Genomic DNA, 230686 nt, shown 5'->3' with positions numbered 1-230686 from the left:
GAGGAGATTGAGCGCCTTTTAGATCAAGAGGATGAACTACCTCGTCCAGTCGGGGGGCAACTTGGGCAAACGACTGATTACTTCGAAGGGGTTCAGAAATATTTACAGTTTCTAAAGCAAACGGTTCAAGAGGATTTTACGGGAATTCATGTAGCACTTGATTGTGCAAATGGAGCAGCCTCGTCATTAGCACCACATTTATTTGCTGACTTAGAGGCAGATATTTCAACAATGGGAGCAACTCCAAATGGAACTAATATAAACGAAGGCTGTGGATCAACCCATCCGGAAGCGCTAGCCCAATTTGTGTTAGAAAAAGAAGCACATATCGGACTAGCATTTGACGGAGATGCTGATCGTTTAATTGCCATTGATGAAAAAGGGCAAATCGTTGATGGCGATAAAATCATGTACATATGTGCTAAATATATGAAAGCACAAGGATGGCTAAACCATGGGACTGTCGTATCGACAGTTATGAGTAACCTCGGTTTTTATAAAGGATTAGAGGAAATTGGTATTGAAGCAAAACAAACAGCTGTCGGTGATCGCTACGTTATGGAAGAAATGCGTAAAGGCGGTTATAACCTTGGTGGTGAACAATCTGGTCATATTATTTTCTTAGATTATATTACGACAGGTGATGGTTTGCTAACGGCCGTTCAGCTTGTGAACATTATAAAGGCTACTGGTAGAAAATTATCTGATTTAGCAGAGGAAATGGAAACTTTCCCACAAGAGCTCGTCAATATTCGTGTATCAGATAAAAATGCCGTGATGGAAAACGTTGAAGTACGAAACGTGATTGAGCAAGTTGAAGAAGAAATGCGAGGAGAGGGACGAGTACTCGTTCGCCCATCGGGGACAGAGCCTCTCGTTCGAGTAATGGTTGAGGCTAAGACAGAAGAGCTTTGTTCAACCTATGTTAATCAAATCGCTGAAGTTGTAAAAGAAGAGCTAGGACTTGATGAATAAGATTTCAATATGCATAAGCTGCACCGAAAGGCGGGCTTATGCATATTTTGTTAGTAGGTAGCGAAAAGTTACCTCGTACAATTTATTATTGACGATTTTGGAACATTAAGGTATGATGTTCCGTGAGTCAATAACAGGAAGGGGGATTGTAAGGTTATTTACGAAAGCGCCAGGGCTACACGAGCGAATGTGTAGTTGACGAGGAGAGGGTTTATCGATTGTTCGGCGGATGCCTCCGGTTGTAGCATGACAGCCGCTAAGCTTCTGTAAAAACAGAGAGGCAACTCTTTGGACAAAATCAGAAGCAACATGCCTTCTAAATAATAAAAAAAGAGAGTGGGGGCAAGTATGCCTCCAAGCTGCTTGCCTTCACAATAGGAGGTAGCTACAACATGTGTGGAATTGTTGGTTATATCGGAAATGAAGAGGCAAAGGAAATTTTATTACGAGGGCTAGAGAAATTAGAGTATCGCGGTTATGATTCAGCTGGGATTGCTCTAAGCAATGATCAAGGTGTGCAAGTTTACAAGGAAAAAGGACGCATTGCAACATTACGCGATACAGTTGATCAATCTGCACACGGCACGGTAGGGATTGGTCATACTCGTTGGGCTACACATGGTGTACCGAGTAAATTGAATGCACACCCACACCAAAGTGATACGGCACGATTTACACTTGTTCATAACGGAGTCATTGAAAATTATGAACAGCTCAAACGTGAGCATATAGAAGTTGAATTGAAAAGTGACACGGATACAGAGGTTATCGTTCAGCTCGTTGAGAAATTTGTCAACCAAGGTCTACAAGTTGAAGAAGCGTTCCGTACGACACTTTCATTGTTAAAAGGCTCTTACGCGATTGCTTTATTAGATAAAGAGGACGCTGACGTTGTTTATGTTGGGAAAAACAAAAGCCCGCTTCTTATTGGTGTAAGTGAAAATGCGAATGTTATTGCTTCAGATGCAATGGCGATGCTACAAGTAACAGATCAGTTCGTTGAGATTATGGATGAAGAGATCGTGCTCGTACGTCGTGATGGCATTACGATTAAAACATTGGACGGAACAGCTGTCACGCGTGCTTCATATACAGCTGAATTAGATGCAAGTGATATTGAAAAAGGCACGTATCCGCATTTTATGCTTAAAGAAATTGATGAACAGCCGTTTGTCATTCGTAATATTATTCAAAAATATCAAAACGAAGACGGAACCGTTCGTCTTGATGATAACGTTCGCCAAGCGATGAGTAACGCCGACCGCATTTATATTATTGCTGCTGGAACGAGTTATCATGCTGGTTTAGTCGGTAAACAGTTAATTGAACGAATTGCCAAACGTCCAGTAGAAGTGCATATTGCAAGCGAATTTCTTTATAATATGCCGCTTCTTTCCGAGAACCCACTCTTTATTTTTATCTCACAAAGTGGAGAAACAGCAGACCTACGCGGTGTGTTAGTTGAGATAAAAGAAAAAGGCTATCAAGCTTTAACAATTACGAATGTACCAGGTTCGACGCTTTCGCGTGAAGCAGATTTCACCCTTCATACGTATGCAGGTCCTGAAATTGCAGTTGCTTCTACGAAGGCATATACCGCACAAATGGCGGTCTTTGCACTTCTTGCAGTTGATACAGCAAATGCTAGAGGAATTGAGCTTTCATTTGATCCATTACAGGAGCTGGCGATCGTCGCAAATGCGATGGAAACATTATGTGGCCAAAAAGACCAGTTAGAGCAAATTGCTCGCGATTATTTGCTGACAACACCTAACTGCTTCTTCATCGGTCGTGCTGCTGACTACTTTGTTTGCTTAGAAGGAGCCTTAAAACTTAAGGAAATCTCCTACATCCAAGCAGAAGGCTTCGCTGGTGGTGAGCTCAAGCACGGAACGATCGCCCTTATTGAAGATGGTACGCCAGTTGTCGCTGTGGCAACACAAGAACACGTAAACTTAAGCATCCGCGGTAACGTCAAAGAAGTGGCAGCACGTGGTGCGAACCCTTGTATCATTAGTATGGAAGGGTTGAATCAAGAAGGAGACGCGTTTGTTTTACCAAGCGTCCATCCATTACTAACAGCACTTGTTACAGTTATTCCGTTACAGCTTATCTCTTACTATGCTGCCTTGCATCGAGGTTGTGATGTTGATAAGCCGAGGAATTTGGCGAAGAGTGTGACGGTGGAGTAGGGTTAAGGAAATTTAGTTGTAGGGGTGTCTCTCTGCAATTAAGTTCTCCCCTATGTAATTCAAGTTCGTGCCTGCTGTAAATAAGTTGGTATCTGAACGGGGGAGAAGGCGGGAGCCGACAACTATATATGTAGACTCATAAGAATCGGGAAACGTACCGTTGGTACGACTTCTCGGTTCTTTTTTATTTCAATCTTGACCATTTCATCAAACGTTTGAATAAAAGCAGAAGGATGTCATAATTTTTTCTCCATTTTTTCGTGCTAAGTTAATCTTTAACAAAAATTTTCTCCAATTCTTCGTGCTATTTTTATTTTCTAATAAGGGAATGTGCAAGAAGTACCGTTGGTACGAAACCTGTAGAATCAAGAATTAAAGGGGGTTCGACAGGGGTACGACATCCAAGCTATTGTAGAAAGTTATTTTCCTTTGTAAGATAAATACATAAGCAGTAGATGATTCCCCTAAAGGATGTGCTAATCCTACTTCTTCAAGCACTCCCATCTGACGCTTAATCAAACTAAACCCCATATAAAGGAGACCTCGAAATGAACAAATTACAATTACAATCAGCAATTACCCAATCTAAGAATCTTGAAAGCAGTATCCGAATCTTTGTAAGTGAATCCTATCACTACAGTCTTAATGACACATTTAACAAGCCGTTAAGATTAGCTACAACTCTCTTATCAAACGTTATTCCGCTTAAATATTTGGCAAAAGAGTATTTTTATAATCCTGAATTATATAAGCAATTTGATGATATCTCTGATCAAATCTTCCATCATATAGATATGATTGAGGAAGCATTACAGGAGATATTAGAATTAGGCTTGCATAACGAAGAGGAATTTAAGCATGTGTACAGTCAGTTTAATTTCACCCGTAACTTGTATTGTGAGTTATTGGCTGAGGTATATGAAGAAGAAGCAATCTAAAAAAGAGAAAAGAATCGGGGAGCGTACCAACGGTACGCCATTCGGTTCTTTTTTTGTGATAAAAGGGAGTGGAAAAAAGCGGGAGATTTTAAAAAGCGTGATAGAAAGGTTTGAGAAAATAGGGGATAAGTTGTGAATAAGGTAAAGAAAAAGAGAAGGGAAGACGGCGATGTCAACACAATATACACAAAATTAGGGATAAGGTTAGAGGAAAAGCATGAAGAAGAGTTAGATATCAACAAGTTATAAACAAGATAGGAAAATAGTGTGAAGAAAAGCCTGTAAAAAACACCTGATCAAACATCTTTTTACCTTAATCCTTACTCCTACTATGGAAGAACTTAATTACATTTTCGTCTTCCTTTCTGTTCCGTTTTCGGTACATTTTTAACCCGATAGGGTGGTTTTTGAGGAAGAACTTGAATTACAGAATAGAGATAAGGTTTAAGGGTGAGAAAGAGTGTAAAGGTAAGTGGGAGAAGGGATTTAGGGGGATAGAAGGGAAGGAAAAGCGGGGAAGAACTTAATTTCAATGAGACAAGGGGTAAACGGTAAAATTCCCTATTGCCAGAGCATATCGACAAAATAGTTGAAACATATCAATATCGAAAAGAAGATGACAAAAAATACTCTCGACGTGTATCTATGGAAGAAATTGAAAAGAATAAATTCAACTTAAACATTTCACGATATGTTAGCACGGCTGCGGAAGAAGAAATTATTGACCTTGCAGGTGTAAAAAAGAGTTTGGATACAATAGAAGATACTATTAGCAAGGCTAAGGCTAAGCATAATCAGTTCTTAAAAGAGCTTGGATTGCCTGAGTTACCTTAAAGCGAAATGATAATGCAATATAATTTCTTTACAATCTAATGGTTTTATATATAAATAAATACTTCTTATAATATAAAATTAGAGTTCTAAAACCTTCTTGTTCAAGTAAAATTTCATCATGTTAATTAAGGATTAAGTAATAATCTTCTCAAATCAAGTGCGATTGTTGAGTAACACCATTAGGAAATGATCAAACTTTTTTATAAAATCAAAGCATAGATTCATTGATAAGGAATCCATTTTGATCAAACTTTTCTCAAAATGGATTCTTTTCATTTATCGTAAAGTGCCGTTCGTGAGATATTTTTGATCAAACTTTATTCCAAACCAACATATTTATATGGTGTCTTTAAAAATATGCCATCAAATCGTTTGGTGCAACTGATGGCATAGGTCTTACAAATAAAGATCTCTCATGATTTGGGGTTTTTCCCGATCAAGATAAAGATCGATTTGCTGATTTTAATATGCTATTTCGATGTCGTTTTGTGAAAAGAAGCGGCACTTCACAATAATTGTGAACCAAATCAAATAAATTCGGATAAGCGCCCGACTCCCTTTCCTTACACCGATACTCGGTTAATGATCAAACTTTATGTCAAAGCTACGACTTAATCACTTTTAACATTTGGTGAAGAGCTCCAAGATGATATGCTGAATGGGCCAAAGAAGCTACCACAGTGTCAGATTGTTCATTCCATTCAATAGCGTCAATCGATTCCAAAAGTGTTAAGTATTCATTTCGCAATCCTTCCTGAATTCGGTTCCATTGCTGTTCATCTACTGAATGAATATCCCAGCTCTTTCCCCAATCCATTTCAGGTTGTTTTCCTTTTTTTAAGATTCCATTGATTCCCCAAATGTGATAGCGGACGTGATCAGTATGCGCAGCCAATGTTGTTCCATGAATTGACATGGAGGCTTCGTCGTAAGACATTCTCTCTATTACACCGAAAATTCCTGAATTCGGTTCAACAGTTGTGAACCAAGTTCCTTTTACAGGAACCGGGGGGCCTTCAAAAGTTTCCTTTACCATTGCTTTAACTGAGTTTCTTAATGATTCACTCATCTTAATCCCTCCAATAAATTTTGTTATGCATACATACAGCAGCCAGTTGAATCAAAACGGGTTAGGTCAAATATAGTTGATCCTCACCACCCCCTTTCGTAAAATTTCGTATCCCTACAAAGTCATTTTGTTGCTCGCAAAATCAAGAAGGTAATGGTCAGAAGTTTTGCTCACCTTAATTCTCTCTTTTTCCATTAGTTCGAGATTCAAGTCCGACGATTATCTATAGTCCTTTTTCCTGAAAAAAGCTTTGTAAAAAAAGGTTTTATAAAAAGGGTGCTTATATTTATTTAATGACTCGTATTTCAACCCTCACGATTAATAAATTCAAGTTTTTGTTTTATTTCCTCCACTCGAAATCGATAATAATTCTCATTCATGAAAAACCCTCCTCGGTACGTAGTCGTTTTCCAGAGGAAAGGAATCGGTCTTCACAATTTCAAAAAGCACTACCCTTTCATAAGAATTAGGTTATTTCATACCTCATTATGGGTCTCTTTGGATGACGACGATGGACTTCAATGAAGTTGAGTTCTTGAAACAGCTTTATCTTACCCGTATACAAATCTGCATCAGAGGCTTTGCCTGTAGAATCTTTTGGAAATGCCTCCAATGTTTTAGCACCACGAGCACTTGCGAAATCAATTGCTGCTTTCAATAGCTTCTTGGCACCACCCCGCTTTCGATAGTCTTCGTGTACGAAAAAGCAAAGAATGGACCACACAGGTTTATCATCTACCGGTTTAAAAACATGGGATTGGTCGATTCTTTCACTGAATTCTTCACGCGCTGCAATTGAACACCAACCGACTGGCTGATCCTCTACATATGCTAATAACCCCGGCTTTCGTTCTTCTTCAACAATCTCCTTAAATTCAGCGCGATTTACTGCATTGCTTCTTTTTTAAAAATCTTTATTTCTTACTCGCCAATGCATGCACCAACACCCTTCACAGGCTCCATGTTTACCAAACAATCGTTCCACATCATGCCATCGCTCTGGCGTCAGCGGATGGATTTCAACTTTCATTTTCAGCTTCTCCTTTCAAAAAATCATAATTGAGTTGCCCTTAGTGGGCTATATCCTTTACGAACCGATTTCAAAGACTGTTTATGAACCTTTGCAAAACGACTTCGAATGAAATCAGCACCTTGCTACTCAATGGATATAACCCTCTATAATTATCTTGATGGTTATATTGTGAAGTAGTTGATTCTAACTGTCAATACACTCTATAATGGTTATAAGAGAGAATTTAAAGTTATATTTTCCGACTGTCAAAATACTTACGGTAAAACAAGGAGAAGTCACATGTCTGATCTAAATAAAGATGTACACAAGCATGATTTAGTCGGCGGACGTTTGTGTTTGGATTTTGCCAATACAGTAAGTTGGCACGATAGCAGTGAGAAATCACAGGAGTTGCTGACGAGTTACGAGAAGCTGGTAAACTGGAGTTTGCAAGCCAATATTCTTAAGAAGCGACAATCGATTTCACTATTGAAAAAAGCAGAAAGTCAACCTTCTAAGGCAAAAGAGGTTCTCCTACAAGCTATCGAGCTGCGAGAATCGATTTTCCAAATATTTAGTTCAGTATCAAACAATGAAACACCAGCGTCTAAGGAGCTTTCTATTTTGAATGAAGCCTTAGGCAATGCTTACGGGATGATAAGAATAGTGCCTGGTGAAAATAACTATTCATTGGAATTTTTGAATGGTGAAGAAACATTAGACGGGATGCTTCCACCCATAGTTCAATCTGCAATAGACATTCTTATTTCTGAAAAAGAACTAAGTAGAGTGAAAAAGTGTGAAGGACATCCGTGTGGTTCGCTGTTTTTGGATACAAGCCGCAATCGCAGCAGACGTTGGTGTTCGATGACCGACTGCGGGAATCGTGCAAAAGCAAAGCGGTTTTATCATAATAAAAAGTAGTAGCCTTTACTCAGCTAATACCCTTTTATATCATCAATTAACAATACGGGGTAATGTTATTGATATTCAACAAACAGAGGATTGTGGAACAAATATCAATTTAAACAACTTTATTGTTACATTTATGAAGTGTTATTCAGCAATTGCATTAAAAATTAAACATCTTTATTTTTACACCGCCTTCATTTGAGAACGATGTAATGCGTATTTTCGGCATCAGAATTAAATAACTTTATTGTCATTACACAGAAGTTAGAATACTTAACAAAAAAATAATTAATGAAAAACATAAACGAAGACCTGCTGATGAGAGATAGGCTTCCACAACTTCCTGACTGGCATAGTAGCCTTCCTCAGTCGTTCCTTGTTCTCCAAAGGCTGATCTTCATCCTTTAATAGGTAATCGAGCGAAACCTGGAATAGCCTGCTCATTTTTACCAGTTTTTCTGTTTCCGGAAAGCCTTGACCGTTCTCCATTTCCTTACCTGAAATTGTTTGAACTTTCACACCTCTCAGGTTTCCCTGTTGAGCAGACCTGGAATCTTAATGATTTATTTGCCACAGTGGAGGCTTGGGAAATTGAATTGACCGCCACTTCATTTTTACGGGCGAAAAATCACAATCCGGCAACGGCGGGCATGTGCTAATCCGGGCTACGGATATCGATTCGCTATACCAGCACATGCCTGAAAATTTGCGTCGCACCTATGGCAAAAATTCCGATTAAGTGTCATATTAAGCTCTATGCGGACAGGATTTTGTGCTTCAACTTTTAATCTTTGATAGGCTAGATGATGTAAGCTGTTAGAACTTCAGATTTCCTTGTGGAAAAATCATTCGCATATATTTGGACGTACGACGGGCGCATTGAGATGGATAATAATCCAGCCGAAAATGCCATTCGCCCTAACGTCATAGGGAGAAAAAACTGGCTCTTTTCCGTCAGCGAAGCTGGAGCAAAAGCGAACGCCATTTGTTTAAGTATCGCAGAAACAGCCAAAAGCAACGGAGTGATTTCTACGAGTACTTAAAAAAGCTTTTGACGGATCTACCGAATCTCGGAATCCAGCAAAATCCTGACATCTTGGATCAATACATGCCTTGGTCAAAATTAATTCAGGCAGAATGTCGAAAATAAGCCGCATATCAGATAAAAAATCAGGATATACGGCTATTTGTGATGCGTACCGCTTAGGGGCTCATTTTTTCTATAGTTCGGGCTTACCGACTACCAATAAATAAGACCAAATAAAAAAGGTCAACCAGAAAGATATCTGGCTAACCATAGATTTAAAATCCTTAGATATTATTCTAATGCCACCAGGAGGTAAGTCTCTCAAAACCATTATTTATAGATAGAACGGATCTGGGACCTGATTTCACGTCCATTTGTTGTTTGAAGAGCAAGGAACTTCGGTGGAGAGGGAATGGAGAAACCTGCATGAGAATGCGACATCTCCATTAGAAGTGTACCGATTTCTTCCTCCTGGCTATTTTTTATTGTAATCCAAAATACTCTCTTTTCGTTAGACGGTGTTCCCCATTTTTCTTTTTCAAGAGAATGGCGGAATAGTAGGAAATCAGCAATTACGTAATCATCCTCTTTTATTTCCGCTGTGGAACGGAAGCCTGCCTTCTCTACCTGCCGCCAGGCGGGTACGAGTAACTTTTCAGCATAAATACCGTAAGTACCTTCTTCATACTCCGGAAACAGGGCTTCAAACTCCTCACGGTTGTCTTCAAGGATTTTCTTCCAGTTTGATTCAACATAGGCATTCAGTGCTTTCTCAAGTTCTGTTATGTCCATGTTCTGTTCGATTAAAGTCATTAGTTGGTCCCCTTTCTTTTTTGATTCACCCTAATCGTACAACACTAATGCAAATTGGAAGGTTTGATATAATAAACCCAATATTGTTAATGATTTGTAGGGAAAACTCTGCATATTAAGTGAAGGAGGGGATAAAATGAGTAAGCTTAAGCCTGCCGAGATTGCAGCGAAATTGAATATAAGTACAAATACAATACGTAATTATGAAGCCCGTGGACTCGTTCCTACACCCAGACGGACAGAAAGTGGATACCGTGTTTATTCAGACATTCATCTTCTTTATTTTACATGCATTAAATCGCTATCCGACGGTTTTGGAATAGATGTAGCAGTGAAGGTTATGGAAACCGTCGAGAATAAGAAAATAGATGAAGCACTCTGGATTCTTAACGATGAACTGATTCGTAGAGGTGAGGAAAAGAAGTACGTGATGGAAGCAATCGAACTAATTGAGTACTCGAAAAAGAAATCATCTCTCTGGACCTTAGGAGAAGTCGCAGAAAGAATGAACGTTTCCCGATCAGCTATTAGATACTGGGATAAAGAAGGGTACATACAGGCGATCCGGGATCCGAGAAGCGGCTATCGTAACTTTGACGGGCTTCAATTGGCTAAAATAAGACTCATTAAAGTGGTTAACTACTATATGGATGAACATGCAAAGATGAAGGAGAGGTTCAGGAGCGCAGAGGGAACAGCAGCATGCCAAGAACTTGCTGAAGAGGTTCTAACCTTGCTCAGTATCGGTAATAGAAAACAGTTGAAAGCTATGGCTTCTTTAGAAAAACTCCTTGAAGTAATTAAATATGAATAAGTTGATCGCTTTGCTTCAGTGGACAGGAGTTTATTAGTCTGTTGGGACATGGAGTCTTTGTCCCAACCAATTGAATACATCATAAAAAAGCAGCAGTTGGCGAAAATCCATTTTCTACTTACCATTTTATTAAGTTACCAATATTAATGTATGTCTATACATTCAATACCCGGGTCAGCGTACGATTGGCGTGTTTTTAGCCGTCTCGGGCGTGAGTTTGCTTTTGCTGTTGACCATGACGGTGAAAGGGAAGGAACGGGGAGGGTTTATCATGAAAAAAGTGTTAGTTGCGGATGGTGTTAGAAAACAATAAGATCCTTTGTTTAGAAAATATTTTCATTTCATTTCCTTGTGGAAGTTCAGAGGTGTAAAATGATCAAACTTTATTCCAAACCAACAAGTTGTGTGACTTTTAAAAAAAGTTCTATACTAATATGTATTTTTGGATACAAAAAATTTAAGGATGTTTAGTATGTTGATTCAAAGATAAAGTTTGAACAAAATACTAAATAAATCTTTTGCTCCCCTCTATTCCTAAGAGTAGAGGGATTATTTATTTGGTTAAGATTATTTATTGTATCTATTTAAAAGACTATACCAATTAAAAAAGGAAGGAGAATTGACTCATGATTGGATATTTCCCTCATCCTTATAAAGATGAGGTTATCTATAGCATTATTGCCCGCTATCATCACCATATGAGGAATAAATCAAAGTATTATACATTTGAAGAATTATTCTCAAAAAAAGTCTCTTTAAATACAGAGTATATTAATAACGTCAATTACTAGACTTGTCATAGGATGTATTTCTCAGCTTGTAAAAATTTAAGAAACGGAATAATATTGCCAAGAGTTATTTAGTGAAGTATGACCTTGCAATAAGTTCAAAAAAATTTAGGAGAAAAATCATCGCCAAGCCTTGTTTTTGAGCAATGAAAAGAATCCGTTTTGAAAAAAGACTGTTCAAAATGGATTCTTTTTTGTGATTAGGATTTATTTTTTACAATAGAAATTTGATCATATTTTCTACTTTCTGGTTGTTGCACCAGTCAAGCTTTTCATTAAAACTTGAAGGATTGATCACTATACATATACATATAACCCTATGAACACTCACAATTGTCATTAATGTTTTTTTCGAATGAATCGGTGAAATATTCACGTAATGGTTCTGGTGTTTGATAGATAAATGGAGTTGTATTTTGGGTCTGCTCACTATTCGCATAGGCACGAAGTATAGTGTCCACAATTAATGCAGTTGGTGGGGCATTATACAATGAACCTTCCCACTCCCAAAATCGTTCGCCTAATCCAAAGATATCTCCTTGTGTCGGAAGAACTTCTAAGCCATCAATCCGTATGGAAGGCGATGCCTTAAACTGTAGTTCCTCCGCCTGATTGAGACTTTGGACGATGGTTTTCTTAACCTGGACCACTGTATTTACTTTCTCTAAAACAGGCCGAAGATCCGCGACCATTTGAAGAACTTGATCCTCCACACTCATACAGGTGTTGCAACTCGATACACCACTACGGGACATATCCAACTCAAAAAAGTGGACAATGATGGTACGATTACTATTCTCAGTCGTTGTTGATGAGGATGGAGTGCACCCACAGACACTGATTGTTTTTTCCTTCATAAGACCAACTCCTTATAATATTAGTTGATTGAATCAACTATTTACCAAAAAACTCCCTACTCACCTCCATCCCTATGCACTTGCTGTACCGAATTCTGCAATGCCTGTAAAGAAGCTAGAACAACCTGTCGCATAGTAGGGTCAAGTTGAGTAAGAATCTGTTTATGACGCTCGACAACTTCAGTTTCGATACGGTCAATCAATTCGGTTCCTTGCGGTGTGAGTACGATACAACAAACTCGCTTATCGCCAGGATGAGTTTGACGTATTACATATCCTTTATTACTTAACTTATCAATGACCCTTGTAGCCCCTCCACGGGTCAAATGCAACTTATCCGCAAGTTCGTTCATCGTTACAGTTACATTGCGTTCAGAATCATGTTTGAGATAACTAAGCGTTCGGCATTCAGAAGTTGTAACATCATAACAGCAGAGTTGCTCCTGTTCTTGCAGATGGAATAGGTCACTAAGAGAATATAGGAGTTTCTTTAATTCTTGTGCTTGGGAATGAAGGGTCATAATAATCACCACAAAATAATATAGTTGAATCAATCAACATTATATCACGCATTATATCTTTGTCAAGCTCGCCGACAAGCTGTTTACCACTGCAGTTATTCTCGTGATTTATTACCTATAGAAGAAACAATTATTATTGCAGATGAGCTCGGAGTTAATCATCCTGCTGATTCTAAATCAGGAGGCCCTATTTGTAATGACAACTGGTTTTTACTATATTGGATAGAGGAAAAGGTATGTTTGATATAGAGCGAGAGTATTGGAAACGCAAGGTTATTGATTGGTTCGTTGTTACGGAGGAAGAGATTCCAAAATTAATGGCAAGAAACATTAGCTACATTCATGATTATTATGCATTCAAAGTTATGATGTATCCAAGGAAATGAGTTCACAACATATTGGAGATTTATCTTTAATGTAGAGGGTTCTAAATAATAAACATAGTATATGTTCGTCCAAATCCACTAATAAAGGACATTATTAAGGACAGGATTACATAATGAAGACGCTTGACAATCATCTTGGTAAGGAATATAATTAACGAAAATGTTAGTTATCGATAACTAATAAAAGGGTGATTCATTTGAGCAAAAAAACAGAAAACACTGCCGATAAAATATTATTATCTACCGTTGATCTAATGTCTGATAAGGGATATAAGGCCGTAACGATTAAGGAAATTGCTGCCGCAGCATCCGTAAGTGAAATGACCGTATTTCGGACATTTGGCTCTAAGAAAGCCATATTAGACGCCATTATTGATAATTATTTGTTCTCTGCACCCATTGAACAGATAATCCAAAAGAACATCACGTATGAGTTAGAAACAGATTTATTAATGATCAGTAATTTGTACCATGATGTGCTGAAGAGAAATAAGAAAATTTATTTAATTTCCATAATGGAACGAAAAACAATGCCTGAAATACATTTAAGCGTACACAATAATGCTTTAAAGTTTCTGAAAATCGTCACTGAATATCTTTATGTCATGCAGCAAAAGGGAAAGGTAGTTAAGGGTAACCCTGAAGTCCAAGCATTAACGATCATGAGATATAATTATGGGAAGTTTGTTGCTGGCACGCTACTGGAAGGAATTTCCTCAGCGGTATTAGATGATGACATGGAAGAGGCGATATGCATTATAGCTAAGGGTTTAAAAACTTAATTTTTTTAAACTTTATGTTAGTTATTATTAACTATCAGCGGAGGAGGTTTTGTTGTATGGAACGGTTATGGACAAAATCGTTTATTGGACTGATCTTGACTTTGTTTTTCTTGTGCTTTGGATTTTATTTGCTCCTCCCAACATTACCAATTTACATCAAAGAATTAGGTATCGGCGAATCACAACTTGGATTAATCATCGGAAGTTTTACTTTATCCGCAGTTGTTGCTCGGCCTATTATTGGAGGACTCCTAGATCGTTTCGGCAGGCGCTTCTTTATCATTGCGGGACTTATTATCTTCGCAATAGCTATGTTTCTATATAATTGGGCAAGCGGAATTCTTTTATTGTTTCTTTTGCGAATACTGCATGGCGTCGGGTGGCTATTTCGACCACATCCATTGGAACTTCGATTACCGATGTGATCCCTGATCGTCGCCGAGGTGAAGGAATGGGGTGGTATGGCTTGTCAATGACTGTATCCATGGCCATAGGACCCATTATCGGTGTGTGGATGGTCCAAAGCTACTCTTTTCAATATTTGATTATTGTAGCATTTTGTTTATCTATTGCAGCCATTCTTATTGCCCTGATGACTAAGGTTCCAATCTTACCTTCGGACAACAAAGGAAAAATAGTTTATTTCGATAAATCCATCCTATCCATTTCGGTAGCTATATTCTTCTTGGCTCTTACCTATGGGGCATTACCACTTTCATGCCGCTGTTCGCCGAATCAATTCACGTTAACGCAGGTACTTTCTTTTTGATCTATGCCATTGCGTTGACCATCACCCGCCCTTTTGCAGGGAAGCTTGCGGATCGTTATAACGAAGGATCAATCATTATCCCATCTTTACTCATTACAATCATAGCTCTACTCATCTTGAGTTTATCCAATGAATTACTAGGAGTTATTGTTTCTGCAATTCTGTATGGAATTGGGTTTGGATCAGCACAGCCCACACTTCAAGCAGCCATTCTCAACTTAGTTTCTCCTACGAAAAAAGGAGTGGCTAATGCTTCCTTTTTCACGGCCATGGATTTAGGGATTGGGTTTGGATCAATCATACTCGGTTTGGTTTCTCAGTACTTGGGCTACCCATTTTTATTTACTGTATGTGCTGTTTCCGTCTTCATTTCTTTGTTAATCTTCATAGTTTTTGTTAGACGGACATTACTACGTAGAAAGGAGGAGGATAAAAACGAGAATTTTCATTTGACATCTTAAGTATCTTAAGTAGCCATTTTTTGAATGTAATGTTAGTTATAAATATCTAACATCATTAAATCTAAACCTTACAAGGAGGAAGCGACAATGACAATCACTCATCTACACATTGGAATTATTCTCGGCAGTTCACGCCAGGGAGGGTTAGCCCGCAAGTTGGGAAATGGATCAAGGCAATTGCCGATCAACGCGGGGATGCAACGTATGAAATTGTAGATCTTGTAGACTATAACCTACCGTTTTTTGGAGACCTTACAGGCGAGCAGCAAGTTTCGGCTTGGGCTAGGAAAATATCCAGTTTGGACGGATATGTCTTCGTTACAGCTGAATACAATCACAGCATCACAGGGATATTAAAAAATGCACTTGATTCAGCACGAACGGAATGGTACAACAAAGCGGCCGGTATTGTTAGCTATGGTTCCTCAGGAGGAACACGAGCAGCTGAACATTTACGTGGAATCCTTGCGGAATTACAAGTGGCGGATGTTCGCACACACCCCGCACTAAATTTATTTACAGATTTCGAAAACTATACGGTTTTTAAACCATCAGATTTACACATTGAACATGTGAATGACATGTTGAATCAAGTAATTAGTTGGTCTACCGCATTAAAGTCAGTTCGTAGCTAAAGGGGCACGCTTTGTTATATAAAAGGTAAGAAGCTCTTCCCTATCGATGAGGAAGAGCTTGTGATTTATCCCGTAATTGATATTTGAAATTCACTCAGACGTTGGATGCATATGAAGAAAGGATGACAGAGAGAGAAAGACAACCAGTAAATAATCCAGAGTCGAAAGGCCAGTAAAAGAGAAGCACGGTAGGCATAAAACATGAAAATGAGAGCTCTCTTTAGAAGGAAAGGTTCAAATAGTGTGCGGCAACAAGTCAATGTATCGGGGGACCTCCTGTCTCTTGCCAACGGATTAAAGTAGAAGCTTAATAGCCCTTGTTAAAAAAAGTGGTTAGATTTTATTGATTATTAACGATGAGATGTGTATAATTGTGAATGAATAACTAAAATATTCATTCAATAAATTGAGGAGGTGATTAACCTGAATCAGTCAGATAAACGTCAACTGCTCTTTGATGCAGCGCGTGCTCTTTTTTGGAGCAAGGGTTCAGGAAAACCAATGTCGCGGCGATCACAGAACGTGCGAATGTAGCCGTAGGTACTTTCTATAAGTATTTTACCTCCAAGGAACAAATTTTCTATGAGGTTTATCAGGCTGAAAATGAAAAGGCCAAACGGGAGATTGTAGTCCGAATCGACACTGATCAACCCCCGAAGGAAGTGGTGAAACAGTTTTTGCAAGAGATTATTCGCACGAGTGAACAGAACGTGATCTTGGCCGAATGGTACCGCAATACGGAGGCAAGCCAAGTGCTCAAGAACTACAATCAAGAATGTGACGTTAAAAAAAACAGCTTCGTATATCGATTTTTGCTAGACAATATTGAACGTTGGCGGTCTTTTGGACAATTTCGTCGGGATATCGATGTTGACACGACACTGGCACTGTTCAATGTTTTAGTCCTCTTAGATAACCATAAGGAAGAAGTCGGTCATGAGCATTATCCGCAGGTGCTGGAGTTATTAGCGGAGATGGTTGTTGACGGGCTGACTGCGTCATCGTAAAAAACGCCACCTGAAGCGTGGCGAATTCTTTTGATTTATAGTGAATGAATACTAATTATATTCATTCGGGAAAAGGGGGTACTGACATGCAAAAAAAAACGAACAAAAATATGCACAAAAAAGGAGGACGTTCAATGGGTCTGCAAATTTTGGGCTGGTCGATGGTGGTGATTGGAGCGGTCATTGCCATTTGGGGCTTTTATGAGTTTCCGGCAAGCGAATGGTTTGGGATAGGTTTCCTTAATTACGTCGTCAGTGGCATGGTACTAATTGCAGGTGGGTTGGCCCTTCTTAAGGTCTCTGCTCTGATGACCGTTGCCGCAATCATTATTGCATCACTGCTTTTAGCCGTTTATATATGGAATATGCAATTGGACTTCTTTTCCGCACTGCTCAGTTATGTCTTGACTGCAGCTCTTACGACCTGGTTGGTGAGTTTGCTGCTTAGGTAATTGGTAAAAAAAATCGGAGGTGTTGATTTTAATGAACGATTCAGGTGCTGGATTGGCCATAGAGGCAAAGGGCTTGGTAAAAGTATTTGGTAGTAACCGGGTGGTGGATGGTGTGGATCTGGCCATACCCAAAGGGTCCGTCTATGGATTCTTAGGTCATAATGGGGCCGGGAAAACGACAACGATCCGCATGCTTTCAACATTGCTGCCCATGGATGGTGGAACCGTAAAAGTGTTTGGCCATGATTTGGCCAAGGAGCCGCATGAGGTCAGGGGTCAAATCAGCTTGGCGGGTCAGTACGCATCTCTTGATGAAGATTTGACCGGATATGAAAACCTGGTTATGATCGCCAGGTTGGTGGGGTATTCTCGAAAAAGATCCAAAATGCGTGCACAGGAATTGCTTCGCGTATTCGGGCTGGAGGAAGCTGCTAAGCGCCAGGTGAAAACCTACTCCGGGGGCATGAGACGTCGGATTGATATAGCGGGAAGTATCGTGGTCACACCACGCATCCTTTTTCTCGATGAACCGACGACAGGTCTAGATCCGCAAAGCCGTAACCAGGTATGGGAGATTGTTCGTGCCCTGGCCAGTGTTGGAACAACAGTGTTGCTAACAACGCAATATTTGGAGGAGGCGGATCGCTTGGCAGACCGCATCGCCGTCATGAAACAGGGCAGGATCATTGCCGAAGGAACGAGCAACGAATTGAAATCGTCCGTCGGAAGCCGAATGTTGCACATTCGGCTCGTGCATGAGGAGGAATCAGAGCGAGCTAAAGCGATGCTTTCAGATAAGGTTGCACTCCCCGTTCGGAGTACCACGGACTTGTGAGCTGTTCGTGCAAGTCACGGATCCCATGTTGGTCGCTGAGGGGCTGAGGGTGCTTGGGAATGCAAATATCAGCATACGTGAACATTCTTATGGACAGCCCAGCCTTGACGAAGTTTTCCTGACATTAACACGACGATCATCCGTTGAACAGTTCGGTGTTGAGGAGGGAGTACAATGAAGACCATGACGAATAAGAAGGATGGCGGTAATGATCCATCACTTTATGATGTGCTACGTTCAGGTGAACAGACCGGACGTGCCAATGCACTGTCTTCGTCGTTGACGTTCGGCTGGAGATCCATGCTGCGTATCAAACATTTACCTGAACAGCTCTTTGATGTAACTGTTTTTCCTGTTGTGTTGTTAATAATGTTCACCTACTTGTTCGGAGGTGCCATCGCTGGCTCTTCGACGGACTATTTGCAATTTCTTTTGCCCGGGCTGCTGGCCATGACGGTGGCGATGCTTACGATGTATACCGGCGTGGAATTGAACAGGGACATAGAGAAGGGGGTGTTCGACCGTTTCCGCACGTTACCGATCTGGCTGCCTTCTCCTCTTGTAGGCGCTTTGCTGACTGATACGGTTCGTTCCACGATCGCAATCACGACAATGCTTGTACTCGGTCTCACCCTCGGCTTTCATCTGGCCGGTGGCCTGGTTGGCGCAATGACAGCCTTGGTGCTGCTATTGATCTTTTCATTTAGTCTGTCCTGGGTATGGACTACGCTTGCCTTGATCATGCGCTCGGAGAAATCACTAATTACGGTCAGCACGATGGTGATCGTGCCCTTGACATTCATCAGCAATGTCCTCGTTGAACCGGAAACGCTGCCCGTTTGGTTGCATGAATTTGTGGACGTCAACCCCATTTCTATCTTGGTAAGTGCCCTTCGCGGTGCACTGAACGGACTTTTGACCTGGGAGCAAGTCGGCTGGCTGCTGATTTCTTCGGTGATCATAATCGCTATTTTTGCACCGCTGACCATGTATTTGTATCGCAATAAAGAGTAGGAGATCATCACGTAGAGATCACCATCACCGATGGTGGTCTCGATATTTTTGCAAAGCTCGATATTTCGACAAGGTGCTTGAGAATACGATAAGTGCTCTAGAAGTATGAAAATTATATGACCTTTCACAAAGAATGGAACCGTTTGATCAATCTTTTTTCAAAACGGGTTCTTTTCATTTACCGTAAAATGCAGGATTATTTGATCTTTTTAATCAAACTTTATTTCATAGCTACAGTGTAACTATATAGATTTACTTTGGTAGTTACATGTGTTAAATTCTTAGCACAGAAGAAATAAGCGAGGATAATTATGGATTTATTATTTATGGATGTCATCAATAGTAATAGGGTGGATAGGCGTAACTCTAAAATTCAAAGAGACATGGGTAAGAAATTTTTTAGAAAAATAGGGATTGTCTGCAACTCTCCATATTAACACTTATTATCTAAAAGAACTAAAAAATTGCGTGAACATATGCGTAATATCTGTCTTGAATTAAATACCGAATTAGTGTTGCAACAAGACCAACTTAATGAATTCAACTTAATTTTGTCTAGTGTATCTTCACAATTTCAGCTTAAATATAACAATAATCGTTTTAATATTGAACACACTTATAATTGCGAGGATTGGGCTTTAATAATGTGACATAACACTTATTCATGTGCCCAATTATTATGTAAACCCGATATTGGTAGATTAAAAGTATGCAGCAACCAAAATAGTGAGCTGTTGGATTAATACCACTAATTGTTTATGTTATGGGAGCTCCATGAAACATCATTAGTCTTTTGGCACCAGATATAGGACGTATTACGGGTACAGGCACCCATAGCGAGTTACTCAATACCCATTCCTTGTACCGTAAGCTGGCCGAACAGCAGTTTTATAGCGTGCAGTAAGTGCTGGTGCCATCTTCACACTGTCTAATAAAAAAAAGTAAGCCACACATTATACTGGTGCTCTAAAGATTTGGATGAAGTGATCAATTATGAAGGTGTTGCAAAGATTCCATGCTCTCTGTACCACCTCTTAATCGAATGTTTTCGTTCGCAGCAGGATATGCTCAACGGAATATGTACATGGGCAGTATTTCCAGCAAGAGAAGAAATGCCAGATGCTTTATTAATGACATGGGAGCGAGTATATACCGAGTGTTTCCCTACATTTCCATCCAGAAGACGCGTAATTAGTAGAATCAACGCCAAGCTTAATAGGTGCTTTTTCTTATTACGATATGATACACCTAAATCGTTAAAAAAAGCCAAGTCTCACTTACTTAATAGGCGAATAACACCTACTTGGATAAGCCGTCACTTATCGAATTCGATAAGTGACGGGTAGAGATGAAGTGGGTACTGGAGTACTCACCTTTTCAAGTTCTAATATTAGCATTTAGGAAAGCTACTTCCTACAATGATTAACAAAATAAACAATACAACAATCAATACGAAACCGTTCTTCTGAGCAGGTGCAGCATGGACATAGCCGTATGAAGGGGAACCATAATATGGCATAGGTTCATCCATTGCACCAGCAACCATCGTCGGTGGGACATTAGGTGGGACATTAGGTGGAACATTAGCTCCTGCCATCATATTAGGGGGTATATTTGCATGATCATACATATTAAACACTTCCTTTTCGGTTAGTTATTTACACTACAGTATACTCACCTAGTCAGAAAGTGAACCTGTTAACGAAATAAATGGGTGAATGTCACAAGTTTTATAAATTCATTAGATTTGGTGGCCATATAGAAAATACTGATAATCGAGACAGGAGATGGAACAAAGGTTATGGTGAATAACTTTATTAGTACTTTGATAGAAGGTGCGAACCCTTTGTAGTGTGAAAGCATATGCATCGTTTGAGAAGAGATCCTTGTTATTAAATTGGCTAAATATGCAGATTGCATACTTCCTGGAGACCTTTGTGTATTTAAAAATTGGATCATCTCTTCGGCAGTCATAATACCAAAACCATGACCGAAGAACGTTCCATCACTCATCACAACAGCATTTTCACCTCGATACCATGGCGTTTGAGGATGAAAATCAGGGTTATTAAAATACACAACATCCCCAGGCAAGAAACGATTTGAAGAGTAGAAGGAGTTTAATTCTAGGTTAGGGTCTGTATGCCAGCTGTATAAATAAAGGTTGTGAAATATAGAATCAAACCTTCGGCTCTCAATGCTTTTTAAGATGGCCTGATAATAAATAATCATAATAGCAGTCGCACATTCAAATGCATAAAGGGAGCTATTCCGATAGATGTCTAGAATAGCCTCAGATGGTCGCACATCATTCCGTAATAAAAAGCCTCCGGCATATGACAAAGTCCAATATGCTGGATTACATTGAGCATGTTCAAAGGTCGTAAATGTGACCTGACTCACATTCATCTCTTTTGCACTGTCTAAAATGTGTATTCGCATGTTGATTTCAAAACGTAGCTCAATCATCGAAGGGTAGGAAAATAATTCAGGTGAATCAAGCATTAGTTGAAGGATTACATGCCCTACGCTTCCAAAGTCCATTGCATTCTCTTCAGAAAATGGTCTTCCTGCTACTTGAATCATATCATCCCCCATTTCATTTTAATTCATAAGAACGTTCCATAGACATATTTCTCCTCCACACTCTTGTCAGAAATCATCAAATGGAAGCCTTATCTAGATCTATATGTTGAGGAAGGGGAACACTTGCTAGTAGGTTTTATGATCGGTCATTATGTAGTTTAGATAGGTTATACTTAGTTGGACAAATCATTTAAGGTCATATACACTTCGTTCAAATAAAAGCCGAGGAGAATGAAACATGACCAAACGAGTAAGAAGAAATTTCAAGGAACAAATGTCCAGCTGCATGCATTAGGAAAACCTAGAGCTGAAATAATGAAATGATCAAAGAATACGAGCTGACGCCATCTGCCTTAGATAAGTGGGTTCGCCAACACCTAGACAGTGGATCATTTGAAGAGAAAGACAATCGTACGCCTGAACAGGAAAAAGTTTGATCGAAATCAAAGAAGCTTTTTGCTCTTCCTTATGAAAAACAGTGTATTTATTAAGAAAGTTTTAATTTTCCATAACTATTATTATATACTTTCCCTTCTTTGGGATGAGTAAATTTTAATCCAGACCAAATATCATTGATGCTTAGACATTTACTTTCAACAAGACCATAATCATAACCTAATTCGATAACAGTTTTCATATTTAGGTCTGTTCCTAATTTCCCACCTTTGGGCCAAGATACCCATAACATTCCACTAGGCTTTAAGTGAAGCTTTAGCTTGGGAAAGTTCTCGTTAAAATCCGCTTGATTTTTAGTGAATAGATGTATATAGTCAAATTTTCCATTCAATTCGGTAAATATATTAAGGGGTGGTAATTCAATATCTTCTATGGCTTCAATATCCGCATTTTTAAAAAATGCTTTTATATTTACTTTAACACCCATTTTCAAAGCTACTGTTTTTTTCATCTGTAAATATCCCTTTCTTGTATCTAAACTCTTTTCTAACACAAAATTGGAGAGCTTTTAATGCCCTTATCGCAACGTGCATAAAGCTATGAAAAAACGACTAGTCATTCATCTTTGTTTTGAATTCGGGAGTTCAATATCTCCAAATAGTGCGGATTGTACATGATACCTAGTACATTACCAAATGGATCAATGACGGAAGCCGTAATAAATCCTGCCTCACGATGTATAAGTGCCTCGTACTCCTTTGCTCCCATGGAGAGTAGCTTTTCGAGAGTTGCTGTCACATCGTCGACGTGCCAAAATGTGACGGTACCACCCGGGCCAGGAGACGCACCATCCGGTTCGTAGCGTCGATCGATCAGCCTAGCTCGTGCTGGTAGTCACCGAGACGAAACTCGACATAAGCAAGCTTTCCATCTTCACCCGAACGTTCAAAATATGGTTCAATGCCCAAAAAGTCAGCGTACCACTTTTTTGCGGCCATCACATCATCTGCCCAGTAACTAATAGTGGTGAACCCTCGTAGTGTCTGTATTCTGCTCATAATCCAATCCCTCCAATATTATCAGTAAATAATTATATTCGACCATCACTGACACCTGTATGTCCGTTATGCTATTTTTTGATACACAAAAGGGCGATGATATAGGATCTGTTTCAAAACGCTGATTTGGTAAGCCCCTTTATCATTGTTTGCATATAACAATAGTAAAGCATTTAAGGACTTGATTTTGGGACTCTGTGGGTATGATTCGACTTGAAATTCGGAAGTAGGTGTTTCAATAGGAAAACCAACCCTCCAAATTGTCCCTCCAGCTAAAATTAACAGGTCTTTATTTTCCAGAGCACATTCATCAAGAGAAGTATATGGTTATATACTCAGTCATCCCATCGTAGCAATAATTTCTTTATTAGTCTCCATTGTAACTACTATTAAAGGTCTAAATCCTTTTTGAAATATCTTTCTAAGTTTAATTCTGCAATTACATATCCAAATTTCCAGTCTGACATTGTATTAAATGCATAAAAATAAACATCTTTTTTTTGCCTCCAACCACACTCCAATCACAGTTGATATAACCAAGTATAATATAACTTCCCTGACAGCTAACGTCAGGGAAGTTATATTATACTTGATGAAATTTTATTAATTACGACAGAACTTCAATAATTCTTTTCTTAAGACTTTTCTTCTGCAAAAACAGCAGCGTGAAGTAGTGAGGTTTGCTCCTCAAAATCAAAAAAAGAGGAGCTTCAACGAAATTGTTCAATAAAGTGTATCCACCGTTATGTCCTGGTTCTGAAATGATGGGTACACCACTTGTTGAAAGTGTATCAATATAACGATATACAGTTCTTATGTTCATCTCTAACTTTTCCGAAATTTGTTTAGCAGTAATTTTTTCACCTGAACTAAGCATCCATAGAATTGCTAATACATTGTAAATTTTAGGCATATAATTCCACCTCTTTCTGTAATTGATTATATAAATTATATTCGTCTACTATTAAAGTTCGGGGGAATCATCAGAAAAAATAGGCCTAGCATTGTATTATAAAGACTATTAAACGAATTGAATTTTATCTATACAGCGAAGATCTTTCCTCCACTAAATGCAGTTAGCATACCAGTAGTGCCTTAAGTTTAAAATGCAAGATAAACAAAATCAACTAATTGAGAGAATTTCCTATCAATACCTCGTTGTCGGTGTAGATATTGCTCAACAAATGCATGTGGCTCGAGCTCAATTATAGTAGTATTGTGGTTGGAGATCTTCTATCTATCGAAAATAATGAGGATTGATTTTCTAGACTACTAGAATGGCTGATTCGTGTAACGTATAGATTGTTCTGCCTGTGGGAATTGCACGTCTGTCACTGTCCCAGATATGATTGTAATAAGAACTGTTTTTGTTCCGCTATCTAGGCCAGATAGTTAAATAGAGAAATTCAATTATTTTAGTTAAAAAGAACTTGAATTTAAATTTATCTTGTTCTATAATTAATAAAACGAACGGTCAGTTAATAAACTACCATTAACAAATAAAGGAGAAGAATTTATGGCTCGGCCAAAAGGACAAGGTAAAAAAACTAAGGAACTGATTGCTGAAAAGGCAAAAATAATATTTGAACAAAAAGGTTATGCTGGAACTTCAATGGAGGATATTCGTGAATTTAGTGAGATTAGCAAAGGGAGCATCTATTATCACTTTAAAAGCAAAGAAGAGTTGTTCCTATATACAGTAGAAAAAACCTCAGAGGTTTGGAGAATAAATTGGGAAGAGCATGCGAATAAGGTAGAAACGTCAACAGAAAAACTTTATCTGCTTGCTAAATACTATGCTTCGGACATGCAAAATCCTTTATCACATACAGTTCCTGAATACATGGCCACTGAGAATATAGACAAAATGATGGGAAATAAAATATTTGATTTGATAAAACCGGAATATGAAGTTTTTTATCAAATTATTGACGAGGGTTTGTCCCGTAAAGAATTTAAAAGTAACCAATCACCTGAAGATTTAGCTTATATTTTATACAGTACACTCACAGGTTTAAGTATTACACAATTCTTAGGTTATAGTGATAAACAATTTCTAATGCTTTATCAGAATGCAATAGATATCTTTCTAAAAGGTATATCTAATAGTACCCCTTAAAATAGAAGGGGTTTTAAAAGAAGTATTAATAAACCGAACAGTCAGTTAAATAATAAGGAGGATTTCAAATGAAAAGTTATGAAATTAGAGTAAGACCAATGAGAGGGTTTAAAGGAGATGTACGTCGTGAGGTTGCAGCCGTTTTTGTTGATGGATACAGGGAAGATTTAGCTTTTCTTTCAAATAATCAAGAAAAGTTAATTGAAGCGTTTCAGAAAATGATTTGTCCATATGTTTTTTACTTTGCCACTTTAGAAGGTGATATTGTTGGAATTCTGGCTTGTTCCAATAACCAGAATCGAGCATTGACAATTGATAAAACAATTTTGAGAAACTCATTTGGCTATGTGAAGGGGAATCTGGCTTATCATTTTATGAAAGATGAGTTTAATAAAAAATTGCCTTACCAAGATGATACAGGTTATATTGAATGTGTTGCTACCACAGTCAAAGCGAGAGGTAAAGGTGTTTCAACTGCTCTGATGAATTACGTATTAGAGAATGAGGATTATCGTCATTATATTCTAGAGGTTGTAGATACAAATAAGGTTGCTTATCGATTATATAAAAAATTGGGTTTTACAGAGTTCGAGCGAAAAAAGGAAAGTTTTTCAAGGATGAAAGGCTTTGAGTATAGAATTTATATGGATTTGTATGACGGCAATAAGTAAACAGGAAAGAAATAGCATAAAAATGCTGCCTCCTTATTCAGTCGATATGACAGGCGCACTTGACACTTCGAACCTCAAAAGTGGATAAGTTCGGAATGCCCACCCGTTAGATTCCTTTAGCGGGTCTTCTTTTGAGCAGTTAATTTATGATGAACTAGAATGAAAATTTTAAAAACCGCATTTTCACAAAGAGAAATGCGGTTTTTTTCCGCTCAGAATAATGTCAATTGTCAATAATCAAAAAAGGGTTTACAAATGCTAATTACGATGTATAATTAATGTTATATAACGAATGTTACATAACGAACGATGTATATCTAACTGTGTTCATGCGAAGATAATTGTATTCATAAAGGAGGGACTACCGTGCCACCCAAAAATAAATTTTCCAAGGAGCAAATCGTCGATGCCGCTTTTAACATTGCCAAAACAGAAGGGATCGATAGTATGACCATAAGAAAAGTGGCCGATCAATTGGGAAGTTCAATTGCCCCTATTTACGTTAATTTCAATGATGTTGAAGAATTGAAACGGGCAGTGATTAAAAAAGTCGTTGATTTAAATCAGCACCTGTTAAACGAACAACATTCCGGAAACCCATTCGGAGATATAGGTGTTGTCAGTCTTCGGTTCGCTATGGAGTATCCGAATCTGTTTAGAGATTTTGTGATGAAACAGAACGATTATTTTCAGGCTTTTGATCAGGAAATGGGTGATAAGCTTGTGGGACTTATGAAAAAGGATCCGGAGCTTGAAGGTTTTACTGATGAGGAACTTAAGTTAATTTTATTTAAGATGAGAGCTTTTCAAATGGGGATCTCTGTCATGGTTGCCAATAGGTTGCTCCACGAGGAATATGACATAGAAAAGATGAAGGAGATATTAGACTGTGCTGCTGAAGATGTTGTGACTGCTACTCGTCTACGAAAGAAAAATGATTAAAAACGAGTAAATATAGCTGTACGCAACAGTCGTAATCAATTAGAGGAGGGTTTATGATGGTCAAACAATTGGACGAATCTTTTCTCAATCATAATGTCAAGCAAATGATTAAAAAAAGAAACAACTTCGGGGCTGTGTTGTGTGTTGAACAAGGGGACAATGCATTTTCTTGGACTGGTGCAGCGGGTAACATTAAAGAAGATGATCAATACTTTATTGCCAGTGTCACGAAATTATACGTTACAGCTGTGATTTTGAAATTAAGAGTAGAAAATCGGTTGCAATTGGAAGATCACATCGCAAACTATCTGTCTGAAGATATCGTCCGTGGCATCCATGTTCTAGATGGGATTGATTATTCCAATGATATTACAATTAAACATTTGATCTCCAATACTTCGGGCTTACCGGATTATTTCGCGTATAAGCAACCTAATGGTAAAACAGCTGCTTCACAACTTTTCAATGGTGAAGACCAGACTTGGTCCTTAGAGAAAACATTATCGTTAATAAAAAAACTAAAACCAAAAATTTAAACCAGGACAAAAAGGAAAAGTCAATTACTCAGATACAAACTATCAACTACTAGGTAGAATTATTGAGAATCTTACCGGATTGAACATGTCAGAGGTCTTTCAAACGTTCATATTTGATGAGCTTGAGCTGTCAAAGACGTATGTATATGAAGATGTAAATGATACTAACCCTGTGCCGTTGTACTATAAATCCAATGCATTGCATCTCCCGATGTATATGTCTTCCATTGCTCCAGAAGGGGGTATCGTATCTACTGCTAAAGAAACGATGGAATTTTTAAAAGCCTTTTTTAATGGCCGTTTTTTTCCGAAAGAGGAACTGGAAGATCTTAAGCAATGGAATTTAATCTTCTTCCCTGGACAATTTTATTATGGGATCGGATTAGAGAAACTGTTGGTGCCTCGATTTGTTTCTCCATTCGCACCAATCAAAGAAATATTAGGATTTTGGGGTCAGTCGGGTGCCTTTGCCTTTTATAACCCTGAGCGAGAGGTATACTTTACAGGAACGATTAATCAATGCAGCGGTTTTGGACATAGTGCAGCTTTCAAGGCTATGATAAAAATAATTAAAGCGATCTCTTAAAGTGATTGAAATTGATCAGCGGGTCTTTTAAAACAAGTATCGAAATAGGGGAAGAAGTTCGAGGTGTTTTTTCAATTAGACTATTATCTTTCTAAAAAATTTGATGATTCAAATTTGTATTATCATGTTGTAACGCGGGCGTAGCCGTTGAAGGGATAAGTGCAAATAAGACACGTATTCGGGAAAAAGGAAATTGCTTTTTGGAGAAGTTCTACTAATCGTGCTTCTTTTAAAATATATATTGGAAAGTTCGTTCCAAAATAGTAATTCGATTGCTTCGAACAGTCCTGGCTAACGAACGGGTAGGTTAATAGCAAAATATGAAATAGATGTAACAGCATTATGGTAGTTTTAACTCAAATTTTTTTGAAAGCTAATAAAAGAGTGTACACTCTTATGGTAATATTTAATAAAAGAGGAGGGAATTTTCTTGATTGCGAAAAGTGAAAAAGAAAATCTACTATTGGATAGCCACAAACATCTTAAATCATTGCTTGCAATAATAGATTCAGTACCTTATAGAAAAAGGAGTATTTCTATTGAGACTCAAGAAAGAGACAAGAATTTTCGTGATGTATTAATGCATCTATATGAATGGCATGCCATGCTTGAGAGATGGTATAGAGAAGGTATGGATGGAGATATTCCTTTTATGCCTGCACCTAGTTACAAATGGAGAACTATTAAGCTACTTAATATGAAAATTTGGGAAAGCTATCAAGATGTAACATTAAATCAAGCTATAAAAAAGTTGAAGTTAAGTCATGAAAGAGTTATGGATCTAATTAAATCACATACCAATGAAGAAATCATGACAAAAAAATACTATAAATGGACAAAAACAAGTAACTTATACAGCTATTTTGCAGCAAACACTTCCAATCATTACATTTGGGCTATAAAAAAATGTGAAGCTATTGCAAAGTCTATAAAAGAAGATGAAAAGAACTAGCTTGCGAAATAATGTATGTAACTATTAATAACTGTATGTTCCAAGCGATTGATATAATTAGAAAAGGGTACGGTATGATGGGTACGTAAAGGGGGAGGTCATGCCGAACTTACAAGAGTTGGCTGGAGGAAGTAGTTGTAGCATCTTGGACTTACTCGACCTCGAAGGAAACGAATGAAGAAATTTACAATTGGACTCCAACTAAAAGGGTGTACCGTCAAATAAAAATAGACTGGGAGGACAGAGGATCAATGGATGATATGGATCGTCAATCGTTAATTAAAAAGTTTGATAAACAGGCAAAAAATACGATAAACGACGGAAAAATAGTCAAGATAATAAGTTTCGTCAAAGGATTTTTCAAGAAGCCAAAGGGAAGGTTTTGGAAGTTGCTATTGGTTCTGGTAATAATTTTTCTTTCTACCGTAGAGATATTGAATTGACAGGATTGGATTTTAGTCATGAAATGTTGAAAGCAGCACAGAAAGAGGCAAAAAAATATCCTTTTAAAGTGACACTAATACAAAATGATGTTGAAAAGGTTGAATTTAATAAAAACAGCTTTGATACTATCATATCTTCTTGCAGTTTATGTGCCTATCAAGATCCTGTTACGGTCCTTAATAACTTTCGAGAGTGGTGTAAGCCAGAAGGGGAAATACTAATGATGGAGCATGGCCTCAGTACTAACAAACTTTTGGCAGGGTTGCAAAAAACCTTGGATCCATTGGCACTAAAGGCTGTAGGGTGCCATCAAAACAGAAATATTTCTGATTATGTAAATCAGTCCCGTTTAAAGCTTGTTAAGGAAGAGCGTTACTTGGCAGGTTGTTTATATTTAATTTGGGCTAAACCATAAGGTTTTCTCTACATCTTAAAATACCTATTATGATGATGTTAAACGTCTTCTTTTTTGTCATCGTAAATGAACTCCACACTTGCTACATGTTATTCTACGATCTTCAATTATATTTCAACTAATTGTATCTTACCCATATCATACACCCTGCAAAATAAGGGTTAATTATACCTTTATTCAAGAAAAGGGTGCAAGAATGGAATCATGAATTTGGTCTAGAAATACTCGGAGAAGGAGAGTGGGTGGAGCATCATCGGGCTACAAGATGTTAAAGAGGAAGTGGTCATGATGCGAACACCAGATGGTGAGGCGAATATAGAGCTAGTCAAATTTCACAAGCCATTAGATGAAAACGGCATACAGCATCCTTTGGCCAATACTCTCGGCATCCGGCATATTGCCTTTGCTGTTGAAGATATTGAAGCCCTTGTTACCTAATTGAAACAGAAAGGCGCAGGGCTAATTGGTGAGATACAAAACTACGAAAATACTTATAAATTATGCTATGTCGTGGGCCAGAGGGAATTATTTTAGAATTGGCGGAGAAAATCGCCTATGGGTGAAATATTTGTTTCTCTTACAGGTCAAACTTTCCCTTTAATCCAGTGATCATAACTTCCATCCCAAACTGAAACTCTTGATTCATGTCTGGAATGGTCAAGTTTATTGAAGGTGGTGTTTCTAAATAGGAATTAGCGGGCTCTTTATTAGCGATTTCTAAAAAACGGTATTCCTCGAGAATGAATGAAATTGTGTATGTGTTGAAGAACCATAAAGCTGAGAAAGCCTCTTTATGACCCATACCTGCATTCTTAAAGATATCATGAATCTGTTCAATTAATTGTATGCGATAAGGAGTAGTCGGAGCCGTTTCAGCTATAACAATAGCGGAATCACGAATGGATAAAAGTTTGTCCCGCCATTCTTTTGCGAGCATCATTAATTGTTCATCCCAGTCTGCCTCTTTATCTGGAAACTGAATGTTTTTACAAATTTCATCAGCCACTAATTCGAGCAATTCGTTTTTATTTTTTATGTGCCAGTATAGGGAAGCGCTCTTAATTCCTAACCTTTCTGCAATCTTTCTTATCGTGATGCTTTTGTAACCTTCTTTTTGCAGGATCTCTAGTGCAATACGTACAATTTGGGATTTATCCAACATTTTATGATGTGCATCGTTACCCGTCGTCAACTTTAAGTACCCCTTTCAATCAAATGTTATCCATTATTTTAGCCTATTTTCAGAAAAAGTTGAATTGTTCCTTGACAGTATACCATTTTCGAGGTAACCTATCAACGATAGTCAATCTATCACCGATAGGTTAACCGTACATTTATATTATGATAAGGAGAGAAAAATGATGAAAAGTAATTTAACTTTTGTTGCATTAATTTGTTTGATCACGGTGATTGGCTTTGAACTAAGTGGAGCGATTTATGAAGGAGTAGTTGTTGCTTCCCAATGGAGTGCTTATCCACCAACATCCTTTTCCATTCTTCAAGGAGATTATGGTCTGCCTGTTGATCACTTTTGGATACCACTACACATAATGGCTCAAATCCTAATCGTCGTTGTGTTGTTCCTGTGCTGGAAGGCTAAAAGAGTGAGGAATACAATAATTATGATTGTGGGTCTTTACCTAATGCTCAGAATTCCTACTTTTTTGTACTTTATTCCAGAACTTAATGTGTTTTCAACGACCGATCCAACAGGTCCCTTTTCACAAGAGTTGAAAGACCGTGCGGATCTATGGGCGAACCTTAGTACAGGTAGAACGATTATTATTGCAAGTATATATGTGCTTTGTTGGATATCTCTTGGTCGCTTTAGACAACACAATCAAAAATCTTGATGGATGCACAGGTAAATGTAGTAAAGTGATAAATTAATGACAGCGGCATGGAGGTTGATAGTGTATGTTGAAATATCGAAAATTTATGATGTTCATAATAATTGCTAGTCTTATGATATTTCTTGGTGTAGGTGGGTTTATCGTTTGGGTGTTCGATCAAGCCAAGAAATCTAATATTGGCGATTTAATGTTTGAAAGTCGTCTTGCTATCCCAGAATTGTTGGAACCGACGCTTGATGACCAAGGACGTAAAGTGTTCGATCTTACCTTCACTACAGGTGAGGTTGAGTTTATAGAGGGAAAACTGACAGAGACATGGGGACTAAATGAACCTTATTTGTCGCCAACATTACGTTCATCTCGTGGTGATGAGGTGGTGATTAATGTAACCAACGGGATTGAAGAAGACACCAGTTTGCATTGGCATGGGATGCACCTTCCAGCTGCTATGGATGGAGGACCGCATCAGATGATTAAGTCTGGTGAAACATGGTCTCCTACTTGGAAAGTGGATCAACCAGCGGCAAGTCTATGGTTCCATCCCCATCCCCACGGTGCAACTGCTGAGCATGTTTACCGAGGTGCTGCTGGAATGTTCTTGATTGATGATCTTGAATTAGAGGAGCTGAACCTACCTGATACTTATGGTGTAGACGATATACCGCTAATTATTCAGGACAAAAACTTTAATAGAGATGGTTCTCTTAACTTTAGTAAGCCACTCTTTAGCAATGTCGGCATTCTCGGTGATGAGATTCTGGTTAATGGCACTTATGATCCTTACTTTGAGGCTACAACGAGTCTAGTACGGTTCCGTGTATTGAATGCTTCTAATGCTCGAATCTACAATCTTGGTTTCAGCGATGATCGTCTACACATTGATTGGGACTGACACGGGTCTTCTTGAAATGCCGGTTGAGCTTAACCGGCTGTTGCTTACACCTGGCGAACGTGTGGAGATCGTGGTTGAGATAGTGCCCGGAGAGGATGTCACATTACGGAGCTACGAGCCAGAGATAGAAGGGTTAAGTTTTTGGGAGCAGCGGTTTAATGGTGGGGAAGACACGTTTGATTTATTGAAAATTCGTGGTTCCCAACAGCTTGTCGATTCACAACCACTGCCATCGAAATTGGTGGACATAGATTGGCCAGAAGAAATGAGCGCCGTTGAAACTCGTGAGTTTGAACTGGCAGGAACTGGCTGGATCAATAATCAACCAATGGATATGAATCGGATTGACTTTGCAGTTACGATAGATACGACTGAAATCTGGGAAATTCGTCATACGGGGGGAGGGGTTTACCATAACTTCCACACACACCTTGCTCATTTTGCCATACTCGATATTAATGGGGAAGAACCACCAGAACATCTCAGAGGTTGGAAAGATACGGTTTTTATTCCACCTCGTAGCACCATTCGGATCATTGCACGCTTTGAAGATTATGTTGACCCCGAATTCCCATACATGTATCACTGCCACATTTTGATGCACGAAGATAGAGGTATGATGGGGCAATTCGTTGTGATCGAGCCAGGAGCAGAACCTCCTCGTAAAGTTTCAGAATCCGAAAATCATCAGCACAATCATTGAACATACATTCAATTTTTTACGCCCACCTGCAATGGCAGGTGGGTTTTTGCATGTCCTGTGCATTTTAGTGTGAATCATAATAATGAATGAGAAAATCGCGAAATGTTCGGGCAATATTACTCAAATATCGATCTTTCTTCCAAGCAATTTGAAAGGTTCGGTGGCAGGTTGGTTCTTCAATGGGGATAAGCTGGACGGCAGCATCCTGCTCTTTTGCCTCTCTAGTCAAAAAAGCGACTCCGATTCCTTTTTCTACGAAGCTATTAGCGGCTGAAAATCCATCTATCTCACATACTATTTTAGGTTGGAATCCTGCCTCAAAGCAAAAATGATCGGTTAGAGTGCGAAAATGATCCCCTGTTCTAAATCCAACAAATGGTTCATTAGAAGCTTCTTGAAGATGGATACTTGTTCTTTGAGCTAATGGATGCTCTTTCGACACAGCTAAGTAAATTTCTTCGGTGAGAAATGAAATGGCTTCAATCCCTTGCTCCTGGATTGGTAGTGAGGAAATGAAAAAATCTATATCTTCATTGATCAGCCATTCTAAATTTTGTTGATCCGTTGCGGAGCGCTTAATCCGCAAATTGGCTTGTGTAGAGGCTGTGAGAAACGAGCTGACCAGCTCGGCATCACATTTATGATCGGTTGAAGACAAGATAACACGACTATTTTGCAAGTCTGCTTGATCAGCAATTTGCCTTCTTCCTTCTTCTAATGCAGATAGAGCAATGTCAACCTGTTTTAGAAAGAGATGACCATATTCATTCAGCTTCATTTGGCGATTTTTTCTGTCAAAAAGAGGAACACCCAGATCTTTTTCCAATCGAGCTATCGTTTTACTTAATGAAGGTTGTGAAACGTGAAGCTCCTCTGAAGCTTTGGTGAGATGCTCTAGGCGAGCAACCCTTTGGAAATATTCCAACTGCAACAATTCCATCATTTCCTCCTTTACATTCCTTATAAGGAATGAATACATGAATTAATATGTATTTTAAATTATCATATCTCAAGTATACACTTAATCTATATTCAAAAGGAAGGTAGATGAGTTTAGATTGAGACGAGTAATCTTATTTTTATTAATGTTAGGCACATTTTTAATGGGGACAGCGGAAATGGTGGCAGCAGGTATCGTTAATATGGTTTCAGATGATTTTCAAGTTAGTATAGCGTCTGCAGGACAGTTAGTGACCGCATTTTCTCTAGCCTTTGCGATCGGTACACCGATCATCGTCACACTAGTTGCTAGAGTGGATCGAAAGAAAGTCACGATGATCTCTCTAGGAGTATTTATTATGGGCAATTTCCTTGCATTATGGAGTCCTTCGTTTGGTTTTCTCATGATTACAAGAATAGTTCTAGGTGTCAGTGCAGGGGTTTTTTCTGTTCTAGCACTCAGCATTGCGGCAAATCTGGTTCCACGTGAGAAAATCGGAAATGCAATAGGTACTGTGTCGATGGGCTTTGGAGCAGCACTTGTGCTGGGACTTCCTTTAGGAATGATGCTAGGGCAATTAATCGGTTGGAGGATGATTTTTTTATCATTAGCAATACTCGGTTTAGTTGTATTTTTTGCTCTTACCCGTTTGCTGCCTTCAATTGCCGGAAAAACGAGGCCGACTATTAGAAAACAGCTTTCGATTTTTAAAAATGTTAAAATTGTGTGCGGGCTCCTAGTCTTTTTATTTGCGATCACTGGATATAGTACCGTTTATACGTATATTGTTCCTTTTTTCCAAGAAGTTGTGGGGCTCAATCCATCAGTGATCAGTTTGGTAATGTTACTTGTCGGTATTTTCGCTACTGCGGGTACGAGGTTTGGCGGCTTTGCCGCAGATCGTTGGGGCATAGCTAGGACGGTTATCATAAGTCTTCTTCTTCATACGATGGCATTGATCATGCTTCCAATTGGTTCCGCTTGGATTATAAGCGTAATTATATTATGTTCGATATGGGTCATGGCATCCAATACGACTATTCCAGCGATGCAAAGCTTTTTTATACATGAGACATCAGATTCTTCCGAAATAGCGTTAAGTGCCAGTTCCTCTGTGGCTCATATTGGCCTTGCATGGGGGCTGGTTTTGGTGGGGTTCTTGCTAACTTCCGCGATTCTGTAGTATATCACCCGTGGCTTGGAGCGGGGCTTGTCTTGCTGGGTGGGTTGTTAGCTGTCGTTACGTTTAGGAGGAAAGAGAAACAGGAATTTTAGTAAGGTTCGAACGAGACTGTTTAAAGATTTACACGATGCTCTCCTTAATCTTGCAAACTAACCTCAATTTAAAATATATATCGTTGACGATTGAATAGTCTATATGATTCATTACTTGAAGCGACAATCATACAATTATTCCCTTCCTCGTAAAGAGGGAAAAAACTGATTGTCGCTAATTTCCCTTCAGTGTCGATGAATGCCTAAATTTTACCCTAATACTACATTCACGATAGATTTGTGAAAAAACGACCAGGTAGACCCATCCTTCTATACTCATCTCTTCTATGATCTCATAAAGCTGAACAATCATTATCTAAATGATCCTGCATTTAAATGGGTTCTACTTTATCTGCTAAAAGTGAAAGGAACACTTCTAAATTTCTTGATACCCATTTATCTTTATGAATAGCAGAATAAATTCCTAATGAATGATATTCTCCAATTAAATCCAATTCCTCAAGCTGATTATTTTCTAATTCATCTTTAATAATGAAGCGAGGGAGCATGGATATACCTAGTCCACAAAGAACATATTTTTTAATAGCCTCAACACTTGGCAGCTCCACTTTTAACATTGAATCATCTTCCTGATTACTTATATATTCTTCAATTGCTGGTCTCCAACTACATGAGTATTCCGTGGTGAGCATGGTTCGTTGTTTTTTCGTTTTTACAGACGTAACTAGAGACAGATTTTCACTTTTTTAATTTATTTACGACTAAATGGTTCTGCTGCCAATTAGATAATTCAATTAAAAGTGCAACATCAATTTCACCATTCTTTAGCTGATTAGAAAGGTTGTCATAATCAATAGATTTTAATATTAATTCGACTTTTGGGTATTTCTCCTTAAATTCCATAATGATATCTGGCAACCAGTAGATCATGATCGATTCACTTGCTCCTATTGTGAGTTGACCAGAGGGTATAGCGTCTGAGGAATGTAATACCTCTTTAGACTTGGAATAAAGCTGTATAATCTCTCTTGCAAATGGAAGAAAGTCTTTACCTGCTTGGGTTAATGTTACCTTTCTACCTAGCCGATCAAATAATGGCTTTCCTAACTCGTCCTCTAATTCTTTAATATGCCCTGTAATGGACGATTGAGCATATCCTAATTCATCTGCAGCTTTTTTAAAGCCATCCATTTTTACGATGGTATGAAAGGTTATGAGATGACGAAGTTCCATTTTACTTCCCTCCTTTAAGTTTGTTATCATTTATTCCGAACTAATATATCAAAAACATCAATTTAACTGATTGTAGTTACTACTTTATACTGAATACATAGTGATTTCAATAAATAATGAAAAGAAAGAGGGGACAGAAATGAAGATATTAACTGTTATCACCCATCCTAGAGAAGACTCTTTAACTTTTACGGTAGCTAAACGATTTGTAGAAGGTTTAAAGGATGCTGGTCATGAAACGGAAACGCTCGATTTATATCGTAGTCATTTTGACCCTGTGTTATGGGAGAAAGATGAGCCTAAATGGTTTTCACATGAGCAAAAATTCTCTCCAAAGGTGGAAATAGAGATGGAAAGATTGAATAAAGTCGACGCACTAGCATTTGTGTTTCCACTATGGTGGTGGAGTATGCCAGCAAAGATGAAGGGTTATATAGACCGAGTCTGGAACTACGGATTCGCCTACGGGCCAAATAAATTAAAGCATCAGCATGTGTTATGGCTAAGTCTGGCTGGTGCACCTATTGAAAGATTTACGAAAAGAAAATACGATCAAATGATGGAACATTACTTTAATGTAGGATTGGCTGATTATTGTGGCATAGCTAGTTCTAAATTCCACCTTTTATATGAGACAATAAATCCACAACAAGGGTACATGGAGAACTGGCTGAACGAGTCTTATCAATTGGGGTTGAATTTTGCTAAAGAAGGGGTTTGAAAGGGAATTTAATGATTAATGCTCCTATTGAAGTGGATGTGAAGATATAATAGGGGCTTTTATAATTCAACAATCTATAAGATTTTCAAAGTTACAATCAGTACGATAACTTCGAATTATAAAAATTGGGTGGTTTTAATTTTAATAAAAAATTGTTAAGTTTATGTATAAGGACATAGCCTTACACGGGAGGAATTATGAGATTTTTAATTATTTTAGTTGCTATTGTTTGTCTAGCAGCACTGATTATCACATTATCACTCACAAAAGCAGAAGACACGAACTACAGCAGTAATCGTAGCGTCAAAAATCAACTAATAATGTATTTAATCCTTATTCCATTTATTGCACTTATTCTAGTACTTGGTTGGATGTTTTTATATTAAGCATCGGAACGTTAGAAGAGTAGCAGTTTTTATTGCTTCCGTTCTAGCTATCTAGAACTCTAAAGGAGGGAGGTTCTTGCTGTTAAAAAGCTGAAATTTATTTTAGTTGTTGGTGTCGCCTTATTGTGTGTGTATTTTTTAAGTATAATATTTAAAGACGATGCTGCTGAAATTGATAAAGTTGTCAATTCATTCAATCACTCTACGGCAAACATTGTGCATATAGAATTCTTGGATAACAATAAAGCAATTGCCTTTTATGAATCGTTAGACGATATGTACTTTGGATCAGCGATTTTAAAAAAAGGATTATTTGGTTGGAAATCTCTTAGTTCAAGTGCTGGTCTTATCTATGATGAAGATAAATTAAATTGGAGTTTTTCAAACTTAGTCTATTTAAATTTTTCTAATTATACAGATTTAATTAGGGGAAAAATCTTAGACTCTGAAATTGCAGAGGTCAGGATTATGACTAAATAAAAATGAATATGAAGCAAAGGTTATTGAATATCACAACCGTGGCAAGTTTTGGTTTTTAATAACGGATGGAGAGGATCTTCTTGGCTCCATAACAGGTCTGTCCGCAGATGGAGAGATAATAGAGCAGATTAATAAGTAATTGTACAATTTTTTTTAATGCACTAATATGTATTTAAATGAAAGTAATATCTCCAAATGAGTTACTTCAGTAAGTTCCATCGTAAACAACTAACACCGTTCATACTTTGAACAGTGTTAGTTGGTATGCTTGTGAAAAAGGAATTGACTGTCATCACATTGCGACCGATCCCTGTCATCACCGGTTTTTCATTACCAAGACGATGAGGGAGACGAGCGATTAAGTGATGCCTCTTTTGATGGGCTGTGCGTATATGTAGATGTTTTAATGCTGACGCTGGTCAATATTTTGATGAAGAGATCAGTGAAGCGAAAAGATACACCCATACGTTATCTGCCGCTGATACTTTTGGCAACATCAGTGAGGAAACGCTCACGGTCGAACGTTGGAAGGTACAACGGAAGAAGAGGGACGAAAAGATAGTATCCCTAAAAAGAAACCCAAAAGAAAGAAGAGCAACTAAATATAGATGACGACAATGAGTTAAGGAAGAGCGTTACTTGGCAGGTTGTTTATATTTAATTTGGGCTAAACCATAAGATTTTCTCTACATCTTAAAATACCTATTATGATGATGTTAAACGTTCTTCTTTTTTGTCATCGTAAATGAACTCCACACTTGCTACATGTTATTTTACTAGCTCCAATTATTGTCCAACTAAATGTATCTTATCCAAATCATATTCAAGAAAAGGACACAAAAATGGAATAAACAATTACGCCATTTCTCGATCGGACTAGATCGTTGAAGATTGATAGCTTAAAATAATTCAAGTGTTTTACCCCCCTAGTCGGACATCGTATTCTAAAGTCTAAAGGAGAATACGAAGATGTTAAATAAACAGATTCTATTAATAATGACAGTATTATCTGATAAGCTCTGTTTTCAGGCTTATTTTGAGGTTAACGAAAAGTTTATTCTATATGTATTAATTTGCTTTTTAATAATATATAGTTAGATAATATCTATAAGTGGAATTGAGGAAATTAAAAATTGGAGTAAAGTATCTATACAGTGCCTTTGGCATAGAAATGCCTTAAGCTGGGAATTAACTTGAAATAGAAAGCAAAAATATTTTTTATCCTTCCAGTTGCTATAGGAAGTGTTTTACGTCTGCTTAAAGGTCGTGGCTTTAAAGCAGTGTTTGCTTATTTTATTTTACTAGTAATTATGATTGTTTTCATTTCCCTCTGTTTTTAAGAAATTTTTCGTATTATCTCTTCATACTTCAGCCTGTTTCTGCACAACAGGTTAATGATTCAAAAACAATTACAAAATATAACAATATAGTGTAAAATAACAGGGAGTGTACTGGTATGCAAAGTGAAACGGTCAAAAACTCTTTGCCAAGTGGTGTTGATTTACCAGCTACCGGATTTGGATATACCTTGTCCATAATCGGCGGTAAATATAAAATTCTCATTTTATATTGGCTATCTGAAAATAAAGTCATCAGGTTTAACGAGTTAAAACGAAATATAGGTACTATTTCTTTTAAAACACTCAGCGTAATGTTAAAAGAATTGGAAGCTGACGACATAATAATACGTAAGGAATACCCGCAAATACCGCCAAAAGTTGAATATTCTTTATCAGAGCGTGGTCGTTCACTCATTCCCGTACTAGATATGATGTGTTACTGGGGAGAAAAAATCGGTAATGTGTCCAATGATTTTTTAAAATTCAAATATTCTTAAGTGATCGCAGTAACTTCCTCTACAGTCTATACTGTTTTATTGGAAATAAGTTTTCCCGTCGAGCTATAAAATTGGAAACAAGAAAAAGGGCTGATCCGCATGTCATAATTACAGTGTTGCAGCAGCCCTTACTTTTTTGCATTACACTAAAATTTCTTAATTACAAAGCATCTATAAATTCTACATATTCTCTAGCACTTTTTGTTAATTCGTTTTCTTCCGCCTCGGTATCCTCTTCAATAGCCCCTTGCACTTCCTCTTTCCCATAATATGAATAGAATGATCGGTAATCGGCATCACAATAAAAAAAAGTTGTTTCAAATGGAATTAATAGTTGTTTCAACGTATACCGAAATCTTCCACCTTCACTATAATCAGATTGTTTTGCTCCAGCAGAAACGGCTAATGCCACTTTGCGGTTCATTAAATGATTCCCACCATTCGAACCAAAAGCCCAGCCATGAGTTAAAACATCATCCAGCCATCCTTTTAACAGAGGAGGACAATTAAACCAGTAGATAGGAAATTGTATAACTAGATTGCTATGTGATTCAATCAATTTTTGTTCTCTTTCAACATCTATCTTTCCTTCCTTATAAAACTTATACAGCTCATGAACTGTATACTTTTCTGGGTATTTCTCAAGCTCCTGTATCCACCTTTTGTTTACTCGAGACGTTTCCATATCGGAATGGGCTATAATTACAAGTGTTTTCATAAAGCGTACCTCCTTATTTATTGTAATGCTGTTCCACTTTTTAGTATAGCACCCCCTTTTTTTTGGATAAGTACGCACTATTTATTCAGGTACTACCTTAAAGGTAAGTAGTAGAGGAGAAAAATTAAGCAATCGAGAAGAATTCTAGAGGTGATATACATCGTAAAATTATGGGAATAGGAGGTGTGTGCGTGATGAGGATACATAGAATTGATCATGTAGGCATAATCGTCAATGATCTACCTGCCGCGAAAGATTTTTTTCTTGACTTTGGTTTAGAAATGCTCGGGGAAGGAGAAGTAGAAGGAGAGTGGGTGGAGCGGATAATAGGCTTACAAGACGTTAAAGAGGAAGTTGTCATGATGAGAACGCCAGATGGTGATGCGAATATAGAGCTAGTCAAATTTCACACACCATTAGATGAAAATGGTATACAGCATCCTTTGGCCAATACTCTCGGTATTCGGCACATTGCCTTTGCTGTTGAAGATATTGAAGCCCTTGTTATCAGGTTGAAAAAGAAAGGTGCAGAACTTATTGGTGAGATACAAAACTATGAAGACACTTATAAATTATGCTACATTCGTGGACCTGAGGAAATTATTCTAGAATTGGCGGAGAAAATCAATGAGATTAAGGGTAATTGATAGAATTAAAGAACGTCAAGGATATGGACAAGCTTAAAGGAATCAACGAAGCTTGGGATCTCTTGGATTCATTAAGGAAACCTATACCTGCAGTAAGGATTTGGAGTAGTCAGTTTAGTAATTACTTAAAAAAGGGAGTGTAGAAATCAATGATTAGTAGAGTTGGTCAAATTATGTTGTATGTTACTAACCAAGATGAAGCGATGAAATTTTGGACAGAAAAGGTAGGGTTTAGTGTAATTTCAAAAGAGGATAATGGTGAAATGAGATGGACTGAAATTGCTCCAACAAAGGGTGCAGAAACAAGCATCATCTGCACAATAAGGAACTCGTTGCTAAAATGGATCCGGAATTAAATCTCAGCACACCTTCGTTAATGTTTTTCTCAGAAAAGTTTGATGAATTATATACTGACTTATCTAATAAAAATATCAAGGTTGGTGAAATTGTAAATATGCCTGCTGGTAGGGTATTTAACTTTGCTGATAATGAAGAAAATTATTTTGCAGTCATGGAAAAAAAGTAAATCACAATAAAAAATAACAAAAGTATTTCATTCACCGTTCATTGTTGGACGGTGTTTTGGCTTTACGAGTGGATTTCCATTCCAAACGTCTATTGCATGTTTTGTAAGGACATTTCCACTCTCTAAAGTGAAAGGAATACTTCTAGCTGGTGCACCTTTTGAAAGATTTACGAAATCCCGATTATAATTGTTATTTATAAAAACTTGGGGAAATGAGTAATAATTTTAATAATAGACCGAATTTATGAAGGAATTCCTAAATTTCAATAGAATAGTTAATGTAAGCGTTAACAAAAAATGAGGAGGGATAAGAATGATTTCAAAACAGTCTCAGCTAGTTAGAAGGATATTGTTTACTTCATTATTATTTTCATTCATCATTGTTACCTTAGCTCACGATGATAGTAATGCACAAGAGGTAGTTGATGCTAGGGATTTTGGCATGACACCTGGCGTTGAGACATCTCAAACTGAAGCATTACATGCTGCTATGCGTTATTTTTATGATAGGGGTGTAGAAGGGACGGTTTATATTCCCGCTGGAACGTATGCAATAGACGAAGCGATAAGATTCCATGAAGGCGTGGATTTGATTGGTGATGGTATTGGGCAAACCGTTTTAAAGAAGGTTGGTACAAGAAATAATTATGTTGTCGGTAATCCGATTATGAGAAGTGGTAATAACCTTAATGTCACGGTTTCTCATTTAACAATTGATGGTGATCGCGAAAACCGTGCATCCCAAGGTTTGGGACAAATTGGTGGGATGAATATTGATGCGGATGTTAGTAACTTAACGTTAGAGAACATAGAAGTTCGAGACGTAACTATTGGCTTACTCTTAAGACGATTGAAAAATTCTACTATCAGAGATAGCATCATTGATCGTTCGAGTGGGCATGGAATAGCCTTTGGTAGTGAGAGCCACGCTGTTGGTGATGTTCATAGTAATCTCATTACTCGTAATAAAATTACTAATTCTACTGGTGGTAGTGGAATTAACTTATCACGAGCTACGTATACAACGGTCACTTATAATCAAGTGATAAATGATGTACAGCAAGGCGATAGTTATGGAGGGATAAGAATTCCAAACGGTGGAGCATATAATACAGTTGAGCATAATGTGATCGAAAATTACCCACGAGGTCTTTTTGTCTTAAGTGGTGCTCATAATAATACAATAGCAAGCAATACTGTAATTAATTCACGAATACATGGAGTATTAATTCAGGCAGATCATAATATCCTACGTGATAATGTGATACAGCAATTAGATCCAAGCTTAAATATTGAATCGGTTATTCGTTTAGCTCCCGGCAGTGATAACCAAATTTTAGATAATAAAATAGATACATTTTCAAGCTTTAGCAATCCGGGGATTCGATTAACAGGTTCATCGAATCAAAATACGATCAGGGGCAACCAAATAGATACGTCTGGGACAGCTGTTAGTATTGAAGGTGGCAGTGGTAATACGAACACGAATAATACGAGAGTAACAAACCCTGTTCAATTTGATGAACATGCCAGTTATGAGCTTGTTAACCGAAATAGTGGCAAACTATTAGAGGTTGTAAATGCGGGAACGGATCCAGGTGATAATGTTCAACAATGGGAGCGAAATTTCCACCCTTGTCAGCGATGGGCCATTATTCAAAATAGTGAGGGTTATTACGAAATTATAAACCGCAATAGCCATCAAGCATTGGAGGTATTTGACTGGTCAACATCAAATGGCGGGAATGTAGTTCAATGGACACATTTAGGTGGGGAAAATCAACAATGGACGATTGAACGAACAAGTGATGGCTACTATACTCTAGTAAATCGCTATAGTGGAAAGGCATTAGATGCCTATAATCGATCTTTACTCGACGGTGGTAATATAGTTCAATGGGATTTGAATAACGACTTTAATCAGCAATGGAATATTATTAAAGTGGATTAAACATAAAGAAGCAGGTCGATCCGACCTGCTTCTTTATCTATTTCTAAGTCAATGGGACTAGGTTATGTTGATGGATAGGATAATAACAATTTTTGAAAGAGAATATTTTTATCAAACTAGAATATCTATTTATTAATACCCTTTGGTGACTATGTAAGTTCATTACTCAACTTTCGCAAAGTAAAATTGAGCTAACTGGCGAGGCCCGCAATTTTTAGAATAACCTTGACAATGATAACGCTTTCATTTATGATGAGGAGCATAGAAATAATTTTTAAAAAAATTCAGATAATTTTAGGAAGCAGTCGATCTATTATGAAAAATAAAAAAGTAACCATTTATGATTTAGCAAAGGAGGTGGGTGTATCTACTGCCACGATTTCACGTGTTATTGCTGGCAATTATCCAGTTAGTCAAAAAACTCGTGAAAAGGTGCAAAAGGTTATTGATAAATACAATTACCGTCCAAATGCCATTGCAAGAACCTTAAGTAATAAAAAATCAAGATTACTAGGCTTTATCACTCCCGCTATTACCAACCCGTTTTTTTCACAAGTGTTTGTTGAGGTGGATAAATATGCGATTGAGAAAGGTTATTCGGTTCTACTAGGGAATACTATGGATAGCCGTGAACTAGAGTCACACTATATCCGAATATTACTTGAACAACAAGCTGAGGGTATTATTTTATTAGGTGGGCTGATTAACGATACAATACCAGATCCAACTAGTGTGCAGGAGCTTATTGAAGTACAGAAGTTAACCAAGCTGATCACGATTAATGGCAAGATTAAAGGGGTGAATAATTGCTCGGTTAGAACGGATGAAGCAAAAGGTATTGAATTAATCATTAAGCACCTAGTGAAACTAGGACATAAAAAAATTGGTTTAATAGGTGGAGTCAAGGGGATAACGACAACAGATATTAAGGTCAGTACATTTAAAAAGGAACTTAAGAAGTACAATTTAGACTATAAGGATTCCTGGCAAATTTATAGTGGGTATAACATTGAAAGTGGTGAAGAGGGTTTTGAGCAATTAATTCGTACAAATAGTGAGTTACCAACTGCTCTACTAGGTATTAATGATATGGTTGGAGTAGGCATGATCAAAGCCTCAAAGCGCCATGCTGATAAGAGTTTCGCTTTTGTTGGATTTGATGATACAAGCTTAGCACAAACATCCTCACCAGAACTAACGAGTATTCGTCATCCTTATGAAAAACTGGGCAAAATGGCAATCGAGATGATTGATGAAGGATGTCCTAGTAGAGATATAATTCTACCACCACGACTTGTGGTTAAGGAATCGACGTTGAGAAACATGGATGGCTAACTAGAATAAGCTTTAGAAGCAACTTTGTAGTTGTGTTTAGTAACCGGTTACTATTAAGAGTCTGTCTTACACAACGTATGTAACCACCTGCTATCTAATAAAAGTGATCTTCATGACAAAAGAGTACAAAAGGATCCTTAGTTAACGGTTTAGGAAGTATCTTGTGGTTAAGAAATTAATTTTGAGAAACATGGATGTTAAGAAAAATATCCTTGAGAAGCAGAGCTTAGCGATTGTTTCAGAAAAAAGTAAGCGGTTACTATACGCGGAAAGGTGACTTTATGACAAAAAAGTACAACATGAACCTCGATTGGAAGTTTTTATTAGGAGAAGAGAAAAAAGCTTGGTATAAAGGATTTGATGATCGGCATTGGCGAGATGTGCAGCTTCCACATGATTGGTCGGTTGAAGCTCCTTTTTCAAAAGAGCATTCAAGTGGTACTGGTTATTTACCAGGTGGCATTGGCTGGTATCGGAAGTCGTTTCACCTACAAGAGGACATAAAAGAAAAAAAGGTCAACTTAACGATTGAGGGTGCTTATCAAAATGCAAAAGTTTGGGTTAACAGCTATTATCTAGGATATAGACCGTATGGATACAGCACGTTTAGTTATGATATTTCTGATTTTGTTCATTCTGGTCATAATGTACTTTCGATTAGACTGGATCGCCCTTCAACGAGCGATTCTCGCTGGTTTACTGGTACTGGTATTTATCGAAATGTATACCTGACGGTTCAGAACCAAACACGTATTGTGCCGGGAAGCACGTTCTTTTACACCAAATCATCTGATGCAAACAGTGCGATAGTTGCTGTCGAGACAAATATAGAAAACGATACAGCGTACCGAAAAAAGCTTAAAAATTGAAAGTGTTCTATATGATGATAACGACTACATTCGGGGGAAGTCATCACAGCAGATTACTCTACAAGCTAATGATGTTGAGCAGCTAGCATTTGAGCTAAACATTGATTCCCCAAAATTATGGTCACCAGAAACTCCTCATCTATATCAATTGGTTACACGTGTTATGGAAGCAGATGAGCTAGTCGATGAACAGGTTACTACAGTTGGAATACGAAGCATTAGCTTTGACTCTGAAAAGGGATTTTTTCTAAATGGAAAACCTACCTTACTAAAGGGTGTATGTGTGCACCATGATGCTGGAACATTAGGTGCCGCTGTACCTAAAGCAGTTTGGCAACGGCGTTTAGAAAAATTTAAAGATTTAGGTGCTAATGCAATTAGAATGAGTCATAATCCACCTGCACCAAATTTGTTGGATCTATGTGATGAAATGGGTTTCTTCGTTATAGATGAAATTTTCGATGAATGGGAAGGTCCAAAAAACAAATGGTCGACAGGGCATAATGTTTATCCGCCTAAGCATGATGGTTATTTTGAACATTTCCCTGAATGGGGCGAACGAGATCTGAAGGATTGGGTGCAAAGAGATCGTAATCATCCTTCCATCATTGCCTGGAGCATTGGTAATGAAATTGATTATCCAAATGATCCATATTGTCACCCGTCGTTTAAAGAAATGACCGGTAATAATGATAAAGATAAGCCAGTTGAAGAACGGCAATACGATCCGAATAAGCCAAATGCAGAGCGACTTGTTTCGATTTCTAAAAAACTAGTTAACTATGTAAAAGAAATGGATATGACAAGACCAGTAACTGCTGCATTAGCCTATCCTGAGCTATCAAATTTAACAGGGCTGTCAGATACATTAGATATCGTTGGTTATAACTACAAAGAACATTTATATGAGCAGGATCATAACAAGAATACTAGCCAAGTGATTTATGGTAGTGAGAACAGTCATTCTGTTGAGAACTGGTTGGAGGTGGTCAATCGCCCTTATATTTCAGGTCAGTTCCTATGGACTGGAATTGATTTTCTAGGAGAAGCACAGGGTTGGCCGATAAGAGGGTCGAGGGCAGGCTTACTAGATTTAGCAGGTCGTGAAAAGCCGGGTTTTTATTTGCGAAAAAGCTTATGGTCAAAGGAGCTATTTGGTAAGTTGACTGTAGAACAAATGGGTAGCCACCAGGAATATTTCAAGTGGGATTATCATGACGATGACCTAGTCTTGATTAGAGGTTATACAAATGGTCAAAGAGCGGAATGCTTTGTCAACGGAAAATCGTTAGGTGTTAAAGAAGTAACGAAAATCGGTGAAGTGCCGGAGTGGCAAACAAACTTTCAAAAAGGCGAAATAAAGCTTGTCGTCTTAAATGACGATAATGAGTTTTTGAGGATGTGTTTTACACACCTAGTCACGATCACTATCTACTAAAGGCGGTAAGTGATAAAGATAAATTAGTAGCAAATGGCGAAGATATTGCTCATATAGAAGTGGTTTTGACTGATCAGGAAGGAAGAATGGTGATCAATGATCAAGAAAGAATCGAAGTGAGTACTGAGGGGGCCATTGAAATATTAGGGATTGAAAATGGTGATCTTTCTGATTTAACCCCATACTCTGAGTCCCATCGAAACTTTCATCAAGGTTATGTACTCATCTATGTACGTAGTAAAACTGAGGGAGGTGAGGCGGCGATTCATATTCGCAACAAAGGTGTAAAGGATACGAAAGTGACTTTTACGATTGTTTGAAGGATAAAGGGGAGGCGTTATTTATGTTAAGAAAAATGGGTGGACTCTTGCTTCTAATGATTACGCTTACATTAGCGGCGTGTGGAAATAATGGATCCGAAGATGTTAGTAGTAGTGATCAAACAGAGATTCGATTTGCATATTGGGGCGGAGATTTTGATCAAACACGCATGGAAAATATTAAAGCTGCCTTTGAGGAACAAAATGATCACATTCAAGTAGAATTAGTGAATGTACCGGGGGACGAATATGGTCAGCACCTGTTAACGCGCTTTGCTTCTGGTGATGTATATGATATTGTCCAGCTTGCTGAAAATTCCTATTATTTTGCTGCTCGTGGAGTATTGGAAGATTTAACACCATGGGCAGAGGAAGATGATGACTTTGATTTAGATGACTTTTATGAAGTAGGTATTGAGGCCTATAGCATAATGACCGCTTGTATGGACTGCCGCTTAGATTAGGAACAGTCATGATGTTTTACAACAAGAATTTGCTTGATCAGCATGGCTTAGATTATCCTGATGAAAATTCAACTTGGGAAGAAATTATTGAGATGGCTGAAACGATTACCAACCCTTCTGAAGGTGTGTTCGGTATGAATTCATTAGGTGGCTGGTGGGCAAGTACAAGTCAATTTACGCGCTCACATGGTGTGAGAATGCTAAGTGAAGATTTTACCGAATTTCAATTAGATTCACCTGAAGGAATAGAAATGATTGAGAAAATGCGCTATTTAGTGAATGATTTGAATATAGCACCAAATGATTCACAAATTCCAGAGGGTGTTGATCTATGGACAAGTGGACGACAAGGGTTTTTAATTGATGGGCCTTGGCATATTCTGTCTAGTCGAGCGAACATTGAAGATTTTGAATGGGATATGACCAGTGCACCGACTATGCCTGGTATTGATGATACGGCACCAACGTTTTCAAATGCGTTTCACATTGCTAATGCGTCATCTAACAAAGAAGCCGCATGGGAGGTTATTAAGTTTTGGACGGGAGCCGAAGCTCAAGAAATTCTAGCCAGCGAGCACGCTGAGACACCTTCGCGACGTTCGATAGCAGAATCAGATGCTTACTTAGAAATTGGTGATATTGGTCCGGAAAACTTTGCATCAACGCTTGATGCGGTGGAAGGTGCGTATCCTCCTGAAGCATCATTAATGTGGAGCGAAATTAATGAAGAGGTACAAAATAGACTATCAAGAATTATTAATTTAGAAGAACCAGTGGATGTAGAAATGAAAGCACTTAGAGAAGATATTGAACCGCTTCTTGAAGAGCAAGAACGATTATTAGAGAGCTTTGAATAAAGAGTAAAAAAGGTTAAATATAGAGGGTATCCCCCTCTATATTTAGTTAAATTGCATAAGAAAGGGATTTTACTATGAACAATGAGAAGAAAAAATTCTGGTTATATATTTCCCCTTTTATCATTGGCTTTAGCCTTTTTACAATTGGACCTATGCTCGCATCAATTTATCTAAGCTTTACCCGATATGATGTATTAACGCCTGCTGAATGGATTGGTATAACCAATTATATAAACTTGTTTCAAAATGAACGATTTTGGTCCTACTTAGGGAACACACTATATTATGTGTTTATAGGAGTTCCAATCACTGTAACGGCGTCGTTAATTGTGGCGCTCGTGCTATATCGGAACATCCCTGCGATTTCTTTTTTTAGAACAACCTTTTACTTGCCATCCATCTTTGGTGGCGTTGCAATTTTGATTTTGTGGAACTACATGCTGGCACCAGGATTTCAAGGAGAGAATGTTGGGGTCATCAATGCCGTTTTGGCAATGATTGGTATTGAAGGGCCTGGTTGGCTAAGTGATCAGTTTTGGGCAAAGCCTGCGATTATTTTAACACAGCTTTGGGGTGTAGGCGGGAGTATGCTGATTTTGCTACCTGCTCTTGCTAGTGTACCACAGGATCAGCTTGAAGCGGCCGACATTGATGGGGCATCACCGATTAGAAAGTTCTTCTCTGTGGTCGTTCCTCAAATAAGCCCCGCTCTATTCTTTTTGTTAACAATGGGGATGATTGGTACGTTTCAAATGTTTAATGAGCCGATGATTTTACCTGGAGCTGATCGACTATGGACCGATACCTTAATGGTTCATTTGTACAGTAATGCATTTGAAAGCTATCGTATGGGTTATGCTTCTGCCTTAGCGTGGGTTATGTTTGTGGTGATCATGTTCTTTACACTCATACAATTGGCCTTAGGAAAGAAGTGGGTGCATTATGAATAATAAACAAATAAAAAGATTCAGAGATGTTTGGGCATTGCCTCCAAAAGAAAAGTTCATACTAGCTATAAAATATACCTTTTTGATCGGGTTAACCATTGCGTTCTTAATTCCTATAGTATGGACATTATCCGGATCATTCAAGCCTTCAGGTAGAATTTTCACTGTGCCTATTGAGTGGATCCCATCGAATTTTCATTGGGAAAATTACACCAATCTATTAGATCGGTTTCCATTCTTTAAGTATGCTTTAAATAGTTTCACTTTGGTTGGCTTTAATATGGTGTTTACCGTCATCTCGTCATTAATTGTTGCATACGGATTTGCTCGATTTAGACATCCGTGGAATCAGAAGGTGTTTATTTTCGTATTAGCGACGATGATGATTCCGCCACAAGTAACTTTAATTCCACAATTTTTAATTTTTTCAAATTTAGGCTGGGTTAACACCTACTTGCCTTTAATTGTGCCTAATTTATTCGGAAGTGCATTTAACATCTTTCTCATGCGTCAGTTTATTATGGGGATCCCACGTAGTTTAGATGAGTCTGCTTATATGGATGGGGCTAGCTCGTTTAAAATCTTAACGAAAATAATCGTACCTATATGTATGCCTGTTATCATCACAATTGGCGTATTTACCTTTAATAGTAACTGGAATGACTTTATGGGGCCGTTAATTTATTTAAGTACACAAGACAAGTATCCTTTACAGCTTGCATTATATACATTAGACGCAGGTCGTCAAGGCCTTACCGACTTTGGTATGTTGTTTGCAGCTTCAATCGTTGCGCTAATTCCTCCGTTGCTATTATTTGTTTTTCTTCAAAATCATATAATGGCAGGTATTAAACTCGGTGGTTCAGTAAAAGGGTAAATTGTTAGGAGGATGGGTGCTATGTTTTTGGAAAATCAACCAATACTTCAAAAGCTATACTTGTTAGCTATTTGGATATCACGCTTAGCAACAGTAAACTTACTTTGGCTCGTCTTTACTTTACTAGGCTTAGGTATTTTTGGCATTGGACCTTCCACAGCAGCAATGAGTGCTGTCATAAGTCGCTGGATAGATAACAATAGTAGTTTCTCGGTCGTACGTCTTTTTATTAATGTTTATCGAAAGCAATTTATTAAGACTAATATAATCTTTCTGTTGTCAGCGATAGTAGGTGCTGTTTTGTTGTATAATTACTCCTTTATTCAAGCAAATAGTCTTCCTATGTTCTATAGTGTAATAACAGTAGCAATGGGAATGATTCACTTACTAATCTGTATCACCATTATACCGTTATATATCAACAACAATGTTAGTATTGTGGAGTTGTTTAAAACAAGTACCAAGTTTGTCATAGGCTACCCAGTGAATTCTTTGATTATTGTTGTTGCCACAAGTGGATTAGTCATTATCCAGCTATTCATGCCGGGATTATTATTCTTTTTTTCAGGAAGTGCGATTACCTTTGTGGTTGTATTAAGAATCAAAAAGGCAATAGATAAAACAAGGGCCATACAAGATGAGATTAGAGAAAGTGTGAATTTTTAGATACTCTAAACAGAAATAGCTAGAAAGCTGGAAACAATTCGAGCTTGTTTATAAACGTATTTCTGACCTGAGGTAGGTATACGAATATGATTTAGACATAAGAAAACGTCATCTATAAAAATCATGCGATACTTTTTTAAAGTTTTAAATGAAAGTATCGCATGAACTTATTGACTTGGGGTGTAAAGGTTATTCGCTTCAGAATTTTAAGGGGTTTTTTATCTTAAAGGAGCAAAATCCTCCACATTCTTTAAAATTCCCTCGATCTCCTTGATGACATCAGTCTGTAGTTCTACCTGAACAGCCTTGATATTTTCTTCAATCTGTTCCGGCCTACTTGCTCCAATTAATGCAGAGCTGACTCCTGGCTGACGTAGTACCCAAGCTAATGAAAGTTGTGCCAGTGAAATGCCAAGTCCCTGTGCGACACCATCAAGTTCCTGCACACATTCCAATACATTTTCTTGGAGATAGCTATTAATGACACCATTGACGTGCTCATTTGCTGCTCGGCTATTTTTTGGAATTTTGGCACCAGGTTTATATTTTCCTGTTAAAACCCCTTGTGCGAGTGGTGAGAAGACAATTTGCCCAATTCCTTCTTCTTCACTAACTTTTAATACTTCGTCTTCAATATATCGCTCAAACATATTATAAATCGGTTGATTCGCAATGAGCGGATGAAGATTTAATCTTCTGCTAATCCCGCTACCCTCTTTAATTTGTGCAGCACTCCACTCACTAACACCTGCGTATAGAATTTTTCCTTGTGTAACTAGATCATTGAGAGCTCGAAGTGTCTCTTCTGTCGGTGTTTCGTCATCGTAACGATGGCAAAAGTAGATATCAATATAGTCGACATTAAGACGTTTTAAGCTGGCTTCACATTGTTCAATAATGTGCTTTCTTGATAACCCTCGGTCATTTGCTCCCTCTCCCATCGGAAAGAAAACCTTTGTTGAGAGAACATAATCCGATCTACGATAAGGCTTGAGTGCAGAACCTAGTGCTTCTTCACCTGCACCCCTGTTATAGGCATTAGCTGTATCAAAGAAATTAATACCGCTTTCAAACGCTTTTTTAATACATGCATCAGCAGCTTCTTGTTCTGATGCGGTTCCATATGTAAGCCAACTACCGAGACCAAGCTCGCTTATTTTTAATCCACTATTTCCGACACGTCTATATTTCACTTTTCATCACAATCCTTTTATAAAATGATAAAAGCACTTACATTAAAAATAACACATTTTTCGCCAGCACGTTACTATTAAAGTACACTATAGAGTTAACTCTAGGTCAATATGAAAAAATGAAATTATGGCGGGAGTCATCTTGAACTATACGATTTCTCAAGTTTTACGTTGTAGTTATCTATAGATTCAGATACAATGGGAATTGGTTGGTCAACCAAACGATAATGGAGGTTACAAAAGCAATGGATAAGCGTCAACTTTTAATCGATGCTGCATATAAAGTTTTTAGTAGGAAGGGCTTTAATAACGCATCTATAAAAGATGTTGCTCGCGAAGCAGGGATAACTCCTGGCCTAGTTCATTATTATTTTAAGAATAAGGAGGAGTTGTTAATTTCTGTTCAGAGCAACATTCAAGAGCAATATCATCATAAATATGATAACCAAGAAGAATTGGAAATAAATCCATTGGATGTTCTGCTCGAAGTTAAATCGAGGGTGAATAAAGAGCCCGATTGGTACCGTTGGAGATATGAGCTCTTTTCATTAGGGTTAAAGGGTGATCCTTTAAAACAAGAAGTTAAAAACATATTACAAAGTGGAAGAGAAAGTCTGTCCCATCCATTACAAAAGCTAAATAGTGATCTTGGTCAAACAGAGGCTCTTGCGAGTATTCTATTGTCTGTGTTTGATGGACTTGCTCTTCAGAAACTAATTGATGACGAATTTGATCTTGATCAAGCATATAAATTGGTAATTGAACTATTGGAACTTTATTTAAATAAACATGATGATTAAATGATCAACATGGGGATTTCTAAAGGAGTGTCAAAAAATGAAAAAGGGAATTGTCATCTTCGTGTTTGTTCTATATATTTTAGTCCCATTCCCTGTTGCAGCTGAAGGGGAAGAAGATACAAAACAGAAGATAGAAGATTATATGATGGAATCTATAGATACATATAACATTCCTGGAGCATCTCTTACGGTTGTTAAAAACGAGGAAATTTTTTATCATGATGATTGGGGTGTTATGAGCGATGGATCAAAGGTAACGGCAGACAAGCCTTTTCTGATTGGTTCATTAAGTAAACCAATCACCTCTCTAGCTATTATGATGTTGGTCGAAGATGGCATAATAAAACTAGATGAACCGATAGAGAACTATATCCCATCGTTTGCCTATAAAACGGATAGTTCTAAACAAATTACAGTATTGCATTTATTAGAACATACAAGTGGTATTAGTGAGTTTGAAGGCCTTAAAGTCACAGACAAGGATTCAACAGAAGAAACGATTATAACTAAATCTGTAGATGAACTTAATGGTGTTGAGTTATCTCATGTGCCTGGAGAGGTATATGAATATAACTCCGCTAACTATTTACTGCTAGGTTTAATCGTTGAAGAAGTGACAAATGGAACCTATTCAGAGTTCTTAGACAAAAGAATCTTTACACCTCTTAATATGAGACATTCTGCTGCCGACTATGAAACAGCTCGTGTTTTGGGGTATAAACCTGGTTTTGTGTCTTGGTTCGGTAAGCCTATAAAAAGTGATGGGTTATATGATAATGCGGGTGCTCCCTACGGATATATCGCATCAACAACAAATGATTTGGCGAAATTTTTAACGTTCATGTTAGAGGGTGGAGAATTATTATCTGAACAAAACCTCGATTTATTAAAAACTCCCCCTGAAGAAGGTAGAACATACGGTTTAGGATGGCACTTTTCAAAAACGGAAAACTTCCCTTTTCATGGTGGAGCAACATCTGATCATAGAGCAGAAATGTTTTTTATACCAGAGCAGGATGTTGCTGCCGTCCTTTTAACAAATAAATATCACTTCACTGAGGATCGTCAAGTTTCTGAAATAATGGAAGGGATTCGTTCGATCATGAATGGGGTCGAACCTGTTGAAGTGCCACCACAGAGCTATACTCTCCAATGGATTACTTTAGGAATAACAATAATGCTCGTCATTTTGACCGTGGTTCATTTTATGATTCTTAGACGTAAACAAAGATTAAGAAGAAGCCTGAGGTTTTCTTTGGCTATTCTATTTTTGTTTTTGACAATAGGACTTATTCCTACGATAACCTATATGATGGGAACACCTTGGAAAGCCATTAAACTATATGCACCTGATATAGCGTTTTTAATTCAAGTTCTAGTAGCTATATTAGCTATCAATGGAATTATTCCCTTCATTATGAATGCATTTAAAAAGCGGACAAATCATAAAAATAACGTTCCAAATCTTGAGTCTTTCTCGTTAAAAAAGTAAAAAGATCTTAATCGGTATAAAACAAAATTAGATGGGAGTACATAAAGATGGAAACGAACAAGTTTAAAGTTGTACCTGAAGAATTAAAAGGTAAAACGGTGGATGATATAGTGATTACTAATAGTGCTGTAGTGATAAAATTTAATGATGGAACATTTCTAGATGTCTACCTCGATAAGTCTGCAAAAGAATTAAAAACATCAACAAACAAGCTAGAAGGGTAACAAGAGTTATTTTTCCGATGTTGTAGTAGAAAACGCTGTTAATGTATCAGCGTTTTTTTTGTAACCATTAAATATATGTGATCCAAGTTTGAAGGGGATAAGTTAGGGAGGCATTTGTGGGGCACATGTAAAGAAGCCAGTGTAGCAATAAAAAGAATTTTCTTCAACTTGATTAGAAAGTAGATGTTTTCACCCTTTTAATATCACAGCCGAAACTTTGCAAAAAAAAAAGTATATAGCGGTGAACCTTTCTCATTTCTTAATTGTATAGTTAATAAAGACAAATGAGAGGATGGTAAACGATGGATAACGGCTGGATTGCTTCATTAATTATAACTGGACTAATGATCGTGACTATTTTGAGTATTGCTATTCCATTGGATAGAAAATATATTGTACGAGAACGAGGGAAAATTAATTATAAGAAAACAAAACTATTTTTAAGATGGAATGTATTTGATACGCTTACGCTTCTAATTGCAATTTATACGATTATTTGTGTGCAAGCATTAAATATTTTGATTTCAAGCGGGGAGACAGTAGAAAATACTTATGTGCAATTTTTTACGAATCAAGCACAAGCTTGGACAATCGTCTCAATAATTTATTTAATTTCGAGGGTTTCTTTAACATTAAAGTCAATCAAAGAACGTTGGGGAAATGAAATTGAGTAGACGGGAAGATGAATTAATGGTTGATTTCCAATCTGGGAATGATCAAGCATTTGAAGGTATTTATTCAATACTAAAGCCTACACTTTATTCGTTTATTTTCCGTTATACAAGAGATGAACAACTGAGTATTGATATTGTTCAAGATTCTTTTGTTCGATTACAGCAACGTAGGTATGATTTTGACCGAAGAAAGGGGACGTTAAAGCCTTATCTTTTTCAAATTGCTTATAGGTTAATGGTAAATAAGTTGAACAGACGGAAAAAGCTTCAAGCTTTACTCCCATTTCTTACGCCGCTAACTAAAGGATTTATTGACATTACCGATAGATTAACTATACGGGAAGCAGTTGCAAAGCTACCTGAGATTCAACGAGCGGTAATCTTATTATATTATTATCATGACTTGACCCAAGAGGATATATCAAATATTCTCCAAATTCCTATAGGGACAGTTAAATCACGGTTGCATAATGCTATAGGCAGATTAAAAGATGAATTAGGAGGAGACTTTAATGAGTCATGACCCTTTTGAAAAGGAGAAATTTTTAGTATCAAAATTAAATGAATATCACGTCGATATACCAGATATCGCTCTGAAACCAAAAAGGAAAATAATAAATCGTTTTCTTGCATTTCTTGCTTCACCTACAAGGAATCCATTTGAGCAACTGATCGTTTCTTTTAATGGAGTCATTCTATTAAAAGTTGCTCCCTGTTTTTTGTTATAGCAATAACAGTCATATATGCTGTTGCCCTTATCTAAAATTGAGATGTCAGACAATGAACCAAGTATTCATAAAAGAGAAGATATGTTACAATGCTTTGAACAGTCATAGAAAGTGATGCAATCCCTAGTTTTGTTTAACTCTTGTTTAATCGAGTACAGTTTACATGATGATAAACTAACGAGGTGATCAGCACACTACATAAGTGCGACAAGAGGAGGGCAATTTTGAAAAGGAAAATAGCAATAGCCATAATTTCTTTAGTATTGGTCATTTTATATTCGGGTTGTGTAAACACAACTGAAGATAGTATGGAAAACGAGTCACTAAATACCGATTCTTATCAAGACACAAAAGACGATACTGTTGATGAAGATTCAACAGAAAGTGAAGTGAATTCCGACAATAGCCTTACAGATATCGTTGATACAGTGGATTCATCAAAGGATGAACCTTCAGTAGAAGGAGACTCGTCTACTAATACCACAACCAGTATGAAGGACGATTATCTCAAGAAACTTAATAAAATGGAAGAAGACGATAGAAATGAAGAAGCTAAATCAACGGTAGTAGAGCTTGAGGAACAAGAAACTGAGAGATATACGAAATGGGATAAGGAATTGAACGAAATATATAAGCTGTTGGAAGAACAGCTTAGTAAAGAACAGATGGACAGTCTTAGAGAAGAACAACGAGATTGGATCACTTCTCGAGATGAAACCGCGAAGGAAGCTTCATTAAAATATGAAGGCGGCTCAACGGAATCATTAGAATATGTTGCAACACAGGCAAGTCTCACGAGGGAAAGATGTTACGAGCTAGTTGCAAGCTATATGGAGTAATGTTTACTAATAACGACGATACGTACGGGGAGATAAGCGAAAGAAGATAAAAGGAAGTTTTGAAATATTTGAAAGTGCCGCCAAAATGGTGGCTTTTTTTATTTTTGGATTATTTATCTTTACATAAGAATATATCGTACTATAAGATATAATAAAAAGGAGGTTTACCGTTGTGACTTTAAAGAACACAATTAATAATATCAATCAAAATTGGACAGATATTTATCACGCACTCCACTACGTCCATCAAGAAAATCTCTCGCACCAGGCTATACGATTATTGCAGCACATAGAGAAGAAACAAGAAACAACGATAGGTGATTTAGCGAATTATCTAGGTGTGACTCATAATACAGCTTCTGAACATATTAAAAGGCTCATTAAAAAGGGCTTTGTATCTAAAGAAAGAAGCATTGAAGATGAACGGAAAGTAATTGTCATTTTAACGAAAGAAGGAAGGGAAGTATTATATAGAAATACCCGGTTAGATAATGAAAAACTTTATAAAGTATTAGGGAACCTCAGTGCATCTGAAGTAGAAATGATAGAAAAAGCATTCGACCTTCTCAGTCAGGAGGCAAAGAAGTGTATTTAATTATAAAAATATTGGTCACAGCAATCATTATTGGCTTAGTAACAGAAGTGGCAAGAGTTTTTCCAAAGTATGGTGGGCTAATTGCTGCTTTACCTTTAGTAAGCTTGCTCAGTTTGTTTTGGCTTTATATACAAGGTGAACAAACAACCAGTCTAAGTAAATTTGCCTTAGGTGTTCTATGGGGGTTCCCTGCGACTGCTGTACTATTAATAATCGTCGTCATTTCATTGAAAGCATCTTTATCTTTATTTATTTCGATAGGTTTTGGAATTGGTGGATGGATTGTTTTTTTAACAGTTCAAGAATTCCTTCTAAAGAAGGTTACTTCATTTTTCTAAATTTGTTCTGCTTATTCGGTAGGTAAATGGGGGATACACATTTTTTCCTACGGGGGTTTACATTGCAATGATTGATAAAAAGACATATAGGCTTTTATACAAATGGAATATTCCATGAATTAAGATCCCTTTACGATGAATAAGATCATACGATCTTATTCATCCGTAAAGCTTTCTCGTAAATAAAATAATTGACTTGACACTGTTTGGTGTCGTATAATAAAAAGCGACACCAAATGGTAACGCATTAAGGGGGAGAGCGTTTTGAAAAAAATAGATGAAAAACGTGATGTTTTTGTAGCCATTGCTGATCCGACAAGGCGTAAATTAATACGTATATTGGCTGATGCGGATGAGTTGCCTTTACATGAAATAACTCCTCACTTTCAAATGGGGCGTACGGCAGTATCGAAGCATTTGCTAATTCTTAGAGAAGCGAATTTAGTGAATAAACGCAAATCAGGCAGGGAAACAAAGTATCGACTGAACCCAGAGCCGTTGCAAGAAGTGAAGGACTGGTTGTCCTTTTATGAACAATTTTGGAATGAACGAGCAACGATACTTAGGAGAATTTTGGAGGAGGAGTAACAAATGGCAGATTTATCGTTAGATTTTCAATTTAAGAGTCCGATTAATAAAGTGTGGAACGCATTAACTCATTCAGACACACTTACACAATGGGTAATGGAGAACAATTTCAAACCAATAGTGGGACATAAGTGTCAGTTTTGGAATAAGGAAATGGAGTTAGTTGTGAATTGTGAAGTGTTAGTAGTAGAAGAACCACATACCTTATCTTATACATGGATAGGAGGCCCAATTGATACCATCGTAACCTGGACGTTAAAAGAAGAAGGAGAGATAACACATTTACACCTTGAACATACTGGATTTGAAGAACAAGGGGAAGCCTATAACGGTGCGAAATATGGTTGGGCTTATAAAGTGGAAGAGCTTCAAAGAGTGTTAGAAGGAAAATCAGCAGTTCAAAAAGGAGGACATAACCTCGCGAATTTCACCGAATTTTTACAAGGAATTGATCATGAAACACATAAGGAAAGAACAGAACAAATATTCAACTGGATTACGGAAAAATATCCAAAATTAGAAACAGGAATCAAATGGAAGCAACCGATGTTTACGGATCATGGTACGTTTATTATTGGGTTTAGTGTATCAAAAAAACATTTATCTGTTGCACCAGAACAGGTAGCTATTTCACATGTTGAAGAGGATATTCAAAAGGCTGGTTATGAATATACGAAAGAGATTATTCGTATCCCCTGGAATCGTGAAGTCGATTATGAACTATTGGAGAAAATGATTGATTTTAATATTTGGGATAAGGCAAATTGTACGACGTTTTGGAGAAAGTAATCTGACCTTTAAAGGAGTGATTAAGATGGCGTTTTTCGAGATATCGTTTCCATCTTTAGAAAAAGGGATTTGCCTTTTATCGAAAGCTTTCAAGAATCAGAAGGTGTCTATACATTTCTTTTTGAAAAAGCAAAAGATGTAACTTGGAAGGCTGGTCAGCATGGCTTATTTACGATCACACATAAGAAGGTCAAAGACCATACTCGTCCATTTACAATCGCATCGGCACCTGAGGAAGATGTCATTCAACTGACGATGAAAATGAGTAATAGTGAATTTAAAAAAGCGATGTTAGCCTTAAAAAAGGGAGATACGATTAAAATGGCTGGGCCTGTAGGATCATTTCACTTAACAGAGGATCGCCCTACGATACTAATAGCTGGAGGAATTGGCATTACACCATTTCGGTCAATGCTCAAACAAATCGAGGCAGAAGGGAAAAGTCAGTCTAAACAAATTCAATTTATATATTTGGATAGCAGTAAATCATATATTTTTCAAGATGAGTTGGACGAAATGGCCAAAAAGACTTCCGTTAATTTAACCTATCTTAATGACAGAAATCAGTTAAACAAAGAATTGGATAAGTGGCTAAGCACCTATTCAAATGATGGCCATTTCTTTGTTGCAGGACCGAAGTCAATGGTAGAAGCAACAACTACATATTTACAAAAGCAGAATGTGCCTAGGAGAAATATTAATAAGGATTCATTTTGGGGATATTAGGTATTCTAGTTAGAATTATTGTATTAGTAATATAAGTTGAGACATAGAGAGTGAGAATATTGTAGCGTGCTAACATTCAGCATGCTTTTTTTGTATTGTGAAGTTTATATCTTAATGAGTTTTGAATGGTATAAAAGGGGATATTTCCTTACACCATTTGTAAGTGTTTCTAGCTTTTAATTCTCATTATAATATGTATATCGCGATTCGATCGAACGATTATCATTCCGGAAAATGATAATAAAAGGAGAGTTATACATGATCAGACAAGAGAAATTACTAGAGGTTCAAGACTTGAAAAAAAACTATGGAAAGAATAACAACATAACGAAAGCGATACAAGGGATTAGTTTGATATTCTATCAGGAGAATTTTTAGGTATAATGGGACCAAGTGGTTCTGGTAAAACGACATTATTAAACTGTATCGCAACCATTATTAAACCAACATCTGGGCGTGTGCTTTTAAATGGGGAAAACATTAGTGCTTTTGACAGTAAGAATTTAGCAGAGTATCGAGGCAGTCGAATAGGCTATTTGTTTCAAGACTTTGCCCTGCTAGATAATTTAACTGGACAAGAGAATATCCTATTACCGCTGTCTATTCATGGAGTAGAATTTGCAAAAGCACGTGCTAAATTAGAGGAGCTAGCAGATTTTTTAGAAATTACTGATATTCTTCATAAATTCCCTTCACAGATGTCAGGGGGACAAAAGCAAAGGGTAGCTGCTGCTCGTTGCTTAATTTCTGAGCCAGATATCGTCCTTGCAGATGAACCAACAGGAGCACTGGACACACGATCTGCAAGAACGTTAATGAATAAGTTGGAAGGGATTAATAAAAGTAGTGATAGAACGATTTTAATGGTCAGCCACGATCCTAATGCAGCGAGTTTTTGCTCAAGAATCTTGTTTATTCAAGATGGGGTTATCTTCCATGAGCTGCGTCGCAAACAGGCTGAGTCACAGGATCAATTTTATGAGAGAATCTTGCAGGTGCTAGCACAGCTTGGAGGAGGAAGTGCAAATGTTCTCTAAGTTGATTTATCGTAATGCCAAACGAAGTCGCAAGGAGAATGCCATCTATTTTGCAACGCTTGTAACAGCAGTGGCATCATTTTATATTATTCTTTCGTTGGGGAAACAAGATATTATTTTATTTTTAAGGGAATTTGAAAGTGATGCGATCGATACACTTTTAGCTGAAATGCAAATTGTCTATGTATTTGCCTTATTTTTATTGTTTTTCTTAATTTTTATTTGCTAACCGGTACCAATTAAATCGAAGGGGTAAAGAGTTTGGACTCTATCTTATGTTAGGAATGCGCAAGGAGCGTCTTGTTCTGCAACTAATCGCAGAGGGGCTCATTACTTCTATTCTAGCACTCATAGCAGGCCTTTTCATTGGTGGATTTTTAGCAGAAATCATTAGCTTGACGGTTTCTAAAATGGTCGGACAAGGAATCATCGGCCATCAAATAAGTTTGTCGATCAGTGCGATTGTCTTTACGATTATTGGTTTTTTATTTATCCAATTTATTGCATTATTCATCCTTGGTAGACGATTTTTCCACCAAGAGGTACATCAACTACTTTATGAGCAAATCGATAAGAAAACAGATATGGGGCACGTGAAAGGAAACGTCATCTATATTTTAATAGGTTCTATCCTGCTAGGTGTTGCTTATTGGATTGTTCTTTATCATTTTATGGACTTTGCAGGGCTGTCTATATTTGCAGCATTGGCTCTCGGAAGTGTAGGAACGACCCTATTCATGAAAGGATTTGCAAAGCTATTAGGTTTATGGGCAAGCATGTCTGAACGCAAATTGACGAAAGGACTGCACACCTTTACAATCAGGCAGCTACAAGAGAACGTGGCGAATCGCTCGACTTCTGTTGCCGTAACCTCAATTCTCATCACACTGTCCATCATTTTGATCGCAAATGGTGCTTCAACGATGTTGAGCTCGGGAAGTCATTTATATAATAGAGACTCCTCGCTATATGACTTTACGGTTAACGGAGGTAGCGAAAAAGTCGAGCAATTTCTAACTTCAGGCAAAATGGTGCCGTATGTAGAGGACTTAAACCTCCTAGAAATGGGAAGGATGAACCATCAGGGTGAGCACCCAGAAGATGGCATGTCGTTGTCATTAGTGGATTGGTCTCCTTTAAGAGAGCAGCTTATTATGGCATTACCTAATGGCTATAAAGAGCAACTTTTATCTGGGGAGATGCAAGGATATAGTATTAGTTTGGAAAACCCTGAAGTACTTAATGTGATTGGAGTATTAGAAATTGATACAACAGCTCCTAACCTTATTCCAGAGTCTTCCTATAATGGACTGTTAGAAGCGATAGGAGAAAAGCCGCTGAACCTCGATTCAGACGAAATTGCTTTATACTTTAATCCTGATTTTATGCCGATGGAGCATTTAGATCGCATGCCAGAACTAGATGATATTCTCGAAAAGGCTGCAAAAGAAGGGCAAAGCTTAATGAGCATTAATGATGAAGCAATTAATATACGCCCATCGATTCCAATGAGAGGATTAGTGGCAGATCGTTCAGTAGAAATTTACTCAGCATTTATCGTCCCTGATCCTATGTTTGCGCAATTGGTTAATACGGAAACCTATGTATCTTATTGGAATTTCCGCATTCCACAACAGCTGCAAGAGCAGCAAGGATTAATGATCCCAATGATGGAGGCAAGAGACGTATTAAAATCTTCAGACTTTGAGTTTGAAAGTTATTTACAAAACTTTGGCCGTAAATTGTTCTATGTTGTCGCTGGAAGTTATACGACACTCTATATGGGCTTTTTATTCTTAATAATTGCTTGTACAGTATTGGCTTTACAATTTTTGACGCAAATGAAACAGACAGGTCAACGCTATTTAACGCTTTCCATGTTGGGAGCAAAACGTCAGCAAATGAAGAAATCAATGCGTAGACAAGTATTATGGACCTTTCTGTTACCGATGTCGCTTGCATGTGTTAGTGGTGCAGTTGGCATAAAGGCTATGATTTCTAATGTGGTTGTTCACATTGGAGACAATGGGCACCTGTATCCGATTGCCATAACAGTTGCGTGTCTGGTTATTTTCATTGTCGCCATTTATGGAGTAGCGGTTGCCCGTTCAGCAGATCATGAAATCGATAAATTACGTTGGAAACCGAATATGGATTAAGAATACGTTCATATTCAGATAAAGGAGGTGCTAAAGTGGCAAAGATTACAATTGTAGAAGATGATTTATGGATGAGAGAAGAATTAATTGATACATTGCAAAAGGCTGGATATGAAGCAGTAGCGATTACAAATTTCCGTGATATAACCCAACAATTAGCCACTTTGGCACCGGACTTAGTCTTGTTAGACATCAATTTACCTGAACAATCAGGATTTGAAATATGCAAAAGTTTAAAAGCAAAAGGGATAGGACCAATATTAATTCTTACATCTAGAGATAAGCTGCAGGATGAATTACATGGACTACATTTAGGGGCAGATGATTATCTTACTAAACCATGTAATCGAGATCGATTGCTAGCACGAATTCAGAACCTGCTAAGAAGATTTGCAGGCCAACGAGGCTTGATCGACGGTGGTAGCTTTTTACTAGATCCCAATACGTTTACTTTGTATAAAGGCTCTCATTCGTTATTATTATCGTCTAATGAAGGGAAAATTCTGTTGGCTTTAGTGGAGAATAGACCTGAGATTGTAACTAAGTCAACATTGAGTGAGCGACTTTGGGGAACGGCACAATATATAGATGAAAATGCACTACAAGTAAATCTCACTCGCTTACGAAAAACATTGCGGCAAATACAATTGGAGGATCAAATTGAAACAATAAGAGGTCAAGGGTATCGACTTAGGGGGGAAGGTAACCATGAAATGGATAAAGCCAATTTATGATCTTTCTCATGCTTATAAACAATGGTTTCTAATAGTAGTTGTTACAAACCTCCTATATATTTTTTTAGCTTGGTTAGCTTACCCTGAAACCTTTAACGTGTTAATAGGTCTCATGATTGTTTATACGCTAGCGATGATCGTGATGTCTGTATTGATTATTAATAGAAAGCAAAAAGTATTAGAAGCTGCCTTTGAAGATTTTATATTAGAACCAAATGAGACGAATGAAGAAATATTATGTAGAGTATCTCCTCGGACAAATTGGCCATTTATCCGAGAAGTAGGGAACGTCCTAAGATCCAATCAAGCGGAAATAAATGAACAAATGATGGAGTTGGCCGATTATGAAAACTATATAGAAGGATGGGTTCACGAAATGAAAAAGCCATTGTCATTGATGACATTGGTATTAGATAACCGCAGTGACGAAATGTCTCAACTCGTTAAGCACCGCATGCTTCACGTCAGAGATCAATTGCACGGGGACGTAGAGCGAATATTGTATTATGCAAGACTTGGAGCTGCCCATAAAGATTACATTTTTGATTCTATAAGTTTACTAGCATTATGTAAACAGACAGTGGATAACCATCAAACCCTTTTAGATGAATCTGGTTTTCAAATACAGTTTATCGGTGAAGAGATGGATGTTGTATCTGACCGCAAGGGGTTAGCTTTTATAGTAGAGCAATTCATCGCCAATAGTACGAAATACATTACAGGGAAAGAGAATCCTATTCTGAAATTTGAAACTGCTTATGACAAGGTCAGTAGTCAAACGATTTTAACGATTAGTGACAATGGGCCAGGTGTAGCCGAAGAGGATTTACCGTTTATTTTTGATAAGGGCTTTACTGGCGAAAGAGGTACGTATACTAAACAAGCTACAGGTATGGGACTTTTCTTAGTGAGCAAGATGGCTAATGATTTAGCTATTCAGTTGGATGCGAATTCAGAGCTTGGTTCGGGGTTAGCGATAGCGTTGAAATTTCCACATGTGAAACGATAAACGGTCATTAAGCAGGAGCATAGGTTGTCTTTCTCTTGTAGGTGTCATTTTAGCAGTTAGTAAGTGAGAGCCCAAAAGGAATGTAATCCTTTGGGCTTTCGTTGTCAGAATTAACTCTCGTTTATCTCTTTCCAAAATCGATCCTTTGTTTCTTGTATGCTCAAAACGCCAATGTTTCCTTCTTTGTGTTTTCGTAACGATAAGGATTGGTTCTCCTGCTCTTTATCGCCGATCACAATCATATATGGAATCTTTTGTTTTTCAGCTTCTCTAATTTTCAACCCCATTTTCTCAGCCCTGTGATCAATTTCTACACGTATCCCTGCTACCTCTAGTTGAGATTTCACATCATTTGCATAAGCTAAATGAGAATCTGAAATAGGAATGACTTTTGCTTGGATTGGAGCGAGCCAAAGAGGGAACTCTCCAGCGTAATGTTCGATTAGAATAGCCATAAAACGCTCCACGGAGCCAAATATAGCTCTATGAATCATAACTGGTTGGTGAAGGTTATTGTCTTCTCCTACATATCCACAGTTAAATTTTTGCGGCATCTGAAAATCTAATTGAACCGTTCCGCATTGCCAGCTTCTCCCAAGAGAATCTAAAATATGAAAATCAATCTTTGGACCGTAAAAGGCACCATCGCCTTGATTAATTTGATAGCTTACTTCTTTATCCTTTAATACAGTTTCCAAAGCTAATTCGGCTTGATCCCAAATTCCTTTAGAACCCAAATATTCTTCGGGTCTTGTTGATAGCTCTACCTTATAGTCAAAACCAAAGTGGGAGTAGAACTCATCAATGAGTACAAGTATTTTCTCTATTTCAGCTTCAATCTGGTCAACGCGAACAAATAAGTGTGCATCATCTTGAGTAAATGAACGAACTCGTAAAAGGCCATTTAATGAACCTGAAAGCTCATGCCTATGGACAACACCAAGCTCTGCAAAACGGATAGGCAATTCTCTGTAGCTTCTTCGTTTACTATTATAAATTAAAATGGCTCCAGGACAGTTCATTGGCTTGATTGCATAATTTTGTTCATCGACATCGGAGAAGTACATGTTCTCCTGATAGTGATCCCAATGACCAGACTGTTCCCAAAGCTCCTGTTTCATCATAATAGGTGTTTTAATTTCTTTATATCCAGCCTGTTGGTGTTTCTTTCGCCATAGATGTTCAAGTTCATTCCGAATCACCATTCCATTTGGCAAGAAAAAGGGCATTCCAGGTGCCTCTTCCATTGAAGTAAAGAGCTCTAATTCTTGACCAAGCTTTCTATGATTTCTTTTTTCTGCTTCCAATTGATTACTCATCATAATCCCCCTAATTTGCATTTTGATATAAAAAACCACACTCCTCCCAACAATAGGGACGAGTGTGGTCGTGGTTCCACCCTGATTCCATAAACCATTCAAAGGAATGAATTATGCTCAAAAAAGGTAACGGATTTCCCGATTATAGATACTATGTGTCATACATTTCCCTATAATAGCTCCAAGGTGGTAAACCATTCCCTTTTCTTCAGGCTTTCAGCCAATGACCCTGTTCTCTGATTAAGAAAATGAAGAATGATTCATGTCCTTTTCAACGCCAAATGAATTTTTATAATATAAAAAACCACACTCCTCCCAACAATAGGGACGAGTGCGGTCGTGGTTCCACCCTGATTCCATAAACCATTCAAAGAATGAATTATGCTCAAAAAAGATAACGGATTTCCCGATTATAGATACTATGTGTCATACATTTCCCTATAATAGCTCCAAGGTGGTAAATCACTCCTATTTCTTCAGGCTTTCAGCCAACGACCCTGTTCTCTAATAAGAAATGAAAGAACGATTCATGTCCTTTTCTTAGCTCAATTTCGTTTTACGATTAATTGTTCCCAATGATAATACACATATTAAGGAAGGTCAAGATAATTATTTTGAATAGATTCGCTCAGAATCATTGACGTTACATATGATCAAAGAGGCTGTTGATCTATTTTTATATGAATTGGACCGGGAGTTAATAAGAAACTATCGTTTTCATATAGATGATTTCATAAACCGTAGACGTTTTTTTGGAATATAGATTGGACTTATTGTTATCAATAAGCACTTTTGGATGTTTGTTAATTGTAAGAGGGGGAACCTTTTTGACTAGCGTTAATGTTAAGTTGCAACAAAACTAACAAAGAAAATCGATATAATTGCCAGTGATAATAAAATCGAGACTAGTATGATGTGTTTTGATGAAACACTTCTACTGGTCTCTTTTTTTTGGGTTTTTAGCTTATATCACTTAAATTAAAACTAATAAATAGTTGCATGATGTTTTAAGTGTGTATATAATGTGTATATAGTATATATACATTATATGAGGATTGATGAATTCTATGGATTGCTCATCGATCTAGGTGAATGATCAAAATGATGGAGAGTGAGAGGAGGAGAGTGCAATTGTCACGTACAGAAAAAGCACCTCAGGTTATTAAAGTAAGACAATGGGTAATCACTATAGGATTATTTGTAATCGTGCAATTGGTATTTTTTGTTGTTGATGGTACGTCATTAGAGCCAAATATAAACGATAGTAATAATTTATTTTTTAGAGTTGCAAGATGGCTCTTAGATTCAAAGCTTTTTACAGAATGGATTACCCCTTACTCGTATCCGTTTTTTAATATGTTCACGACCCTTCATGTTATTGCGATACTCATTTCAGCATTAACAGATTTCATTATGAAGGTGTTTCCAAAAAAATAAGAAGAGGTATTTGCATGCAAATTATTATTTCTAATCGTTCTAAGGAGCCCATTTATGAGCAGATTACAAACCAAATAAAATCAGCTATTTTAGCTGGTGAATTACCTGAAGGAACGGCATTACCTTCTATACGTCAGCTTGCTAAGGATTTGCAAATTAGTGTGATAACGACAAAGCGTGCTTATGAAGAGTTAGAAAAGGCCGGATTTATTTATTCGATAGTCGGCAAAGGCTCCTTTGTCGCTGAGCAAAATTTAGAGGTTATTAGGGAGAAGAAGCTAAAGGTGATTGAGGAGCAGTTAAGTGCCGTCATCACCAATAGCAGGGAAATTGGGCTTACGCTTGATGACCTGCAGCAATTATTGAAGCTTTTATATGAGGAGTGAACGGAATGGAATATGTAGTGGAGTTAAACAATGTCACGAAAGTCTTCAAAGGTTTTTCCGTTGAAAATATGAATTTAAAAGTGAAGCAAGGCTTTGTTAACGGATTTATTGGAGCAAATGGTGCGGGTAAATCAACCACGTTAAAAATGATGTTAAATCTATTAAAGCCAGACAGCGGGGAAGTGAAGCTTTTTGGCTTGGATTATAAGAACCATGAGAAGGAGATTAAAGAGAGAATTGGATTTGTTTACGATAGTAATGTATTTTATGAAGGACTGAACTTAAAAGATATTAAACGCATCGTTGCACCTGCTTATAAACGATGGATGATGCGATATTTAATCGATATATAGAGCAATTCGAATTACCACTGAATAAAGCAATAAAGACTTTTTCAAAAGGGATGCAAATGAAGGCTTCATTGGCGATGGCACTATCTCATCATGCTGAGTTGATCATTATGGACGAACCGACAGCTGGCCTCGATCCAATTTTTAGACGAGAGCTGCTTGAGTTGTTACATGAATTAATGCTCGATGGTAAACGGACGATTTTCTTCTCTACACATATTACGACAGATTTAGATCGTATCGCCGATTATATCGCTTTCATACAAGAAGGAAAATTAGTATTTCACCAGTCAGTTCATGATATTGCTGAAAACTATGCACTCGTGAAAGGTGGAGTTGATCTGCTTGATCGAGATACGGAAAAAGCCTTTGTTCATATTCAACGTGCACCTACAGGATTTGAGGCTTTAACAGATAACATTAAGGAAGTGAAAGAAACGTTCGGCGAGACAGTTGTGATTGAACGAGCATCTTTGGAAGAGATTATGTATCATATGAAAGGAAGTAAAAGCTATGTTTAATTTAATAAGGCGTGATGTCATACTTCAGAAATGGCAGATAATCATCTTTATCCCTGTTATCCTGTTTTTTATCATTTTTGGCTCACATGATCCAGCTTTTATTTTTGTGCTGGCAAGTGTTTTTATTCCTTTTAACACATTTTATTACGATGAAAAAACAGAGTCGAATATTTTATTGAATTCTTTGCCTTATACACGCTCAGAGATTATCGCTTCACGCTATCTAGGTGCGATTATCTATATGGCTTTATCGATTGGGGTGGCAAGTTTAGGAATGTATGTATTTAATAAACCGTTTACGACAGGTGATATTGCACTTGGTGCAGGCTTATTTTTAGTATTTGCTGCGTTGACGTTTCCTCTATTTCAAATTTTAAAACCAGGCTACATTACAACAGTTGTCTTAATTACCTTTATTGTGTTGTCGATACTAAGTGGCTATATTGTGTCGTTTATTAATGAACATTTAACAGCATTCATGGATTTTATTGCTAGCCTGGCTGTACCAATTTTATACATGGGTGCTGTGGTTGTGGTAATGACCATTTATGCAATCTCTTGGGGAGTTACGACGATTATTTATGAGCGTAAAGCGTTTTAGTAGGTATTGAAAATAGTTTAATTGGCTGTTCTAAAAGGTGAAAGGAGACCTATTGGGACAGTCTGTTTTTTTCGTTCTTCATACTCTAAAAAGCCATATTATAAGAAAAAAAGTGTCCTATTGTTTAAAAACGCTCATATAAGTGAATATTTTGAAAAATAATCTTCATTAATTTTTTTGAATAAATATGTTTGTATATTTGTGTAATAGCTTACAAGTATCTTATTTTTGCATAAACATGCAAGGTCAAGTGTTAAAAATGATTATTTGAATGTTCTGATTTTGATATTGTGTTATAGTTTTCTTTGTGATTTCTTTGTTTTTATCTGCTGTTCTTTAGTTGGTGTATTGTGAATGAATAAGAACGTTGCATAAACGGTGTATAGAACGTAAGGAGATCGTATTCAAAAGGAGGGTTCACATGGAGCATAGTTTGACGACAGCTACTTGGATATTACTATTCGTACCAATGCCGCTGTTAATCGTGTTATCGATTTTGACGTTAAAGAAAAAAGAGGAGTGAGTGAACTGTGGAACTTGCCACGTTAATAACGTTTATTATTTATCTTGTTGGTATGCTCGGAGTAGGTTTGATTGCCTACCGAATGACGAACAATTTATCAGATTACGTGCTTGGGGGTCGTCGTTTAGGTGGAAGTGTAGCCGCTCTTAGTGCTGGTGCGTCTGATATGAGTAGCTGGTTGTTGTTAGGGTTACCGGGTGCTTTATATGTTGGTGGTATGGGAGAAATTTGGCTTGCTGTTGGTTTGGCGATTGGTGCGTATTTAAATTGGCAGTTTTTAGCTGCTCGTCTACGAAACTATACGGAAATCGCAAAAGATTCGATTACACTACCAGACTTTTTAGAAAATCGGTTTCATGATCGGTCAAAAATTTTGCGTATCGTATCGGCCTCGTGATTTTAGTTTTTTTCACATTTTACACGTCTGCAGGACTAGTTGGAGGGGCATTGCTATTTGAAGCTTCCTTTGAAATTTCGTATATTAGGGCACTGTGGATTGGTGCCATTGTCATTATATCGTATACGTTTTTAGGTGGATTTTTAGCTGTAAGCTGGACCGATTTCTTTCAAGGGATTTTGATGTTTTTAGCACTCATTATTGTTCCGTTCGTAGCTATTAATAAAATGGGTGGCTTTGGTGAAACAATAAACGCGGTCGGTGCGATTGATATTGCTTATTTAGATGCGTTCCAAGGAGTGACTGTAATCGGAGTTGTCTCTTTGTTAGCGTGGGGCCTAGGATATTTTGGCCAACCACACATCGTAACTCGCTTTATGGCGGTAAAATCATTAAAGGAAATTCCAAAAGCTCGGTTTGTCGGAATGACTTGGATGGTTCTCGCTTTATTTGGAGCCATTTTCACAGGATTTGTTGGTATTGCCTATTTCTCTGCCAATGGCCCAGGTCCTGTCATCGCAAATGGGGATCACGAAACAGTCTTTATCCTGTTTACGCAAATTTTATTTGATCCATGGGTATCGGGCTTTCTATTAGCAGCTATTTTATCGGCGATTATGAGTACGATTGATTCACAACTGCTTGTATCATCGAGTGCGTTAGCGGAGGACTTCTATAAAGGCTTAATTCGGAAGGATGCTTCGCAACAGGAACTCGTCTGGATTGGTCGTATCGGAGTTGTTGTGATCGCTCTGATCGCAGTTGCCTTAGCCTATAATCCGAAAAGCACTGTGCTTGACCTTGTTAGTTATGCATGGGCAGGCTTCGGTGCAGCATTCGGCCCGGTCTTATTGCTATCGCTCTTCTGGAAGCGTATGACACGAAACGGTGCTCTTACAGGTATGGTTGTTGGCGGTGTCACAGTCATTATTTGGGCAGAGTTAACGAAATGGTTTAACCTCAGTGCCGAGCAATATCCGATTCTCGGACTTTATGAAATCATTCCTGGGTTTCTCCTAGCACTAATGGCGGTTATCGTAGTTAGTCTTCTAGGTCAAAAACCGACGCAAGACATCCAAGAAGAATTTGAAAAGGCAAAAACAAGAATGATTTAGGATGAGAGCCTGTCAGCGTAGTTGGCAGGTATTTTTCTATCATCATGGTATCAAACGTCTCATATTGGTAGTAATTAGTTATATACAATCAAATCATGGGAATTCCACAATATATCCCAATAGACAAATCTTGCAGGTGATATGCTATCAATTGATTTATTATCGTAGTTTAAGAGATATGTGTTACGAACAGTCAGTAGCAATGAATAAGTTTTAACTTTTATTGGTGCAAAAGTATGGATAGGTTAAACTTGTTTAGTAGTAAGAACTGTTTACCACATCCATTCAATGACAAATGTAACTACTAACAGAAATTAGGAATTGTCATACTGAAAGCATCAATTAGGAAAGGATGAACTATATGACAATTGCATCTTTGCAAGGTGTATTGAAACGTTATGGCTCATTTGTTGCACTAGATTATATTGATCTGGATATTCAAAAAGGTGAGATTATAGGTTTGCTCGGACCAAATGGTGCAGGCAAAACAACATTAATTCAAACATTAACCGGTATGATCCCTTTTGAAGGTGGGAAAGTGGAACTTTTCGGGCAATCGAAAAATCCCTTTTCAAATATGAATAAGGAAAAAATAGGCCTTGTTACGCAGGAGATTACCGTGTTTGATGAATTAACTGCCAAGGAGAACTTACATTTTTTTGCGGGTGTTTATGGGCTAAAAGGGGAAGAAAGGAAAAAAAGAGTCGATCAGGCACTTAAATTTGTCGGTTTAGAGGATAAAGGAGATAAGATACCAAGTAAATTTTCTGGAGGAATGAAGCGTCGATTAAATATCGCTTGTGCATTAACTCATCAGCCCAAGCTACTAATTTTGGATGAGCCTACTGTAGGGATTGATCCACAATCAAGGAACTATATTTTAGAAGCAGTGAAAAAGTTAAGAGATGATGGGACGACGATATTATATACAACTCATTATATGGAGGAAGTTCAAGCCATTGCCTCACGCGTCGTCATAATGGATCAAGGCCAAATTATAAAAGAGGGAACAGTAGAGGAGCTCATTCGAACCGTCCAGCATGAAGAAAAAGTACAGATCGATGTGACAGATGCTAGTAAAGTCCCATTGAAAAGCTTAGAAGCCGTTTCTGGTGTAAAAAAGGTTGTCGTTACAGGAAATCAATTAACTATCATTTCGGCAGTAGGTTCAGGTAATTTAGATCGGATCATTTCGCTTGTCAAGGAGCATGCAGGGGTAATCGGGATTCAAGCAGACAAACCAAACTTAGAAGCGGTCTTTTTAACGTTAACAGGGAAGCAGTTAAGGGATAAGGGGGAAGAATCATGAGAGTTCTTTCAACGATTCCATTCACGTTAATAAGAATGCTTAGAAACTACATTGTTTTATTGCTACTGCTCGTAGTGCCGATTATCTTGCTTACAGTGTTCTCTGTTATTCTTTCTGGCTATACAACAGAAACAGGGGAACCTTATATTAATCATCAGGCAGTGATTATGGTGCTTGTTTTCCAGATGTTTGGTGGTTCCATTGTGATGTCTTATATTTATGCTGATTTTTTTCAGTTTCATAAAATCATCAATATTTTACCTTTTAACAAAACAATGTACGCATTTTCAATCATGATGTGTGGAACGGCTTTTTCTGTATTGCTAGGGATTATTTTAATGGTGTTTACGCAATTTGTTCTGGGCGTTCATTGGGAGAATTGGCTTTGGGCGATCTATAACATTGCTTTGTTGGCGATTTTATCAAGTGTCGTTTGCTTGATCTTTACATTTTCTTTTAAAAACTACAAGGTGGCAGAACGGTTAAGCGAAGTGTATGGGGTTGGCTTTATTTTGTTAGCTGGATTATTTTTCCCTATGCCAAAGAACGCTGTTTTTGATTTTTTCGGAACTTATGGAAATCCACTTACGTTGGCGGTCGGAGCTATTCATGAGATGGCTCATTCGAATTCAGGAGGGGCTTGGTATCAAGCAAATATTCTTTTAGTGGCGATCATCGTTTTGTTTATTGTCATGCTAGTTGTTGGTAGGAGGAGAATAGCATGACGATTTTCCGCTTTGCTTTGAAAAGAAGTTTTAGTAATAAAACGAATTTCATTTTACTCATGCTATTTCCGATCGCCTGTATATTTTTGCCAAGCGGAGAAGAGTGGCCATTTCTCCCTTATGGTTATCAGTATTTTGGGATTTTGTTATTGTTTGTCGGTATACGTTTAGTCTCGATTATCCTTGAGGATCGGAATAAAGGTGTTGTGAAGCGTTTAGCCGTTGCTCCGATCAGTCATTTCCACTATTTAAGTCAAAACCTTTTAGCTTATGCTGTTATCTTAATTGTACAATGTGTGATCGTCGTTTACGGGGGCGTCCTTTATGGACAAGAGCTGTATCAACCGAACTGGCTTTTGCTTTTGTTTGTGTCATTTAGCTTTGCTTCCTTGTCTATCGCACTAGCATGGGTTTCTATCTATCGGAATAAAGAGATATCGTTTCTTGTCTATATGTCATTGATCTTTTTAGTCGTAGTTTTAGGTGGATTAATGATTTCAGTCGAGATATTTCCTGATTTTTTAAAAAGAATGGCCGTTATATTTCCGACCTACTGGTTAGCTCAAGGACTAGATTGGATAGTTTTTGGGGGAAATGCGATTCGATTTTCTACTCATTAATGGTGTACTATGGTTATATACAATTGTATTTCTTATAATTGGAAGTGCAAGGAGAATCAATTGATAAAGGTGGGGGATAGATGAATAAGCTAAAGGAACCGATGCACTTTGTAAATGGTTGGCGCTTTTTAACGTTAGCTGTGCTGACTCATTTATGGATTATCGGTCAATTCATGAATGGCTCGTTTATCTTGATCCTCCTCTTATTCATTATGACGAGTTTGCGGTGGCGTTTTGCGTTACCCGCTTGGTCGGCTTTATTTGATCTATTCTTCTGTTTCTTGTTCGCTCCTTATACAGATGTTGGATATTATGGTATTGTACTGCCGATGTTTGAACTTGCCCTAGTAGGTAAAAGTCTCTTTTCCCTTTTGCTTTTTACTCCTTTATTGTTTTTACCAACGTCGTCAGACTTACTGTTTTGGTTCTTTTTTCAAGCGTTCTTTTTTGGAGTTTTTGCCTATCAAACGTTGAAGAATCAACAAACGTACAAATTAGAAGCAGATGAACAACGCAAGGCACGGTATGAATTAGAACGAATAAAGCTAGATTTATTAGCAGCTAATCAATCCGTTTCCAAACAAGCTGGACTCATGGAAAGATTTCGGATTTCAAGGGAGCTTCATGATCACCTAGGGCATGATTTAACAGGAGCGTTACTGGCCTTACAAGCTTATGAATATGTCAAAAATCCTAAGGACGCCGAAATGCTGTTAGAGCAAGTGAAAGATCGTTTAGAACGAAGCACCAAAAGATTAAGAGAAACGGTTCATAATATCACACCGACGACACTTATCGGAGTAGAAAATTTAGAAGCGATTGTGCAACAAATTAAGCACATTAATGTGCAATGGAAAAAGACCGGAAATATGCTACAAGTCCCTGCTTATATATGGAGTCTGTTAGAAGTATGTTTGAAGGAGGCTTTTACAAATGTCGTTCGGCATAGTAATGCAACGAAGGTTGAAGTCGATTTAAATGTTACGGATACGATTGTAAGGCTAGGTATCCAAGATGATGGGACCCTTTCTAATAGAAGTCAAACAGGGAGTGGTTTAAGAAGCTTGCAAATGAGGGCTCGATCTTTAGGAGGTAGTGTATCAATTAATCGAGATAATGGGTTTTTGCTCGTCTGCGTTATCCCGTTAGAAAAGGAGGAATTGGTAGATGAAACTTTTAATAGTTGATGATGATCCCTTGTTTGCCAAAGCTTACAGCTCTTACTGGGGAAGGAAGAAGACTTTGACATTGTTCATCTAGCGACAAATGGTCAAGAAGCGATTGAGTTTTGCACAAAAGAACAACCAGACGTTATATTAATGGATATTCAAATGCCGATCATGGATGGAATTGAAAGCACGAAGAAAATAAAAGATCAGTGGCCGCGTGTCTCAATCATGATGCTCACTACATTTCAGGATGAAAGGAATATTCGACTAGCCTTAAAGGCAGGTGCAGAAGGATACTTGCTGAAGTCAGCATCTGTTGAAAATATGGCACAACAAATTAGAGCAATAAAAGCAGGCTCAACGGTGTTAGATGCGGACGTTTTAAAAACGATTGTGCAGCCAGATAGAAAAGCGCTCGAGGGCTTAACCGAGCGGGAGACGGACATTGTCGAATTAGTAGCACAAGGACTTTCCAATAAAGAAATAGCTGAACAGCTTTTCTTAAGTGACGGAACAGTTCGAAACACGTTATCGATCGTCCTAGATAAATTAGAGATTCGAGATAGAACACAACTTGCGATTTACTATTTGCAAAGACAAAATGGATGAAAGACTGTATCTTTATTCACTTAATGTGATAAATGAAACAGTCTTTTTATTTGTACATAACAATTGTCCCCGGAGAGGCTATTCACTAGCTACTAAAAATTAAAACGAGCTTTTTTTTTTGCATGGTATTATCAAAAGTCTATTGACGATCGAAATTATATCAAGTATATTTTAGGTACTAAAGTGAAGGGAGTGTTTTGGATGTACAGACCAGGCTTTACATTATGGTACAGTGTTAGCAATCTTGAACGCACATTATCATTTTACACGGAACAATTAGGTTTTGAAGTTGATTCTTATGACAAAGAAAATGGGATGGCAAGTGTGCATACGAATACAAAGGATTGTTTCATCGGATTTTCTGAAGCTGAACAAGTAGTTCCTTCAACAGCGGCAGCCGTTATTGAGGTAGAGGATATTGATGCTGCAGTTATAGAGCTTAAGAAAAAAGGGATTACGTTCAACGGTGATGTGACCACTATACCAGGTTATGCGAAATTGATTACATTCCAAGATCCGGATGGACATAATTTCGAGCTATCCCAAGTAGTGATGGATTCGTAATGAATCAAGTCGCTCAAATGGTTCACATCACGAAAGAGCTTTCCGGAAAATGGACGATTCCGATTTTATTGACACTTGAAAAATCAGGTGGCCGATTCACACCATTAAAGAATAACTTGCAAATTGCCCCTTCTAGATTAAGCAACAACTTGAAATCGATGGTAGAGTCAGGTCTTGTCCAACAAATATCTCCTTTTGAGCGGAATCACCCATTACTCCCCGAATATGAGCTTACCGAAAAAGGACGCATTATGAGAGAGGCTGCTCTTATTATTGCTCACTCTGAGCATCAGCTAGGCCAGGGGTTTCTCGCTGCAAAAGCATGGAATTGGCCGGTATTAATAGCCCTTTATCATCACTACCATGAGTTCAATTCCATCCGCCAATTATTACAAACCGCTACACCACGTATCCTCTCAACACGACTGAAAGAACTTCACGAAGGAGCATTAGTGAATAAAACATTGACAATAGATCCGACACCTAAATATACGTATGCTCTGAACGACCGTACTGAACCGACGCTTCAGGTGGTTAATCGAGAGTTGGCGGCAATACTATAGGCTGCTTTCGATTTTAAGAAAGTTGCAAGTAAACAACAGTCTTAAAATGATCGTAACGAAATTCATAATAAAAAGAAGCAGAGGACGATTCTGCTTCTTTTTGCGTGCTTTTCTTTCTGTTCTCGGTAAGCACCTGGTATGAGGCTATAGCTACAATCTGAATCGGTGACAAATACCGGTTGTTGATCATTAAATTTCTTGACACTGACACTAGTGTCATCCTTTAAGCTGGTAATCGAAGCAGGCTTTATTAAATATACCTGCTCGACAGATTTTATCCAAAACTGAAAGGGTGGGAACGATGAATGTATCACTTTTACCGAAAGAACCGGTTTTGTTAATCGGAGGATCGGGTGTCGTTGGTACAGTCGCTGCAAAAACATTGCGTAAGCTTCAGCCAGAATTGCCAATTACGATTGGTGCCCGTGATTTACGAAAAGCTGAGAGGGTGGCTGAGCAGATTGGAGGTACAGAAGTAGCACAGATCGATCTTGAGAGACCGGATTTAGGGTTGTCAGGTGAAAAAAAGTTTAGTGCAGTTTCAATGTTTATAAAAGATAAGTCGCTTCATTCGTTAAAATATGCACAAAAAGAAGGGATTCCTTATCAGAATATTTCGGGTGCTGCTATTGAGTTAAGTCCGGAAATCGCCCATTTTGTAAATCATCCTACAAGTGCCCCCATTTTAATGAATAGCTATTGGTTAGCTGGAACGGTTACTCTTGCGATCCTTTCTATTGCTCGGGAGTTTTCATCAGTCGATTCAATTAAAATAGCGGCATTGTTAGATGAACAGGATGTAGGTGGTCCAGCAGCTTATGATGACTTCAAGAGATTATCGAAAGCAGGTCCTTACGCATTGATGTTAAAGGATGGAAAATGGAATTGGTCAGTTGATGATGATAGAATGCGTCAGTTTGAAAGTGTAGACGGAATGGTGTTTCAAGGAGAGGCCTATTCGGCTCCTTTGGATGTCGCTGGTTTAGCTGTTGCGACAAATGCCAAGTCGATTCGTTTCGATTTTGCATTGGGAGAAACTGCTTCACGACGTAGGGGTGAGCCATTTTCAATTGAAACGATTATTGAAATAAATGGTGAGAAGCAAAACGGATTATTCGGCAATTTTCGGTACGAAATTGTCCATCCAAAAGGGCAAGTGCCAATGACCGCCTTGGGCGTAGCAGTTGGACTGGAGCGTTTACTTGGACTTGTTGGTGCTCCTCCCTCTGTTAAAGCAGGGTTATATTTCCCTGAAATGTTGATAGAACCTTCATATATGATACAACGTTTGAAAGAATTTGGTACGAATATTTCTCATAGGATAATAAAAAAAGATTAGAAACGTTTCTTCATGAGCAGTAAGATGGAAGCTAGTCCATTTATGTGAGGCAGTTAGTATAGGAAAAAGGAGAAAGGAGAGGACCATGGAAGCTAATAAAGCGATTGTCGCTCTTTCTGGCAGTATACGTGAGAATTCATCTACTCTAAGAACGCTGAACAGTCTTCAAAAGTACATTTCCAATGAATGTAATTATATCATTTATAATGAATTGCATAAGCTACCTCACTTTAATCCAGATTTAGACGGAGAAACACCTCCAGCCAATGTCCAATCATTTCGGTCTCTATTGGATCAAGCAGATGCTGTCGTGATTTGTACACCAGAATATATAAAGGGAGTACCAGGAGTTTTAAAAAATGCATTGGAATGGTTAGTATCATCAGCTACTTTATACGAAAAACCAGTAGCAGTCATTACGTCTTCTGGAGGAGGAGAGCATGCGCATCAGGCATTGCAATTGAATCTAAGTATGCTTCAAGCACATGTGTCTAATGAGTGGACGTTGCTCATTTCTGGTGTAAATAGTAAACAAAATAAGAATGGCGAGTATGTAAGAGAAGAAGTAGTTGAGTCGTTGCAGAAATTAATCGCTACCTTCGCAAAGCAAATGTAATCAAAATAGTTAATATGGTCATCGAGTAGGAGATTAACCTCCAACTCGATGACCAGTTTTCCACATAGATTTTAATTGGGGGTTACTGCTTTTTTAGTATCCTCTGCTTTCCCTGCAAGCTGAACACAAGCAAGTCCAATGATAATTAAGGTTATCCCAAGAATTTGGATGTTTGTCAGTGAATCTCCAAGCAATGTCGCTCCAATTAAAGCTATTGTTAAAACGCCAACTCCAGACCATATCGCATATCCAATGCCAATATTCATTCCATGTCTAAGACTAAGTGAAAAAAGATAATAAGAGGCTACAGCGAAGACTATTGTGATTGTTGTCGGTACTAAGGCGGTAAACCCTTCTGTGTAACGGGATGCAATAGCTGCAGCAATCTCTAAGAAAACGGCTGTAAACAAATAGAAATATTTCATACTAAAACACCTCCATTGCACCAATTTCTAGTAGAACAACTCCTACTATGATAAGGATTACACCAAGAACTTGTGCTTTAGTCAGAATTTCTTTAAAGAAAACCCAACCCCAAATGGCAATGAGTGTTACTCCAACGCCTGACCATATTGCATAGCCGATACCAATGTTTAACCCGAACTTAAGACTAATTGCAAAGAAAAAATACGCAGCAATAATAGTAACAATGGTTATACTGCTTGGGATAATCCTTTTAAATCCGTTTGAATACCGGCTAGAAATGGCTCCAATCAATTCTGCAAAAATCGTTAATGCTAAAAAAAGATAAACCAATTAAATCCCTCCTTTGATACATTTCTTTTAGTATAGATAGAAGCTGTATTATGTAAGCCAACTGGGACTCTACGAATAGGTGTCGTTGAAACGGTCACGTGCGGAAATTTCATGAATCTCATTTCTTCATATCAAACATTACATGAACAAGTATCTCTTCGTATAGAAACGGGAAACACGTATGAATTGATGGAGAAGGTGAAAAAGTATCAACTGGATGCTGCTTTTGTAACAGGTGATCTAACAGCAACAAATTTCGCTATTGATTTTGTGCAAACGGATGAAATCGTCCTCTTATCAAAAACGGAATTGGATGAGGCTTCATTATCAAAGCAAAAGTGGGCATTGTCCCCAAAGGGATGTCCATTCAGAAGGAAAATAGAACAGTGGTTTCAAGATGATGAAATCAATTTGAGTTATTATATTGAAATAAGTTCGCTTGAAACGATTTTAAGTAGTGTAAAAGAAGGGATCACAGCAACTGTTTTACCAAAATCTGTATTGACAGGTTCTTATGAGCATCTACACGTTACATCTATCCCCAGACCATACCAATTTATCGAAACAGGGTTGATTAGAAGAAAAGAAAAATATGTAAGCCAGGCCTATAAAGCTTTTGCAGGGTTAGTTAAAGAGCAAGGATTATAATAAAATAAAATCATTTGGACAAACTACCTTCTAGAGATTTATTTAGGAGGTAGGATAATGGCTAACATTACCCATAGTAGTCCAATGACATCTTCGGAATTGGCAAATCTTTGGTCACAATATCAAAATGACAGTGCCTCAAGTTATATGCTCCGTTATTTTATTAAAAATGTACAAGATAAAGATATTATGAAAGTCTTGCAATTTGCCCTGGAATTATCAGAAAATCATATAGAAAAAATAAAAGAGTTTTTAACAAAAGAAAGCTACCCCATTCCGCAAGGCTTTACAGAAGAGGATGTGATGCTTGAGGCACCGGCTCTATTTTCCGATACATATCTTTTAGTTTATATACATATTATGTCTATTCATGGGATGACGAGATATTCTTTTGCGACAGGTTGTGCGATTAGAGAGGATCAAAGAAAGTACTTTGAGCAGGTGTTATCTGGGTCAGTTGAATTGTATCAATTAGCAACTAAAGTTCTTTTGCAAAAAGGGATCATCAGCAAACCACCTACGTTTAATAATCATCAGAAAGTGGAGTTTGCAAAAAAACAGGATTTTCTAAAAGGTTGGTTTGGTAAGCATAGACCTATCAGTGCGGTAGAAGTAAGTGGAACGTATTTAAATTTACAAAAGCTAATGTCAAAAATCGTATTAGAATTAGGGTTTGGTCAAGTAGCTCGATCTAAAGATGTACGAAAATATATGAATAGAGCTAAAACGATTTGTCAAAGTCATTTTAAAATCTTGTCTTCAACATTAGAGGAGGACCATCTACACATCCCTAGAACGTTTGAGACCGAGGTGACAGATTCAACGATTCCTCCATTTTCTGATAAACTTATGATGTTTCTAATAACGAGCCTTCTCTCTTCGGCTATGGGGTATTATGGAGAAGCAATGGCAATGTGTTTCAGGAAGGATTTAGCAGCTACCTATGCAAGGTTAATTGCAGAAATCGGCTTGCTTGCTGAAGATGGCATCAATTTACTGATCAAAAATGAATGGATGGAACAGCCACCTCTTGCGACAAATCATGCAGACTTATCAAAAAAGCGATGAAATAACGGGCAGTAGAACAGATTGGATTATCGGCCTCTCTTTTATATGTTTAAGCTGTTATGCTCGTGAACATGGCATGTGGGGCTAAGTCTGTCATTCGCTATGATTCAATAAAAAGAGGAAAGAGGAAAGAGGAGAAACAATGAGGATTAGAGAATTAAATAATAATGAAGAACCTCCAATAGATTTATTGTTATTAGCGGACCCTTCTCGAAGATTAGTAGAGGAATATTTGAAACGAGGAGTATGTTATGTAGCGGAAGACAATAAGGCTATTGTAGGTGTTTATGTATTACTTCCAACAAGACCAGAGACAGTCGAATTAGTCAATATTGCCGTTTCTGAGGACGAACAAGGAAAGGGAATTGGAAAGCAGTTGCTTATGGATGCCATTCAAAAGTCAAAACAGATGGGCTATAAAACAATTGAAGTTGGGACGGGGAATTCAAGTATCGATCAAATAGCTTTATATCAAAAATGTGGCTTTAGAATAATTGGTGTTGATCGTGACTTTTTTATTCGACATTATGAGGAGAAGATTTTTGAAAATGGGATCTGGTGTAGAGATATGTTACGGTTGTCGCAAGATATAAATTAAGTAGAGGATTTGAAATAAGTTTTTTGCTCTAAAAGGTAGCCGATTAATACCACATATACCATCGTTGTAAAAGATAGGTCGATCACTTATAATGAATTATCCTCCTATTAAACTTTCAAGAGATAGCTAGAAACGCAAAGAAAGGTGTAAGAACATGAAAGAGCACTTTCAAATTATGGATGCAACCATTGATGATTTAAAAGATATTGTAAGGATTTATAATACGACGATTGAGAGTCGGATGGTAACAGCTGATTTAGAGCCGATAACAGTCGAAAGCCGGATTGTTTGGTTTCATGAGCATAAACCGAAAACGCGCCCGTTGTGGGTCGTCAAAGATGATAAACATACTTGTGCCTGGGTTAGTTTTCAATCATTTTATGGACGTTCTGCGTACGACTTTACAGCAGAAATTAGCATATATATAGACCCAGATTATCGAGGCAAAGGGCTTGGGAAGTACCTTGTTCAGTATGCTCTCGATCATTGCCCGAAATTGAAGATTAAGACGGTCCTTGCTTATATATTTGGCCATAATGAGCCAAGCCTTCAATTGTTCAAACAATTTGGATTTGAAAGATGGGCACATTTCCCACGTGTAGCGGAAATGGAAGGTGTCGAACGCGATTTAATTATTTTAGGTAAGCGAGTCGTAGAATAGAATATAACATCCTAGGTTTGATCTGATAGATTTGGTCGTTTAATGAATCTGTATCTGTGATCAAGCCTTTTTATCGTTAAGGGATAGTAAAGTTTCTGTAAATTTTTGTGATTTGCCATTCTTTTAAAGAATATATTAGTAAAATGGTGCTACAAATACTAGGAAGGTGAAATGATGAAAAAATATACGAAACAAGAAACTAGTTGGATGTTTTATGACTGGGCTAGTAATGCCTTTTCAGTTATTATTACGACTGCTGTTTTCCCGATATTTTATAAAGCACAGGCGGATTTAGCTGGTATTGAAGGAGCCGATTCAACCGCATATCTTGGTTATACAATTGCCATTTTTACGTTTATTTTAGCACTTATTGGCCCGATTTTAGACGATTGCCGACTATGATGGGTATAAGAAACGATTTTTCGTTAGTTTTTTAACACTAGGGATATTTTCTACCTTCGCTCTCGTATTCGTACCAGAAGGGGAATGGCTATTATTACTAGTTTTCTATACGCTAGCGTCTCTTGGTTCAACCGGTGCCAATCTATTTTATGATGCATTTATCGTAGATGTTACGGATAATAAGCGGATGAACAAAGTATCATCTAGAGGGTTCGGGTACGGGTATATTGGTGGAGCGATCCCGTTCGTTATAAGTATTGTTGTCATTTTATTAGCTCAACAAGGAATAATTCCGATTTCTAGTACAACAGCGAGTAAAATTGCCTTTTTGATTGCATGTATTTGGTGGGCGATCTTTTCTATCCCATTACTGAAAAATGTGAAACAGATTCATGGGATCAAACACGATTTAAAGCCAATTCGTACAAGCTTTAAACGTCTAAAAGAAACGGTGTCTTCTATTAGTCAGTATAAATACTTAACGATCTTTTTAATTGCTTACTTCTTTTATATTGATGGTGTAGGTACGATTATATCAATGGCAACAGCATATGGAACAGATGTTGGGGTTGATGCGACGGTATTATTAGTTGTTCTATTTGTAACACAAATTGTCGCAGCTCCATTTGCATTGCTGTACGGGAGGTTAGCTGATCGTTTCTCCGCAAAGCTTATGTTAAATGTTGGTATCTTTGTCTACATTATCGTATGTATATATGGATATTTCCTTGAGACAGCATTGGACTTTTGGATTCTAGCGATGCTCGTTGCTACATCACAAGGGGGAATGCAAGCATTGAGTCGGTCGTATTTTGCGAAGATGGTACCTAAACACAAGTCGAACGAGTTCTTTGGATTTTACAACATTTTTGGTAAATTTGCATCTGTATCTGGTCCTTTACTAGTAGGTGTTACGGCACAAGTTACCGGCAATACCAATGCGGGTGTTTTAAGCTTAGTTGTCTTATTTATAGTCGGTGCGATCGTTTTATTCTTTGTTCCGTCTGATAAGAAATTGGAGCAGCTTCAAAATGATGATGCCATTTTAAAAAAAGCTTAACCACATCAGCAATTGGAGGAGTGTTTACTATTGAAGAGAAATAATATGTTCATAGTGATGGGGGGCATATGGACGATTATTTTTGCTGGTATGAGCTTTTATTGGGCAATGGGTGGTTTAATAGGTGTTAGATCGCTTGGAGGGTCGATTTATGAGATGTCTCTTGACCCTTCTCCCTCTTTTGTTACCATTGTATGGCTATCTGGTTTTATTAAATTGTTTGGTATCGTTTTGTTTTGGCTACTTCATATTCAATGGAAGCAGCCTATTATAACGAACATGCTCTACTATGTGACGAAAATTGCCGGAATCTTTCTGTTTATATATGGATTTCTTAATTTTGTTACGATTACATTGAGTGCATTTGCTATTTTAGAATTTGAGTTAGATTCATATGCGACGTTTTGGCGGCTAGTTTTTTGGGAACCTTTTTGGATGATCGGTGGGATATTTTATTTCTTCGCAGTTAAAAGAGGTTGAATCTTGCATTAGATTCAGCTTCTTTCCCATTGGTTAATTATGTTAGTATTGGGTTAACTGTTGAAATAAATGTATGGCGGAGATGAGAGCTATTATGAAAGAAAATAGAGAAAGCCCAGAAAGGCGAAGAGAAAGAATGCGCTTAGAAGAATTAAAGAGGAATGCTAGAGGCAATATGAATGATGCTTTTAACCGTGACAAAGCAGTAGCACCGTAGATTTAGCAAATAGTCTAGGTTGGAAAGGGATGGCGGTTCTGATCCTTCTCCTTATAGTAGGGATATTCATTGTATATCTGGTCTTTTAAATGATGAAAATAACGAACAGAGGTGTTAGAAAAGTTGATTAAAGGATTAAATCATCTTTTATTTTCCGTTTCAGATTTAGAACATGCAATAGAGTTTTATCAAAATGTATTTGATGCGAAATTACTCGTAAAAGGAAGAAACACTGCCTATTTCGATTTAAATGGGATTTGGCTGGCATTAAATGTTGAGAAAGATATACCGAGAAACGAAATAAATCAATCATACACTCATATCGCGTTTACAATAGAAGAAACCGAATTCGAAACGATGTACGAAAAACTACAAGCTTTACATGTAAACATATTGTCTAGTCGGCCAAGAGATAAAAGGGATAAGAAATCGATTTATTTTACAGATCCAGACGGGCATAAGTTTGAGTTTCACACAGGAACTTTGCAGGATCGACTAGATTATTATAGACAAGAAAAAAGACATATGCAGTTTTTTGATTAAGTATAGGTAATGTGGAAGCCGTTAAAGGAGAGGAAACTCCTTTAGCGGCTTCACTGTCATTATAACGCCTGATCTTGCTTTGTTGGTAGACCCTTTAAAAATAAGGTAAATGCGATGAACGCTGTGACAACCCACACGATTAGAAAGACACTTCCGAGGATCGGTAGTAAAGATAATTCGAAAACATCGCGACCTAGTCCCGTTTGAATACCTATTAGTAAAATCATGATAGTCCATGCAATACTGCCAACATGAAGTAGCCTTCTTTTAAATTGATCATGTACGGGAGCAGTTTCGATAAGCAAGGCAGGTAAAATTAATGTTTGCAATGCGTGGAAACCGATACCATGAAGGACAATGATATTACCTGCATCACCAGTAAAACGGCTTTGAAGTATAATCATCCACAGCCCGGCAGCATTGGCCATAATGGCGGAGACAAAGGCATAACGAATCCCTAACATAAGCAATGGTCGTTCATGAGGAGGTCTTAACCGAAAGAACTGAATTGTTAAGATTATTATTAGTACAACTAAAGACAGTGATACAATCCCAAATACGATACCGGCAATCCCATCAACCAATGATCCAGCTTGTGAAAAACGAGGGTTAATTCCTCTAAAGTTTTGAATGGTTTCAATGGCATAAGAATAGATCGTACCTGAAATTAGTAGCCATCGTATCATCTTCCGAGTTCGATTGTTGAACTTAGCTAACGGCATAATTGCCGCGATTGATAAGATGAAAATTCCAATAGCTGCATTAAAAGAAAAAGCATTTTCCATATTGCCCTCTGGTAAAACAATTGCACCCTGAAAATAGATGTAAATGGCGATTATAATTGAAAGTATAAACCCAATACACCCGGTAGTGATTAGTGCTCTCTCACCTTCAAATAGCTTCAATGAATGTTGTTGTCCATCATGATTCGATTTCATGAATAGTCCCTTCTTTCATTTTAATTTTTATTTATTCGATATTTATTTATTAGTCAATAAATAAATATCGTTTTAAAAAGGAGAAAAGTAACTCCTTTTCTAAGTCTAATAATGATCACATTCTTTAAATAATTGAGGCAAGTCTAACACTTCAGCAACAGTAATTAATAATCCAGTGCCGATAAAGTGAGCAGCATTCGCTTTTGCATTTGGAATACCTGCCGACTCGAATTTGATCGTTATTGATTCAAATATCGTTTGATATAGTTTTCTTACATGATCACGGATTTCTGGCTCTGCAATTGAATAGGATTGCATAACCATCAATATTTCTTCTCGATGGGTTTGAATTATTTCGACAAAAGCATGCCCCATCGTTTCAATTAAAACGTTTGCTGGAGCTTGAACCTCTGCGAATGTGTCATATATTCGACTAAAAGCACGATCGATCACAGCTTTGAATAATTCAACCTTATTTTTGAAAAAATGAAACACATAGGCTGTGTTACGCCTGCCTCTTTTGCAACCATAGCTGTTGTTGCTTTGTAATAGCCATTCTCAGCAAATACAGCTACAGCTTTTTCAATAATCACTTCTTTTTTATCTTCTCTAGGTGTCATATCCATCATCCTCATCTATTTATTGACTGATAAATAAATCATATAAATAGAACTGACCATTGTCAATAGGAAAAACAAAAGAAGTAACATATTGAAATTTCAAAATATAAAAATGTAAATTCGCTTGACAGATGGATAATATAGGGATATTATTAGGTCAGTCAGTACTGACATTAGTAGGGGATTGATTAAAGATGACTTCAAGTCGAAAAAAGGCAACTTCTGAAAAAATAATGGATGCAGCAATTGAACTGTTCTCAAAGAATGGTTATGATGGCGTGACGACAGAGGAAATCGCTGTTGAAGCAGGTTATAGTGAAAAGACATTGTTTCGTCATTTCAAAAGTAAGCAAAACTTGTTGGAGCAAGCTATTGACCGCTATCATTACGCCGATGAAATGCATGCTATTTTTAACAATAAGCTTAGCGGAAATATAAAAGATGATTTGTGGTTAATCAGTGAGAATTACCATAGAATTATGTACCGTAACCGCAAGATGCTGCGAGTAATTATGAAGGTTGGAAAAAACCTTCCTGGTTTACACCAATATGCACACCGTCATCCGAAAGTATTGCAGGAACATTTAACTGACTATTTTTCGGAAATGAAAAAGCAGCATAAGTTATATGCTTTCGATGCAGAAAAGATTGCGATTACTTTTTTGTATATGAATTTTGGTTTGGCACACGGAAGAATGAATGAGGATTCGGCTTTTTCTGATGAGGAGTTTAGAGATTTATTGAAAGAGAGTGTGGCTCTTTTTACAAGGGGAATTACCTCCTAGCTATGGAGGAGTGATTGTTTTTAGAGGGGAGAGTGTTACTAAGTAATACGCTCCACTTTTTTTATCAAATAAAATGTCAGTCAGTGCAGACTTTCATTAAGGAGAGATGGCAATGGAAACTACATTGAAAAAAAGTAATGAAACGTTGTTAATTGTCGTGATGCTAACGTTAACCCTGTCTTCTATGAGTATTTTGCTTTTTAATTTAGTACTTCCGTTAATTCGGGAAGAGTTTCAGCTTACGAGTTCTCAAGTGAGTTGGGTTACTTCTTCGTATACGCTATTATATGGAATTGGCACAGCGATTTATGGGAAATTGGCCGACCGTTATAAATTAAAGTATTTGTTGACATTTGGATTAGTTCTATTCTGTTTAGCTTCTTTACTTGGCTTCTTTTCGACTTCTTACTGGTTGTTGCTTGTTGCAAGATGCATGCAGGCGATCGGGGCAGCGGCTATTCCCGCAGCAGCGACGCTTATCCCGATTCGCTATTATCCAGTGGAACAACGGGGGAAAGCAATGGGAACTGTATTCGCCGGTCTCGCATTAGGAAGTGCACTCGGTCCAATTACTTCCGCACTGGTTGTTAGTGTATTGGATTGGAGATGGTTGTTTACTATTCCAATGCTGCTTGTGCTTACCTTACCTTTCTATTTGAAATTACTAGGCGATGAACAAACGACTCAATCAAAAATTGATTGGTTCGGTGGTGCTTTGCTAGCACTTACTGTCGCACAACTTTTGTTAACTGTCACGATTCATGTAGGCTGGTTGATTGGTGCGGTAGTATCGCTTGTTTGCTTTATTTTAAGAATTCGTGCAGCGAAGCATCCATTCGTTCAACCAATGCTTTTTCAAAATCGAGAGTACAGCTTTTATCTCATGCTTGCGTTTATTGTGACAGGAATCGGTTACTCTTTATTTTTCACAACTCCCCTATTCTTAGCAGAGGTGCATGCTCTTGATGCAAGTATTATTGGCTTAGTGATGGTGCCAGCTGCAGCCGTTACGGCACTTTTAAATCGGCACGGTGGGAAGTTGGCAGATAAAAAAGGGCCAACCGTTTTATTTTTTGTTGCCTCAAGTTTATTATTTTCATGCTATTTCTTGTTGTCTACATTTATAGATTCAAATGTATGGTTCATTGCCTGTTTTCTTATTTTAGGGTATGTAGGCCAATCATTTATGGGGATTGTGATGTCTAGGACGGTTTCGCTAACATTGCCAGACAAGCAGGCGGGTGTAGGCATGGGATTACTAATGATGCAAAATTTTATAGCAGGCTCGATTGCTATTGCGGTTTATAGTAGGATCATCGATGTTGAAGCAAGTCGGTTATGGAACCCATTCTCATCCTCATTAGCAGGGTTCATATACAGTAATCTCTTTCTTGGGTTGGCGATTTTGTGTGCGGTTGTTTTTGTTATCTATCGTTATCATTTGCAAAAACGTTCAACAAGAAATATACAAGAATTTGAGGAAGGAATCTGATAGCTGCGGAGGTAATGGTGAGAGGGGGTGATTGAGTGAAACTTAGTCATTTAAATTTAACCGTTAATGATGTGGATGCTTCACGTAAGTTTCTGGAAACTTATTTTGATATGAAATGGGTTGGCGGCAATGGAAAAGGGTTTGCTGTATTGTTTGATGATGACGAGTTCGTACTGACATTAATGAAAGGGAGCAACGTTCAATATCCGAAAACCTTTCATATTGGCTTTCCTCAAGAAAGCAGGGAAAGAGTGGATCACATTTACAACCGTCTAAAAACTGCTGGTTATGAGGCATCCGCTCCGATTGAATCACATGGATACACCTTTTATGTTCAAGCACCAGGTGGGTTTACTGTTGAAGTGATCAAAAGGAAGTAAGACGAGTTGGAAATAAACGAGGATGACATCTGCTCCACTCGTAATACGTATGTCTGAAAGAAACTCACTTTCAGACATACGTGTAATAACGTCATTAATCAGCAATCGAGAAGAAATTCTACCTACAAATCTTTTTTAAAATAGATTGAAAGGATGAATGGTCATGGGCAAAGTCGTTTTAAATATTTCGATGTCACTTGATGGATTTGTTGCAGGAGCTAATCTTTTTTAAAATAGATTGAAAGGATGAATGGTCATGGGCAAAGTCGTTTTAAATATTTCGATGTCACTTGATGGATTTGTTGCAGGAGCTAATGATTGTCCGGAACACCCTCTTGGAGACAACGGTGAAATCCTACATGCTTGGATGTTTTCTGGTGAGTTAACTAGTCAAATCAATCGTTTCTTCAAACTTTCAAAAATGAATCGCAACGTGTTCGATACAGCAGCTGAAAAAACAGGTGCAATGATCGTCGGCAGACGGACGTATGACATTGTTAATGGATGGGGAGGGAGCCATCCGTTAAAAAATATCCCTGTGTTTGTCCTTACTCACAATATTCCTAATTCATATCCACAAGGCACGACACCCTTTACTTTTGTAACTAATGGAATTGAACAAGCCGTATTACAAGCTAAAAAAGCAGCTGGTGATAAAGATGTTAGTATCGGGACCGCAAGTGTAGCTCAGCAATGTATACAAGCTGGGTTACTAGAAGCCCTCGATTTACATATCGTTCCTACGTTGCTCGGTATGGGTGTACGTTTGTTTGATCAGATTGGTAAAAATAAAGTTGAATTAAAATCAACAGAAGTGCTAGAAGGAACGGGTGTCATACATGTCAAATACGATGTGATGAACTAAACATAAAGCTCTTGAGTAAGCAAACGATATGAAAACATTCAACCTCTTACAGTATGAAAGACATACAAAAGAGGTTATTTGTTGTTTAACTAAAGGAATATTAGTTGTTGAAAAACGGTAAATAGGGCATTGACCAAACTGGTCATTGTTGTTATTCTATATTTGACCACGCTGGTCATGAGCTTAAGAAAGGAGGGCTTTCCAATGTCAGAACGTTTCGAAGCTCTTGAGCCGGATAAAAGAAAACGTATTTTAGATGCAGCGTTTCATGAATTTGCAGAAAATGGTTACGGGAATGCGTCGACGAATCGTATCGTGAAAGCGGCAGGGATTGCTAAAGGGACCCTTTTTAATTACTTTGCTGATAAGAGAACGCTTTATCATTATTTAATTCATTATGCGATTGACCTTTATTGTGAAACGTATTTACAGCATATTGATGCAGATGAAACGGATTTTTTCGAACGTATGAAAAAAGCAGGAGCATTGAAATTGAAAGTGTATAAAGAACATGAGAAAATGTTTAATTTTCTTGCTACATTAGGGCTGCATATTAATGAAATCGAGCTTCCTATGCATGTAAGAGAAAAGTTTGACGAGCTACAAGCATATTCGTATAGAGTATTACTTAATGGAAACATTGATTATTCAAAATTCCGTGATGATATAGAAGTGAAGAAGGCGTTTAAATTAATTCTTTGGTCGATTGAAGGCTATCGATCGGAACTGATGCAAAAGTTTAAAGGGGAAAACCTAAATGAGGTTGATACAGAGCCTTTTTACGTTGAATATTACGATTATATGGATATATTAAAGACTTGCTTCTATAAGAAAGGGGAGATCTAGTGATGAGTGTACTCGTAACAAAATCGTTAACGAAGCAATTTGGAAGCTTTAAGGCATTGAATAGCGTATCTTTTGATGTGCAAGAAGGAGAGGTTTTCGGTTTTATTGGACCAAATGGTGCGGGTAAGTCAACAACGATTCGTATTTTACTTGGAGCATTAAAAGCGACTAGTGGAGCAGCTACGATTTTTCAAAAGGATGTGTGGAAGGATGCCGTTGACATTCATAAGCGACTAGCTTATGTACCTGGAGATGTTTATCTCTGGCCTAACTTAACAGGTGGAGAAGTCATCGATTTATTTGGGAAGATGAGAGGTACTTATAATAAAAAGAGAAAAGAGATGCTAATTGAACGGTTTCAGTTTGATCCATCCAAAAAATGTGGAACGTACTCAAAAGGAAATCGTCAAAAGGTTGCTCTCATCTCTGCTTTTTCTTCCGAAGCTGATTTTTATATCCTTGATGAGCCCACTTCTGGTCTAGACCCACTTATGGAAAGAGTATTTCAAGAGTGCGTAGCGGAGGAGAAGGAAAAAGGGAGAAGTGTCCTTCTGTCTAGTCACATTCTATCTGAAGTGGAACGACTTTGTGATCGCGTTGGTATTATCCGAGAAGGTGAACTGATTGAATCAGGAACATTGGAAGAGCTGCGTCATCTAACGAGAACGAATTTGGTAGTTAAGACGAAGGAACCTGTTTTTGGATTAAGTGATATGAAGGGTGTACATGATGTTCAAGAAGAAGACGGGACATTTCGTTTTCAAGTAGACGGAGAAGAGCTTGATGCCGTTATGAAGCACATTAGCGGGTATGGACTGGTGAAATTAGAAAGTTCCCCGCCAACATTAGAAGATTTATTTATGCGTCATTATGAAGGTGGAGGTGCGGGGAAATGACGGTTTTTCATCATTTATGGATGATGGTTGGATTTATTATCCGCCAAGACCGAATTCGCCTCTCCATTTGGATATTTAGTTTTGTTATCGTTACTATTGCAACAGCCTCTGCATTTACGAATTTATATTCATCGGCAGAAGAAAGGCAAGCGATGGTTCAAACGGTCGATAACCCCGCGATGACAGCTATGCTTGGTCCTGGATATGGGTTAGATAATTATACGGAAGCGGCTATGATGGCCCATCAAATGCTGCTTTTAACGGCGGTTTTAGTTGCACTTATGAATATTTTGCTAACAAATCGTCATACCCGTTCTCCTGAGGAAGATGGTCGGATGGAAATGTTGCGTGCACTACCGTTTGGAAAACTGACGCAGTTAAGTGCAACGATAATCGTCATGACAGGAGCAAACGCTATAATTGCGTTAGCAACTGGATTCGGCCTTTATTCACTAGGTATTGAAAGTATGGATCTACATGGTTCTATCATGTACGGAGCTGTTCTTGGAGGAGTAGGTCTCTTATTTGCGACAGTAACGGCCGTGTTTGCTCAGCTTTCTGAAAGTGCAAGAGGAACACTGGGTCTGTCATTTGCTATCCTTGGCTTGGCGTATCTTGTTCGTGCTGTTGGAGATGTATCTAATGAAACGTTATCTTGGTTTTCACCACTCGGTTGGGCCGTTAGAACCGAAGCATACGTTTCGAATAAATGGGGTCCACTCTTTTTGCTGGTCGCTCTTGCCGTATTGTTATTTGCCTTGGCATTATATTTACAGTTTATACGTGATTTAGGTTCTGGATTTTTGCCAACTCGTGCCGGAAGAAAAGAAGCATCTGTTTTCTTAAAAGGTCCGTTTTCTTTAGCGTTACGTTTACAAAGAACAGCACTCATTTCTTGGTTTGTGGCAATGATTTTGCTCGGTATTTCTTATGGTTCCGTCCTTGGTGATTTAGAATCATTTTTTGCATCAAATGAATTGATGGCAGAAATGTTCGCTTCTGAAGCAGGATTTTCAATGACGGAACAATTTATCGCAATGATAATGATGGTGATGGCCATTACGGCCGCTATTCCTGCTTTACTTGTGATGTTTAAATTAAAAGCAGAGGAACGAAAGTATAGAAATGAGCATGTGTTAGCACGTGCCGTATCACGTAATCATCAATTTGCAAGTTATGCAATACTTGCCCTTGTCGTAAGTGTTATCATGATACTTGCAGCAGGAATGTCACTTGGAATAGCTGGGACAGCAGTTATGGATGATCCTCTCCCGTTTAGTCATTTGGTAGGTGCAGCTTTTGCTTACATTCCAGTATTATCCGTTATAGTTGGTCTGGGGGCATTGTTTGTAGGGCTCTTTCCTAAAGCAACCGCAGTAACGTGGTTATATTTAGGCTTCTCATTTGTCACAAATTACTTCGGTGCACTCTTCCAATTTCCGGACTGGCTCGTTTTGCTGACTCCATTCGGTCATGTATCACAATTTCCGATGGAAGAGTTGAATTATGCGGCAACGTTTGTTTTATTGTTAGTAGCAGCTGGGATGTTTGTTGTTGCATTTCTCGGATTTAATAAACGCGATATCCAAGGATAATGTTGCACCTGTCTAACTCATGATTAACTGTATAAATACAAAAGAGCTGTACCAATCGGTCATATCGACCTTTTGGTGCACTTTTTTTATTATAGATTATGAACTGTATGATTAAGAATCGCTAAAATTAAATTAAAGAAAACTAAATATTTAATGGATTAATAGGAAATACATTGAAATGCGTCGAATAAGTGGTAGGGTGAAAATAGTGACTTATTGTGTTGAAGGGTGTACATGCTCGTAAAAAATGCCCAAACTAACAGGGGCTTAATGGGTTAACGATAGAATCAAAATAGGTAGTAGGTGAGATTATGAGGAGAAACTTAGCTGTTTTCGTTGCTGTAGCTATTTGTATTATTATAGCCTATATGTTGTTTTTAGTACCTGATTACAAAGCATTTACATATGTAGGCAGGGCCATACTTTGGGGAGAGTCAGATTTTAATGACCACCAGAAGTTTAAATCTAGGGAAATTGCAAATGGGAGTACAATTTTTACGTTTGAGTATGAGCTGAAAGAGGATGATATCAATTACTTATTAGAGGATATACATTATTCGTATAAACAAAATACATATACAATTGACGATGCTATTCAATTTTTTACTGAGACGGATACAACATCATTTATTGTGATCAAAGATGATAAGGTCATTTATGAAAAATACTTCAACGGCTATCACCGTGATTCGATTAATACATCTTTTTCAATGGCGAAATCTTTCGTTTCATTTCTTATTGGTAAAGCAATAGAGGATGGATATATTAATCTTAATGATCCTATTACTGACTATATACCTGAATTAAATGATCGTGGTTTTGAAAATATACAGATTGAACACCTTTTAATGATGGCTTCTGGTATACGTTATCAGGAAGGATTATTATTAGGAGACGATACAAAAACGTATTATTCTCCTAATTTAAGACGCCTAGCTTTAGAAGAAACCGAGGTAATCAATAACCCAGGAGAAGAGTTTCTCTACAATAATTATAATCCTTTATTGCTCGGGATTATCTTAGAAAGAGCCACGCAACAAACTGTCTCAGACTATTTACATGAAAAGCTGTGGAAACAAATAGGTATGGAATTTCCTGCATCATGGAGTATTGATAGTAACAAACATGGGTTTGAAAAAATGGAAAGTGGTATAAATGCCAGTCCTATTGATTATGCAAAATTCGGAAGATTATACTTACATAACGGCAACTGGGATGGCGAGCAGATTATTTCAAGTGAGTGGGTTCATGAGTCGACAAGTGAGGCAGAGATACATGAAAATTACTACTCGGCTTACTCCGATTGGGATTTTGTTAACCGTGATCAAGGCTATTATAAGTTTATGTGGTGGGGATATAGCCGCGGGGATGGAGAGTATGATTTCTTTGCTCATGGGAAATATGGTCAAGTTATTTACGTAAGTCCGAGCAATAACGTAATTATAGTTCGTAACGGGATTACTGCTGGAGAAGTAGATTGGTGGCCTGAGATCTTGTTTGAACTAGCAAGTAAATTAGATGAATAACCATCGGGATGACTTGTGACCTGCTCTAATAGGTTTTACTATTTTGTGTCTAATATGTTTACGCCATTTTCTAATTGGATGATATCTGGTACGATCTCTTTATGCCGATTATTTTATTGTTAGCAAATCTATTTATATAGATATCCCGTGAAAACTGTTGAAAAAGAGATTGGAAAGGTGTGAATTTCATTTGACAAAATTTAGTTGGTTTCGTTTAGTTGGTTTCGTAGAAGGGTTGTCACTCATTACGTTATTATTTATTGCAATGCCGTTAAAATATGGGGCAGATATACCAATAGCAGTTACGATAGTTGGCTCAGCTCATGGAGTTCTATTTCTTCTCTATATCGCATTTGTGCTCTTTATGACAGCGACAGTTCGCTGGTCTTGGAAATGGTTTATTGGAGCTAGTGCAGTTGCGTTTATCCCATTTGGAAACTTTGTCTTGGATCGAAAATTGAAAAATGCTGACTTTACTCAGAAAAAGGTTGGCGAAGAAATGCTCGGGAGTTAGTATTAATCAAAAAAGCTTGAGGTTTTCTAGCACTCAAGCTTTTTTTATTTTTCTCTAGGAGCTATAGGTGTAGAAGGAAACACTTGTATAATGGAGAAATTCCATGTATATTTATCATTGACTGACTAATCAATCAAAAGAGAGGTGCTAGTAATGCCTAGGGATGCTCAGAAAAACAAAGAGATTAGAGACACACGTATCGAACAAATATTACATTCTGCGGCGAAGGTATTTGCTCGAAAGGGTATGACAGCTACTAAAATTAGCGAAATAGCAAAGGAAGCAAAATTAAGTCATGGGCTTGTATATCATTATTTTAGATCGAAAGAAGAAATATTTAGTAGATTAGTTAAAACGGCTTCTGAACGTTCTCTTGATATTGTACATAAAGCAACACAGTATAACGGTACATCTTTAGAAAAAATAAAGTGGATGACAGAAAAGATTTTAGAGAGTATTGAATCAGGGGACGGAACCTATCTATTTCTCATTATGATTCAGGCTAGTACATCAGATGCAGTACCTGATGAAGTAAGGGAGATTTTAAAAGGGGATCATTCCAATACACCAATATCGGTGATCGTGCCAATTATCATAGCTGGTCAAAATGAAGGTGAAATTGTCGGTGACGATCCAGTTAAATTAGCTGTCTCTTATTACGCGTTTATACAAGGGTTAGCGATAAATAAAATTCAATGGAAAGAATGTCCTATGCCTGATGCAGATATGATCACAAAAATATTAAGAAATCGTGAGGGACAATAGAATGATTCTCCTTATTAGTAAAAAGAAAAGACTGCTTTTACTTTTAACACCTTTATTCATCATAATGATTGGGTATTTAACAGCGACGATATTTTCTAGTTATATAAATGAATGGGCATGGGTTCCATTGGCCCTAGTGTATTGGTTTTCACTTGCATTATGTATTGTCTTTTTCAAAAGCAATAAAAAGGTAACAGATTGGTTAAAGAAATCAAAACCTTCTAAACTATCTATTAGTTTGGCGATTATAGTCGGGTTGTTTCCGATGTCTATTTTAGCGATGAACTACCATCTATTAGATTCAACCTCATTATCGTACTTTGGCTTGGCTTTGCTCTTGTTAATCCTTGGTTTGAAGAGTTATATTGGCGTGGACTTTTATTAGATGCTACGGATGAATGGTTTCCGAAGTGGGTAGGAGTAGCCTATTCTACATTACTATTTATTCTTAGCCATCCATTAATGTGGGGTGTATTTTCAATTGCCAACAGCCATTATCATGTGTTTATTAGTTTATTATTATTTGGAATTGTATGGTCAATTGTCTACTTTAAAACGGGAAGCTTACGATGGGCTGTTTTTTCACATTTTTTGGTGAATATAGGGATTATGACGGTTCCGGTATTTTTAAATATTTATATTCCACCGATGTAAAGGGGAAAACCATTAATAACAATTAGGGTCAGTTATTATAAATTTCATGATACTGCTTTTCACGTTCTATTAACGGAAAATCACCAATTTTGTTTAAGTTGGTTTATAAACGTTTTTAGCTAAGCTCGTGTTAATAAAACCAGTGTATCTATTACATCCTCCAATTTTAGTCGTTTAGCATTGAAACCATTAACTAATAAAGCAAAGAATCATCAGTCATAGTATAATTTAGTCATAGGAAGTTCTAAGAGGAGTTTGTATTCATGAAAAAATTGTATCTAATATGGCTCATGATTTATTTTCTTGTATGGGCGTTAGCTTTTCGTGAGGCCAATTCATTATTAACTATTGAACGATTACTAAGTGTTAGCCTATTTTTTATTATGCTATTTATATTACCTCTATTTGAGGGGAAAAGGCTACAAACGGGTATATTTTGTATGATGGTACTGGCAGCTACCGCCTTCTTTTATCCGTATGAACACGATTTGAATCCATATGTGTTACTTATTCAAGTGTTAATTATAGCAGAGGCTGTATATTATTTGCCCCGTTTAAAAAGTTATATTGTCATTGTCATTCAAGTAGTGAGTATGCTATGGCTTGCTACTGAGTTTTCTATTACGTTACCGGATTTAGTGTGGGCAAGTACGTTCTATCTACTAACACTAATCGCTCTTTTTTATTTCCAATCGATAATGAAACAAAAAAATGAAGTAAAAATGAAATATGATGCCTTATTAGATGAATATAGAAAAATGAAACGGCAGCTTGTGATAGAGGAAGAGCAAACTAGACAGGATGAGCGAATGATGATTGGTCATGAGATTCATGATTCAGTTGGACATAATTTAACTGCATTACTTGTTCAATTTGAAGCCTTTCGATTAACAGCAGCGAAACAAGATCAGGAGAAAATTGAAAAGCTGAAAACACTTGCCGAACAAAGCTTAGAAGAAACACGTAGGCAGTAAAGTCATTCAAGCAAAGAGAGGTAGGGGGCCTGCAAGGGGTTATTCGATTAATACGTAAGCTTGAAATGGAAAGCTTTATGAAAATTCATTTCTCTGTTAAGCATGGGGCATTTGCTGCTCCGCTCACAGGGGAACAATCCTTTGCGATTTACCGTGCTGTCCAAGAAGCCTTGACTAATATTATGAAGCATAGTGCTACAAGAGAGGCCAAGATCATGTTCGAATCACCTGGTGGCAGTATTTTTCGTTTTGAAGTTACTAATACAACATCCTCCAATCCCTTTTTTCAAGAGGGCTATGGTTTAAAGGCAATGAGGGAACGATTGGAAAAGGTTGGTGGATTGTTGGAGATCGATCATGATGAACGACAATTTGTCGTAAGAGGGAGCATACGATTAATTACGGAGGGGAGAGCATGATTAGAATATTGCTTGCAGAAGATCAAGTAATGGTACGTCAAGGTTTAAGAGCGATGATTGAAACAGATCCAGAAATTGTTGTGGTGGGTGAGGCTGATAATGGTCGGGAGGCCGTACAATTATGTGAAAAGCAGGCAATTGATGTAGCGATTTTAGATATTCGTATGCCAGAAATGGATGGAATTGAAGCGGCGAAAATAATTCGTTCTCGTTTTCCTCAAATTAAAATTCTCATGCTGACAACATTTGATGATAACCATTTGGTCATGGAAGCTTTAAAGCTAGGTGTTAATGGATATATGCTAAAAAATGGCGACACACAATCATTAATTCGTTCTATTAAAAGTGCGATAAGCGGTGGGCTTTCTCTTGAAGATAAGGTTGCGGCAAAGGTCGTACCTGCTTTACTGCAAACAGAGGAAGAGGAATCAATCGACCCGACAATAACGCCAAGGGAAAGGGCGATTTTAACTTGTATTGGTGAGGGGTTAAACAATAAGGAAGTAGCAGAGCGTTTAGGCTTGTCAGTAGGAACAGTGAAAAATCAGACGAGTCATATTCTCGATAAATTAGAGCTAAGAGATCGGACCCAATTAGCCATTTATGCCATTCGTCATCACTTAATATAAGAAAAACAAGGGATCGTTATATTTTACAAATACTAATTATGAGGGGAACAAACTTATTCGAGTACCCTCCTAATGTTATGTGTTTTGAAAAGAAAAGTGACAAAAGTAATAAGAATGAAATTATATCGTTACCAGAGTCAGTAGTGACTTTGGTTTTTTTGTTTTATCATGCAATTATGAGAGTTGAGAAAAGATAAGGAGGCAATGCGTGATGCTTGAAACGATTCAATTAAGTAAGTCATTCAAAGGAAAAAAGGCTGTTCAAGATGTTAATTTGTATTTAGATAAAGGAGAATCAGTTGGTTTATTAGGACCAAATGGTGCGGGCAAATCAACAACGATATCAATGATATCTAGTTTGATTAAGCCGACTAGCGGGGAAATCAAGCTCAATGGTACAAACATTATTAATAAGCCGGGTGAGATGAGAAAGGTGTTAGGTGTTGTACCACAGGAAATCGCATTATATGGAGAATTGTCAGCCTATGAAAATCTGAAATTTTTCGGATCGATTTATAAAATAAAAGGTAATGAGTTAAAGACAAGGATTGATCAAGCTTTGGACGTTGTCGGGTTAAAAGAACGCCAAAAGGATTTAGTCAAAACGTTTTCTGGAGGGATGAAGCGGAGAATTAACATCGCCGCTGCATTATTGCATCAACCGGATATTCTTATTTTAGATGAGCCAACTGTTGGTATCGATCCGCAATCGAGAAATCACATACTAGAAACAGTACGGATGTTGAATGAGCAAAAGGATACAACCATTCTCTATACAAGTCACTATATGGAGGAAGTCGAGCAACTTTGTGATCGTTTGTACATTATGGATCATGGTGAAATCATTGCATCAGGTACGAAAGTGGAGTTGCTTAGCATTTTATCAACAGAAGATACGATAAAAGTAGAACTAAGTAAGATGGACGAAGCATTCGTTGAGCGTGTGAAGGAAGTGGAAGGTGTTCGTAAAGTAGAGGCTAGAAATGCACAACTGAAGATCATTGCGAAAAAAGACAATGATTTAATAAGGGATTTGGTCCATCTTACGGATCAGTACAAAATACAAATGATTAATTTTCAAAGAGAGATTCCTAGCTTGGAAGATGTATTTCTTCATTTGACTGGTCGGACATTAAGGGATTAAGGAGGTGTAGTCATGTGGAGTTTCATCAAAAAGGACTTGTTATTGTTTTGGCGTGACCGTAAGGAGCTTGTTACGATATTGACGCTACCGATTGTTTTAGTATTGATCCTAAATTTCGCTTTTTCTGGCATGTTTGGCAGTGATGGGGAAGAGCGGCTAGACTTACAGTTGGCCATTGTGAATGAAGATGACGAAATAGAAGGTCTAGCCATGCTAGAGGAGAAGTTGATGGCAGAAGTGTCATTTGGTGAAGACGAAGTGATGCCATTTGTTGAATATGCAAGCTATGTACGCCCAGTGTCATTACTCTTTGATTATCTCAATAGTGATGAGATGTCCGAGTGGTTGACCGTTCATAAGATGCAAGAAGCCGAGGCCGTTGCTAAAGTTGAAGAAGGCGAATTAGATGGAATCCTCGTTATACCGAATGGCTTTACCGTAGACAGCTTGTATGCAGTATTTGTAGGTGAACCGTCGACGACATCACTTATTTACAAGATGGAAAGAGAAACGAATAACAGTGGTGCAATCTATCAAATCGTTCAAGGTTTTATTGAACATATGAATTATGAATTTGCCTTACAGGAAATAGGAGAGTCTCAAGCGGCGGAAGTTTTCTTGCCAGAAGGTGGGTTTGAAGCAGTCGGAGCAGGAGAACGCTTTACGGTAGCACAATATTTCACGATAGCGATGGGGGTACTATTTTCTTTATTTGTAGCTGTTACTGTTGCAACGAAAACAGGAGAGGAGCTTCGGCAACAAGTATTTAATCGAATCCTGTTGACGAATAGTCATCCACTGCGGTTTTTGCTAGGGAAAATAGCATCAACTATTTGCTTAGTTTGGTTACAAATCATGTTTGTTTTCTTACTGTCCCATCTTATTTTAGACGTATTCCCTGATCGTACGATTTCCTTTTGGTTCGGTGTTGCGGGGATTGTGATGTTACTATCGTTAGCGATTTCCGGCTTAGCTGCCCTGTTTACGAGCATTTCTCTAAGAGTAAAGGATCTTAATGCAGCGAGTGGGATCTTTATGATCGTTCTTTTACTATTTGGTATGAGCGGTGGGAATTTTGTCCCGATTTATATTTTGCCTAACTGGTTACAGGAAATAGGAGAATGGACGCCAAATGGGCAATCATTAGTCATCTTAACGGAATGGGTTCAATATGAACAGTTCTCCACCATCATAACACCAAGTCTGTTATTAATAGGTCACTTTCTATTATTTACGACCGTTGCAATAGCGTTATATCCGAAAAGGGGGAGGACGAATTGAATTCAGTAGTTTGGGCACAATTTGCCAAAGATAAACGAAACCCTTTAGTTATCCTATTATTCATTGCAGGAAGTATTCTTATGACTTTATTATTTGGTGGGGGTGTTTATTCGCCGACAACGGTTTACATCTTCAGTGAGGAAGAGAATGCTACAGAAATCGAAACAAAGTGGGAACCGTTATTGAATGTTGATGATTCCTTTCAGTTTGTTATCGTTGACCCAGATCAAGCTCGTGAAGATGTGCAAAGTGGTAAGGTGGACGTGGCAGTGAATCTCATGGAGAGGGATTATCGTTTAGTGATAGTAAGTGAACTTCCAACGATCCCTTATGTTCAGCAGCATGTTGATAAGGTGTTTCAACGGGAGGCACAAATAAGTGCGATTGCTAGCTCTAGTGAAGATGAACAAGTTCGTAAAGAAATTGAAAGCTATTTAGCTAATGCCCCGTTTCAGCTCGAGGCTCAAGGGCTTGATAGTGAAGAGGTCCCACATTTTAATATGAGTACTCAATTACTATTTGCTTTTACCTTTTTTGTATCGATGTTCATTCTTGGTTTGAAGGTGAACAATGTGACGAGCGATAAAGTTTCTGGTGTTTGGAATCGGATGATTTTATCACCTATAAGTAAAACGAGTATGTATTGCGGTTATATTATATATAGTTTTCTCATTGCTCTATTTCAAGTTGTAGTCGTTTTGCTCGTGTTTAAATACATTATGAATTACGAGGTCGGGGAGAACCTTTGGTTAATCATATTGATAGCTGCATTTTTTATTTTCAGTATGATTAGCATAGCGATGCTTATTACAGGTTTTGTTAAATCACCAGAGCAATTTTATGCGATCTATCCATCAGTCATACCGCTTTTTCCACTAATTAGTGGAGCTTATATGCCGCCAGGAACCATTACAAATCCTATAATAGTATTTGTTGCGGATCTATTTCCATTTTCACATGCAATGGATGCGATGATGTCCGTTACTTTCTATGGTGCAGGATTGCAAGATGTTATGATGCAGTTAATGATTATGCTGTTCATAGGGGTACTAGCAATGGGACTTGGGATTAATCTGATCGAACGTAGAAGTCATTAGTTGAACTATTTATGAGACAGGGATCAAATACACCTTTACAAGCTCAGTCGCCGTCTATGAAAACGGTGACTGAGCATCTAAGGAGGATTATCGTGATTATAATGAAGAATAGAATATAGATAAAATATAAAAGGATGATGACTATGGTCTATATCGCTCTTCTTCGTGGAATTAATGTAGGTGGAAAAAACAAAATGGACATGAAGTTACTTAAACAAACGTTTGAACAAGCGGGGATGAATCATGTAGTAACATACATCAATACAGGTAATATTATTTTTTCATATCATGATCGATCAAAGGGAGAGCTATCACGTTTGATAGAAGAAGCGATACATAATGATTTTCAGTTGCCAATTAAAGTCGTTGTACGAAGTTTTGATGATATTAGAAAAACCATTAGTGCTATTCCCGAAACATGGAAAAACGACAAAGATATGAAAAGTGATGTTATGTTCTTATGGGATGAAATTGATGATGAGTCTGTGCTTGAACATTTAGTCATTAAACCAAACATTGATACTGTTAAATATGTACCCGGAGCGATCCTTTGGTCAGTTGATAAAGAAAATGTAACAAAAAAGTGGTATGTCAAGAATTGTGGGATCCAAGCTATACAAACAAATGACGGTAAGAAATGTCAATACTGTCCGCAAGATTTATGAATTAATGGTTGCCAAACATAGTTAGCTACATAATAATAAACAACTTAACAAAATGGGGTTATCTTAATAGGTTCCAATCTGGATCTTTTAGGATAACCATTTTTTCTATATACATGATTTCTTGCTTTTTATACAAGATCAAAAACATCTTATCCCAATGATAACAAAGAGGGGTATTCCTTGTCATAAAATATGAGTAAAGGAAGGAGGATGTTAACATTGATAAATTTGATGAACATTAACAAGACTTATGCTGGTAAGCAGGCATTAGCTAATGTGACAATGAATATTTCGAAGGGAGCTTGTTTTGGACTAGTTGGTCCGAATGGGGCAGGTAAGTCAACCTTAATTAAGGTAATCTCTTCGGTCATTAAAGATTACGAGGGAAAGATTCAGTTTTCGAGTAATCAAATTAAGATTGGTTATGTCCCGCAGGATATTGCATTAGAGGAATCAGTGACTGCCTATGATAATTTACGTTTTTTCGGAAAAATCTACGGATTACGTGGGAAAGAGTTAACAAAACGTGTTGATGAAGTCTTATTAGAAATTGGACTGAAAGAGCGTGGAAAGGATAAGGTGATGACCTTCTCGGGAGGGATGAAGCGACGCTTAAATATTGGATGTGCACTATTGCACAAACCAAGCCTGATTATCATGGATGAACCGACTGTCGGTGTTGATCCTCAGTCACGACGATACATTTTTGAGATGATTGATCAGTTAAAAAGTCACGGGAGCACTATTATATACGCAAGTCACTATATGGAGGAAATTGAACAAATATGTGATGAGGCAGCATTTATTGATAACGGTCAGATTATTGAAATGGGAGAAATCAGTTATTTACTTTCTAAGCATGCCACCTCTTCGATTTATGTAAAAGGGGAAAGGTGTATCCCTAGTTCTTTTAATCTTAATAATATCACTAAAGATAAGGATGGTGGGTATGTCATAATGACTAACCATCCACTCAATACGATGGAGAAAGTGATTAGTTTCTGTAATTCTCAAAATGGAAAAATTGAACGTTTAGAACTTGTCCAACCAAGACTTGAGGATATTTTCTTTTCATTAACAGGAAGCAAACTAAGAGACTAATGAAGAAGAAAGGAGATAACAAATGAATGCGATTATGAATTTAGAGTTGAAGAAAAACATTCAAGATCGAGGTTTACTATTTTGGGCACTTATTTTGCCTATTGTTTTTACAGTTTTATTTATAGCTGTTTTCACTTCCGGTACTAATGAAGTAGAGAGAAATCAAGTAATATTATCAATCGTGCCAGGGTATACAATTATGTTTATTTTCTTTATTATGATATCAATGACTGAATCGTTTATTAAGGATCGCAATATTGGCATGGTTGCTAGGATGGCTAGTACCCCATTGCCCTCGTATAGCTATTTGATGGGAAAATGGGTATCTTATATGTACATCGTCATGTTACAAATCTTGATTTTAAACGTGTTTGGGAAGGTTGTATATGATGTACCATTAGAGCAGCCTATCTTTTTGCTTATTATTTTCATAGCATTGACGTTTACAGTAACAGGATTAGGGTTGGCCCTAGCAATTATAGTGAGAACAAATAATATGGGGATTGCTTTGACACAGGTTATTGCCTTAGGTGGGGCCGTGCTTAGTGGCCTTTGGATGCCGATTGATATGATGCCAAAGTTCATCCAAACAATAAGTTTGTTCTTACCGCAATATTGGGGGCATCAATCTGTCCAAAAGGCAATGGAGGGTACGTTGCAGATAGGAGAATTCATGCAAACAATCGTTATTTTGTTTGGTTATGGCATCATAGCGTTTGTACTAGCGTTACTATGTTATCCGAACTTCTTAAAGCGTGCAAAAGGGTAGTAATAAGGGGGCTTGATTATGAAAATAAACATCGATATTGATGATAAACACGATGAACCATCGATTACGATTGAAACGAATGAGTGGACGGAAGAATTGGATGAAATCGTTACGATGATAAAAAGGAAGCATCAAAAAGGGCGTTTGTTTGGTTATGAATCTGATCAAACTGTTTTGCTTGACCCAAATGAAATTGATTTTATTTATGCGGAAAAAAGAAAAGTGTTTGCGTGTATCGAAAATCGTCATGTCGAGATTAGAATGAAGCTTTATGAAATCGAAAACATTCTAGCCCCCTTTCATTTTATGCGTTTTTCTAAATCAGTTATCGGAAATTTGAATCAGATAGAACGCTTTGAATTGTCTTTTAATGGGAATTTATGTGTTTACTTTCTCTCTGGCAATAAGGAGTATATTTCGAGGAAATATGTGACCCCCATCAAAAATAGATTGGCAATGGGAGGGGAACGCAATGATTATTGAAGTCATAAAAAGACTTATGACGGGAATCGCTTTTTCTGGTATGGCAACCTTTATAGCTATAACAATTGTCAACTTTACGAATGGAGAAGCGACTATTTCAGAACTATGGTTATATATGCTTTGTTCGAATATAATTGGTATTTACTTTGGGCTGTCTTCTTTTATTTTTGGGGAGAATGGTTTAAGTGTATTAAAGCAGACACTGATCCATTTTTTCTTATCGATTAGCTTTTATTCAATTATTGCACTCGCTGTTGGATGGGTGCCATTAACGTTACAAGCAATTTTGTTGTCAAGTCTAATCTTTCTAATTACTTATGCTATTTTTTTTACGGGGTATTATATGTACTATAAGAGAATAGAGGAATCTTTGAATGATAGTCTTTCGAAAAAAGATTAGGGAGTAGGCTTTGTTAATTGGAGATAAAGAAAGTGCACGAGAAAGTCGGCTTCGTGCACTTTTTTTATTGTAATTCTGCTTGTAATATATAACGTTCTTGAGCAGGGCCAATGTATTGAAAGGGATAGCATGTATTCAATATTAATGTTGGATCATCTTTATTTATAATAACCGTTCGATCATCGGGAATAGTGGATCCATATTCCCATTAATTCGGTAACGGTATTCTTGTTCATTGTTATTTACGTATAGTATATCGCCTTCTATTAGCTCACCTAATTTTAAAATACCGTATCACCATGGCCACTAACTACAATATGTCCATAATTTGATTTCGGTACGGTAGTCCATTCACTGACATACATACCAAACTCTTTCCCTAATGTATTTAAGTCAGTTCCCCAGAATACATCGTATGACAAGTTAAGTTTAGGTTGTTAAAGTTGCAACGTCGTCCCCAATTTCCATATTTCAATGTAACCCAAATAGTAATCGAGACTTTATGTATTGTTTTTTGAGCTTGATAGGATTAGAATTCAACTTTGTTACTATAAAGGATAATTATAATGAGGAGGAAAATTAAACAGATAGAAGTGATTTCTAGTAGTTTATCTAAATAAAAAGTAATCGTAGGTTACTAATAGGTCATTTAAATCAATTGAATATATTTACTAATAATTTTAATCTAGAAAACCTGATAGAAATGTTTCCACTTGGTTAAATGTTGACAAGATTACAGATAGTACCTTACAATTTAACCATTAAAGGTCAATATAAACGGTTAGTTGTGGCCGCTACTTTAAAAGTACAATCAGTTCAAAAACCATTGGAGGAAAAAAGGTGGATGTATTTCATTCAGGTGAGCGGAAAGTTCAAGCTAAGCTTGGTGTTGAAAAAAATCGAATGCAGTAGGAAGATTGATTCAACCAATTATTGAGGAACCTTTTCAGTTTTTTATAGAATCTCAGCCAATGATTGTAATAGGTACGACTGATTCAATTGGGAACTTATGGTCTTCTTTAATTTGCGGTGAAAGTGGTTTTATTCGTGTTATCAATGACAGAACGCTTCAGATTCACATTCAGGAGCATAAAAAGGACGGATGGTTTACCCATGTAAAATCTAATTTTAACGTTGGGTTGCTTGTGATTGAATTTTCTACGAGAATTCGTGTTAGAATCAATGGCATTGCTCGGATAATAGCTGAAGATATAGTCGAAGTAAAAACAGAGCAAGTATATAGTAACTGTCCAAAATATATTCAATCGAGACAAATATATTCAAACAAACAAAGAGGTCCAACTACATTAGCAAGTATAGGTGGTAAAAAGTTAAGTGATCACCAAAAGGAATGGATTGGAAACGCAGATACATTTTTTCTGTCTAGTTCTAATTCCGAAGGGAAAACAGACGTTTCTCATCGTGGTGGACACCCAGGCTTTATAGAAGTAATGAATGACAGGAAAGTAATTTACCCTGACTATGTAGGGAATATGATGTTTAATACATTGGGGAATATAGTCGAAAATGAAAGAACGGGATTGTTATTTATAGATTTTGAACATGGTCATACGTTACAGCTTACTGGCGAATCAAGTATAATTTGGGAGTTAACAACTGAGGAGAAACAACGTTTTCCAGGAGCGATGCGGCTGATAGCGTATGACATTTTAAATATCAGAGAAAATCAAAGTAGTTTACCGTATAAATGGGATTTTATCAATGAGTCGCCATTTAATCCGAAATAAGAAAGGAGAAGCAGCAATGGACATTTATGTTACAAAGGAAGCAGTGTCTCAATTAGAGGATCGCTTTCAAACAAGTTTGGGTTACCTTTTCATCACTTATGAACTGGGGGGTGTGGTAATCCGCTTGATGGAGTTATCCATATTCAATATTTATCAACACTTCCTGATAATTGTGTTGATGTTTCAACAAATTGGATTCCTGTTTATACGAACCACTCCACTGCCATGCTTCTGGAAAACGATTTAGTAATCGACTTCAATGCAAATGGTTTTTTCGTGAAAAGTACAAATCAGAGATATAGTTGTACATTGAGTTTGCTCAAATGAGCTGCTTACATTTATGTAATACCCCCACAAAGTGAGCAATTGATAAGAAGTGATATACGTTTTAAGCATGTATGATAATTGTATTAGCCCGTCATTACATAAAGGCTAATGAAATATCTGTTTATACAAAAACAAAGGAGGACAAAGTGATAACAGTAAAAATTAGCCTTATTTAATGATGAATGGGAATGCTAAGGAAGCTTTGCAATTTTATGAGAAGGCGTTAGGTGCTGAGGTAATTGAAATAATCTCATATGGGGATATGCCTGATTTGCCATCTGAGGATTTTAAAGACTTAATCGCACATGCGAAATTAAAAATAGGAAGCGATGTACTTATGCTTTCGGATAGTCCTAGTACGATGCCTATACAAAAAGGGAATCAAGTTGAAGTATGTATTACAACGAATCATGTAGATACATCTAAACAGTATTTTGAAGCTTTAATGTTAGGTGGAAAAGCAATGATGCCATTTGAAGAAACTTCTTTTAGCCCAGGTTATGGTAGCTTAGTTGATCAATTTGGTGTGACGTTTTCAATTTCTACGGAATTCGAAAATAAGAGTTAGACAATATTGTAGAAGTTAAGGTTAAGTATTTTGTTATGACTAACCTGCAATGACGGTTGGTATCTAAACAGAGCTAGCCTAATCGATTTAAGCAGCGAAATTTAAATAAAAATACCTTTGAGTTTTATTCTCAAAGGTATTTTTGTATATAGATATCACAATTAACATTAATCTTGCTCGTACTCAATAATTGATTCAATAAATTGATACGAATTTGATCTTTCCACAAGATTTCCAACAAGTTTTTCTCCGTCACGTCCATATGCTTCACGAATTGTTTCCCATTGATTGTTATAAGGACTGAAACGCAAGGTGAAATACGGTTCTTCTGAATATGTGTATTCAATTTTTAGTTCAAATGTACCGTCAGGGTTTACTCTCGTTTCGTCTTCACGCGCCCAACTGTCTGAATAAAAGCCTGTTAAGGCACTGCCTTCCAAAAAATTCGTTCTACCTTTTACGTAGAAGAATTCTCCATCTTCCGTAATTTCATCAACTTCTATCCAAACTCGAGGGTCACCAATATCCTCAGGAGGCTCTCCCCAATCTGGTTCATTAAATTCATGCTCGCTCTCCTCGTCTTGAGCAAGAAGTGGCAAACGAACTTCGGCTTTTTGATAAACGCGTTCTAGGTCCCAATGCTGTGCTAAATAGACATAAGGCCCCTCCATCAATTCCCCAGCTTCACCATAGCGCTCTAGTATTTGTTCCTCTTGCATACTATGATAAAAATCAAATGTAATTACAACCTCAGCATCTCCATACTGATGATGCTCTAGCTCCATATTAAAATGCCCTTTATTATCTACAAGCTCAGTAGTGTCAGAAAACACTTCATTCCCGTTAACCAAAACCGTTCCTGTTACTCTTGAACCTTCAAGTAGATTAGTTCGACCAACAATGATAATCTGATCGTCCTTTTCAATTACTTTACCACCGAGATAGACATTCGTGTCACCTATTGATTTGCCGCAACCTGCTAACAATAAAAGTGAGCCTATAATCAGTAAGAACATGATTCGACTTTGATACGTATTTAGCATGTGTGTCACCTATTCCTCGTCTTCTTCCACATCTTCAGCTTCATCGAAGTCCTCTTCGAAATCCAGCTCATCTAACTCGTCATCGTCGCTACCTTCCATTGTGTTCGGTTCGTTACTGCTGCTTTCAGAACGCTTATCATCCCATGGAATTCTTTTTTCAACTAATTGTCTACTGGAGTTATGTGGGTGAGTTTGTACAAGATTACCAACTAGTTTTTGGCCGTTAGCCCCGTAAGCTTCTTCTATTTCGTTCCATTGGAAACCGTACGGTTCAAACGTAATGACGATATCCCGATCCTCTAAATATTCATAATCAAACTTAAAATCAAATGACCCATCTGGTAAAATTTGTGTAGTATCGCGGTTATATCGGTAATCAACCTTTATTTCACTACCTTCTAATAAGTTACTTCGTCCATGGATATAGAAATATTCGCCATCTTCGTGAATATCCTCAACTTCAATCCATACACGAGGATCACCGTAATCTTCTGGAGTGTCATACCACTCTGGTGCTTTGATGACTAAATCATTATTACCTTGTGGATCGTAGAATACTTTCGCTTCAGCTTTTTGATAAATATCACTAAATACTTTATGTCTGTAAATAAATGGACCGTCTAAATTTTGGCCTTTATCGCCATAATGTCTAATTACATGATCGTCTTGAACACTATCAAAGTCCATGCGAACAACAATTTCTGCTTCACCATACTGGTGGTGATCTAATTCAATATAAAAGCTCCCATCCTCATCGACAAGCTCCGTACTGTCTGAGTAAACAGTTTCACCTTCATCTACAAGTACTTCTCCGATAAGGCGTGAACCAGGAATTAAATTACTTTGCCCTTCAATAATAAACGTTTGGCCTTCCTCTATGACACGTCCACTAAAATCAATGACATAATCACCTAATGAGGCTGATTCTGTACTCTCTGGTTCAGAATCTTCGTTTTCAGCTGCATCCTCTTCTTCATTTGTTACGGATTCCTCTTCATCTTTCCCTGCGTCATCTTCCTTTCCACTTGTGTCTGTACCGCATGCAGTAACTAGAACGAAAAGAAAGGCAATTAGTAAACTTCCTAACCACTTATAGTTTTTTAACATTAGATATAGCCTCCAGAATTATTTTAAATTTATAACAATCTCAACTCGACGATTTTTCGCTTGGCCATCCTCTGTATCATTTGAAGCAATAGGTTTTTCTGCACCAAATCCTACCGTCGTAAAGGTCACTTCGCTTGAATCGAGTTGATCTTCTAAATAGTTTCGAACTTCATCTGCTCTCTTTTTCGATAGGTCTAGATTATATTGATCATTTCCAACATTATCTGTATGACCGTTAATGACAATATCGAAGTCCTTCTTATTAAAGGAATTCTTTAATGTCTCACCAATTAAATCGAGCGTTTCTTTTGATGAACTCTTTAATTCATATTCATCGAAATCAAATAGTACATTATCTGGGACTAGCATAGTAACTTCTGATCCATCAATTGTTAATTCAACGTTATCAGGTACATCAATCGTCGTTGATTCTTGTTCAACGTATAGCTCAACGAATTGTTTATCACTATACTTATCAGGAACGACTAAATTACCAACTAACTTCTGCCCTCTAGATCCATATCTTTCCTCCACTTCATTCCATTGTGTCCAATGGCTTGGATCAAAACGAATGGTAAAGCCGGAATCCTCCTTATATTCATAAGGAACTTTTAAATAAAATGAGCCATCAGGCAAAATGCGTGTTTCATCTTGAAGACTTCTGTTACCAAATGCAACAAAAATATTTGCACCCTCACTTAAATTACTTCGGCCTTGTAAATAATAAAATTCACCGTCATTATTGATTTCATCAACTTCAATCCAAACACGAGTGTCACCTATATCTTCAGGAATAGGGTGCCAATTTGCTTCTCTAAAGTGACGAATCGCTTTTTCCTCACTCGGTTCAAATGTGGCCACCACCATCGCTTGATTGAAAATGTTTTGTGGTTTTCCTCCCCCTATCTGCTTGGTGCTTATATATGTAAGGGCCTTCTAATTTTTGACCACGATCACCATAATGCCGGATAATTGCTTGATCCTGCTGACCATCGAAGTGGAATCTTACTCGTACGATGGTTTCCTCTCGTAAATTGTGATTGTCTAGCTCTATATAAAATTCTCCATTTTCTTGAACAATCTCTGATGTATCATTAAAAAAGGCTAAGTCGTCTTCATCTCCAACGAGAATTTCACCGAAAATTCGAGCACCTGGGAGCAAATTACTTTCTCCATAAATAATGATTTGATCCTCGGTTTCGATCATTTCACCACCGATATAAACGTTATAATCACCTATATCATCGCGTAGTTGATCAGTTATTTCCTCTTCTTCAACGGATTCTTGTTCATTGATTTCGTCTGTTTCATCCAATAATTCATCCTCAATTGGACCTCTTCTTCAATAGGTTCGACTGCTTGCTCTTCTGTCGATTCTCCCTCTACTTCTGGATTGGGTTCTTCAGGTGATTCATCAACGACTGGATGTTCCTCATCGTCAAGACCAGCTTCTTGTTGAGCCCCACAGCCTACTGTGAAGAAAACGAGTAATAGTAAAATAACAGTAAGAGTGACCCTATACATAGCGTAACCTCCTCGTTTTGATTGGTTAATAACATCATTGATTAATTTTTCAAAAAATGACACAAAATGACCAATTTTAATCATATCAAAATGTATAATTTTAGGCATGAGTAAATATTCATGCTCTTTTTTACATAGTTTTTTAAAAAAACCTCAAAAACAGTAAAAAAATAACTGTTATGTAGGCGTATTTCCTGCATCTTCAAAAATTAACGGTGAATGATTAACATAATTTCCATTCGATATATATGATATATGGCTCTACTTTTCTAACAATGGGTTGTGTCTTCTTTAAAGTGTTTCAAAATCTTAGGTTATTGTTGATATTAGAGTAAGAGATTGTCGAACTTTAAGTGAACAAAAGTGTTGACAATTTTGCCTCTTTGAATTAAAGTTTCCCTAGAGAAACATTAATTCGTTTATGCAATATAGTTGTCCGAGGCAAATGTATTTAATTATAAACTTTTTTATATTAAACTAAAATGGAGGGAACAAAAGAAATGGTAAAGAAAAAAGGTTGGATGTATGGAGTTATTGTAGCTTGTGGACTTTTAATTGGGGCAGGTTGTAGCAATAGCGAGGATGTATCAACTGATAGCGAAAATGAAGAAACGAAAACAGAGATCGGGACGGAAACAGACATTGATGTTGCAGCAGATACTGAGACAGAGGTGATTACGGTCGTAACGACAATTGCTCAGATTGGAGAACCGTTATCAGTTATCGGAGGAGATGCAGTTGAAGTTGAAAGTTTAATGGGACCATCTGTTGATCCACATTTATATAATCCGACTCAAAGTGATATTGCTACTCTCGATCGTGCTGATCTCATTTTTTATAACGGTCTTGATTTAGAGGTAAATATGGTTCAAATATTTGACAGTATTGCACAAGAGAAACCTGTTCTTGCAATTGGTGATGTGATCCCTGCAGATCAATTGTTGGAGGAGGAACCAGGAGTAGTTGATCCACACATTTGGTTTGATATTGATCTTTGGCAACAAGCATTAGAATCTGCAGTTGAAGAATTAAAGGAATATTCTCCGGATAATGCAGAATTGTTTGAAGAAAATAAACAAGAATATTTCTCGCAATTAGATGAACTTAATGAAGAGGCTGCTGAAAAGTTAACTTCTATTCCAGAAGAACATCGAATGCTAGTTACGGCACATGATGCGTTTGGATATTTCGGCGAAAAGTTTTCAATGGAAGTGATAGGACTTCAAGGGTTAAGTACCGAGGATGAAATAGGTGTATCAGATATTAATGAGACCATTGCCATTATTAAAGAATATCAAATACCAGCTATTTTTATAGAATCAAGTATTGATGATCGTAGTATTCAATCTGTTATTGAAGGAGCAGCTAGCGAAGGTGTTGAGGTAGAACTCGGTGGTGAACTTTTTTCAGATGCTATGGGAGTAGCAGGGACAGAGGAGGGTACGTATATTGGTATGTATCGTCATAATGTTGAGACGATATATACTGCCTTAAGCAAAGGAGAGGAATAATGTGCAAAAGACAGTACTTAACGTAGAAAAGTTAGCTGCTTCCTACCGGAAAAATACCGTGTTGTATGATGTGAACCTTGAGGTAAAAGCAGGTACATTAACTGGTATTGTCGGACCAAATGGAGCGGGTAAGTCAACATTATTAAAAACAATATTAAACTTGCACCCAGCATTAGCAGGAACAGTAACTTACTTTGGATCGCCATTAAAAAAGGTAAAACATAGAGTTGGATATGTCCCACAACGTGGTTCTGTTGATTGGGACTTTCCGACGGATGCTTTAGATGTTGTGTCAATGGGATTGTATAGGGAAATTGGATGGCTGAAATGGCCATCCCGTTCTCATAAAAAAAGAGCCTATGAGGCCCTTGAAAAAATGGGAATGGCGGAGTATGCAAACCGGCAAATTAGCCAATTATCGGGAGGACAACAGCAACGTGTTTTTTTAGCCCGTGCGTTAGTTCAAAATGCAGACCTATATTTTATGGATGAACCTCTTGCTGGAGTGGATGCTTCCACTGAAAGGGCAATAATGAATACTTTACAAGAATTAAAATCAGCGGGAAAGACGGTGCTAGTTGTTCATCATGACCTACAGACGGTTGAAGACTACTTTGATCATGTTCTTTTATTAAATAAAACCGTTATTCATCACGGTACAACGAGCGAAACGTTTACAAAGGAAAACATTGTTGCTACCTATGGTGGAAACATGCGGTTACTATGGAAGGGGCAAAACGATGTGGTCCACTCTTTTGAGCATTAATACCCAATGGGTTTTACTTAGCACAATGACCCTTGGTATTGCAGCAGGAACAATTGGATGTATCTCATATTGGCGAAAGCAAAGCTTGATGAGTGATGCTCTAGCTCATGCTGCCCTACCTGGCGTCGTCATTGCCTTTCTTTTAACTGGGCAAAAGAATTTATTTATTTTAATTATAGGTGCAGCCATTAGTGCTTTAGTTGGTGCTTTTTTTATTCAGTGGATTCAATCCTCTACTAGAGTGACGGAAGATACAGCGATGGGAATGATCCTTTCTGTCTTCTTCGGTCTCGGTATTATGCTACTTACGATTACGAATCGTACAGCAGGTGGCAATCAAAGTGGACTTGATAATTTTATTTTCGGTCAAGCAGCAGCGATGGTTCGATCTGATGTGAACACGATGTTAGTTCTAGCGTTGTTTGTCATCTTCGTTGTCTTTATTGGATTTAAGGAGTGGAAGCTTTATCTCTTTGATCCGTCCTTTGCCCAAGGCTCAGGTTTGTCACTTACATGGATGAACGTTCTTTATACAATCGTGCTTGTAACAACGATTGTCGTTGGGATTCAGGCTGTTGGAGTGATACTAATTGCAGCGTTAATGATTATCCTTCGGTGAGTGCACGTTACTGGACACAATCATTTGAATGGATGATTATCCTATCGGCATTCTTTGGGGGTGTAGCTGGAGCAGTTGGAACAGCGATCAGTACGTTAGGAAGAGGGTGGCCAACAGGCCCGTTTATTGTCGTTGTCGCGGCGAGTTTTTTTGCGATATCCCTTATATTTGGAAAAGAAAAAGGAATTCTTCTCAAACATTTGCAGTATCGTAAGCATAAAAGGCAAGTCAATGAAGAACAAGCAGAAACTCGTATTATTAAAAAAGGAGTGGAATAAATGACGTATACAGCATGGATTATTTTGACCGCTTCTTTAGTAGGGTTATCTTGTGGGCTTATAGGGGTATTTTTGATTTACGTAAAATGGCGATGATGTCTGATGCAATCAGCCATACCGTCTTACTAGGAATCGTCGTAGCTTTTATGATTACACGTGAATTAAGTGGACCGCACATGCTTATCGGAGCTATTATCGCAGGCTTGCTAACGGCTTTTCTTGTACAATGGCTAAATTCGCTCGATATCGAACTTCATGCGGCAATGGGAATCGTTTTTACTACGCTATTTGCAATTGGAGTGATTTTAATTGCAACATCTGTTGGAAATGCACATTTAGATGTGAAACACGCATTAATGGGTGAGATTACGTTTGTTCCATTTCATACGATGACACTCCCGCTCATTGGGAAAATACCAACAACCACAGCAATGTTAGCAATCGTTTTAATGATAGTCATTATTGCCATCGTCGTATTCTATAAAGAATGGAAAATCACGTCATTTGATCCTGCGTTAGCGGCAAGCTTAGGATTGCCAGTTGTTTTCATGCATTACGTGTTTATGAGCCTCGTATCGATAACAACTGTTGCCTCATTTGATGCAGTGGGGGCGATTATGGTTGTGGCGATGCTCATTACACCTGCCGCATCGGCATATTTATGGACAGATAAGCTAGTCGTCATGCTTATTCTAAGTGGTTCATTTGGTGTCATTTCTGCTATAGTGGGCTATTTTATCGCTGCTTGGATTGATACGTCTATCTCTGGTTCAATGGCCTTTGCAACCGGTCTAATTTTCTTAGTGAGTTTTATCTTTTCTCCTAAACATGGGTTGATTGCAAAGTATATTCGGCCAGCTGCTGCATAAGGAGCCTAATGATAGGTTCCTTATTTTTGTTTGGAAGGCAGCATGACGAAGTTGAGGTATGATTATATTTTTTCTATATTATATGCCATACTATAATGTACATAATAAAGAAGGAGTGATTCCTTATTTAGTGATGGATGGAAATGCAAATGAAGCAATAAGTTTTTATCAGGAAGCTTTAAATGCAGAAGTTATTTTTAAACAAACATTTGGGGAGATGCCAGAAAATCCTGATTTCATAATTGCAGATGATGTGAGCAGCGTATATTACATGCTACTGTAAAAGTGGGGGAAACGGAAATGATGTTATCGGATACGTTTCCTGGACAACCTCATCAAAGTGGGAATCAAGTAGCCATTTGTATATCAACAGATGACAAAAATATAGCGAAATCAATGTTTGAGGCATTAAGCAATGAAGGCACAGTAACAATGCCTTTGCAAGAAACATTTTTCAGCCCAGCTTATGGAAATGTTATTGATAAGTTTGGTGTAAGCTTCCAGATACATACGATCGAAGGGAAGTTAAGCAGTAGATGTTTATAGCCCGCCATGAGCTATTAGCTCGTAGCGGGCAATGCTCGATTATGATTTTGAAGATAATTGAGTACCGCATCACGCAAAAGAGTCGCCCCACCTTTGACTTTTTGTTCATAATAAGCTGTAAATCTCTCATCCTGTACATACATCTCGACAAGATTAGCGTGGGCTTCTTGACTGTAATTTGTCCATGAAAACATTAGCCACTCTTTATGCTTTTTGGCAAGTTCCATGGCTACGTCTGATTTAGGATTATCTATTGAAGATGCTTCTTCAAGCAAAGCGAAAATCTCATTCTCTAAAGATTTCATTGTTTTGAAGTCCTCCTCGGACATCCCTTTTAGCTTGGCATTACTCATCTCAACCTCTTCATCTCCATATTTCTCCCGTATTTCTTTCCCGTATTTCTGTTCGTTCTCTGTAATCAGCTGTTCCTTGAATCCAGCAAACTTTTCTTTATCCGTCATCTCATTTCCTCCCTCATAGCTTTTAAGCGTTTTCTCCAATGTCTTCATGATTTGGTTAAGTCGATCACGTTTGATCATTAATTGCAAGTAGTGTTGCTTTAATGCATTTACTGGATCAAAGTCGGGATGATGTATGAGATCTTTAATGACATCTAATTTTAAATCTAACTCGCGATAAAATAATATATTTTGCAGTAGATCCACTTCCTTACGTCCGTAAATACGATAACCAGACGTATTAATTCTAGCTGGTTTGAGTAGTCCAATTTCATCATAATATCGAAGCGTACGGCTGCTTACGCCAGACAACTGTGCTAATTTTTGTACGGTGTACTCCATCAGATCAACTCCTTACCATTGATTTTAAACGTTTACGCTGCGTAAAGGTCAAGGGAATTAGATTCTATAGCGAGAAAAGTTTCAAAAGTGGGATTATACACCGATACGGGAGTACATTCAAAAGCAAGCTGTGATAGTAGTAACTCAGTGGCAGCATTTATAGCAAAGCGTTTAGAGTATCGGGCTGATCAATTGGAGTTTAGGGGCAGACAACACGTAGCACAAGCCTATGTTATGCCATTGGACATCCTTCTTTTATCGCTAACGATTGCCGTGACTGTCGATTTGAGACTTAAAAGAAGTAGTGATAAGGGAGTTGGAAATGTATAAATTGCCCAATAACAATAAATAAGCTGTTACAATTAAGTTAAGATGTGAATTTTAGTAAGGAGGAGATGAATGTGAATTTCCAATTAAACGAAGCAATTGAAATACTAGAACGAACACCGAAGACACTAGATAGTTGGTTAGTAGACTTATCAGATGGCTGGGTTACGTGTCGTGAAGGAGAAGAGACATGGAATGCGTATGAAGTGATCGGGCATTTAATTGAAGGAGAAAAGCATGATTGGATTCCGAGATTAGAGCTGATTTTGCTAAAAGGTGGAAAAGAAACATTTCCTCCATTTGATGTGTTTGCCCATATGAAAGAAGAGAAGAAGCAGACAATTAAGGATAAATTAGCTGAGTTTACTCAGCTTCGATCAACAAATATAACACGCTTAAAAGAATTAGTTGATGCAAATAGTGATTTCCAACTCACAGGACAACACCCGGTATTAGGAACGGTAACGGCTCATCAACTCCTATCAACATGGGTGGTCCATGATTTGACACATATATCACAAATTGTACGTGTTATGGCTGAAAGATATCGAGATGATGTCGGTCCTTGGAAGGCATTTTTAGGTATTCTAAAGAACAACTAAGGTAAGTGAAAGCTTTAATTATAAGAAACATATCGATACGTATGTTCAAGTAATTGATTGGATCATTAGTATAGTGGAGGTAAATGGATGATAAATATTGATGATTTTAAAAAGCTTGATATGAGAATTGGAACGGTGGTAAGAGCGGAGCCATTTCCAGAGGCTCGCAAGCCCGCGATTAAATTAGAAATTGATTTTGGAGACCTAGGAGTGAGATGGTCATCGGCTCAAATTACGAAAAGATATGAGCCGAAGCAGCTAATAGGACGTCAAGTAGTCGCTGTCGTCAATTTTCCACCAATGCGTATAGCTGGTTTCAAATCGGAAGTGCTCGTGCTTGGTGGTGTACTAGAGGATGGGAATGTCATACTGCTCAAGCCAGACGAACTTGTCAAGAATGGCACTCCAATTGCGTAGAATAGACATTTATGCAGGGCATCGTGCATTTCTAATTAGGAGATGTCACAATTCGCTTATGAAAATGGTCTTATAGGTAAAGAGAGGAGTGTACGTAATGCCACTTACACAATTATATAATGAATATAAGTCTTTATTATTTAGTATTGCGTATCGTATGGTCGGAACGATTGCTGATGCTGAAGATATTGTTCAGGATGTATTTGTGAGATTGTCACAATTAGATATAGCGAGTATCGATCATATAAAAGGATATCTTGTTAAAATGACAACAAATCGTTGCATCAATCTGATTCAATCAAACGAAAGAACGAGGGAAGTGTATCCAGGCCCGTGGCTTCCAGAACCATTTTCAAATGGTACATCGTCAGCCAAACAGGAAATTCAAGATGTTAGTGTTTCTTTAGAGAAATGGGAACAAGTACAGTACGCGTTGCTGGCTACGTTACAAACATTAAATGCACAAGAGCGTGCGGTCTTTATTTTAAGAGAAACGTTTAGCTACTCCTATCGCGAAATTGCCGATATTATTGGAAAAAGCGAGAGCAACTGTCGGAAAATCTGCAGTCGCTCTCGCTTAAAAATGAAAAAAAGCTGTCCTAATTTAACGAGTGCTCCAGTTTCTAAAACAGAGTCTAATAAAAGGTATATTGAAGCATTTATTTGTGCTTTGCAATATGGCGATATGGAGCCACTTATTGAAAAATTACTCGACGATATCGTCCTTATTACTGATGGAGGCGGTAAGGTACGTGCAGCTTATAACCCGATCATCGGTATCGAGCGCGTACGAGCATTTTTAACAGGTGTTCGTCATAAAGGTAGCTTTGATGGTGACTTCTCACTCATTGAACTTAATGGTGAATGGGCTATTTTGCTTAAACAGAACGATCAGCCGAAAATGATTTTTCTTTTTCATATTGATCAAAAGGATAAGGGACTGCGTCGTATTTTTATCCTATTAAATCCTGACAAGCTTAGTGTATGACAAACATAGCTGTTTACAAAGGACTAAGGAGTCATTCCTGTAGATATACCTAAACGATTCCAACTATTAATTGTATTAATGGCCATTATGAGGTTGAGGAATTCTTTCTCAGAGAAATATTGCAGCAAATTCTCATAAACATGTTGTGGTACACCAGTCTCTGAGATCTTAGTTACGTGTTCGGTAAGTTCTAGCACCGCTTTTTCTTTGTCGGTATAAATGGGAACCTCTCGCCAAACCGTTAGTAATATAATTCGATCGAGCTTTCTCCACTTTTTTGCATTTCCTTTGCGTGCATGTCTATACAATAAGAGCATCCATTGATCTGAGAAGCACGTAATTTAATCAGTTCGTACAGTTTGGGATCTAATCCGCTTTCTTTGACGAAGGACTCTAACTTCATCATCGTTTGAAAAATTTGTGGATTGACCTTTTGATGATTCATTCTAATTGACACTTTCATCACTCTCCTAAAAAAGTTTGTTACAACCTTTAAGACAAAGAAGAAAGGGGATTTGTGACATATTAGGGGAAAATTAAATTGAAACTTAAAAAATATGTAATGGTGGGCTCCGGTTGCTGTGAGTTCTATTATTATTTTGAAAAGTAATTGATTAGAGGATTATACTTTTAACAAGTAGAAAATATATATGTTAAACTTTGGTATAGGATTAATAAGATAAATAGGGGTGATACCTTGAAACCGATATTTCGTCAGTTACCTACATTAGAAACAGAACGGTTACGATTAAGGAAATTAACGTTAGAAGATTTAAGCGATATGTACGAATATTGTTCGAATGAAGAAGTAACGAAATACGTTACTTGGGACACTCATAAATCGAGCTCAGATACAAAACAGTTTATTGAATTTGTAGTATCAAGGTATGAAGATAACAAAGTGGCACCTTGGGGGATAGAATATAAACAAAATGGTAAACTTATCGGAACAATTAACTTTGTTTCATGGCAAGCTGATCATAAGATAGCTGAAATTGGATACGCTCTTTCGCAAGATTATTGGGGAAAAGGTATTGTAACAGAAGCTGCAAAAGAGGTTATCACATTTGGTTTTCATCATATGGATTTGATACGTATCCAGGCAAAGTGTAATGTAGAAAATATCGGCTCAGCTCGTGTAATGGAGAAGGTAGGAATGTCGTTAGAAGGAAAAATGCGAAAAGCCTTGTTTGCGAAGGGAGAACACCACGATATTTATATGTACTCAATATTAAAAGAAGAATTCTTGCATTCTATAAAAGAAGGAGTTAATTAAGAGAAATTATGAATAAATTTGCAGTGATAGGGATAATAGGGTTAATTGTTGCAGTTGTTGTTATAGCTGCAGGAGCATATTGGTTGTTAAAAGATCACCCAGAGTATGTTTTATCTCATATTGAAAATAACTCGGAAAGCTCTGCATTGTATGTTGCTAAAAACGGGGATATAATGATTGCCTATCAGGATGATCGCAAGCAGCCACTTGCAAGTACGGTGAAAATCATTTTAGCGATGGAATACGCTGAACAAGTAGGTTCTAATAATCTTGATCCAAATGAGCGGGTTTCATTGATGGAGCTTGAGAAGTATTACTTTAGTGGAACAGATGGTGGTGCTCATCCGGCATGGTTAGATTCAATTGAAGGAGAACCGACTCTTCACGAAGTAGTGAAAGGGATGATTACATATAGTTCAAATGCTAATACCGATTATTTAATTGAAAAGCTAGGAAGAGATTCCATCCAAGACAGAATCGCTACTTTATCAGATCACGAGCCGTTTCTACCGATTGTTGGTAGTATGCTTGTTCCGATTGTAGAGGACGGTGTTGAGCTGATGAACCGCGACGAATATAGAGAAGCGGCATGGAGAATTCATGATGAAATAACAAGTGAGGCCCGAGTAGCAGAAGGTGATCTTTCTATGCCTGAACAGCGTCTATGGTCTGATCATTTAACATCTTCTACTGCACGAACATATGGTGAGTTAGTAGCACAATTAAATAGAGGCAACTGGAGTGGGGAAGCTGAGGAGGTGCTGCGAGACGTGTTAGAATGGCCTATGCAAGTTAATGAAGGGAACGCTGAATGGTTGAAGCATCTAGGAATGAAAGGTGGCTCGACTGCATTTGTATTGAACCAGGCAATGTATGCTGATCGGCTTGATGGAGAACAGTACGAACTAGTTATCTTGCTAGATGATTTAGGTCCAATTGAACAGTTTAAGCTGCAACGCAATATGAACTCTTTCTTTGTTAAAATGTTAGCGGACTCCCAATTTCTAGAGGATGCAGTAATTCGATTTAATGAAAGCTAGTAATGGATAATCAAGGAAGGTGTAAGTTGATTATTGAGAAGAGCACTGGCTTCGCAATAGCCCACTAAAAAAGTGTAACAGCTAAGCACAGTGCTTCTCTCATTTAGTATTAAATTTATATCCAATTCCCCTAACGGTCATAATGTAACTAGGATCGCTCGCCTCTATTTCTAGCTTTTTCCGTAAATGATGGATGTGAACCATAACTGTCCGAGTGTCACTCAACCCATCGAGCCCCCAAATGAGATCATAGAGCTGATTAACGGTAAAAACCTGGTTTGGATGCTTTGCTAAATGGAAAAGCAATTGTCGTTCTTTAGTTGATAAGGATACAGGTTGTCCATTTCGTTTCACGTCCATGCTATCGAAATGAAGCTCTAAGTGAGCATCTTTCCATACCTCAGAGGAATGTTCTTCTTTATTTGAAGCTTTTACTGAGCGTTTTAACTGAGCCTGCACTCTTGCAACAAGAATATCAGGATCAAACGGCTTTGTAACATAATCATCGCCGCCAAGGTGAAAGCCGTTAAGAATGTCTTCATTTTCCTTTTTGCTGCTTAAAAATATGACAGGTATATTAGAATGTTTACGTAGCTCTTTAATGATGAATGTCCCTTCCATATCAGGTAGCATAATGTCGCAAATAATTAGATCAAACTCAGTTTGAGCAAGGTTAGATAATGCTTCCTCGCCACAAGTTGCAACAGCAATATCATAACCTACGTGTCCTAAATAAATCGACAAGATTTCTGCAATGTCCCTGTCATCCTCGATAACTAATATCTTTTTTACATCCATCTTTTATACTCCTTCACTATTAAAATCAATGTATGTAATAGGTAACGTGAAATAAAATCACTGCCTTTGTTTATTTGACTTACAACGCCTAATTCACCCTCATGATAGTCAATGATTTCTTTACAGATTGCAAGACCTAACCCTGATCCTTCATTCTTCTTGGATTGATGGAACCGTTGGAAAATACGCTCGTGTTCAGCCGGATCAATCCCAATCCCATTATCAATAATATGAATTGTGACTTCGGATGATTTCCAGACGAGAACGATGCGGACTGCTTTACCAGCAGGGGTAAATTTAAGAGCATTTGTTAGCAAATTAGAAAATACCTGTTCAATTCGAAAAGGGTCAACCTTCATAAAGGCTTGTCTATTTACGGATAAATGATTACGTTCCTCAAATGAAAAAGATAATCCTTTGTCAATAACCTCCCACTCGTATTTTTCATATAAACGAGAGAGAAAAGGAAGGGCTTCGATTTCCTCGAATTTAAAGTGTGTTTGCCTCGTTTCTAATTTAGTGAGCTCGACCAAATCATCAATCAATCTTTCTAATAGGATCGTTCTCTCATAAATTCTGTCAGCATATTTAGAAGCATCCTGAGTAATAATTCCATCTCTTAACGCTTTTGAATAGCCTTTGATCGATGTGATCGGTGTCCCTAGTTCATGAGATATATTTGTTAACAACTGTGTACGGAACATTTCAGCTTGTTTCAATTTAATCGTTCGTTCTTCCACTTTTATTTCAAGAAGTTCATTTGATTCTTGCAATTGTTCTGATAATTGCTCGGCCTCACTTAATGCTTTTGAAAACCTTGAAGAGAGATTAATAGATTGTGTAAAAAGAAAGAAAAGTAAGCCGATTGATAAGTAATCTCCTGTCTGAATGACATCGTTATAAAACAAAATGTCATTTAACGCAAAGAGAAAGAAAAAGGCAAAGCCAATCGCATTTGATATCGATCCTTTTCGTTTATGAATGGCCGACATAACATAAACATAAAGTGTGTACAAGATTGCCGGTAACAGCATGAAAGTTGTAAAAATAAAGATATATTTCGTAAAGATTATGGCAGGAGTACATAAAACAAAGGTGATAAATAGTGCTAAGCTTATGCTAATGGCTTTTGGTATTTGCCGGATAGCTTCATTTGGGTATTCTAATTTAATAAACTGTAAGAGCATAATCGCTGCAAGGGAGATTGAAACATATTCGGTTTTGGCCACCCATTCCCAAGAAAGACTTTGAAATACGTATAAAGCTGTCGATTCACCTAGTATCATGACGCGAATACTAATAAACAAGCACATTAAACCAAAAATTAGAGAAGCTGTTTCCCTTTTGCGAAAAAGGTATATGAAAATAAAGTAAATGGCCATCATTAGAAATAGTCCATTAACAAAAGATTGTAGAACTACATTCATCGTTCGTTTATATGTAACAAGCTCCGCAGTACCTAAATCGAGCCTTTCCCACATTCCGCCATGGTTATGAACGAAATTGGCGACTTGTACCACTAATTCATTCTCGCCAGATTGTGCTTCGAAATAGATGACTTGTGGAAAATTTTGTGGAGTGGTTGATTCTGGAGTTTTTCCGACGACCCCATTACCTCCCTTTTCTATCCCATTAATCCAAACACGATAGGAGGTTTCTATTCGTTTAAAGTAGAGGCCGAGCGTAGAGTGTTGCTCAATTTGTTCATCTGATAATAAAAAGGTAAGGCGATATGTTGCATATCCTTGACTAGGTAATGTCTGATTGCTTATTTCGTATGAAGCCCATAATTCAGGGACTTCAACGTATTCAGCAGAAGGCGATAATGAAGTATGGAAATCACCGGGCTCTAATAATTCCCCCCAATAAAACTCCCATTCTCCTTTCAGATCAATTAGCTCATCAAGAATATCGGAATCAGTTAAATCTATTTTGCCAGCTTGAGCGGAGGTATGGGCACTAGCATCTACCACTTGAAAAAAGGAGATCATTATAAGAATAAAAACTAGTAGAACTATTATCCTATTTTTATTTCGTCTATATATAAAATCCACGATTTTGTCCTCCGGGAAGCACACTTTTTTCCTATCATAACATGAAATTTAAGTTAGGAGCCCATTTGTTTTGGAGGACAATATATATTGAATAGTCTTATAAATAAATAAGAAAAACATTCGAATGGCTAATAAAAGCAACGGTTTATCAATTTTCTAGTGTCCTACTAGTTTAGAAAATAGGTGTGATTTACCGTCATTCTCGTTTACTTCTGTTTTTCTTCTCTAAAATTTTTATGAGTTCATGCTTATTCTTTGTTGCTACTAATATATAGAGAAAGTCACCATCTTTTACTTCAGTATCTCCATAAGGGGATATTAGTTTTTCATTTCGAACAATAGCACTAATCGTTACTTTAGTAGGGAATTCAATATCTCGGAGCTTTTGACCAACTATGGCTGAAGAATCATTGACTTGATATTGCACCATTTCAGCATTAGACTTTCCCATTGAAATAAGTTCAAGTGAATGATGTGGTGTCGCTTTTTTCGGTCCCGTTAAACCAAGTTTTTTGGCAACAACTGAGATTGATGATCCTTGGACAAGAGCTGATGTTAAAACAATAAAGAAGACTACATTGAAAAATAACTGACCATTATCTAATCCAGCAACGACAGGGAAAGTTGCTAATACAATAGGGACAGCTCCTCTTAAACCTGCCCATGAGATAAAGAGTTTCTCTTTTAATGTATAATGCATTCCGATTGTAGAAAGAAAAACAGCAATAGGTCTTGCTAATATCATGAGGACAACTGATAAAATTAATCCATTAACAATAACAGTGAAGTTCATTAATTGTCCTGGAAAAACAAGTAAACCTAATATGATAAACATAATAATCTGTGACATCCATGCAAAACCTTCATGAAATTGAAAGATTGAATAGCGGTAAGTAAGCTCTGAGTTTCCGATAACGAGAGCAGCTACATATACAGCAAGGAATCCACTGCCGTCAATAAAGGATGTAATACTATAGGTTAAAAGGGCGAAGGATATGGCAAAAATAGGGTAAAGGCCACTTGACTCTAGTTGGATTCGATTAATGGAGTAAGAAGCGAATTTACCCATTGCAATTCCAATGATGGCACCAATCCCCATTTGCCAAAAAAAGGATGGTATTAATCCCCATAGATTGGTCTCAGGTGTAAGAATTAGTTCAATAAAAGAAAGGGTGAGAAAAACAGCCATAGGGTCGTTTGTGCCCGATTCAGCTTCAAGTGTTGCACCCATCTTTGCTTTAATGTTTCGTTCTTTTAACGATGCAAATACAGCTGCAGCGTCAGTGGAACCAACAATGGCACCAAATAAGAGTGCTTCTAGTAGTGTTATATCGAATAATAGGAAGGCAAAATAACCGACTATAGCTGAAGTGAATACGACCCCTAACGTAGCTAATGAAACAGAAGGTAAAATAACCGATTTAACGGTTGAAAACTTTGTTTGCATTCCCCCTTCAAATAATATGATGATAAGTGCAAAAATTCCGATAACCTGGGCAACTTCTGGATTATCAAAATAAATAAAACCTAAACCGTCACTTCCAATTAACATCCCGATTAGGATAAACAAAACAAGTGCAGGGAGGCCTAAACGGGATGAAAATTTTGCAACTAGAACTCCACTTATTAGTAGTAAGGCACCTATAAAAACATAAGTATTTGTATGAAGTGTCTCGAAGAACATATGTAATCTTTCTCCTTTTATTCATTTATAGTTGTGTTAAGCGATTGATTAAGTGCATGAGGAGAACATTTAGCCTATTTAATGCAATGAAACAGGTTTTTAATGAAATGATGGAGAAAGGTAAGATATGCGTGGTGCTAATGTGTCATACACGGAAAGTCAAAGAGAATTATGGTTTAATTCCGCCTATTTTATTTATTTTAATTATACCTATTTCTTCTATTTAAATAAATGAATATGCATATAATTATTTTTCATTTCTTATATTGGGAACATTCGTGTTAAGTTAATTTGCTTACTACAAAAAAAGTGAAGATAAAGCAGCGTGAAAAATGTGCTACTATCTTAGTTCATTTTTTTTCGGAAAGGTACATTGATTTTTATTTATGAATACTTCACATAGGCTCGTTAGACTTCATTTTAAGTAAGTTTTCATGAAAAGTCTCGATTTCCTTAATCACGATTTCTTCGTTTGCCCATTGAACTCTTTTACTTAACGCTGAACCAGGTCCACTACTATTAAATTCTCCGTAACGTGCAGTTTGTTCATTTTTAGGGTCACGCCAATTATTCCAGCCTTCTTGTTTAATATGCTCCCCCATCCAACAGTGAATAAAAAGTGTATGTGCCCAAGGGCGCCACGGGCGACCGAGATAAACAGAGTTCTGATTTGCTTCTCCTGTTAGTTTACAGTGCAGAAAAACGAAGCCAAATTTCTGATGCTGAGGGGTTGATGCTGCTGTAATGTAGCCATTTCTTAGGCTATGAATCGTACATCGATAAAAGAGAGCTGCTGCACCTCCAAATATAAAATCAATATCTCCTTCGATTGTGCAGTGTTCAAAGTAGTGGTTTCCTTTACAAGCATAAAGTGTATCTTGAAAGCCATGTAAATGTACGTTTTCAAAATAACATTGATCTCCTGAGACGGACAAAGCTAGTGCTTGTCCGACGTTTTCTCCGCGGCCAGCGATATTTTTGATCGTTACGTTTTTTATAATCGTTTGGTCAGAGAGTATGTTTACAGTTGGTGTATGAAATGTACCAATCGAATGTCCATCATCATTAAGCATATGGGCATGATCATCATAAGTAATAATGGTTTGTTCCTTGCTCTCTCCGATAATGGAGATTGTCGGCTTGTTTTCAGGAATATGGATACGTTCATGATAATGACCGTTTTTAACAAAGATTGTCACAGGCGGGAGTGGGTGAACGCGTATTGAATGAATTGCGTCTTGGATACAAAGGAAATCACCACTACCGTCTTTTGTTACTGTGATTTTTTGCATTAAATCAAACCTCCCTGTTAGTTTACTAAGTAGTATACATTTTTTTGCCTAATCTTTATCTCTGATTATTTAAAGTCGATTACAATTGAGGAATATGTAAGCCAATGATTATAGCTGTTATGCAACTTATTTAGTAGGCTAGTACTTACAATATGTAACCGCTTACTAAGAATTAGAAAAGGAGGAAAAATAATGACTAAAACTAAAAGTGGAGATCTAGGAAATGGTACATTTCGAAATCCGATAATAAAGGGAAATTATGCCGATCCATCGGTCATTCGTGTAGATGAAGATTATTATATGGTGCATACTTCATATAAATATGTGCCTGGATTAATCATTTGGCATTCAAAGGATCTTGTGAACTGGGAGCCAATAGGGACAGCTCTTGAGCATTTAAATGGAGATGTGTGGGCCCCAGAATTCGTTTATTATGATGGATTATATTATATTTACTTTCCTGCAGATCGTACGAATTGGGTCACAACAGCGAAAGATCCAAGAGGTCCGTGGAGTAAGCCAATTAACTTACAAACTCCATACATTGATCCGGGTCACGTAATTGGACCAGATCAAAAACGGTACCTTCATTTATCAGGTGGGAATATGGTTCCGCTTGCCGATGATGGGTTATCTGTTATAGGAGACATACAGCATGTGTATGAACCTTGGCGTTATCCGGATGGTTGGGAGGTTGAAGGATTTAGTCCAGAGGGACCGAAGTTTACGTATCATAATGGTTACTATTATTGTACGGTTGCAGTAGGAGGTACGGCTGGACCGCCAACAAGTCATATGGTAGCTGCATCTCGTTCGAAGACACCATGGGGACCGTGGGAACACTCACCATATAATCCGATTGTAAAAACGAGATCAAAACAGGAAAAGTGGTGGTCACAAGGTCATGGAACACTGATTGATACGCCAGATGGCGATTGGTGGATGGTATTACATGCTTACGAACATCGCCTTCATACGATCGGAAGGCAAACATTATTGTTACCGATCGAATGGACAGATGATGGTTGGTTTAAGGTTCCCGATGGAATAAACGCTGAGCAAATTTTACAAAAACCTTTTGGAGAGACGGTTATTCATGGGTTTCCTGAAAGTGATTCATTTGACGGTTATGAGTTAGGACTTCAATGGCAGTGGTTTGGAAAACCAGATAGAGGACGGTTTCAGTGCCAGAATGGCCGCTTGATCGTAAAAGGAAAAAGAGAAACAGAAATGGAATCATCTCCAATTTTATATATGACTGGGGATCGTCAATATGAAGCGGAGGTTTCCGTTCAAGTAAAAGGAGAAGTGAATGCACAATTTATTTTATTCTATGATCCAACTACTTTATTCGGCTTAACTGTTTCTGAAGAAGGGGTTCGTCACTTTCGAACATTTAAAACATATAGCTTAGAGCCTTATAAAGGTGATACTGTGCGTTTACGAATTCGGAACGAGGACAACATTGTTTCGTTCTATTTCAAAGAAGAAGATGGAGAATGGAAAAAGTACGATAAAGTGATTGATTCATCTGGCTTCCATCACAATACATTTGGAGGATTTTTAAGTTTGCGGATCGGGTTAGATGCAGTTGGTAATGGCGAGGTTTATTATCGCGATTTCATTTATCGCGAGCTATAGAAAAATTAGAGGGGATGGCTAAGAAATAGCCATTCCCTCCTTATTTTTGTTTACATGTGTAAAGGTGTCAAATATACTATAATTAACAATTTTATGAGGAGAATCGACTATGTATATAGCCCATGTTAGGGAAAAGGATCAAACGATTCAATCGTTACGTGAGCATTTGCACGGTGTTAAAGTATTAGCGGAACAATTTGGTGAAAAGCTTGGGTTAAAGCATGTAGCAGGTCTTGCAGGGCTATTGCATGATGTCGGGAAATATAGCGATGAGTTTCAAGAGTACATTTCGAATGCGACGTTTCATCCAGAACGGCAAAACAAAATACGAGGACAAGTGGATCATTCTACAGCAGGCGGGAAATTACTATATTCAGAGCTTCATCAGTCAACCAGTACTGGTTATGAAAAGCAATTATCTGAAATAGTTTCAAACTCGATCATTTCACATCATTCAAACCTCCATGATTATCTCTCACCAGATGTTGAATCTCCCTTTTTAAAGCGTGTAACTGAAAAAGAGCTTCAAGGATATAGCCAAGCGATTACTCGTTTTTTTGAAGATGCAATGGCAGAATCTGAATTTAATACATATCTAGCTATGGCAGTAGATGAATTAAAACAAGTAACCGACCGTACTCCGACACAAAGCTTTTTCCTAACGAATTTATAACGAAGAGTATGGTGTAAATTGGAGTGGGGAAGGTGGGATAGATGATTTGTTTTTCTAAATGGGATACATAGATCTTAAAGGCAACGTTAAATCTAGTAAAGGAGGTGAAAATACAGTAATGAGAAACGAGATTCAATTTGAGGTATTTGGTGATTATGCACTTTTCACGGATCCACTCACGAAAATTGGTGGTGAAAAGTTATCATATAGTGTCCCAACCTACCAAGCTTTGAAAGGAATAGTAGAGTCTATCTATTGGAAGCCGACACTCATCATTGTTGTGGATGAATTACGAGTGATGAAACCAATTAAAATGGAGTCAAAAGGAGTACGTCCGATTGAGTATAGAGGGGGAATACCCTTGCGAATTATACGTATCTAAAAGATGTTCATTATCAAGTGAGGGCCCACTTCGAGTTTAATTATAACCGTCCGGAGTTGGAATTTGATCGAAATGAAGGGAAACATTTTAATATCATGAAACGAGCATTAAAAGCTGGTGGCCGACGCGATATTTTTCTCGGTGCACGGGAATGCCAAGCGTATGTGGAGCCATGTGAATTTGGAAAAGGACCAGGCTATTATGATGACCAAGGAACGCAACATTTAGGGACGATGGTTCATGGCTTTAATTATCCGGATGAGACTGGTCGCAATCAGTTTGAAGTGAGACTATGGTCGGCTGTAATGGAGCAAGGCTATATAAAGTTTCCGAGACCAGAAAAATGTACAATTATCCGCCCAATTAAAGATATGCAGGCAAAATGGTTTGACCAATATAATGTAGCAGCTGTGGAAAAAACGATTCATGGTTTGGGAGGTGAGTAAGTGAGTTGGTTATATCAATTGTACAAAACGTACGAATTACATATTGATCAAGTTGGCAAAGTAGCTAAAAAGCAATGGGACCGTGAATATTCACTATTGCCTATTTCTCATACGACTCAAAATGCCCACATCGAAGTTACCGTTGATGAAGAAGGTGATTTTCTTGATGCGAAAATAGTAAATAAAGAAAGCACGTTAATTCCTTGTACAGAGGAAGCGGCTAGCAGGTCGGGTTCTAAAATAGCTCCTTACCCGTTACACGACAAGCTTAGCTACGTCGCGGGGGACTTTATAAAATATGGTGGGAAAATTAAAAACCAAGATCAAATTCCATTCAATAGTTATGTACATAATCTAAAGGCATGGGCACAGTCACCGTTTGCTACCAAAAAGGTCAGATGTATTTATGAATATATAAAAAAGGCACATTAATTGCCGATCTAGTAGAGAAAAAAATACTTGTCTTGGATGATCAGCAACAACTAATAGAAAATTGGAATAAAGCATATGAAGATAAGCTAGGGGAGAAGCCAGCAATCTTTTCTAGTGGAGCGAAAGATCAATTTAGTGCTTTCGTAAGATTTAACGTGTATCTCCCAGAATCACCAGATGCTGTATGGAAAGATAAAGAAATGTATGATTCTTTCATTGCTTATTATAATGAAAAACTAGCTGAGGAAGATGTTTGTTTTGTTACTGGCAAAAGGCTCCCGAGTACAGATCGTCATGCGAATAAAATTAGACACGCAGCAGATAAAGCAAAGTTAATTTCGGCAAATGACAATACTGGATTTACGTTTCGTGGACGATTTAAAACGAGTAGAGAAGCAGTTAGTATTAGTTACGATGTTTCGCAAAAAGCACATAATGCACTTAAATGGCTCATACATCGGCATGAAAAGATGATAGACAATCGCGTCTTTCTTGTGTGGAATAATGAAGGTGATGTGATACCAAATCTACAAGCAGACGCGATGGATATTATGATGCAAAGTAAACGGGAAATCGAGAGGGACCCGGATACGGGTCATATTATAGCTGGAGGAGTTAAGAAGGCAATTGATGGCTATCGACATGATTTGTCATATCAGCCTGAAGTGAATATTCTGATTCTCGATTCTGCAACAACAGGAAGAATGGCTGTTTTGTATTATCGAAACATGAATAAAGGGATTTATCTCGATCGTTTGAAAAATTGGCATGAATCATGTGCATGGGAGCATCGTTATCGTAAAAGCAACGACAAATTTGTTGTCTTTTACGGAGCTCCCGCAACAAAGGATATTGCGTTTGCAGCATATGGCCCAAGAGCGAGTGACAAAGTTGTAAAAGGATTGATGGAGCGAATGGTTCCTTGTATTGTTGATCAGTGCACTATTCCAAGAGATATAGTAAGAAGTGCATATCATCAAGCTTCAAATCCAGTTTCGATGGAACGTTATGAATGGGAAAAAACATTGAGTATCACATGTGCATTAATTCGAAAACTGTTATTAGGACAGAAGGAGGAATGGGATGTGCCATTAGATATAACGTCAACGGATCGTAGTTATTTATTTGGGAGGTTGCTTGCAGTTGCAGATGTATTAGAACGAATGGCTTTAGGTAAAGAAGAGAAAAGAGCTACAAATGCAATTCGTTATATGAATTCTTTTTCTAAAAACCCCGGACGTACATGGAAAACAATTCAAGAAAGCCTACAACCGTATCAAGCGAGATTAGGGACAAGAGTTATTCATTTAACGAAATTAATAGATGAGATTAGCGACCAATTTAACATTGAAGATTTTAATAATATACCGTTATCGGAAAAGTATTTATTAGGATTTTACAGTCAACGTCGTCAACTGTATAAGAAAAAAGAGGAGGAAAACAATATTGAGTACACTTGATCACAAGATTGATTTTGCTGTTGTTTTAACTGTTACAAAAGCCAATCCGAATGGAGATCCTCTCAATGGGAATCGCCCACGTCAAAACTATGATGGGTATGGTGAAATTTCAGATGTGGCCATTAAGCGAAAAATCCGTAATCGATTATTAGACATGGGAGAATCTATATTTGTTCAATCGGATGACCGAAAAAAAGACGCTTATAAAAGCTTGAGAGATCGTGCTGATGCAAACCCTAAGTTAGCAAAAATGCTAAAGGATAAAAATGCCTCCCCTGAAAACTTTGCAAAGATTGCATGTGAAGAATGGCTCGATGTTCGAAGTTTCGGCCAAGTGTTTGCTTTTAAGGGATCGCAATTATCAGTCGGAGTTCGTGGACCAGTTTCAATTCATACAGCAACTAGTATTGACCCAATTGATATTGTAAGTACTCAAATTACAAAAAGTGTAAACTCCGTAACAGGAGAAAAAAGAAGCTCCGATACAATGGGGATGAAGCATCGTGTTGATTTCGGTGTGTATGTTTTCAAAGGGAGTATTAATACACAACTTGCTGAAAAAACAGGGTTTACAAATGAGGATGCAAAGAAAATCAAGCAGGCTCTCATTACTCTTTTTGAAAATGATAGTTCTTCTGCACGCCCAGATGGTAGTATGGAGGTTCGTAAAGTATATTGGTGGGAACACTCTACTAAATTAGGGCAATATTCTTCTGCTAAAGTACATCGTTCTTTACGGATTAAATCGAAAACGGATGTGCCAAAAGCGTTTGATGATAAGAACTATGTAGTAGAATTATCTGACTTAGAAGGTCTATCAGTAGAGGAAATCGATGGACAATAATGCAGAAGATCGTTATTTATTAAGCCATTTGTCTTGAAGAGCTGCTGCTTTGTCAAATCAAGAAAGGATATATCTACTTTATGAGTGCGTGGATTGAATAATCCATTTAAATAAACGTTTAATTAATTTACCGTTTCCAATGATTTAATGAAAAAAGGCTGAGAACTGCTACTACAAAACAATTTTGTACATAAATCGTTAACCACGTTTTAAAATGGGCGTTGTTTATTTTTTTGTATCGATAATTAATTAATATGAAGAAAAGAAAAACAACCCTCTATTTAGGATTAGGGGGCTGTTTCTCTAGTAGTTTGATAAAGTTGTCTTTGAAATAGTAAAGTAAGTAGATGTGCATTATTAACAGGATAATGGCTAAAGGGAGTAAAGAATGGTCTAAAAAGATATGAAGTAAGACTATATTTGCAATAATAGGAGCAAGTACAGTGAGAGAAAGAGGAATGAAACGATTTGACAGAAGTAATAATCCACAAACCACTTCAAGAGACTTTTCCACAATTAACAAATAGTTAAATTCGAACAAAGCCATTGCATCTGGCTTGTTGGTATAAACGGTTCGAGATTGAATATGACAAAGAAACCATTGACCCCTGCCAATAAAAAGATAACTCCTAATACAATTCTAGAAAGATGAAAGAGAATTTGCAAACTGGACACCACCTTTATTCTTTAAGAATATCGTACCATTAAAAATCGGTTAGTAAAAGATAGTTTAAAAATAGGTGCAGATATGTAATAACATGGGAGACGTAAGAGATCTTACTTATTAATTAGTTGTAATATACTCATAATCCACTTGTATGCACATCTTATTCAGGTGACAGATTGGAAAAACACTAATAATTATATCGAGGGAGAGGTTCTAACAACGGTGGATTAAAGTTATAATGGCTATTATAGGTAATTTATTTAAGGAAACTTACGAAAATATGTTGCAGAATAAACTATCCTCATATATAATAAAATTGATCTTATACGTATAAGTTATATTAAACTTGAAAGCGTTTGATACAAGGATGGATAATTAGTCTTATAGATAAATAGATTTATAATTGTGAGATGCTATCAATTGAATAACATATACGTATAAATTGAAATGAAAGGGTTTTCCCATATTCCAAGTAAAAAGTAAAAAAAAGGGGCAGGAGTGATAATGATGAAAAAGTTTTTAATGATGTTAGCCATCTCTCTACTATTTATTGTAACAGCGTGTGGAGGTAATGGTGGCGATGAAGCAAGTGATGGATCGAGTGATGCAACCGATGGCGGTGGTGGAGAATTAGAAGAACAGGTTGTTGTTGGTGATGATATTGAAGGGGCAACAGAGCTTACATTCTGGAATTTCCAAAGTCTTCATTCGGAGTTCTTTGAAGATGCAGCTATTCGATGGAATGAAGAAAATCCTGATCGTCCGATTAAGTTGGTAGCGCAAACGTATCCATTTGATCAATTGCATAATAACTTATTATTATCCTTACAATCTGGTAGTGGTGCACCTGATTTAGCTGATATTGAGATATCTCAATTTCCAAACTATCTACAAGGAGTACCTCAATTAGAGCCATTGAATAATATTATTGAACCAGAGATGGATAATCTAGTACAGTCTCGCTTTGAGATTTATGCGAAAGAAGGCGACTATTACGCTATTGATTACCACGTAGGTGCAACAATGATGTATTACAATGTTGAAATTATGGAAGAAGCCGGTGTTGATATAGATACAATTGATACATGGGATGATTACATTGAAGCGGGTAAACAAGTTGTAGCAAATACGGATGCTACGATGACTACGGTTGAAACGGATGAGCACTTTTCTTTCTGGCCGCTAATCAGTCAACGAGGCTCTGATTATTTTGATGAAAATCACGATGTTATTCTTGATAACGAAATCAATATTGATACACTACAATTTTTACACGATTTAGTGTATGAGCATGAAATTGCTGAATTAACACCAGGTGGTTTCCACCATGCTGAAGATTATTTTGGTTTTATGAATGATGGTGGAGCTGCATCTTTAATGATGCCAATGTGGTATATGGGCCGTTTCATCGATTCGATGGAAGACCTTAAAGGTAAGATTCAAATTCGTCCACTCCCTGCTTGGGAAGAAGGCGGGAATCGCTCAGCTGGTATGGGTGGAACAGGTACAGTCGTTACAAACCAAACAGAAAATGCGGAATTAGCAAAAGATTTCCTAGCGTTTGCGAAATTAACAGAAGAAGGAAATGTGAAACTTTGGGAAGTCTTAGGCTTTGATCCACTTCGTCACGACGTATGGGATTCTGAAGAAATGCGTAAGGAAAACCGTTTCTATGAATATTTCCATGATGATATTTTCGATATTTTATTAGAAATTCGTGATGATATTAATGATTTAAACATTACAGAACAAACGCCAAATGCACAGCAAGAAATCCATACACAAGTAATGCACTCAGTATTGCGTGATCAATCTAGAACACCAGAAGAAGCATTACATGATGCGGCTGAAGCTGTAAGAGCAAGAATGTATTAATTTTCAAATAGTTCCTAAGGAGAAGGTTACGCATGCTTCTCCTTAGGATATAATTTTGTTGAGGAGGGCAAAAAGTGAAAACGACTTCCGTTAAAGAAGAGAAACAAGCTTTAGGGCCAACTAATAAACGGTTTAACATTTTATATTCAAAAAAAGCAGCACCTTATATTTTTGTTTCTCCTTTCATTATTTCATTTTTAGTTTTATTTCTTTATCCATTTATAAGTGCAGTGAACATGAGTTTTCAAAGAGTTTTGCCAGGTCAAGTTGAATATGTAGGAATGGCGAACTATCAACGAGTTTTTAATCCTACTTTTTATACGGCATTACAAAACACGACGGTTTATGTCATTCTTACTGTCATTATTTTAACGGTTCTTCCGATGATATTTGCGATCTTTTTAAATCATCGGTTAATGAAGTTTACAAACTTGTTTCGTGCATCTATCTTTATCCCAGCTTTAACATCAGTCATCGTTGCTGGTACGATTTTCCGAATAATCTTTGGAGATTCTGATAACGCGTTCGCTAATCAAGTGCTACAACTTTTTGGATTAAATCCAGTTGATTGGCGTTATAATTCATGGTCTGCGATGTTTTTAATGGTTTTCCTAGCTTCATGGAGATGGATTGGAGTTAATGTCCTCTACTTCTTAGCGGCACTACAAAATGTGAGTAAAGATGTATATGAAGCAGCAGATATCGATGGGGCGAACACATGGCAAAAATTCAAAAATGTTACCTTCCCAGCGATAAGGCCAATTGTTATCTTCTTAACAACGATTACAACTATTAATGGTTTTAGAATGTTTGAGGAGAGTTTCGTTTTCTTTGAAACAAGTTCTCCAGGTAATATTGCTTTATCAGTAGTTGGTTATATTTATGTAGAAGGTATTCAACGTAATGATATGGGATTTGGGGCCGCTGTTGGAGTTGTTCTCTTAATCGTTATCTTTATCGTGAGTGTCATTCAATTATTCGCAACTGGTGCATTTAAAAAGGGTGATTCATAATGAAAAACATGGATAAAAAACCAAAAGAGAAACTAATTAGTACATTGCTCGTTTTGTTATTTACAGGTGTAGCGATTATTGCTCTGTTTCCTGTTATAGCATTAATTGTTGCTTCATTTAGTCCAGCATCAGATCTAATGCGTTATGGATTGACAGCGGACCTATTCTTTTCTAATTGGGACTTTGAGAATTATAATGCTCTCTTTGGAGCTGAAGGAAGTGGTTATTGGCAATGGTATGTGAATAGTCTCATCGTATCAGGTGTGCTTATTGGGTTGTCACTTCTTTTCTCGTCGATGGTTGGGTATGCATTGGCTCTCTATGACTTTAAAGGAAAGGGATTTATCTTTGTACTCGTTCTTTTAATCCTAATGATCCCATTTGAAATTTTAATGTTACCACTTTTCCGCATCATGACTACATTGGGCCTAGTCGATTCTTATTTCGCTGTTATGCTGCCATTAATCGTTGCACCAATAGCTGTCTTTTTCTTTAGACAGTATTGCTTGGGGCTACCAAAAGAATTAATGGAATCGGCTCGTGTTGATGGTTGTACGGAATATGGAATATTCTTCAAAATTATGGCACCTTTAATGCTGCCGTCATTTGCTGCAATGGCTATATTACAGGGTCTCACAAGCTGGAACAATTTCCTATGGCCATTACTTGTTTTACGTTCTAACGATATGTTTACTTTACCAATAGGGTTAGCTACACTTTTAACTCCTTATGGAAATAATTATCAAATATTATTTTCCGGATCAGTTTTAAGTATTATTCCTATTATCATTCTATTCTTATTCTTCCAGAGGTTCTTTATAGAAGGATTAACGTCTGGTGGGGTGAAAGGTTAATTGGTAAAGCTTTATTAGAAAGGAAGGGGAGACTGACCAATGGTTATGGAAAAGATCGATCAAGTCTTTCGTTTGATATCAAGGTTCGCCCTTTTTGAATTTAATATGGATCGGATTTTCAGCAATTGGTCTTTTTGTAGTCGGCTTTTTTCCAGCAACAATTGCAATGTTTGCAGTTGTTCGAAAATGGGTACGAGGAGAACAGCATAACGCTGTTTTCCGAACGTTTTGGTCGATTTATAAACAGGTCTTTCTAAAGGCGAATCTATTTGGTTGGGTGATAGCTTTAATTGGTGGTGTATTGTACCTCAATTACCGCGTTATCGTTGCAGCCGGTACTGATATTCCGATTATTGTCGTGCTGTCTTATATAATCATGGTTCTTCTTTACTTCCTTTTTATAGTGACATTGCTTCCGGTCTCTGTCCATTTTACTGGAGGAACAAAAGAGATAGTAATTAAGTGTATCCAGTTTATGATTGGGAGAGCACATCTATGTGTAGTATTATTACTATTAGTATGGACGTCAATTTATCTTTCATTATCATTTCCGACAGTTCTAATCTTCTTTACTGGAAGTGTGTTGTCGTATATGATGATGTGGTTCTTTCACCGTAGCCTAGAAAAATTAGAGATGAAAGCAACAAAGGAACAATATTCGTAGATTATTGTTCCTTTGAAATATAAAAAGAGGCAATGAAGTCTACGCTAAATTACCAATACATCAAGTAATGAGCAGCATGACTATTTGAGGTGTGTTATGGCAACTAAATATAGTATAGTAAAAAATTATATAAAATCTAAGATAGAAAATGGATGTATAGAGCCTCATCAAAAATAGGTTCTGAAAGTGAGCTTATGAAGCGGTTTCAATTAAGTCGTCATACTATACGAAAAGCAATTGATGATTTAGTTTATGAAGGTTGGATTTATAAGAAGCAGGGTGCTGGTTCTTTTTGTGCAGATCGCTCATTATCTAAATTAAATGAAAAAACATCCACTAATAAAAACATTGCTGTTATAATGACTTATTTCAACGACTATATCTTTCCGACGATTATTAGAGGAGCGGAGAGTTACTTAAGTTCTTACGGTTACAATGTAAGCGTTTTTAGCACAAATAATGATCTCGAACAAGAACGTCGTTGTTTGGAAAAGGTCATTTCCCAAAAGTTTGACGGATTAATTGTCGAGCCTACAAAGAGTGCATTTCCAAATCCGAACATTAGTAGTTATTTAAATATAGAACGCTTAGGAATTCCATATGTAATGGTACATGCTTATTATGAGGAGTTAGCACCTTTTCATATTGTATTAAATGATGAATTGGGCGGCTATATTCAAACGAAGCATCTAATTGACTGCAATCACAGGAATATCATCGGTTTTTTTAAAAACGATGATGTTCAAGGTATGAACCGAATGAAAGGCTTTATAAAGGCTCATCGAGAAAAAGGGTTGTCGTTACATCCAAGTCATATCATTACGTATACAACGGAAACGAAAAAAGAATACCCTTTACAGGAGCTCAGAAAAAAGTTGATGGGCTCTAATCGACCGACTGCTATCGTCTGTTATAACGATGAGCTTGTCATTTTACTATTAGATGTGATTCGGGAGTTGAAGCTGAAAGTACCTGATAACATTTCAATAGTTGGATATGATAATTCTATGTTATCAGTTGCATCGGAAGTAAAAGTAACGACGATTCACCATCCTCAAGATGCAATGGGATATGCTGCGGGTGAGGCCATTCATCATTTGATCGAGCACAAACATGAGCCAAAAAGTGAGAGCTTTGACTCGGTTGTATTTGAGCCCGAATTAGTGATCCGTAAATCAACAAAATCACTATAAGAAATGACTAAATGTAATTCATGCTGCAGAATAAACGCTAGCCAAGAATGAGATTTCTTGGCTAGCGTTTACTATTTACCCTAATTGTACAATTCGGCATATTGCCTTTTTGTAATGAAATAAAAAATACAATAGATAATTGTGTAAACAGCGTACATAATAGCTGAGGACAATAAGACGATTAGATAGGAGTTCTCCATTTCAATCATATAAAGAAAGACGACGGTGTCTGCTGTTTTCATCGCAAATACACTATGGAGAATACCGAGCACAAGTGGTATGAAAAATATCGGCAGTAAACGATTCGATATTACTTTCCTTTCGATTTGTTTACTCATTCCGATTTTACGTAGGATGAGAAACTGATGTTTTTCCTCTTCTGCTGCTGTGACTTGTTTGAAGTATATCAAGCTTGCTGTCATAAGAATGATCATGACACTTAAGAATAAACCGATAAAGAGGATAAGTCCAAATGTCTCCATTGCCTCAATATAGTGATTTAAAGCGAGACGGTATCCCCATACGTCGTTATTTTGTAACAGCTCATTTAATTCAGCATTTAAATCCGTTGATGACAAAGCTTGTTCGTAGTTAATCATATATGCATAGCCATCCGTCGTATGTATATCACCAACTGCCATGAGGTGATCATAATCATCGTCACCAATGACAAGCATATCGAGTGCTCCGAATAGACCGATATCTAGACTAAGAGCAGAAGTGATTGTAAGGATCTCTTCAGAGAAAAATAGTTCTTCCCCAATAATCGCTTCTTCTAGTTCTTCAGAAACAAATGATCTTACATATAACGCTTCTCCATTCTTTAATGAAACGATGTCTACATCTTTTCTTTTTGATAAGGAAAGAAATTCATGAAAGGTCGTTTCATTGTATATTCGAAAATAGTGCTGATTAGAATTAATATAATGATGCTTTGTATATGAACCATAAATATCGGACATGTTTGGTTCAACTGTTTGTAAAGGCATTGAATATTGATCAATTACATCTATTTCATGGTTTTCAAATATAGTATGAACCTTTGAAACAAGATCGGGATTGTCGTTATAAAAATGCAAATCATAACCAACGGTATTATATGTGTTTTGTTCTATGTTACTGTATAATGTATAACCTGTTGCAATTGCTGTTGTAGCAACAGCGGAAAGAACGGCAATCGTAGCCATCAATGATGAGATCGTAAGGGTGCGATGGGATAAAGCGGATATTGAGATTAACGCATCGCCCTTGTAATACATCTTTTTGATTTTTTTTAGTAGATGCAGCACTTTTGCTAATCCTGACCAGAAGAACAGGTATGTTCCTGTGATCACAAGAAGTAAAATAACAAGAGAGTATTGAAACACTTTTTGTGGGTCACTTGAAAAGGCTAGTACATAGCCAGTGGTAATCAAAGCAATGGATAGCACTAAACCGAAATAAGAACCTTTTGTTTTGGTCTCAGCCACTTTGTCAGCTTTAAATAAGTCGACCAATTGAAACTTATGAATCACTCGAAGACCTGCTAGGCCCATAATCGAAAAAATGATCAAAAACAAGCTAGTAGTAATGAGGATTGATTCTATCGTGATTGTAAACCCAATGTCATCTGTATAAGAAGAGAGAGACATATTAAGTAGCAGCATGGCTGTTAACTTTGAAAAGAACACCCCTAAACCAATTCCGATAAGAAGTGTTAAAGATCCAATGATCATTGTTTCGATAAATAAAAGGAGTCCGATCTTATGATTGGGCATACCGAATAACGAATACGTAGAAATTTCTTTTTTCCGTGCCTTAATAAAGCTATTATTTGAACTTATAAGGAAAAAGAAAATAAATACGATGATGATCACACCAAAGCTAATCAAAAAGGACTGGTACCGGTTGTCATGTGTAAAGGCATGCTTGATTTGCTCGTTAAAAAGTAACGCCAAAAACGAATATGCAGTGAAAACACTGAAACTTAAAGAGAATACATACATGACGTATTTATGAAAGTGACGTTTGATGTTGCGTAGAGCCAAGGTAAAAAGATTCATGCTCGTTCTCCCCCTAGCACGCTCATCACATCCAGAATCGAGTCGAAAAATTGCTTTTTATCATTACCAGCGTGCAGTTCATTATAAATCTCACCGTCGTGGATAAACATAATTTTTTCACAATAGCTAGCAGCAAATACATCGTGTGTAACCATGAGTATGGTCGATTTATATCTTTGATGAATGTGAGTAAAAAGCTTGAGAAGATCTTTACTAGATTTAGAATCTAAACTTCCGGTAGGTTCATCCGCAAGAATGAGCTTCGGTTCTGTAATTAATGCTCGACAAGCTGCTGCACGTTGTTGCTGACCGCCGGAAACTTCGTAAGGGTATTTATTTAAAATATCTTTTATCCCAAGATCAGTTACTAACGGTTGTAGCTTTTCATCAATGATTTTAACAGACACCCCTTTTAATGAGAGGGGAAGGATAATATTTTCCTTTAAAGTCATCGTTTCAAGCAAATTATAATCTTGAAAGATAAAGCCGATATTGCTCATTCGGTATTCAGCCAGTTGCTTTTTCTTTAATTTTGTAATGAGTTGCCCATTTAATTGGTACGTTCCTGAAGTGGGCTTATCAAGTGTACCGAGCAAATTGAGGAGAGTCGTTTTTCCTGAGCCTGATGCCCCCATAATACCGATAAACTCTCCTTCGTAAACATCAAAGCTGATATTCTTTAACGCTTGATACATTTGTTTAGATTTCTTTGAACCATATGTTTTACTAATGTTCTCAACTGATACAATTTTCACTTTTCTCCCTCCAACATTCCTTTTGATCTTACTTTAACGTACGGTTGTACAGGGAGAAATCGATTTATCTTACAGCATGACCGACAACCTTACATTTTTGTCACATCATAAACGGTTTCGTTATGAGTAAAGTGAAGGCAAAATTCAGCATATTGGTTATAGACTGAATGTACGGTAATTCGGTGTCCAAGCATGTCGCTTATTTTTTTCGATAAGTACAAACCATAGCCTGTAGCTTTCAAACCAGTACGATGTTCACTTCCGGTATAACCTTTTTGAAAAATTTGCTCTAAATCTTTCTCTAAAATTCCGTTCCCACTATTCCATATTGACAGGATCGTTTCGTCTTCTTTAGCAATCGTTTTAATTTGAATACTACCACTAACAGGAGAGTATTTAACAGCATTTGAAATGAATTGAGATATTATATATCCACTCCATTTTTCATCTGTTAATACTGTCTTATCGTCGCCGACGATTGCTATCTCGATTTTTTTACGGCTGAAAAAGCTAGAATATGCTTTTAAAGAATGAGCGATCAATTTCCTCGTCGATGTAGGAGCAATTTTGTAATCCTCATGAAAACGTCTTGATTTCATTTCATAAAAACTCTCTGTGCTGATTCCTCAATTGAAAAAAGTTCACGGGAGATGGAATCATATAGATTTGGTGGTAATGTTTCCTCTTCTGATTCTATTATAAGCCTTGCAGCTGCGATAGGAACTTTGATGTCGTGAATCCACTTTGTAATAAAGTCTAGCTCCTCTGCCGTTCTTGTCTCGATCTCATTTCGATAGGTTTCAAGCTCATAAACGACCTTCTCAATTTGCTTCGCTAAAGTGGCATCAAGTGGGTAAGTGAAATCTTCTAATTCAGCGTTAGAAGCATGTAATTCAGAAAATTGATTTATTTTTTTTACACGCTGAGTTAGAATCACGTAATCAAGTAAGGAAAATACACATAAAAATAGAAGCCAGCCCATCAAAATGTATGCTTCACTAGTTTGAGTGAGAGTTAGACTCGTATCCAATTTATATACACTGTATGTAAATAGTGTAACTAGTAAAAAGAATAGCAAGGTAAGCCAACGCTCTTTAATATAGAGGCGAATATTCATGATAAACGATATCCTTCCCCTTTTACTGTCTTTATATAGTCTTCTACATTAATTTCCTTCAATTTTCGACGTAGACGAGTAATATTAACCGTTAATGTATTATCGTCAACAAAGCTCTCATTGTCCCATAGTGTCTGCATGATTTTTGACCTTGTAACGGTATTTCCGTTATGTTGTATGAGGATGGCTAATATTTTCGATTCATTTTTCGTTAATTCTATCTCATCCTGATTCGTCACAATTAGCTGTTTATCTAGATGCAATAGTAAGTCTTTGTATTGGAGAGTATGCAACGTTTCGTCATTATAGGAATATGAGCGCCTTAGGGTTGCTTGTATTTTTGCAATTAATAGATCAATAGAAAACGGTTTCTCGATATAATCATCTCCTCCTTGAGTGATCGCTCTAATCTTATCAGCATCTGTATCCCTTGATGAGATGAACATAATAGGGACATTAGATAGTTCTCTAATTTTTGTACACCAATAGAAACCATCATAGTACGGTAAATTAATGTCTAATAAAATTAAATGGGGCTCGAATGAATGAAAAGGCGTTAAAATATCTGAAAATACCTCTATTCTTTTCGGAGTGAACCCCCATTTTTGTAGGCTTTTTTCAATAATGGATGAAATCGTTACGTCATCTTCAATAATTAACACTTTATACATGATGATCACTCCTCGAGTTTAGTGATTTGATAAAAGGTAGCACTACAGGCATGTTTATATTAGTATTTTACAAATAATCAAGATCGATAGAAACAATTGATTTCTGTAAGAAGATTTTCAATAGTTAACGCCTAATCATTCCTTTACTGTCTTAGCTAAGCGTCGAACTCCCTCACTTATTTCTTCCTCGTCTAAATGTCCATAGCCTAGAATCATTTTATTCAGATGGAGTCCTTTATGTATGGAGTGGTCTTCAACTGGATAAATCCGAACACCGTTCGTATGCCCCTTTTTGATCAAATCTTCGGTAATAACTAGCCCGCTCCATTCAACTATTAAATGTAGTCCAGTCGAGTGACCTGAAATCTGTAAGAGATTCGGAAACGTTTGATGCATTAATTGGATTAAAAAGTCTCTTCGTTTTTTATATACTTTTTTCATTTTAAGAATGTGGCGTTCTAAATAACCGTCTTGAATAAATTGGGCTAATGTTAACTGCTCCACTGAAGGTGTGTGTAAATCTGAGAACCATTTATATTCACGGCATTTATTGATTAGTTGTGTCGGGAGCACCAAATAGCCAATACGTAGGGCAGGCGATAAGATTTTACTAAATGAACCGATATAAATAACTCTTGACGGGTCAAGTCCTTGTAATGAACTGATCGGTGTGCCTTCATGACGAAATTCACTATCGTAATCATCTTCAACAATGTAACAGTTTGTTTCTTTTGCTAAATGAATTAATTCAATACGACGTTGGATTGGCAATGTACTCCCCAAAGTACTGATGTGAAGGCGTAACAAAAATAGCTTTCGGTTGAATGTATGAATCTATTAAATCTGTTCTAATTCCTTTATGATCAACAGGGATTCCTTGAATATGTGCACCACTAGAAGCGAAGATAGATTGGATATCATTTGTAATCGGATCTTCCATAATGATGTGATCGCCCTTTGATAGCAATAATTTAGCAACAAGTGTTAAAGCTTGAGTTGCCCCCGAAGTAATGACAATTTGATGAGGGTGACATTGGGCACCTCGTACTTTCAATAAATAGGCAGCTAGACTTTTCCTTAAATCCGGTAACCCCTCAGGGTTCCCATAGCTGAAGACAGTATGGGAACAATTATGAATTGTATGATAAGTAAGCTTAGCCCATGTTGAACGAGGAAATAGGCGTAAATCTGGAATGCCTGAACGGAAGTTGATTAGGTCATGTTCGTCGTTGCTTCGTTGTTCTTCCTTAAATATCAACTCCTCACCTCGACGTACACTAAAATTTGCACCATAGGAAACATATGTACCAGAGCCGCGACGCGTTTCAATGAAGCCTTCTGCTAGTAATCTCTCATATGCTTCAATAATAATGTTTCGTGAGACGTTTAACTCCCTCGCTAATTGCCTTGTCGAAGGTAAACGTTCATTTGCTTTTAAATCAGCCTGTAGTATCTTATCTTTCATTTGCGTATAGATTTGTGCTGTTAAAGGCTCTTTTAATTTTCGATCAATCGTTAACCAAAGCATACAAACTCTCCTCATTTCAGTGGTACCATAATTATTCAACAATAGTGGATCTATTTTAGACCAGTTTATCATGATAGCTTAGTTAATAGAAAATGATGATGAGGAGGAATAAAGATGTTTTATAGAAGTGGTGGTTGCTTTACAATTCAAAGAAATGTGTGTAAGAAGGCTAGGTTCGTACATGAAAAGTAATTATATTAAAATGTTCCTTGCTATGCTCATTGTCGGTAGTTCCGTCGTTTCGAATAAAATGCTTGTTGAGCATGTACCTGTGTTTATTGCTTCAGAGTTAAGGTTTGCCATAGCAACGATAATTTTAATTTCGTTATTATGCAAATATGAAGGGATTCCAAAAGTACGTGCGAAAGAGCTTCTAATTCTTTTTCTACAAGCATTGACCGGTGTTTTTTTGTTTAGTGTCTGTATGCTCTATGGCTTAAAACATACGACTGCTTTAGAAGGAGGGATCATTACAAGCACGTTGCCTGCCGTGATGGCCATTTTAGCTTTTATTGTCTTAAAGGAAAGACCATCATTAAAAGTACTGATTGGCATAGGTTTAACGATGATAGGTCTAACTTTTATTCAAACTACCGGAAGTACCATAGTCAGTGGGGGATAGGATCATTAATTGGAAATCTATTGATATTGTGTGCAGTTATAAGTGAAGCAATGTTCATCTTACTTGGTAAAATTAGTTCTAAAAACACTCGCCACTAGTCATTACTACTATGGTTAGTGCAATTGGGACGATATTATTTTTACCGTTTGCTATATTTGAATTTCAAACATTCTCTATAGGTCAACTTACATTAATAGATTATGGGTTGATTACGTACAATGGGTTATTTGTTACTGTTATTGCCTTTTTATTAATGTATCAAGCGGTAAGGGAAATACCGGCATATAAGGCTGGAGTGTTATCAGGAGTCATTCCTATAAGTGCAGCAGTATTTTCTTTTGGCATTTTAAATGAGTCATTAACTATCAGTCATTTCATCGGTATGGTAGTTGTGTTGTGTGCAATTTATTTAATTACTAATGAGAAAAGTCGAGAGGATAACGACAATAAACAGAGAATGAGTAAGAAACGATAATAATAGGAGGTAGGCGTGAAATTCTTAGATAGGTTTCAGACTTTAACAGGTCAACCACATCAATTAGGTTATCAAGAAATTGAACCTCATCCTCTTTTAAAGCGCTATGTTCGTTGTTTTTGGACTGATCACCAAAGTCAAACTCAATCACGCGTAATCCCGGATTTGTGTACAGATATATTGGTCTATATCGATGAAGCATCAAGTAGCGTGCATTCGAAATTTTGCGGAATTAATGATACTTATTTCGATACAACAACTAACTTAACCTCATCTGTGTTAGGGATTCGCTTTTTGGCTGGAGTGGATGGCTATTCTCTACTGAAGACTTCAATTCGACGAAAAATACCGTCGTTGATTTAGAGGATTACTTTTCAATGCTAACAAGGTTGCTTCAGGATGAACGTTTCATAAGGATGAATCTCGCTCAAAGGATTGAGGCGATTGAATTGATATTACTTGAAAAACTAGAAGCAGAAGAGAAATGGCTCCACCCTGATTTCCTCAATTGTATGAATCTGATTTTGCAGACCGATCAACCTGTTGATCAAAATGATCTAATACGACATTGTGCGATTGGAGCACGACAGCTTGAACGATTATTTCGGCGGTATACAGGACTTACGCCAAAGAAAATGATCAATTTAACTCGTTTTCAAAAGGTTTGGAGAAGAATGTATTGTACACGAACGTGCGACTCTATGGAATTAGTCCACCATTTTGGTTATGTTGATCAATCACATTTCATCAGGGAGTTTAAAACATTTAGTGGGATGACACCTAATAAAATGTTGCAACGGTTATAATAGACATATGTCGTTTTTATACAATACGTCAGCTAGGAATTTAGATATGATCATAACATACATGAATGAGTTTACTGTGTAAGCAGAGCATAGTGGCTATTCAAAGTATCGTGTTTGATAGGAGTGAGCAAGGATGAATTCATTTATTGAAGAAATATGTCAAAAGCAACGTGGAGCGGAGCGTGATTTTAAGGAGGAGTGGCAAGCGATACGTTATCTTGTTGGGGAGAAAATATTTGCAATGCTCGGAACGAACGGTGAGGGGAAACAAATAGTAACATTAAAATGTGAGCCGCACAAAGCGGAACATTTGCGACAGGAGTTTGAGAGTGTCATACCAGGATACTACGTCAATAAGTCTCATTGGAATTCTCTACTACTTGAGGAATGTGATGTACCTAAAGAAGTCATTGAGCAAATGATTGTCGAATCGTATCAACTCGTCTACTCCAAACTAACAAAGAAAAAGAAGGAACAATTGCGTCCGGGATCTGAATAGAAATGATGTTATGGAGCTTTTCTTTCATATAGTAAGTAATACTGTAGTAATAACTTGACGATTATGTCGTATAACGATGATCGTCAAGCTTTTTTTGGTTACAAAGATTAGTTAGTTGGCGATATTTATTATATATCTAATAAAAAAGCGGTTGTTTTCAACTGACAATAGAGTAAACTTGTGGTAAGGGTATAAAAGCCTCTATCAAATCGAGAAATGCAACAGAAAGTATTTAGAATAGAAAAAAATTTGATCAATTAATAAAGTGGTAATTATTTATATATGGTAAAATAGTACTAGTTGTATTTGTTTTATAAAGGGGGAGATACGATAAGTCCAATAACTACTGAAATATGTGTCATTTAGAATAAAACTTATAATTGACGTAAGATTTAAAGGATTAAGAGTTATTTATTTTTAAACCATTGAAATGGTAAGGGGGAACCGGATAATGAAAAGAAGTGGATTTAAAGGAACGGCCTTATTTTTAATAGTTGTTTTATTTATTCATTTACTTCTTCCTTTTGGGGCATATGCTAATGCTGAAATAGAAAAAGTAGATATCATCGTATCGTATAAGGATGAAGTGCCAGATAACCCCGTTCTTATAAACTATGAAAATGAAGTCGTAATGAATACATTGCCGATACGAGCGATGACAGTACCAGTTAATGAGATTGATCGTTTAGAAAAAGACCCTAATGTCGTTTCCGTTTCAATTGATCAACCACTACAACTGATGGTAGAGGAAACGGATTTGACAGTTCAAAACAATACTAACGATTGGAACAATGAACTCGTTAAGGCTTTTGATGCTTGGATGATGGTTATTTAGGCGAGGGTGTAAAAGTAGCGTAATAGATACAGGTTTCGATGATCACCAAGATATTACATATGCAGGTGGATTTTCTGTATTTGAAGGTGAAGAGTATACAAATGATCATCATGGCCATGGTACACATGTGGCAGGGATAATTGGTGCTCGTCAAGGAACGCCTCATCAAGGGATTGCTCCTAATGTTGAATTATACGGTGTAAAGGTTTTTAGTGAAACTTTTGGTGGCGGAACGACAACAGATCTAATTAGTGGTATCGATTGGGCAATTGAAAATGATATCGACATCATTAATCTTAGTTTAGGCTTTGTAGAAGAGGTTCCTGCCGTTCATGACGCAATTAAAAATGCCTACAACCAAGGAATATTAATCGTAGCAGCTAGTGGAAATGGTGGAACTAAAGATGGAACAGGTGAGCAGATCGAATACCCAGCAAAATATGCTGAGGTGATCGCTGTTGCATCAGTTGACCAGGATCTAAACCGTTCCGAATTTTCTGCTGTGGGACCAGAAAATGAATTAGCTGCCCCTGGAGATGCAATTGGTGGGTTAGCACGGGGGAATACATATATTGGGATGAGTGGGACTTCTCAGGCATCTCCTCATGTTACGGGTGTAGCTGCACTATTAATGCAGAAATATCCACAGCTTTCAACGGAAGAAATCCGAGAATTATTAATTGAAAAGTCAGTTAGTTTAGGTTCAGAAGAAGGTCGAGATCGCTTATATGGTTACGGTCTTGTGCAATATGCAGTAATTGAGCCACCGGTCATTGAATATAATGGGGATTTTGAAATCCATATTGAGTATGGGGTCGACTTTGAATTCCCTACAGCAACTGTGATACATGAAAGAGAAGAGTTAGATGTCACCTTCAAGTTATTCAATGAGGCTGGTGAGGAAATAAGTAAGGAAGATTTCAGTACGGAAGCCCCAGGGACATACACGTTACAGTTTTATGCGGAGGACTCATTAGGTCAACAAGCTGATGTAGTAGAAGTGACCTTATATGTTCAACCATATATTGATACTGAACCACCAGTTATTCACTATGATGGTGAAATGGAATTAGAGCTCGAACATGGTGCAGAATTTATCGTACCAACAGTAACCGTGACAGATAACGTGGATGAAGACCTAGAAGCAACAGTTACGATTTATAATGAAGACGGACAAGTTGTTAATCAAAGTGACATTGATACGACAGTACCTGCTATTTATCAAGTGGAATATAAAGTAGCTGATCAATCAGGTAATGAAGCAGAATTAACAATAATCATTACGGTATTAGCACCACTTGATGAAGAACCACCAGTAGATGAAGGTGAGGCAGAACCGCCGGTAGATGAAGGTGAAGCGAAACCACCAGTAGATGAAGGTGAGGCAGAACCACCGGTAGATGAAGGTGAAGCGGAACCACCAGTAGATGAAGGTGAAGCGGAACCACCGGTAGAAGATAAAGATGAAAAAGGCAATCCGCCAGTAATTGAATATTCTGGGGAATTGGAGATTATTATTGGGTTTGGTGAGGACTTTGAATTTCCAACGGCAACGGTGTCACACGAAACTGAAGAACTAGACGTTACCACAAGTTTGTTCGATGAGAGTGGTCGGGAAGTTAGTGAGACATTGTTCAGTACGGAAGTCCCGGGGATATATACGTTACGGTTTACAGCTGAAGATTCATATGGTCAACAAGCTGAAGCTGTTGAAGTGACGTTAATTGTTCAATCTGAACCACCAGTTATTATCTATCATGGGGAATCACGAGAGTTAGAGATTGGATATGGAGCGAAATTTGTCTTACCAGATATATCTGTGGTTGATTACGACTTAGATATTTCGGTAACGATTTATGATGAAGATGGTCAAATTGTTGATGAAAACGATATTGATACGACCAAACCTGCTGTGTATCTAGTTGAATATATAGTAGTTAATAGATTTGGCGTTGAGAGCAAGCTAACAATAACGATAACGGTATTAGAAAAGGGCGAAGGTGAACATGGAAATTGGCCAGAGAAACCAATACCACCAGTAGGAGACGGTGATAACGATAACAAAGTAGAACAATTTGCATTTGTTACCGTTCAACCTGAAGTCAATGAGGGGGCTGCGGTCATTTCAGATGCTGTGATTGATTCGGTAGCTGACAATGGGACATTATTGATTGATCTTCATTCTGCTTCTACGGACTTAAGCCGGCTACAATTAACAGAAAATCAAGTTAGTGAATTGATTAGTAGAGGAATTCGAATTATTTTATCTAAAAAGGATGTCCAATTAACTATCCCTGCTGGTGTCTTTAAACAAGGAGATGCAGCCATTCATATCGAACGTGTCGGATCCGACAATGACATTGATTATATTGAACAAGCAAAGAGTGCTGTCTATCAATTTACGCTTGTCCAAAATGGAGAAAAAGTTCATCAATTCGAGGAGCCGATCGAACTTCGCTTTTTAATCAATGAAGAGGAAGAAGCGACGAATTTGAAGGTTTATTATTGGAATGGGAAGACTGGAGATTGGGAAGAGATAGGCGGTTCCCTTAAGGATGGCTATATAGTAGCTGAAACAAATCATTTTAGTATATTTTCAGTGTTCTCTGCTATGACTTTTGAAGAGGACGAATCCGACATTGAGGTGGACCCTGAAACTAAAAAAGGAAACGTAATTAATACAGAAACTGAAGAAGTAGAACTTCCACATGGGAAAGAGGGAACATTACCTAATACAGCTACAAGCCTGTATCATTGGCTAACGCTCGGTCTCGCTTTAATAGTGGTAGGGTTTGCTTTTACAGCGTTGAGAAGACTGCGACAAAATAGTTAGTATAGGTTGTTAATAGAGAACTCATAGTATATAACTATGGGTTCTTATTTTCATAGTAAAATATATATTAAGTGTGTTAATGTAATGGATATAGGTGTTATAATAGTTGGTTTTGGAATGGGTGCTGTGTTAAAAGAGTCAGGGGGAAGAATATGCCTGAATTTATACGTGGTCATGAAGACATTCTTATCATCGTTTATTGTTTTATCTTATTGTGGGTCAATATAGGCTACTTACGTGAACATAAAAAGGTAAAAAAGGGGCTACAAGAACTTAAATCAGAGGAAGAAGTGAATATTGATACCAATTCATTTGCTGTATTTATATTCGTTTTTACATTTAATTTTATCCGAAGGTGGTTATTATATATTTTAGCCGTTTTAACGACAGGTTCTTTCCTGATCGCTATCATTTCCGTTGTTTTATTCATTATAAGTTTGTATGATATTCTATTTAATTATCAATTAGAAAATTTGAAATCGTCGAAGGTTGGCTTATATCTTGCTATTATTGATACGGTTCTTATTGTAGGCTTTGTCCTGTATTTATTTATATAGTATTTCTTTCTAGTTTGAAAGAGTACATAATCACTAATAGGTATTAATTTTAACTACCAACATTCGGGTAGTTTTTTTTGTTGACAATAAAAGTAGCTGTGTTATACTGTGTATATCAATATAAACACTATAACACATGAGGTGATTTTAAATGTTGGATGTAATATGGCTTTATCTATTAGTATTTTTGTTAGCAGCAACACCGCTTATGGAGGCAGTTTATATTAGCCCAATCGCAGTATTTGGAGGTCTATCGATTGTACCTGTCATAATTTTAGCCATTGTAGGGAATGTGTTAACCGTTTTAATTGTAATTGTCTTTTTTGATAAAATTAGAGAATGGCGTAGGAAAAAGAAAGGCGAAGAAACGCAAAGTAAAAAAACAGCAAAAGCACAAAAACTTTGGCAAAAGTATGGGTTGCCAGGTTTTGCGTTACTTGGACCGTTTATTATTGGGAGCCATTTAGTTGCTTTTTTAGGTTTAGTTTTCGGTGCGACAAGAAAGGCTGTTACGACTTGGATACTAATTAGTATTGGTGGTTGGAGCATCGCATTATCAATTTTAGCGTTAGTTGGTATAGATGTACTGAATATAGAAAATCCTTTTCTTGAGCAAATTTTTACTGAGTAGGCGGGGGAAGGAAGGAGAAATAGGATGTGGAAGGATTCAATATGGCTTGTAAAAAAAGAGTTTAAATTTCAACGTATCGCATTTTTCTTTACGTTCTTGGCAGCGATTCTGTTTGCGTACCTTACGAATCCGTTTTTCGAAACATTTGCCATTCGAGATCATAGTAATGAATTTTCGTTATTTAGTCACTTTTATCTTGATCTAATTTTTATTGGGTTAGTTCCATCATTATCAACATTATTTATGTCAGGCCCATATTTAAGCTTAAAAACGATTAAAGAAGACCCTTTTGGAAAAAGAATCGGCTTTTATCGAGCTTTACCAATTCCTGTTAATACGATTGCTTTGAGTCGATTGTTGTTTATGGTACAAACACTTGTGATTATGTCATTAACTTTTTATATTGTGCTAACAATCGGTCTGTCAGAGCAGTTTTTCCAATACGTAACGTTAGAAGAGTGGATCATTTTTATTCTTGTATGGTTCGGTTATTCTTTAGCGTTTGGAAGCCTCAATACGTATATTGAATTTGGTACGAGTGGAAAAATGCTTTATATTATGGCGGGGGTTTTTCTAGTTGTATTTATTTTGATTATGATACTATTCCATCAAGTTATTGGGATGAGTGTGGTAGATTGCATTTTATTTTTGATTGGAAGGATGAAATGGATGGTAGCTGGCTTGTCTATTATGGTAGGAATTTTGATTTGCATCATGTTTTATTTCATCTTAATGAAGCGCCTCTTAACGAGAGATTACATGTAGGGGGCGGGGCCAATGAAGCTACCGATTATTGTGTCAGAAGACAGTAAGCAACCCATTTATTATCAGATTGAAATGCAAATTAAGACGTTAATTGTCAGCGGACAGCTTCCACCTAATACGCTACTGCCTTCTATTCGGGCATTATCAAGTGAACTAAGTTGTAGTGTTATTACAACGAGAAGAGCGTATCAAAATTTGGAGAATGATGGATTTATTAAAACAGTTCAAGGAAAAGGGACGTTTGTAAAGGTATTGGATATGGAAATGGCACAAGATACGAAATACGAAGTGACTCGCTCTGCTTTGCTGCAAGCGATTGAACAGGCAGAATTGATGGGAAGTAAAAGTGAAGATATTCGAATGGTGTTTGAAGATATTATGAAACAAAAGGATAGATAGAGTGGTGAAATGATGCTAACAGTTAATCAGTTAACGAAAAGCTATAAAACTTTTTCATTTGGACCTGTGGATCTTGAAGTGGAACAAGGCACGGTTGTTGCTTTAGTTGGACCAAATGGATCTGGAAAGAGTACGTTTTTCCGTTTGTTAATGAATCAAGTTCGTGAGGATCAAGGAGTTATTACGTGGTTTAATCAAAATATACGTTACGAAGAAGTTGAATTTAAACAGTCTGTCGGTTACATGGGGATTGGGCTGTATGATGTTTTTGAGCATTTGTCTATCAAAGAATTAGCTGAATTTGTCTCACGTTGGTACCTTCATGGGACCAAAAATGGTATGATGCATTAATTAAACGTTATGAAATTGATAGTAAGGAAAAATATCGGAATTGTTCAACGGGAACGAAAAGGAAGGTTGATTTTATACTTGCGTTAGCTCATCATCCAGCTATACTATTGCTCGATGAGCCAACTTCAGGTGTTGATCTTGTCTCACAACGTAAGATGAAGGATGACCTTCTGAGATTTATGGAAGAAGGAATGAGAAGCATCCTAATTGCAACTCACCAACAAGAGGAAATTAAACAATTAAGTGATTATATATGCTTTATGAATAAGGGACAGATTATTGACCACCTTGAAAAAGAACAGCTTCAAGAACGATGGGCTAGAATTTGGATTTCTTCATTGCCGAAAGAGCTAAAACAGCATCCGAATGTAAAGCAAGTAAGTGAGGAGCCCTTTCAGCTTGTAACTAATGATTTACCCGGCATTGAATCCGTTTTAGAAAGACTAAATGTTCAAATTACACATAGACAGCGTTTAGATTTAGATGAAGTGATGGAGTATTATTTTCTTTAAAGAACGAATAGGGCACAAGAGGAATAATATCCCTTCTTTGTGCCCTTTTTTCTGTTGTGATATTTAGAATGAACTAAATAATTTACTAGGTCTAGAAGTCTATGGAATGGGTTAATTTTACAACGGATATATTGATTGTTTCAATGGGGATTTGAAATACTAGTCAGCAGTTATACAACGGTAGGTTCAAAAAATACATTCTAACTCAGTTTCTTTAAGGTGATTTATGAATGCCACTATTTAAGTTGAGAAGATTTTTCTATTTCAGTGAAACAGCTAATTAGGCTAGCATCCAGCGTAATGTAAGGAGTTTAGTTATTTTGTTATGTCAGTTTTAATCGTAATGAGCCCCTTTAGTTTACCGACCGACTTAATGTTGTATTCATAGCTATTTATTAGCAAAGAAGAAAGTTCCATCTATTGAAGAGCTTGTTAACCTTGTAAGGGAATTGGTGAAGTTGAAACTCTTTCTAAAATGGGATATTCGGTCTATTTTATTATTTTCGACAATCCTCTATAATTTTAGAGGTTGAAATGTAAAACATAGGAGGTATTGATTAAAAATGTTGAAAAAAGTCTTGATGGTTTTAGTATCTGTAATCGTCTTAGGGGTAGCTTCTGGGTGTTCAATTATCCATACGATTAATGGAAATGTTGGTTTAATGGAAGATTACTTAGAGGAAACAAACGTTATCACTGATAAATACGTCAATTTACATATTCAAACCAGTGATTATTATATGACAGCTACTGAAGAAGAGATTTTTCAGTATACTGAAGAAACGGTTATCCCTAGTTTAGAGCAATTAGTTGCTGATTCCGAACAATACGGTGAAAAAATTGATAATGAAAAATTACAAAAAGTTCATGAACTATACACTAAATCTCTTCAAATGGAACTAGATGCAGAGTATCAATGGTTAACAGATTTAGATCCAGAATCTCATATGAAGACCATTCGTGAAGCTAGTAGAGTAGATGAGGAATATAAAAAAGAGTTAGAAGATCTTGCAGGGCAATGGGGCATGGAAATTGAATGGGAGTACTATGATTTAGATTAAAGCATTTCTGTAACATTTATAAAACACCTTCGTTCTATGATGTGAGTAGAACGAAGGTGTTTGTTTTGTGCATAAAAAAAGCCTCCTTAGGTAAAATAAAGTGGAATATGGTCATTTAGGCAATATCACAGTAACGAAGGATTACGTTCATTACCTTAGTCACAATAATCCTCTATGCGGGAACTTCGGTACAAGTTTCTTGGACAAGTTCTGTCGAAAAGCTGTTCAAAGCAGAATGTGTTTGGTCAGAAGAGAAATGATTTGGAAAAGATGATGCTGCTACTCGGGAAGTATATATTCATGTAAACGAAGGAGTGGGAATTACTAGATTCCCTCATCTAATTTTGTGGTGACGAAAGTATATAAAAGAAGGACATTTCATATTAATCGCAAAAAGTTTTGACCGTTTTGGTCGAAAGTGTGATAGAATAGGTAATGAACTATAATTGTCGGGAGGAGTTTACGTAATGAACCCATTAATGAATGATAAAAAACTGGCATTAAAGCGTGATATTATCGCAGGTTTCACCTTATTTGTCATGTTAATTCCTCAAGGAATGGCTTATGCGATGCTTGCTGGCCTTCCGCCTGTTATGGGTTTATATGCCTCGACGGTCCCTTTATTTGTATACGCGTTATTAGGCTCCTCAAAGCATCTGTCAATTGGGCCAGTTGCGATTACATCATTACTCGTTTTTTCAGGGGTCTCGATTTATGCTGAGCCTGGATCTAACTCTTATATTACACTTGTTATTGTTTTAGCATTAATGGTTGGAGTACTACAGCTTGCGTTTGGACTTGCAAGATTAGGATTTATCGTGAAGTTCATTCCTTATTCTGTTTTAAATGGGTATACATCAGCTGCGGCTATAGTTATAGGAATTAGTCAATTGAATCATTTGCTAGGAATTGATACGGGGAATTATTTACAGATCCATTTATTACTTTTTGAAATATTTAGCAAAATTAATGAGATTCATCTACTTACAATCTCGATTGGCTTAGGGTGTATCATTTTACTTATTCTCATTAAAAGGATTGTACCAAAGCTGCCGAATGCTTTATTCGTTGTATGTCTCTCAACAGTTACGGTCGCCTTGTTTCATTTAGATGAGAAACATCTACAAGTAATCGGTGATGTCCCAAAAGGGTTACCAGGATTTTTGGTACCTGAAGTTACGATTGAGACAGTTATGATGTTAGTTCCAATGGCACTTACGATCTCTTTGTTAGGATTTATGGAATCATTATCGATTGGAAAGGCGATTGCTAAAAAAGAAAAGTATGAATTAAATCCGAATCGAGAGTTTACCGCATTAGGTCTATCTAATATCGTCGGTTCGTTCTTCTCGTCCTTTCCGGTTAATGGAAGCTTCTCAAGGTCAGCAGTGAACCATCAGGCTGGAGGTGCAACGCAATTAACTTCTGTTATTACCGGGATATTAGTGCTGATAACAGTAGCATTTTTTACATCAGCTTTTTACTACGTACCAAAAGCTGCCCTTGCAGCGATCATTATTGTCGCTGTCTATAAGCTAGTTGACATCAAAGAAGCGCAGCGCCTTTTTAAAGTTAAGCGATTTGAAGGCTGGATTTGGGTTACCACTTTTTTAACGACATTATTTATTGGAATTCAATGGGGGATTGTCGTTGGTGCCGTTTCTACTTTACTCCTCATCATTAGAAAAAGTGCAAGACCTGAAATCGTACAGCTTGGATTTGTCGAGAAAGAAAAAACGTTTCGGGATATTAGTCGTTATCAAGAAGCGATCACAGCTAAAAAAGTACTCATTTTTCGAATTGATTCGAGTTTGCATTTTGCTAACATTGCTTTTTTGGAGGAAAAACTAAAAAGCATAAGTGGATTAAATGAAGCTGATTGGTTAATCATTGATATGAGTGGAGTTAATGATATTGATTTTGTCTCAATTCAACGCTTAGAAGAGATCATTGGAGTTTTTAAGAAAAATGGAGTGACATTACTATTTTCAAATATGAAAGGCTCCATACGTGACACAGTAGAAAAAATGAATTGGTCAGAAAAATACCCAGAGCAGCATAATCATTTAACACTAGAGCAGCTCTTAAGTGAAAAAGGATTACGTTCATATTTTGACACTACTTTTAACTATATTAGTAGTTCAAAAGAGTGGGTACAGGATTATTATATTTAGGCTGAAGCTTCGATTTTGCACTGTGCAGAATTGGGGCTTTTTTGATGTATTTCGAAAATGTAGATGTGTTAGGTGTACGTACTTAAATTGCTGTGTTTATGAAGCAATTCAAATGTGGAGAAAAGTGAATATCTTATCATATTATGTTGATTGGTTCACTGTGATATACTATATTATAGTAGCTTTTGGAAATGGGGGGAGATCCATTGCTTAGGGACTTTTTACTTGATTACTCTAAGAAAAATGCTAATAAAAAAGCATTATATGAACTTATTCATCTTAAGGGGTTAGTTTCAAAAAGCGAATTATTAAAGGCGTTCGCTGTACCGAAAACAACTTTAACAAGAATGATTCATGAATTGGAAAAAAACGGATGGATCCAAACTGGTGGAATAGGTCCATCTAATGGTGGAAGGCCACCTGTCTTTACAAAGTCAATCCTCAATCAGGTTATTTAATTGGTATTGAAATTGCTAGAAGTATCCAAGTATTATTAATGGATTTGCATTTTACCGTAATCGAAAAGCATGTCTTCCCTGTTACGAAGGAAATGACACCAAATAGAGTGATTTCACAAGTGATTGAACGTGTTTGGCATATGATGAAAGGTCATCAATTAAAGGAAGCTGACCTAATCGGAATCGGAGTAGGAGCAATCGGACCACTTGATCGAAAAAAAGGGTGTATGATCCATCCAGAGTCATTTAGAACATTCGGCTGGGAGGAAGTGCCGGTTGTTGAGCCATTGCAAAGAGTATTTAATGTTCCGATAGTATTAAATAATGGAGCTAATACGGCTGCAATTGCTGAATATCGCATTCAAGACTATACAAATCAGAACTTACTGTATTGCATAAGTGGCTATGGTATACGCTGTGGGATTATTCAGTCAGGGACTCCGCTTAATAGTAAGAAAGGTGATGCGAGTTCTTATGGACATATGATTGTCCTACCAGGTGGTCGTACGTGTACATGTGGAAGAAAAGGCTGTTTAAATGCTTATAGCTCATATGGGGCTATGTTTGAGCAAATCGAGCAAATTGATTCGACATTGGTCTTCACGTCATCAGAAGAAATGATCGACGCGTTGAATAATAGTGATCCAGCTGTTGTATCCGTTGTCAATGAAGCTGCATATTTTCAAGGTTTGGCGATAGCAAATATGGTGAATATTCTTCACCCAGATGTTGTTCTACTTCAAGGAAATATTATTGAAAAAAGCGATTCATACGTGAAGAAAGTGATTGAGGTTGCAAAGGAACATATCTATTCTAATCACTTAAAAAGTCTATATATTGGAAAGGGACAATTAGGTAGGGAAGCCGTTGCCATAGGGGCAGCGATCGAATTGTTTCAGCATTTTTTGAGAAGGTGTAAAAGGGAATAGCTGTGCTCTTTCCTAAGGATCATAGAATACGTTGCTCCGTTGTCATGCATGATTAATTCAAGCCAAAACGGAGCAATAGCTTCGCTCGTTCAGTATTAAAATGAAATCGAATTAAGTAAGATAAAAATAAATCGATAAATTCCCCCCTTGGTAACTCTTCACCAACAGCCACTGTAGCATCAGGCGTATTTAAATTAATATCCTTCAATGTTGCAAGTTCTTTCATGTTAAAAATCCATACAAGTTTATAGCAATAAGCTGTAACTGTAAAACGATTCAACACGTAGTAAGCTGTATTGCTTCAACATTAATAGCATTTTAAACTTATCACCATAATCCGTCTATTGTTCATGTTTTAGTTTAAAAATACTAAAAACATTAAATTTCTACCAAAAATGTACCTGTTTCCGATTTATAATGAATCTAGATAGCGATTTCATTTTCATTTTGGGAGGAAAATTTGATGACAGATAAAGTAAAGGATCTTGTAAGTCAGATGACATTAGAAGAAAAAGCTGGGCTTTGTTCTGGTCTCGATTTTTGGCATTTAAAAGGAGTTGAACGATTAGAAATTCCGTCGATAATGGTAACAGATGGACTCATGGATTACGGAAACAAAGAGAAGGAGCTGATCATTTAGGTCTATTTGATAGTGTGCCGGCAACTTGTTTTCCATCTGCTGCTGGAATGGCAAGTTCATGGGATCGAAGCTTAATTGAACGTGTCGGTATTGCTCTAGGTGAGGAGTGTCAAGCTGAGGATGTAGCGGTACTATTAGGTCCAGGAGCAAACATTAAACGATCCCCGCTTTGTGGACGGAACTTCGAATATTTTTCAGAGGACCCTTACCTTTCTTCGGAAATGGCAGCAAATCATATTAAAGGTGTACAAAGCCAAGGAATAGGGACGTCACTAAAACACTTTGCGGCTAATAACCAAGAGCATCGTCGAATGTCGACAGATGCGATTATCGATGAAAGAACGTTGCGTGAAATTTATTTGGCGAGTTTGAAGGAGCTGTTAAACAGTCACAGCCATGGACGGTCATGTGTGCCTATAATAAAGTGAACGGTGAGTTTGCCTCTGAAAACAAAACATTATTAAATGACATTTTGAAAGATGAATGGGGCTTTGACGGTTTTGTCGTTTCAGATTGGGGAGCCGTAAATGAACGCGATGAGGCAGTGAAAAATGGGCTTGAGCTTGAAATGCCAGCAAGTTATGGAATTGGTGAAGAGAAGGTAATTAAGGCTGTTAAGGAAGGCAAATTAACGGAAGAGAAATTAGATAAGGCAGTCGAACGGATTGTACGTATCATCCTAAAATCGGTTGAGGAGAAAAAGGTAGATGCTACATATGACCAAAAGGAGCATCACCAACTTGCAAGAGTAGCTGCAAGAGAAGTATGGTACTGTTGAAGAACGAAAATAATATTCTGCCATTAGCGAAGGAAGGTAAGATTGCTGTTATTGGTGAATTTGCAAAGGCACCTCGCTATCAAGGGGGAGGAAGCTCCCACGTGAATCCAACGAAGCTTGAGGATATCGTGGAAGAAGTGAAAAAGTCAGCTGGTCAACATGCTACTGTTTCATATGCCCAAGGGTATCATCGTGATCAAGATACAATTGATGAACAGCTAATAGAAGAAGCGAAGCGTCTTGCAGCTGATTCAGATAAAGTTATTTTATTTGTCGGCTTACCCGATCGTTATGAGTCAGAAGGATATGACCGTCAGCATTTGCACATTCCAGAAAATCATCAGCGGTTAATTGAAGAAGTAGCAACAGTGAATGAAAATATCATTGCTGTATTAAGTAACGGTGCACCTATTGAGATGCCATGGCTAGGTAACGTAAAAGGATTGCTTGAAGCATACCTTGGCGGTCAAGCACTTGGTGGAGCAATAGCCGATTTATTATTTGGAGATGCGAACCCGTGCGGAAAGCTAGCAGAAACGTTTCCAGAAAAATTAAGCGACAATCCTTCTTATTTATATTTCCCTGGTGACGGTGATCGTGTGGAATATCGCGAAGGTATATTTGTCGGTTATCGTTATTACGATACAAAAGGTGTAAAGCCTCTCTTCCCATTTGGTTATGGCTTAAGCTATACAACGTTCGAATATCTTGATTTACGTGTAAGTAAGAGCAAGTTTACTGATAACGAATCTGTTACATGTACTGTTCAAGTAAAAAATACGGGGTCTGTAGCTGGTAAAGAAATTGTTCAGTTATATGTGAAGGATAATGAAAGCCAAGTTAGTCGCCCAGAAAAAGAATTAAAGGCTTTGCCAAAGTAGAATTGCAACCAGGTGAAGAAAAGTCGGTAACATTCACGTTGGATAAACGCTCATTTGCTTATTACGATGAGGAATTAGCAGATTGGTATGTAGAAAGTGGAGAATTCACCATTTTAGTCGGTAAGAGCTCGAGTGAGATTGAACTTTCAAAGACTATTTATGTGAAATCAACGGTTGAACGTCCTTTCCACGTTCACAGAAATACTACGATAGGTGATATACTTTCAAATCCAAAGGTGGCCCCAGTTGCACAAAAGCTTTTGGCTGAAGCACAAAAAGATAGCCCATTTGGGAATGCATCATCTGGTGATGATGAGGATGCCGGGGAAATGATCGCGGCAATGATGAAGTATATGCCAATAAGAGCATTATCAAACTTCAGTAATGGCCAACTTACTGAAGAAAAGCTTCAAGAGATGATTCGACAATTAAATGCAGTGGCTCAAAACGGTTAGCGTTAAATTTAGGATGTTCGTACAGAGATGATGTGCGAGCATCTTTATTTTACTTTGAAAATACGAAATAGAACATTATGGTATGATAAGGTCAATTGATTTAAATAAGTTTCGCTAAAAATGTTCTAATGCTTCCATGGAGAAGGTGAATTTCTAATGAGTCCTAAAATGTGGCTTGTACGTTTGAAAACCCTTTATTTATATATCAATAGTCGCCTTTATTACAAACTACTTATTGCAATGATGATCTTAGTTACGTTACCAATTATTATCGTGACTACTTGGACTACGTATTATTCAACGAAAAATACGGTCGATGAAATATTTACGACGAATACGTCTGGTGTGCAGCAAGCTAGTTCAATTATTGCGGAGAAATTTGATTCGATTGATCGGGTAATGCAATCACTTTTAATGGACGGGAATTTCATTACTCAATTTAAAGAGCTATTACACGAGGATTCATATAGAAGGCATGGAGCAAAATTATTGATAGAAAGTACGCTTTACTCCCTTCATTATACGAATAGAGAGCGTATTAGAACAATTACATTGTTTGTTGATGAAGTTCCACAAACAATTAGTATCGGTCATCAAGAAAGATCGTTACTTACATGGCCTTCTATTGAGCCAACATCATATTATCAATTTATGAATCATTATCAGAATCAAACATTTTCTTTTATGAGAAGTATTAATCAGTTTGAAACGAGAGAGAGCATTGGTAGTTTGATCATCGAAGTTGAATGGGACATTATTCAGGATAATATGGATATGTTGAAAACAGAAGAGGAAAGTACCGTTTTTCTAATGAGTAATGATGGGGATCTATTACATCATCCTTATCGAGACCAACCTATTGACAGACAATTATTTCACGAGATTCACCAAGCTATAGAGCGATTAGATAGAGATAGTTCATACTTAACATTTGACGATGTATACGTTTTTTTGATGAAATTGATAATGGAAATATGTATCTTATCAAGGTGTTTCCGAAATCTATTGTAGTCGCTAGTTCGATGAAAATTGTACGTATAGGATTATTTGTAGCATTTATTACGATGATTTTCGTTTTAGTATTTGCTTTGATCTTTTCAAGTAACATAGCAAAGCCAATTCAAAAACTTGCGAATGATATGGAGCAGGTTGAGAAGGAAAACTTTCAAACTGCCAAAAGCTTGTCAAATCGAACCGATGAGGTAGGGAAATTGGAGAAAAGTTATTCTTATATGATCAATCGTATTAAGCAGTTAATTGACCAGGAATATAAGAGTGAAATTGAAAAGAAGGATGCACAATTAATTGCACTACAAACAAAGGTGAACCCTCATTTTCTCTATAATACGTTACAACTGATTGGAGATAGGGCATTTGCGAATAAAGGTGAACAAGTATATGAAATTATCCAAGCACTAAGTCGCATGTTTCGTTATGTCGTGAAACAACAAAAAAAGTTAGTGAGCTTATCAGAGGAAGTGAATTATTTACAACATTATTTAGCGATTCAAAAGAAACGGTTTGTTGATAAGCTAACTGTAGAATTGTATGTGGATGAGGAGGCAGAGAATGCTCGGTTACCTGTACTAACATTACAGCCCATTGTGGAAAATGCTTTTGTCCATGGCTTTGCATCTAGTATTGATCATTGGGTGTTGGATATAAGCATCCAAGTCGTTTTTGATGAGGTTGAGATAATGATTACTGATAATGGTAAAGGATTAAATGAAGAAGAACTACAGGGTTTAAAAAAACGGTTACAAAGTAATCAAAGCCCATTAGAGGACCAAGACAGTATTGGTGTTACAAATGTAGATTCTAGGATTAAGTTACTATTCGGAAAAGAGTATGGTGTAGAAATTGATAGTTCAGAAGATATCGGAACGTCTATAACGATACGGATTCCGAAATAATTATTAGGAGGGGTTAGAATGTTACGCGTACTACTTGTTGATGATGAGAGATCAGCTATACAAATGATAAAGAGGTTAGGTCGTTGGGATGAATTAGGTTTGCAAGTAGTAGGAGAGGCATCAAACGGTCAAGAAGCTGTTAATTTTATACAAAAGGAACAACCAGATATAGTGATAACCGATATGAATATGCCTGGTGTGGATGGTGTACAACTATTACGTTTTCTGCATGAAAAACATCCTCATGTTGCTTCAGTAGTATTAAGTGGTTATGATCAATTTTCTTATTTGCAGGAAGCGATTCGTTCAAATGTTGTCGAATATTTACTGAAGCCTGTTGACCCAGATGATTTACATGCTGCATTGGGACGCTGCATACAACGTTTAGACGAGGAACGAATAAAGAAAATTGATCATGTACAATTAATAAATATTCAATTACTGCCATTATTGAATCAATTTAAAGTGAGAATTCATCATTCCTTTCAGGAACGTGACCAATATGAGTTAATTCGGAGTTTTAATCAGTTATGTAAGGAAATAAACAAGACGTGTAAGCCCATTGATTCAAGTACTAAATTAAAGCTTTACAACGAATTTTTGTTCATTGCCGAGGATCAAATTTATCGAAATAATTTAAATGTAAGTCAAGTTGTGCATGATAAGCTTTCGATGTTCAATCCGCAAATGTCGTTAGAAGATTTGTTTAATGAGTTCATAAAAGTATATCAACATTTATTTGAGAATAATCAAAAGATAAAAGGATTGACGGGGAAATTTAAGCTTGATGAAGTGAAGGAATATATTGATGTTAATTATAGTCACGCCGCGTGTTCACTTGGACAACTTTCACAACAATTTTATGTGAGTAAGGAATATTTAAGCAAAGCATTTAAAAAGGAGTTTGGTATTAATGTTACTGAGTATATTATGCAATTACGGATGGAAAAAGCAAAACAACTAATTGTTGATGAGAAGGTTAAGATCAAAAATGTCGCAGAAATGGTTGGCTATGAGGATATATCTTATTTTTACCGTGTATTTAAGAAGTATCATGGAATAACACCTGGACAAATGTAACGTTTATGACTCTATCCTAGAGTCTATGAATCAAGTTAATTGGTTCAAGCACACATTACTGAAAAAAAAGGATAAGTACCTTAAATGTAAGCGGTTTAAAAAAGTGCAATAAAGAATATTAAGATTCTCTAATTTCATAATAACAGACTCATTTTATAATGAAAGCGTATTCAAAAAACAAAAGGGGGTTTCTTAATGAAAAAGCTATTATTACTGGTTAGTATATTAATGATGCTCATGCTAGTTGCTTGTGGTGGTAATGACACAGATTCAGCTGGAGAATCAACAGAATCGAAAGAAAACGAGCTACAAGAAGGTGATTCTGTAGAACTACGAGTTTTTATTCCACAGCCTCGTTTTAGAGAGCAATATGAAAATTATTTTAATCAGTTCTCTGAGAAATATTTTGAAGAAACAGGGATAGAAGTTACGTACCAACTAGAGTTTCCAGCAGCAGATCAGGCGACACAAATTTTGCAAACACGTTTAGCGACAAGTGATAGTCCTGATATTTTTGCTGTACATGCGGTGAATGAAATTCCTGTTTATAATCGTGCAGGTTATTTAGAAGACTTATCCGATCAACCGTTTGTTGACAACCTTCTAGATTCAACACGAGAGGCTGTAACTCATAATGATCAAGTTGTAGCTGTTCCGTTAGAAACACTTTCATGGGGCTATTTATACAATATCGATATTTTTGAAGAACTTAATATTGACTTACCAGAAACACTGTCTGAAATGGAAGAAGTGATTCAAATTCTAGAAGAGAATGAAATAACTCCTTTTATAGCTTCTTATAATGAGGCATGGATTCCGCAGCTCTTTTTACCGCTTATTACCGGGGCGTTAATGGAAAGCGATAATCAGGATTTTATGGAGCGAATGAATAATGATGAAGGGTCGTTTGCTGAGTTTGAAGGATTTTTTGAAGTCATCGATCTAGTTGCTGCACATACAACATCACGTGGATTTGAAATTGATGGTGACCAAGGTAGTGCAATGTTTGCTAACGGTGAAGCTGCAATGTGGGTGCAAGGACCTTGGTTTGCAGAATCGATTCTTTCGGCAAATGATTCATTCAACTTCGGGGTAGCGCCATTACCAATTAATGATAATCCCGACGCAACGATGATCAATACGTCAACAACGACGTCATTGGCTGTATCAAGTTTAAGTGAAAATAAAAAAGTTGCTAAGGATTTGCTTAATTATATATTAGATGAGGAAGATTCATCACAATTGTTTCAAGATTTAATGTTTAATCAAGTTGCACATTCACATGATTTTGATCCATTCCCTTGGCTAATTGAAGCTAATGAATATATTGTAGAAGGTCGTGCATATCAGGATCCGTCTATTCCACAAGCGGTTAAGACCGAAGCGGAAAGTGCACTGCAAAGCTATTTAGCTGGTAGTTTAGATCAAGAAGGAGTAATCCAAGCTCTTGATCGTGCTTGGCAGCAGGCCAATCAAATTAATACTGACTAAATGTTTCATATGACTCTTGAGAGTGAAATACTCTCTTGAGTCATCTCCTTTCATTAATAGTAAAGAGGTGGGGAAAATGGCTCAATTAAATAGTGGAGCAAATCAGTTAAGTGAATCGAGGTTTAGAGATAGATGGATGAGTATAGTGAAAGGGAAGAATAAAGGTACTTTATCGCTTTTATTATTTTTAACACCTGCACTGCTATTTTACATTGCCTTTTTACTTATACCAGCAATAGGTGGGGCCTACTACAGTTTAACTGATTGGAACGGTCTATCAAGAAGCTCAAATTTTGTTGGTATAAGTAATTATGTAGAAGCTCTTCGTAATGATCCTGATTTTTTGAATTCATTATGGTTCACGTTAAAATTAACGGTCGTTATATTAATCGTTCAAAATGTGGTTGCGCTTTTCCTAGCTGTTATGATTGAATCGAGGTCGCGAGGCAAAGGGTTATTCCGTACAGTCTTTTTCATGCCTAATATGGTGAGCTTAGTAGTTAGTGCATTTATGTGGTACTTCATATTCGTGACCGTTCTACCGCAATTGTCTGAGTGGGCTATTCTTACTTTCCTCAATCAGGAATGGCTCGGTAATCCTCAAACTGCCTTTTATTCAATTTTAATTGTGACATTATGGCGTGGAATTGGATATATGATGATTATTTATATTGCAGCATTACAAGGAGTTCCCAAACATTTAAAAGAAGCCGCAGTTATTGATGGGGCAACATCGTTTCAAAACTTCAGACATGTTACTTTACCGATGATAATGCACGCCATTACGATTTGTTTATTCTTAACATTGAATGAAGCATTCCGAATTTTTGATGTTGTTTTTGCTTTAACAGGTGGTGGTCCAGGTAGGAGTACACAAGTTATCGCATTAAATATATACCATGAAGCCTTTTCTGGAAACTACAGATTTGGTTATGCAAGTGCAAAAGCGATGATATTATTCTTTATTGTGTTAGTTATAACCGTCATTCAAGTATCAGTTATGAAGAGGAGGGAAATTGAGTCATGAGAACAAATAAAGTGGCTGCTTCAATAAATACAATTATATTAATATTGTTTGGTGCTTTGACATTATTTCCTATTTATTTGGCGGTTGTCAACTCATTTAAAACACAAAGTGAAATTTTTGACAATGTAATGGCATTACCAACTTCTCTAAATTTTGACAACTATATTGGGGCAATCCAGCAGGTTAATTTCTTTAGTAGTATGTGGAATACCGTTATTGTGACAACGGTAGGACTTATAGGGATTATTGTATGCGGTTCGTTAGCTGGATATAAGCTAGCACGAACAAAAAGTAAGCTAAGCTCCCTGTTTTTTCTTGTATTTATTGCGTCAATGCTTATTCCGTTTCACTCCATTATGATTACTTTAACACAAGTAGCAAAAGGGATTGGCGTGCAAGGCACACCGTTTGGATTGGGATTAGTTTATATAGGTTTAGGTGTTAATATGGCGATTTTTTTATGTCATGGCTTTACAAAAACGATTCCGAAAGAGCTAGAGGAATCAGCAAAAATAGATGGAGCAAATGAACTGCAAATCTTCATGAAAATCATTTTTCCAATGCTAACACCGATTCTTGTAACAATAGCAATTTTAAATATTTTATGGTTATGGAATGATTTCTTATTACCTTTGTTAATGCTAACCAACGTTAATAATTACACATTAATTCTAGCAATCAACATGCTTTTTGGTGAATATAACAATGATTGGCCGCAGATTTTAGCGGCATTAGTTATTACAGCATTACCGTTAGTTGTTTTCTATTTAGTGTTCCAACGTTTTATTTTACACGGAATTGCAGAAGGTGCTGTTAAAGGCTAATTATTTATATAGGAGGGGTAATGTGAAAAATCAATTATACTATGGTGTTGCTTACTATGATGAATATATGCCATATGATCGATTAGATGAAGATATTAGAATGATGAAGGATGCGGGCATTAATGTTGTCCGCATTGCTGAATCGACTTGGAGTTCGCATGAACCACAAAACGGTGTTTTTGATTTCAGTACGGTTGACCGTGTTTTAGATGCAATGTATAAGGCTAAAATTGACGTTATTGTTGGTACACCAACATATGCTATTCCAACATGGATGGTTAAAGAGCATCCAGATGTACTAGCTGAGACGAAGGAAGGAAAAGGGAAGTATGGTGCAAGGCAAATCATGGATATTTCAAATCCAACTTATTTGTTTTATGCTGAAAGAATCATTCGAAAGCTCATTTCGAGGGTGAAGGATCATCCTGCTGTGATCGGCTATCAGACTGATAATGAAACAAAGCATTACGGGACGGTGGGGCCTAATGTTCAGCTTCAGTTTGTAAAATATATGCGTGAGGAATTTGGGTCCCTTGAAGAAGTAAACAAAAAATTCGGATTAGACTATTGGAGTAATCGTATTAACAGTTGGGAGGACTTCCCTTCGGTTGTTGGAACTATTAATGGCAGTCTCGGTGCAGAGTTTGCTAAGTTCCAAAGAGTGCTCGTTTCGGAATTCCTAGCATGGCAAGTTTCACTTGTGAACGAATATAAAAGAGATGATCAATTTGTCACGCAAAATTTCGATTTCGAATGGCGTGGATATTCATATGGTGTTCAGCCAGATGTGAATCATTTTGAAGCAGCAAAACCATTTGACATTGTAGGTGTAGATATATATCACCCTTCACAAGATGAATTAACAGGGGCGGAAATATCGTTAGGTGGAGATATTGCTCGCTCGCTCAAGCAAGACAATTATCTCGTATTAGAAACGCAAGCCCAAGCATTTATTAACTGGACTCCGTATCCAGGTCAGCTTCGATTGCAAGCATTTAGTCATCTTGCTTCTGGAGCCAATATGGTTGCATATTGGCATTGGCATTCTATTCATAATTCGTTTGAAACGTATTGGAAAGGATTATTGAGTCATGATTTTAAGTCTAATCCAACATACGAAGAAGCAAAGACAGTTGGTGCAGATTTTAAAAAACTCTCAACCAAACTAGTCAATTTGAAAAAGGTAAATGATGTAGCGATGCTAGTCAGTAATGAAGCGTTAACTTCAATAGAATGGTTTCCATTCCATTTCACTAGCGAGAAAACATATAATGACGTCGTTCGGCTCATGTATAACGAGTTATATAAAATGAATGTTGGTTGCGATATCATTCACCCTATGACGGAGAATTTAGACCAATATCGATTGATTGTCGTGCCTGCATTGTACTCAGCATCTGATGAGTGTTTAGAGCGGTTAAATCGCTATGTTGAGCAAGGTGGCCACGTTGTTTATACTTTTAAAAGTGGTTTTACGGATGAGCATGTTAAGGTTCGTACGACAACCCAGCCGGGGATGATTGATCAAGTATGTGGTGTTTCATATAGTCAATTCGTTGAACCGAAACAGGTCACGTTAAAGAGTGATTCGTGTAATATCGGGGCAACGAATAGTCAGGTAGACACATGGATGGAGCTGTTAACTCCGACGACTGCTAACGTTCTTGCCTACTATGATCATCCGCACTGGGGGGGATATGCTGCTATCACTCAAAATGAGTATGGACGAGGAATAGCAACGTATATTGGTTGCTTTATTAGCTCAAAAGCGATGAATGCCGTACTTGAGCAAGTTGTTAAAAAAGCAGGGTTATGGGGCAACGATCAAGACATTTCATTCCCACTCATAACAAAGTCAGGTAAAAATGATAGTGGAAATACGATTCGCTACTATTTTAATTATTCAGATCAATCTGTGTCATTTACGTATCCATATACTCGGGGTATTGATTTATTATCAGGAAAAGAAATAATTCAAGGCAGTGAAGTAAATCTCGACCGGTGGGGATTCTGTGTAATGGAGGAGGAATAGCGTATGAGATGGGTGTCATCAACTGATGAAAAAAGGTGGAGAGAGAAAGACATTAAGTTAGACAATCATATAGTAAGACAACCGGATTTGAAAGTAACAGCAACAACACGTCAGCTTGTAGATGGATTTGGTGGTTGCTTCAATGAGTTAGGTTTTGAGGCATTGTCTTTTATAAGTGAGGCAGACCGGAAGCAAGTATTCTATGATTTGTTTCACCCAGATGGTGACTGTAAATTCTCTATTTGCCGTTTGCCTATCGGAGCTAGTGATTATGCACTAGATTGGTATAGTTTAAATGAACATGACGGTGATTATGAGATGGAACATTTCTCGATTGAGAGAGATCGAAAGTATTTAATTCCATATATTAAAGAAGCACTTCGCCTCAACCGAATTTAACGTTATTTGCTTCGCCTTGGAGCCCACCAACTTGGATGAAAACACCGAAGGCATATAATTACGGGACGTTACGGTGGGAGAAAGAAGTGCTGGAAGCATATGCTCTTTACTTTGTTAAGTTTATCAAGGCTTATAAACAAGAAGGAATTACCATTCACCAAATCCATGTGCAAAATGAGGTTGTTGCTGACCAGAAGTTTCCTTCATGTGTTTGGACAGGAGAGCAGTTACGGGAATTTATACGCGATTATTTAGGTCCTGCTTTTGATAAACATCAAATTGATACAGAAATTTGGTTAGGAACGATTAATGCACCTGAACCTTGGGATGAATGGTTAAAAGGAAAAGCACAAGACCATGATGCATATGCCCATACCGTTTTAAGTGATCCAGAAGCATATAAATATATAAGTGGTGTTGGTTATCAATGGGCTGGAAAATATGGAATACAAAGGACGGTAATAAGTTATCCTGAGCTTCGATATATGCAAACAGAAAATGAGTGTGGAGATGGAACGAATACGTGGGAGTATGCCAAATACATTTTTAACCTCTATCAGCACTACTTTACGAATGGTGTAAATAGTTATATATATTGGAACATGGTTCTTGAACCTAAGGGAAGAAGTACATGGGGTTGGGAGCAAAACTCCATGCTAACTGTTGAGAAGGAGAAGCGTTCATTCAGGAAAAATCCAGAGTACTTTGTAATGAAGCATTTTTCACACTTTGTCCTTCATGCAGCAAAACGAATAGAGACAACAGGTTCATGGACAGGGAATTCCCTCGTTTTTGAGAATAAAGACGGAACGATTGCTATAGTCATACAAAATCCGTTTAAAGAAGAGCGTGAGGTTGTTATAGAGTATAAGGAGCAAAGATATTCATTTAGTCTAGAAGCAGAATCATTTAACTCAATTATGGTTGAATGTTCTTAAGTATTCAAAAAGAGCTAAGTGCTGGTTTAACCAAACACTTAGCTCTTTCAGTAATGCATTAAAAAGATTTTGCACGGTTTAGTTAAACAGCTATATCGAAAACTCCTCTGGCAAAAATAGCTTTAAACACCTTCTTGTAACAAGTCATCCCAGTCTTGAATGTTATGAGGATTTCCCTGTCTAACAAGAAAGACGATTGTTGAAGTGTAGGGAGTTGAATTGTCAGGTAAACGCTCTTGCCAATTTTCGGGTATTAAATTTCTTGCTTCGTGTAAAAATCTAGAGCACCTTTTTCAATGTGATCACTCCTTTTAATGTCATTTACTCAATAAAAAAACTTCCCGTTCACTATGCAAATCATACATGGTGAATGAGAAGTCCTCGGTTGTCCGCTAGACTCAAGATTTATTTTTTTTGTTGTCTTTTTTTATTTTGTGCAAACCGAACTTTTTCAGTTGCATCAATTTGAGTGATTTGCTCATCGTGTATGGTAATAAGAACAGATCCGAATTTAATTTTTTCAATCGCTTTTTTAATTTCTTCAATTTTTTCAGGGTCATGATAGCCCATTATTCATTCCTCCTCTATGAAGTAAAGCGAGTTCTAATCAAATTTGTACTAAGTTTTTTAGATGTTATAACTTTTGAATGGGTTACTCTTGAAGACCTTTGTTGGAATGGACCAAAGGAAACATCCAATAGAAAATAAACAAATGATATAATTATGTTAAGTTAGATATTTTGAGTTGAAAGGAGGATACTGATGGTTAAAAGTATTAGTCTTTCGCAAAGGGAGCGTTCTTTTTATATCCATACTGAGCCTAATGGATCTCCTAAGGCAGAGATGAGAACCTATCACTTGCATGATGATTTTGAGATTTATTTCCTGATTGAAGGAGCAAGGCAATATTTAGTCAATGATGTTCGATACCCTATTAAAAGCCAAAGTTTAGTGTTCATTAATCGAAATATAGCTCATAAAACGACAAATTTAAATAATACCTATCATCATCGGATTGTCATGAATTTTAGGCAGTCAATTATTCCCGCTAATTCTTTGTATTTAATTAATATTCTTTTTAGAAAAAGCCCAACGGTAGTGACATTAAGTGATCAGGATACAGCTCTTCTATATCAACTAACTCGGCAAATACAAAATGAATATAAACATGCTCGTTCAGACTCCTCTTTGTACATTCAAACGTTGCTCGTACAATTTCTAATTTTAAGTAAGAGATTATATGAGACACAAAGGGGGAGCATTCCAGCTAAAGATTATAATCAACCAGCAGAACCCTTGATAACGAGAATTATGAAATATATCCATGAAAATATTGAAAAGAATCTTTCGTTACCTCAAATAAGTCAGGTGTTCCATATTAGTGAGCATCATTTATGTCGTCTTTTCAATAAAGAGACAGGCAGTACAGTCGTTCAATATATTAATGCAGTAAGAATAAACGAAGCGAAACGTCTTTTACTTGAGACGAGTAATCTTGTGAAAGAGATAAGCAAAAAGGTTGGTTATTCAAATCATGCTCATTTTTGCCGAGTGTTTAAGCAACAGACAGGGTGCTCTCCTTCGTCTTTTCGTTATAAGCAAAAGGGAAGTTATGAGTAGAACAAGATATGTAAAGGATCACTGCTTCTTTCATCAACATTTGCAAAATGGAAGCGTTTACAATTAAGGTGAACGTAAATAATGAAAGGAGCAATTTGATATGGGGAACAGGTTAAAAGGTTCTACTAGGCTGAGTTTGACTGTCTTGCTTATCACTTTACTAATGCTTTCTGTAACATCGATCGTTCATGCGAATGAAAGGTTGTACCATGCTGAAGAGGCAAGAGGTGAGGGATTTATTTTAAATAACAATCACCAAGGTTATATAGGGGAAGCCTTTATTCAATTTACGCCAAATGTGCCGGGTGGATATGTTGAATGGGATGTGGAAATTGCTACAGCTGGGGAGTATACAATTCAATTTCGCTATGCACACGGTGCTTTCGTCAATCGTCCTGGAGAAGTACGAGTAAACGGCCAAGTCATTGAAGCCGAGTTGCCATTTGAATCCACAGGAGCCTGGAATGAATGGGGAACTTCTGAAACGGTAACCGAGTTAACTGAAGGCACTCATACGATCCGTTTAACGGGGGTAGGACCAGAAGGCGGACCGAATATTGATCTTCTAAAGGTGATAGAAGGGTATGAGGAAGGAGAAGACCCAAAAACTCCTAGCTATCCAATTGTTCCGTTAGAAGACAGGCTACAAGAAGAGCATATCAAAACATGGCATAATAAAGGCTTGTTACTTACAGAACAATCAAACGAATCAAATCAATCTGTTAAGCAATTACAATTTATGGCTACGATTAATTCATTATTTGGATATACGAATGAAGTGACATTTAAAGGAATAGATTCCCCTCCTTTTTTCGAAGAATGGGGATCGTTAGATGATTGGTATATATATGTATTACAAGCTGCCTATAAAGCAGGCTATATGGAAAATATCGATAAAATTAATATCGATAAACCTATCACACGTAAGGAAGCAGCGGTTATTGTAGCATCTCTATTGCAATTAGAAGAGAATATCGAGGCTGCAGAAGTATTTCGTGATTTAAATGGACAAGCTGATTCGATTAAAGGGGCCATTGGTGCAGTGGTAGATAATGAAATAATAGAACCTCACACCAATAAAACGTTTAATCCTAATAAGCCATTGAATCATCAAGATTTAAATGCATTGATCGAGGCAATCCGGGAATTTCCAGAAGTCGAAAATCAATTGGTACACATTGCGAGTGTAGATGCACTAAGCCCTACGACCATAGCGGTAACCTTAAATGGCTATTTTGAAGAGGTTAGCCCATATGATATTGAGGTGACGTATGGAGCAGGAGAATGGTCACGCTTAAATCCAAATTTACAAGCATTAGAAGTAAAAGAAGCAAGTGTTGCTGTAAATCAATTCGGTAATAGTGTATTACTTTATGAATTGGAGAATTCATTAACAAACGATGCCAAAGTTGAAGTAGTTCGTGACATACCAGATGATTCCTATAGCCAAGAAATTGTTGATCAAGCAAATAATTTGCTTACGTGGCAAATGGAGCATGGAGGATGGACAAAGAATTTTCCACATATTTATACAAGAGAATGGGATGGAGTTGAGCCACGATCGGAGTGGATTTCAAATGGTGTCGAATTAGGAACGATCGACAATGATGCAACTATTAACGAAATTAGAACGGTTGCGGCAGCTTATAATATGACAGGGGATCCTAGGTTTAAAGAAAGTGTTGATAAAGGCTTTGAATTCTTATTTAAGCTGCAATATCCATCTGGTGGCTTTAGACAAGTATATCCACAACGGGGAGAAGATGAATCTAGCTCTGTTTGGTATTCTAATTATGTAACGTTTAATGATGCAGCAATGACGAATGTACTTGAGCTGTTCGATGAAGTCGTTAATCGAGAAGCACCTTTTCATACAGATGTTATTGATGATGATTTGGTTCAAGAATTAGAAGAGTCGATAGAAATAGCTTTAGATTATATATTGAAAGCACAAATTGAAGTTGACGGACAATTGACTGCATGGGGGCAACAGCATGATCCTGTTACGTATGAACCGTTGCATGGCCGCAGCTATGAACATCCTTCGATAACAGCTGATGAATCGATACCAGTCATACGTTGGTTAATGGCGAGACCTGATCAAACTGCTGAAATTAGAGCGGCGATTAGTGGTGCTTTGTCTTATTTTGATCAAGTAAAAATGGAAAATACTCGATATGACAACCGAACGTCTCCATACTTTTTAGAACATCCAGGTAGTACAGTATGGTATCGTTTTTATCAAATTGGAACGAATCAACCGATTTTTCCGGAAGAGATGGAGTGATTAAACATAACTTAGATGAAATAGAAGAGGAAAGAAGGGTAGGCTATGCGTGGCAGGCACTTGGCCTCAACAATTATTAGAAGTAGCGAAAACGACTGGTTATTATGAAAATCTAGTATATGCTCGTGTACTTAATGACCATCAATCAAAAGATCGTTTAAATCGTCAGCTAGCTTCTGGGTCAATCGTTCATACAGTAAACAGGATTAATTGAAAGAACTAAATGGTGCAACTTAATACGAAACAGTTGAATTAATAGTTGAGGTTGCTCTAAAAGGTGATATAGACCCTTTTAGAGCAACCTTATTTTTTATTTTTGTCATTACTATAGAATCCGTTTACAAAAACAACAAACTTTTTTAACAGAATGTTAACAGACTATTTGTATGATGGCTATATATATCCACCTGCTAATAAAGAAGATAACGAATTGGTACTTTATCCCAAGAGTGATTGATTAGTGAAGAATCAGAGAGGATGTTTAACCTGATGAAAGAAACGAAAATAATAATTCTAGCAACATCAGATGTCCACGGAAAGATTTCCCCTATTAACCATGTGGATAAAGAAAAGGATGATGGAAAAGGGCTAGCAAAAGTGGCAACCTTAATTAAGAAAGAACGTCAAGAATATGAAGATGTATTAGTAATAGATAATGGAGATTTAATACAAGGAACACCACTTGCTCATTATGCGATGATTGAGTCAGATGTAAAAAACCCGATGGTTCAAGTGTTAGATTATTTACAATACGACGGAGCAGTATTAGGGAATCATGAATTTAATTATGGTCAACAACAATTAGATAAAGTGACTTCTTCATCTTCGTTCCCTTGGTTATCAGCAAATATTGTGAAAAAAGGGACGGAGGAACCGTATTTTGGACAACCTTATTTTATGAAGGACATAAAAGGGTTAAAAGTAGCAGTGCTAGGGTTGACGACAAAATATATCCCCCATTGGGAAGCAGATCGCCATATTACAGCATTTGATTTTCTTGACCCAGTTGTTGTCTGCCGTAAGTGGCTAGATATTTTAAAAAAAGAAAAACAAGCAGATATTGTTGTTGTCGCTTATCATGGTGGGTTTGAATATGATCCTGTAACGAAACAGAAAATTGCTGAACCTACCGGAGAAAACCAAGCAAATGAGCTTCAAGACCTTAAAGGCGTCGATGTCCTTATTACTGGTCATCAGCATTTACAATATGCGGTTGTAACTGATGACAAGCAAGCTGTTTTGCAAACGGGGACGCAAGGGGAATATGTTGGAAGAGTGGAGCTAACAATTCAACAGGAAGGAAAACAAGCTGTCGTGCAGGAGCTGTTGCCAAATTGATATCTACAAAGCTATTTGCGGTTGACCGGGTGGTTACAGATATGCTCAGGTCGCTCGAGGAGGAAGTAGATGAATGGTTGGATGAGGAAATTGCTACAGTTCCGAGCAGAGTAGCGATTGATGATCCGTTACAAGATGTTTGGCTAAAAGAACATCCCTTTATTGAATGGATTAATAAAACGATGATGAGGTATTCTGGGGCTGAAATTGCTTGTGCATCATTATTAAGACCTGATACGCTTGAAATCAATGCTGCTGTTACACGACGTGATGTTCATGCACTTTATCCTTATCCTAATTCTTTAGCTGTTGTCGAATTAACGAAAGAAGATATTCGTCTAGCTTTAGAAGTGTCGGCGTCTTTTTTAATGGTTACGAATGAGGGAATTGTGTATATTAACTCTGATTGGGAAAAACCACGTCTATTAAGCTATAACTACGATATGTGGGAAGGAATTGAATATCAAATAGATTTACGGCGACCGATTGGAAAGAGAGTTATTAAGTTATCAATGAACGGAGAACCGTTAAAAGATCAACGCTACCACGTTGTCACAAGTAGCTACCGGGCAAGTGGCTCAGGTGGGTATCATATGTTCGGAAAAGAGAAGATTGTAAAAGAGTATCATCAAGATATGGTTGAATTGCTCGTTGAGGATTTGAAAAGGGAGCGGATTTTACCTGTTGAGGTTGATCGTAATTGGAAGATTGTTTATTAATGATGAGGAGCGGTTTAACATGAACCGCTCCTCATGTTTTTATGTCAATTGCTGCTCTGCAAACGCACGGTATAAGGAATGTGAGGCCACTAATTCTTCGTGAGTTCCCATCCCAGTTACTTGACCTTTTTCAATAAATATAATTCGGTCGGCGTTGACGATAGTCGATAAACGATGGGCGATAACAAAAGTTGTACGTCCTTCCATAAGCCGAGTTAAAGCTTGCTGGACAATCCCCTCAGATTGACTATCAAGACTAGCCGTCGCCTCATCCATCATCAGAATTTTTGGATCGCGAAGAAAAGCACGGGCGATCGCAATTCGTTGCCGTTGCCCCCCTGAAAGCTTCACCCCTCGTTCACCAACCTCTGTTTCAAGTTGATCTGGGAATTCTTTAATAAATTGATCTGCAAAAGCCATTTTTGCTACTTCCCAAAGTTTATTATCGTCAATATCTTCTATATGATCTAATCCATAACATAGATTGTTGCGAATCGTTCCTGCCATCATCGGGCTATCCTGGGAGACGTAACCGATTTGACTGCGCCATGATTGCATAGAAAGTTGCTGTATAGGAGTATCGCCTATTTTAATAACACCGGTATTTGGCTCATAAAATCGTTCAAGTAAGCCAAACATCGTTGTCTTCCCACCTCCACTAGGACCAGCAAATGCAATCATTTGCCCTGGTTCTACGTTAAAAGATACATTATGCAAGACCTGTTCTTTTTCGTTATAAGCAAAGGATACATTTTCAACATGAATCGGCATGTTTGTTATATCTAACTCAAAGCCATCTCTTTGCCCTTCTTCTTCGTCTATTTCCAAAATGTCAATGATCCGTTCTGTTGCCCCTTTTGCTTTTTGAAGCTGAGTGAAGAACATAGCAAAAGAGGTTATCGGAAAAATGATTTGAAACAAATATAGTAGAAACGCAACGAGTGAGCCGGTCGACATCGATCCTTCAGATACACGGATCCCACCATATCCAATAATGACGACAATGACGATCATGACAATTAAATACATGATTGGAGCAATTAAAGCAATGATACGAGCCTCTTTTAAGCCGTATTTTAATAAATTCTCAATTCCAAACATACCTTTTTTTTCTTCCATAACCTCTGCATTTGAAGCTTTCATAAGGCGAATTTCACTCAAAGTTTGCTGTACCGTTCCGGTAAAGGAAGCTGTTTCATCTTGTAATCCTCTGGAAACCTTGGCCATCCGTGTCCCTAGTGGAACCATAATGACAACTGTAATAGGAACAGCTAGTATCATAAGTAAAGTCATCTTCCAATCCATGATAAATAAGATGATAACGGCCCCTATAATCGTGATAATTCCGGTCACAAATTGTGGGAAATGCTGTGAAATTAAATCCCTCACAATTCCTGTATCATTCACAACACGACTAACCGTTTCTCCACTTGTGTTCTTATCATAATACTTTACTGGTAGGCGTAATAGTTTGAACCACATTTTCTCTCGCAAGGCAGCGATGACTTTCTGTCCTACATATGCTAGTAAATAAGTAGAAAGCCCATCAGTGAGTGCTTGTATAATAAAAACGAGCCCAATAACACCAATTAAAGTCATGTTAAAAGCATCAGTTGAAAAGCCATCAACCATTTGCCTTGTTAATAGCGGGATTGATAGGCTGACCAATGTAGTAACTAAGCTTCCTACTAGACCAAGAATTAAGGCGAGCTTAGGGATATTTAATGATAAAATTAGTGAGAAAAATGGTTTAAAGCTAATCGTTTGTTCTTTATCCATTTGTTAACTCCCCTTTAAAATTGAATATGATTTGTAGTCTTGAACTCATGCATAAAGGTTTAAGTGTGTGTCATCGCTCTCTTTAAGTAATGGCCTGTGTAGGAAGTTGATACGAGAGATATGTCCTTTGGTGTTCCCTGTGCAATCATTTCACCTCCACGTTCTCCCCCCTCAGGTCCCAAATCAATGACCCAATCAGATTGTCGAATCACATCGATGGAATGTTCGACAACGATGACTGTGTTTCCTGCATCAACAAGACGATTAAGGAGAATAAGCAGTTGCTTACTATCACTTGGATGTAAGCCAGTTGTTGGTTCATCCAGGATATAGAGTGTATGTCCTACTTTTTGTTTATATAGCTCTTTCGCTAAACGTAATCGTTGAGCTTCACCACCAGATAATGTTGTAACAGACTGACCCCAGTTTAAATATCCAAGCCCAATTTCACATAGAAGATTGATAATAGCTGAGATTTTACGGTGATCTTGAAAGATGCTTCGTGTTTCGGTAATGGACAGATCTAATAAATCTGATATTGAATAGCCTTGATATCTGACTTTTAAGATGTCTTCTTTAAACCGTTTCCCTTTACAGACGGGGCAAGTTACTTCTAGATCAGGTAAAAAGTGCATATTGGTCGTAACAAAACCAAGACCTTGGCAATGTTCACACCTGCCACCAACAGTATTAAAGGAGAAATTTTTTGGTTTTAGATTAAATTCTTTTGCAAGTGGGAGTGATGCATATACTTGTCGAATGTACGAAAAAACATCTGTATAAGTTGCGATAATTGATCGTTGCATTCGAGTGATTGGAGATTGATTTACTGTAATCATATGGTTAATAAGTTCAAGTCCAGATATCCTTTCGTAGCCAGCTCCTTCAGCATAACCAGAAGAGAGGATATCGAAAACTAAGGTCGATTTCCCAGATCCAGATACCCCTGTAACGGCGATAAAGCATTCAAGAGGGAAGGTGACGGTAACATCTTTTAAATTATGTTTTGTGGCACGTTCGATCGTAAGGAAATGCCCATTTCCTTTTCGGTATTGATTATAGCTAAGTGGTTTCACGGAGCGTTTAAGGAAAGACCCTGTAATTGACGATTTTTGGTTCATTAATTCGGTTAAATTTCCTTCTCCGACGATAGTGCCGCCAAACTTGCCTGAACCTGGCCCAATGTCAATAATGTGGTCAGCACTTTTCATAACATCTTCATCATGTTCAATTACGAGTACAGTATTCCCTAAGTCACGTAGCTGTTTCATGATCGTAATCAGGCTACCTGTATCTTTCGGGTGTAGGCCAGCTGTCGGTTCATCAAGAATATATAAAACACCCGTTAATCCTGAGCCGAGAATAGTTGCTAAACGTAATCGTTGAGCTTCTCCTCCAGATAAAGTAACCACTTGGCGTTCAAGTGATAAATATTTTAGACCGACTCTCATTATTCGTATTATTTTCGTTTTCATATCATGAATGATTGTTTCTACGAGATGGAGCTGATTTTCCGGTAGAGTTATTTCAAGCTCTTCAAGCCAGGGTAATGTATCTTCAAGTGATTGATTCACTACAGTCGTAATCGACTTTTTACCGACTTTCACGTTACGAGCTTCTTTGTTCAAGCGACCTCCTTCGCAGGAAGGGCATATTTTTGTAGTAAAGAATTCAGACTCGCTTGATTGTCCGCCCTTTTCTTTGTACCTTCTCCAAATACCTGTTAGTACTCCTTCGAATTTCCCCTTACTAACTATTTTAGGAGGTTTTTTATTAGGGAAGTGGGCAATGAAAGCTTCACTTTCTACACCGTAATAAAGCAAATCTGTTTGAATGGTGTTCCAGTCCTTCAGTGGTAAGTTATCATCAATTTCTATTCCGTAATAGCGGGAAGCTGCTTGTAAAATACTCAGCTGGTAATCTAGAAATTGTCCTTTCCAAATCGTAACACCACCTTCCTTTATGCTTTGTTCCATTCTAAAGACAAGGCTAAGTTGTAAATCAGCGACTTGACCTAGTCCATCACATGTAGGGCATGCCCCTTCTGGTTTATTAAAAGAATAATGACTTCGTGTTAATTTTTCAAAGCGATGGCTACAATTGGGACAAGTCTGATATTGTTTGAAATTTGTATTCTCTTCATACACATCTTTATCAATGGTTGGATGAATAATAGTTTGACAGTTAGGACAAGGGACTTCACCGAGTTTTTCATATAGAACTCTTAAATAGGTGTAGATATCTGTCGTGGTACCGACGGTCGATCTTGGGTTGCGGTTTGTGACGTGCTGATTAATACTAATAGATGGAGAAAGTCCTGTAATAGAATCGACTTTTGGTTTACTGACAGAATCTGAAGTCATGCCCATCGATTCCATATATTGACGTTGACACTCTCTTTGCAAAGTGTCTAATGCGAGTGTTGATTTTCCTGATCCAGAAGGACCAGTTAAAACGACTAGTCGATTTCTTGGGATTTGTAGTGAAATGTTTTTTAAATTATGCTCTCTAGCTCCATGAATTGTAATAAATTCTTTCAATTGATTCCCTCCTTTTTGTTTCCTACTCTATTATATAAAATTAATGCAAGTGCTAAAGTTTCCTATTATTATTTATGATATTATTAGCAATAAGCCGTCACGGATAGTTTAAGGTTTTGCAATAAGGATTGAGGTGGTTTGATGGTGAAGCCTATCGAGATTGCTAGACGATTGAATATTAGTACGAGTGCGCTTCGGCATTATGAATCATGGGGGATTGTACCTAAAGCTGAGCGAGGCACAAATGGTTATCGAGAATACACTGATGAGCATGTTGCTTATTTTGAATGTATTCGTGCGATGAATACTGGGTTTGGAATGAACGTGATAAGAAAAGTTTTGCCTCTTATTCAACAAGGCGATATTACGTCAGCCTTATGGATTGTTAATGAAGTCCAAGTAGAGATTTATCAGCATAAAAAGAAAGCAGAGCAAGCTCTTAGCATTCTTAAACATAATAAAAAGTAATAAAAATATCCCTTCATTTAAAAAGAAAACGTATAAAATTGGAGAGGCAGCAAAACAAATAGGAGTTCCTGAATCAACGTTAAGACATTGGGAAAAAGAAGGTCTTATTGCACCAAAACGTGATCAAGAAAATGGTTATAGAATTTATTATGAACCTGATCTACGTAAACTCCTCGTGATTAGATCATTACAAACTGCTGTAAAATCTTTAGAAGTAGTACGGGGAGTTTTGGCGGAGATGGATCAGAATAATATTTCAGAAGCGATTATTAAGATGAAAGAGTCGTTAGTTTATTTTGATGATATTATTAAGGAACAGCTTAGAGGACTGGGTTTTCTATATCAATTGTGTGAGTTAGTAGAACAAAAAACAAGTCTTAAGGTCTATGAAGGGGATATTCATTTTCGTCCTACGTAAAAAACTAGCTATTTTTACATACTATTAATTTGAAAAATAATCGTAAAACGATTATGTGGTATATAGAACCGGAACCTTTTTCCAATGTAGCAGAAAAAGCCGATTCTATCGTCTGGCATGTAGTTGATCAAATAGAACCAGGCTCGATTATTTTACTCGAGCTCTTAGAATATGAAGAGAAATCATTCAAAAAAGAAGAGAGTGAATAGTAATGAGCATAATAACTAAACTAAAATTAGACCGTTTTGATGAGATGGTCATATTGAATGAGCCGAATCATTATCATTTATTGGCGAATCAACCAACTCAATTGACAACAGAGCACGAAGCTGTTTTTGCCTATGTTTTTACGATTGAGGAAATGGCAGAAGTAACCGAACAGGTAATGAGAGATCAACATATAAAAGAAGGTGGCTCTCTCTTCTTTGCATATCCGAAAAAAGGGAACAAGTGCTATGATCAACACATTCATCGAGATTCGATTTTTCCTGCTTTAAAAGTAGATGATGATGGCTATATAAATGAAACAGACTTGAAGTTTTCTCGAATGGTCAGTATGGATGATGTGTTTACTGTAATTGAAATTAGAAGAAAAAAGAAGATGAAAACAAAAGTTAAATCATCGGCAGCGAGTCAACGAGTAGCTGATTATGAAGAATTAGTTTCTTATGTAGAGAAACTACTGCAAGGTTACCCTAATGAATTAACGTTTTATCAAGGATTAACTCCTGGTTACCGAAGTGATTGGGCACGCTTTATTTATTCAGCTAAGCAAGAAAAGACAAGAAAAAAGAGAAAAGAGCAAATGATTGAATGCTTAGCCGCGGGCTTTAAGTCGATTGACTTATATAAGTTGAATAAAAAGTCATAGGACATTAGATTGGTAATTGGATAATGGAGAAAACAACGTTCGCGTGCTTCATAAAACATGTTACAATAAGAAAAAAAAGTTAATTTGTAGGAGGAGAAGTAGTGGGGAAACGAGTCTTATTATTTATAGTTACAAACATAATGGTTATGACTACGATTGTCATTGTCTGGTCACTTATTACAACTTATACAGGAATAAGTGGTTCTTTTGAAAATGGCAGTGGAGGATTAGGTATTGATTATGCTTCATTGATGGTATTTAGTATATTGGTAGGTTTTACTGGGTCATTTTTATCGCTTGCCATGTCACGTTTTATTGCGAAAAAAAATGATGCGGGTGAACGTACTTGATCCCGAAGGAAACTTAACTGCCGAAGAGCGTGCCGTTGTCGAAAAGGTACATAGATTATCTCGTGCTGCTGGGTTAACGCATATGCCAGAAGTTGGTATTTATCAATCACCAGAAGTAAACGCTTTTGCAACAGGGCCATCAAAGAAACGTTCACTTGTCGCAGTTTCATCAGGTTTGCTTCAAGTGATGGATGATGATGCTGTTGAAGGTGTAATTGCACATGAGGTTGCCCATGTTGCTAACGGCGATATGGTAACAATGACATTGCTACAAGGGATTGTTAATACATTTGTTGTGTTCTTCTCACGCATTGCAGCAATCTTAGTCTCGCGCTTAGTTCGTTCTGAACTTCAATGGATTGTTCGATTTGCGGCTATTATCATATTCCAATTATTATTTTCAATTCTAGGAAGTCTTGTCGTCAATGCGTACTCGCGTTATCGTGAATATCATGCCGACCAAGGTGGAGCTGATTTAGCTGGTAGAGACAAAATGGCTCATGCCCTTCGTTCATTACAGCAGCATATTGAACGTGCCAACGTGAATAATCATACAGATGATTCAGCTATACAGACAATGAAGATTAGTGGAAAAGGAAATGTAATGAGACTATTTTCATCTCATCCAGATTTAAAAGACCGAATTGCTCGTTTGGAGCAGATGTAGTTGAGGTGAAAAGATGGTTCGTGTGTTATTTGTTTGTTTAGGAAATATTTGTCGCTCGCCAATGGCAGAGGCCATCTTTCGTGATCTAGTAGAAATAGAAGGTTTACGTACCCGTATTACAGTTGATTCAGCAGGTACAGGTTCATGGCATGTTGGAAAACGTCCGCATCAAGGGACCTTGTCGAAGCTAAAAGAATACGGTATGTCTTCTGAGGGCATACGTGCTCGGCAATTGAAGAAGGAAGATAGAGATGCATTTGACTATATTGTCGGAATGGATCAAAGCAATGTCACAAATATTAAAAAAGTAATAGGTGAGCCAGAAGGAGTTAAGGTTATTCGTCTGCTCGATTTAACTGATCATAAGAAGGATGTACCAGATTCTTATTATACGAATGATTTCCAAGAGACTTACGATTTAGTGTCAGACGGGTGCAAGATGCTATTGGAAGAAATAAAAAAGCAACTATAAAATTCTAGAAATTTAGGGCATTGAGACAGGAGGAATCTTCCTATTTCAATGCCCTATTTGCTGGATTATTCCTCCATAAGTCTCTTCTTTTCCGTTAGCAATTGTTGGAACTCTTGTTCTAACTGCTCAGTGGGCTTCATGCTTAGTAAGCTTAAAACCTCGGTCAATCGTGTTTCAATCATTAGCTTGCGATTAGCATGATGATTACGTGGTGGTGTTATTATATGGGCTTGGTACTCTTCGTACGTCCCATCGAATACATGTAACTGATTGTTTTTGATTTCAATCATTTTTGTAGCAATGTTATTCACAAAATGGCGATCGTGAGAAACGAATAATACGGTACCGATATATTCTTGTAAAAGAGATTCTAGAGCTTTCACCGCTTCAATATCAAGAAAGGTGGTCGGCTCATCTAAAATTAACGTATTAGAATCGCTAACAAATAGCTTCGCGAGTGCTACTTTCACACGTTCACCGCCACTTAATACATCGATTTTTTTGTGAACATCATCACCAATAAAATGAAGTCTAGCTAGGACCGTGCGAATAAGAGTGACGTTTTGTTTTGATGTTTCCTTCACCGTGTCTAGAATACGGTCTTCTGCTTTTAATAAAGTTAAGTGCTGACTTAAGTAACCAACGATCACTGCTGGCGAAATTGAAACAGCTTTGTTTCGAGAAAGAAGCGTATTAAGTAGCGTTGTCTTTCCGCTACCATTGTTGCCGATTATCGCAACCTTGTCTCCTCCTTTTATAAAAAAGGATTCCTTGTTCCACAAAATACGTTGATTAATTTTGCCCTCGAGCTGTTCTACACGAATGATCGTCCTTCCATAAAAGTCTTCATGATTAGCGATATCCATCTTGATTTCGGTGTTTTCCCGAGGCTTTTCGACTTTATCAAGCTTTTCTAATCGAGTTTCAAGTGCTTTTGCGGTTTGTTGAAGCTTTTTTTGCTTTTTAGCAAAATACGGTTTAGCTCCAGTTATTTTTGCTTCTGATCTATGAACGTTTTTAGGTTTTTTTGTTGCCCGGGCCGCACGTTTCTCTTTGGCTTGTATTGCAGTCTCGAGTTTTTTCTTTTCTCGTATATAATTTTCGTATTCATGGTGCAAAAAGGAGGACTTCCGTTCTTTTTGTTCGATATACGATGAATAGTTTCCTTTATATACATGAAGGTGATAGTCCTCAATTTCCCAGATCGTTGTACAAACTTGATCAAGGAAGGCTCGATCATGAGAAACGATAACAAAAGCTCCCGACCAACGTTTGAATTCTTGTTCGAGCCACACAATATGCTCCTTATCTAAATGTGTCGTCGGTTCGTCAGCAAACAGTAGAGCAGGTGCTTTCTGTAACGCTTGTTGAATATAGGACTGTGTAAGCTCACCACCGCTTTGCTCTTTGTTTTTTTGTTTGAGCTGAGGCAAAAGCAATGACGTAACATGACAATTTATATATCCTTTTGAGGGCAGCTGTTTATGAGCAAGAACATGTAATAAAGTCGACTTACCAGCTCCATTTTTCCCTATTAGCCCAATCCGATCATGTTGGTGGATTGTTAGTCGATCAATATCGAGTAAAAGGTTTCCTTGAATTTCGATTTTGATATGATGACCTTCAAGTAGTAGCATAACACCATCTCCTCTTGATTCATTAATGGTAGGAGACGCAAAAAGCCTCCTATACTGACAAATTCAGAATAGGAGGCTGTTGATCAGGATCATTAGCCAAATAGAGAATACAATAGACCTACTTGAAGAGGCCTTTTGAATTCTAATCCTATTCTGAATCATGGAATTGAAAAAGAGCATACATACACGTTGTATACATAACCTTTTCAATTCTACATTCAAACATAGGATTAGAACTTCATCTATCCGGGTCACCCTTTCGCATTTAGTCGTTTATTTCCTTCATCATACTAAATGTAGAAAACGTTGTCAATTTTAGTTTCCACCATTATTATGAAAAAAGAATATACTATATTATTATGTTAATAAAAACAGTTTGACAGACTTATTTTTAGTCTGTTATTATTTTTTAATGAATTGAATACCCTCGTTAGGTGAGGCTCCTGTGCTGGAGATATGCTGCTGCCCAAAAATGTCCAAAGACGCCAATGGGTCAACAGGAATCATCGAATTAAGGTGATTTTTAATGTAGCTGGAACAATTTTCCTATGCCGCACAGTGCTAAAGCTCTACGAATGGAGGAATGGACGGTTAGTTTTTTGTGCAAATATACCTTTACGGGTATTTGTTTGTATTAAAGTTGGCTATTAGTAAAGCACCTTCATTCGTGAAGGTGTTTTTATTTGTAGATGTAACTCTGATTTAAAGAAGTAGCTAGACTTTATTTCTTTTGAGGAAAATGCTAGCTTGATAAATTCTTATTGGAGGTGAGTGGAATGGATCTAAATCCAGAACCTGAGTCGAGTCAATGTAGGTTGTTAAAAAAGAGAAAAAGAGTGGAGGGGTTCATTCCACGCCACTAAAAAAGAATAGCCCCTCCATTTAATAAGGAGGATGTCAAATGGTACGTTTAGATAAAAAAAGCCGAGAACAGTATGCTAAATTGATAGTTGAGGCACTACAGCAAGAAGATTTGAATTTGTTTCGTGAAAGCTTTTTAGAGTTACACAGAACCGATCAAGTAGAGATTTTTTTAACGTTAGATAAAGAGAACCGTCAACGTGTATATTCGTATTTATCACCTTCTGATTTTGCTGAAATCTTTGGAGGACTTGAATTTGAGATGCAAGCAAAAGTCGTCTCAGAATTAGATGAACGCTATTTTGCTACAATATTTGACAGTATGTTTGCCGATGATGTAGCAACTTATTTAACAAGAATAAATGATGATCAAGCGGATCAAATTTTAACTATAATGGAGCCTGAAAAAGCAAAAGAGGTTCGTGAAATCCTTTCTTATACACCTAAGACTGCTGGTGCCGTAATGACGAAGGAATTTATTAGTATCTCGTCAAGCGATGCTGCATCTGTCGTTATAGAGAAGTTACGTGAGCACGGCCCTGATGCCGAAACGATTTATTATTTATATGTAGTTAATGAACAAGGGGAATTGGTTGGTGTCCTATCGTTACGAGATTTAATAACAGTCCCTGCAGAAACACGAGTAGAGGAAATGATGAGTACGAGAGTCGTTTCTGTCCCTGTTGACATGGATCAGGAGGAAGTGGCGAAAATCATTCAAAAATATGATTTTTTAGCAGCTCCGGTCGTTTCAACAGAAGGGAGTTTGCTCGGAATTGTGACAGTCGATGATGTAATGGATATCGTTGAAGAGGAAGCGACAGAGGACTTAGGGGGAATTTCAGCTGCTAAAGGAGCAACTGATGTTCATCTTAGTGCATTTACAGCAGCAAAAAAACGTTCACCATGGATTATTTTATTAATGTTTTTTGGGTTGATTACTGCTGAGGTAATCGGTCAATTTGAGGAAACATTGGAGAGCATTGTCTTATTAGCGGCCTTTATCCCACTCATTATGGATTCAGCAGGGAATACAGGTACACAATCATTAGCAGTTGCGGTGCGTGGTCTTGCGTTAGGTACAGTAAAAAAAGGGACAATTGCAAGAATGATTAGACGAGAATTTGGTACCGGGTTAATGTTAGGATCATTTGTATGGTTGTATTAGCTATAACGATAACGATTATGCATCAGCACTGGATTTTAGCGTTTATTGTGGGTGCTTCCATTTTTTGTACATTAAGTATTGCAACCGTTATTGGTTCAACCGTGCCACTTATTATTAACAAACTTAGGTTAGATCCAGCAATTGCCTCAGGTCCTTTTATTACTACAGTAAACGATATTTTAGGTTTACTTATCTATTTTACGATTGCCACAGCTTTACTACAGTATTTGTAATGACGAAGCTTCACTTCAATAATTTTTGGGGTGGAGCTTTATTAATGGGGAAATTGTAATGAAAATAGGTGATAGTGCTAAAGTATGAGAATATATGATACACTAAGCCTAAGAAATTTGACATAAAGGTAGGAGAGGATAAAATGTCGAAAATTCATTCTATTAAAGTAAAATTATTTCTATTTATTAGTTTATTATTGTTTATTCCTATAGTTGTTGTAGGGGTGATTTCATATCAAAAACAAATATATTAGAGCAAGCTGTTATACAAAAAGAAGACTTAGAGGAATTCACTTCAAAATTTTCAAGTATTTTTCAGGAGTATGAGGAGCTATTAACGGAAATTTCACAAATGGATGAAATGCAAGTACATACGTACGAAACGGATCAAATTGATGGGCATTATCCTAATATGCCACAAAGTAATGATCCAAATAAAACAGCATTTTATCAACAGTTTTTATCTGAGTTCTCAGGCGACCACCCATTCTTAATTAACTTTTATGTAGGAACGGAAATAGGAGAAATGTATTTGGATAATATTCCCCCTGAAGAAGTTGATTTGAGCCAGTTTGACCCAAGGGATAGGGATTGGTATGTAGAAGCATTAGAAAATGAGGGGACGGTTATTTGGACTGAACCATATATTGATACAGCGAGCGGACAATCTACCATTACATTAGCCCTAACCGTTTCAGATTCTACTGATTCAGTTATTGGTGTAGCAGGTATGGATTTTGACATGGCACGTTTAGCAACGATGATTCGAGAGGATATTTTACGTTCAACAATCATTACTTGCCTAGTAACACTCGTGATTGGCCTAATTAGTTTATATTTCTTTTTAAATCGTTTTGTTACTACGATTTCCCGAATGAATGAGGAAATGAGACAAATAGCTAATGGCAATTTAACTGGTGAGAAAATCGTTGTGAAAGGCAAGGATGAATTAACGTCATTATCTCAGTCAGTAAATGACATGAAAGAGGATCTTTACTCTATTGTAGAAGGTGTTAAGGGTGCTACTAGTAAGGTCGATGTTCAAAGTAAGCAGCTCACGAATTTCGCAGTGGAAGTGAAGGAAGGTAGTGAACAAATAGCTACGACAATCGAGGAATTATCAAGTGGGGTTGAACGTCAAGCAAATACTGCGACAGAAATTGTCGAAATGATGGGGCAATTTAATCATGAGATTCATGAGGCAACAAAAGCGGGTGAAGAGGTTACACGGCATTCGCAAATTGTTCGTGAACTAACGAATGAAGGCAGTCAATATATGTCAAGTACAGTCGAACTAATGAAGAAGATTGATAAGGTCGTAAGTGAATCAGTTCATAAGGTCAGAGGACTTGATCAAAAGTCAAAGGAGATTTCAACATTAGTTCAAGTGATTAAAGAGGTTTCCGAGCAAACGAATTTACTAGCCTTAAATGCGGCAATAGAAGCGGCACGGGCAGGGGAGCATGGCAAGGGATTTGCAGTAGTGCTGATGAAGTTCGTAAATTGGCTGAGCAAGTAACTGGTTCGGTAGAGGATATCACATCAATAGTTAAAGCTGTTCAACTGGAGTCAAATGATGTAGCTCGCTCATTAGAAGGTAGCTATCAAACAGTTAATGAGGGATCTAAGGAGATAATACGTACAGATGAAACATTCAAGCAAATGAATGAATTGATTGATACGATGATTTCAAAGATCGAGTCAATAGCAGTGAAACTTAATAGTCTCACTAAAAATAGTCAAGAGGTTGAGACGTTTATTGAAGATATAGCGGCTGTTTCAGAACAGTCAGCAGCTGGAATTGAAGAAGTAGCAGCATCTGCACAGCAGTCGAGCAGTTCTATGGAGGAAGTAACAAGAAGTGCCAATGAGTTAGCACAATTAGCCGATCAATTAAAGCTACAAATGGATCGTTTTAAAGTCTAAAATTGGACAAGTGAAATAGTTTTCCGATATGGTAGAGGTGAGTTGAATGCATTTCCCATCAAAAAAAGATATTTGGTTGAATATTCTTATGTTTGGAATAATTGTTCTGTTCCTTCTGCTCCCTCTAATTGAGTTTAAGCTTATTACAATTGTTATTGTTTATCCTTTGGCGATGTTAATGATTTGGTTTTGGATAGCAACATCCTATACAATTGAAGATGGAATACTAATTATAAGGTACGGCCCTTTCTCAAAAAGTATTAAAGTTAAACATATTCAAGCCTTACAAAAATCAAAATCTTTGCATTCAGCACCAGCGATGTCAATTGATCGTATAGAAATACGCTATAATCAATATGATACTGTTTATATTTCTCCTCAAAAAGAAAAAGAGTTTGTGGAAACATTACTTAAGGAGAACCCTACAATTCAATTAGATCATATAATAAAGAATCAAATAGATTTAAAGAAGGGTGAGTGAGAGCATGGATTTAAAAAAAGCAATTGAAACGAGAAGAAGTATTGGTGTTGTGAAGCAGGATCCAGTGCCGCGTCATTTAATAGAAGAAGCACTTGAAGCAGCAACGTATGCACCGAATCATCATCGTACAGAACCGTGGCGTTTTTTCGTGTTAGAGGGTGATGCTAGAAAACGTTTAGGAGATGTACTTGCTGAGATTGCTCAATCAGAAATGCCTGAACCTTTATCAGCAGCTGATCAAATTAAGCTGACTAGACAGAAGGAAAATCCGTTAAGAGCACCTGTCATTATTGCTGTAGCAGTGGAGCCATCAGATGACAAAAAAGTAATTGTGCAAGAAGAGTATGCGGCAGTTGATGCAGCAGTACAAAATATGTTGTTAACGCTTCACGCAGCAGGTCTTGGTGCTGTATGGCGGACTGGCCCAGTTTGTTATCATGATAAGGTCAAGTCGTTTTTCGGTTTAAGTACGAAAGGTGATATGATCGGGTTTATTTATATCGGTTACCCTAATATGGAGCCGAAAGATAAGCCTAAGTGTGATTTTAAGAAATATACGCAATGGCTTTCCTAAAGAATTGTGAAATAAAGAACTGAAAAGGTGATGCCTTTTCAGTTCTTTATTTATAAAGTAGGTCTTTAATAGATAGAAGTCATCCATTCTACAATTCCTTTCTTTTCTTCATATCTCAATGTTTCTACGTCAAGGTGGCCGATAATTTCTCCATCTTTGATCGCAATCACTTCATCAAGAATTGTTTCCACTTCTTTTATTTCGTGAGTGGTAATGAGGACAATTTGTTTTTCTAAATCAATATAGGAAATTAAACCTTTTACAATGGAGTCACGTACCATCGGGTCAAGTCCTGAAAGTGGTTCATCCATTAGGATAACAGGAACCTCACGAGCTAACGTCAAAATGATTTTTAAACGACCACGGTTTCCTTTTGATAAGTGCTTAAGCTTGGCTTGACGGTCTAAATTCATAAATTTGCGAATTTCCTCAGCCTTTTCACGATTGAAGTCAGAAAACTGAGAAGCGTGAAAATCAATCGTCTGCCCAACATTATAAAAGCCATAATATTCATCAAGCTCAGACAAATAAGAAACATATTTTGCAATTCGATGATTCACCCTTGACCATTTACGCTGATCTTTCCTTTTGTCGGTTGATTAAGACCGGCAATGAGTTTGAGTGTTGTTGATTTTCCACTTCCGTTTTCACCGATAAGACCAATGATTTTCCCTGGTTTTAACTCCAAGTTAATATTTTTTAGAGCTGTTTTTGATAAGAACTTCTTTGTTACATTGTCCAGTTTAATCATTTCTTGTTCCCCCGTTCGTGTTTACTAAAAACGCTTGTAAACCAGCTTCAATTTCGTTAGCAGTATAGCCCATTTCTTGCATGCCCTTAACAAATGATGAAATTTCCTCAAGCTTTAAACGCTCTCTCATCTCATGTAAAATACCTTCGTTTTCAGTAACAAATGTCCCTTGACCTCGTTTTGTCTCCACAATTTTCAACCCCTCTAACTCTCGATAAGTTCGTTGTACTGTATTAGGATTCACGTTCGCTTGAATCGCCATTTCGCGAACGGATGGAAGTTTATCGCCAGGCTGTAAATCTCCTCGTAATATTTGCCGGTTAATGCGATCAGCTAATTGACTATAAATCGGCTTTGATGATTCAAATTCGGTTGTCATTGTTTACACCTCAACTTTACGCTCTAGTAACCAACATGTTAGTAAAAAGAAAGCAATTGATAGGACTGCTTCAAATACGTAGTCTCCGATATAAAAGGTAACTGGCATAGAGGTTCCGTGAAGACTTAAGTCGACTTGGTCCTGAGATATATCATAATTTAAGCTAGTAATAAACTCTGGGATGTGAATGCCACCCCACTTTGTTAACGTTTCATACAATTTAGTTTCGGCAAACCATATATAACTACGCAGTGATAAGATAACAAATGCAGCAGTACTAATAAAACTTAAAAATCCATTTAAACGAGAGCGAATGGCAAAATGAATCATCATGTATAGTAAAAACCAAGCTGCGATATTTAAAGCAAAAAGAATAATGTGAACACCAGCAAAAAGGCTCAATTCAGTTAAGTTAAAAAATGCCAATTGGTCTTGGAAGTAAGTAGCTGATTGCGCAGCTACTAAAAAGTTGTACCGGCAACAGCTAAACTAATGATTAAAGAAATGAGACCAGCAGTGATCTTGGCAAGCAACAGTGCATAGCTAGGCAGTGGACTATGAAGCCACAAATGTAGCTTTTTTCTCTCGTTTTGCAAGCTGATAAAAAGGTAATACATAAGGTAGAAAATGTGCATCACAATGGCAGACGCTGAAAAGATCATAAGTCCTTCAGCACCAACATTTGCTTTTGAGCTAAAGTAAAAAACGATACCTCCTACGATTAAAAAACCAATTAATAAGGAAAAGAAAGCAAATGCTCCGTTACGTAGTTCTTTTTTAATAAGTGAAACCAAGCGTTCATAAAGACGCCTCCTTATTTAGTATTAGTGTATTAATTAAATAGTACACTAATACGAATAAGGAGTCAATCATTTTATGAAATGTGATATGCTACTTTAAAAAACAGCTAGAATAAAGCTCGAAAACTGATAATAAATTAATTAGCATAATACAGATATGGTTTCCCTTAGATGGAGGAGGATAACATGGCTCAATTTAATTTACTGAAGAAAGAGATATTCATACATGACTACTATCCGAGTATATCTGCTTATTATTTTAAAACATGGGTCAATTTCTACATGGATTTTCATCGGCATGATGATCTTGAAATAATGTATGTATTAGATGGAAAGTGTAATGTTGATATAGAACATAGGTCTATAGAGATGAGAAAAGGAGATTTCATATTTTTAGATGCTAATATCATGCATCGACTTGTCCTTGAAAAGGACAAACCGTGCCGAATGTTAAATGTCGAGTTTTCATTTGTAGAGAAAAAGAGAGCATTTCCTTCTATGAGAGATTTAGCCAAACATCAAAAAGTAGCAGACCTTTTATCTTATAAGGAAGGATATGTAGTATTAAAAGATGCAAATGAAGTTTTTTACACGTTAAAAAATTTAGTTTTTGAGCTAGATAAAAAAGAAGATGAGAAAGAAATGATGGTTCAGTTATATTTTTCTCAACTCATTGTACAAATAGCACGATTGCTGAATGAAAAACGAGAAATGAATGAGCAGAAACAAACGAATGTATATGTAAAGAAAACGATAGAATTTCTCCACCACAATTATGATTGTGATCTAAAAATGGAAGATGTCGGGCGTGTTGTTAACCTTCATCCAGGATATTTACACCGCATTTTTAAAAAGAATACCGGCTGTTCTGTGATGGAGTACTTAACAACCGTTCGAATCAACAAAGCTAAAATGCTGTTAGCCGAAACGGATATTCCGATTATCGATATCTCCTTATATGTAGGAATTAATAGTAGACAATATTTCAGTATATTATTTAAAAATATACAAATCAATCTCCTGCAGCATTTAGGAAGTCCTTTGAACGTGTTCAAAAGTCAGGAGGCTTTGTAAAGGAGTAATATAAGCTTGCCGAATTAGAAGAGCTAAGTGCGTTCCCATTGCACAGTTAAGCTGTTTTTGAGAAATAAATATGATGAGAAAAAGTTAAGATTTCTTACCAAACGGGAAGAAAGAGGTTACAAGTTTGAAAACGCTTACCTATTGTCGGTGTTAAAGTTTACTTATAAATAAAAGTGAGTAATAGATGCCTAATATGAAGGAGGATCGTCTTAGTAAGGAATAAGACCGAATAAAATGGGTTGTCAACATTAAGTATGGAGGCGTTTAAAATGTGGAAGTCATTAAGGGTTGTCTTACTAGTGTTTACTTTTTCAATTATATGTTTAAGTGCTTGTAGTAATAATACAGGTTCTAGTAATGGGGGCAGGATGGTAATAAGGAATCTAGTAGTATAACGTTTCAAGCATGGGGAAATCCAGCAGAAATTGAAGTATATAAGAAAGCTGTAGATGGTTTTATGGATGAGAATCCAGATATACATGTCGAGTTAATGGCAGCTCCAGGAGATCAGTATGAACAAAGGCTAATGACTTCACTTCAAGGAAGCAGCGGTCCAGATGTTTTTTATGCTCATGAGCCTACAATGGCACGTTTAATTGAGGCAGGGGTCGTTGAACCATTAAATGAATTTTTCTCATCGGATGAAAGCTATTCAAAGCTAGAAGATTTCCCAGAAGGTTTATATGGTCCAGCTAAAAAGGATGAAATCATTTATGGAGTAACACCTGATGTTAATCCAATGGTTATTTACTATAACAAGGGATTATTTGAGGAGCTTGGTATTAAATCCCCGCAGGATTATTACGATCAAGGACAATGGAATTGGGATGCTTTTTTAGAAGTGTCAAATCAGCTAGTTTCTGAGGGAAAACGTGGATTTATTATAGAAAATTGGTGGGCTCACTGGTATAGCTGGATTTGGTCGAATGGCGGGTTAATTTTTGACGAGGAAGCTAACTTTGTTTTACCAGATAACGAAGAAGCAAAAGAAGCTATACGATTTATCGATCAAATGGTGAAGGATGGAGTTGCGACATATGCTGGTTCACTACCTCAAGGTCAGGGAGTTGATGCTATGTTTATGTCCAATCAGGTAGGGATGATTTCTGGTGGACGTTGGTTTACGCCACAATTTGAGCAAAGTCCTAATTTAGAATTTGACTATATTTATATGCCGAGTAATACGGGGGAGCTCCAAAATCCAGTTGGGTTACCAGTAGCGTACATGGCTGTAAATGGGTCTAGTGAAAATAAAGAAGCAGCATTGAAGTTCGTCTCCTATTACGTAGGTCAATATGGACAAGAAGCTAGAACAGGAGAAGGAGGTAGTGCAATGCCTTCACATCCAGCTGCGGATGAAGCAACGCTAGCCGTTGTAGATGATAGTAAGCATTTTGATTACTTTTTAGATGCTAGAGACAATGGATTTACACATGGATCTAATCTGGCTATCGATGCTCTATATCCGGGGATGAGTTCTGATATTGGTGATGAAATGGATTTGATGTTTCTTGGAAGTCAGGATGTTGAAGTGACAATTAATAATATTATTGAAGAGGTACTAGGACATTTAGAAGAATAAAAGTCTATGAAAAATTTTGAGGATATAGACACCAAGGTTCTCACTTGGTGTCCCTTATTCAAAAAGGGTGAGTATGAAATGAATCGGAAAAATAACTTGTGGGGATTTTTATTTATTAGTCCGCAATTAATAGGATTATTAGCTTTTTCGTTAATTCCGCTCATTTACGCACTGTGGCTTAGTTTTACGGATTGGGACGGATTCGGGGATTTGAATTTTATAGGAATCACTAATTATGTTGAACAGTTTTACAATGCTGATTTTTGGAAGGCAATGGTTAATACAATTTATTATATGATAATGGTTGTTCCAATAGGGATATCTATTTCATTGTTACTAGCAGTTGCGTTAAATAAAGTAATAGCAAAAAATTTGTATCGCGTGTTTTTTTTCATGCCTGTTGTTACAAGCTCTGTTTCAGTTGGGATTATTTTCATGTGGCTTTTAAATGGTGATTTCGGCATTTTAAACCAAATGTTAGCTAAGATAGGGATTGAGGGCCCGCATTGGCTAACTGATCCAAGATGGGTAATGCCCTCAATTGCTTTATTAAGCATTTGGTGGGGACTAGGTTATAATATGGTCATTTTCTTAGCTGGGCTTCAAGGAATTCCCAAAAGCTACTACGAAGCAGCAGAAATTGATGGAGCAAATCCTTTTCAAAAATTTAAACATATCACATTGCCTTTACTCACACCAACGACTTTTTTTGTGACAATCATGACTATCATTACTTCGTTCCAAGTATTTGATCAGGCATTTGTTATGACTAATGGAGGACCAGCAAAAGCTAGTTACACAATGGTCTTTCATATTTATGAGGAAGCTTTTGTTTATTTCACAATGGGGAAAAGTGCAGCTGCAGCCATGATTCTATTTGTCATCATACTAACTTTTACGCTTATCCAATTTAGGCTACAGAATAGGTGGGTGCATTATGAACAATAAAGTAGCTATGAATCAAAAATGGAAGCCTATTAATGTTGAGAAGCAGAGAACACAGAAAAAGAGAATAAGCATATCCACACTTTTATTACATGTTTTCTTAATTATTGGGGCTTTAGCCATGGTGTTTCCGTTTGTTTGGACAATACTAAGTTCGTTTAAAGATTTGTCACAAATTTTTATTATCCCTCCACAATGGATTCCTGATCCGTTTGTTTGGAGCAACTATCCAAACTCATTAAAAGCAATGCCATTTGCCCAAGCATATTTTAATAGCTTTTATATAACAATCATAATCGTTATTTGTACATTATTCACAGCTTCCATGGCAGCCTATGCGTTTGCAAAAATTAGATTTAGAGGTTCCAATGTGCTGTTTATTCTGTTTTTAGCTACAATGATGATCCCTAAACAAGTAACGATGATTCCATTGTATTTAGTGATGGATTGGTTAGGTTGGCTAGACACTCATTTAACATTAATTGTTCCTGGAGCCTTATTTAACGCATTTGCAGTCTTTTTATTAAGGCAATTTATAATGAATATTCCGACAGAATTAGAAGAGGCAGCAGTGATAGACGGTGCAAATTATTTTAGAATTTATTGGAGTGTAGTTTTACCATTAATAAGACCAGCATTAGCTGCTATTGGTATTTTTACATTTATGGGGGCATGGAATAACTTCATAGACCCACTTATATATTTGAATTCAACAAGTAATTTCACAGTGCCACTATTACTCAATCAATTTAAAGGCTTATATACGGCAGATTGGTCACTCATGATGGCAGGAACAGTTATTTCAATTATTCCTATTCTGATTGTCTATATTTTTGCTCAAAAGCAAATTATTGAAGGAATTACGATAACAGGTATGAAAGGATAATGAGTAAATAGAATACAGACAGTGAACATGAATAGCCGGTTCATCAACCTAGTTCATTGCCTAAAGCGTATAAATCTGCTTTGGGCTTTTTTTATGTATAAATGTAATAAATAATTTGATTTCATTTAGAAGGTTTGTGAAATTCAACTAAAAAAGTTCAATAGTTATTTCAAAAGTTCTAATTTCGATGCATGGCCATGTACTTGTCGAAGTGGAATTTGATAAGGGACTACAATAAGCAGGGTATAGATTCTCTTATCTCTAAAAAAACGAGTTCTCCATCTTATATAAGAATGTATGTCATAAGATATGACATAGTTACAGGCAGAGGGAATAGTACGTGCGATAATAAGTGCATCATGGATAGCTGGAGGTTTGAGATGGGAAATCAAAAGCTTCTCATTATTGGAAATGGAATGGCCGGCGTGCGGTGTGTGGAGGAAATACTGAAGCATTCAAATGATTTTGAAATTACGATAATCGGCAGGGAACCACATGGAAATTATAATCGCATAATGCTTTCATCTGTTCTTCAAGGTGGAACGAAGATGAATGATATTATGATTAATGATATGAACTGGTATAGAGAAAATAATATTCATTTATATACCGGAGAAACAGTGATAAAAATCAACCGCCTCAAAAGAGTTGTTGAGACGGACTCTGGTCGAGAGATTCCATACGATAAAATGATCATTGCAACGGGTTCAACCCCATTTATGATTCCACTTCCTGGAGTTGATTTAGAAGGGGTTATGGCATTTCGAACGATCGAGGACTGTGAAAAGATGGTTGCATCAGCTAAGTCTTATAAAAAAGCGACGGTCATTGGCGGAGGATTATTAGGCTTGGAGGCAGCTAAAGGATTATTGCATCTGGGAATGGAAGTTGATGTCATTCATTTAGGTTCATATATAATGGAGCGTCAGCTTGATAAAAAGGCGGCAAAATTGCTCCAAGAGGAATTGGAACGACAAGGGATGAATTTTTTGCTCGAAAAACAAACAGCCAGGTTACTTGGTCGCAATCGCGTAAAGTGGATCGAGTTTAAAGATGGCACTTCTGTTAGAACTGATCTTGTTGTGATGGCGGTAGGGGTAAGACCAAATATCGCACTTGCACAGGATGCAGGGTTAGAAATGAATCGAGCGATTATCGTCAATGATTACATGCAAACGAATGACCCGAATATATATGCGGTTGGTGAATGTGTAGAGCACCGGGGGTTTGTTTATGGTCTTGTTAAGCCGTTATATGAGCAGGGGGTTGTGTTGGCAAAGCATTTGTGTAATCAGCCAACTAGAGGATATCAAGGGACCGTTTTATCAACTCAGTTGAAAATATCAGGTGTTGACGTTTTTTCAGTAGGCCAGTTTCATGATCGTGACGATACTAATAATTTGCTTTTATTAGATGAGTCCGAAAGGGTATATAAAAAGGTTGTTTTCAAAGATGATGTTGTTGTAGGTGCTGTTTTGTATGGGGATACAAAGGATGGATCAGCATTGATGAAAATGATTCAGAAAGGTGAAAATCGAAAGAAGGTAAAAGAATTAATAATAAATAGTCAGAAAAAAGAAGATCATTTTAAGGAAATGGCTATGTCACAAGCTATTTGTAATTGCAATAATGTCTCCAAAGGGAACATTATTGAGGCTGTTCAGAAGAAGGGTTGTTCAACTGTTGAAGAAATAAAAACGTGTACGAAAGCGACTGGCTCATGTGGTGGCTGTAACCGATGGTTGCTGAGTTGTTAGCTTATATTCAAAGTGATCATTTTAATGAAGCAATTGTTGAAGAGCCTTTCTGTTCTTGTACATCTTTAACAGAGGATGACGTGCTAGAAGAAATCGTCACGAAACAATTAAACACAGTAGATAAAGTACGGAGCGAATTGAAATGGTCGGGTGAAGGCTGTGATGCTTGTTCAAACGCACTACATTATTATTTACGGATGATCTATAAACAGGAGAGTTGGAGTTATAGTATTGAACAGTTAGGTGGAGTTAAGCATCAAAGTGATGGTCGTTATTCTATAACAATGCCTTTGAAAGGGGCACTCTTAAAGGAATCATATCTTCAAGATGTACTTGGTTTAATGAAAGAATACAATCAATCTAAGGTTGTTCTAACAGAGGATCAGCGATTGATGCTAGTAAATGTGGAGAAGTCAAATGTACGACCGATCATGGAACGGTTAAAAATAGAAAGAAAGCCAAAATCAGAATTTTGGATTCATAAAGCAAGAACATCTATTGGCGGCTCCATTCAACAAGCGTATGTTGAGGATATAAATCATATTGCCACAGAGTTAGATGAAGCGATTGATACGATATTTGCTCCCCAACATGTGTTTATCAACGTCACAGCAAATTACAATATAGGCGTAAATGAAGAAAAGGAGCTCAAGCTCATCAGGATGAGCCGAGGCTGGGAGATGTATGTTAGTGACCAATTAATTGCTGTAGTAGAGCAAGAAGAAGCTGCTTTATTAACGATTACCTTTTTACAATACTATCGTGAAACAGCAAAATATTTAGAAGATCTTTATAGTTGGTTAAATCGGTTAGGCATCATTCATATTCGTGAAGTAATTTTTTCAACGGAGCTAAGGGATCAGCTAATAGCCGCCCTTAAAGTAGACTTACATCAGTATATGAATATTGAAAATCAGGCAATTAATTAGAGAGGATGTGAGATTTTTGGCAGAACGATTAGTAAAGTATTCTCGTCCAAAGCAAGAAGAAATACAATCAGAACGTGCATTTGATTCGCAGTGTCCTTACTGTAGTATGCAATGTAAAATGCGAGTGATTGAGCAAAAAGGGCCAGATCGAACTCGTTATAAAACGATTGCACTTCAAAATCCAACATCTGAAGGGCGTTTATGTGTGAAAGGGATGAACGCTTATCAACATGCAGTGAATAAAGAACGTATAACACAGCCGCTTTTTAAAGTCGACGGGCAGTTTGTTCCGGTATCATGGGATTTTGCCCTATCTATTATAAAGGAGCAATTTACAAGTATACAAAAGGAATTTGGCTATCACGCTGTATCGGTATATGGAGGCGGCTCTTTAACGAACGAAGAAGCCTACTTATTAGGGAAATTTGCCCGCGTTGCCTTGAAAACAAAATATATCGATTATAATGGAAGGTTTTGTATGTCCGCAGCAGCTTCTGCTGCAAACCAAGCATTCGGCATAGACCGTGGATTAACAGGACGTTTATATGAAATTGAACAAACAGACTGTATTCTACTAGTAGGGACGAATATAGCAGAATGCCAACCAACGATTATGCCTTATTTTGAACGAGCAAAAGAAAATGGGACGACGATTATCGTCATTGATCCGCGTGAATCAGAAACAGTAAAAATCGCTGATTGGCACCTTCAGTTGAAGCCGGGAACCGATGCAGCATTAGCAAATGGGCTATTAAAGATTTTGATAGAACGAGATTTGATCGACGAGACATTTTTATTGGAACGTACAAATGGCTTTGAGGAAGTCCGTAAGCATGTACAATCTTGTAGTCTCGATCTTATCTCAGAATTAACAGGAGTATCTGTTGAAGAGCTAGAGCGTGTAGCTATTGCGTTTGGGGAAGCCAAAAGAGGGATGATTTTCACTGCACGAGGTGTTGAACAGCAAACGGATGGAAGTATGGCTGTTCGTAATTTCTTAAATATGTTATTAGTAACGGGGAAAATTGGGAAAGAAGGCTGTGGATATGGTGCAATCACAGGTCAAGCCAATGGACAAGGTGGACGAGAGCATGGTCAGAAAGCAGATCAATTACCAGGATATCGTTCAATAGTAAACAAGGCACATCGTCAACATATTGCCGATGTTTGGGGTGTTGAGGAGAAAGACTTACCGGGAAAAGGTGTATCAGCGTATGAGATGATGGAGAAGGTACACGTAGGTGACATTAAAGCGATGTTTATTATGGGGTCAAATCCAATTGTTTCAAACCCAAATGCTACTTATGTTAAAGAAGCGTTAGAAAAACTTACATTTATCGTTTCAGTCGATATGTTTATATCGGAATCGGGCCGTTATGCTGATTTACTATTACCAACTACTTCTTACCTTGAAGATGAGGGAACCATTACGAACCTGGAAGGACGAGTTATGCTCCGTCCAGCCTCTAAAGAAAAGCCAGGTGAAACGAAACATGATTGGGAAATACTATGTGAGATTGCACACATGTTAGGAAAAGGTGAATATTTTACTTTTTCATCACCTGAGGAGATTTTTAACGAATTGCGTTTGGCTAGCCGTGGAGGATTAGCCGACTATTACGGGATTACCTATGAGCGACTAAGAAACGGAACTGGCCTATTGTGGCCTTGCCCATCAACGGACCATCCAGGAACAGATAGGTTATTTGCTGAGAGATTTTATCATGAGGATAACAAAGCCCATTTAATTGCTGTACCTAATACTCCTCATCAGGCGAAAGAATTAGTTACAGACGAATTTCCATTGTATTTAACAACAGGACGTGTCGTGTCGCATTATTTAACAGGGGTGCAAACACGTAAAAGCACAGCATTAGTTGCGAGGGATATTGAATCACATATTCAAATACATCCAGATACGGCCAAACGATATGGAATAGAAGAAGGTCGACTTGTGAAGGTTAGGTCAAAACGTGGAGCTGTCTCTGTTCGTAGCCGGTTCTCAAAGAATATTCGAGAAGATACAGTGTTTGTCCCATTTCACTGGGGCGACACACAAAATATTAATGATCTTATTTCCGGTCAATTAGATCCGACGTGCCGCATGCCAGGATTTAAAGTAACGCCTGTTCAAATTTCCATGTTAGTAGAGTAAATCACTACTATTTATTAGTGATTTTCCACAATCTTTCGTATGAACGAACTGAAAGAAGAATGGGAGGAGACATGCGACATAGCTAGAACGAAACTTTCCTTTTTTCTTATGTGAGGATATCTTACATAAATTCACATCATCGTTAAAGATTGCTTTACACTTAGTATTAAGAGAGGGGGAGACAGATTTGCAACAGCGAGGGATTGTATACTTTGTTGGGGCGGGACCGGGGGATCCTGACTTACTCACGGTAAAAGGAAGACGTGCATTAAGAAAAGCAGATGTTGTTATTTTTGATCGGTTAGTTAATCCAATTCTCTTAATGGAAACGAAACCTGATGCCAAATTAGTTTATTGCGGAAAACAGCCTTGTCAACACCTCCTCAGGCAGGAAGATATTCATAAAGAATTGCTCATCCATGCACGAAAAGGGAAGACAGTTGTTCGACTAAAAGGTGGTGATCCATCTGTATTCGGAAGAGTTGGTGAAGAAGCAGAGGCTCTTGCCAAATATGGAATTACGTTTGAGATCATACCAGGCATTACAGCAGGAATTGCAGCATCAACGTATGCTGGAGCTACCATTACGCATCGTGAGCACTCAAGGTCATTTGCTGTTGTATCTGGTCATAGTAAAGCAAGTGATGGAAAACCCCATGTGAATTGGAGTGCACTTGCAACAGGTGTTGATACAATTGTCTTTTATATGGGTGTAAAACATCTTAAAACAATTGTAGACCAGCTAAAAACCCACGGAATGAATGCTAATACGAATGTACTCGTTGTTCAATGGGGAACGTATAGTCGACAGCAAACGATTGAAGGGACATTATCTTCAATTGTGAAAGAAATAGAGAAAAAGCAGATTGCAAATCCAGCTATTATTATCGTTGGTCAAGTTGCTGCTTTACGAGAGAAGCTACAATGGTACGATAATCGACCGCTTTCAGGTACTAGTGTTCTTGTTCCGCAAGAAGAACAAGACGATCACCTTCCATTGAAGGAATGGAAAAGGCTAGGGGCAGATATATATAGTAAACAATTATCGGTTAAAGAGGGATTGACGAGTGAACAAATTCAAACTCTCGTTCATTTGTCTGAAAAGGATGAACTCCTTTTTTTTATCAGGCTCTACAGCGACGACTTTTCTACAATCGTTGTATGATCAGGAAATTGATAGAAGGCGAGTGAAAGCAACGTTTTATTGCCTCGATAATTGTACACTAAATGTATTAAAAACGGCCGGATTTATGGCTGTAAAGGTAAATCATATAAAGGAATTACGTTCACCAGTAGTTGTAGGAAGTGATCTTGAATTAGCTGCGGTGGGCCCATTAAAAGATTATAAGCAGTTTGTTCAAGTTAATGAAGCTGTTACTGCACGAGAATACCAAACGTTTCAGAGAATGATAGATGATGGCCATATTAATACCGTTATAGTAACAAACATGGCGAACGCTCTGAGATTTTCGAATCTTCTGAATTCAGTAGGGGCTGTTACGTCCTTCATTAAAGAAACTAAGGTGATATGCGAAGAAAGCGTAATGCCATATTTGCAATCAATAGGAATAAAGCCAATTTATACGTATAGAAAAAGTCTTGGAAGTGATGAATTGATTCAGATTATGTCGATAAGCTCGCTTCCTGTAGCTATCGAAAGTTAATTCAATTAAAGATAGGAGAGATTTTTTGTGAGAGAGAAACTCGTATTGATCGGAAATGGTATGGCAGGGATCCGTACGTTAGAGGAGATTATAAAAAAAATGCTAATCGCTATGATATGACGGTCTTTGGAGAAGAACCACATCCTAACTATAATCGGATTTTGCTTTCTTCGGTATTACAGGGCGATGCAGATGTTAACGATATTGTATTAAATGATTACGATTGGTATAAGGAAAATAACGTGACATTACACACAGGCGATCCAATTGTGAAGGTTGATAGTAAAAAGCAAGTCGTTTATAGCGAAAAGGGAATTGAATGTCATTATGATAAGCTAATTTTTGCAACGGGTTCAAATCCTTTTATGCTTCCACTGCCAGGTGCTGATAAGGAAGGCGTTATCGCATTTAGAAATATTAAAGACTGTCAAACAATGATTGAGACTTCGAAAAAGTATAAGAAGGCAGCTGTCATTGGCGGGGGACTTCTCGGTTTAGAGGCTGCACGCGGTCTGTTGAATTTAAACATGGAAGTCGACGTTATCCATATTTCTGATACGTTAATGGAACGACAATTGGATAATCAGGCTGGGATAATGCTGCAAGAAGAGTTAGAAAGTCAAGGGATGAATTTCTTGTTAAAAGCACAAACGGAGAAAATTCTCGGTAAAGATCGCGTAACGGGTTTGAAGTTTAAGGATGGTACGAGCATTCAAGCTGACTTGGTCGTGATGGCAGTTGGGATAAAGCCTAACATTGAGCTTGCTCAAAAGAGTGGCTTAACAACAGATCGTGCTATTATCGTTAATGATTATATGGAAACAAGTGAAAAAAATATCTATGCTGTCGGTGAATGTGCACAGCATAGAGGAATTGCATACGGCTTAGTAGCACCATTGTATGAGCAAGGAAAAGTACTAGCTGAGCACTTATGTAACAATGAGGTCAAGACAAAACCAGGTTATCAAGGTTCAATTATTTATACACAGTTAAAGGTGTCTGGTGTTAACGTTTTTTCGGCAGGAACATTCCAAGATGGTGAGAAAACAAAAGCAATTCGTGTGCATGATGAATTTGAAGGAATATACAAGAAAGTTGTAGTTCAGGATAACAAAGTCATTGGTGCTGTATTATTTGGAGACACGTCTGATTCACCGAGAATTTTAGATATGATCCGAACGAACCGAGATATTTCCGGTATGAGTAAAGTGGCGATCTTACCTTCTGAAAATGGTGGGGGACCTGCTGAGAGCCCAGTTGTTGCAATGGCTGACAGTGAAACAATCTGCGGCTGTAACGGTGTGTCTAAAGGGGATATTTGTTCAGCAATTAAAGAACAGGGGTTATCGACAGTTGAAGAGGTAAAGCAGTGTACAAATGCAGGGCGCTCTTGTGGAGGATGTAACCGTTAGTTGCTGATTTAATTTCGTTCACGACAGGTGAAGAGTTAGCTGACGTGAAGGAGCCGATGTGCGGCTGTACAGAGCATACGCATGAGGATGTCGTTGCTCAAATTCGAGAGTTAGGTCTATCTCACCCACGTGAGGTGATGAATGTACTTGGTTGGAAGTCGGATGAAGGTTGCTCAAAATGTCGTCCAGCGATTAACTATTACTTGAAAATGGTTGATCCAATTAAAAACGCAGATGATCCAACTTCGCGTTTTATTAATGAACGTGCACATGCGAACATTAACAATAATGGAACATTCACTGTAGTACCGAGAATGTACGGTGGTGTCACGAATTCGGATCAGTTACGCAAAATTGCCGATGTTGCTGATAAATATCAAGTTCCTTTGTTAAAGGTGACAGGTGGTCAGCGGATCGATTTAGTTGGTATTGAAAAGGATCATTTGCCGAAAGTTTGGAAAGATCTTGGTATGAGATCGGGCTCGGCATATGCTAAAGCGTTACGTACAGTTAAGACATGTGTCGGATCGCAGTTCTGTCGGTTTGGGACGCAAGATTCAATTTCATTAGGTATGGAGCTAGAAAAGAAGTTCGAATATATTAATACACCACATAAAGTAAAAATGGCTGTATCGGCTTGCCCACGTAATTGTGCTGAATCTGGAATTAAAGACTTTGGCATTGTTGGTGTTGACGGTGGATGGGAATTATATGTTGCCGGTAATGGTGGAGTTGACCTTCGTGCAGGTGATCTATTCTGTAAAGTAAAGACTAAAGAAGAGGTCATCAGTATTATTAGTGCATTTATGCAGTATTATCGTGAGAATGCACGTTACCTTGAGCGAACATCGCACTTTGTAGAACGTGTTGGCTTAGATCATATGAAGAAGGTAATATTGGAAGATGAAGAAGGGTGCCAGGCATTAAACGAACGTATGGAAGTAGCTCTTTCACAATTATCAGATCCTTGGCAGGAAATTGTCGATCAAGAAGAAAAGCAGGCAGAATTCAAAATGAGTCAAGTTGAAACGGTTTAGGAATGGAGCGATCTAAATGAATCAAACAAAGAATGACAAAAAAGTCTTGGTTGCCTATGTTTCGGATCTTTCAGTAGGTGTAGGAAAACGTGTCAAGGTAGGAGAAGAGGAAATTGCCTTATTTATACAAAATAAAGGTGATGTTCATGCGATACAAAACCGTTGTCCGCATAAAGGAGGCCCATTATCTGAAGGGATTGTCAGTGGAGAATATGTATTTTGTCCGCTTCACGATTGGAAAATAAATATGGAGGATGGCCTTGTTCAAGCACCAGATAAAGGTGCGTAAAACGATATAACGTTGAAATTGCAGATGATGCTATTTATCTGATTTTATAATAGAAAAAAAATTGTGCTCAAGAGGATGGAACCTCTTGGGCATTTTTTGCTCAAAAAAGCCTAGTAATATTTCCTTGACGTGTTACTTTTTTGTGAAAAGCTTGTACAGTTCACCTTTAATATGAGGATTTTTTTCTAATTAAACGTTTAATTAAATAGTTATGTCTAGTATGTGACTTAGGTTATAATAGCAACAAAAGCGTACGGAGAGGGTGGTTTTCGTTGGGTAAAGGATTATCAGGAAAAAGGGTAGTATTAGCAGCATCACGTAAAACAGAGGAAATGAGTTTGCTTGTTAAAAAACAAGGAGGTACTCCGATCGTCCGTTCATTACAGGGTACAGTGTTTCTAGCCAGTGATGAAGGAAAGCCAGCATTGCTAGAAGCGATTGAAAAAGGGTTTGATTGGGCTATTTTTACGACTGGTATTGGAACAGAGGCATTATTAGAAATGGCAGACGAGATCGCCTTAAAAGATACATTTATGACACAATTACAGCAAGCCAAACTCGCAACTCGAGGATATAAAACATTTGGCGTGCTTTCGAAGTTAGGATTGGAACCTGATGTTAAGGATGATGATGGAACGGTAGCAGGTTTGATGAACAAGCTAAATGACGTATCGTTCGATAATAAGCGTGTTCTTGTCCAGCTTCATGGTGAAAACGTCCCGAGGTTAATTACGTATTTGCAGAACAAAGGGGCTATGGTGAATCAATTACTTCCATATCAACATGTTCCACCAGATGAAAAAACGATTAGCCTTTTATTACAAGAAATTAATAATGATGAAATTGATGCTATTTGTTTCACATCAGCTATTCAAGTTCGCTCATTGTTCCGATATATAAATAATCAAAAGGATAGTGACACATTCATTGATGCTTTGAACAACAAGGTAGTTGCCGTTGCGGTAGGAAAAGTCACTGCTGAAGCGTTAGAAGAGGAAGGTATAAAACGTATCGTTTATCCTGAATTCGAGCGAATGGGTGCGATGATCATTGAGTTGTCACGTTATTTTAGTGAAAAAGGAAAATCAGAATCGAAGCGGAACTGATAGTCAGAATGATTAATGATATTGGGGAAAGATACGGAAATTAGTGTACTCTTCTATAAGGGGGGAGACAATGGACGCGTTATATTCTCATATTGAAAAGGTTAGCGAAACCGCACTTTTGATTCGGATTAGTAAGGAGCTAAACGCTGCTACACATAAGAAAGTAAAATTGATTACGAAGGTGTTAGAAGAGGCAAGGTTTCAATGGGTAGTAGAAGTTGTTCCCTCTTATGCGTGTGTAATGGTCTATTTGAACCCGCTTCTTCTGGAAAAATCAATAAATGCCCACTTGATTTTATGATAGATGAGTTAAAAGAATACTTAGCTAGCGTTGTGTTAAATGAAGATCGTAAGGGAAGGCTTGTTCGAATACCTGTTGTATACGGTGGAGATTTTGGTCCAGATTTAGAAAAGGTTGCAAAGTATCATCGTTTAACGGTAGAAGAAGTAATTGCTCTTCACTCCAAAAAATATATACCGTTTATATGATTGGTTTCACTCCTGGATTCCCTTATTTAGGAGAGCTTGATCCAAAGTTAATGACACCGCGAAATGATCGTCCTCGATTGAAAATTACGCCAAGTTCAGTGGCGATTGGCGGAAACCAAACGGGGATTTACCCAATAGAGTCACCAGGTGGATGGCACATTATTGGTCGTACGCCAATGAGATTATTTAATGCTGGAGAGGAAAATGTCTCGTTATTGAATATCGGAGATCGCATTCAGTTTGAACCGATTACCAAAAGGCAATTTTGGTCATACAAGGAGGTAAAATATGACCATTGAAATTGTAAAGGCGGGCCTACTAACAACGGTCCAAGATAATGGTAGGTACGGGTTTCAAAAAGTGGGTGTTAGTGTAAGTGGAGCGATGGATACAGATGCATTACAAGTAGCGAATTTATTAGTAGGTAATGATCCAACAGAGGCAGCTCTAGAAATAACGTTAATAGGTCCAGTGATTCGATTCCATGAGGATGTACTGTTTGCCATAACTGGAGGTAATCTTTCGCCTCTTATAAATGGGGGAGAAATTCCAATTCATCGACCTGTATTAGCTGTAAAGGGAGATATTCTCTCCTTTGGAAAAGTAAAAAGTGGCTGTCGCTCTTATCTCGCTTTTGCAGGTGGGTTAGAAATGAAGAAAATAATGAATAGCTATAGTACGTATTTACGAGCTGAAATTGGTGGCTATAAAGGTCGGGTGCTGCAAGCTGGTGACAAATTAACGGTTAAAAGCTACCAAGAGCGTTCGCTACGTTTAAGTGAACTGATAACCAAAATGGGAGGAAAATGGTTGCTGTGGGGGTTAGGGGTGTCTATGTTGAAATCGAATACACCAATAATTCGCATTGTACGTGGTAGGCACTATGACCTCTTTTCTGAAGATAGTCAACGAACGTTTTTGAATAGCACATACAAAGTAGCATTAGAGTCTGATCGTATGGGTTATCGACTTAACGGGGAAAAATTGGCACTTAGGAAAACGGAACAGCTTCTTTCTGAGCCTGTTTCATTTGGGACGATACAAGTACCTGGTGGTGGTCTACCAATTATTTTAATGGCTGATAGCCAAACTGTTGGTGGGTATCCGATTATTGGACAAGTGATTGCCGTTGATCGTTCCAAACTGGCACAGTTAAAGCCAGGAGATTCTATTGTTTTTCAAGAAACTGATATAATGGAAGCTGAGCGATTATATCGAAAAAATAATCAGAATCTAGAACAATTAAGGGCAAGTATAGATGCTAGATTGTTAGAGGGGAGAATGTACGGTGCTAACAGTTGATTTAAATAGTGATATTGGAGAAAGCTTTGGCGTTTATCAAATTGGAAATGATCATGAATTGATAAAAGCTGTTACATCGGTTAATATTGCGTGTGGATATCATGCAGGCGATCATAATACAATGGCTCAAACGGTTAAGATTTCCGCACATCAAGGTGTACAAATCGGAGCACATCCCGGATATCAAGATGTAGCTGGTTTCGGTAGGCGATTTATTCAAACGTCATTAGACGATATTTATCATATGGTTGTCTATCAGATTAGTGCACTGAAAGGCTTTTGTTCCCTTCACCAAACGGCATTAAAGCATGTGAAACCTCATGGTGCACTTTATAATGAAGCAGCAATCAATCCTGAAGTTGCAAGTGCCATTGCACAGGCAGTTGCCGATTGTGATGCATCACTTATTTTGTATGGTTTATCAGGAAGTGAGCTTGTGAAAGCCGGGCAAGAAAAACAGTTAAAGGTTGCCAACGAGGTGTTTGCTGACCGTACTTATTTATCAGATGGGACATTAACTCCTAGACACCTTGGGGAAAAGGCGATGATTACAAATAGTAAATTAGCTGTAGCTCAAGTGCTAACGATGATCAAGGAACAAAAAGTGAAATCAATAGAAGGAAAATGGGTTCCAATTAAAGCCGATACGGTTTGCATTCATGGTGATAATGAAGACGCCATTCGCTTTGGGAAAGAATTAAGGCGTGCACTTGCAGTCGAAGGTGTACAAGTAGTACCTTATTCATTAAGATAAAAAACTAAGATCCGGCTTAGATGTTTCAAGTTCTAAACATCTTGTGAACTCGTAACGGTATATTAAGAGAACTCCGAGCAACTTCCTTTCAAGAGCTGAAATCTGCTGTATAATTGTGTTGAAAAAGGAAAGGTGATTTCATGAAGCTTTCAAATAAAACGCTTTTTGCTATAATTGCAGGTATTGTTGTGTTATATGGCATTTTATATTGGACAGTTGGTGGTTATTTCGTCAATTAATGAAAAGAGGTGTTGAAAGTATGAACTTTCGACACCTCTTCGATTATTTTTCGGTTGATTCTTTTGCACAGTGATAGCTTCGTGTTTTTCTTACATATTTCCAGGGAAATGGTCGACTCTTATCTTATAAACCGACAAGGTGCTGTAAGAAGGCTGTCGCAATTCCAAAATAGATCATAAGTGAAAAAATATCGTTTAATGTTGTGATTAACGGACCTGATGCAACCGCAGGATCAACCCCAAAACGGTACAATAATAGAGGGATAATTGTTCCAGCTAATGTTCCGACAATCAGGGTAATGAGCAATGATACACCAACAACTAACCCTAAGTATATATTTTGATCTTGCCATAAAAAAGCAATGATAGAGATAAGCATGCCACAGGTCACCCCAATAATGATACCGACACGAAGCTCACGAAAAATGAGCTTTATCGTCGTTTTGCGGTCGACATTCGCCGTAACAATACCTCGGACCACTACTGCTAACGATTGCGTTCCTGTATTCCCCGTCATTCCGGCTATCATTGGCATAAAAAAGATAAGAGCTACAACTTGTTCCAACGTTTCTTCAAAACCACTAATAATACTCCCAGAAACAAGCCCGATAAACAATAATAATATCAGCCAAGGTAAACGGCGAATAGATGCAGTGGTTGCTTTCGTGTTGAAGTCAATATCTTTACCGGAAGCTGATAATTTTTCGATATCCTCATTTGCTTCTTTAATAACGACGTCGATGGCATCATCAACGGTTATGATTCCTAATAGTTTATTTTGATTATCTACAACAGGAACCGCAATAAAGTCATAGCGCTCAATGGTCTGGGCAACTTCTTCTTGATCATCGTCAACATGAACAGAGACAACGCGGTTAAACATTAAATCTTCAATAATTTCATTGAGTTCAGCTATAAGCAAATCACGATATGAAACAACACCAACTAATTGTTTATCTTCATTGATTACGTATAAATAATAGATGTTTTCGGAGAAATGAGCGTATTCTTTTAGTTTGTCAACAGCTTGTCTAACAGTTTGGTCGGCGTGTATCCATACAAATTGGTTAGTCATAAGTCCGCCAGCTGTTTCAGCTTGATAACTCATTAATGATTGAATGTGCTGTGAATCTTCTTTCTTCATGACATCAAGGAATTCTTGGATTTTATCAACTGACAACTCATTTAATAAATCAGCGAGATCATCGTTATCCATTAAATCCATAACTTTAGAAGATCGCTCAATCCCAAGCTTATGTAAAATTTCAACCTGCATCTCATGTTCTAACTCTTGGATCAAGTCTGCTATTTGATCAGGAGTTAAATATGTTAGGAATTTATGATGGTGCTTCTCAGGTAACCCTTTATATAATTGGGCGACATCATAAGGATGAAGCTCATCAAGAATTTGCTGTAAGGCTGTTCTTTTCGCTTCTTTTAAGTATTTTATGACCAAAACAAGTAATTGGTCTTCTGTCATGTTTGCTACCATATGACAGCCACCTCCTTTAGTATGTACTTACTTTACAAGAAAATCGAACGATTGACTACCATTAATATAACCTAATTTTAAAAAGGTATTTTCAAATTATTTCTTAAATTATTATGAAGATGTTGACAGTGAGAAAGGATATCAATTAGTATTATGATAATGATAATTGTTATCAATGGAGGGAGGAAGAAATGTCATCACTATTAATCGTAGGAGCAGATCGTCTCGGATCTATACCAAAAAACTAGAAGAGTTGGGTTTTGAAGAAATTATTCATCTAAATGGTCGAAAGGTTCAAATGGTTAAAAGGAGAATTCCATCGCACGTTGATCTAATTCTCGTATTAACAGATTTTATTAATCATAATTTATCAAACGTCCTGAAGAAACAAGCAAGTGAGCAAGACATACCAATCTGTTATGCGAAGCGCTCATGGTGTTCAATTTATCAAGCTATTGGGAATTGTAGAATAGATTGTGCATTTAAAGAAGATTGTGCATTAAAGCGACAAAGAAAAGGATGAAACAACTATGAAATCACAATCGACATTACTGTATAAATATGGGAAGCTAATTGAAAACCCGTACAAAAACAGCAAAGATATACATAACCATTCAATATGGAAGAGACATGTTCAATGTAGCATTAACGGAATAATACTAGAGTCTGTTCATTCTTTGACCATGTTTGATTTTTTGATACATGTATCACAACAATGGGAAAGGTTAAAGAGATTTCAGTTTTATACTGAAAGGCATTTTCACCTTGTGCTTGTACCACTAACAGATCATCTTATAAAGTGGTTTATATCGAATAAAGAGCTAGTAAATAGTAAAAGGTTAGATACTGTCACGGGGATGTTCTTTGAGAAAACGGAAGATTCATTATATGTGCAAAAAATGATTATTGATTTTAACGAAGTGAGATTTAAAGATTTTTGTAAAATCGTTCATCATTATTGTCGGTATCAGTTTCAACGTACACCAAATGTAATAGAGGTGTATGATCCCCTTCATGAGACGAAATATTTGTCTATAAATAGAGGTAGGAGATGACCAAACGATTAATCATCCTACCTCGATTTTCCTAAGAAAGACGTGGAGCGTTCTTCTAGACTATGGTATTAGCTTTACTGTAAGTGAAAGTGGGTTCTTTTAGTAAAACGTTCACGTGAGTAGCCGATGCACTTCTCCGGTTCCTCTCTAACTTACTCCAGCGAATATTATGAATTAAAACAATCTCGATAAAATACCAGCAATGATTAAGACAGCTAACCCGATCCATAGCCCTTTTTTGAGCATTTGTTTATTTCTCGCACTCTTTTGCCAGCGATTTGGATTGAAGACTGGTTCATTGGGTTCTGTATACGAAGACCTTTGCATGTAATTAGGCTTTACTCCGATTAGAAAAATTGGGGCGAGAGCAGCACCAGAAAGTAAGCCAAATAAGTGAGCTAGAATATTAATGTTCGAATGAACAAAAGTCATGATAATACCGATGATAAGAATCGTTATGACAATTTGTCCGTTATTACGATCCATTAAGTCTTTACGGTTTATGAAGATGTATAAATATAGTCCGAGCAGTCCATAAATGGCCCCAGATGCACCTAAGTGAGTATACATCGGTGGCTCTAATAAAAATGTCGCAATATTAGCGATAATTCCGGTGAGTAAGTAAAAACAATAAACTTAGCGGAGCCAAGCATTTTTCAGCAGCTGGACCGAAGATGATTAGAGAAAAAGTGTTAAATACGACATGTGTCAAACTGATGTGTAAAAAGACCGGAGTAACAAGTCGCCAATATTCCCCATAAGCTACAGCCAAATTATTACCTACCCGTAAAGATAAATCAAGTCACCAAAAGGAAAAAGATTCATCCATAAAAACAAAATAATGTGTGTCGCTGCTAATATGGTTACGATAGGGTAATTCTTTCTGAATGAGTAGAAGCTTTCGTTACGTATAAACATCGTTCATCTCCTTTCTAGTTGTTATTATAGCAAAGAATTGTCATAATCCCTTTATATAGGCTATGTGAATAAAAATTTAACATTCATTAAGTAGAAATGAGGAGAATTATGATCAAAGGTATTGGGATTGATATAGTTGAAATTAATCGTATTAAAGAAATTGTACACCGCCAGCCAGCATTTGTAGAGAGAATTCTAACTGATTCAGAATGTAAATGTTATCACATGCTTCAAGGAAAAAGGCAAGCAGAATTTTTAGCGGGACGTTTTGCAGCGAAGGAGGCTTTTGTAAAAGCAGCTGGGACGGGCATTTCAAAGGATTATAATTGGCATGATATTATTGTTGCAAATGAAGAATCAGGAAAACCGATAATTAACGTAAAAGGGGTCAACGATCGCCTTCATATCTCCATTTCTCATAGTGAAATGTATGCTGTTGCTCAAGTGATTATAGAAAGCTTGTAAAGCTAGTCTGCATATTGCCTAAGGTTGTCTCATATAGTTGTAGTGCGAATAGAAGAGGAGAGTCATTCATCGTCTACTCAATTTGAATGAAAGGTTTCTACAAAGGGCATTTCCAGTCGTGCACCAATTAAGTAGAAATAAAAAACAACAAGTGATAGGCGCACTGAATGTCTTTGATCTTCTTGCAAATGAGACAAAGGGGTGAAGGCATGAGAAAGGTATTATGGTCTACAATAATCGGTTTGTTACTTGCCATCGTTCTTACTGGGTGTGGCGAGAAAACACAAGAAGACATCATGACAGATTTAGAAAAGAAACATTCTGATATGACTGGGTATAAGCTAGATGCAACGATGACTTTGGAAACAGGAAGTGAACAACAGCAGTATGGAGTGGAAGTTTGGCATAAGTCGGATAGCTATTATCGTGTAGCATTAGAAAATGAAAGTAAGGATCAAAGTCAAATTATTTTACGTAACGATGACGGTGTATTTGTACTAACCCCAGCTTTGAATAAGAGCTTCCGTTTTCAAAGTGATTGGCCAACAAATGGCAGTCAAGTTTATTTGTATGAATCACTAATTCAAGATATATTGATGGATCCTGAACGTTCGTTTACTGCTGATGAGGAGCATTATATTTTCCAAACGAATACAAATTATCAGAATAAAAACTTGCATACTCAAGAAATCAAATTAAATAAAAAAGATTTAGCACCTGTTGAAGTGAACGTTATGAATGCAGATCTAGAGGTACTTGTTACTTTGCGATTTACTAGCTTTGAATGGAATGCAGACTTTAATGATGGCGACTTTGATACTGAACGGAATATGACCGGAGCACAAATGAATGATGAACCAGCAATGGCTGAACCGACTGAGCCGATGACTGTTCATTATCCATTGCACACACCAGACGGAACTCAACTAGAGTCTTCAAAGAGTATTGGTTCGGAAGGTGAAGAGCGGGTTGTATTAGAATATAGTGGTGAAAAGCCATTTACAATTATTCAGGAGCAAAGTAGAGTTGTGCCAGCTTCAACACCAATGAATATGAGTGGTCAAGGAGAACCAGTTGATCTTGGCTTCACGATCGGGGTAATGACCAATGAATCATTAACGTGGACATATAATGGAGTTGATTTCTTTATGGCATCTGAGCATCTTGATGTAGATGACATGATCGCTATTGCTAGCTCTGTTTATGGAACGGAAGAAAAATAATAAAGATGCAAACATAATATGTAATCAAAATAGATTTCCGACTTTGCAATTTGTCTGCCTTCTATGAGTGACTGTCTCATAGAAGGCTTTTTATAAGAGATAAGATTGTCGTTTAAAACACTATTTATGGTAAGATAGAGAAAGCTAACGTTTGTTTGGATAAGAGTGGATTGTCATTGGAGGATCAGAAATGAGTAAGAAATTTTACCGTGATACGTGGGCAGAAATCGACCTGAGTGCAATTGGCCATAATATGGAGTCTGTATGTCGGCTATATCGCGGACGAGACGTAAAAGTTATGGCTGTTGTAAAGCAAATGGCTATGGTCATGGGGCTGTAGAGGTTGCGATGGCAGCGATTGAAATGGAGCATCTTATTTAGCTGTTGCCCTTTTAGATGAAGCAATTGAATTAAGAGAGGCGGGAATTGAATCGCCAATTCTCGTTATGGGACGTATACGCCCCCAAGACGTCGCGATTGCCATTGACTATCGGATTACAGTGACAGTATTTCAATCAGAGTGGTTACGAGAAGCTAACTCATATATGACAAATGAGGAAGAATTAATTGTTCATGTTAAAGTAGATACAGGTATGGGGAGGATTGGTGTTAGGGAAAAGGAAGAATTTATATCAATCATTACTTATATCTCTAATCACCCTTCTATGAAGTTAGAAGGTTTGTTCACTCATTTTGCAACAGCTGATGAGAAGGAAACTACGTATTATGAAAAACAGCATGAACGCTTCACAAATGTGCTAATGTGGTTGAAAGAACTCGATGTTCAAGTTCCGCTTATTCATAGTGGTAATAGCGCAGCAGGGATGCGTTTCCCTGATCATACATTTAATATGTTTCGATTTGGAATTTCGTTATATGGGTTAACACCTTCATTAGAAATTCAGGATGAACTACCTATTAAGCTCAAACCAGCATTCACGCTTAAAACACGCATAACACATGTAAAGCAGCTGCCAAAAGGGGAGTCGATTAGCTACGGGGCTACTTATCAAACAAAAGAAGGCGAGTGGATAGGGACGCTTCCAATTGGTTATGCTGATGGTTGGATTAGGAAAAATAGTTCTAAAGGTGGTCACGTGCTAGTTAAAGGAGAGCGTGTTCCATTAGTAGGTAGGATATGTATGGATCAGTGTATGATTCGCTTACATGGTCCGACTGAGGTTGGAACAATTGTGACGTTAATTGGTCAAGAAGGGGAATCTGTAATTACAGTGGATGAAGTAGCACGTAGGCTTGAAACGATTAACTATGAAATTGTTTGTATGATTGGTTCACGTGTCCCCAGAGTTTATGTTAAATAATTTATAATTGACTTTGCAAATCGCGAGAGCAAATGGTATGATTATTCATGAGAAAAATAGGCTCTATAAGCTAGTGCGTGTATGGTGGATGCTGGGGGTGGATGTTTGTGTCAGAGCAAAGTACAGAACGGATTATGATTAATTTGCCACAACATTTGTTGAACGAGGTGGACGGGATGATCAAGCAAGAAAATGTCGATCGTAGTGAGTTTATTTCACAAGCAACAAAAATGTACCTTCGTGAACGGAAAAAGCGCCAAATTCGTGAGACGATGCAGCAAGGTTATATGGAAATGGCTAAAATCAATTTAAATATTGCATCAGAATCTTTTCTTGCCGAGGAGGAAGCAGAGAATACCCTCGATCGCTTAGTGAGCGGGGTGTAGCCTTTGATGGTCAAACGAGGTGATGTCTATTTTGCTGATCTTTCTCCTGTTGTAGGATCTGAACAAGGCGGGGTCAGGCCTGTTTTGATTATCCAAAATGATATTGGAAATCGGTTCAGTCCTACCGTAATCGTGGCAGCGATTACAGCACAAATACAAAAAGCGAAATTGCCGACGCATGTTGAAATTAATGCAAAACGCTATGGGTTTGATCGTGATTCGGTTATCTTGCTTGAACAAATACGAACAATTGATAAACAACGATTGACAGATAAGATCACTCATTTAGATGAGGATATGATGAACCGAGTTAACGATGCATTGTTTATTAGCTTAGGACTTATAGATTTTTAAAGTAGGGAACTCCGCGATGCGGGGTTTTTTTGTATTAGGAACGATTGATGGATTTTACGCAATAAGGCGGTAAATAGTCAATAAATTTGGGATATGAATCTTTGTCATGAAAATGTAAAGCACGAACTCTTTGCAACGATATCGGTCTCATGAAATAATATGTGTAAAGAAGATGGAAGGGGATTGGAGTAATATGCAGTCTTATTTAGTTTCATTTATTTTAAAAGAACGTCAACAAATTTTGGAAAAATGGAAAGTAGAAATTGAGAAAATAAGAGAAGAACAATATTTAGAATCGATAACAGATTCTGTTTATGAACATACGAATCAAACATTTATGAATTATATTTTAAGCATGGGGGATATCAGCTCTGAAGAGGCAAAAATGAAGATTAGTGATTTTGCTGATGAATATATTCAAAGTGGCTGGCCTTTGTCTTATTTCACTCAAGGTATGCAAGCGTTTCGAAGGGTAATATTTGAAGTTTATTCGACGACTTCTCCATCGTTAGAAGATTTTTAGAGACATTTCATAATCTCGAGGATTGGACAAGTGCCATTATTAATCAATTAGTTTCTGATTATACCGGATCGTGGGAAGGGATATTTGAGATGCAGAAGCTTTCTTTATTGGAGCTATCGGCACCATTAATCCCTATATTTGAAGGAGTTACAGTTATGCCACTGATTGGCACTATTGATACTGCACGTGCTAAGTTGATTATGGAAAACTTGTTAGAAGGCGTAATTGAACATCGATCGGAAGTAGTACTAATTGATATAACGGGAGTTCCCGTTGTGGATACGATGGTAGCTCATCATATTATTCAAGCATCTGAAGCCGTTCGTTTAATTGGAGCAACGTGTATTTTAGTTGGAATACGTCCTGAAATTGCACAAACAATCGTTAATTTAGGGATAGATTTAAGTCATTTCCCGACTAGAAGTACGTTGAAAAAGGGGATAGAAACTGCGTTTGAATTGATCAATAAAAAAGTAATTGACCTTTAATTAAAGGGGGCATGGAAAAGTTGAGAATACCAATTTTAAAATTGCGCAACTACTTGTTAGTGAGTATACAAGTTGAGTTAGATGATCAAACGGCTTTACAATTTCAGGAGGATTTGCTTAAAAAAATTCATGACGAAGGTTCACTAGGAGTTGTTATCGATTTAACGTCGGTTGATATGATTGACTCTTTTATTGCAAAAGTTCTTGGTGATGTCGTTGATATGTCAAGCTTGATGGGAGCTAAGGTCGTTTTGACAGGTATACAGCCAGCTGTTGCAATTACCTTAATTGATATGGGGATTAAGCTGAATAATGTAAGAACCTCTTTAGATTTAGAGCAAGGTCTAGAAAAACTCCAATTAGAATTGGAGGGGTGAGGATGAACGATCAACCTTGTGTAGAAGTGAAAAATGAGTGGGGAATTGTTGCTGCTCGCCAAGCTGGAAGAACTCTAGCAAAAGAAGTTGGTTTTGGTAGTGTTGATCAAGCACGAATAGCGACGGCAATCTCAGAATTAGCACGTAATATTTATTTGTACGCAAAACGCGGAGAAATATGTCTTAGGGAAATAGAAAAGTCAAACCAAGCAAGTATTAAACGAGGCATTCAAATCATTGCAAAAGATAATGGACCGGGAATTCCTGATATTAGGCAAGTGATGACAGATGGCTTTACCACGTCAGGAGGCATGGGAGCGGGACTACCTGGTGTTAGGCGTTTAATGGATGAATTTACGATCGAATCGGCAATAGATGAGGGAACAACTGTTACGACAATTAAATGGCTTCCACAATAGAAATGGCAGTTGATAGGGGGAGTAATGTGGATACGAAGGTAACTAGGTTAGAACTGGAATATATGGATATCCTCCAAACGTTTCTTCAATATAAAAGTGAGCAAGGTCTCTATCTAGCACAGCAGTTTAGTAGGCGTCTCCTTGAGGAACAGGTTTCTCCGGAGGAATTTGTTAGTGTTCATCGTTCTGTGTTAGTTAAACTTTTTCCGAATGTACAAGGTGATATGCTTGATGCTTTTGACCTTTTGTTAGAGGTAATGATGGGATATGGTTTAGCTTATCGCGAGCATCAAAGTTTAAGAGACAGACAGCTAGAGTTGGAATCAGAGATTGATGTGGCTGCTAGCATGCAACAAACATTACTTCCGGATAAAGTTCCCGATACAAATAAGATTGATATCGGTGTTGTTAGCGTTCCGGCTAATAAAATGAGTGGGGATTTTTACCATTTTATTCAAGGGGCGGACAATAGAATCGGCATTGCGATAGCTGATATAATTGGTAAAGGAGTTCCAGCGGCTTTGTGTATGTCGATGATTAAATATGCGATGGATAGTTTATCACAGCTTAGCCAGCAGCCTGGTGCGATGCTCGAAAACGTCAATCGTGTCGTTGAACAAAATATTCGAGATAATATGTTTATTACGATGATGTATGGATCTTATGATTTACAAAACGATGTATTTTCTTATGCAAGTGCAGGGCATGAACCGGGTTTTTTTTACCGAGCTGAAGACGACTCGTTTGAGGAGCTTTATGCAAAAGGTATTGTATTAGGGCTAGCGAGCGGAACGACATACAAGGAATTTACAAAATCATTTAATGTTGGTGATTTTGTTGTCCTCCTATCAGATGGAGTAACGGAGTCTAGAAATCACAATCGTTTCATTGAAAGGGAAGAAATTGTGATGTTGCTTCGTCGGCATATGCATGAATCAGCTCAAAGTATCGTTCAAAATATATATGAAGAAATGTCAAAATGGCAAGGATATGAGCTTAAAGATGATTTTACGATGATCGTTTTGAAAAGAAAGGTTTAAATGATTGATTATGTGGTATGAAATAACTATATAAGTGAAAGGGAGTAATTATAGAATGAACCTATCCGTACGTTATGAGAAAATAGAAAACGGACATCACGTTTACCTTTCTGGTGAAATTGATGCCTATACCGCACCTAAATTAAAAGAAGCGTTAGTACCATTAGCCGAAACTAAGGACCAAGATATTGTGATTGATTTGTCTGATGTAAATTATATTGACAGTACTGGACTTGGGATATTTATCGGGATTTTTAAAACGATGCATCAGCATGATGGAGTGTTAAAGCTTGTCGGTCTATCTGAACGGATTCATCGGCTGTTTTCGATAACGGGTTTAGATGAAGTAATGACTATTGAGAAAAAGGAGCGAGTGTGAAATGTATCAGCAAGAGTGTGATCAGATTACAATGTCGTTACCTGCAAAACCCGAATATGTTGGAGTAGTACGTTTAACTGTATCAGGAATTGCTAATCGTATCGGTTTTACATATGACGAGATTGAGGATATGAAAATAGCAATTGCTGAAGCTTGTACAAATGTGGTAGCACATGCGTATGAAGGAACGGGGATGATGAATATTTCATTTTCTGTATATGAAGACCGAATGGAAATTATGGTCGCAGATAACGGACAAAGCTTTGACCTTTCTGACCTGAAAGACCACTTAAATCCAGTTGATGCTGATCAACCGGTAGCAGAATTGAAGGAAGGCGGTCTCGGATTATTCCTTATTAATACATTAATGGATAAGGTGGAAATTAGTAATCAGCAGGGTATCGTTTTAGTGATGACTAAGTTTCTTCACAGAGATGAGGTGGAGCAACATGTCGACGGAGTCAATACAACGCAACCAGAACAATGATGATGTATATAGGTGGATTGATGAATATCAGGAAAATGGCGATAAAAATGTGCAATTGAAAATTGTTGAGCATTATAAGGGTCTTGTCCATTCATTATCAAAGAAGTTCTCGAGGGGGAAGGATCATGAAGAGGACCTCTTTCAAGTAGGGATGGTTGGCTTACTTGCTGCTTTACAACGATTTGATGGAGATTATGGGAGGAGCTTTGAATCCTTTGCTATACCGACAATAGTTGGAGAAATTAAACGATTTATTCGTGATAAAACATGGAGTGTCCATGTGCCTCGACGTATTAAAGAATTAGGCCCGAAAATTAGACGTGCAGTTGATGAGCTAACAACAAAATATCAACGGTCCCCACTTGTTCATGAAATTGCCGAGCATTTAGGTGTTTCAGAAGAAGATGTACTTGAAACGATGGAAATGACGCAAAGCTATCAGGCTTTATCTGTCGATAGGTCGTTAGAGGCCGACCAAGATGGGAGCGAGACGACGTTATTAGATTTACTCGGTGAAGAAGAATCAGGATTTGAAAAAGCTGATCGGAAAATGATGCTTGAAAAAGCTTTAAAGGTTTTAAACGAGCGAGAACAACAAATTATTCACTATACGTATTTTGAGCATCTTAGTCAGAAAGAAACAGGCGAACGTCTAGGGATTTCACAAATGCACGTTTCCCGTTTACAGCGGAAGGCATTAAGTAAATTAAAAGAATCAATCAAAATAGAGCCTACGGAGATATTATAATGATAAAGCGATATACCGATGGGAGAACGGATGTTATTGCTTTAGAGAAGACAAAGCCTGGGAACGTGTGCTGCGGAGATGTACATACGGTTATATATACCGATGAATACATGCTGTGTACGGTCATAGATGGATTAGGTAGTGGAGAATCTGCTAGGCGGTCAGCTAATATCGTGTTAGAAACAATTAAGCGGTACCACCAGTATCCCGTCAATGATATCGCTGATAAGAGTAATCAAAAATTGGGAACTGAACGTGGTGTTGTGTTAACGATTATAAAAATATACTACGATAAAAAGCAAATCGCTTATTGTAACTATGGAAATGTCGTCTTTCTCTTACGGACGCCGGATGGGAAGCTTGTTCAACCAATTCCAAGAAGGGGTTATTTATCGGGTAGGAAAAGTACATTGAATACTCAATACTTCACATTTGAGAAAGATAGTATCTTTTGTTTACATTCTGATGGTATTCGCTCCTTTAAAAAAGAAAAGCTTTTGTCTGCTCATGAATTAGACGATGTAAAAACGTATATGGAGCGATTTATCGAAGAGGTTGCTGATGATGCAACGGTATTAATCGGGAAAATTGGTAGATGATATGAGAGCTCATTAGTGTTTCTATACTAATGAGCTTTATTTTAGTAAGAAACATAACTAACAATTTATAATGTATTTCATATTTGAGTGTACGTGCATTAGCAATACTTAAAATTGACTGCGTATAGGGAAAATTGGTACATTATTTTTTGTGGTATGATATGGATAGTATGTTGAAGTGAGGTGCTTGTATGAACGATGAAAGAAAACATAAGATCATTTGGGAAATTGCAGGAGAAACAAATACAAAAGAGCGTTACGTCTCTCAGCTTATTCAATTGATTGAAGAGGGAAACACCGTGCCATTTATTGCGAGATATCGTAAAGAAATGACAGGTGGGTTCGACGAAGTACAAATACGTGAAATTGTCGATAGATGGGAGTATAAAAATCAATTAATTAAGCGACAAGAAGAGGTAATTCGCTTAATTGAGGAGCAAGGGAAGTTATCGGCTGAGTTAAAAACGCAAATTGAACAAGCTGCAAAGTTACAAGAGATAGAAGATTTATATCGACCTTATAAACAAAAACGTCGGACGAGAGCAACAGTAGCAAAAGAAAAAGGATTAGAGCCATTCGCCGAGTGGTTGTTCTCTTTGCCGAAGTCAGGAGATATTGCTACTGAAGCAGGAGCATATATTAATGAAGAAAAAGAAGTAAAGACTGTTGAAGATGTTATACAAGGTGCACAAGATATCATCGCCGAGTGGGTATCGGATGATGCTGATTTGAGAAAGAGTATTCGTGAAAGAGGCTTTCGTGATGGTAGGGTTCAGACTGTTGTAAAAGATCAATCCCTTGATGAAAAAGGGGTTTTTGAGATGTATTACGAGTATGATGAAGGAATTCGAGCGATTGTCCCTCATCGTATATTAGCTATGAACCGTGGTGAGAAAGAAGGAGTCTTACGAGTGTCGTTGCTTTTCCCGAATGATCGCATTATTCAAGAGATGAAACGGAAATATATCACACAGTATTCAATAGTTGAAGAAGTCGTTTCGGTAGCAATAGAAGATGCTTACAAACGTCTAATTATGCCTTCTATTGAACGTGAAATCCGTAATGAGTTAACTGGAAAAGCGGAAGAACAAGCAATACATATTTTTTCTGAAAATCTTCGGCATTTGCTTTTACAGCCACCGATGAAGGATAAAATTGTTTTAGGTGTTGATCCTGCTTATCGAACTGGTTGTAAATTAGCCGTTGTTGATAGCACAGGGAAGGTTCTAGATATTGCTGTTGTATATCCTACCCCACCGAGAAATGAGGTAGAAAAAGCTGCGACAGTCGTAAAAGAATTAATAAAAAAGCATTCAGTTAATATGATTGCGATTGGAAACGGGACGGCATCTAGAGAAACTGAACAATTTATAGCAGATACGATGAAACAAGTTGAGCAAGAGATTTACTATCTGATCGTGAATGAAGCTGGTGCAAGTGTTTATTCAGCATCTGACCTAGGAAGAGAAGAGTTTCCTTATTTACAAGTAGAAGAGAGAAGTGCGGTTTCAATCGCACGCAGGTTACAAGACCCTTTAGCTGAATTAGTGAAAATTGATCCAAAGTCTGTTGGTGTCGGTCAGTATCAACACGATGTTTCACAAAAACGATTGTCTGAATCCTTGACTTTTGTAGTTGAAACAGTTGTTAACCAGGTTGGGGTAAATGTAAACACAGCATCGGTTGCATTGCTGCAATATGTAGCTGGGCTATCAAAGTCAGTCGCAACAAACATTATTAAACAGCGGGAAGAGTTAGGACGATTTACGGATCGTAAGCAGCTAAAAAAGGTACCTCGTTTAGGGGCGAAAACATATGAGCAAGCGATTGGGTTTTTACGGATTGTTGATGGTGACCAGCCGTTAGATGCTACCGCTATTCATCCAGAAAGTTATAATGAGTCTGAGCAGTTATTGCGACGAATTGGAGCGAACCCGAGTGACATTGGTAGTGAAAAGGTAAAACAACATTTGCAAAATGTAAATATCGACCAAACCGCTAGCGAAATGGGGATAGGCTCTCCAACCTTACACGATATAATTGAATCCCTCATTCGACCGTCACGTGACCCTCGTGATGAAGTTGCAAAACCATTGTTGAAGCAAGGTGTTTTGCAAATGGAGGATTTGCAAGTAGGAATGGAATTGCAAGGAACCGTACGCAATGTGGTCGACTTTGGTGCTTTTGTTGATATTGGTGTAAAGCAAGATGGTTTAGTTCATATTTCAAAATTGACTAATCGTTTTGTGAAACACCCATTAGAGGTTGTTTCCGTCGGTGAAATTGTTACAGTATGGGTAGATCAGGTAGACATTCAAAAAGGACGAATTGCATTAACGATGAAAAAACCAGAACACCAAACTGATTAAAGAGTTAAAGCCTGTCTTAGTTAATGAGGCAGGCTTTTAATTTGACTTAACTGATGTGCCTGTTTTTTCTTTGTAATAAAACCAACATTGATTTAGAATTTTTATTTGGGTACGGTCTTTACGAAAATAGGCTCGTCGCAATTGTTGTCTTAGCCAACTAGGCATAAGGACCAGCTCCTTAACAGTGCTGTTTTCTTTTAGTATATGTAAGAAGGTTTGTCAATGTTGAAAGGTAGTGATAGGATGAATGATCATATTGATTGGTTGAATGAAGGGAATTTACAAAAGCTAGTCGAAGAAATATCAATCGAGTTTTTTAATCGGCCGTTTAAACATAAAGCGATATATAATAATCGTCTCCGTACAACGGGGGGGCGATATTTGCTTCATTCTCATCATATTGAGATCAATCCTAAACAAGTGATCCATTTTGGCTATGTAGGTCTTGTTGGTATTATTAAACATGAGCTTTGCCACTACCACCTGCATTTAGAAAAGAAAGGATATAAGCATCGGGATCGTGATTTTAAGGAGCTAATGCAAAAGGTGGGTGCACCTCGGTATTGTGATATGGTTCCTGGAATGAGAAGAGAGACCTCTGTAAAGCATACGTATAAATGTACGAAATGCAAACTTATTTATGAAAGAAAGAGAAAAGTAGACATATCAAAATTTGTTTGTGGGAAGTGTCGAGGGAAACTGAAAAAAATCTGAAAATAGTATTGAAAGGTTAAGTGAGAATATGCTATATTATAGAAGTCGCTGAAAGAAGTATTATCTTTCGGTTGACATCATGAAGTTAACTGTATATAATACTTTAAGTCGATAATTTACGGTGATGAGATACAGCATAGGAAATCTTAGGAGTTGTCTCGGCAGATCACTGTTCAATGAAAAAGTGACTAATAATATTCCACAGTAGCTCAGTGGTAGAGCTATCGGCTGTTAACCGATCGGTCGTAGGTTCGAATCCTACCTGTGGAGCCATGGAGAAGTACCCAAGTGGCTGAAGGGCGCCCCTGCTAAGGGTGTAGGTCGTTTACGCGGCGCGAGGGTTCAAATCCCTCCTTCTCCGCCAGTTACTTAGAATGGCCCGTTGGTCAAGCGGTTAAGACACCGCCCTTTCACGGCGGTAACACGGGTTCGAATCCCGTACGGGTCATATTTTTATTTTAATATCGGAGGATTAGCTCAGCTGGGAGAGCACCTGCCTTACAAGCAGGGGGTCGGCGGTTCGATCCCGTCATCCTCCACCATTTTGGTCCGGTAGTTCAGTTGGTTAGAATGCCTGCCTGTCACGCAGGAGGTCGCGGGTTCGAGTCCCGTCCGGACCGCCACTCATTTGCGGGTGTGGCGGAATTGGCAGACGCGCTAGACTTAGGATCTAGTGCCTTCGGGCGTGGGGGTTCGACTCCCTTCACCCGCACTTGTAAAAAGATAATGGTGTGAATGCGGTTGTGGCGGAATGGCAGACGCGCTAGGTTGAGGGCCTAGTGGGGGTTGACCCCGTGGAGGTTCGAGTCCTCTCAACCGCACCAATCAATAACCATTAATATAAAGGTAAAAGGTAATATGTTTTGCGCCCTTAGCTCAGCTGGATAGAGTGTTTGGCTTCGAACCAAAAGGTCGGGAGTTCGAATCTCTCAGGGCGCGCTTACTAATATTTCGGGAAGTAGCTCAGCTTGGTAGAGCACTTGGTTTGGGACCAAGGGGTCGCAGGTTCAAATCCTGTCTTCCCGACCATTCAAAAAAAGACTTGCTTTTCAAGTTTAAATAGTTTATTATTGAATGTGTTGCTTTAATTTTCATATCGCGGGTGTGGTGAAACCTCAACCACGAGCAAAGTTTCATTGAGATGACGTCTAGTTATCTCGACACAACTTTCAACGAAGCGGAACTTGTAGAGGAAGAGGCATGGAAAATTATAGCTAAAGTTCAAAATAGTATGCGGGTGTAGTTTAGTGGTAAAACCTCAGCCTTCCAAGCTGATGTCGTGAGTTCGATTCTCATCACCCGCTCCAACAAATAAATAGTAGTTGGGTGCTTTTTTTATGCCTTTTTTAGGGCCTGTAGCTCAGCTGGTTAGAGCGCACGCCTGATAAGCGTGAGGTCGGTGGTTCGAGTCCACTCAGGCCCACCATATTAAAAATAAAACGTTGACAATCGAAAGATAAACGTTTATACTATAAAAGTCGCTTAATTGCAATATAGAGAT

General features: G+C 37.4%; 230 protein-coding genes, 11 tRNA genes, 40 pseudogenes and 1 riboswitch (1 of these 282 cut by a window edge). Of the genes and pseudogenes, 226 read left to right on the top strand and 55 right to left on the bottom strand.

All coding sequences use genetic code 11. From position 1 onward, the window contains the following. From glmM to JCM19034_RS09455, 4 genes are all read left to right on the top strand, one after another. Positions 1-975: the 3' portion of a phosphoglucosamine mutase gene (gene glmM / locus JCM19034_RS09470; protein ID WP_062049190.1), read on the top strand. Its footprint begins 372 nt before the window's first position; the window shows 975 of its 1347 coding nt (coding positions 373-1347); its start codon lies beyond the left edge, outside the window; the stop codon is at positions 973-975. A 392-nt stretch (positions 976-1367) separates the two neighbouring features. Then, positions 1368-3167: a glutamine--fructose-6-phosphate transaminase (isomerizing) gene (gene glmS, locus JCM19034_RS09465; protein ID WP_062049188.1), complete on the top strand. Its 1800-nt coding sequence runs from the start codon at positions 1368-1370 to the stop codon at positions 3165-3167. Between the two features lie 548 nt (positions 3168-3715). Beyond that, positions 3716-4105, top strand: coding sequence for a hypothetical protein (locus tag JCM19034_RS09460; protein ID WP_062049186.1), 390 nt, complete (start codon positions 3716-3718; stop codon positions 4103-4105). A gap of 564 nt (positions 4106-4669) precedes the next feature. Beyond that, positions 4670-4939 carry an N-6 DNA methylase gene (locus tag JCM19034_RS09455; protein ID WP_062049184.1) on the top strand — a complete coding sequence of 90 codons (270 nt, stop codon included), beginning with the start codon at positions 4670-4672 and terminating at the stop codon, positions 4937-4939. 604 nt (positions 4940-5543) lie between these two features. On the opposite strand, the gene JCM19034_RS09450 is transcribed toward JCM19034_RS09455, so the two are convergent. Beyond that, a complete protein-coding gene (locus JCM19034_RS09450; RefSeq protein WP_062049182.1) occupies positions 5544-6008 on the bottom strand; it encodes a hypothetical protein in 465 nt (154 codons plus the stop codon). A 466-nt stretch (positions 6009-6474) separates the two neighbouring features. Further along, positions 6475-6885 (bottom strand): annotated as a pseudogene (locus JCM19034_RS24050) (N-acetyltransferase family protein); the annotation flags it as partial. A gap of 435 nt (positions 6886-7320) precedes the next feature. Between JCM19034_RS24050 and JCM19034_RS09440 the strand changes: the two are divergent. Then, complete coding sequence (locus JCM19034_RS09440; RefSeq protein WP_062049180.1) at positions 7321-7944, top strand: CGNR zinc finger domain-containing protein; 624 nt, start codon at positions 7321-7323, stop codon at positions 7942-7944. Positions 7945-8220: 276 nt separating this feature from the next. Here JCM19034_RS09440 and JCM19034_RS09435 read toward each other — a convergent pair whose 3' ends face one another. Continuing rightward, positions 8221-8451 (bottom strand): helix-turn-helix domain-containing protein, encoded by a 231-nt coding sequence (locus JCM19034_RS09435; RefSeq protein WP_062049178.1) that lies wholly within the window; start codon positions 8449-8451, stop codon positions 8221-8223. 365 nt (positions 8452-8816) lie between these two features. Between JCM19034_RS09435 and JCM19034_RS24810 the strand changes: the two genes are divergently transcribed. Further along, positions 8817-8975: a transposase gene (locus JCM19034_RS24810; RefSeq protein WP_370621868.1), complete on the top strand. Its 159-nt coding sequence runs from the start codon at positions 8817-8819 to the stop codon at positions 8973-8975. 314 nt (positions 8976-9289) lie between these two features. Here the strand turns inward: JCM19034_RS24810 and JCM19034_RS09430 are convergent, their stop codons facing one another. After that, positions 9290-9772 (bottom strand): DUF6022 family protein, encoded by a 483-nt coding sequence (locus tag JCM19034_RS09430; protein WP_062049176.1) that lies wholly within the window; start codon positions 9770-9772, stop codon positions 9290-9292. A 136-nt stretch (positions 9773-9908) separates the two neighbouring features. Here JCM19034_RS09430 and JCM19034_RS09425 point away from each other — a divergent pair, with 136 nt between their 5' ends. Next, positions 9909-10586 (top strand): MerR family DNA-binding transcriptional regulator, encoded by a 678-nt coding sequence (locus JCM19034_RS09425; RefSeq protein WP_062049174.1) that lies wholly within the window; start codon positions 9909-9911, stop codon positions 10584-10586. A gap of 626 nt (positions 10587-11212) precedes the next feature. Then, entirely contained in the window at positions 11213-11377 is a 165-nt protein-coding gene (locus JCM19034_RS21735; RefSeq protein ID WP_156323933.1) for a hypothetical protein, read from the top strand. Between the two features lie 314 nt (positions 11378-11691). On the opposite strand, the gene JCM19034_RS09420 is transcribed toward JCM19034_RS21735, so the two are convergent. Together JCM19034_RS09420 and JCM19034_RS09415 are read right to left on the bottom strand one after the other, a co-directional pair. After that, positions 11692-12129, bottom strand: a complete 438-nt coding sequence (locus tag JCM19034_RS09420) for a DUF2703 domain-containing protein (RefSeq protein ID WP_269431682.1) — start codon at positions 12127-12129, stop codon at positions 11692-11694. Between the two features lie 158 nt (positions 12130-12287). Further along, positions 12288-12752 carry a MarR family winged helix-turn-helix transcriptional regulator gene (locus JCM19034_RS09415; RefSeq protein ID WP_062049170.1) on the bottom strand — a complete coding sequence of 155 codons (465 nt, stop codon included), beginning with the start codon at positions 12750-12752 and terminating at the stop codon, positions 12288-12290. Between the two features lie 108 nt (positions 12753-12860). Between JCM19034_RS09415 and JCM19034_RS24805 the strand changes: the two are divergent. From JCM19034_RS24805 to JCM19034_RS09380, 8 genes and pseudogenes are all read left to right on the top strand, one after another. Further along, positions 12861-13167: pseudogene (locus JCM19034_RS24805) on the top strand (heteromeric transposase endonuclease subunit TnsA); the annotation flags it as partial. 168 nt (positions 13168-13335) lie between these two features. Next, entirely contained in the window at positions 13336-13920 is a 585-nt protein-coding gene (locus JCM19034_RS09410; RefSeq protein ID WP_062049168.1) for a TetR/AcrR family transcriptional regulator, read from the top strand. Positions 13921-13976: 56 nt separating this feature from the next. Further along, positions 13977-15150: pseudogene (locus JCM19034_RS09405) on the top strand (MFS transporter). Between the two features lie 87 nt (positions 15151-15237). Next, positions 15238-15785: pseudogene (locus JCM19034_RS09400) on the top strand (NADPH-dependent FMN reductase). A gap of 476 nt (positions 15786-16261) precedes the next feature. Next, positions 16262-16792, top strand: coding sequence for a TetR/AcrR family transcriptional regulator (locus JCM19034_RS09395; protein ID WP_062049166.1), 531 nt, complete (start codon positions 16262-16264; stop codon positions 16790-16792). 86 nt (positions 16793-16878) lie between these two features. Beyond that, complete coding sequence (locus JCM19034_RS09390; RefSeq protein ID WP_062049164.1) at positions 16879-17244, top strand: hypothetical protein; 366 nt, start codon at positions 16879-16881, stop codon at positions 17242-17244. A 31-nt stretch (positions 17245-17275) separates the two neighbouring features. Then, positions 17276-18079 carry an ATP-binding cassette domain-containing protein gene (locus tag JCM19034_RS09385; RefSeq protein ID WP_370621867.1) on the top strand — a complete coding sequence of 268 codons (804 nt, stop codon included), beginning with the start codon at positions 17276-17278 and terminating at the stop codon, positions 18077-18079. Positions 18080-18253: 174 nt separating this feature from the next. Then, positions 18254-19093, top strand: a complete 840-nt coding sequence (locus tag JCM19034_RS09380) for an ABC transporter permease (protein ID WP_062049162.1) — start codon at positions 18254-18256, stop codon at positions 19091-19093. Between the two features lie 1390 nt (positions 19094-20483). Here JCM19034_RS09380 and JCM19034_RS21725 read toward each other — a convergent pair. Together JCM19034_RS21725 and JCM19034_RS09370 are read right to left on the bottom strand one after the other, a co-directional pair. Further along, on the bottom strand, positions 20484-20612 hold the full coding sequence (locus JCM19034_RS21725) for a YjcZ family sporulation protein (protein ID WP_156323939.1): 129 nt from the start codon (positions 20610-20612) through the stop codon (positions 20484-20486). A gap of 179 nt (positions 20613-20791) precedes the next feature. Further along, entirely contained in the window at positions 20792-21679 is an 888-nt protein-coding gene (locus JCM19034_RS09370) for a protein-glutamine gamma-glutamyltransferase (RefSeq protein WP_231686887.1), read from the bottom strand. A 238-nt stretch (positions 21680-21917) separates the two neighbouring features. Between JCM19034_RS09370 and JCM19034_RS21720 the strand changes: the two are divergent. Further along, positions 21918-22113 (top strand): annotated as a pseudogene (locus JCM19034_RS21720) (IS3 family transposase); the annotation flags it as partial. A gap of 53 nt (positions 22114-22166) precedes the next feature. Here JCM19034_RS21720 and JCM19034_RS09360 read toward each other — a convergent pair. The 4 genes and pseudogenes from JCM19034_RS09360 to JCM19034_RS09350 form a co-directional block, all read right to left on the bottom strand. Next, complete coding sequence (locus JCM19034_RS09360; protein WP_062049158.1) at positions 22167-22586, bottom strand: hypothetical protein; 420 nt, start codon at positions 22584-22586, stop codon at positions 22167-22169. A gap of 104 nt (positions 22587-22690) precedes the next feature. Then, a pseudogene (locus tag JCM19034_RS09355) lies at positions 22691-23133 on the bottom strand (VOC family protein). 255 nt (positions 23134-23388) lie between these two features. Further along, positions 23389-23600, bottom strand: a pseudogene (locus JCM19034_RS23065) (glutamine amidotransferase); the annotation flags it as partial. A gap of 177 nt (positions 23601-23777) precedes the next feature. Further along, a pseudogene (locus tag JCM19034_RS09350) lies at positions 23778-24046 on the bottom strand (helix-turn-helix transcriptional regulator); the annotation flags it as partial. A gap of 193 nt (positions 24047-24239) precedes the next feature. On the opposite strand from JCM19034_RS09350, the pseudogene JCM19034_RS21715 reads away from it, so the two are divergent. From JCM19034_RS21715 to JCM19034_RS24800, 9 genes and pseudogenes are all read left to right on the top strand, one after another. After that, positions 24240-24390: pseudogene (locus tag JCM19034_RS21715) on the top strand (IS110 family transposase); the annotation flags it as partial. Between the two features lie 259 nt (positions 24391-24649). Further along, positions 24650-25252 (top strand): TetR/AcrR family transcriptional regulator, encoded by a 603-nt coding sequence (locus JCM19034_RS09345; RefSeq protein WP_062049155.1) that lies wholly within the window; start codon positions 24650-24652, stop codon positions 25250-25252. Between the two features lie 68 nt (positions 25253-25320). Next, a complete protein-coding gene (locus tag JCM19034_RS09340; protein WP_062049153.1) occupies positions 25321-25923 on the top strand; it encodes a GNAT family N-acetyltransferase in 603 nt (200 codons plus the stop codon). A 366-nt stretch (positions 25924-26289) separates the two neighbouring features. Further along, positions 26290-26865 (top strand): TetR/AcrR family transcriptional regulator, encoded by a 576-nt coding sequence (locus JCM19034_RS09335; protein WP_062049151.1) that lies wholly within the window; start codon positions 26290-26292, stop codon positions 26863-26865. Positions 26866-26921: 56 nt separating this feature from the next. Next, the gene (locus tag JCM19034_RS24045; RefSeq protein ID WP_269431681.1) at positions 26922-27401 is read left to right on the top strand and encodes a serine hydrolase domain-containing protein; all 480 of its coding nucleotides are present in this window, start codon (positions 26922-26924) and stop codon (positions 27399-27401) included. A 58-nt stretch (positions 27402-27459) separates the two neighbouring features. Then, positions 27460-27987, top strand: a complete 528-nt coding sequence (locus JCM19034_RS24040; RefSeq protein ID WP_370621872.1) for a hypothetical protein — start codon at positions 27460-27462, stop codon at positions 27985-27987. Positions 27988-28417: 430 nt separating this feature from the next. Beyond that, a complete protein-coding gene (locus JCM19034_RS09325; protein WP_062049143.1) occupies positions 28418-28939 on the top strand; it encodes a ClbS/DfsB family four-helix bundle protein in 522 nt (173 codons plus the stop codon). 382 nt (positions 28940-29321) lie between these two features. Continuing rightward, positions 29322-29798: a class I SAM-dependent methyltransferase gene (locus tag JCM19034_RS09315; RefSeq protein WP_197276376.1), complete on the top strand. Its 477-nt coding sequence runs from the start codon at positions 29322-29324 to the stop codon at positions 29796-29798. A 285-nt stretch (positions 29799-30083) separates the two neighbouring features. After that, a complete protein-coding gene (locus JCM19034_RS24800) occupies positions 30084-30236 on the top strand; it encodes a hypothetical protein (RefSeq protein WP_370621866.1) in 153 nt (50 codons plus the stop codon). 139 nt (positions 30237-30375) lie between these two features. On the opposite strand, the gene JCM19034_RS09305 is transcribed toward JCM19034_RS24800, so the two are convergent. After that, positions 30376-30990, bottom strand: coding sequence for a TetR/AcrR family transcriptional regulator C-terminal domain-containing protein (locus tag JCM19034_RS09305; protein WP_062049136.1), 615 nt, complete (start codon positions 30988-30990; stop codon positions 30376-30378). 169 nt (positions 30991-31159) lie between these two features. Between JCM19034_RS09305 and JCM19034_RS09300 the strand changes: the two genes are divergently transcribed. The 3 genes from JCM19034_RS09300 to JCM19034_RS22230 all read left to right on the top strand — a co-directional run bounded on the left by JCM19034_RS09300 (position 31160) and on the right by JCM19034_RS22230 (position 33246). Further along, positions 31160-31651 carry a hypothetical protein gene (locus JCM19034_RS09300; RefSeq protein WP_062049134.1) on the top strand — a complete coding sequence of 164 codons (492 nt, stop codon included), beginning with the start codon at positions 31160-31162 and terminating at the stop codon, positions 31649-31651. A gap of 64 nt (positions 31652-31715) precedes the next feature. Further along, complete coding sequence (locus JCM19034_RS22235) at positions 31716-32543, top strand: multicopper oxidase family protein (RefSeq protein WP_197276375.1); 828 nt, start codon at positions 31716-31718, stop codon at positions 32541-32543. Then, positions 32530-33246, top strand: a complete 717-nt coding sequence (locus JCM19034_RS22230; protein ID WP_197276374.1) for a multicopper oxidase domain-containing protein — start codon at positions 32530-32532, stop codon at positions 33244-33246. Before JCM19034_RS22235 ends, JCM19034_RS22230 begins: the two co-directional genes overlap by 14 nt. A gap of 64 nt (positions 33247-33310) precedes the next feature. Here JCM19034_RS22230 and JCM19034_RS09290 read toward each other — a convergent pair whose 3' ends face one another. Next, positions 33311-34186, bottom strand: coding sequence for a LysR family transcriptional regulator (locus JCM19034_RS09290; protein ID WP_062049132.1), 876 nt, complete (start codon positions 34184-34186; stop codon positions 33311-33313). A gap of 118 nt (positions 34187-34304) precedes the next feature. Between JCM19034_RS09290 and JCM19034_RS09285 the strand changes: the two genes are divergently transcribed. Beyond that, complete coding sequence (locus JCM19034_RS09285) at positions 34305-35369, top strand: MFS transporter (RefSeq protein WP_082393914.1); 1065 nt, start codon at positions 34305-34307, stop codon at positions 35367-35369. 424 nt (positions 35370-35793) lie between these two features. On the opposite strand, the gene JCM19034_RS24035 is transcribed toward JCM19034_RS09285, so the two are convergent. Together JCM19034_RS24035 and JCM19034_RS24030 are read right to left on the bottom strand one after the other, a co-directional pair. Continuing rightward, positions 35794-36114 carry a substrate-binding domain-containing protein gene (locus JCM19034_RS24035; RefSeq protein ID WP_269431680.1) on the bottom strand — a complete coding sequence of 107 codons (321 nt, stop codon included), beginning with the start codon at positions 36112-36114 and terminating at the stop codon, positions 35794-35796. Between the two features lie 46 nt (positions 36115-36160). After that, entirely contained in the window at positions 36161-36655 is a 495-nt protein-coding gene (locus tag JCM19034_RS24030) for a LysR family transcriptional regulator (RefSeq protein ID WP_269431679.1), read from the bottom strand. A 139-nt stretch (positions 36656-36794) separates the two neighbouring features. Between JCM19034_RS24030 and JCM19034_RS09275 the strand changes: the two genes are divergently transcribed. The 4 genes from JCM19034_RS09275 (at position 36795) to JCM19034_RS09255 (ending at position 40079) form a co-directional block, all read left to right on the top strand. Continuing rightward, positions 36795-37376 carry an NAD(P)H oxidoreductase gene (locus JCM19034_RS09275; protein ID WP_062049128.1) on the top strand — a complete coding sequence of 194 codons (582 nt, stop codon included), beginning with the start codon at positions 36795-36797 and terminating at the stop codon, positions 37374-37376. Positions 37377-37573: 197 nt separating this feature from the next. Continuing rightward, entirely contained in the window at positions 37574-37762 is a 189-nt protein-coding gene (locus JCM19034_RS09270; protein WP_062049126.1) for a hypothetical protein, read from the top strand. 123 nt (positions 37763-37885) lie between these two features. Beyond that, positions 37886-38242 carry a hypothetical protein gene (locus JCM19034_RS09265; protein ID WP_062049124.1) on the top strand — a complete coding sequence of 119 codons (357 nt, stop codon included), beginning with the start codon at positions 37886-37888 and terminating at the stop codon, positions 38240-38242. 1456 nt (positions 38243-39698) lie between these two features. Next, positions 39699-40079, top strand: coding sequence for a helix-turn-helix domain-containing protein (locus tag JCM19034_RS09255; protein WP_062049122.1), 381 nt, complete (start codon positions 39699-39701; stop codon positions 40077-40079). A gap of 160 nt (positions 40080-40239) precedes the next feature. Here the strand turns inward: JCM19034_RS09255 and JCM19034_RS09250 are convergent, their stop codons facing one another. Then, the gene (locus JCM19034_RS09250; protein ID WP_062049120.1) at positions 40240-40797 is read right to left on the bottom strand and encodes an NAD(P)H-dependent oxidoreductase; all 558 of its coding nucleotides are present in this window, start codon (positions 40795-40797) and stop codon (positions 40240-40242) included. 194 nt (positions 40798-40991) lie between these two features. On the opposite strand from JCM19034_RS09250, the gene JCM19034_RS09245 reads away from it, so the two are divergent. From JCM19034_RS09245 to JCM19034_RS09190, 13 genes and pseudogenes are all read left to right on the top strand, one after another. Continuing rightward, the gene (locus JCM19034_RS09245; RefSeq protein WP_062049279.1) at positions 40992-41444 is read left to right on the top strand and encodes a VOC family protein; all 453 of its coding nucleotides are present in this window, start codon (positions 40992-40994) and stop codon (positions 41442-41444) included. A 149-nt stretch (positions 41445-41593) separates the two neighbouring features. Further along, positions 41594-41970, top strand: a pseudogene (locus JCM19034_RS09240) (VOC family protein). Positions 41971-42283: 313 nt separating this feature from the next. Next, complete coding sequence (locus JCM19034_RS09235; RefSeq protein WP_062049118.1) at positions 42284-43921, top strand: RICIN domain-containing protein; 1638 nt, start codon at positions 42284-42286, stop codon at positions 43919-43921. 315 nt (positions 43922-44236) lie between these two features. Further along, positions 44237-45256: a LacI family DNA-binding transcriptional regulator gene (locus tag JCM19034_RS09230; protein ID WP_062049116.1), complete on the top strand. Its 1020-nt coding sequence runs from the start codon at positions 44237-44239 to the stop codon at positions 45254-45256. A gap of 233 nt (positions 45257-45489) precedes the next feature. Continuing rightward, positions 45490-46125 (top strand): sugar-binding domain-containing protein, encoded by a 636-nt coding sequence (locus JCM19034_RS09225; RefSeq protein WP_156323931.1) that lies wholly within the window; start codon positions 45490-45492, stop codon positions 46123-46125. Continuing rightward, positions 46094-46279, top strand: a pseudogene (locus JCM19034_RS23060) (hypothetical protein); the annotation flags it as partial. The gene JCM19034_RS09225 and the pseudogene JCM19034_RS23060, both read left to right, overlap by 32 nt. A 9-nt stretch (positions 46280-46288) precedes the next feature. Further along, positions 46289-47563, top strand: coding sequence for a glycoside hydrolase family 2 TIM barrel-domain containing protein (locus JCM19034_RS09220; RefSeq protein WP_062049112.1), 1275 nt, complete (start codon positions 46289-46291; stop codon positions 47561-47563). Continuing rightward, positions 47527-47883: a hypothetical protein gene (locus JCM19034_RS09215; protein WP_062049110.1), complete on the top strand. Its 357-nt coding sequence runs from the start codon at positions 47527-47529 to the stop codon at positions 47881-47883. Before JCM19034_RS09220 ends, JCM19034_RS09215 begins: the two co-directional genes overlap by 37 nt. Before the next feature lie 23 nt (positions 47884-47906). Next, on the top strand, positions 47907-48347 hold the full coding sequence (locus JCM19034_RS24025; RefSeq protein WP_062049108.1) for an ABC transporter substrate-binding protein: 441 nt from the start codon (positions 47907-47909) through the stop codon (positions 48345-48347). Between the two features lie 11 nt (positions 48348-48358). Next, positions 48359-49204 carry an extracellular solute-binding protein gene (locus JCM19034_RS09205; protein WP_062049106.1) on the top strand — a complete coding sequence of 282 codons (846 nt, stop codon included), beginning with the start codon at positions 48359-48361 and terminating at the stop codon, positions 49202-49204. 74 nt (positions 49205-49278) lie between these two features. Continuing rightward, positions 49279-50154: a carbohydrate ABC transporter permease gene (locus JCM19034_RS09200; RefSeq protein WP_062049104.1), complete on the top strand. Its 876-nt coding sequence runs from the start codon at positions 49279-49281 to the stop codon at positions 50152-50154. Then, positions 50147-51028 (top strand): carbohydrate ABC transporter permease, encoded by an 882-nt coding sequence (locus JCM19034_RS09195; protein ID WP_062049102.1) that lies wholly within the window; start codon positions 50147-50149, stop codon positions 51026-51028. Before JCM19034_RS09200 ends, JCM19034_RS09195 begins: the two co-directional genes overlap by 8 nt. 21 nt (positions 51029-51049) lie before the next feature. Next, positions 51050-51694: a YesL family protein gene (locus JCM19034_RS09190; RefSeq protein ID WP_062049100.1), complete on the top strand. Its 645-nt coding sequence runs from the start codon at positions 51050-51052 to the stop codon at positions 51692-51694. A gap of 218 nt (positions 51695-51912) precedes the next feature. Here the strand turns inward: JCM19034_RS09190 and JCM19034_RS09185 are convergent, their stop codons facing one another. Continuing rightward, positions 51913-52887 (bottom strand): aldo/keto reductase family protein, encoded by a 975-nt coding sequence (locus tag JCM19034_RS09185; protein WP_062049098.1) that lies wholly within the window; start codon positions 52885-52887, stop codon positions 51913-51915. Between the two features lie 245 nt (positions 52888-53132). On the opposite strand from JCM19034_RS09185, the gene JCM19034_RS09180 reads away from it, so the two are divergent. The 18 genes and pseudogenes from JCM19034_RS09180 (at position 53133) to JCM19034_RS09105 (ending at position 65619) form a co-directional block, all read left to right on the top strand. Next, positions 53133-53687 (top strand): TetR/AcrR family transcriptional regulator, encoded by a 555-nt coding sequence (locus JCM19034_RS09180; RefSeq protein WP_062049096.1) that lies wholly within the window; start codon positions 53133-53135, stop codon positions 53685-53687. 37 nt (positions 53688-53724) lie between these two features. After that, complete coding sequence (locus JCM19034_RS09175) at positions 53725-55179, top strand: serine hydrolase (protein ID WP_062049095.1); 1455 nt, start codon at positions 53725-53727, stop codon at positions 55177-55179. 47 nt (positions 55180-55226) lie between these two features. Continuing rightward, positions 55227-55403, top strand: coding sequence for a hypothetical protein (locus JCM19034_RS22225; protein ID WP_197276373.1), 177 nt, complete (start codon positions 55227-55229; stop codon positions 55401-55403). A 302-nt stretch (positions 55404-55705) separates the two neighbouring features. Further along, positions 55706-56077: a hypothetical protein gene (locus JCM19034_RS09170; RefSeq protein ID WP_062049093.1), complete on the top strand. Its 372-nt coding sequence runs from the start codon at positions 55706-55708 to the stop codon at positions 56075-56077. 16 nt (positions 56078-56093) lie between these two features. Further along, the gene (locus JCM19034_RS09165) at positions 56094-56600 is read left to right on the top strand and encodes an RNA polymerase sigma factor (protein WP_156323938.1); all 507 of its coding nucleotides are present in this window, start codon (positions 56094-56096) and stop codon (positions 56598-56600) included. Continuing rightward, positions 56590-56805, top strand: coding sequence for a hypothetical protein (locus tag JCM19034_RS09160; RefSeq protein ID WP_062049090.1), 216 nt, complete (start codon positions 56590-56592; stop codon positions 56803-56805). Before JCM19034_RS09165 ends, JCM19034_RS09160 begins: the two co-directional genes overlap by 11 nt. A gap of 224 nt (positions 56806-57029) precedes the next feature. Continuing rightward, on the top strand, positions 57030-57644 hold the full coding sequence (locus tag JCM19034_RS09155; RefSeq protein WP_231686886.1) for a lysozyme inhibitor LprI family protein: 615 nt from the start codon (positions 57030-57032) through the stop codon (positions 57642-57644). Between the two features lie 172 nt (positions 57645-57816). Next, on the top strand, positions 57817-58239 hold the full coding sequence (locus tag JCM19034_RS09150) for a MarR family winged helix-turn-helix transcriptional regulator (protein ID WP_062049089.1): 423 nt from the start codon (positions 57817-57819) through the stop codon (positions 58237-58239). Then, entirely contained in the window at positions 58230-58577 is a 348-nt protein-coding gene (locus JCM19034_RS09145) for a DUF3147 family protein (RefSeq protein ID WP_062049088.1), read from the top strand. Before JCM19034_RS09150 ends, JCM19034_RS09145 begins: the two co-directional genes overlap by 10 nt. A 264-nt stretch (positions 58578-58841) precedes the next feature. Beyond that, entirely contained in the window at positions 58842-59165 is a 324-nt protein-coding gene (locus JCM19034_RS09140) for a helix-turn-helix transcriptional regulator (protein ID WP_062049086.1), read from the top strand. 3 nt (positions 59166-59168) lie between these two features. Continuing rightward, positions 59169-59537 (top strand): annotated as a pseudogene (locus JCM19034_RS24020) (SRPBCC domain-containing protein); the annotation flags it as partial. 75 nt (positions 59538-59612) lie between these two features. Continuing rightward, positions 59613-59954, top strand: a complete 342-nt coding sequence (locus JCM19034_RS09130) for an iron chaperone (protein ID WP_370621871.1) — start codon at positions 59613-59615, stop codon at positions 59952-59954. A gap of 69 nt (positions 59955-60023) precedes the next feature. Further along, positions 60024-60680, top strand: a complete 657-nt coding sequence (locus JCM19034_RS09125) for an FAD-dependent oxidoreductase (RefSeq protein WP_231686885.1) — start codon at positions 60024-60026, stop codon at positions 60678-60680. Positions 60681-60938: 258 nt separating this feature from the next. Continuing rightward, positions 60939-61717 (top strand): annotated as a pseudogene (locus JCM19034_RS09120) (ABC transporter ATP-binding protein). Further along, positions 61707-61946: a hypothetical protein gene (locus tag JCM19034_RS23050; RefSeq protein ID WP_231686884.1), complete on the top strand. Its 240-nt coding sequence runs from the start codon at positions 61707-61709 to the stop codon at positions 61944-61946. Before JCM19034_RS09120 ends, JCM19034_RS23050 begins: the two are co-directional and overlap by 11 nt. Before the next feature lie 46 nt (positions 61947-61992). Further along, positions 61993-63876, top strand: a complete 1884-nt coding sequence (locus JCM19034_RS09115; RefSeq protein WP_231686883.1) for an ABC transporter permease — start codon at positions 61993-61995, stop codon at positions 63874-63876. A 35-nt stretch (positions 63877-63911) separates the two neighbouring features. Continuing rightward, positions 63912-64610, top strand: coding sequence for a response regulator transcription factor (locus JCM19034_RS09110; protein ID WP_082393904.1), 699 nt, complete (start codon positions 63912-63914; stop codon positions 64608-64610). Continuing rightward, positions 64585-65619: a sensor histidine kinase gene (locus JCM19034_RS09105; RefSeq protein WP_062049082.1), complete on the top strand. Its 1035-nt coding sequence runs from the start codon at positions 64585-64587 to the stop codon at positions 65617-65619. Before JCM19034_RS09110 ends, JCM19034_RS09105 begins: the two co-directional genes overlap by 26 nt. 110 nt (positions 65620-65729) lie before the next feature. Here the strand turns inward: JCM19034_RS09105 and thrS are convergent, their stop codons facing one another. After that, the gene (thrS, locus tag JCM19034_RS09100) at positions 65730-66938 is read right to left on the bottom strand and encodes a threonine--tRNA ligase (RefSeq protein WP_062049080.1); all 1209 of its coding nucleotides are present in this window, start codon (positions 66936-66938) and stop codon (positions 65730-65732) included. A gap of 1131 nt (positions 66939-68069) precedes the next feature. Between thrS and JCM19034_RS09095 the strand changes: the two genes are divergently transcribed. The 12 genes and pseudogenes from JCM19034_RS09095 (at position 68070) to JCM19034_RS09040 (ending at position 77827) form a co-directional block, all read left to right on the top strand. After that, positions 68070-68375, top strand: coding sequence for a YfzA family protein (locus JCM19034_RS09095; protein ID WP_062049078.1), 306 nt, complete (start codon positions 68070-68072; stop codon positions 68373-68375). A 14-nt stretch (positions 68376-68389) separates the two neighbouring features. Next, positions 68390-68761, top strand: a complete 372-nt coding sequence (locus tag JCM19034_RS09090) for a GntR family transcriptional regulator (protein WP_062049076.1) — start codon at positions 68390-68392, stop codon at positions 68759-68761. A 5-nt stretch (positions 68762-68766) separates the two neighbouring features. After that, a pseudogene (locus tag JCM19034_RS09085) lies at positions 68767-69632 on the top strand (ABC transporter ATP-binding protein). Beyond that, the gene (locus JCM19034_RS09080) at positions 69625-70233 is read left to right on the top strand and encodes an ABC-2 transporter permease (protein WP_062049074.1); all 609 of its coding nucleotides are present in this window, start codon (positions 69625-69627) and stop codon (positions 70231-70233) included. The pseudogene JCM19034_RS09085 and the gene JCM19034_RS09080 overlap by 8 nt, the downstream one beginning before the upstream one ends. Before the next feature lie 530 nt (positions 70234-70763). Next, positions 70764-72268 (top strand): annotated as a pseudogene (gene putP / locus JCM19034_RS09075) (sodium/proline symporter PutP). Between the two features lie 361 nt (positions 72269-72629). Further along, entirely contained in the window at positions 72630-73577 is a 948-nt protein-coding gene (locus tag JCM19034_RS09070) for an ABC transporter ATP-binding protein (RefSeq protein WP_062049072.1), read from the top strand. Beyond that, the gene (locus tag JCM19034_RS09065) at positions 73574-74302 is read left to right on the top strand and encodes an ABC transporter permease (RefSeq protein ID WP_062049070.1); all 729 of its coding nucleotides are present in this window, start codon (positions 73574-73576) and stop codon (positions 74300-74302) included. The genes JCM19034_RS09070 and JCM19034_RS09065 overlap by 4 nt, the downstream gene beginning before the upstream one ends. Further along, on the top strand, positions 74299-74922 hold the full coding sequence (locus JCM19034_RS09060) for an ABC transporter permease (protein ID WP_231686882.1): 624 nt from the start codon (positions 74299-74301) through the stop codon (positions 74920-74922). Before JCM19034_RS09065 ends, JCM19034_RS09060 begins: the two co-directional genes overlap by 4 nt. Before the next feature lie 80 nt (positions 74923-75002). After that, positions 75003-76109, top strand: coding sequence for a sensor histidine kinase (locus JCM19034_RS09055; RefSeq protein ID WP_062049068.1), 1107 nt, complete (start codon positions 75003-75005; stop codon positions 76107-76109). 36 nt (positions 76110-76145) lie between these two features. After that, entirely contained in the window at positions 76146-76700 is a 555-nt protein-coding gene (locus JCM19034_RS09050; protein WP_156323930.1) for a response regulator transcription factor, read from the top strand. 201 nt (positions 76701-76901) lie between these two features. Continuing rightward, on the top strand, positions 76902-77264 hold the full coding sequence (locus JCM19034_RS09045) for a VOC family protein (RefSeq protein ID WP_062049066.1): 363 nt from the start codon (positions 76902-76904) through the stop codon (positions 77262-77264). Beyond that, positions 77264-77827 (top strand): helix-turn-helix domain-containing protein, encoded by a 564-nt coding sequence (locus JCM19034_RS09040; protein ID WP_062049064.1) that lies wholly within the window; start codon positions 77264-77266, stop codon positions 77825-77827. Before JCM19034_RS09045 ends, JCM19034_RS09040 begins: the two co-directional genes overlap by 1 nt. Before the next feature lie 13 nt (positions 77828-77840). On the opposite strand, the gene JCM19034_RS21710 is transcribed toward JCM19034_RS09040, so the two are convergent. Beyond that, complete coding sequence (locus JCM19034_RS21710) at positions 77841-78038, bottom strand: hypothetical protein (protein ID WP_156323929.1); 198 nt, start codon at positions 78036-78038, stop codon at positions 77841-77843. A gap of 90 nt (positions 78039-78128) precedes the next feature. Here JCM19034_RS21710 and JCM19034_RS09035 point away from each other — a divergent pair, with 90 nt between their 5' ends. Both JCM19034_RS09035 and JCM19034_RS09030 read left to right on the top strand, forming a co-directional pair. Further along, positions 78129-79166: a hypothetical protein gene (locus JCM19034_RS09035; RefSeq protein WP_062049062.1), complete on the top strand. Its 1038-nt coding sequence runs from the start codon at positions 78129-78131 to the stop codon at positions 79164-79166. A gap of 85 nt (positions 79167-79251) precedes the next feature. Then, positions 79252-79782 (top strand): NADPH-dependent FMN reductase, encoded by a 531-nt coding sequence (locus JCM19034_RS09030; RefSeq protein WP_062049060.1) that lies wholly within the window; start codon positions 79252-79254, stop codon positions 79780-79782. A gap of 71 nt (positions 79783-79853) precedes the next feature. Here the strand turns inward: JCM19034_RS09030 and JCM19034_RS09025 are convergent, their stop codons facing one another. Beyond that, on the bottom strand, positions 79854-80207 hold the full coding sequence (locus JCM19034_RS09025; RefSeq protein ID WP_062049058.1) for a multidrug efflux SMR transporter: 354 nt from the start codon (positions 80205-80207) through the stop codon (positions 79854-79856). Position 80208: 1 nt separating this feature from the next. Beyond that, positions 80209-80538 (bottom strand): multidrug efflux SMR transporter, encoded by a 330-nt coding sequence (locus JCM19034_RS09020; protein ID WP_062049056.1) that lies wholly within the window; start codon positions 80536-80538, stop codon positions 80209-80211. 36 nt (positions 80539-80574) lie between these two features. Between JCM19034_RS09020 and JCM19034_RS09015 the strand changes: the two genes are divergently transcribed. The 8 genes and pseudogenes from JCM19034_RS09015 (at position 80575) to fosM (ending at position 86215) form a co-directional block, all read left to right on the top strand. Further along, complete coding sequence (locus JCM19034_RS09015) at positions 80575-81186, top strand: LysR family transcriptional regulator substrate-binding protein (protein WP_082393902.1); 612 nt, start codon at positions 80575-80577, stop codon at positions 81184-81186. A 57-nt stretch (positions 81187-81243) separates the two neighbouring features. After that, entirely contained in the window at positions 81244-82254 is a 1011-nt protein-coding gene (locus JCM19034_RS09010; protein ID WP_062049051.1) for a DUF3231 family protein, read from the top strand. A 142-nt stretch (positions 82255-82396) separates the two neighbouring features. Continuing rightward, positions 82397-82852, top strand: coding sequence for a GNAT family N-acetyltransferase (locus JCM19034_RS09005; RefSeq protein ID WP_062049049.1), 456 nt, complete (start codon positions 82397-82399; stop codon positions 82850-82852). Between the two features lie 154 nt (positions 82853-83006). Next, complete coding sequence (locus JCM19034_RS09000) at positions 83007-83513, top strand: GNAT family N-acetyltransferase (protein WP_062049047.1); 507 nt, start codon at positions 83007-83009, stop codon at positions 83511-83513. A gap of 171 nt (positions 83514-83684) precedes the next feature. Next, positions 83685-84975: pseudogene (locus tag JCM19034_RS08995) on the top strand (MFS transporter). 30 nt (positions 84976-85005) lie between these two features. Continuing rightward, the gene (locus JCM19034_RS08990; protein ID WP_062049045.1) at positions 85006-85455 is read left to right on the top strand and encodes a DUF3995 domain-containing protein; all 450 of its coding nucleotides are present in this window, start codon (positions 85006-85008) and stop codon (positions 85453-85455) included. 73 nt (positions 85456-85528) lie between these two features. After that, positions 85529-85761 (top strand): annotated as a pseudogene (locus JCM19034_RS08985) (DUF6366 family protein). Between the two features lie 34 nt (positions 85762-85795). Beyond that, positions 85796-86215 (top strand): FosM family fosfomycin resistance protein, encoded by a 420-nt coding sequence (gene fosM, locus JCM19034_RS08980; RefSeq protein WP_062049043.1) that lies wholly within the window; start codon positions 85796-85798, stop codon positions 86213-86215. A gap of 59 nt (positions 86216-86274) precedes the next feature. On the opposite strand, the gene JCM19034_RS08975 is transcribed toward fosM, so the two are convergent. The 3 genes from JCM19034_RS08975 to JCM19034_RS24795 form a co-directional block, all read right to left on the bottom strand. Next, positions 86275-87153, bottom strand: coding sequence for a hypothetical protein (locus tag JCM19034_RS08975; protein ID WP_062049041.1), 879 nt, complete (start codon positions 87151-87153; stop codon positions 86275-86277). A gap of 105 nt (positions 87154-87258) precedes the next feature. After that, positions 87259-87606, bottom strand: a complete 348-nt coding sequence (locus JCM19034_RS08970) for a hypothetical protein (protein ID WP_370621865.1) — start codon at positions 87604-87606, stop codon at positions 87259-87261. Next, positions 87603-87773, bottom strand: a complete 171-nt coding sequence (locus JCM19034_RS24795) for a TetR/AcrR family transcriptional regulator (protein WP_370621864.1) — start codon at positions 87771-87773, stop codon at positions 87603-87605. Before JCM19034_RS24795 ends, JCM19034_RS08970 begins: the two co-directional genes overlap by 4 nt. A gap of 194 nt (positions 87774-87967) precedes the next feature. Between JCM19034_RS24795 and JCM19034_RS08965 the strand changes: the two genes are divergently transcribed. The 26 genes and pseudogenes from JCM19034_RS08965 (at position 87968) to JCM19034_RS08850 (ending at position 109696) form a co-directional block, all read left to right on the top strand. Continuing rightward, positions 87968-88558, top strand: a complete 591-nt coding sequence (locus JCM19034_RS08965; RefSeq protein WP_062049038.1) for a TetR/AcrR family transcriptional regulator — start codon at positions 87968-87970, stop codon at positions 88556-88558. Positions 88559-88670: 112 nt separating this feature from the next. Beyond that, positions 88671-90050, top strand: a complete 1380-nt coding sequence (locus JCM19034_RS08960; RefSeq protein ID WP_062049036.1) for an MFS transporter — start codon at positions 88671-88673, stop codon at positions 90048-90050. 35 nt (positions 90051-90085) lie between these two features. After that, entirely contained in the window at positions 90086-90430 is a 345-nt protein-coding gene (locus JCM19034_RS08955) for a VOC family protein (protein WP_062049035.1), read from the top strand. Between the two features lie 256 nt (positions 90431-90686). Next, positions 90687-91295, top strand: a complete 609-nt coding sequence (locus JCM19034_RS08950; protein ID WP_062049032.1) for a dihydrofolate reductase family protein — start codon at positions 90687-90689, stop codon at positions 91293-91295. 204 nt (positions 91296-91499) lie between these two features. Continuing rightward, the gene (locus JCM19034_RS08945) at positions 91500-92141 is read left to right on the top strand and encodes a TetR/AcrR family transcriptional regulator (protein ID WP_231686881.1); all 642 of its coding nucleotides are present in this window, start codon (positions 91500-91502) and stop codon (positions 92139-92141) included. A gap of 2 nt (positions 92142-92143) precedes the next feature. Further along, complete coding sequence (locus JCM19034_RS08940; protein ID WP_062049028.1) at positions 92144-93037, top strand: ABC transporter ATP-binding protein; 894 nt, start codon at positions 92144-92146, stop codon at positions 93035-93037. Further along, on the top strand, positions 93034-94632 hold the full coding sequence (locus JCM19034_RS08935; protein ID WP_062049026.1) for an ABC transporter permease: 1599 nt from the start codon (positions 93034-93036) through the stop codon (positions 94630-94632). Before JCM19034_RS08940 ends, JCM19034_RS08935 begins: the two co-directional genes overlap by 4 nt. A 311-nt stretch (positions 94633-94943) precedes the next feature. Continuing rightward, complete coding sequence (locus tag JCM19034_RS08930; RefSeq protein ID WP_062049024.1) at positions 94944-96158, top strand: serine hydrolase; 1215 nt, start codon at positions 94944-94946, stop codon at positions 96156-96158. Between the two features lie 190 nt (positions 96159-96348). Then, positions 96349-96672, top strand: a complete 324-nt coding sequence (locus tag JCM19034_RS08925) for a DUF3817 domain-containing protein (RefSeq protein ID WP_062049022.1) — start codon at positions 96349-96351, stop codon at positions 96670-96672. 153 nt (positions 96673-96825) lie between these two features. Further along, the gene (locus JCM19034_RS08920) at positions 96826-97437 is read left to right on the top strand and encodes a TetR/AcrR family transcriptional regulator (protein WP_062049020.1); all 612 of its coding nucleotides are present in this window, start codon (positions 96826-96828) and stop codon (positions 97435-97437) included. 1 nt (position 97438) lies between these two features. Next, entirely contained in the window at positions 97439-97822 is a 384-nt protein-coding gene (locus JCM19034_RS08915; protein WP_062049018.1) for a hypothetical protein, read from the top strand. After that, positions 97732-98091 (top strand): CPBP family intramembrane glutamic endopeptidase, encoded by a 360-nt coding sequence (locus JCM19034_RS24790; RefSeq protein WP_082393900.1) that lies wholly within the window; start codon positions 97732-97734, stop codon positions 98089-98091. The genes JCM19034_RS08915 and JCM19034_RS24790 overlap by 91 nt, the downstream gene beginning before the upstream one ends. Positions 98092-98354: 263 nt before the next feature. After that, positions 98355-99065 carry a histidine kinase gene (locus JCM19034_RS23045; protein WP_231686880.1) on the top strand — a complete coding sequence of 237 codons (711 nt, stop codon included), beginning with the start codon at positions 98355-98357 and terminating at the stop codon, positions 99063-99065. Between the two features lie 77 nt (positions 99066-99142). Beyond that, entirely contained in the window at positions 99143-99484 is a 342-nt protein-coding gene (locus JCM19034_RS23040) for a sensor histidine kinase (protein ID WP_231686879.1), read from the top strand. Then, positions 99481-100113 carry a response regulator transcription factor gene (locus JCM19034_RS08905; RefSeq protein WP_062049015.1) on the top strand — a complete coding sequence of 211 codons (633 nt, stop codon included), beginning with the start codon at positions 99481-99483 and terminating at the stop codon, positions 100111-100113. Before JCM19034_RS23040 ends, JCM19034_RS08905 begins: the two co-directional genes overlap by 4 nt. 211 nt (positions 100114-100324) lie before the next feature. Then, entirely contained in the window at positions 100325-101257 is a 933-nt protein-coding gene (locus tag JCM19034_RS08900) for an ABC transporter ATP-binding protein (RefSeq protein ID WP_062049012.1), read from the top strand. A gap of 12 nt (positions 101258-101269) precedes the next feature. After that, positions 101270-102538, top strand: a complete 1269-nt coding sequence (locus tag JCM19034_RS08895) for an ABC transporter permease (RefSeq protein ID WP_062049009.1) — start codon at positions 101270-101272, stop codon at positions 102536-102538. Next, positions 102535-103635: an ABC transporter permease gene (locus tag JCM19034_RS08890; protein ID WP_062049007.1), complete on the top strand. Its 1101-nt coding sequence runs from the start codon at positions 102535-102537 to the stop codon at positions 103633-103635. Before JCM19034_RS08895 ends, JCM19034_RS08890 begins: the two co-directional genes overlap by 4 nt. A 143-nt stretch (positions 103636-103778) precedes the next feature. Continuing rightward, positions 103779-104325, top strand: a pseudogene (locus JCM19034_RS08885) (DUF1697 domain-containing protein). Between the two features lie 194 nt (positions 104326-104519). Then, a complete protein-coding gene (locus tag JCM19034_RS08880; RefSeq protein ID WP_062049005.1) occupies positions 104520-105401 on the top strand; it encodes an ABC transporter ATP-binding protein in 882 nt (293 codons plus the stop codon). Between the two features lie 22 nt (positions 105402-105423). Next, entirely contained in the window at positions 105424-106170 is a 747-nt protein-coding gene (locus tag JCM19034_RS08875; RefSeq protein WP_062049003.1) for an ABC transporter permease, read from the top strand. 18 nt (positions 106171-106188) lie between these two features. After that, positions 106189-106653 carry a LytTR family DNA-binding domain-containing protein gene (locus JCM19034_RS08870; RefSeq protein ID WP_062049000.1) on the top strand — a complete coding sequence of 155 codons (465 nt, stop codon included), beginning with the start codon at positions 106189-106191 and terminating at the stop codon, positions 106651-106653. Continuing rightward, positions 106643-107053 carry a DUF3021 domain-containing protein gene (locus tag JCM19034_RS08865; RefSeq protein WP_062048998.1) on the top strand — a complete coding sequence of 137 codons (411 nt, stop codon included), beginning with the start codon at positions 106643-106645 and terminating at the stop codon, positions 107051-107053. The genes JCM19034_RS08870 and JCM19034_RS08865 overlap by 11 nt, the downstream gene beginning before the upstream one ends. Positions 107054-107970: 917 nt before the next feature. Beyond that, on the top strand, positions 107971-108801 hold the full coding sequence (locus JCM19034_RS08860) for a pyridoxamine 5'-phosphate oxidase family protein (protein ID WP_062048996.1): 831 nt from the start codon (positions 107971-107973) through the stop codon (positions 108799-108801). Positions 108802-108924: 123 nt separating this feature from the next. Continuing rightward, positions 108925-109128: pseudogene (locus tag JCM19034_RS24785) on the top strand (iron-sulfur cluster biosynthesis family protein); the annotation flags it as partial. Between the two features lie 175 nt (positions 109129-109303). After that, on the top strand, positions 109304-109696 hold the full coding sequence (locus JCM19034_RS08850; protein WP_062048992.1) for a VOC family protein: 393 nt from the start codon (positions 109304-109306) through the stop codon (positions 109694-109696). A gap of 167 nt (positions 109697-109863) precedes the next feature. Here JCM19034_RS08850 and JCM19034_RS08845 read toward each other — a convergent pair whose 3' ends face one another. Genes JCM19034_RS08845 through JCM19034_RS08825 form a run of 5 tightly spaced genes read right to left on the bottom strand, consistent with a single transcriptional unit; the run spans position 109864 to position 113370 of the window. Then, a complete protein-coding gene (locus JCM19034_RS08845) occupies positions 109864-110748 on the bottom strand; it encodes a hypothetical protein (RefSeq protein ID WP_062048990.1) in 885 nt (294 codons plus the stop codon). Next, positions 110749-111846, bottom strand: coding sequence for a hypothetical protein (locus tag JCM19034_RS08840; protein ID WP_062048988.1), 1098 nt, complete (start codon positions 111844-111846; stop codon positions 110749-110751). It abuts the gene before it with no gap. A gap of 18 nt (positions 111847-111864) precedes the next feature. After that, entirely contained in the window at positions 111865-112707 is an 843-nt protein-coding gene (locus tag JCM19034_RS08835; RefSeq protein ID WP_197276372.1) for an OmpA family protein, read from the bottom strand. Further along, positions 112694-113161: a hypothetical protein gene (locus tag JCM19034_RS08830; protein ID WP_062048985.1), complete on the bottom strand. Its 468-nt coding sequence runs from the start codon at positions 113159-113161 to the stop codon at positions 112694-112696. The genes JCM19034_RS08835 and JCM19034_RS08830 overlap by 14 nt, the downstream gene beginning before the upstream one ends. Continuing rightward, positions 113107-113370 carry a hypothetical protein gene (locus tag JCM19034_RS08825; protein ID WP_156323928.1) on the bottom strand — a complete coding sequence of 88 codons (264 nt, stop codon included), beginning with the start codon at positions 113368-113370 and terminating at the stop codon, positions 113107-113109. Before JCM19034_RS08825 ends, JCM19034_RS08830 begins: the two co-directional genes overlap by 55 nt. Positions 113371-113870: 500 nt before the next feature. Here JCM19034_RS08825 and JCM19034_RS08820 point away from each other — a divergent pair, with 500 nt between their 5' ends. The 5 genes and pseudogenes from JCM19034_RS08820 to JCM19034_RS08800 all read left to right on the top strand — a co-directional run bounded on the left by JCM19034_RS08820 (position 113871) and on the right by JCM19034_RS08800 (position 117959). Beyond that, complete coding sequence (locus tag JCM19034_RS08820) at positions 113871-114881, top strand: metal ABC transporter solute-binding protein, Zn/Mn family (protein WP_062048981.1); 1011 nt, start codon at positions 113871-113873, stop codon at positions 114879-114881. 1 nt (position 114882) lies between these two features. Then, entirely contained in the window at positions 114883-115647 is a 765-nt protein-coding gene (locus JCM19034_RS08815; protein WP_062048979.1) for a metal ABC transporter ATP-binding protein, read from the top strand. After that, positions 115622-116544: pseudogene (locus tag JCM19034_RS08810) on the top strand (metal ABC transporter permease). The gene JCM19034_RS08815 and the pseudogene JCM19034_RS08810 overlap by 26 nt, the downstream one beginning before the upstream one ends. After that, positions 116545-117413 (top strand): annotated as a pseudogene (locus JCM19034_RS08805) (metal ABC transporter permease). It abuts the pseudogene before it with no gap. Between the two features lie 82 nt (positions 117414-117495). Further along, a pseudogene (locus tag JCM19034_RS08800) lies at positions 117496-117959 on the top strand (VOC family protein). 14 nt (positions 117960-117973) lie between these two features. Here JCM19034_RS08800 and JCM19034_RS08795 read toward each other — a convergent pair. Next, entirely contained in the window at positions 117974-118759 is a 786-nt protein-coding gene (locus JCM19034_RS08795) for a MerR family transcriptional regulator (RefSeq protein WP_062048977.1), read from the bottom strand. A gap of 147 nt (positions 118760-118906) precedes the next feature. Between JCM19034_RS08795 and JCM19034_RS08790 the strand changes: the two genes are divergently transcribed. The 4 genes from JCM19034_RS08790 to JCM19034_RS08775 all read left to right on the top strand — a co-directional run bounded on the left by JCM19034_RS08790 (position 118907) and on the right by JCM19034_RS08775 (position 121093). Continuing rightward, entirely contained in the window at positions 118907-119089 is a 183-nt protein-coding gene (locus JCM19034_RS08790) for a hypothetical protein (RefSeq protein WP_062048975.1), read from the top strand. Between the two features lie 71 nt (positions 119090-119160). Further along, positions 119161-119688, top strand: coding sequence for a DinB family protein (locus JCM19034_RS08785; RefSeq protein ID WP_062048973.1), 528 nt, complete (start codon positions 119161-119163; stop codon positions 119686-119688). Between the two features lie 87 nt (positions 119689-119775). Then, positions 119776-120105 carry a chaperone CsaA gene (gene csaA, locus JCM19034_RS08780; protein ID WP_062048971.1) on the top strand — a complete coding sequence of 110 codons (330 nt, stop codon included), beginning with the start codon at positions 119776-119778 and terminating at the stop codon, positions 120103-120105. A gap of 97 nt (positions 120106-120202) precedes the next feature. Next, on the top strand, positions 120203-121093 hold the full coding sequence (locus JCM19034_RS08775) for a sigma-70 family RNA polymerase sigma factor (protein ID WP_062048969.1): 891 nt from the start codon (positions 120203-120205) through the stop codon (positions 121091-121093). A gap of 23 nt (positions 121094-121116) precedes the next feature. On the opposite strand, the pseudogene JCM19034_RS08770 reads toward JCM19034_RS08775, so the two are convergent. Next, positions 121117-121556 (bottom strand): annotated as a pseudogene (locus tag JCM19034_RS08770) (carboxymuconolactone decarboxylase family protein). A 234-nt stretch (positions 121557-121790) separates the two neighbouring features. Here JCM19034_RS08770 and JCM19034_RS08765 point away from each other — a divergent pair. Then, positions 121791-122369, top strand: a complete 579-nt coding sequence (locus JCM19034_RS08765) for a GNAT family N-acetyltransferase (protein WP_062048967.1) — start codon at positions 121791-121793, stop codon at positions 122367-122369. Between the two features lie 8 nt (positions 122370-122377). Further along, positions 122378-123409, top strand: coding sequence for a serine hydrolase (locus tag JCM19034_RS08760; protein WP_062048965.1), 1032 nt, complete (start codon positions 122378-122380; stop codon positions 123407-123409). Between the two features lie 99 nt (positions 123410-123508). Here JCM19034_RS08760 and JCM19034_RS08755 read toward each other — a convergent pair whose 3' ends face one another. The 4 genes from JCM19034_RS08755 to JCM19034_RS08740 all read right to left on the bottom strand — a co-directional run bounded on the left by JCM19034_RS08755 (position 123509) and on the right by JCM19034_RS08740 (position 129237). Beyond that, a complete protein-coding gene (locus JCM19034_RS08755; protein WP_062048963.1) occupies positions 123509-124207 on the bottom strand; it encodes a response regulator transcription factor in 699 nt (232 codons plus the stop codon). After that, a complete protein-coding gene (locus JCM19034_RS08750) occupies positions 124198-126261 on the bottom strand; it encodes an ATP-binding protein (RefSeq protein ID WP_062048961.1) in 2064 nt (687 codons plus the stop codon). The genes JCM19034_RS08755 and JCM19034_RS08750 overlap by 10 nt, the downstream gene beginning before the upstream one ends. 196 nt (positions 126262-126457) lie before the next feature. Then, positions 126458-127945, bottom strand: coding sequence for a potassium/proton antiporter (locus JCM19034_RS08745; RefSeq protein WP_062048958.1), 1488 nt, complete (start codon positions 127943-127945; stop codon positions 126458-126460). 395 nt (positions 127946-128340) lie between these two features. After that, positions 128341-129237 carry a pectinesterase family protein gene (locus JCM19034_RS08740; protein WP_062048956.1) on the bottom strand — a complete coding sequence of 299 codons (897 nt, stop codon included), beginning with the start codon at positions 129235-129237 and terminating at the stop codon, positions 128341-128343. 192 nt (positions 129238-129429) lie between these two features. Here JCM19034_RS08740 and JCM19034_RS08735 point away from each other — a divergent pair, with 192 nt between their 5' ends. From JCM19034_RS08735 to JCM19034_RS08690, 10 genes and pseudogenes are all read left to right on the top strand, one after another. Continuing rightward, on the top strand, positions 129430-130878 hold the full coding sequence (locus JCM19034_RS08735) for a family 43 glycosylhydrolase (protein ID WP_062048954.1): 1449 nt from the start codon (positions 129430-129432) through the stop codon (positions 130876-130878). A gap of 109 nt (positions 130879-130987) precedes the next feature. Continuing rightward, positions 130988-131551 (top strand): CRISPR-associated endonuclease Cas3'', encoded by a 564-nt coding sequence (locus JCM19034_RS08730; RefSeq protein ID WP_062048952.1) that lies wholly within the window; start codon positions 130988-130990, stop codon positions 131549-131551. Positions 131552-131669: 118 nt separating this feature from the next. Next, a pseudogene (gene cas5c, locus JCM19034_RS08725) lies at positions 131670-132379 on the top strand (type I-C CRISPR-associated protein Cas5c). Next, positions 132380-134271 (top strand): annotated as a pseudogene (gene cas8c / locus JCM19034_RS08720) (type I-C CRISPR-associated protein Cas8c/Csd1). Next, on the top strand, positions 134258-135115 hold the full coding sequence (gene cas7c, locus JCM19034_RS08715; RefSeq protein WP_062048950.1) for a type I-C CRISPR-associated protein Cas7/Csd2: 858 nt from the start codon (positions 134258-134260) through the stop codon (positions 135113-135115). Before cas8c ends, cas7c begins: the two are co-directional and overlap by 14 nt. A gap of 1174 nt (positions 135116-136289) precedes the next feature. Continuing rightward, entirely contained in the window at positions 136290-137657 is a 1368-nt protein-coding gene (locus tag JCM19034_RS08710) for an ABC transporter substrate-binding protein (RefSeq protein ID WP_062048948.1), read from the top strand. A 74-nt stretch (positions 137658-137731) separates the two neighbouring features. Beyond that, positions 137732-138670 carry a carbohydrate ABC transporter permease gene (locus tag JCM19034_RS08705; RefSeq protein WP_062048946.1) on the top strand — a complete coding sequence of 313 codons (939 nt, stop codon included), beginning with the start codon at positions 137732-137734 and terminating at the stop codon, positions 138668-138670. Positions 138671-138678: 8 nt separating this feature from the next. After that, positions 138679-139524: a carbohydrate ABC transporter permease gene (locus JCM19034_RS08700; RefSeq protein WP_062049271.1), complete on the top strand. Its 846-nt coding sequence runs from the start codon at positions 138679-138681 to the stop codon at positions 139522-139524. Positions 139525-139618: 94 nt separating this feature from the next. Next, positions 139619-140188, top strand: coding sequence for a YesL family protein (locus JCM19034_RS08695; protein ID WP_062048944.1), 570 nt, complete (start codon positions 139619-139621; stop codon positions 140186-140188). A 194-nt stretch (positions 140189-140382) separates the two neighbouring features. Further along, a complete protein-coding gene (locus JCM19034_RS08690; RefSeq protein WP_370621863.1) occupies positions 140383-141381 on the top strand; it encodes a substrate-binding domain-containing protein in 999 nt (332 codons plus the stop codon). Positions 141382-141461: 80 nt separating this feature from the next. Here JCM19034_RS08690 and JCM19034_RS08685 read toward each other — a convergent pair whose 3' ends face one another. The 6 genes and pseudogenes from JCM19034_RS08685 to JCM19034_RS08665 all read right to left on the bottom strand — a co-directional run bounded on the left by JCM19034_RS08685 (position 141462) and on the right by JCM19034_RS08665 (position 147494). After that, positions 141462-143423, bottom strand: coding sequence for an ABC transporter permease (locus tag JCM19034_RS08685; protein ID WP_062048942.1), 1962 nt, complete (start codon positions 143421-143423; stop codon positions 141462-141464). Continuing rightward, positions 143420-144178, bottom strand: coding sequence for an ABC transporter ATP-binding protein (locus JCM19034_RS08680; protein ID WP_062048940.1), 759 nt, complete (start codon positions 144176-144178; stop codon positions 143420-143422). Before JCM19034_RS08680 ends, JCM19034_RS08685 begins: the two co-directional genes overlap by 4 nt. Positions 144179-144267: 89 nt before the next feature. Further along, positions 144268-144777: an ATP-binding protein gene (locus JCM19034_RS22215; RefSeq protein WP_197276371.1), complete on the bottom strand. Its 510-nt coding sequence runs from the start codon at positions 144775-144777 to the stop codon at positions 144268-144270. After that, entirely contained in the window at positions 144774-145295 is a 522-nt protein-coding gene (locus JCM19034_RS22210; protein ID WP_197276370.1) for a hypothetical protein, read from the bottom strand. Before JCM19034_RS22210 ends, JCM19034_RS22215 begins: the two co-directional genes overlap by 4 nt. Then, positions 145292-145966 (bottom strand): response regulator transcription factor, encoded by a 675-nt coding sequence (locus JCM19034_RS08670; protein WP_062048938.1) that lies wholly within the window; start codon positions 145964-145966, stop codon positions 145292-145294. The genes JCM19034_RS22210 and JCM19034_RS08670 overlap by 4 nt, the downstream gene beginning before the upstream one ends. A gap of 135 nt (positions 145967-146101) precedes the next feature. Further along, positions 146102-147494, bottom strand: a pseudogene (locus JCM19034_RS08665) (PLP-dependent aminotransferase family protein). 181 nt (positions 147495-147675) lie between these two features. Between JCM19034_RS08665 and JCM19034_RS08660 the strand changes: the two are divergent. The 17 genes from JCM19034_RS08660 (at position 147676) to JCM19034_RS08580 (ending at position 161401) form a co-directional block, all read left to right on the top strand. After that, positions 147676-148116, top strand: coding sequence for a DMT family transporter (locus JCM19034_RS08660; protein WP_197276369.1), 441 nt, complete (start codon positions 147676-147678; stop codon positions 148114-148116). Positions 148117-148225: 109 nt separating this feature from the next. Then, positions 148226-148591, top strand: a complete 366-nt coding sequence (locus tag JCM19034_RS08655) for a DMT family transporter (protein ID WP_062048934.1) — start codon at positions 148226-148228, stop codon at positions 148589-148591. A gap of 15 nt (positions 148592-148606) precedes the next feature. Continuing rightward, positions 148607-148954 (top strand): DUF6597 domain-containing transcriptional factor, encoded by a 348-nt coding sequence (locus tag JCM19034_RS08650; protein WP_062048932.1) that lies wholly within the window; start codon positions 148607-148609, stop codon positions 148952-148954. Between the two features lie 14 nt (positions 148955-148968). Further along, positions 148969-149397, top strand: a complete 429-nt coding sequence (locus JCM19034_RS08645) for a helix-turn-helix domain-containing protein (RefSeq protein WP_062048930.1) — start codon at positions 148969-148971, stop codon at positions 149395-149397. Positions 149398-149530: 133 nt separating this feature from the next. Beyond that, on the top strand, positions 149531-149896 hold the full coding sequence (locus JCM19034_RS08640; protein ID WP_062048928.1) for an MmcQ/YjbR family DNA-binding protein: 366 nt from the start codon (positions 149531-149533) through the stop codon (positions 149894-149896). Between the two features lie 451 nt (positions 149897-150347). After that, positions 150348-150731, top strand: coding sequence for a hypothetical protein (locus JCM19034_RS08635; protein WP_062048926.1), 384 nt, complete (start codon positions 150348-150350; stop codon positions 150729-150731). A 22-nt stretch (positions 150732-150753) separates the two neighbouring features. Continuing rightward, on the top strand, positions 150754-153564 hold the full coding sequence (locus JCM19034_RS08630; protein ID WP_082393896.1) for a S8 family serine peptidase: 2811 nt from the start codon (positions 150754-150756) through the stop codon (positions 153562-153564). 152 nt (positions 153565-153716) lie between these two features. Further along, the gene (locus JCM19034_RS08625; RefSeq protein WP_062048922.1) at positions 153717-154121 is read left to right on the top strand and encodes a hypothetical protein; all 405 of its coding nucleotides are present in this window, start codon (positions 153717-153719) and stop codon (positions 154119-154121) included. Between the two features lie 151 nt (positions 154122-154272). Beyond that, entirely contained in the window at positions 154273-154752 is a 480-nt protein-coding gene (locus JCM19034_RS08620; RefSeq protein ID WP_062048920.1) for a small multi-drug export protein, read from the top strand. A 24-nt stretch (positions 154753-154776) separates the two neighbouring features. Next, on the top strand, positions 154777-155517 hold the full coding sequence (locus tag JCM19034_RS08615; RefSeq protein ID WP_062048918.1) for a hypothetical protein: 741 nt from the start codon (positions 154777-154779) through the stop codon (positions 155515-155517). Between the two features lie 12 nt (positions 155518-155529). Beyond that, the gene (locus tag JCM19034_RS08610) at positions 155530-155916 is read left to right on the top strand and encodes a GntR family transcriptional regulator (protein ID WP_062048917.1); all 387 of its coding nucleotides are present in this window, start codon (positions 155530-155532) and stop codon (positions 155914-155916) included. Positions 155917-155925: 9 nt separating this feature from the next. Continuing rightward, positions 155926-156267 (top strand): ATP-binding cassette domain-containing protein, encoded by a 342-nt coding sequence (locus JCM19034_RS08605; RefSeq protein ID WP_062048915.1) that lies wholly within the window; start codon positions 155926-155928, stop codon positions 156265-156267. Further along, the gene (locus JCM19034_RS08600; RefSeq protein ID WP_062048912.1) at positions 156228-156779 is read left to right on the top strand and encodes an AAA family ATPase; all 552 of its coding nucleotides are present in this window, start codon (positions 156228-156230) and stop codon (positions 156777-156779) included. The genes JCM19034_RS08605 and JCM19034_RS08600 overlap by 40 nt, the downstream gene beginning before the upstream one ends. A 563-nt stretch (positions 156780-157342) precedes the next feature. After that, positions 157343-157840, top strand: a complete 498-nt coding sequence (locus JCM19034_RS08595; RefSeq protein ID WP_062048910.1) for a hypothetical protein — start codon at positions 157343-157345, stop codon at positions 157838-157840. Between the two features lie 467 nt (positions 157841-158307). Beyond that, entirely contained in the window at positions 158308-160014 is a 1707-nt protein-coding gene (locus JCM19034_RS08590; protein ID WP_082393894.1) for a SulP family inorganic anion transporter, read from the top strand. A 206-nt stretch (positions 160015-160220) separates the two neighbouring features. Then, complete coding sequence (locus JCM19034_RS08585) at positions 160221-160472, top strand: MarR family transcriptional regulator (protein ID WP_062048909.1); 252 nt, start codon at positions 160221-160223, stop codon at positions 160470-160472. Then, complete coding sequence (locus tag JCM19034_RS08580; protein WP_370621870.1) at positions 160472-161401, top strand: ROK family protein; 930 nt, start codon at positions 160472-160474, stop codon at positions 161399-161401. Before JCM19034_RS08585 ends, JCM19034_RS08580 begins: the two co-directional genes overlap by 1 nt. Before the next feature lie 52 nt (positions 161402-161453). Here JCM19034_RS08580 and JCM19034_RS21700 read toward each other — a convergent pair whose 3' ends face one another. Beyond that, positions 161454-161627, bottom strand: a complete 174-nt coding sequence (locus JCM19034_RS21700) for a hypothetical protein (protein ID WP_156323925.1) — start codon at positions 161625-161627, stop codon at positions 161454-161456. Positions 161628-161864: 237 nt separating this feature from the next. On the opposite strand from JCM19034_RS21700, the gene JCM19034_RS24780 reads away from it, so the two are divergent. The 12 genes and pseudogenes from JCM19034_RS24780 (at position 161865) to JCM19034_RS08535 (ending at position 173859) form a co-directional block, all read left to right on the top strand. Then, positions 161865-162041, top strand: coding sequence for a hypothetical protein (locus tag JCM19034_RS24780; RefSeq protein WP_370621862.1), 177 nt, complete (start codon positions 161865-161867; stop codon positions 162039-162041). 47 nt (positions 162042-162088) lie between these two features. Next, a pseudogene (locus JCM19034_RS24775) lies at positions 162089-162819 on the top strand (glycoside hydrolase family 3 N-terminal domain-containing protein). Beyond that, on the top strand, positions 162816-163700 hold the full coding sequence (locus tag JCM19034_RS24770; protein ID WP_370621861.1) for a glycoside hydrolase family 3 C-terminal domain-containing protein: 885 nt from the start codon (positions 162816-162818) through the stop codon (positions 163698-163700). Before JCM19034_RS24775 ends, JCM19034_RS24770 begins: the two are co-directional and overlap by 4 nt. 2 nt (positions 163701-163702) lie before the next feature. Beyond that, positions 163703-164155 carry a fibronectin type III-like domain-contianing protein gene (locus tag JCM19034_RS24765; RefSeq protein ID WP_370621860.1) on the top strand — a complete coding sequence of 151 codons (453 nt, stop codon included), beginning with the start codon at positions 163703-163705 and terminating at the stop codon, positions 164153-164155. Between the two features lie 156 nt (positions 164156-164311). After that, positions 164312-165166: a cache domain-containing protein gene (locus JCM19034_RS08570; protein WP_062048905.1), complete on the top strand. Its 855-nt coding sequence runs from the start codon at positions 164312-164314 to the stop codon at positions 165164-165166. A gap of 11 nt (positions 165167-165177) precedes the next feature. Next, the gene (locus JCM19034_RS08565) at positions 165178-166068 is read left to right on the top strand and encodes a sensor histidine kinase (RefSeq protein ID WP_062048903.1); all 891 of its coding nucleotides are present in this window, start codon (positions 165178-165180) and stop codon (positions 166066-166068) included. Between the two features lie 18 nt (positions 166069-166086). Next, the gene (locus JCM19034_RS08560) at positions 166087-167148 is read left to right on the top strand and encodes a response regulator (RefSeq protein ID WP_062048901.1); all 1062 of its coding nucleotides are present in this window, start codon (positions 166087-166089) and stop codon (positions 167146-167148) included. Between the two features lie 195 nt (positions 167149-167343). Beyond that, the gene (locus JCM19034_RS08555; protein ID WP_062048899.1) at positions 167344-168639 is read left to right on the top strand and encodes an ABC transporter substrate-binding protein; all 1296 of its coding nucleotides are present in this window, start codon (positions 167344-167346) and stop codon (positions 168637-168639) included. Positions 168640-168775: 136 nt separating this feature from the next. Continuing rightward, positions 168776-169666 (top strand): carbohydrate ABC transporter permease, encoded by an 891-nt coding sequence (locus JCM19034_RS08550; protein ID WP_062049269.1) that lies wholly within the window; start codon positions 168776-168778, stop codon positions 169664-169666. Continuing rightward, positions 169663-170490, top strand: a complete 828-nt coding sequence (locus JCM19034_RS08545; protein ID WP_062048896.1) for a carbohydrate ABC transporter permease — start codon at positions 169663-169665, stop codon at positions 170488-170490. The genes JCM19034_RS08550 and JCM19034_RS08545 overlap by 4 nt, the downstream gene beginning before the upstream one ends. A gap of 67 nt (positions 170491-170557) precedes the next feature. Beyond that, positions 170558-172522, top strand: coding sequence for a beta-galactosidase (locus JCM19034_RS08540; protein ID WP_062049267.1), 1965 nt, complete (start codon positions 170558-170560; stop codon positions 172520-172522). Positions 172523-172525: 3 nt separating this feature from the next. Further along, a pseudogene (locus JCM19034_RS08535) lies at positions 172526-173859 on the top strand (glycoside hydrolase family 30 beta sandwich domain-containing protein). A gap of 125 nt (positions 173860-173984) precedes the next feature. On the opposite strand, the pseudogene JCM19034_RS21695 reads toward JCM19034_RS08535, so the two are convergent. Both JCM19034_RS21695 and JCM19034_RS20935 read right to left on the bottom strand, forming a co-directional pair. Further along, positions 173985-174122: pseudogene (locus tag JCM19034_RS21695) on the bottom strand (substrate-binding domain-containing protein); the annotation flags it as partial. A 142-nt stretch (positions 174123-174264) separates the two neighbouring features. Then, positions 174265-174429 carry a YezD family protein gene (locus JCM19034_RS20935; RefSeq protein WP_082393890.1) on the bottom strand — a complete coding sequence of 55 codons (165 nt, stop codon included), beginning with the start codon at positions 174427-174429 and terminating at the stop codon, positions 174265-174267. A 192-nt stretch (positions 174430-174621) separates the two neighbouring features. Between JCM19034_RS20935 and JCM19034_RS08530 the strand changes: the two genes are divergently transcribed. From JCM19034_RS08530 to JCM19034_RS08515, 5 genes and pseudogenes are all read left to right on the top strand, one after another. After that, a complete protein-coding gene (locus JCM19034_RS08530; protein ID WP_062048894.1) occupies positions 174622-175479 on the top strand; it encodes an AraC family transcriptional regulator in 858 nt (285 codons plus the stop codon). A 100-nt stretch (positions 175480-175579) separates the two neighbouring features. Continuing rightward, positions 175580-177846 (top strand): annotated as a pseudogene (pelA, locus tag JCM19034_RS08525) (pectate lyase). Beyond that, positions 177816-177980, top strand: coding sequence for a hypothetical protein (locus tag JCM19034_RS21685; RefSeq protein WP_156323923.1), 165 nt, complete (start codon positions 177816-177818; stop codon positions 177978-177980). The pseudogene pelA and the gene JCM19034_RS21685 overlap by 31 nt, the downstream one beginning before the upstream one ends. A 275-nt stretch (positions 177981-178255) precedes the next feature. Continuing rightward, positions 178256-179104: a metallophosphoesterase gene (locus JCM19034_RS08520; protein WP_062048890.1), complete on the top strand. Its 849-nt coding sequence runs from the start codon at positions 178256-178258 to the stop codon at positions 179102-179104. Continuing rightward, the gene (locus tag JCM19034_RS08515) at positions 179101-179823 is read left to right on the top strand and encodes a 5'-nucleotidase C-terminal domain-containing protein (RefSeq protein ID WP_062048888.1); all 723 of its coding nucleotides are present in this window, start codon (positions 179101-179103) and stop codon (positions 179821-179823) included. Before JCM19034_RS08520 ends, JCM19034_RS08515 begins: the two co-directional genes overlap by 4 nt. A 39-nt stretch (positions 179824-179862) precedes the next feature. Here the strand turns inward: JCM19034_RS08515 and JCM19034_RS08510 are convergent, their stop codons facing one another. Both JCM19034_RS08510 and uvrA read right to left on the bottom strand, forming a co-directional pair. Then, complete coding sequence (locus JCM19034_RS08510; protein ID WP_062048886.1) at positions 179863-181602, bottom strand: ABC transporter ATP-binding protein; 1740 nt, start codon at positions 181600-181602, stop codon at positions 179863-179865. A 59-nt stretch (positions 181603-181661) separates the two neighbouring features. Then, positions 181662-184142 (bottom strand): excinuclease ABC subunit UvrA, encoded by a 2481-nt coding sequence (uvrA, locus tag JCM19034_RS08505; protein ID WP_062048884.1) that lies wholly within the window; start codon positions 184140-184142, stop codon positions 181662-181664. A gap of 144 nt (positions 184143-184286) precedes the next feature. Here uvrA and JCM19034_RS23035 point away from each other — a divergent pair, with 144 nt between their 5' ends. The 7 genes and pseudogenes from JCM19034_RS23035 (at position 184287) to JCM19034_RS08475 (ending at position 187388) form a co-directional block, all read left to right on the top strand. After that, a complete protein-coding gene (locus JCM19034_RS23035) occupies positions 184287-184610 on the top strand; it encodes a MerR family transcriptional regulator (protein ID WP_062048882.1) in 324 nt (107 codons plus the stop codon). Continuing rightward, positions 184552-184785 (top strand): annotated as a pseudogene (locus tag JCM19034_RS24760) (MerR family DNA-binding transcriptional regulator); the annotation flags it as partial. The gene JCM19034_RS23035 and the pseudogene JCM19034_RS24760, both read left to right, overlap by 59 nt. A 63-nt stretch (positions 184786-184848) precedes the next feature. Further along, complete coding sequence (locus JCM19034_RS23025; RefSeq protein WP_062048880.1) at positions 184849-185028, top strand: hypothetical protein; 180 nt, start codon at positions 184849-184851, stop codon at positions 185026-185028. Positions 185029-185057: 29 nt separating this feature from the next. Next, the gene (locus JCM19034_RS08490; protein WP_062048878.1) at positions 185058-185237 is read left to right on the top strand and encodes a hypothetical protein; all 180 of its coding nucleotides are present in this window, start codon (positions 185058-185060) and stop codon (positions 185235-185237) included. A gap of 2 nt (positions 185238-185239) precedes the next feature. Then, complete coding sequence (locus tag JCM19034_RS08485) at positions 185240-185899, top strand: YdeI/OmpD-associated family protein (protein WP_062048876.1); 660 nt, start codon at positions 185240-185242, stop codon at positions 185897-185899. A gap of 101 nt (positions 185900-186000) precedes the next feature. Continuing rightward, positions 186001-186916 (top strand): annotated as a pseudogene (gene htpX / locus JCM19034_RS08480) (protease HtpX). Between the two features lie 13 nt (positions 186917-186929). Next, a complete protein-coding gene (locus JCM19034_RS08475; protein WP_062048874.1) occupies positions 186930-187388 on the top strand; it encodes a low molecular weight protein-tyrosine-phosphatase in 459 nt (152 codons plus the stop codon). Between the two features lie 65 nt (positions 187389-187453). Here JCM19034_RS08475 and JCM19034_RS08470 read toward each other — a convergent pair whose 3' ends face one another. After that, positions 187454-189025 (bottom strand): Vga family ABC-F type ribosomal protection protein, encoded by a 1572-nt coding sequence (locus JCM19034_RS08470; RefSeq protein ID WP_062048872.1) that lies wholly within the window; start codon positions 189023-189025, stop codon positions 187454-187456. Positions 189026-189444: 419 nt separating this feature from the next. Beyond that, positions 189445-189612, top strand: a riboswitch (M-box (ykoK) riboswitch). A 314-nt stretch (positions 189613-189926) separates the two neighbouring features. On the opposite strand from JCM19034_RS08470, the gene mgtE (JCM19034_RS08465) reads away from it, so the two are divergent. The 6 genes and pseudogenes from mgtE (JCM19034_RS08465) (at position 189927) to JCM19034_RS08445 (ending at position 194268) form a co-directional block, all read left to right on the top strand. Next, positions 189927-191054, top strand: a complete 1128-nt coding sequence (gene mgtE / locus JCM19034_RS08465; protein WP_370621859.1) for a magnesium transporter — start codon at positions 189927-189929, stop codon at positions 191052-191054. After that, positions 191042-191287, top strand: coding sequence for a magnesium transporter (locus tag JCM19034_RS24755; RefSeq protein WP_370621858.1), 246 nt, complete (start codon positions 191042-191044; stop codon positions 191285-191287). Before mgtE (JCM19034_RS08465) ends, JCM19034_RS24755 begins: the two co-directional genes overlap by 13 nt. Positions 191288-191639: 352 nt before the next feature. After that, positions 191640-192269 (top strand): annotated as a pseudogene (locus JCM19034_RS24750) (HAMP domain-containing protein); the annotation flags it as partial. Further along, positions 192267-193213: pseudogene (locus tag JCM19034_RS24745) on the top strand (methyl-accepting chemotaxis protein). The pseudogenes JCM19034_RS24750 and JCM19034_RS24745, both read left to right, overlap by 3 nt. Positions 193214-193259: 46 nt before the next feature. Next, positions 193260-193694, top strand: a complete 435-nt coding sequence (locus JCM19034_RS08450; protein ID WP_062048865.1) for a PH domain-containing protein — start codon at positions 193260-193262, stop codon at positions 193692-193694. A gap of 4 nt (positions 193695-193698) precedes the next feature. Continuing rightward, positions 193699-194268: a nitroreductase gene (locus JCM19034_RS08445; RefSeq protein ID WP_062048863.1), complete on the top strand. Its 570-nt coding sequence runs from the start codon at positions 193699-193701 to the stop codon at positions 194266-194268. Between the two features lie 65 nt (positions 194269-194333). Here the strand turns inward: JCM19034_RS08445 and JCM19034_RS08440 are convergent. From JCM19034_RS08440 to JCM19034_RS08425, 4 genes and pseudogenes are all read right to left on the bottom strand, one after another. Next, positions 194334-195019 (bottom strand): annotated as a pseudogene (locus JCM19034_RS08440) (ATP-binding cassette domain-containing protein). Further along, the gene (locus JCM19034_RS08435) at positions 195012-195398 is read right to left on the bottom strand and encodes a GntR family transcriptional regulator (RefSeq protein ID WP_062048860.1); all 387 of its coding nucleotides are present in this window, start codon (positions 195396-195398) and stop codon (positions 195012-195014) included. Before JCM19034_RS08435 ends, JCM19034_RS08440 begins: the two are co-directional and overlap by 8 nt. A 3-nt stretch (positions 195399-195401) precedes the next feature. Next, positions 195402-195824: a hypothetical protein gene (locus JCM19034_RS08430; protein ID WP_062048858.1), complete on the bottom strand. Its 423-nt coding sequence runs from the start codon at positions 195822-195824 to the stop codon at positions 195402-195404. Between the two features lie 35 nt (positions 195825-195859). Then, positions 195860-196192: a hypothetical protein gene (locus JCM19034_RS08425; RefSeq protein WP_062048856.1), complete on the bottom strand. Its 333-nt coding sequence runs from the start codon at positions 196190-196192 to the stop codon at positions 195860-195862. 192 nt (positions 196193-196384) lie between these two features. Between JCM19034_RS08425 and JCM19034_RS08420 the strand changes: the two genes are divergently transcribed. The 16 genes and pseudogenes from JCM19034_RS08420 (at position 196385) to JCM19034_RS08345 (ending at position 213588) form a co-directional block, all read left to right on the top strand. After that, on the top strand, positions 196385-197272 hold the full coding sequence (locus tag JCM19034_RS08420) for an AraC family transcriptional regulator (protein WP_062048854.1): 888 nt from the start codon (positions 196385-196387) through the stop codon (positions 197270-197272). A 400-nt stretch (positions 197273-197672) separates the two neighbouring features. After that, the gene (locus JCM19034_RS08415; RefSeq protein ID WP_370621869.1) at positions 197673-198863 is read left to right on the top strand and encodes a sugar ABC transporter substrate-binding protein; all 1191 of its coding nucleotides are present in this window, start codon (positions 197673-197675) and stop codon (positions 198861-198863) included. A gap of 78 nt (positions 198864-198941) precedes the next feature. Then, positions 198942-199811 (top strand): carbohydrate ABC transporter permease, encoded by an 870-nt coding sequence (locus JCM19034_RS08410; RefSeq protein ID WP_062049265.1) that lies wholly within the window; start codon positions 198942-198944, stop codon positions 199809-199811. A 7-nt stretch (positions 199812-199818) separates the two neighbouring features. After that, a complete protein-coding gene (locus JCM19034_RS08405) occupies positions 199819-200694 on the top strand; it encodes a carbohydrate ABC transporter permease (protein ID WP_062049262.1) in 876 nt (291 codons plus the stop codon). Positions 200695-201074: 380 nt separating this feature from the next. Beyond that, positions 201075-202451 (top strand): nitrite reductase large subunit NirB, encoded by a 1377-nt coding sequence (gene nirB / locus JCM19034_RS20925; RefSeq protein WP_082393884.1) that lies wholly within the window; start codon positions 201075-201077, stop codon positions 202449-202451. Continuing rightward, positions 202433-203380, top strand: coding sequence for a (2Fe-2S)-binding protein (locus JCM19034_RS20920; protein WP_082393882.1), 948 nt, complete (start codon positions 202433-202435; stop codon positions 203378-203380). Before nirB (JCM19034_RS20925) ends, JCM19034_RS20920 begins: the two co-directional genes overlap by 19 nt. A 16-nt stretch (positions 203381-203396) precedes the next feature. Beyond that, the gene (locus tag JCM19034_RS08395; protein WP_062048853.1) at positions 203397-205535 is read left to right on the top strand and encodes a molybdopterin oxidoreductase family protein; all 2139 of its coding nucleotides are present in this window, start codon (positions 203397-203399) and stop codon (positions 205533-205535) included. Positions 205536-205722: 187 nt separating this feature from the next. Then, on the top strand, positions 205723-206700 hold the full coding sequence (cobA, locus tag JCM19034_RS08390; protein ID WP_197276366.1) for a uroporphyrinogen-III C-methyltransferase: 978 nt from the start codon (positions 205723-205725) through the stop codon (positions 206698-206700). After that, entirely contained in the window at positions 206642-207199 is a 558-nt protein-coding gene (locus JCM19034_RS08385; RefSeq protein ID WP_197276381.1) for a hypothetical protein, read from the top strand. The genes cobA and JCM19034_RS08385 overlap by 59 nt, the downstream gene beginning before the upstream one ends. A 27-nt stretch (positions 207200-207226) precedes the next feature. Beyond that, positions 207227-209648, top strand: a pseudogene (gene nirB, locus JCM19034_RS08380) (nitrite reductase large subunit NirB). A 16-nt stretch (positions 209649-209664) separates the two neighbouring features. Beyond that, on the top strand, positions 209665-209937 hold the full coding sequence (locus tag JCM19034_RS08375) for a nitrite reductase (NAD(P)H) small subunit (RefSeq protein WP_370621857.1): 273 nt from the start codon (positions 209665-209667) through the stop codon (positions 209935-209937). Between the two features lie 272 nt (positions 209938-210209). Beyond that, positions 210210-211043 carry a uroporphyrinogen-III synthase gene (locus JCM19034_RS08370; protein WP_062048848.1) on the top strand — a complete coding sequence of 278 codons (834 nt, stop codon included), beginning with the start codon at positions 210210-210212 and terminating at the stop codon, positions 211041-211043. Positions 211044-211113: 70 nt separating this feature from the next. Beyond that, entirely contained in the window at positions 211114-211344 is a 231-nt protein-coding gene (locus JCM19034_RS08365) for a carboxyltransferase domain-containing protein (protein WP_062048846.1), read from the top strand. Next, positions 211248-211831, top strand: a pseudogene (gene pxpB / locus JCM19034_RS24740) (5-oxoprolinase subunit PxpB). Before JCM19034_RS08365 ends, pxpB begins: the two are co-directional and overlap by 97 nt. Next, positions 211821-212834 carry a biotin-dependent carboxyltransferase family protein gene (locus JCM19034_RS08350; RefSeq protein ID WP_062048840.1) on the top strand — a complete coding sequence of 338 codons (1014 nt, stop codon included), beginning with the start codon at positions 211821-211823 and terminating at the stop codon, positions 212832-212834. Before pxpB ends, JCM19034_RS08350 begins: the two are co-directional and overlap by 11 nt. After that, positions 212821-213588, top strand: a complete 768-nt coding sequence (locus JCM19034_RS08345; RefSeq protein ID WP_062048838.1) for a LamB/YcsF family protein — start codon at positions 212821-212823, stop codon at positions 213586-213588. Before JCM19034_RS08350 ends, JCM19034_RS08345 begins: the two co-directional genes overlap by 14 nt. A gap of 363 nt (positions 213589-213951) precedes the next feature. Here JCM19034_RS08345 and mgtE (JCM19034_RS08340) read toward each other — a convergent pair whose 3' ends face one another. Continuing rightward, complete coding sequence (mgtE, locus tag JCM19034_RS08340) at positions 213952-215319, bottom strand: magnesium transporter (protein WP_062048836.1); 1368 nt, start codon at positions 215317-215319, stop codon at positions 213952-213954. 253 nt (positions 215320-215572) lie between these two features. Between mgtE (JCM19034_RS08340) and JCM19034_RS08335 the strand changes: the two genes are divergently transcribed. Together JCM19034_RS08335 and JCM19034_RS08330 are read left to right on the top strand one after the other, a co-directional pair. Further along, complete coding sequence (locus JCM19034_RS08335) at positions 215573-215842, top strand: DUF2325 domain-containing protein (protein ID WP_370621856.1); 270 nt, start codon at positions 215573-215575, stop codon at positions 215840-215842. Between the two features lie 7 nt (positions 215843-215849). Next, positions 215850-216374, top strand: a complete 525-nt coding sequence (locus JCM19034_RS08330) for a hypothetical protein (protein WP_062048834.1) — start codon at positions 215850-215852, stop codon at positions 216372-216374. Positions 216375-216548: 174 nt separating this feature from the next. Here JCM19034_RS08330 and JCM19034_RS08325 read toward each other — a convergent pair. Beyond that, positions 216549-217086 (bottom strand): annotated as a pseudogene (locus JCM19034_RS08325) (rhomboid family intramembrane serine protease). Positions 217087-217400: 314 nt separating this feature from the next. Between JCM19034_RS08325 and acpS the strand changes: the two are divergent. The 15 genes and pseudogenes from acpS (at position 217401) to JCM19034_RS08255 (ending at position 228471) form a co-directional block, all read left to right on the top strand. Beyond that, positions 217401-217757, top strand: coding sequence for a holo-ACP synthase (acpS, locus tag JCM19034_RS08320; protein WP_062048832.1), 357 nt, complete (start codon positions 217401-217403; stop codon positions 217755-217757). Positions 217758-217966: 209 nt separating this feature from the next. Beyond that, positions 217967-218980, top strand: coding sequence for an outer membrane lipoprotein carrier protein LolA (locus JCM19034_RS08315; protein ID WP_062048830.1), 1014 nt, complete (start codon positions 217967-217969; stop codon positions 218978-218980). Positions 218981-219170: 190 nt separating this feature from the next. Next, positions 219171-220302, top strand: a pseudogene (alr, locus tag JCM19034_RS08310) (alanine racemase). Positions 220303-220403: 101 nt separating this feature from the next. Further along, positions 220404-220688, top strand: coding sequence for a CopG family ribbon-helix-helix protein (locus tag JCM19034_RS08305; protein WP_062048828.1), 285 nt, complete (start codon positions 220404-220406; stop codon positions 220686-220688). 3 nt (positions 220689-220691) lie between these two features. Continuing rightward, positions 220692-221042, top strand: a complete 351-nt coding sequence (locus JCM19034_RS08300) for a type II toxin-antitoxin system PemK/MazF family toxin (RefSeq protein ID WP_062048826.1) — start codon at positions 220692-220694, stop codon at positions 221040-221042. A 193-nt stretch (positions 221043-221235) separates the two neighbouring features. Continuing rightward, positions 221236-221565 carry a hypothetical protein gene (locus JCM19034_RS24735; protein WP_197276365.1) on the top strand — a complete coding sequence of 110 codons (330 nt, stop codon included), beginning with the start codon at positions 221236-221238 and terminating at the stop codon, positions 221563-221565. Between the two features lie 92 nt (positions 221566-221657). After that, positions 221658-222053 (top strand): annotated as a pseudogene (locus JCM19034_RS24730) (STAS domain-containing protein); the annotation flags it as partial. 11 nt (positions 222054-222064) lie between these two features. Further along, entirely contained in the window at positions 222065-222430 is a 366-nt protein-coding gene (locus JCM19034_RS08290; RefSeq protein ID WP_197276364.1) for an STAS domain-containing protein, read from the top strand. A gap of 2 nt (positions 222431-222432) precedes the next feature. Then, on the top strand, positions 222433-222849 hold the full coding sequence (locus JCM19034_RS08285; protein ID WP_062048825.1) for an anti-sigma regulatory factor: 417 nt from the start codon (positions 222433-222435) through the stop codon (positions 222847-222849). 26 nt (positions 222850-222875) lie between these two features. Further along, entirely contained in the window at positions 222876-223889 is a 1014-nt protein-coding gene (locus JCM19034_RS08280) for a PP2C family protein-serine/threonine phosphatase (RefSeq protein WP_062048823.1), read from the top strand. Between the two features lie 55 nt (positions 223890-223944). Then, the gene (locus JCM19034_RS08275; RefSeq protein ID WP_062048821.1) at positions 223945-224268 is read left to right on the top strand and encodes an STAS domain-containing protein; all 324 of its coding nucleotides are present in this window, start codon (positions 223945-223947) and stop codon (positions 224266-224268) included. 1 nt (position 224269) lies between these two features. Next, positions 224270-224755 (top strand): anti-sigma B factor RsbW, encoded by a 486-nt coding sequence (gene rsbW / locus JCM19034_RS08270; RefSeq protein WP_062048819.1) that lies wholly within the window; start codon positions 224270-224272, stop codon positions 224753-224755. Beyond that, on the top strand, positions 224718-225503 hold the full coding sequence (sigB, locus tag JCM19034_RS08265; RefSeq protein WP_062048817.1) for an RNA polymerase sigma factor SigB: 786 nt from the start codon (positions 224718-224720) through the stop codon (positions 225501-225503). The genes rsbW and sigB overlap by 38 nt, the downstream gene beginning before the upstream one ends. Next, the gene (locus tag JCM19034_RS08260) at positions 225503-226102 is read left to right on the top strand and encodes a SpoIIE family protein phosphatase (protein ID WP_062048814.1); all 600 of its coding nucleotides are present in this window, start codon (positions 225503-225505) and stop codon (positions 226100-226102) included. Before sigB ends, JCM19034_RS08260 begins: the two co-directional genes overlap by 1 nt. 191 nt (positions 226103-226293) lie before the next feature. Beyond that, positions 226294-228471, top strand: a complete 2178-nt coding sequence (locus JCM19034_RS08255) for a Tex family protein (RefSeq protein ID WP_062048812.1) — start codon at positions 226294-226296, stop codon at positions 228469-228471. 36 nt (positions 228472-228507) lie between these two features. On the opposite strand, the gene cmpA is transcribed toward JCM19034_RS08255, so the two are convergent. Beyond that, positions 228508-228636, bottom strand: a complete 129-nt coding sequence (cmpA, locus tag JCM19034_RS21670) for a cortex morphogenetic protein CmpA (RefSeq protein ID WP_156323918.1) — start codon at positions 228634-228636, stop codon at positions 228508-228510. Between the two features lie 99 nt (positions 228637-228735). On the opposite strand from cmpA, the gene JCM19034_RS08250 reads away from it, so the two are divergent. The 12 genes from JCM19034_RS08250 to JCM19034_RS08195 all read left to right on the top strand — a co-directional run bounded on the left by JCM19034_RS08250 (position 228736) and on the right by JCM19034_RS08195 (position 230611). Next, the gene (locus tag JCM19034_RS08250; protein ID WP_062049257.1) at positions 228736-229185 is read left to right on the top strand and encodes a SprT family protein; all 450 of its coding nucleotides are present in this window, start codon (positions 228736-228738) and stop codon (positions 229183-229185) included. Positions 229186-229383: 198 nt separating this feature from the next. Further along, positions 229384-229458, top strand: a tRNA-Asn gene (locus tag JCM19034_RS08245). 1 nt (position 229459) lies between these two features. Then, positions 229460-229549: transfer RNA gene (locus JCM19034_RS08240), tRNA-Ser, on the top strand. A 12-nt stretch (positions 229550-229561) separates the two neighbouring features. Next, positions 229562-229633, top strand: a tRNA-Glu gene (locus tag JCM19034_RS08235). 18 nt (positions 229634-229651) lie between these two features. After that, positions 229652-229727 (top strand) — tRNA-Val (locus tag JCM19034_RS08230). Between the two features lie 4 nt (positions 229728-229731). Continuing rightward, positions 229732-229808 (top strand) — tRNA-Asp (locus JCM19034_RS08225). A 7-nt stretch (positions 229809-229815) separates the two neighbouring features. After that, positions 229816-229897: transfer RNA gene (locus JCM19034_RS08220), tRNA-Leu, on the top strand. Positions 229898-229922: 25 nt separating this feature from the next. Next, positions 229923-230009, top strand: a tRNA-Leu gene (locus tag JCM19034_RS08215). Between the two features lie 41 nt (positions 230010-230050). Beyond that, a tRNA-Arg gene (locus JCM19034_RS08210) sits at positions 230051-230124 on the top strand. A 13-nt stretch (positions 230125-230137) separates the two neighbouring features. Next, positions 230138-230214, top strand: a tRNA-Pro gene (locus JCM19034_RS08205). Positions 230215-230418: 204 nt separating this feature from the next. Next, positions 230419-230492 (top strand) — tRNA-Gly (locus JCM19034_RS08200). A gap of 42 nt (positions 230493-230534) precedes the next feature. Next, positions 230535-230611, top strand: a tRNA-Ile gene (locus JCM19034_RS08195). Positions 230612-230686 lie beyond the last annotated feature (75 nt).

The sequence above is a fragment of the Bacillus sp. JCM 19034 genome, from assembly GCF_001310635.1.
Lineage (GTDB): Bacteria > Bacillota > Bacilli > Bacillales > Bacillaceae_D > Halalkalibacter.
The sequence above is the reverse complement of the archived record's forward strand: the minus strand, read 5'-3'. Positions and strand labels throughout refer to the sequence as shown.

Bases quoted from the DNA above. Each gene is read 5' to 3' on its own strand.
- JCM19034_RS08895 (WP_062049009.1), top strand. From the start codon at position 101,270: ATGTGGAGTTTCATCAAAAAGGACTTGTTATTGTTTTGGCGTGACCGT.
- JCM19034_RS09380 (WP_062049162.1), top strand. From the start codon at position 18,254: ATGAAGACCATGACGAATAAGAAGGATGGCGGTAATGATCCATCACTT.
- JCM19034_RS08940 (WP_062049028.1), top strand. From the start codon at position 92,144: ATGAGTGTACTCGTAACAAAATCGTTAACGAAGCAATTTGGAAGCTTT.
- JCM19034_RS09425 (WP_062049174.1), top strand. From the start codon at position 9,909: ATGAGTAAGCTTAAGCCTGCCGAGATTGCAGCGAAATTGAATATAAGT.
- mgtE (WP_062048836.1), bottom strand. From the start codon at position 215,319: ATGGTAGCAAACATGACAGAAGACCAATTACTTGTTTTGGTCATAAAA.
- JCM19034_RS09235 (WP_062049118.1), top strand. From the start codon at position 42,284: ATGATTTCAAAACAGTCTCAGCTAGTTAGAAGGATATTGTTTACTTCA.
- JCM19034_RS24810 (WP_370621868.1), top strand. From the start codon at position 8,817: ATGGATAATAATCCAGCCGAAAATGCCATTCGCCCTAACGTCATAGGG.
- JCM19034_RS08605 (WP_062048915.1), top strand. From the start codon at position 155,926: ATGATGCTAACAGTTAATCAGTTAACGAAAAGCTATAAAACTTTTTCA.
- JCM19034_RS09220 (WP_062049112.1), top strand. From the start codon at position 46,289: ATGGAAGCAGATGAGCTAGTCGATGAACAGGTTACTACAGTTGGAATA.
- cmpA (WP_156323918.1), bottom strand. From the start codon at position 228,636: ATGCCTAGTTGGCTAAGACAACAATTGCGACGAGCCTATTTTCGTAAA.
- JCM19034_RS08555 (WP_062048899.1), top strand. From the start codon at position 167,344: ATGAAAAAGCTATTATTACTGGTTAGTATATTAATGATGCTCATGCTA.
- JCM19034_RS09415 (WP_062049170.1), bottom strand. From the start codon at position 12,752: ATGACCCTTCATTCCCAAGCACAAGAATTAAAGAAACTCCTATATTCT.
- JCM19034_RS22210 (WP_197276370.1), bottom strand. From the start codon at position 145,295: ATGAATATTCGCCTCTATATTAAAGAGCGTTGGCTTACCTTGCTATTC.
- mgtE (WP_370621859.1), top strand. From the start codon at position 189,927: ATGGTACGTTTAGATAAAAAAAGCCGAGAACAGTATGCTAAATTGATA.
- JCM19034_RS09300 (WP_062049134.1), top strand. From the start codon at position 31,160: ATGAAAAGTAATTTAACTTTTGTTGCATTAATTTGTTTGATCACGGTG.
- nirB (WP_082393884.1), top strand. From the start codon at position 201,075: ATGGGAAATCAAAAGCTTCTCATTATTGGAAATGGAATGGCCGGCGTG.
- JCM19034_RS09200 (WP_062049104.1), top strand. From the start codon at position 49,279: ATGAACAATGAGAAGAAAAAATTCTGGTTATATATTTCCCCTTTTATC.
- JCM19034_RS09055 (WP_062049068.1), top strand. From the start codon at position 75,003: ATGAATAAGCTAAAGGAACCGATGCACTTTGTAAATGGTTGGCGCTTT.
- JCM19034_RS08710 (WP_062048948.1), top strand. From the start codon at position 136,290: ATGAAAAAGTTTTTAATGATGTTAGCCATCTCTCTACTATTTATTGTA.
- JCM19034_RS08960 (WP_062049036.1), top strand. From the start codon at position 88,671: ATGGAAACTACATTGAAAAAAAGTAATGAAACGTTGTTAATTGTCGTG.
- JCM19034_RS24800 (WP_370621866.1), top strand. From the start codon at position 30,084: ATGATGCGAACACCAGATGGTGAGGCGAATATAGAGCTAGTCAAATTT.
- JCM19034_RS09180 (WP_062049096.1), top strand. From the start codon at position 53,133: ATGGATAAGCGTCAACTTTTAATCGATGCTGCATATAAAGTTTTTAGT.
- JCM19034_RS22235 (WP_197276375.1), top strand. From the start codon at position 31,716: ATGTTGAAATATCGAAAATTTATGATGTTCATAATAATTGCTAGTCTT.
- glmS (WP_062049188.1), top strand. From the start codon at position 1,368: ATGTGTGGAATTGTTGGTTATATCGGAAATGAAGAGGCAAAGGAAATT.
- JCM19034_RS08825 (WP_156323928.1), bottom strand. From the start codon at position 113,370: ATGTATAGGGTCACTCTTACTGTTATTTTACTATTACTCGTTTTCTTC.
- JCM19034_RS08670 (WP_062048938.1), bottom strand. From the start codon at position 145,966: ATGTATAAAGTGTTAATTATTGAAGATGACGTAACGATTTCATCCATT.
- JCM19034_RS08540 (WP_062049267.1), top strand. From the start codon at position 170,558: ATGCCATATGATCGATTAGATGAAGATATTAGAATGATGAAGGATGCG.
- JCM19034_RS09175 (WP_062049095.1), top strand. From the start codon at position 53,725: ATGAAAAAGGGAATTGTCATCTTCGTGTTTGTTCTATATATTTTAGTC.
- JCM19034_RS08475 (WP_062048874.1), top strand. From the start codon at position 186,930: ATGGTTCGTGTGTTATTTGTTTGTTTAGGAAATATTTGTCGCTCGCCA.
- JCM19034_RS08875 (WP_062049003.1), top strand. From the start codon at position 105,424: ATGAATGCGATTATGAATTTAGAGTTGAAGAAAAACATTCAAGATCGA.
- JCM19034_RS08950 (WP_062049032.1), top strand. From the start codon at position 90,687: ATGGGCAAAGTCGTTTTAAATATTTCGATGTCACTTGATGGATTTGTT.
- JCM19034_RS08900 (WP_062049012.1), top strand. From the start codon at position 100,325: ATGCTTGAAACGATTCAATTAAGTAAGTCATTCAAAGGAAAAAAGGCT.
- JCM19034_RS09230 (WP_062049116.1), top strand. From the start codon at position 44,237: ATGAAAAATAAAAAAGTAACCATTTATGATTTAGCAAAGGAGGTGGGT.
- JCM19034_RS09290 (WP_062049132.1), bottom strand. From the start codon at position 34,186: ATGGAATTGTTGCAGTTGGAATATTTCCAAAGGGTTGCTCGCCTAGAG.
- JCM19034_RS08915 (WP_062049018.1), top strand. From the start codon at position 97,439: ATGATTCTCCTTATTAGTAAAAAGAAAAGACTGCTTTTACTTTTAACA.
- JCM19034_RS08570 (WP_062048905.1), top strand. From the start codon at position 164,312: ATGAGTCCTAAAATGTGGCTTGTACGTTTGAAAACCCTTTATTTATAT.
- JCM19034_RS08330 (WP_062048834.1), top strand. From the start codon at position 215,850: ATGAAATCACAATCGACATTACTGTATAAATATGGGAAGCTAATTGAA.
- JCM19034_RS09255 (WP_062049122.1), top strand. From the start codon at position 39,699: ATGCAAAGTGAAACGGTCAAAAACTCTTTGCCAAGTGGTGTTGATTTA.
- JCM19034_RS08700 (WP_062049271.1), top strand. From the start codon at position 138,679: ATGGATAAAAAACCAAAAGAGAAACTAATTAGTACATTGCTCGTTTTG.
- JCM19034_RS08690 (WP_370621863.1), top strand. From the start codon at position 140,383: ATGAAGCGGTTTCAATTAAGTCGTCATACTATACGAAAAGCAATTGAT.
- JCM19034_RS08545 (WP_062048896.1), top strand. From the start codon at position 169,663: ATGAGAACAAATAAAGTGGCTGCTTCAATAAATACAATTATATTAATA.
- JCM19034_RS08365 (WP_062048846.1), top strand. From the start codon at position 211,114: ATGGACGCGTTATATTCTCATATTGAAAAGGTTAGCGAAACCGCACTT.
- JCM19034_RS08350 (WP_062048840.1), top strand. From the start codon at position 211,821: ATGACCATTGAAATTGTAAAGGCGGGCCTACTAACAACGGTCCAAGAT.
- JCM19034_RS08740 (WP_062048956.1), bottom strand. From the start codon at position 129,237: ATGCAAAAAATCACAGTAACAAAAGACGGTAGTGGTGATTTCCTTTGT.
- JCM19034_RS08435 (WP_062048860.1), bottom strand. From the start codon at position 195,398: ATGACAACCGAATTTGAATCATCAAAGCCGATTTATAGTCAATTAGCT.
- JCM19034_RS08645 (WP_062048930.1), top strand. From the start codon at position 148,969: ATGCTAACAAGGTTGCTTCAGGATGAACGTTTCATAAGGATGAATCTC.
- JCM19034_RS08840 (WP_062048988.1), bottom strand. From the start codon at position 111,846: ATGTTAAAAAACTATAAGTGGTTAGGAAGTTTACTAATTGCCTTTCTT.
- JCM19034_RS08410 (WP_062049265.1), top strand. From the start codon at position 198,942: ATGAATCGGAAAAATAACTTGTGGGGATTTTTATTTATTAGTCCGCAA.
- JCM19034_RS08470 (WP_062048872.1), bottom strand. From the start codon at position 189,025: ATGCTACTACTTGAAGGTCATCATATCAAAATCGAAATTCAAGGAAAC.
- JCM19034_RS20935 (WP_082393890.1), bottom strand. From the start codon at position 174,429: ATGGGCTATCATGACCCTGAAAAAATTGAAGAAATTAAAAAAGCGATT.
- JCM19034_RS09370 (WP_231686887.1), bottom strand. From the start codon at position 21,679: ATGATTCAAGTAGCAGGAAGACCATTTTCTGAAGAGAATGCAATGGAC.
- JCM19034_RS21725 (WP_156323939.1), bottom strand. From the start codon at position 20,612: ATGCCATATTATGGTTCCCCTTCATACGGCTATGTCCATGCTGCACCT.
- JCM19034_RS09275 (WP_062049128.1), top strand. From the start codon at position 36,795: ATGAAGATATTAACTGTTATCACCCATCCTAGAGAAGACTCTTTAACT.
- JCM19034_RS09030 (WP_062049060.1), top strand. From the start codon at position 79,252: ATGGAAGCTAATAAAGCGATTGTCGCTCTTTCTGGCAGTATACGTGAG.
- JCM19034_RS09040 (WP_062049064.1), top strand. From the start codon at position 77,264: ATGAATCAAGTCGCTCAAATGGTTCACATCACGAAAGAGCTTTCCGGA.
- JCM19034_RS08920 (WP_062049020.1), top strand. From the start codon at position 96,826: ATGCCTAGGGATGCTCAGAAAAACAAAGAGATTAGAGACACACGTATC.
- JCM19034_RS09195 (WP_062049102.1), top strand. From the start codon at position 50,147: ATGAATAATAAACAAATAAAAAGATTCAGAGATGTTTGGGCATTGCCT.
- JCM19034_RS23050 (WP_231686884.1), top strand. From the start codon at position 61,707: ATGTTCTCTAAGTTGATTTATCGTAATGCCAAACGAAGTCGCAAGGAG.
- JCM19034_RS08685 (WP_062048942.1), bottom strand. From the start codon at position 143,423: ATGAATCTTTTTACCTTGGCTCTACGCAACATCAAACGTCACTTTCAT.
- JCM19034_RS08305 (WP_062048828.1), top strand. From the start codon at position 220,404: ATGTTTGTGTCAGAGCAAAGTACAGAACGGATTATGATTAATTTGCCA.
- JCM19034_RS22225 (WP_197276373.1), top strand. From the start codon at position 55,227: ATGGAAACGAACAAGTTTAAAGTTGTACCTGAAGAATTAAAAGGTAAA.
- JCM19034_RS09345 (WP_062049155.1), top strand. From the start codon at position 24,650: ATGGCTCGGCCAAAAGGACAAGGTAAAAAAACTAAGGAACTGATTGCT.
- JCM19034_RS09070 (WP_062049072.1), top strand. From the start codon at position 72,630: ATGACAATTGCATCTTTGCAAGGTGTATTGAAACGTTATGGCTCATTT.
- JCM19034_RS23025 (WP_062048880.1), top strand. From the start codon at position 184,849: ATGGATCAGAATAATATTTCAGAAGCGATTATTAAGATGAAAGAGTCG.
- JCM19034_RS08290 (WP_197276364.1), top strand. From the start codon at position 222,065: ATGGAAAAGTTGAGAATACCAATTTTAAAATTGCGCAACTACTTGTTA.
- JCM19034_RS08905 (WP_062049015.1), top strand. From the start codon at position 99,481: ATGATTAGAATATTGCTTGCAGAAGATCAAGTAATGGTACGTCAAGGT.
- JCM19034_RS09045 (WP_062049066.1), top strand. From the start codon at position 76,902: ATGTACAGACCAGGCTTTACATTATGGTACAGTGTTAGCAATCTTGAA.
- JCM19034_RS08655 (WP_062048934.1), top strand. From the start codon at position 148,226: ATGGTTAGTGCAATTGGGACGATATTATTTTTACCGTTTGCTATATTT.
- JCM19034_RS09450 (WP_062049182.1), bottom strand. From the start codon at position 6,008: ATGAGTGAATCATTAAGAAACTCAGTTAAAGCAATGGTAAAGGAAACT.
- JCM19034_RS08660 (WP_197276369.1), top strand. From the start codon at position 147,676: ATGAAAAGTAATTATATTAAAATGTTCCTTGCTATGCTCATTGTCGGT.
- JCM19034_RS08795 (WP_062048977.1), bottom strand. From the start codon at position 118,759: ATGGAGTACACCGTACAAAAATTAGCACAGTTGTCTGGCGTAAGCAGC.
- JCM19034_RS08590 (WP_082393894.1), top strand. From the start codon at position 158,308: ATGAACCCATTAATGAATGATAAAAAACTGGCATTAAAGCGTGATATT.
- JCM19034_RS21735 (WP_156323933.1), top strand. From the start codon at position 11,213: ATGATTGGATATTTCCCTCATCCTTATAAAGATGAGGTTATCTATAGC.
- JCM19034_RS08595 (WP_062048910.1), top strand. From the start codon at position 157,343: ATGTTGAAAAAAGTCTTGATGGTTTTAGTATCTGTAATCGTCTTAGGG.
- JCM19034_RS09105 (WP_062049082.1), top strand. From the start codon at position 64,585: ATGAAATGGATAAAGCCAATTTATGATCTTTCTCATGCTTATAAACAA.
- JCM19034_RS08385 (WP_197276381.1), top strand. From the start codon at position 206,642: ATGAACTCCTTTTTTTTATCAGGCTCTACAGCGACGACTTTTCTACAA.
- JCM19034_RS09270 (WP_062049126.1), top strand. From the start codon at position 37,574: ATGAGATTTTTAATTATTTTAGTTGCTATTGTTTGTCTAGCAGCACTG.
- JCM19034_RS09065 (WP_062049070.1), top strand. From the start codon at position 73,574: ATGAGAGTTCTTTCAACGATTCCATTCACGTTAATAAGAATGCTTAGA.
- JCM19034_RS24755 (WP_370621858.1), top strand. From the start codon at position 191,042: ATGGTTGTATTAGCTATAACGATAACGATTATGCATCAGCACTGGATT.
- JCM19034_RS09460 (WP_062049186.1), top strand. From the start codon at position 3,716: ATGAACAAATTACAATTACAATCAGCAATTACCCAATCTAAGAATCTT.
- JCM19034_RS09080 (WP_062049074.1), top strand. From the start codon at position 69,625: ATGTTTAATTTAATAAGGCGTGATGTCATACTTCAGAAATGGCAGATA.
- JCM19034_RS08450 (WP_062048865.1), top strand. From the start codon at position 193,260: ATGCATTTCCCATCAAAAAAAGATATTTGGTTGAATATTCTTATGTTT.
- JCM19034_RS08945 (WP_231686881.1), top strand. From the start codon at position 91,500: ATGTCAGAACGTTTCGAAGCTCTTGAGCCGGATAAAAGAAAACGTATT.
- JCM19034_RS08520 (WP_062048890.1), top strand. From the start codon at position 178,256: ATGAAAGAAACGAAAATAATAATTCTAGCAACATCAGATGTCCACGGA.
- JCM19034_RS08735 (WP_062048954.1), top strand. From the start codon at position 129,430: ATGACTAAAACTAAAAGTGGAGATCTAGGAAATGGTACATTTCGAAAT.
- JCM19034_RS08930 (WP_062049024.1), top strand. From the start codon at position 94,944: ATGAGGAGAAACTTAGCTGTTTTCGTTGCTGTAGCTATTTGTATTATT.
- JCM19034_RS08285 (WP_062048825.1), top strand. From the start codon at position 222,433: ATGAACGATCAACCTTGTGTAGAAGTGAAAAATGAGTGGGGAATTGTT.
- JCM19034_RS08820 (WP_062048981.1), top strand. From the start codon at position 113,871: ATGGTAAAGAAAAAAGGTTGGATGTATGGAGTTATTGTAGCTTGTGGA.
- JCM19034_RS08615 (WP_062048918.1), top strand. From the start codon at position 154,777: ATGTGGAAGGATTCAATATGGCTTGTAAAAAAAGAGTTTAAATTTCAA.
- JCM19034_RS24035 (WP_269431680.1), bottom strand. From the start codon at position 36,114: ATGCTCACCACGGAATACTCATGTAGTTGGAGACCAGCAATTGAAGAA.
- acpS (WP_062048832.1), top strand. From the start codon at position 217,401: ATGATCAAAGGTATTGGGATTGATATAGTTGAAATTAATCGTATTAAA.
- JCM19034_RS09440 (WP_062049180.1), top strand. From the start codon at position 7,321: ATGTCTGATCTAAATAAAGATGTACACAAGCATGATTTAGTCGGCGGA.
- JCM19034_RS09035 (WP_062049062.1), top strand. From the start codon at position 78,129: ATGAATGTATCACTTTTACCGAAAGAACCGGTTTTGTTAATCGGAGGA.
- JCM19034_RS09420 (WP_269431682.1), bottom strand. From the start codon at position 12,129: ATGTCCCGTAGTGGTGTATCGAGTTGCAACACCTGTATGAGTGTGGAG.
- JCM19034_RS24780 (WP_370621862.1), top strand. From the start codon at position 161,865: ATGACAGATAAAGTAAAGGATCTTGTAAGTCAGATGACATTAGAAGAA.
- JCM19034_RS21700 (WP_156323925.1), bottom strand. From the start codon at position 161,627: ATGAAAGAACTTGCAACATTGAAGGATATTAATTTAAATACGCCTGAT.
- JCM19034_RS09115 (WP_231686883.1), top strand. From the start codon at position 61,993: ATGTTAGGAATGCGCAAGGAGCGTCTTGTTCTGCAACTAATCGCAGAG.
- JCM19034_RS08315 (WP_062048830.1), top strand. From the start codon at position 217,967: ATGAGAAAGGTATTATGGTCTACAATAATCGGTTTGTTACTTGCCATC.
- JCM19034_RS20920 (WP_082393882.1), top strand. From the start codon at position 202,433: ATGGTTGCTGAGTTGTTAGCTTATATTCAAAGTGATCATTTTAATGAA.
- JCM19034_RS09000 (WP_062049047.1), top strand. From the start codon at position 83,007: ATGAAAGAGCACTTTCAAATTATGGATGCAACCATTGATGATTTAAAA.
- JCM19034_RS09390 (WP_062049164.1), top strand. From the start codon at position 16,879: ATGCAAAAAAAAACGAACAAAAATATGCACAAAAAAGGAGGACGTTCA.
- JCM19034_RS08550 (WP_062049269.1), top strand. From the start codon at position 168,776: ATGAGTATAGTGAAAGGGAAGAATAAAGGTACTTTATCGCTTTTATTA.
- JCM19034_RS24735 (WP_197276365.1), top strand. From the start codon at position 221,236: ATGCAGTCTTATTTAGTTTCATTTATTTTAAAAGAACGTCAACAAATT.
- JCM19034_RS09250 (WP_062049120.1), bottom strand. From the start codon at position 40,797: ATGAAAACACTTGTAATTATAGCCCATTCCGATATGGAAACGTCTCGA.
- JCM19034_RS09360 (WP_062049158.1), bottom strand. From the start codon at position 22,586: ATGAAAAAAACAGTAGCTTTGAAAATGGGTGTTAAAGTAAATATAAAA.
- JCM19034_RS08420 (WP_062048854.1), top strand. From the start codon at position 196,385: ATGGCTCAATTTAATTTACTGAAGAAAGAGATATTCATACATGACTAC.
- JCM19034_RS08445 (WP_062048863.1), top strand. From the start codon at position 193,699: ATGGATTTAAAAAAAGCAATTGAAACGAGAAGAAGTATTGGTGTTGTG.
- JCM19034_RS09025 (WP_062049058.1), bottom strand. From the start codon at position 80,207: ATGAAATATTTCTATTTGTTTACAGCCGTTTTCTTAGAGATTGCTGCA.
- JCM19034_RS08965 (WP_062049038.1), top strand. From the start codon at position 87,968: ATGACTTCAAGTCGAAAAAAGGCAACTTCTGAAAAAATAATGGATGCA.
- JCM19034_RS09090 (WP_062049076.1), top strand. From the start codon at position 68,390: ATGCAAATTATTATTTCTAATCGTTCTAAGGAGCCCATTTATGAGCAG.
- JCM19034_RS08510 (WP_062048886.1), bottom strand. From the start codon at position 181,602: ATGGATAAAGAACAAACGATTAGCTTTAAACCATTTTTCTCACTAATT.
- JCM19034_RS08610 (WP_062048917.1), top strand. From the start codon at position 155,530: ATGAAGCTACCGATTATTGTGTCAGAAGACAGTAAGCAACCCATTTAT.
- JCM19034_RS09430 (WP_062049176.1), bottom strand. From the start codon at position 9,772: ATGACTTTAATCGAACAGAACATGGACATAACAGAACTTGAGAAAGCA.
- JCM19034_RS08865 (WP_062048998.1), top strand. From the start codon at position 106,643: ATGATTATTGAAGTCATAAAAAGACTTATGACGGGAATCGCTTTTTCT.
- JCM19034_RS24045 (WP_269431681.1), top strand. From the start codon at position 26,922: ATGGTCAAACAATTGGACGAATCTTTTCTCAATCATAATGTCAAGCAA.
- JCM19034_RS09005 (WP_062049049.1), top strand. From the start codon at position 82,397: ATGAGGATTAGAGAATTAAATAATAATGAAGAACCTCCAATAGATTTA.
- sigB (WP_062048817.1), top strand. From the start codon at position 224,718: ATGTCGACGGAGTCAATACAACGCAACCAGAACAATGATGATGTATAT.
- JCM19034_RS09170 (WP_062049093.1), top strand. From the start codon at position 55,706: ATGGATAACGGCTGGATTGCTTCATTAATTATAACTGGACTAATGATC.
- JCM19034_RS24795 (WP_370621864.1), bottom strand. From the start codon at position 87,773: ATGACACCTAGAGAAGATAAAAAAGAAGTGATTATTGAAAAAGCTGTA.
- csaA (WP_062048971.1), top strand. From the start codon at position 119,776: ATGATAAATATTGATGATTTTAAAAAGCTTGATATGAGAATTGGAACG.
- JCM19034_RS22215 (WP_197276371.1), bottom strand. From the start codon at position 144,777: ATGAAATCAAGACGTTTTCATGAGGATTACAAAATTGCTCCTACATCG.
- JCM19034_RS09160 (WP_062049090.1), top strand. From the start codon at position 56,590: ATGAGTCATGACCCTTTTGAAAAGGAGAAATTTTTAGTATCAAAATTA.
- JCM19034_RS23040 (WP_231686879.1), top strand. From the start codon at position 99,143: ATGAAAATTCATTTCTCTGTTAAGCATGGGGCATTTGCTGCTCCGCTC.
- JCM19034_RS24025 (WP_062049108.1), top strand. From the start codon at position 47,907: ATGTTAAGAAAAATGGGTGGACTCTTGCTTCTAATGATTACGCTTACA.
- JCM19034_RS09165 (WP_156323938.1), top strand. From the start codon at position 56,094: ATGGTTGATTTCCAATCTGGGAATGATCAAGCATTTGAAGGTATTTAT.
- JCM19034_RS24030 (WP_269431679.1), bottom strand. From the start codon at position 36,655: ATGGAACTTCGTCATCTCATAACCTTTCATACCATCGTAAAAATGGAT.
- JCM19034_RS08975 (WP_062049041.1), bottom strand. From the start codon at position 87,153: ATGAAATCGAATCATGATGGACAACAACATTCATTGAAGCTATTTGAA.
- JCM19034_RS08275 (WP_062048821.1), top strand. From the start codon at position 223,945: ATGAACCTATCCGTACGTTATGAGAAAATAGAAAACGGACATCACGTT.
- JCM19034_RS08745 (WP_062048958.1), bottom strand. From the start codon at position 127,945: ATGTTCTTCGAGACACTTCATACAAATACTTATGTTTTTATAGGTGCC.
- JCM19034_RS08255 (WP_062048812.1), top strand. From the start codon at position 226,294: ATGAACGATGAAAGAAAACATAAGATCATTTGGGAAATTGCAGGAGAA.
- JCM19034_RS08775 (WP_062048969.1), top strand. From the start codon at position 120,203: ATGCCACTTACACAATTATATAATGAATATAAGTCTTTATTATTTAGT.
- JCM19034_RS08850 (WP_062048992.1), top strand. From the start codon at position 109,304: ATGATGAATGGGAATGCTAAGGAAGCTTTGCAATTTTATGAGAAGGCG.
- JCM19034_RS08405 (WP_062049262.1), top strand. From the start codon at position 199,819: ATGAATCAAAAATGGAAGCCTATTAATGTTGAGAAGCAGAGAACACAG.
- JCM19034_RS08730 (WP_062048952.1), top strand. From the start codon at position 130,988: ATGTATATAGCCCATGTTAGGGAAAAGGATCAAACGATTCAATCGTTA.
- JCM19034_RS08620 (WP_062048920.1), top strand. From the start codon at position 154,273: ATGTTGGATGTAATATGGCTTTATCTATTAGTATTTTTGTTAGCAGCA.
- JCM19034_RS09385 (WP_370621867.1), top strand. From the start codon at position 17,276: ATGAACGATTCAGGTGCTGGATTGGCCATAGAGGCAAAGGGCTTGGTA.
- JCM19034_RS08260 (WP_062048814.1), top strand. From the start codon at position 225,503: ATGATAAAGCGATATACCGATGGGAGAACGGATGTTATTGCTTTAGAG.
- JCM19034_RS08935 (WP_062049026.1), top strand. From the start codon at position 93,034: ATGACGGTTTTTCATCATTTATGGATGATGGTTGGATTTATTATCCGC.
- JCM19034_RS09060 (WP_231686882.1), top strand. From the start codon at position 74,299: ATGACGATTTTCCGCTTTGCTTTGAAAAGAAGTTTTAGTAATAAAACG.
- JCM19034_RS09245 (WP_062049279.1), top strand. From the start codon at position 40,992: ATGAGGATACATAGAATTGATCATGTAGGCATAATCGTCAATGATCTA.
- thrS (WP_062049080.1), bottom strand. From the start codon at position 66,938: ATGAGTAATCAATTGGAAGCAGAAAAAAGAAATCATAGAAAGCTTGGT.
- JCM19034_RS08375 (WP_370621857.1), top strand. From the start codon at position 209,665: ATGAATCAAACAAAGAATGACAAAAAAGTCTTGGTTGCCTATGTTTCG.
- JCM19034_RS08625 (WP_062048922.1), top strand. From the start codon at position 153,717: ATGCCTGAATTTATACGTGGTCATGAAGACATTCTTATCATCGTTTAT.
- JCM19034_RS08755 (WP_062048963.1), bottom strand. From the start codon at position 124,207: ATGGATGTAAAAAAGATATTAGTTATCGAGGATGACAGGGACATTGCA.
- JCM19034_RS08760 (WP_062048965.1), top strand. From the start codon at position 122,378: ATGAATAAATTTGCAGTGATAGGGATAATAGGGTTAATTGTTGCAGTT.
- JCM19034_RS08560 (WP_062048901.1), top strand. From the start codon at position 166,087: ATGTTACGCGTACTACTTGTTGATGATGAGAGATCAGCTATACAAATG.
- JCM19034_RS23045 (WP_231686880.1), top strand. From the start codon at position 98,355: ATGAAAAAATTGTATCTAATATGGCTCATGATTTATTTTCTTGTATGG.
- rsbW (WP_062048819.1), top strand. From the start codon at position 224,270: ATGTATCAGCAAGAGTGTGATCAGATTACAATGTCGTTACCTGCAAAA.
- JCM19034_RS09340 (WP_062049153.1), top strand. From the start codon at position 25,321: ATGAAAAGTTATGAAATTAGAGTAAGACCAATGAGAGGGTTTAAAGGA.
- JCM19034_RS09205 (WP_062049106.1), top strand. From the start codon at position 48,359: ATGTTTTACAACAAGAATTTGCTTGATCAGCATGGCTTAGATTATCCT.
- JCM19034_RS08635 (WP_062048926.1), top strand. From the start codon at position 150,348: ATGAAAAGAAGTGGATTTAAAGGAACGGCCTTATTTTTAATAGTTGTT.
- JCM19034_RS08870 (WP_062049000.1), top strand. From the start codon at position 106,189: ATGAAAATAAACATCGATATTGATGATAAACACGATGAACCATCGATT.
- JCM19034_RS08565 (WP_062048903.1), top strand. From the start codon at position 165,178: ATGAAAATTGTACGTATAGGATTATTTGTAGCATTTATTACGATGATT.
- JCM19034_RS08640 (WP_062048928.1), top strand. From the start codon at position 149,531: ATGAATTCATTTATTGAAGAAATATGTCAAAAGCAACGTGGAGCGGAG.
- JCM19034_RS08485 (WP_062048876.1), top strand. From the start codon at position 185,240: ATGAGCATAATAACTAAACTAAAATTAGACCGTTTTGATGAGATGGTC.
- JCM19034_RS08530 (WP_062048894.1), top strand. From the start codon at position 174,622: ATGGTTAAAAGTATTAGTCTTTCGCAAAGGGAGCGTTCTTTTTATATC.
- JCM19034_RS09010 (WP_062049051.1), top strand. From the start codon at position 81,244: ATGGCTAACATTACCCATAGTAGTCCAATGACATCTTCGGAATTGGCA.
- JCM19034_RS09190 (WP_062049100.1), top strand. From the start codon at position 51,050: ATGTTTTTGGAAAATCAACCAATACTTCAAAAGCTATACTTGTTAGCT.